This is a genomic window from Pseudomonas sp. NFACC04-2 (assembly GCF_900119265.1).
Taxonomy (GTDB): domain Bacteria; phylum Pseudomonadota; class Gammaproteobacteria; order Pseudomonadales; family Pseudomonadaceae; genus Aquipseudomonas; species Aquipseudomonas fluorescens_AA.
Window position 1 is genome coordinate 54,560 of record NZ_FPJC01000005.1, and the last position, 226,629, is coordinate 281,188.

The 226,629-nt window shown below is 61.0% G+C and carries 219 protein-coding genes, 5 tRNA genes and 2 pseudogenes (2 of these 226 only partly in view); 85 read left to right on the plus strand and 141 right to left on the minus strand.

Translation table 11 applies throughout. From position 1 onward, the window contains the following. The 4 genes from BT125_RS09000 to BT125_RS09015 all read right to left on the minus strand — a co-directional run. Nucleotides 1–686, minus strand: the 5' portion of a protein-coding gene (locus tag BT125_RS09000; protein WP_072406235.1) for a 2-hydroxyacid dehydrogenase. It extends 271 nt beyond the left edge of the window; 686 of the gene's 957 nt are visible here — the first part of the coding sequence; its start codon is at nt 684–686; its stop codon lies beyond the left edge, outside the window. 94 nt (nt 687–780) lie between these two features. Beyond that, nucleotides 781–1,539, minus strand: a complete 759-nt coding sequence (locus tag BT125_RS09005) for an SDR family oxidoreductase (RefSeq protein ID WP_072406237.1) — start codon at nt 1,537–1,539, stop codon at nt 781–783. A gap of 21 nt (nt 1,540–1,560) precedes the next feature. Then, nucleotides 1,561–2,259: a fumarylacetoacetate hydrolase family protein gene (locus BT125_RS09010; RefSeq protein ID WP_072406239.1), complete on the minus strand. Its 699-nt coding sequence runs from the start codon at nt 2,257–2,259 to the stop codon at nt 1,561–1,563. Between the two features lie 101 nt (nt 2,260–2,360). Further along, entirely contained in the window at nt 2,361–3,692 is a 1,332-nt protein-coding gene (locus BT125_RS09015) for an MFS transporter (protein ID WP_072406241.1), read from the minus strand. A gap of 562 nt (nt 3,693–4,254) precedes the next feature. Here BT125_RS09015 and BT125_RS09020 point away from each other — a divergent pair. Beyond that, nucleotides 4,255–5,190 (plus strand): helix-turn-helix transcriptional regulator, encoded by a 936-nt coding sequence (locus BT125_RS09020; RefSeq protein ID WP_072406243.1) that lies wholly within the window; start codon nt 4,255–4,257, stop codon nt 5,188–5,190. A gap of 214 nt (nt 5,191–5,404) precedes the next feature. Next, complete coding sequence (locus tag BT125_RS09025; RefSeq protein WP_072406244.1) at nt 5,405–6,220, plus strand: DUF1206 domain-containing protein; 816 nt, start codon at nt 5,405–5,407, stop codon at nt 6,218–6,220. 3 nt (nt 6,221–6,223) lie between these two features. Here BT125_RS09025 and BT125_RS09030 read toward each other — a convergent pair whose 3' ends face one another. Continuing rightward, nucleotides 6,224–6,721 (minus strand): nuclear transport factor 2 family protein, encoded by a 498-nt coding sequence (locus BT125_RS09030; protein ID WP_256573744.1) that lies wholly within the window; start codon nt 6,719–6,721, stop codon nt 6,224–6,226. A 209-nt stretch (nt 6,722–6,930) separates the two neighbouring features. Beyond that, nucleotides 6,931–7,020: transfer RNA gene (locus BT125_RS09035), tRNA-Ser, on the minus strand. A gap of 308 nt (nt 7,021–7,328) precedes the next feature. On the opposite strand from BT125_RS09035, the gene BT125_RS09040 reads away from it, so the two are divergent. The 3 genes from BT125_RS09040 (at nt 7,329) to BT125_RS09050 (ending at nt 10,175) form a co-directional block, all read left to right on the plus strand. After that, the gene (locus BT125_RS09040) at nt 7,329–8,018 is read left to right on the plus strand and encodes a crotonase/enoyl-CoA hydratase family protein (protein WP_072406246.1); all 690 of its coding nucleotides are present in this window, start codon (nt 7,329–7,331) and stop codon (nt 8,016–8,018) included. Nucleotides 8,019–8,345: 327 nt separating this feature from the next. Then, nucleotides 8,346–9,068 carry a 1-acylglycerol-3-phosphate O-acyltransferase gene (locus tag BT125_RS09045; protein ID WP_072406248.1) on the plus strand — a complete coding sequence of 241 codons (723 nt, stop codon included), beginning with the start codon at nt 8,346–8,348 and terminating at the stop codon, nt 9,066–9,068. 135 nt (nt 9,069–9,203) lie between these two features. Beyond that, nucleotides 9,204–10,175, plus strand: coding sequence for a magnesium and cobalt transport protein CorA (locus BT125_RS09050; protein WP_072406250.1), 972 nt, complete (start codon nt 9,204–9,206; stop codon nt 10,173–10,175). Nucleotides 10,176–10,349: 174 nt separating this feature from the next. Here the strand turns inward: BT125_RS09050 and BT125_RS09055 are convergent, their stop codons facing one another. From BT125_RS09055 to BT125_RS09065, 3 genes are all read right to left on the minus strand, one after another. Continuing rightward, nucleotides 10,350–11,084, minus strand: coding sequence for an amidotransferase (locus BT125_RS09055; protein ID WP_072406253.1), 735 nt, complete (start codon nt 11,082–11,084; stop codon nt 10,350–10,352). 89 nt (nt 11,085–11,173) lie between these two features. Next, nucleotides 11,174–13,318 carry a 3-hydroxyacyl-CoA dehydrogenase NAD-binding domain-containing protein gene (locus tag BT125_RS09060; RefSeq protein ID WP_072406255.1) on the minus strand — a complete coding sequence of 715 codons (2,145 nt, stop codon included), beginning with the start codon at nt 13,316–13,318 and terminating at the stop codon, nt 11,174–11,176. Between the two features lie 24 nt (nt 13,319–13,342). Next, on the minus strand, nt 13,343–14,548 hold the full coding sequence (locus BT125_RS09065) for an acetyl-CoA C-acetyltransferase (protein WP_072406257.1): 1,206 nt from the start codon (nt 14,546–14,548) through the stop codon (nt 13,343–13,345). A 610-nt stretch (nt 14,549–15,158) separates the two neighbouring features. Between BT125_RS09065 and BT125_RS09070 the strand changes: the two genes are divergently transcribed. Next, nucleotides 15,159–15,971 carry a c-type cytochrome gene (locus BT125_RS09070; RefSeq protein ID WP_072406259.1) on the plus strand — a complete coding sequence of 271 codons (813 nt, stop codon included), beginning with the start codon at nt 15,159–15,161 and terminating at the stop codon, nt 15,969–15,971. Between the two features lie 125 nt (nt 15,972–16,096). Here BT125_RS09070 and BT125_RS09075 read toward each other — a convergent pair whose 3' ends face one another. From BT125_RS09075 to BT125_RS09140, 14 genes are all read right to left on the minus strand, one after another. Then, nucleotides 16,097–16,903 carry a transglutaminase family protein gene (locus tag BT125_RS09075; protein WP_072406261.1) on the minus strand — a complete coding sequence of 269 codons (807 nt, stop codon included), beginning with the start codon at nt 16,901–16,903 and terminating at the stop codon, nt 16,097–16,099. Continuing rightward, entirely contained in the window at nt 16,900–17,850 is a 951-nt protein-coding gene (locus BT125_RS09080) for an alpha-E domain-containing protein (protein ID WP_060741265.1), read from the minus strand. The genes BT125_RS09075 and BT125_RS09080 overlap by 4 nt, the downstream gene beginning before the upstream one ends. A gap of 9 nt (nt 17,851–17,859) precedes the next feature. Then, nucleotides 17,860–19,269, minus strand: a complete 1,410-nt coding sequence (locus BT125_RS09085) for a circularly permuted type 2 ATP-grasp protein (protein WP_060741264.1) — start codon at nt 19,267–19,269, stop codon at nt 17,860–17,862. A gap of 386 nt (nt 19,270–19,655) precedes the next feature. Next, on the minus strand, nt 19,656–19,997 hold the full coding sequence (locus BT125_RS09090) for a ribonuclease E inhibitor RraB (protein ID WP_003179463.1): 342 nt from the start codon (nt 19,995–19,997) through the stop codon (nt 19,656–19,658). Between the two features lie 201 nt (nt 19,998–20,198). Then, on the minus strand, nt 20,199–20,435 hold the full coding sequence (locus BT125_RS09095; protein WP_072406264.1) for a hypothetical protein: 237 nt from the start codon (nt 20,433–20,435) through the stop codon (nt 20,199–20,201). Between the two features lie 141 nt (nt 20,436–20,576). Continuing rightward, nucleotides 20,577–21,185, minus strand: a complete 609-nt coding sequence (locus BT125_RS09100; RefSeq protein ID WP_072406266.1) for an START domain-containing protein — start codon at nt 21,183–21,185, stop codon at nt 20,577–20,579. Nucleotides 21,186–21,238: 53 nt separating this feature from the next. Further along, entirely contained in the window at nt 21,239–21,493 is a 255-nt protein-coding gene (locus BT125_RS09105) for a YkgJ family cysteine cluster protein (RefSeq protein ID WP_072406268.1), read from the minus strand. 148 nt (nt 21,494–21,641) lie between these two features. Beyond that, the gene (locus tag BT125_RS09110) at nt 21,642–22,121 is read right to left on the minus strand and encodes a translation initiation factor 2 (RefSeq protein ID WP_072406595.1); all 480 of its coding nucleotides are present in this window, start codon (nt 22,119–22,121) and stop codon (nt 21,642–21,644) included. Nucleotides 22,122–22,206: 85 nt separating this feature from the next. Next, nucleotides 22,207–23,649 (minus strand): aminotransferase-like domain-containing protein, encoded by a 1,443-nt coding sequence (locus BT125_RS09115; protein WP_072406270.1) that lies wholly within the window; start codon nt 23,647–23,649, stop codon nt 22,207–22,209. A gap of 200 nt (nt 23,650–23,849) precedes the next feature. Continuing rightward, nucleotides 23,850–24,659 carry an OmpA family protein gene (locus BT125_RS09120; RefSeq protein ID WP_072406272.1) on the minus strand — a complete coding sequence of 270 codons (810 nt, stop codon included), beginning with the start codon at nt 24,657–24,659 and terminating at the stop codon, nt 23,850–23,852. Next, a complete protein-coding gene (locus BT125_RS09125) occupies nt 24,656–25,015 on the minus strand; it encodes a DUF4398 domain-containing protein (protein WP_072406275.1) in 360 nt (119 codons plus the stop codon). The genes BT125_RS09120 and BT125_RS09125 overlap by 4 nt, the downstream gene beginning before the upstream one ends. A gap of 9 nt (nt 25,016–25,024) precedes the next feature. After that, complete coding sequence (locus BT125_RS09130) at nt 25,025–25,849, minus strand: substrate-binding periplasmic protein (RefSeq protein ID WP_072406277.1); 825 nt, start codon at nt 25,847–25,849, stop codon at nt 25,025–25,027. An 88-nt stretch (nt 25,850–25,937) separates the two neighbouring features. Further along, nucleotides 25,938–26,867: an electron transfer flavoprotein subunit alpha/FixB family protein gene (locus BT125_RS09135; RefSeq protein ID WP_072406279.1), complete on the minus strand. Its 930-nt coding sequence runs from the start codon at nt 26,865–26,867 to the stop codon at nt 25,938–25,940. A gap of 2 nt (nt 26,868–26,869) precedes the next feature. Then, nucleotides 26,870–27,619 (minus strand): electron transfer flavoprotein subunit beta/FixA family protein, encoded by a 750-nt coding sequence (locus BT125_RS09140; protein WP_014339477.1) that lies wholly within the window; start codon nt 27,617–27,619, stop codon nt 26,870–26,872. Nucleotides 27,620–28,163: 544 nt separating this feature from the next. Between BT125_RS09140 and BT125_RS09145 the strand changes: the two genes are divergently transcribed. Further along, nucleotides 28,164–29,828: an electron transfer flavoprotein-ubiquinone oxidoreductase gene (locus BT125_RS09145; RefSeq protein ID WP_072406281.1), complete on the plus strand. Its 1,665-nt coding sequence runs from the start codon at nt 28,164–28,166 to the stop codon at nt 29,826–29,828. A gap of 184 nt (nt 29,829–30,012) precedes the next feature. Here BT125_RS09145 and BT125_RS09155 read toward each other — a convergent pair whose 3' ends face one another. After that, nucleotides 30,013–30,903: an AraC family transcriptional regulator gene (locus BT125_RS09155; RefSeq protein WP_072406286.1), complete on the minus strand. Its 891-nt coding sequence runs from the start codon at nt 30,901–30,903 to the stop codon at nt 30,013–30,015. Between the two features lie 177 nt (nt 30,904–31,080). Here BT125_RS09155 and BT125_RS09160 point away from each other — a divergent pair, with 177 nt between their 5' ends. Continuing rightward, complete coding sequence (locus BT125_RS09160; protein ID WP_072406288.1) at nt 31,081–32,133, plus strand: NAD(P)-dependent alcohol dehydrogenase; 1,053 nt, start codon at nt 31,081–31,083, stop codon at nt 32,131–32,133. A gap of 6 nt (nt 32,134–32,139) precedes the next feature. On the opposite strand, the gene BT125_RS09165 is transcribed toward BT125_RS09160, so the two are convergent. From BT125_RS09165 to BT125_RS09185, 5 genes are all read right to left on the minus strand, one after another. Continuing rightward, complete coding sequence (locus BT125_RS09165) at nt 32,140–32,943, minus strand: IclR family transcriptional regulator (RefSeq protein WP_072406290.1); 804 nt, start codon at nt 32,941–32,943, stop codon at nt 32,140–32,142. Between the two features lie 59 nt (nt 32,944–33,002). After that, nucleotides 33,003–34,313 (minus strand): MFS transporter, encoded by a 1,311-nt coding sequence (locus BT125_RS09170; RefSeq protein WP_014339481.1) that lies wholly within the window; start codon nt 34,311–34,313, stop codon nt 33,003–33,005. Nucleotides 34,314–34,491: 178 nt separating this feature from the next. Beyond that, nucleotides 34,492–35,640, minus strand: coding sequence for a galactonate dehydratase (gene dgoD, locus BT125_RS09175; protein ID WP_072406292.1), 1,149 nt, complete (start codon nt 35,638–35,640; stop codon nt 34,492–34,494). A gap of 49 nt (nt 35,641–35,689) precedes the next feature. After that, entirely contained in the window at nt 35,690–36,310 is a 621-nt protein-coding gene (locus BT125_RS09180; protein WP_072406294.1) for a 2-dehydro-3-deoxy-6-phosphogalactonate aldolase, read from the minus strand. Between the two features lie 19 nt (nt 36,311–36,329). Further along, nucleotides 36,330–37,310: a 2-dehydro-3-deoxygalactonokinase gene (locus BT125_RS09185; protein ID WP_072406295.1), complete on the minus strand. Its 981-nt coding sequence runs from the start codon at nt 37,308–37,310 to the stop codon at nt 36,330–36,332. Between the two features lie 189 nt (nt 37,311–37,499). Between BT125_RS09185 and BT125_RS09190 the strand changes: the two genes are divergently transcribed. Next, on the plus strand, nt 37,500–38,132 hold the full coding sequence (locus BT125_RS09190) for a glutathione S-transferase family protein (protein WP_072406297.1): 633 nt from the start codon (nt 37,500–37,502) through the stop codon (nt 38,130–38,132). Between the two features lie 5 nt (nt 38,133–38,137). On the opposite strand, the gene BT125_RS09195 is transcribed toward BT125_RS09190, so the two are convergent. Beyond that, the gene (locus tag BT125_RS09195; RefSeq protein WP_060741250.1) at nt 38,138–38,620 is read right to left on the minus strand and encodes a GNAT family N-acetyltransferase; all 483 of its coding nucleotides are present in this window, start codon (nt 38,618–38,620) and stop codon (nt 38,138–38,140) included. 190 nt (nt 38,621–38,810) lie between these two features. Between BT125_RS09195 and BT125_RS09200 the strand changes: the two genes are divergently transcribed. Beyond that, nucleotides 38,811–39,155 carry a hypothetical protein gene (locus BT125_RS09200; RefSeq protein WP_060741249.1) on the plus strand — a complete coding sequence of 115 codons (345 nt, stop codon included), beginning with the start codon at nt 38,811–38,813 and terminating at the stop codon, nt 39,153–39,155. A 36-nt stretch (nt 39,156–39,191) separates the two neighbouring features. Continuing rightward, complete coding sequence (locus BT125_RS09205) at nt 39,192–39,572, plus strand: Rho termination factor N-terminal domain-containing protein (RefSeq protein WP_072406299.1); 381 nt, start codon at nt 39,192–39,194, stop codon at nt 39,570–39,572. Nucleotides 39,573–39,849: 277 nt separating this feature from the next. Here BT125_RS09205 and araH read toward each other — a convergent pair whose 3' ends face one another. From araH to BT125_RS09320, 23 genes are all read right to left on the minus strand, one after another. Continuing rightward, nucleotides 39,850–40,818, minus strand: a complete 969-nt coding sequence (gene araH, locus BT125_RS09210; RefSeq protein WP_025214842.1) for an L-arabinose ABC transporter permease AraH — start codon at nt 40,816–40,818, stop codon at nt 39,850–39,852. 10 nt (nt 40,819–40,828) lie between these two features. After that, nucleotides 40,829–42,373, minus strand: coding sequence for an L-arabinose ABC transporter ATP-binding protein AraG (araG, locus tag BT125_RS09215; protein ID WP_072406301.1), 1,545 nt, complete (start codon nt 42,371–42,373; stop codon nt 40,829–40,831). Between the two features lie 75 nt (nt 42,374–42,448). Beyond that, nucleotides 42,449–43,453 (minus strand): substrate-binding domain-containing protein, encoded by a 1,005-nt coding sequence (locus BT125_RS09220; RefSeq protein ID WP_072406303.1) that lies wholly within the window; start codon nt 43,451–43,453, stop codon nt 42,449–42,451. Between the two features lie 174 nt (nt 43,454–43,627). Further along, nucleotides 43,628–44,446: an SDR family oxidoreductase gene (locus BT125_RS09225; protein ID WP_072406305.1), complete on the minus strand. Its 819-nt coding sequence runs from the start codon at nt 44,444–44,446 to the stop codon at nt 43,628–43,630. A gap of 235 nt (nt 44,447–44,681) precedes the next feature. Further along, nucleotides 44,682–45,557, minus strand: a complete 876-nt coding sequence (locus tag BT125_RS09230; RefSeq protein WP_072406307.1) for an SMP-30/gluconolactonase/LRE family protein — start codon at nt 45,555–45,557, stop codon at nt 44,682–44,684. Further along, on the minus strand, nt 45,554–46,300 hold the full coding sequence (locus tag BT125_RS09235; protein ID WP_060741242.1) for a FadR/GntR family transcriptional regulator: 747 nt from the start codon (nt 46,298–46,300) through the stop codon (nt 45,554–45,556). Before BT125_RS09235 ends, BT125_RS09230 begins: the two co-directional genes overlap by 4 nt. Before the next feature lie 275 nt (nt 46,301–46,575). Continuing rightward, the gene (locus tag BT125_RS09240) at nt 46,576–47,136 is read right to left on the minus strand and encodes a DUF1285 domain-containing protein (protein WP_060741241.1); all 561 of its coding nucleotides are present in this window, start codon (nt 47,134–47,136) and stop codon (nt 46,576–46,578) included. Nucleotides 47,137–47,151: 15 nt separating this feature from the next. Beyond that, a complete protein-coding gene (locus tag BT125_RS09245) occupies nt 47,152–47,757 on the minus strand; it encodes a DUF4823 domain-containing protein (protein ID WP_072406309.1) in 606 nt (201 codons plus the stop codon). A 70-nt stretch (nt 47,758–47,827) separates the two neighbouring features. Beyond that, the gene (locus BT125_RS09250) at nt 47,828–48,796 is read right to left on the minus strand and encodes a GTP 3',8-cyclase MoaA (RefSeq protein ID WP_072406311.1); all 969 of its coding nucleotides are present in this window, start codon (nt 48,794–48,796) and stop codon (nt 47,828–47,830) included. 156 nt (nt 48,797–48,952) lie between these two features. Next, complete coding sequence (locus tag BT125_RS09255) at nt 48,953–49,591, minus strand: TetR/AcrR family transcriptional regulator (RefSeq protein ID WP_060741238.1); 639 nt, start codon at nt 49,589–49,591, stop codon at nt 48,953–48,955. 384 nt (nt 49,592–49,975) lie between these two features. Then, nucleotides 49,976–50,770 carry a TatD family hydrolase gene (locus BT125_RS09260; RefSeq protein WP_072406313.1) on the minus strand — a complete coding sequence of 265 codons (795 nt, stop codon included), beginning with the start codon at nt 50,768–50,770 and terminating at the stop codon, nt 49,976–49,978. Between the two features lie 11 nt (nt 50,771–50,781). Continuing rightward, nucleotides 50,782–51,138 (minus strand): PilZ domain-containing protein, encoded by a 357-nt coding sequence (locus BT125_RS09265; RefSeq protein ID WP_072406315.1) that lies wholly within the window; start codon nt 51,136–51,138, stop codon nt 50,782–50,784. 49 nt (nt 51,139–51,187) lie between these two features. Continuing rightward, nucleotides 51,188–52,174: a DNA polymerase III subunit delta' gene (locus BT125_RS09270; RefSeq protein WP_072406317.1), complete on the minus strand. Its 987-nt coding sequence runs from the start codon at nt 52,172–52,174 to the stop codon at nt 51,188–51,190. After that, nucleotides 52,167–52,799 carry a dTMP kinase gene (tmk, locus tag BT125_RS09275; RefSeq protein ID WP_072406597.1) on the minus strand — a complete coding sequence of 211 codons (633 nt, stop codon included), beginning with the start codon at nt 52,797–52,799 and terminating at the stop codon, nt 52,167–52,169. Before tmk ends, BT125_RS09270 begins: the two co-directional genes overlap by 8 nt. 20 nt (nt 52,800–52,819) lie before the next feature. Continuing rightward, the gene (gene mltG, locus BT125_RS09280; protein ID WP_072406319.1) at nt 52,820–53,980 is read right to left on the minus strand and encodes an endolytic transglycosylase MltG; all 1,161 of its coding nucleotides are present in this window, start codon (nt 53,978–53,980) and stop codon (nt 52,820–52,822) included. Between the two features lie 3 nt (nt 53,981–53,983). Further along, nucleotides 53,984–54,799: an aminodeoxychorismate lyase gene (pabC, locus tag BT125_RS09285; protein WP_072406321.1), complete on the minus strand. Its 816-nt coding sequence runs from the start codon at nt 54,797–54,799 to the stop codon at nt 53,984–53,986. After that, nucleotides 54,799–56,043 carry a beta-ketoacyl-ACP synthase II gene (gene fabF / locus BT125_RS09290; protein ID WP_060741232.1) on the minus strand — a complete coding sequence of 415 codons (1,245 nt, stop codon included), beginning with the start codon at nt 56,041–56,043 and terminating at the stop codon, nt 54,799–54,801. The genes pabC and fabF overlap by 1 nt, the downstream gene beginning before the upstream one ends. 109 nt (nt 56,044–56,152) lie before the next feature. Next, a complete protein-coding gene (acpP, locus tag BT125_RS09295) occupies nt 56,153–56,389 on the minus strand; it encodes an acyl carrier protein (protein WP_003175607.1) in 237 nt (78 codons plus the stop codon). A 191-nt stretch (nt 56,390–56,580) separates the two neighbouring features. Continuing rightward, nucleotides 56,581–57,324, minus strand: a complete 744-nt coding sequence (fabG, locus tag BT125_RS09300; protein WP_053123820.1) for a 3-oxoacyl-ACP reductase FabG — start codon at nt 57,322–57,324, stop codon at nt 56,581–56,583. Nucleotides 57,325–57,339: 15 nt separating this feature from the next. Next, nucleotides 57,340–58,278, minus strand: a complete 939-nt coding sequence (gene fabD / locus BT125_RS09305) for an ACP S-malonyltransferase (RefSeq protein ID WP_072406322.1) — start codon at nt 58,276–58,278, stop codon at nt 57,340–57,342. A 123-nt stretch (nt 58,279–58,401) separates the two neighbouring features. After that, on the minus strand, nt 58,402–59,412 hold the full coding sequence (gene plsX, locus BT125_RS09310) for a phosphate acyltransferase PlsX (RefSeq protein ID WP_072406324.1): 1,011 nt from the start codon (nt 59,410–59,412) through the stop codon (nt 58,402–58,404). Nucleotides 59,413–59,416: 4 nt separating this feature from the next. Next, nucleotides 59,417–59,599, minus strand: coding sequence for a 50S ribosomal protein L32 (rpmF, locus tag BT125_RS09315; RefSeq protein WP_003179396.1), 183 nt, complete (start codon nt 59,597–59,599; stop codon nt 59,417–59,419). A gap of 13 nt (nt 59,600–59,612) precedes the next feature. Next, entirely contained in the window at nt 59,613–60,140 is a 528-nt protein-coding gene (locus BT125_RS09320) for a YceD family protein (protein ID WP_003204262.1), read from the minus strand. A gap of 105 nt (nt 60,141–60,245) precedes the next feature. Here BT125_RS09320 and BT125_RS09325 point away from each other — a divergent pair, with 105 nt between their 5' ends. Next, nucleotides 60,246–60,824, plus strand: a complete 579-nt coding sequence (locus BT125_RS09325) for a Maf family protein (protein WP_072406326.1) — start codon at nt 60,246–60,248, stop codon at nt 60,822–60,824. Between the two features lie 125 nt (nt 60,825–60,949). On the opposite strand, the gene BT125_RS09330 is transcribed toward BT125_RS09325, so the two are convergent. From BT125_RS09330 to rluC, 3 genes are read right to left on the minus strand one after another with little or no spacing between them, the layout of a single operon-like run. Then, on the minus strand, nt 60,950–61,939 hold the full coding sequence (locus tag BT125_RS09330) for a S49 family peptidase (protein WP_072406328.1): 990 nt from the start codon (nt 61,937–61,939) through the stop codon (nt 60,950–60,952). Between the two features lie 20 nt (nt 61,940–61,959). Next, nucleotides 61,960–62,622 (minus strand): HAD-IA family hydrolase, encoded by a 663-nt coding sequence (locus BT125_RS09335; RefSeq protein WP_072406330.1) that lies wholly within the window; start codon nt 62,620–62,622, stop codon nt 61,960–61,962. Next, nucleotides 62,612–63,568, minus strand: coding sequence for a 23S rRNA pseudouridine(955/2504/2580) synthase RluC (gene rluC / locus BT125_RS09340; protein ID WP_060743156.1), 957 nt, complete (start codon nt 63,566–63,568; stop codon nt 62,612–62,614). Before rluC ends, BT125_RS09335 begins: the two co-directional genes overlap by 11 nt. Before the next feature lie 699 nt (nt 63,569–64,267). Between rluC and rne the strand changes: the two genes are divergently transcribed. After that, the gene (gene rne / locus BT125_RS09345; RefSeq protein ID WP_371857797.1) at nt 64,268–67,459 is read left to right on the plus strand and encodes a ribonuclease E; all 3,192 of its coding nucleotides are present in this window, start codon (nt 64,268–64,270) and stop codon (nt 67,457–67,459) included. Between the two features lie 233 nt (nt 67,460–67,692). Here the strand turns inward: rne and BT125_RS09350 are convergent, their stop codons facing one another. The 12 genes from BT125_RS09350 to BT125_RS09405 all read right to left on the minus strand — a co-directional run bounded on the left by BT125_RS09350 (nt 67,693) and on the right by BT125_RS09405 (nt 79,199). Next, nucleotides 67,693–68,283 (minus strand): nucleotidyltransferase family protein, encoded by a 591-nt coding sequence (locus tag BT125_RS09350; protein WP_072406334.1) that lies wholly within the window; start codon nt 68,281–68,283, stop codon nt 67,693–67,695. 20 nt (nt 68,284–68,303) lie between these two features. Next, nucleotides 68,304–69,275 (minus strand): XdhC family protein, encoded by a 972-nt coding sequence (locus BT125_RS09355; RefSeq protein WP_072406336.1) that lies wholly within the window; start codon nt 69,273–69,275, stop codon nt 68,304–68,306. After that, a complete protein-coding gene (locus BT125_RS09360) occupies nt 69,275–71,590 on the minus strand; it encodes a xanthine dehydrogenase family protein molybdopterin-binding subunit (RefSeq protein WP_072406338.1) in 2,316 nt (771 codons plus the stop codon). The genes BT125_RS09355 and BT125_RS09360 overlap by 1 nt, the downstream gene beginning before the upstream one ends. Continuing rightward, on the minus strand, nt 71,587–72,057 hold the full coding sequence (locus BT125_RS09365; RefSeq protein WP_060741221.1) for a (2Fe-2S)-binding protein: 471 nt from the start codon (nt 72,055–72,057) through the stop codon (nt 71,587–71,589). Before BT125_RS09365 ends, BT125_RS09360 begins: the two co-directional genes overlap by 4 nt. A 279-nt stretch (nt 72,058–72,336) precedes the next feature. Continuing rightward, nucleotides 72,337–73,356, minus strand: coding sequence for a UDP-N-acetylmuramate dehydrogenase (gene murB / locus BT125_RS09370; RefSeq protein WP_072406340.1), 1,020 nt, complete (start codon nt 73,354–73,356; stop codon nt 72,337–72,339). Further along, nucleotides 73,353–73,817, minus strand: coding sequence for a low molecular weight protein-tyrosine-phosphatase (locus BT125_RS09375; RefSeq protein WP_072406342.1), 465 nt, complete (start codon nt 73,815–73,817; stop codon nt 73,353–73,355). The genes murB and BT125_RS09375 overlap by 4 nt, the downstream gene beginning before the upstream one ends. Further along, on the minus strand, nt 73,817–74,581 hold the full coding sequence (kdsB, locus tag BT125_RS09380) for a 3-deoxy-manno-octulosonate cytidylyltransferase (protein ID WP_072406344.1): 765 nt from the start codon (nt 74,579–74,581) through the stop codon (nt 73,817–73,819). Before kdsB ends, BT125_RS09375 begins: the two co-directional genes overlap by 1 nt. After that, complete coding sequence (locus tag BT125_RS09385) at nt 74,578–74,763, minus strand: Trm112 family protein (RefSeq protein ID WP_003179363.1); 186 nt, start codon at nt 74,761–74,763, stop codon at nt 74,578–74,580. Before BT125_RS09385 ends, kdsB begins: the two co-directional genes overlap by 4 nt. Nucleotides 74,764–74,786: 23 nt before the next feature. Beyond that, complete coding sequence (gene lpxK / locus BT125_RS09390; RefSeq protein WP_072406346.1) at nt 74,787–75,797, minus strand: tetraacyldisaccharide 4'-kinase; 1,011 nt, start codon at nt 75,795–75,797, stop codon at nt 74,787–74,789. Continuing rightward, nucleotides 75,797–76,225, minus strand: coding sequence for an ExbD/TolR family protein (locus BT125_RS09395; RefSeq protein ID WP_053123850.1), 429 nt, complete (start codon nt 76,223–76,225; stop codon nt 75,797–75,799). The genes lpxK and BT125_RS09395 overlap by 1 nt, the downstream gene beginning before the upstream one ends. Continuing rightward, the gene (locus BT125_RS09400) at nt 76,222–76,857 is read right to left on the minus strand and encodes a MotA/TolQ/ExbB proton channel family protein (RefSeq protein WP_170866818.1); all 636 of its coding nucleotides are present in this window, start codon (nt 76,855–76,857) and stop codon (nt 76,222–76,224) included. Before BT125_RS09400 ends, BT125_RS09395 begins: the two co-directional genes overlap by 4 nt. 95 nt (nt 76,858–76,952) lie before the next feature. Then, entirely contained in the window at nt 76,953–79,199 is a 2,247-nt protein-coding gene (locus BT125_RS09405) for a DNA internalization-related competence protein ComEC/Rec2 (RefSeq protein ID WP_072406350.1), read from the minus strand. A gap of 144 nt (nt 79,200–79,343) precedes the next feature. On the opposite strand from BT125_RS09405, the gene BT125_RS09410 reads away from it, so the two are divergent. After that, nucleotides 79,344–79,859: a DUF2062 domain-containing protein gene (locus tag BT125_RS09410; RefSeq protein ID WP_072406352.1), complete on the plus strand. Its 516-nt coding sequence runs from the start codon at nt 79,344–79,346 to the stop codon at nt 79,857–79,859. Between the two features lie 177 nt (nt 79,860–80,036). Here BT125_RS09410 and BT125_RS09415 read toward each other — a convergent pair whose 3' ends face one another. The 4 genes from BT125_RS09415 to BT125_RS09430 all read right to left on the minus strand — a co-directional run bounded on the left by BT125_RS09415 (nt 80,037) and on the right by BT125_RS09430 (nt 83,214). Beyond that, nucleotides 80,037–80,816, minus strand: a complete 780-nt coding sequence (locus tag BT125_RS09415; RefSeq protein ID WP_053124195.1) for an ABC transporter permease — start codon at nt 80,814–80,816, stop codon at nt 80,037–80,039. Nucleotides 80,817–80,818: 2 nt separating this feature from the next. Further along, the gene (locus BT125_RS09420; protein ID WP_072406354.1) at nt 80,819–81,751 is read right to left on the minus strand and encodes an ABC transporter ATP-binding protein; all 933 of its coding nucleotides are present in this window, start codon (nt 81,749–81,751) and stop codon (nt 80,819–80,821) included. A 135-nt stretch (nt 81,752–81,886) separates the two neighbouring features. Continuing rightward, a complete protein-coding gene (locus tag BT125_RS09425; RefSeq protein WP_072406599.1) occupies nt 81,887–82,510 on the minus strand; it encodes a glutathione S-transferase family protein in 624 nt (207 codons plus the stop codon). 44 nt (nt 82,511–82,554) lie between these two features. Beyond that, on the minus strand, nt 82,555–83,214 hold the full coding sequence (locus tag BT125_RS09430) for a transglutaminase-like domain-containing protein (protein ID WP_072406356.1): 660 nt from the start codon (nt 83,212–83,214) through the stop codon (nt 82,555–82,557). Between the two features lie 317 nt (nt 83,215–83,531). Between BT125_RS09430 and BT125_RS09435 the strand changes: the two genes are divergently transcribed. Then, entirely contained in the window at nt 83,532–85,979 is a 2,448-nt protein-coding gene (locus BT125_RS09435; RefSeq protein WP_072406358.1) for an acyl-CoA dehydrogenase, read from the plus strand. Nucleotides 85,980–86,081: 102 nt separating this feature from the next. After that, nucleotides 86,082–86,489, plus strand: coding sequence for a PA2817 family protein (locus BT125_RS09440; RefSeq protein WP_003204309.1), 408 nt, complete (start codon nt 86,082–86,084; stop codon nt 86,487–86,489). 171 nt (nt 86,490–86,660) lie between these two features. Here BT125_RS09440 and BT125_RS09445 read toward each other — a convergent pair. After that, a pseudogene (locus tag BT125_RS09445) lies at nt 86,661–87,659 on the minus strand (LysR family transcriptional regulator). Nucleotides 87,660–87,749: 90 nt separating this feature from the next. Here BT125_RS09445 and BT125_RS09450 point away from each other — a divergent pair. From BT125_RS09450 to BT125_RS09475, 6 genes are all read left to right on the plus strand, one after another. Further along, entirely contained in the window at nt 87,750–88,376 is a 627-nt protein-coding gene (locus BT125_RS09450) for an alanyl-tRNA editing protein (protein ID WP_072406360.1), read from the plus strand. 66 nt (nt 88,377–88,442) lie between these two features. After that, entirely contained in the window at nt 88,443–89,213 is a 771-nt protein-coding gene (locus BT125_RS09455) for a 2OG-Fe(II) oxygenase (RefSeq protein ID WP_072406362.1), read from the plus strand. A gap of 1 nt (nt 89,214) precedes the next feature. Next, on the plus strand, nt 89,215–89,853 hold the full coding sequence (locus BT125_RS09460) for a LysE family translocator (protein WP_072406364.1): 639 nt from the start codon (nt 89,215–89,217) through the stop codon (nt 89,851–89,853). Nucleotides 89,854–90,264: 411 nt separating this feature from the next. Beyond that, a complete protein-coding gene (locus BT125_RS09465) occupies nt 90,265–91,488 on the plus strand; it encodes a type II and III secretion system protein family protein (protein WP_072406366.1) in 1,224 nt (407 codons plus the stop codon). A 56-nt stretch (nt 91,489–91,544) separates the two neighbouring features. After that, nucleotides 91,545–92,258 (plus strand): tetratricopeptide repeat protein, encoded by a 714-nt coding sequence (locus tag BT125_RS09470; RefSeq protein ID WP_072406601.1) that lies wholly within the window; start codon nt 91,545–91,547, stop codon nt 92,256–92,258. Between the two features lie 22 nt (nt 92,259–92,280). Further along, nucleotides 92,281–92,550 carry a DUF3613 domain-containing protein gene (locus BT125_RS09475; RefSeq protein ID WP_060741209.1) on the plus strand — a complete coding sequence of 90 codons (270 nt, stop codon included), beginning with the start codon at nt 92,281–92,283 and terminating at the stop codon, nt 92,548–92,550. Nucleotides 92,551–93,217: 667 nt separating this feature from the next. Here the strand turns inward: BT125_RS09475 and BT125_RS09480 are convergent. From BT125_RS09480 to BT125_RS09535, 12 genes are all read right to left on the minus strand, one after another. Then, on the minus strand, nt 93,218–94,183 hold the full coding sequence (locus BT125_RS09480; protein WP_072406368.1) for a type II secretion system F family protein: 966 nt from the start codon (nt 94,181–94,183) through the stop codon (nt 93,218–93,220). Nucleotides 94,184–94,210: 27 nt separating this feature from the next. Beyond that, complete coding sequence (locus tag BT125_RS09485) at nt 94,211–95,197, minus strand: type II secretion system F family protein (protein ID WP_072406370.1); 987 nt, start codon at nt 95,195–95,197, stop codon at nt 94,211–94,213. Further along, nucleotides 95,194–96,636, minus strand: coding sequence for a TadA family conjugal transfer-associated ATPase (locus BT125_RS09490; protein ID WP_072406372.1), 1,443 nt, complete (start codon nt 96,634–96,636; stop codon nt 95,194–95,196). Before BT125_RS09490 ends, BT125_RS09485 begins: the two co-directional genes overlap by 4 nt. Nucleotides 96,637–96,639: 3 nt before the next feature. Beyond that, nucleotides 96,640–97,860 (minus strand): AAA family ATPase, encoded by a 1,221-nt coding sequence (locus tag BT125_RS09495; protein WP_072406374.1) that lies wholly within the window; start codon nt 97,858–97,860, stop codon nt 96,640–96,642. After that, a complete protein-coding gene (locus BT125_RS09500) occupies nt 97,854–98,348 on the minus strand; it encodes a TadE family protein (RefSeq protein ID WP_072406376.1) in 495 nt (164 codons plus the stop codon). The genes BT125_RS09495 and BT125_RS09500 overlap by 7 nt, the downstream gene beginning before the upstream one ends. Then, nucleotides 98,348–98,827: a TadE/TadG family type IV pilus assembly protein gene (locus BT125_RS09505; protein WP_060741202.1), complete on the minus strand. Its 480-nt coding sequence runs from the start codon at nt 98,825–98,827 to the stop codon at nt 98,348–98,350. Before BT125_RS09505 ends, BT125_RS09500 begins: the two co-directional genes overlap by 1 nt. A gap of 8 nt (nt 98,828–98,835) precedes the next feature. Further along, nucleotides 98,836–100,152, minus strand: a complete 1,317-nt coding sequence (locus BT125_RS09510) for a TadE/TadG family type IV pilus assembly protein (protein ID WP_072406378.1) — start codon at nt 100,150–100,152, stop codon at nt 98,836–98,838. 70 nt (nt 100,153–100,222) lie between these two features. After that, nucleotides 100,223–101,038: a Flp pilus assembly protein CpaB gene (gene cpaB / locus BT125_RS09515; protein WP_072406380.1), complete on the minus strand. Its 816-nt coding sequence runs from the start codon at nt 101,036–101,038 to the stop codon at nt 100,223–100,225. Between the two features lie 15 nt (nt 101,039–101,053). Continuing rightward, complete coding sequence (locus tag BT125_RS09520) at nt 101,054–102,382, minus strand: P-loop NTPase family protein (protein WP_072406382.1); 1,329 nt, start codon at nt 102,380–102,382, stop codon at nt 101,054–101,056. Nucleotides 102,383–102,384: 2 nt separating this feature from the next. Continuing rightward, a complete protein-coding gene (locus BT125_RS09525) occupies nt 102,385–102,915 on the minus strand; it encodes an A24 family peptidase (RefSeq protein WP_072406384.1) in 531 nt (176 codons plus the stop codon). A gap of 26 nt (nt 102,916–102,941) precedes the next feature. Beyond that, entirely contained in the window at nt 102,942–103,136 is a 195-nt protein-coding gene (locus tag BT125_RS09530) for a Flp family type IVb pilin (RefSeq protein ID WP_072406386.1), read from the minus strand. 156 nt (nt 103,137–103,292) lie between these two features. Continuing rightward, nucleotides 103,293–103,487: a Flp family type IVb pilin gene (locus BT125_RS09535; RefSeq protein WP_008070254.1), complete on the minus strand. Its 195-nt coding sequence runs from the start codon at nt 103,485–103,487 to the stop codon at nt 103,293–103,295. Between the two features lie 298 nt (nt 103,488–103,785). Between BT125_RS09535 and BT125_RS09540 the strand changes: the two genes are divergently transcribed. Then, nucleotides 103,786–104,652 (plus strand): response regulator transcription factor, encoded by an 867-nt coding sequence (locus BT125_RS09540; protein WP_072406388.1) that lies wholly within the window; start codon nt 103,786–103,788, stop codon nt 104,650–104,652. 129 nt (nt 104,653–104,781) lie between these two features. Here the strand turns inward: BT125_RS09540 and BT125_RS09545 are convergent, their stop codons facing one another. Then, entirely contained in the window at nt 104,782–105,213 is a 432-nt protein-coding gene (locus tag BT125_RS09545) for an Lrp/AsnC family transcriptional regulator (protein ID WP_072406390.1), read from the minus strand. Nucleotides 105,214–105,411: 198 nt separating this feature from the next. Here BT125_RS09545 and BT125_RS09550 point away from each other — a divergent pair, with 198 nt between their 5' ends. From BT125_RS09550 to BT125_RS09565, 4 genes are all read left to right on the plus strand, one after another. Next, complete coding sequence (locus BT125_RS09550; RefSeq protein WP_072406392.1) at nt 105,412–106,125, plus strand: YczE/YyaS/YitT family protein; 714 nt, start codon at nt 105,412–105,414, stop codon at nt 106,123–106,125. A gap of 102 nt (nt 106,126–106,227) precedes the next feature. Next, nucleotides 106,228–107,712, plus strand: coding sequence for an AmmeMemoRadiSam system radical SAM enzyme (gene amrS, locus BT125_RS09555; RefSeq protein WP_072406394.1), 1,485 nt, complete (start codon nt 106,228–106,230; stop codon nt 107,710–107,712). Next, the gene (locus BT125_RS09560; protein WP_072406396.1) at nt 107,709–108,854 is read left to right on the plus strand and encodes a trans-sulfuration enzyme family protein; all 1,146 of its coding nucleotides are present in this window, start codon (nt 107,709–107,711) and stop codon (nt 108,852–108,854) included. The genes amrS and BT125_RS09560 overlap by 4 nt, the downstream gene beginning before the upstream one ends. 61 nt (nt 108,855–108,915) lie before the next feature. Beyond that, on the plus strand, nt 108,916–110,172 hold the full coding sequence (locus tag BT125_RS09565; protein ID WP_072406603.1) for an aminotransferase-like domain-containing protein: 1,257 nt from the start codon (nt 108,916–108,918) through the stop codon (nt 110,170–110,172). An 11-nt stretch (nt 110,173–110,183) separates the two neighbouring features. Here the strand turns inward: BT125_RS09565 and BT125_RS09570 are convergent, their stop codons facing one another. The 5 genes from BT125_RS09570 to BT125_RS09590 all read right to left on the minus strand — a co-directional run bounded on the left by BT125_RS09570 (nt 110,184) and on the right by BT125_RS09590 (nt 111,480). After that, nucleotides 110,184–110,816, minus strand: a complete 633-nt coding sequence (locus BT125_RS09570) for a LysE family translocator (RefSeq protein WP_072406398.1) — start codon at nt 110,814–110,816, stop codon at nt 110,184–110,186. A 250-nt stretch (nt 110,817–111,066) separates the two neighbouring features. Further along, a tRNA-Gly gene (locus tag BT125_RS09575) sits at nt 111,067–111,142 on the minus strand. 3 nt (nt 111,143–111,145) lie between these two features. Then, nucleotides 111,146–111,221 (minus strand) — tRNA-Glu (locus tag BT125_RS09580). A 105-nt stretch (nt 111,222–111,326) separates the two neighbouring features. Further along, nucleotides 111,327–111,402 (minus strand) — tRNA-Gly (locus BT125_RS09585). A gap of 2 nt (nt 111,403–111,404) precedes the next feature. Further along, a tRNA-Glu gene (locus BT125_RS09590) sits at nt 111,405–111,480 on the minus strand. A gap of 373 nt (nt 111,481–111,853) precedes the next feature. Here BT125_RS09590 and BT125_RS09595 point away from each other — a divergent pair. Beyond that, entirely contained in the window at nt 111,854–112,612 is a 759-nt protein-coding gene (locus tag BT125_RS09595; RefSeq protein ID WP_072406400.1) for a hypothetical protein, read from the plus strand. 197 nt (nt 112,613–112,809) lie between these two features. Here the strand turns inward: BT125_RS09595 and BT125_RS29990 are convergent, their stop codons facing one another. The 4 genes and pseudogenes from BT125_RS29990 to BT125_RS09610 all read right to left on the minus strand — a co-directional run bounded on the left by BT125_RS29990 (nt 112,810) and on the right by BT125_RS09610 (nt 117,244). Next, the gene (locus BT125_RS29990) at nt 112,810–113,691 is read right to left on the minus strand and encodes a methyl-accepting chemotaxis protein (RefSeq protein ID WP_370873828.1); all 882 of its coding nucleotides are present in this window, start codon (nt 113,689–113,691) and stop codon (nt 112,810–112,812) included. Continuing rightward, nucleotides 113,671–114,777, minus strand: a pseudogene (locus BT125_RS29995) (HAMP domain-containing protein); the annotation flags it as partial. The pseudogene BT125_RS29995 and the gene BT125_RS29990, both read right to left, overlap by 21 nt. Nucleotides 114,778–114,887: 110 nt before the next feature. Further along, the gene (locus tag BT125_RS09605) at nt 114,888–116,276 is read right to left on the minus strand and encodes an aminotransferase-like domain-containing protein (RefSeq protein ID WP_072406404.1); all 1,389 of its coding nucleotides are present in this window, start codon (nt 116,274–116,276) and stop codon (nt 114,888–114,890) included. A 206-nt stretch (nt 116,277–116,482) separates the two neighbouring features. Further along, the gene (locus BT125_RS09610; RefSeq protein ID WP_072406406.1) at nt 116,483–117,244 is read right to left on the minus strand and encodes an SDR family oxidoreductase; all 762 of its coding nucleotides are present in this window, start codon (nt 117,242–117,244) and stop codon (nt 116,483–116,485) included. A 224-nt stretch (nt 117,245–117,468) separates the two neighbouring features. On the opposite strand from BT125_RS09610, the gene BT125_RS09615 reads away from it, so the two are divergent. Beyond that, nucleotides 117,469–118,473 carry an NADP-dependent oxidoreductase gene (locus tag BT125_RS09615; protein WP_072406408.1) on the plus strand — a complete coding sequence of 335 codons (1,005 nt, stop codon included), beginning with the start codon at nt 117,469–117,471 and terminating at the stop codon, nt 118,471–118,473. 116 nt (nt 118,474–118,589) lie between these two features. Here BT125_RS09615 and pyrF read toward each other — a convergent pair whose 3' ends face one another. Continuing rightward, on the minus strand, nt 118,590–119,288 hold the full coding sequence (pyrF, locus tag BT125_RS09620) for an orotidine-5'-phosphate decarboxylase (RefSeq protein ID WP_170866819.1): 699 nt from the start codon (nt 119,286–119,288) through the stop codon (nt 118,590–118,592). Nucleotides 119,289–119,577: 289 nt separating this feature from the next. Here pyrF and BT125_RS09625 point away from each other — a divergent pair, with 289 nt between their 5' ends. Next, nucleotides 119,578–120,336, plus strand: coding sequence for a response regulator (locus BT125_RS09625; RefSeq protein WP_072406411.1), 759 nt, complete (start codon nt 119,578–119,580; stop codon nt 120,334–120,336). Next, nucleotides 120,336–121,379: a sensor histidine kinase gene (locus BT125_RS09630; protein ID WP_072406413.1), complete on the plus strand. Its 1,044-nt coding sequence runs from the start codon at nt 120,336–120,338 to the stop codon at nt 121,377–121,379. Before BT125_RS09625 ends, BT125_RS09630 begins: the two co-directional genes overlap by 1 nt. A 163-nt stretch (nt 121,380–121,542) precedes the next feature. Here the strand turns inward: BT125_RS09630 and BT125_RS09635 are convergent, their stop codons facing one another. The 8 genes from BT125_RS09635 to BT125_RS09670 form a co-directional block, all read right to left on the minus strand. Continuing rightward, the gene (locus BT125_RS09635) at nt 121,543–122,580 is read right to left on the minus strand and encodes an AI-2E family transporter (protein WP_060741180.1); all 1,038 of its coding nucleotides are present in this window, start codon (nt 122,578–122,580) and stop codon (nt 121,543–121,545) included. A gap of 63 nt (nt 122,581–122,643) precedes the next feature. Further along, nucleotides 122,644–123,462: a DUF4892 domain-containing protein gene (locus BT125_RS09640; protein WP_072406415.1), complete on the minus strand. Its 819-nt coding sequence runs from the start codon at nt 123,460–123,462 to the stop codon at nt 122,644–122,646. A gap of 129 nt (nt 123,463–123,591) precedes the next feature. Next, on the minus strand, nt 123,592–124,443 hold the full coding sequence (locus BT125_RS09645) for an alpha/beta hydrolase (protein WP_072406418.1): 852 nt from the start codon (nt 124,441–124,443) through the stop codon (nt 123,592–123,594). Beyond that, complete coding sequence (locus BT125_RS09650; RefSeq protein WP_072406420.1) at nt 124,440–125,234, minus strand: alpha/beta fold hydrolase; 795 nt, start codon at nt 125,232–125,234, stop codon at nt 124,440–124,442. The genes BT125_RS09645 and BT125_RS09650 overlap by 4 nt, the downstream gene beginning before the upstream one ends. A gap of 284 nt (nt 125,235–125,518) precedes the next feature. Next, nucleotides 125,519–125,962 (minus strand): hotdog fold thioesterase, encoded by a 444-nt coding sequence (locus BT125_RS09655; protein WP_072406422.1) that lies wholly within the window; start codon nt 125,960–125,962, stop codon nt 125,519–125,521. A gap of 51 nt (nt 125,963–126,013) precedes the next feature. Continuing rightward, entirely contained in the window at nt 126,014–126,466 is a 453-nt protein-coding gene (gene sixA / locus BT125_RS09660; protein WP_072406424.1) for a phosphohistidine phosphatase SixA, read from the minus strand. After that, a complete protein-coding gene (locus BT125_RS09665) occupies nt 126,463–126,810 on the minus strand; it encodes a DUF4389 domain-containing protein (RefSeq protein ID WP_053123936.1) in 348 nt (115 codons plus the stop codon). Before BT125_RS09665 ends, sixA begins: the two co-directional genes overlap by 4 nt. Before the next feature lie 30 nt (nt 126,811–126,840). Further along, the gene (locus BT125_RS09670; protein ID WP_060741174.1) at nt 126,841–127,866 is read right to left on the minus strand and encodes an NAD(P)H-dependent glycerol-3-phosphate dehydrogenase; all 1,026 of its coding nucleotides are present in this window, start codon (nt 127,864–127,866) and stop codon (nt 126,841–126,843) included. 199 nt (nt 127,867–128,065) lie between these two features. Here BT125_RS09670 and BT125_RS09675 point away from each other — a divergent pair, with 199 nt between their 5' ends. From BT125_RS09675 to fabB, 5 genes are all read left to right on the plus strand, one after another. Continuing rightward, entirely contained in the window at nt 128,066–130,189 is a 2,124-nt protein-coding gene (locus tag BT125_RS09675) for a TonB-dependent receptor plug domain-containing protein (RefSeq protein WP_072406426.1), read from the plus strand. Next, a complete protein-coding gene (locus BT125_RS09680) occupies nt 130,190–131,122 on the plus strand; it encodes an ABC transporter substrate-binding protein (RefSeq protein ID WP_072406428.1) in 933 nt (310 codons plus the stop codon). Continuing rightward, nucleotides 131,119–133,020 (plus strand): ATP-binding protein, encoded by a 1,902-nt coding sequence (locus BT125_RS09685; protein ID WP_072406431.1) that lies wholly within the window; start codon nt 131,119–131,121, stop codon nt 133,018–133,020. Before BT125_RS09680 ends, BT125_RS09685 begins: the two co-directional genes overlap by 4 nt. A 248-nt stretch (nt 133,021–133,268) precedes the next feature. Continuing rightward, nucleotides 133,269–133,784 (plus strand): 3-hydroxyacyl-[acyl-carrier-protein] dehydratase FabA, encoded by a 516-nt coding sequence (fabA, locus tag BT125_RS09690; RefSeq protein ID WP_003204400.1) that lies wholly within the window; start codon nt 133,269–133,271, stop codon nt 133,782–133,784. An 11-nt stretch (nt 133,785–133,795) separates the two neighbouring features. Beyond that, nucleotides 133,796–135,016, plus strand: coding sequence for a beta-ketoacyl-ACP synthase I (gene fabB, locus BT125_RS09695; RefSeq protein WP_072406433.1), 1,221 nt, complete (start codon nt 133,796–133,798; stop codon nt 135,014–135,016). 192 nt (nt 135,017–135,208) lie between these two features. Here the strand turns inward: fabB and BT125_RS09700 are convergent, their stop codons facing one another. After that, nucleotides 135,209–135,673: a DUF3859 domain-containing protein gene (locus tag BT125_RS09700; RefSeq protein ID WP_018610122.1), complete on the minus strand. Its 465-nt coding sequence runs from the start codon at nt 135,671–135,673 to the stop codon at nt 135,209–135,211. 183 nt (nt 135,674–135,856) lie between these two features. Further along, nucleotides 135,857–136,873, minus strand: coding sequence for an amidohydrolase family protein (locus BT125_RS09705; protein ID WP_170866821.1), 1,017 nt, complete (start codon nt 136,871–136,873; stop codon nt 135,857–135,859). Between the two features lie 118 nt (nt 136,874–136,991). Here BT125_RS09705 and BT125_RS09710 point away from each other — a divergent pair, with 118 nt between their 5' ends. Next, a complete protein-coding gene (locus BT125_RS09710; protein WP_072406437.1) occupies nt 136,992–137,852 on the plus strand; it encodes a pirin family protein in 861 nt (286 codons plus the stop codon). Nucleotides 137,853–138,012: 160 nt separating this feature from the next. Here the strand turns inward: BT125_RS09710 and BT125_RS09715 are convergent, their stop codons facing one another. The 4 genes from BT125_RS09715 to BT125_RS09730 all read right to left on the minus strand — a co-directional run bounded on the left by BT125_RS09715 (nt 138,013) and on the right by BT125_RS09730 (nt 141,814). Beyond that, on the minus strand, nt 138,013–138,741 hold the full coding sequence (locus tag BT125_RS09715; protein ID WP_072406440.1) for a dienelactone hydrolase family protein: 729 nt from the start codon (nt 138,739–138,741) through the stop codon (nt 138,013–138,015). Nucleotides 138,742–138,887: 146 nt separating this feature from the next. Continuing rightward, nucleotides 138,888–140,792, minus strand: a complete 1,905-nt coding sequence (gene htpG / locus BT125_RS09720; protein ID WP_060743152.1) for a molecular chaperone HtpG — start codon at nt 140,790–140,792, stop codon at nt 138,888–138,890. An 87-nt stretch (nt 140,793–140,879) separates the two neighbouring features. Then, nucleotides 140,880–141,341 (minus strand): PaaI family thioesterase, encoded by a 462-nt coding sequence (locus BT125_RS09725; RefSeq protein ID WP_072406442.1) that lies wholly within the window; start codon nt 141,339–141,341, stop codon nt 140,880–140,882. Then, nucleotides 141,338–141,814, minus strand: a complete 477-nt coding sequence (locus BT125_RS09730; RefSeq protein ID WP_072406444.1) for a PaaI family thioesterase — start codon at nt 141,812–141,814, stop codon at nt 141,338–141,340. Before BT125_RS09730 ends, BT125_RS09725 begins: the two co-directional genes overlap by 4 nt. Before the next feature lie 158 nt (nt 141,815–141,972). Here BT125_RS09730 and BT125_RS09735 point away from each other — a divergent pair, with 158 nt between their 5' ends. Beyond that, complete coding sequence (locus BT125_RS09735; RefSeq protein WP_072406446.1) at nt 141,973–142,224, plus strand: hypothetical protein; 252 nt, start codon at nt 141,973–141,975, stop codon at nt 142,222–142,224. A 69-nt stretch (nt 142,225–142,293) separates the two neighbouring features. Here BT125_RS09735 and BT125_RS09740 read toward each other — a convergent pair whose 3' ends face one another. From BT125_RS09740 to sdhC, 11 genes are all read right to left on the minus strand, one after another. Then, the gene (locus BT125_RS09740) at nt 142,294–143,031 is read right to left on the minus strand and encodes a DUF599 domain-containing protein (protein WP_072406448.1); all 738 of its coding nucleotides are present in this window, start codon (nt 143,029–143,031) and stop codon (nt 142,294–142,296) included. Nucleotides 143,032–143,301: 270 nt separating this feature from the next. Further along, nucleotides 143,302–144,615, minus strand: coding sequence for a branched-chain amino acid transport system II carrier protein (gene brnQ / locus BT125_RS09745; RefSeq protein ID WP_072406450.1), 1,314 nt, complete (start codon nt 144,613–144,615; stop codon nt 143,302–143,304). A 398-nt stretch (nt 144,616–145,013) separates the two neighbouring features. Beyond that, nucleotides 145,014–145,898, minus strand: coding sequence for a succinate--CoA ligase subunit alpha (gene sucD / locus BT125_RS09750; RefSeq protein ID WP_003179236.1), 885 nt, complete (start codon nt 145,896–145,898; stop codon nt 145,014–145,016). Further along, nucleotides 145,898–147,064 (minus strand): ADP-forming succinate--CoA ligase subunit beta, encoded by a 1,167-nt coding sequence (sucC, locus tag BT125_RS09755; RefSeq protein WP_003179235.1) that lies wholly within the window; start codon nt 147,062–147,064, stop codon nt 145,898–145,900. Before sucC ends, sucD begins: the two co-directional genes overlap by 1 nt. A 196-nt stretch (nt 147,065–147,260) precedes the next feature. Continuing rightward, nucleotides 147,261–148,697: a dihydrolipoyl dehydrogenase gene (gene lpdA / locus BT125_RS09760; protein ID WP_072406452.1), complete on the minus strand. Its 1,437-nt coding sequence runs from the start codon at nt 148,695–148,697 to the stop codon at nt 147,261–147,263. Nucleotides 148,698–148,808: 111 nt separating this feature from the next. Beyond that, nucleotides 148,809–150,032 carry a 2-oxoglutarate dehydrogenase complex dihydrolipoyllysine-residue succinyltransferase gene (gene odhB, locus BT125_RS09765; protein WP_072406454.1) on the minus strand — a complete coding sequence of 408 codons (1,224 nt, stop codon included), beginning with the start codon at nt 150,030–150,032 and terminating at the stop codon, nt 148,809–148,811. 43 nt (nt 150,033–150,075) lie between these two features. Further along, nucleotides 150,076–152,907 carry a 2-oxoglutarate dehydrogenase E1 component gene (locus BT125_RS09770; RefSeq protein ID WP_072406456.1) on the minus strand — a complete coding sequence of 944 codons (2,832 nt, stop codon included), beginning with the start codon at nt 152,905–152,907 and terminating at the stop codon, nt 150,076–150,078. A gap of 262 nt (nt 152,908–153,169) precedes the next feature. Continuing rightward, a complete protein-coding gene (locus BT125_RS09775; RefSeq protein ID WP_053123967.1) occupies nt 153,170–153,874 on the minus strand; it encodes a succinate dehydrogenase iron-sulfur subunit in 705 nt (234 codons plus the stop codon). A gap of 11 nt (nt 153,875–153,885) precedes the next feature. Beyond that, the gene (gene sdhA / locus BT125_RS09780) at nt 153,886–155,658 is read right to left on the minus strand and encodes a succinate dehydrogenase flavoprotein subunit (RefSeq protein ID WP_063324841.1); all 1,773 of its coding nucleotides are present in this window, start codon (nt 155,656–155,658) and stop codon (nt 153,886–153,888) included. 3 nt (nt 155,659–155,661) lie between these two features. Then, nucleotides 155,662–156,030, minus strand: coding sequence for a succinate dehydrogenase, hydrophobic membrane anchor protein (gene sdhD / locus BT125_RS09785; RefSeq protein ID WP_007959040.1), 369 nt, complete (start codon nt 156,028–156,030; stop codon nt 155,662–155,664). Continuing rightward, complete coding sequence (gene sdhC, locus BT125_RS09790; protein ID WP_025214942.1) at nt 156,024–156,398, minus strand: succinate dehydrogenase, cytochrome b556 subunit; 375 nt, start codon at nt 156,396–156,398, stop codon at nt 156,024–156,026. The genes sdhD and sdhC overlap by 7 nt, the downstream gene beginning before the upstream one ends. A 364-nt stretch (nt 156,399–156,762) precedes the next feature. On the opposite strand from sdhC, the gene gltA reads away from it, so the two are divergent. Next, a complete protein-coding gene (gene gltA, locus BT125_RS09795) occupies nt 156,763–158,052 on the plus strand; it encodes a citrate synthase (RefSeq protein ID WP_003204440.1) in 1,290 nt (429 codons plus the stop codon). 307 nt (nt 158,053–158,359) lie between these two features. On the opposite strand, the gene BT125_RS09805 is transcribed toward gltA, so the two are convergent. From BT125_RS09805 to BT125_RS09815, 3 genes are all read right to left on the minus strand, one after another. After that, nucleotides 158,360–160,018 (minus strand): cation acetate symporter, encoded by a 1,659-nt coding sequence (locus BT125_RS09805; RefSeq protein WP_072406460.1) that lies wholly within the window; start codon nt 160,016–160,018, stop codon nt 158,360–158,362. Continuing rightward, entirely contained in the window at nt 160,015–160,326 is a 312-nt protein-coding gene (locus BT125_RS09810; RefSeq protein WP_072406462.1) for a DUF485 domain-containing protein, read from the minus strand. The genes BT125_RS09805 and BT125_RS09810 overlap by 4 nt, the downstream gene beginning before the upstream one ends. 313 nt (nt 160,327–160,639) lie before the next feature. After that, complete coding sequence (locus BT125_RS09815; protein WP_072406463.1) at nt 160,640–161,494, minus strand: glycine betaine ABC transporter substrate-binding protein; 855 nt, start codon at nt 161,492–161,494, stop codon at nt 160,640–160,642. A gap of 424 nt (nt 161,495–161,918) precedes the next feature. Between BT125_RS09815 and BT125_RS09820 the strand changes: the two genes are divergently transcribed. Beyond that, a complete protein-coding gene (locus tag BT125_RS09820; RefSeq protein WP_060741153.1) occupies nt 161,919–163,217 on the plus strand; it encodes an alpha/beta fold hydrolase in 1,299 nt (432 codons plus the stop codon). Beyond that, nucleotides 163,210–163,998, plus strand: coding sequence for an MlaA family lipoprotein (locus tag BT125_RS09825; protein WP_072406465.1), 789 nt, complete (start codon nt 163,210–163,212; stop codon nt 163,996–163,998). The genes BT125_RS09820 and BT125_RS09825 overlap by 8 nt, the downstream gene beginning before the upstream one ends. 134 nt (nt 163,999–164,132) lie before the next feature. Here the strand turns inward: BT125_RS09825 and BT125_RS09830 are convergent, their stop codons facing one another. Then, nucleotides 164,133–165,047, minus strand: a complete 915-nt coding sequence (locus tag BT125_RS09830) for a DUF808 domain-containing protein (protein WP_072406467.1) — start codon at nt 165,045–165,047, stop codon at nt 164,133–164,135. Nucleotides 165,048–165,179: 132 nt separating this feature from the next. Between BT125_RS09830 and BT125_RS09835 the strand changes: the two genes are divergently transcribed. Further along, nucleotides 165,180–165,785, plus strand: coding sequence for a TetR/AcrR family transcriptional regulator (locus tag BT125_RS09835; RefSeq protein WP_014339596.1), 606 nt, complete (start codon nt 165,180–165,182; stop codon nt 165,783–165,785). A gap of 112 nt (nt 165,786–165,897) precedes the next feature. Here the strand turns inward: BT125_RS09835 and BT125_RS09840 are convergent, their stop codons facing one another. Both BT125_RS09840 and BT125_RS09845 read right to left on the minus strand, forming a co-directional pair. After that, nucleotides 165,898–166,356: an REP-associated tyrosine transposase gene (locus BT125_RS09840; RefSeq protein ID WP_072406469.1), complete on the minus strand. Its 459-nt coding sequence runs from the start codon at nt 166,354–166,356 to the stop codon at nt 165,898–165,900. A gap of 207 nt (nt 166,357–166,563) precedes the next feature. Then, complete coding sequence (locus tag BT125_RS09845) at nt 166,564–167,004, minus strand: GlcG/HbpS family heme-binding protein (RefSeq protein WP_072406471.1); 441 nt, start codon at nt 167,002–167,004, stop codon at nt 166,564–166,566. A gap of 267 nt (nt 167,005–167,271) precedes the next feature. Here BT125_RS09845 and gcl point away from each other — a divergent pair, with 267 nt between their 5' ends. The 9 genes from gcl (at nt 167,272) to BT125_RS09890 (ending at nt 178,250) form a co-directional block, all read left to right on the plus strand. Further along, a complete protein-coding gene (gcl, locus tag BT125_RS09850; protein ID WP_060741149.1) occupies nt 167,272–169,047 on the plus strand; it encodes a glyoxylate carboligase in 1,776 nt (591 codons plus the stop codon). A 129-nt stretch (nt 169,048–169,176) separates the two neighbouring features. Further along, nucleotides 169,177–169,959, plus strand: a complete 783-nt coding sequence (gene hyi, locus BT125_RS09855; protein WP_072406473.1) for a hydroxypyruvate isomerase — start codon at nt 169,177–169,179, stop codon at nt 169,957–169,959. A 156-nt stretch (nt 169,960–170,115) separates the two neighbouring features. Beyond that, nucleotides 170,116–171,006, plus strand: coding sequence for a 2-hydroxy-3-oxopropionate reductase (locus BT125_RS09860; protein ID WP_072406475.1), 891 nt, complete (start codon nt 170,116–170,118; stop codon nt 171,004–171,006). A gap of 151 nt (nt 171,007–171,157) precedes the next feature. Next, entirely contained in the window at nt 171,158–172,438 is a 1,281-nt protein-coding gene (locus BT125_RS09865) for a glycerate kinase type-2 family protein (protein ID WP_072406477.1), read from the plus strand. Beyond that, complete coding sequence (gene pyk, locus BT125_RS09870; protein ID WP_072406479.1) at nt 172,428–173,843, plus strand: pyruvate kinase; 1,416 nt, start codon at nt 172,428–172,430, stop codon at nt 173,841–173,843. Before BT125_RS09865 ends, pyk begins: the two co-directional genes overlap by 11 nt. 115 nt (nt 173,844–173,958) lie before the next feature. Further along, nucleotides 173,959–174,858, plus strand: coding sequence for an urea transporter (locus BT125_RS09875; RefSeq protein ID WP_072406481.1), 900 nt, complete (start codon nt 173,959–173,961; stop codon nt 174,856–174,858). 20 nt (nt 174,859–174,878) lie between these two features. Continuing rightward, entirely contained in the window at nt 174,879–175,703 is an 825-nt protein-coding gene (locus BT125_RS09880) for an ion transporter (RefSeq protein WP_072406483.1), read from the plus strand. Nucleotides 175,704–175,799: 96 nt separating this feature from the next. Beyond that, nucleotides 175,800–176,798 carry a sulfate ABC transporter substrate-binding protein gene (locus BT125_RS09885; protein WP_072406485.1) on the plus strand — a complete coding sequence of 333 codons (999 nt, stop codon included), beginning with the start codon at nt 175,800–175,802 and terminating at the stop codon, nt 176,796–176,798. A 249-nt stretch (nt 176,799–177,047) separates the two neighbouring features. Continuing rightward, on the plus strand, nt 177,048–178,250 hold the full coding sequence (locus BT125_RS09890; protein WP_072406487.1) for an MFS transporter: 1,203 nt from the start codon (nt 177,048–177,050) through the stop codon (nt 178,248–178,250). A gap of 59 nt (nt 178,251–178,309) precedes the next feature. On the opposite strand, the gene BT125_RS09895 is transcribed toward BT125_RS09890, so the two are convergent. The 4 genes from BT125_RS09895 to BT125_RS09910 all read right to left on the minus strand — a co-directional run bounded on the left by BT125_RS09895 (nt 178,310) and on the right by BT125_RS09910 (nt 181,774). Continuing rightward, nucleotides 178,310–178,501 (minus strand): PLDc N-terminal domain-containing protein, encoded by a 192-nt coding sequence (locus tag BT125_RS09895; protein ID WP_003204476.1) that lies wholly within the window; start codon nt 178,499–178,501, stop codon nt 178,310–178,312. 71 nt (nt 178,502–178,572) lie between these two features. Then, a complete protein-coding gene (locus tag BT125_RS09900) occupies nt 178,573–179,103 on the minus strand; it encodes a hypothetical protein (protein ID WP_072406489.1) in 531 nt (176 codons plus the stop codon). A 231-nt stretch (nt 179,104–179,334) separates the two neighbouring features. Continuing rightward, nucleotides 179,335–179,853, minus strand: coding sequence for an ankyrin repeat domain-containing protein (locus tag BT125_RS09905; protein ID WP_060741139.1), 519 nt, complete (start codon nt 179,851–179,853; stop codon nt 179,335–179,337). 94 nt (nt 179,854–179,947) lie between these two features. Continuing rightward, on the minus strand, nt 179,948–181,774 hold the full coding sequence (locus tag BT125_RS09910; RefSeq protein ID WP_072406491.1) for a long-chain-acyl-CoA synthetase: 1,827 nt from the start codon (nt 181,772–181,774) through the stop codon (nt 179,948–179,950). A 356-nt stretch (nt 181,775–182,130) separates the two neighbouring features. Here BT125_RS09910 and BT125_RS09915 point away from each other — a divergent pair, with 356 nt between their 5' ends. Next, entirely contained in the window at nt 182,131–182,409 is a 279-nt protein-coding gene (locus BT125_RS09915; protein WP_003204481.1) for a DUF3509 domain-containing protein, read from the plus strand. 116 nt (nt 182,410–182,525) lie between these two features. On the opposite strand, the gene BT125_RS09920 is transcribed toward BT125_RS09915, so the two are convergent. Genes BT125_RS09920 through aroC form a run of 3 tightly spaced genes read right to left on the minus strand, consistent with a single transcriptional unit; the run spans nt 182,526 to nt 185,377 of the window. Then, nucleotides 182,526–183,071, minus strand: a complete 546-nt coding sequence (locus BT125_RS09920; RefSeq protein WP_072406493.1) for a 1,2-dihydroxy-3-keto-5-methylthiopentene dioxygenase — start codon at nt 183,069–183,071, stop codon at nt 182,526–182,528. 34 nt (nt 183,072–183,105) lie between these two features. Then, nucleotides 183,106–184,251, minus strand: coding sequence for an MFS transporter (locus BT125_RS09925; protein WP_072406494.1), 1,146 nt, complete (start codon nt 184,249–184,251; stop codon nt 183,106–183,108). Between the two features lie 34 nt (nt 184,252–184,285). After that, complete coding sequence (gene aroC, locus BT125_RS09930; RefSeq protein ID WP_060741135.1) at nt 184,286–185,377, minus strand: chorismate synthase; 1,092 nt, start codon at nt 185,375–185,377, stop codon at nt 184,286–184,288. Between the two features lie 143 nt (nt 185,378–185,520). Between aroC and BT125_RS09935 the strand changes: the two genes are divergently transcribed. Further along, nucleotides 185,521–186,486 carry an alpha/beta hydrolase gene (locus BT125_RS09935; RefSeq protein WP_072406606.1) on the plus strand — a complete coding sequence of 322 codons (966 nt, stop codon included), beginning with the start codon at nt 185,521–185,523 and terminating at the stop codon, nt 186,484–186,486. Between the two features lie 106 nt (nt 186,487–186,592). Further along, nucleotides 186,593–187,381 (plus strand): hypothetical protein, encoded by a 789-nt coding sequence (locus tag BT125_RS09940; protein ID WP_072406496.1) that lies wholly within the window; start codon nt 186,593–186,595, stop codon nt 187,379–187,381. A 140-nt stretch (nt 187,382–187,521) separates the two neighbouring features. Here the strand turns inward: BT125_RS09940 and prmB are convergent, their stop codons facing one another. Further along, nucleotides 187,522–188,430: a 50S ribosomal protein L3 N(5)-glutamine methyltransferase gene (prmB, locus tag BT125_RS09945; RefSeq protein WP_072406498.1), complete on the minus strand. Its 909-nt coding sequence runs from the start codon at nt 188,428–188,430 to the stop codon at nt 187,522–187,524. A gap of 254 nt (nt 188,431–188,684) precedes the next feature. On the opposite strand from prmB, the gene BT125_RS09950 reads away from it, so the two are divergent. From BT125_RS09950 to BT125_RS09970, 5 genes are all read left to right on the plus strand, one after another. Further along, complete coding sequence (locus BT125_RS09950) at nt 188,685–189,275, plus strand: cysteine hydrolase family protein (protein ID WP_014339619.1); 591 nt, start codon at nt 188,685–188,687, stop codon at nt 189,273–189,275. A 130-nt stretch (nt 189,276–189,405) separates the two neighbouring features. Next, nucleotides 189,406–189,726 carry a hypothetical protein gene (locus tag BT125_RS09955; protein WP_060741130.1) on the plus strand — a complete coding sequence of 107 codons (321 nt, stop codon included), beginning with the start codon at nt 189,406–189,408 and terminating at the stop codon, nt 189,724–189,726. Nucleotides 189,727–189,799: 73 nt separating this feature from the next. Further along, nucleotides 189,800–190,357 carry a Smr/MutS family protein gene (locus BT125_RS09960; protein WP_053146321.1) on the plus strand — a complete coding sequence of 186 codons (558 nt, stop codon included), beginning with the start codon at nt 189,800–189,802 and terminating at the stop codon, nt 190,355–190,357. A 77-nt stretch (nt 190,358–190,434) separates the two neighbouring features. Then, on the plus strand, nt 190,435–190,980 hold the full coding sequence (gene folE, locus BT125_RS09965) for a GTP cyclohydrolase I FolE (RefSeq protein WP_003204506.1): 546 nt from the start codon (nt 190,435–190,437) through the stop codon (nt 190,978–190,980). A gap of 104 nt (nt 190,981–191,084) precedes the next feature. Further along, a complete protein-coding gene (locus BT125_RS09970) occupies nt 191,085–191,456 on the plus strand; it encodes a glutathione S-transferase N-terminal domain-containing protein (RefSeq protein ID WP_072406608.1) in 372 nt (123 codons plus the stop codon). An 81-nt stretch (nt 191,457–191,537) separates the two neighbouring features. Here the strand turns inward: BT125_RS09970 and BT125_RS09975 are convergent, their stop codons facing one another. Next, on the minus strand, nt 191,538–192,704 hold the full coding sequence (locus BT125_RS09975; protein WP_072406500.1) for an aminotransferase-like domain-containing protein: 1,167 nt from the start codon (nt 192,702–192,704) through the stop codon (nt 191,538–191,540). 81 nt (nt 192,705–192,785) lie between these two features. Here BT125_RS09975 and BT125_RS09980 point away from each other — a divergent pair, with 81 nt between their 5' ends. The 5 genes from BT125_RS09980 (at nt 192,786) to BT125_RS10000 (ending at nt 201,193) form a co-directional block, all read left to right on the plus strand. Beyond that, on the plus strand, nt 192,786–193,223 hold the full coding sequence (locus BT125_RS09980) for a MarR family winged helix-turn-helix transcriptional regulator (protein ID WP_060741128.1): 438 nt from the start codon (nt 192,786–192,788) through the stop codon (nt 193,221–193,223). Nucleotides 193,224–193,555: 332 nt separating this feature from the next. Next, nucleotides 193,556–194,905, plus strand: a complete 1,350-nt coding sequence (locus BT125_RS09985) for an NCS2 family permease (protein ID WP_072406502.1) — start codon at nt 193,556–193,558, stop codon at nt 194,903–194,905. Between the two features lie 61 nt (nt 194,906–194,966). Continuing rightward, entirely contained in the window at nt 194,967–195,596 is a 630-nt protein-coding gene (locus tag BT125_RS09990; RefSeq protein WP_072406504.1) for a LysE family translocator, read from the plus strand. 131 nt (nt 195,597–195,727) lie between these two features. Beyond that, nucleotides 195,728–199,453, plus strand: coding sequence for a calcium-binding protein (locus BT125_RS09995; protein ID WP_072406506.1), 3,726 nt, complete (start codon nt 195,728–195,730; stop codon nt 199,451–199,453). A 345-nt stretch (nt 199,454–199,798) separates the two neighbouring features. Next, nucleotides 199,799–201,193: a hypothetical protein gene (locus tag BT125_RS10000; protein ID WP_072406508.1), complete on the plus strand. Its 1,395-nt coding sequence runs from the start codon at nt 199,799–199,801 to the stop codon at nt 201,191–201,193. A gap of 94 nt (nt 201,194–201,287) precedes the next feature. Here BT125_RS10000 and uraH read toward each other — a convergent pair whose 3' ends face one another. Next, nucleotides 201,288–201,641 carry a hydroxyisourate hydrolase gene (gene uraH, locus BT125_RS10005; protein ID WP_072406509.1) on the minus strand — a complete coding sequence of 118 codons (354 nt, stop codon included), beginning with the start codon at nt 201,639–201,641 and terminating at the stop codon, nt 201,288–201,290. A 411-nt stretch (nt 201,642–202,052) separates the two neighbouring features. On the opposite strand from uraH, the gene puuE reads away from it, so the two are divergent. The 6 genes from puuE to BT125_RS10035 all read left to right on the plus strand — a co-directional run bounded on the left by puuE (nt 202,053) and on the right by BT125_RS10035 (nt 207,860). After that, nucleotides 202,053–202,994, plus strand: a complete 942-nt coding sequence (puuE, locus tag BT125_RS10010) for an allantoinase PuuE (RefSeq protein ID WP_072406511.1) — start codon at nt 202,053–202,055, stop codon at nt 202,992–202,994. Then, the gene (gene uraD / locus BT125_RS10015) at nt 202,991–203,506 is read left to right on the plus strand and encodes a 2-oxo-4-hydroxy-4-carboxy-5-ureidoimidazoline decarboxylase (protein ID WP_072406513.1); all 516 of its coding nucleotides are present in this window, start codon (nt 202,991–202,993) and stop codon (nt 203,504–203,506) included. The genes puuE and uraD overlap by 4 nt, the downstream gene beginning before the upstream one ends. 66 nt (nt 203,507–203,572) lie before the next feature. Then, on the plus strand, nt 203,573–204,568 hold the full coding sequence (alc, locus tag BT125_RS10020) for an allantoicase (RefSeq protein WP_003204527.1): 996 nt from the start codon (nt 203,573–203,575) through the stop codon (nt 204,566–204,568). Nucleotides 204,569–204,715: 147 nt separating this feature from the next. After that, nucleotides 204,716–205,219, plus strand: a complete 504-nt coding sequence (locus BT125_RS10025; RefSeq protein WP_072406515.1) for an ureidoglycolate lyase — start codon at nt 204,716–204,718, stop codon at nt 205,217–205,219. Between the two features lie 51 nt (nt 205,220–205,270). After that, nucleotides 205,271–206,572, plus strand: a complete 1,302-nt coding sequence (locus BT125_RS10030; RefSeq protein WP_072406517.1) for a urate hydroxylase PuuD — start codon at nt 205,271–205,273, stop codon at nt 206,570–206,572. A 502-nt stretch (nt 206,573–207,074) separates the two neighbouring features. Then, nucleotides 207,075–207,860: an outer membrane protein OmpK gene (locus tag BT125_RS10035; protein ID WP_072406519.1), complete on the plus strand. Its 786-nt coding sequence runs from the start codon at nt 207,075–207,077 to the stop codon at nt 207,858–207,860. A 129-nt stretch (nt 207,861–207,989) separates the two neighbouring features. Here BT125_RS10035 and BT125_RS10040 read toward each other — a convergent pair whose 3' ends face one another. Then, complete coding sequence (locus tag BT125_RS10040; protein WP_072406521.1) at nt 207,990–209,150, minus strand: patatin-like phospholipase family protein; 1,161 nt, start codon at nt 209,148–209,150, stop codon at nt 207,990–207,992. Nucleotides 209,151–209,186: 36 nt separating this feature from the next. Then, nucleotides 209,187–210,119 (minus strand): lipid A biosynthesis lauroyl acyltransferase, encoded by a 933-nt coding sequence (locus BT125_RS10045; protein WP_072406523.1) that lies wholly within the window; start codon nt 210,117–210,119, stop codon nt 209,187–209,189. A 118-nt stretch (nt 210,120–210,237) separates the two neighbouring features. On the opposite strand from BT125_RS10045, the gene minC reads away from it, so the two are divergent. From minC to BT125_RS10080, 7 genes are all read left to right on the plus strand, one after another. Continuing rightward, complete coding sequence (gene minC / locus BT125_RS10050; RefSeq protein ID WP_072406525.1) at nt 210,238–210,975, plus strand: septum site-determining protein MinC; 738 nt, start codon at nt 210,238–210,240, stop codon at nt 210,973–210,975. A 201-nt stretch (nt 210,976–211,176) separates the two neighbouring features. Then, the gene (gene minD, locus BT125_RS10055; RefSeq protein ID WP_003179114.1) at nt 211,177–211,989 is read left to right on the plus strand and encodes a septum site-determining protein MinD; all 813 of its coding nucleotides are present in this window, start codon (nt 211,177–211,179) and stop codon (nt 211,987–211,989) included. Further along, the gene (gene minE / locus BT125_RS10060; protein WP_003179111.1) at nt 211,989–212,243 is read left to right on the plus strand and encodes a cell division topological specificity factor MinE; all 255 of its coding nucleotides are present in this window, start codon (nt 211,989–211,991) and stop codon (nt 212,241–212,243) included. The genes minD and minE overlap by 1 nt, the downstream gene beginning before the upstream one ends. Nucleotides 212,244–212,345: 102 nt before the next feature. Then, nucleotides 212,346–212,981 (plus strand): RluA family pseudouridine synthase, encoded by a 636-nt coding sequence (locus BT125_RS10065; protein ID WP_018612476.1) that lies wholly within the window; start codon nt 212,346–212,348, stop codon nt 212,979–212,981. Between the two features lie 38 nt (nt 212,982–213,019). Continuing rightward, complete coding sequence (locus BT125_RS10070; RefSeq protein WP_072406527.1) at nt 213,020–214,123, plus strand: hypothetical protein; 1,104 nt, start codon at nt 213,020–213,022, stop codon at nt 214,121–214,123. 99 nt (nt 214,124–214,222) lie between these two features. Beyond that, complete coding sequence (locus BT125_RS10075) at nt 214,223–215,512, plus strand: M18 family aminopeptidase (RefSeq protein ID WP_072406529.1); 1,290 nt, start codon at nt 214,223–214,225, stop codon at nt 215,510–215,512. Between the two features lie 240 nt (nt 215,513–215,752). After that, nucleotides 215,753–215,935, plus strand: a complete 183-nt coding sequence (locus tag BT125_RS10080; RefSeq protein ID WP_072406531.1) for a hypothetical protein — start codon at nt 215,753–215,755, stop codon at nt 215,933–215,935. A gap of 7 nt (nt 215,936–215,942) precedes the next feature. Here the strand turns inward: BT125_RS10080 and BT125_RS10085 are convergent, their stop codons facing one another. Beyond that, nucleotides 215,943–216,671, minus strand: a complete 729-nt coding sequence (locus tag BT125_RS10085) for a UTRA domain-containing protein (protein WP_072406533.1) — start codon at nt 216,669–216,671, stop codon at nt 215,943–215,945. Between the two features lie 349 nt (nt 216,672–217,020). Between BT125_RS10085 and BT125_RS10090 the strand changes: the two genes are divergently transcribed. From BT125_RS10090 to BT125_RS10115, 6 genes are all read left to right on the plus strand, one after another. Further along, nucleotides 217,021–218,088 (plus strand): ABC transporter substrate-binding protein, encoded by a 1,068-nt coding sequence (locus tag BT125_RS10090; protein WP_072406535.1) that lies wholly within the window; start codon nt 217,021–217,023, stop codon nt 218,086–218,088. Between the two features lie 211 nt (nt 218,089–218,299). Further along, nucleotides 218,300–219,106, plus strand: a complete 807-nt coding sequence (locus BT125_RS10095; protein ID WP_072406537.1) for an alkaline phosphatase family protein — start codon at nt 218,300–218,302, stop codon at nt 219,104–219,106. 5 nt (nt 219,107–219,111) lie between these two features. Continuing rightward, a complete protein-coding gene (locus BT125_RS10100; protein ID WP_170866822.1) occupies nt 219,112–219,948 on the plus strand; it encodes an ABC transporter permease in 837 nt (278 codons plus the stop codon). Beyond that, on the plus strand, nt 219,935–220,735 hold the full coding sequence (locus BT125_RS10105; protein WP_060741108.1) for an ABC transporter permease: 801 nt from the start codon (nt 219,935–219,937) through the stop codon (nt 220,733–220,735). Before BT125_RS10100 ends, BT125_RS10105 begins: the two co-directional genes overlap by 14 nt. Beyond that, on the plus strand, nt 220,732–221,721 hold the full coding sequence (locus BT125_RS10110; protein WP_060741107.1) for an ABC transporter ATP-binding protein: 990 nt from the start codon (nt 220,732–220,734) through the stop codon (nt 221,719–221,721). The genes BT125_RS10105 and BT125_RS10110 overlap by 4 nt, the downstream gene beginning before the upstream one ends. A gap of 46 nt (nt 221,722–221,767) precedes the next feature. Then, nucleotides 221,768–222,421, plus strand: a complete 654-nt coding sequence (locus BT125_RS10115; protein WP_072406541.1) for an HAD family hydrolase — start codon at nt 221,768–221,770, stop codon at nt 222,419–222,421. 110 nt (nt 222,422–222,531) lie between these two features. Here the strand turns inward: BT125_RS10115 and BT125_RS10120 are convergent, their stop codons facing one another. Beyond that, complete coding sequence (locus BT125_RS10120) at nt 222,532–223,494, minus strand: zinc-binding dehydrogenase (protein WP_072406543.1); 963 nt, start codon at nt 223,492–223,494, stop codon at nt 222,532–222,534. A 139-nt stretch (nt 223,495–223,633) separates the two neighbouring features. On the opposite strand from BT125_RS10120, the gene BT125_RS10125 reads away from it, so the two are divergent. Together BT125_RS10125 and BT125_RS10130 are read left to right on the plus strand one after the other, a co-directional pair. Next, the gene (locus BT125_RS10125) at nt 223,634–225,712 is read left to right on the plus strand and encodes a carboxy terminal-processing peptidase (protein ID WP_170866823.1); all 2,079 of its coding nucleotides are present in this window, start codon (nt 223,634–223,636) and stop codon (nt 225,710–225,712) included. Nucleotides 225,713–225,830: 118 nt separating this feature from the next. Next, on the plus strand, nt 225,831–226,629 hold the beginning of the coding sequence (locus tag BT125_RS10130; protein ID WP_072406547.1) for a bifunctional diguanylate cyclase/phosphodiesterase. 989 nt of this gene lie beyond the right edge of the window; 799 of the gene's 1,788 nt are visible here — the first part of the coding sequence; its start codon is at nt 225,831–225,833; the stop codon falls past the right edge of the window.

Here is a 226,629-nt window from a genome sequence, read left to right on the forward strand (position 1 = left end):
CCGCCCTGGCCCAGGGCGCGCAGCACCTCGGCATCGATGATGGCTTCAGCCTTGTCGGCGGCGGCCGCGAGGATCAAGGCGTCACTGTCGCGAGCCAGTTGCTTGAGGTCGGCGACGAAGGTGTGGTTCACGTCGCTCATCGGTTGCAGATCGGTATAGCTGATCGGACAACCGAACGCGGCGGCGCGGGTTGCCACGGCGCGACCGACCCGGCCCATGCCGACGATGCCGATGCGCATCCCGGACACCTGCCGGGCCAATGGCAACGGAGCCAGTGGCGTGGGGCTCTGGGGCCATTGGCCGGAACGCACGTAGCGATCACCAGTGCACAGCCCTCGGCACACGGCAATCAACAGACCGATCGCCAGGTCGGCGACGTCTTCGGTCAGCGCGCCGATGGTGGCGGTCACGCGAATTCCACGATCCCTGGCGTAGGCCAGGTCCACCGCATCGGTGCCCACGCCGTTGACCGCCACCACCTCCAGTTGGGGCAGTTGTGCCATGAGCGCCTGGCTGATGCCCGTATGCCCACCGGTGATCACACCGCGAATGTTGGCGCCGTGCTCTTGTAGATAGGCTTGTTTGTCAGCCTGTTCGAAATAGCGCCGTACCGTGAACAGCTCGTTGAGCCGGGTATTGATTTCAGGGATCAGGATCGGACTGAGCTGCAAGACTTCTGGCTTCATGTAGACCTCGTAACGGAATAGGAAAAAACTGATTCAAGCGTAATCAGGTGTGCTCACCACGCATGCACACCCTCAAAATGAACAGCGCGCTGGCTCAACCGCGACCGGCAAACGGCATGGCCGTGGCCATGACGGTCATGTTCAAGACGTTGGCCGACAACGGCAGGCCTGCGATGTAGCGCACCGCGTCGGCCACGTGCTTGACGTCCACCATCGGCTCCACCGCGATGCTACCGTTGGCCTGACGCACGCCCTTGGTCATGCGCACGGACATTTCGGTGAGGGCGTTGCCGATGTCGATCTGGCTGCAGGCGATGTTGTATTCGCGTCCGTCCAGGGCCAGGGATTTGGTCAGCCCCAGCACCGCGTGTTTACTGGCGGTGTAGGCGCTGCTGAACGGCCGTGGGGTGTGGGCCGAAATCGAACCGTTATTGATGATCCGTCCACCCTGGGGCTGTTGCCGGCGCATCAGGCCGAAGGCACCACGGGCGCACAGGAAAACGCCGTTGAGGTTGGTGTCGATCACGTTTCGCCACTGCTCGAACGTGAGCTCATCCAGCGGCACGGCAGGCGCATTGACGCCGGCGTTGTTGAACACGACGTCCAGGCGTCCGTAGGCCTCGGCGATGGCGACAAACAGTGCATCGACACTGGCCGGATCGCGCACATCGGTGGGTACCGCCAGGGCTTCGCGCCCCTCGCAGGCCGCCAACTCGACCAATGCCTGCAAGGGCTCGGGGCGGCGCCCGGCCAGCACCAGCGTGTAGCCGTCTGCTATCAGGCCCAGGGCCACCGCTCGGCCAATCCCGCTGCCGGCGCCAGTCACCAGAGCCACTTTCAATGTGTTGGACATGTGGATTCTCCTTTCTCGAATTCAGTCAGATAAACGCGGACCGACGCGCATTTGCAGTTCGCCGATGCCATCGATGCCGGCCGTGATGACATCGCCCGGCTGCAGCACATCGACGCCCGCCGGGCTGCCGGTCATGATCAGGTCGCCAGCCCGCAGCGCCACCGATTGGGAAATGCGGGCGATCACTTCACTGACCGACCAGATCTGGCTGTCGAGGCTGTCGCGCTGGCGCTCTTTACCGTTCACGTTCAGCCACAACTCGCCTTCGGGGTGCCCCGCCCGCGACACCGGCACGATGGCCGTCATCGGCGCGGCGCCGTCAAACACCTTGGCGCCCTCCCACGGCAAACCGCTGCGCTTGGCCAGGCGCTGGACATCACGCCGGGTCAGATCCAAACCTGCCGCGTAACCCCACACATAGGCCAGCGCCTGGCTCTCAGGGATGTTGGCGCCGCCCTCCCCGATGGCCACGACCAATTCGATTTCGTGAGCGAACTCCTCGGTCACGGGTGGAAACGCCACGTCGCCGGTCGCCTCCACCACGCAACTGGCAGGCTTCATGAAAAACACGGGTGGGACTCGGGATTCCCCCTGGGTATCGGGCCAAGGGTAGTTGCGACCGACGCAAAAGACCCGGCCGACGGGAAAACGCTGCGGGGTGCCGACAACCGGCAGGGTCACTGGCAGGTCCGGGGTAAAGACATACTCGGGCATGTTCATCCTGGTAAAAGTCCTGATGGAAGCGTCAGCGTACGGCGGCAACCCCTGGCTAAGTTGGAGGAATGCCGCCTCGTATTGGAGAAAAACAGCTTTTTCCGGGCTCAGCGCGCCTTGAGTTCAATGCGATACAAACGGCCAAGCAGCAACGAATAGGACAAGGTGCCGATCAGCGCCACACCGCCGATGAACCAGAAGGCCAAGGCAAATGAGCCAGTCTTGTGAACGATCGCGCCAATCACGATGGGGGTGACAATCCCGCCGATGTTGGCCGCCAGGCTGGTGATCCCGCCGGTCAGCCCGATCAGTTCCTTGGGCGCCACTTCCGACACCGCCGCCCACGAGGACGAAGCGATGCCCTGGGCAAAGAAGGCAGTCGTCAGCACGGCGATGCAGATCACGTTCGAATCGGTGAAATTCACCAGCACGATGGACATACCCAGCATCGAGCCGACCACCAGCGGCAACTTGCGGGCAAAGGACAGCGAATAACCGCGGCGTATCAGCAGATCGGAGACGATCCCGGCGAGCAGGATCCCCACTGTCGCGCCCACGAACGGCAGTACGGCGAAGATCCCGGCCTTGATCATGGTCAGTTGACGCTCTTCGATCAGGTACGTGGGGAACCAGGTGAGAAAGAAGTACAGCGCCGAGGTGCTGGCGAACTTACCGATGCAAATCGCCCAGATCTGCCGATAGCTGAACAGCTCGGCGATCTGCCGCCAGTTGAACCGGGTGCGCTCTTGGCTGCTCTTGACCAGCCCGCCCCCGGCTTCGATGTACTTGAGTTCTTCCTTGCTGACTTTCTTGCAGTTCATCGGGTCGCGATACAGGAACAGCCAAGCCACACCGAAAACGATGCCGAGCGCACCGGTGCTGTAGAACACATGGCGCCAGTCGTAGGTAGTCGCCAGCCACAGCAGCGCACCGGTAAACAGCGCCGTGCCCAGGTACTGGCCGCAGACGTAAATACTGCTGGCAAGGCCCCGTTCACGCGCCGGGAACCACACCGTGACCGCCCGGCTGTTGGCCGGAAACGCCGGCGCTTCCATCGCGCCGACCGCCAGGCGCAGACCGAACAGCGAAGCGAAGCCCGTGGCAAAGCCCTGGCACACCGTGACGGTCGACCAACTGATCAACGACACCCCGTAGGTGAACCGGGAACCGAAGCGGTCGGCGATGAACCCGGCGGGTACCAGTGCAATGGCGTAGGTCCAGGCAAACGCGGAAAAAATCAGACCCATCTCGATCTTGTCCAGGCCCAGGTCCTTGGCGAGGAAGGGTGCGGCAATCGAAATATTCACTCGATCGATGTAGTTGATGATCGTCGCGATCAGCAGCAACGACAGCATGAACCAACGCCGCCGCGACGGCAGGCGCTCAGGCACCACGGCGTCCCGGGCGCTGGCAATTTGGGAGGTGTGGGAATTCGACATGGTGGACCTCATTATTGTTAGAAGCGTCGAAATGTTTACGAGCAGCCGAAACCAATGCCCTCGATGCCGGGGCAGAACAATCGCTACAGGAATGAGAGGCGAACAGCCGGTGTCAGGTGTTCAAAGAGGCCTTGCGACAGGATCTGTCGCAGGAGCGTTCGGGAGGGTCAGCGTAGAACAGGAACAGGCTCATGATGTGCGCACCTTTTGATTGTTTTTGGATGAAGGGTCGGGTTGCGTGGCCCAACAGTGGTCGTACAACCATTCAAAATCAACTGAGGTGTTAGATCATTTTTCCCGGTTGAAACCGTGCCCGAGAAACCTGTCCAAAAAAACAAGATCACTGATGTTTTTAAAATTGTTTTCAATAACAACATAACTAACTGTTTTTAAAGGATAAAAACTATAAATACGAATTTGTCGTTTTGGACAATCAACTACCATCCCTGGGCTAAAGAAAATTCAGTCTCGGCACCCTGTCATCGTATAACGCCTTGAAACTCGGCCAGATGCACCGTCACAATCGTCGTCACCGCCATGCCCCGCAGAGGATTCCCTGGAGATGTCGTCACCGAGCCGAGTCCCCACCTATGTCATGCAGCAACGCAGCGAATTGACGGACTTCTACATCCGCGACAAAAAGGGCCGACGCGCCGAAACCAGCCCGCATCGCCATGAGTACTTCCAGATCCAGATCAACCTCGGTGGCGACACTGTGCAACACATCGGCAACGTCGAGCGTCCGTTTCCACGCAACACCCTGGCCTTCATCCTGCCTCACCGCGTGCATGTGATTCCGCATCCGGCGGACAGCAACTTCATGGTGATCAATTTTTCCCAGACGTTCCTGTTGCCACATTTGCAGTGCGACCCGATGGACCTGGAAGAAGTCTCGATTCTGCTGGCGCCGGAACTCTCGCCGTTTCGTTTCCAGGAGCACCTGGACTTCATTCTCGGCGACGACGATTTCGCCAAGGTATGCGCGTTGATTACGCAGATGCGCGCACTGGACGAGAATCGACAATTCGGCACCCGCGAGATGCTCAAGGGCTTGTTGCTACAACTGATCGGCAGCGTCTGCGCCTTGTACGCCGAGCCGCTCAAGCGCTTGGCCGAAGAAAACGCCGCCGAAGTCAGCCGACGCGATGCGCTGGGCCGGATGTCCGAATACCTGCGCAAGAACATCGCCGACCCGGACCTCAACCTGATCAAAGTGGCGGCGGCGACCTACCTGTCGCCGACCTACCTGACCCACTGGCTGCGCAAGGAAATCGGCAAGACCTTTACCGAACTGGTGCTCGAACGTCGAATGCATGCGGCGCGCAATTACTTGCTCAATGGCACACGGCCCGTGGGCGAAGTGTCGAGGTTGTGCGGGTTTGCCGACGAGGCTTATTTTTCCAGGCGTTTTCGCCAGATACATGGACAGCCGCCGGGGCAGTTCAGGCGCCAGCAGTTGAATCCGGACAGTCCGCAGTTGCCGTTGAACAATGGCTAGGGACTTCCAGGCCATGAGTCGGCGTAGCCAGGTTATCTGTGTCGCCTTCCTGTGAGTGCTTCGCACTCAAGCGGGAGCAAGCTGCCTCGCCACGGATTCATGCACTCTAAAGATCAGCGCAGGATCAACGCCGCCGCTACCGCTATCACACTGATCGAACCCCCTCGCCATGCCATGGGTCTGCTTCTGTATGTCCTCTTTGGAATCTGCTCCTATGTCCCCATACCAAAGCCTCGTTTTCCTGGCACGAGGCGGCTACGCCGCTCGAGGCGTTATTTACCTGATCATGGGTATCTTCTCCCTGCTGGCGGCTCGCGACTCAAGCAACCCGAAAGACAGCCACAGCAGCCTGGAAACGCTATTGAGCCAACCTTTCGGCCACGCCCTGGTAGGCCTGGTGGTGATGGGCCTGCTCGCCTTCGCCGGATGGCGCGTGTTGCAGGCCACTCGCGACGTCGATCATCACGGCAAGGAACTCAAAGGCCTGGTAATCCGCGCAGGCTTGCTGGCGGGCGGGCTCATCAACGGCGCGCTGGCATTCTTCGCGTTAAGCCTGCTTGTCAGCGGGATGAAAAGCTCCGGCGGCTCCGATGGCGGACAGGCCCAGGACCTGCTGGCACGCCTGCTGTCCTGGGACCATTCGAACCTGCTGATCTACCTCATCGCCCTGGTGCCATTCGGGGTGGGCATCGCTCACATCATCAAGGGGTGGAAGGCGACGTTCGAGAAGTACTTTGAAGCGGACGAAGACGTCATGCGCTATGTGCGTCCGGTATCGCGCTTCGGTCTGATCGCCCGTGGCGTCGTCTTCATTGAAATCGCCCTGCTGCTGATCATCAGCGGCTCGACCTACAAGGCCATGGACCCACCCGGCATGAAAGATGCCCTCGATGCGCTGCAGAACCTGCCGGCCGGTGGTGTGCTCTTGATGGCGATGGCGCTGGGTCTGATCGCTTTTTCGGCCTACAGCTTTGCCGAAGCCGCCTGGCGCAAAATCAACATGGATGTGCCCGGCATTTCCCAAACATAGCGCTTACTGCCCAGGCTTCACGCGATGCATTAGGTCGTTCAACGCGTAGGTGTCCAGAAAGGCCTGTACCTCGATGACCTGGCCGTCCTTGAATGTCATATGCCACAAGTAAGTGTTGCGGTAAGGCTTGCGATCCAGGGCCGTTGCCTCACCGTTCCACAGCACCACTACGACATCGTCCTCGGCGACAATGCTTTGGACAGTGGGGGAAATTGGCGTCGCCAGCCGGGCACTGATGGGCCCTACGGCTTGCGCCATTAAATCGGCCTTGCTGTTATACACGCCTGAAACCGGGCTCGATCCGCTGACAGTCCATATGGCGCCGGGCGCCAGCAAGTCGAATACCGTGCCTTTGCCCTGCTGCCAGTTCATGAACGCTTGGCGCACCAGGTTCGTATTGGCCTGAGTCGCTGTTTCCGATGCCCAGACGGGGCTTGATGAAACGATCCAGGACAAAACAACAGCCTGAAGGCTCGAAGCCAAACTCATCCGCGTAGTCATGATGTTTTCTCTCCAACAATGCAGTCGATAAAGGGGAACCTTAACGGCATGCGCTTGGCGGCTGTTGCTCGATGCTGTTGCGGATTTGCCTGATGCTGTTTGGTGAAGGGCCTGGGCGGATATTGTGGATATCGCTGTTTTTGCAGGCGGCAGAAACCACAAAGCCCCTGGTTTTCTTGGAAAACCAGGGGCTTCGTGTGTATCGAATTTGGCGGTGAAGGAGAGATTCGAACTCTCGATACAGTTTCCTGTATACACACTTTCCAGGCGTGCTCCTTAAGCCACTCGGACACTTCACCGTATCTCGGCAAACTGTTCAGTCTGTCGAGGCGCGCTAATGTAGTCGAAAGCTTTTCCGATGGCAAAGGTTTTTTTCAGAATTTTCATGCGGTTAAGCTTGGTTGAACATTTCAAACGCCTCTGGGCAGGGCAAACCGGCCAATCTTCGGGGCTGTACAGGCAATGCTCTATAGATGAAGGCTTGGCGGGATGGGCGGGTCAGGCTGTTTACGGGGCTTGGGGCTGACCGGTGAGTCAGTCACGGTGCTTTACCTGGCCTGCGGCGGTGGGTAACGTCTGCGACACTTCTCTTACAAGGAATAGCGTCATGAGCGACTTGATTGCCTACCGTCTCGAAGACGGTATCGCGACCCTGACCTTGAATAACGGCAAGGTCAATGCCATCTCGCCGGATGTGATTGCCGCGTTCAACGCTGCGCTGGACCAGGCGACGGCGGATCGGGCGGTGGTGATCATTACCGGGCAGCCGGGGATTCTGTCGGGTGGCTACGATCTGAAGGTGATGACCGCCGGTCCCAAGGAAGCGGTAAGCCTGGTCACGTCCGGCTCGACGCTGGCCCGTCGCCTGTTGTCGCACCCCTTCCCTGTCGTTGTCGCTTGCCCGGGGCATGCGGTGGCCAAGGGTGCGTTCCTGCTGTTGTCGGCGGATTATCGCATTGGTGTGGAAGGGCCGTTCAGCATTGGCCTGAACGAAGTGCAGATCGGCATGACCATGCACCACGCCGGTATCGAGCTGGCGCGTGATCGCCTGCGCAAGTCGGCGTTTCACCGCTCGGTGATCAATGCCGAGATGTTCAACCCCCAGGGCGCTGTGGATGCGGGTTTCCTCGACAAGGTGGTGTCGGCCGAGGAACTGCAAGGCGCGGCCCTGGAAGCAGCGCGTCAGTTGAAGAAAATCAACATGTCCGCCCACAAGAACACCAAGCTGAAAGTTCGCAAGGCCCTGCTGGAGACGCTGGACACTGCGATTTTGCTGGATCAGGAGCATATGGGCTGACGCTTGTAGGCGCTGTCGAGCGGAGCGAGGCTGCGATCTTTTGATCTTTCGCTCCGGACTCAATTGTTAATGGAAAGATCGCAGCCTCGCTCCGCTCGTAAGCTCCTACGGGAGCAAGCGCCCTCGCCGCAGATGCCCCCTCCCCTAGAGCGTGGCTTTTTCCTACGCGCCTCGTTTAAAAGTCCGCAACCGCTCTAGGCCGCTTCCCTCACGTAATGTGGATACATGCGCTTAAACATCGTCCATTTCCTACCTCTATAGGGGCAATTGCCGAAAACAGTGCACGTCCGTACACTGCGCCACCTTTTGTCCCGATGGGGCCCGTAGATGCTGTTTGTATTGCGTATGTTGTTGATGGGCCTGCACTTTGTCCTGGCGGGTGTGCTCGGGGTGATTCTGGGTCTGTGCAGACCGTTCAATCCGGACAACAGCCGTTTATGCGCAAGGCTGTACGCTTTGCCGGCCATGTGCATCTTGCGCCTGCGGGTCCGGGCGCAGGTCGACACCCTAGTGGATAAGCCCAACGGCTGCGTCATCATCGCCAACCATCAATCCAACTATGACTTGTTCATGTTCGGCAACGTAGTGCCGCGCCGTACTGTGTGCATCGGCAAGAAGAGCCTGAAATGGGTGCCGCTGTTCGGGCAATTGTTCTGGCTGGCGGGCAACGTGTTGATCGACCGTGGCAACGCGATCAAGGCCCGACGGTCAATGTTGACCACCACCCATACGTTGCAACACGAGGACACCTCGATCTGGGTTTTTCCAGAAGGCACGCGCAATCTGGGCGAAGACCTGCTGCCATTCAAGAAAGGCGCATTCCAGATGGCAATCGCCGCCGGGGTCCCGATTATTCCGGTGTGCGTCAGCAGCTACATCAAACACATGCGCCTCAATCGCTGGCGCAGCGGTGACATCCTCATACGCTCGCTGCCGGCGATTCCTACGGCCGGGTTGAGCATGGATGACATGCCTCGGCTCATCGCCCAATGCCGTGAGCAGATGCGCGAATGCATCGCGGCAATGGACCGGCAGTTGCAAACTGCCTAATGGAAAGCCCGCCCCTCGGCGGGTTTTCTTTTGCCGCCGAACTCCGCAGATTTTGCTGACTCTCAGGCTACAGGGCGCGCTAAGCTGGACATTGCCCGCTATTGCCATTTTTCCAATAAGAAGTGAACCACCATTATGGGTAGAGTCGTTGCTGCTGCGGTTTACAGCGCCGGTAAGAAAATCACCAACATAACCCTCGACGAAGGCAGCGCCTGGGCTGCCAAACCTGGTCATTTTGTATGGATCGGTCTCGAAGAGCCCAGCGCCCTGGAGCTGACCAACCTGCAACGTCAATTCAACCTGCACGAATTGGCCATCGAAGACGCCATGGAGAAACACAGCCGGCCCAAGCTGGAGACCTTTGGCGATGCGCTGTTTATCGTCACGTATTCGCCGATACGCAAGGACGGCAAGCTGCAGTTCATCGAAACCCATATCTTTGCCGGCAAAGGCTACATCATCACCGCCCGCAACGGTCATTCAGCCTCCTACGCCCACGTCCGACAGCGCTGTGAGGCTCGTCCTATCCTGCTGGAGCACGGCGAAGATTTCGTGCTCTACGCCATCCTCGATTTCGTGATCGAAAACTACCAACCGGTGGGTGAAGCCATTCACGCCGAGATCGATGAGCTGGAGCGCAACGTGCTGTGCAGCGCCCTGAATGAGCTAGACATCCAGAACCTGCACAGCTTGCGCCGCGATGTATTGCGCCTGCGTCGTTACGCGGCGCCCATGGTGGAGATCAGCGAGGAGCTGCAGCGGCTGGACTTCCCCTTTATCGACAAGAATATGGGACCGTATTTCCGCGACGTGCAGATCCACGTCACGCGGCAAATGGAAGACTTGGCCACCTTGGCGGACATCGCCAGCCAGACCATTGAAATCGGGGTGTTGCTGGAAGCCTCACGCCAGAGCGTGGTGCAGCGAAAATTTGCAGCGTGGGCGGCGATTCTGGCATTTCCCACCGCAGTGGCCGGGATTTACGGGATGAACTTCGAGAACATGCCGGAGTTGACCTGGCACTACGGCTACTTTCTGGTGCTCGGATTCATTGGGGTGGGATGTACGGCTTTGTGGGCGAGTTTCAAGCGGTCGGGTTGGCTGTAAGCCTGTTCTCCTGGGGAGCTGCGCGGCCTGCATCGCGAGCAGGCTCGCTCCCCACCGCTCATCCCCTGTGGGAGCGAGCTTGCTCGCGATGACAGCGGCACATCCGATATCAACGCCAAACTGATCCACCGCTATCGCGAGCAGGCTCGCTCCCACATTGGAAAGGGGTGATCGTTAGCCTTGGGTGGTTTCGGCCTGCGGCTTGTGTGCGACGAAACGCATCATCCATTCCGCCACCGTGGTGCCGTGATGCTCGTGGGCCAGGCTCGCCACGCCCTGGCTGTAGATCTGCTCGCCGAGGTGTTGCTGACGAATCTCCAGCAAGGCCCGGGAATAATCGTGGATGAACTCCGGGTGGCCCTGGAAGCACAGTACCTGGTCGTTGATGTGGTAGGCAGCGAACGGGCAGAAATCGCTGGAGGCGATGACGGTCGCGCTTTCGGGCAGTTCGGTGACCTGGTCCTGATGGCTGATCAGCAAGGTCAGTTCTTCCATCACCGGACTCATCCACGGCGCCTTGGCGGCGAGTTTGTAGCGATGGGTGCCGACGCCCCAGCCTTGGGTGGCGCGTTCGGTCTTGCCGCCCAGCAACAACGCCAACAGCTGATGGCCAAAGCACACACCGAGCAATTTATCGCCCCGCTGGTAGCGCTCCAGCAGGTAGGTCTTGAGGGTTTGAATCCAAGGATCGGTGCCGAAGGAGTCAGCCTTGCTGCCCGTCACCAGATAAGCGTCGAACTGCTCATCATCGCTGGGGTAATGCCCCTCCATCACGTTGTACACGATGAATTCGGCCGCGATGGGCTGCTGTGAAAACAGGCGCAGGAACATCTGCCCGTAACCCTGATATTGGTCGACCAGTTCCGGACGCAGGATATCGGTTTCCAGAATGCAGACGCGTAGCGACATAAAAAATACCTGACACGATGATGGGAATATTGCACACCCAGAGCCTGCCCTGAAACATGGTTCCAAGGCAAGCCCCTTCCCCCGGTCTGTCAGAACAGTTCGTGCCGGGCGGCTTTCTCCAACAACAAGGCCGGCGGGGAGAAGCGCTCGCCGTATTGCTCGGCCAGATACTGCGCGCGACCGACAAAGTCCTGCAGGCCGTATTGGTTGATGAACTGCAACGCACCGCCGGTCCAGGCCGCGAAACCAATGCCAAAGATCGAGCCGATGTTGGCATCGGCCGTCGACGTCAGCACCCCCTCCTCCACGCAGCGCACGGTTTCCAAGGCCTGGATGAACAGCAGGCGATCACGGATATCCTGAGGCGAAATCTGCCCATCGGCTTGCTCGAAGCGGCTCTTTAGCTGCGGCCACAGGTACTTTTGCCCGTTGGCCGGGTATTCATAAAAACCGGCGCCAGCGGCCTTGCCCGGCCGCTTGTATTCGTTGAGCAGCAAGTCAATCACGGCGAATGCCGGGTGCTCAATCGGCGTTTTCCCTTCTGCGTGCAAGTCCTTGGCGGTTTGCGCGCGGATATGGCTCATCAGGCTGAGGGAAACTTCGTCAGAGATCGCCAGAGGCCCGACCGGCATCCCGGCCTTGCGCGCTTCAGTCTCGATCATCGGCGCACTCACGCCCTCGCCGAGCATGGCGATGCCCTCATTGGTAAAGGTGCCGAACACCCGCGACGTGAAGAAACCGCGACTGTCGTTGACCACAATCGGCGTCTTGTTGATCTGCAGGACAAAATCGAACCCCCGAGCCAACGTCGCGTCACTGGTACGCGCACCCTTGATGATCTCCACCAGGGGCATTTTTTCCACCGGGCTGAAGAAGTGCAGGCCGATGAACTTCGTCGGGTCCGGCACGGCCATGGCCAGGCCAGTGATGGGCAAGGTCGAGGTGTTGGAAGCGATCACTGCGTCGTCGCCCGCCACCGCCTGGGCCGCCGCCGACACGCTGGCTTTCAGGGCGCGATCTTCAAACACCGCTTCGATGATCAGGTCGCAACCGGCCAGATCAGCATTGCTGTCGGTGGTTTGAATCCGCGCCAGCGTGGCTTCGCGCTGCTCGACCGTGAATTGGCCGCGGGCAACCTTTTTATCCAGCAACGCCGCCGAGCGGGCCTTACCCTTCTCGGCGGCCGCCAGGTCGACATCCTTGAGGACCACGGCAATACCGGCCACGGCGCTGACATAGGCGATTCCCGCTCCCATCATGCCTGCACCGAGCACGCCGACTTTTTTCGTCAGATAAGGCGCCACACCTTGTGGGCGAGAGCCACCGGCCTTGATCTCGTTGAGCTGGAACCAGAGCGTACCGATCAGGTTCTTCGCCACTTGGCCGGTGGTCAGTTCGGTGAAGTAGCGGGTTTCGATCAGGTGCGCGGTGTCGAAATCCACCTGGGCCCCCTCCACTGCCGCGCAGAGGATTTTCTCCGGTGCCGGCAGGCAGCCCTGGGTCTTGTTGCGCAGGATCGAAGGGGCGATCGCCAGCATTTGTCCGACTTTCGGGTCGGACGGCGTGCCGCCTGGCAGCCGATAGCCCTTTGCATCCCAGGGTTGCACGACACTGGGGTTGGCCAGAATCCAGGCCCGGGACTTGGCCAGCAGTTCCTCACGATCCTTGGCCAGTTCATCGATCAACCCGGCCCGCAACGCTTGTTGTGCATTGACCTTCTTACCTTCGAGCAGATACGGCAGGGCCTTTTCCAAACCGAGCAGACGCACCATCCGCACCACCCCACCGCCCCCCGGCAGCAGCCCGAGAGTGACCTCCGGCAAGCCGAGCTGTACCGATGGCTGGTCCAGCGCCACGCGATGATGACAAGCCAGGCAGATCTCCCAACCACCGCCGAGGGCCGCACCATTGATGGCCGCCACCACGGGCTTGCCCAGGGTCTCCAAGGCCCGCAGTTGCGCTTTAAGCAGCAGGACCATGTTGTAGAATGCCTTGGCCTCGGGCTTGCCGACCTTGACCAATTCATTGAGATCACCACCGGCGAAGAACGTCTGCTTGGCCGAGGTGATGATCACACCGGCAATCGCGTCCTTTTCAGCCTTCAAACGGGTAACGCAAGCGGCCATGGCCTCGCGGTAGCGCGCATTCATGGTGTTGGCGCTCTGGCCCGGCATGTCCAGGGTCAGGACGACGATCCGGTCCTGGCCGGTTTCGTAACGAATGGCATCGGTCATGAAAAATATTCCTTGAAGTCGGGCTCAGAGGCGTTCGATGACGGTGGCAATGCCCATGCCGCCGCCAACACAGAGGGTCGCCAGGCCATAGCGCAGGCGACGCGCCTCCAACTCGTCGAGCAACGTGCCAAGGATTGCGCAGCCGGTGGCCCCCAAGGGATGCCCCATGGCGATGGAGCCACCGTTGACGTTGACCTTGGCGGGATCGATGGCCATGTCCCGGATGAACTTGAGTACCACCGAGGCGAAGGCTTCGTTGACTTCGACCAGGTCGATGTCCTCCACCCGCAGCCCGGCCTTGGCCAGCGCCTTGCGGGTGGCCGGCGCCGGGCCGGTAAGCATGATGGTCGGGTCGGTACTGGTGACGGCTGTGGCGACGATCCGTGCCCGGGGTCGCAGGCCCATGGCGCGCCCCTTGGCTTCGGAACCGATCAACATCAGCGCCGCGCCATCGACGATGCCGGAACTGTTACCCGGCGTGTGCACATGATGGATGCGCTCGACATGGCTGTAGACCCGTAGCGCCGTGCCGTCGAAGCCCATCTGGCCCATGGCTTCGAAACTCGGCTTGAGCTTGCCCAGGCCTTCGAGGGTGGAGTCGGCGCGGATGAATTCGTCGTGGTCCAGCAATACGATGCCATTCTGGTCCCGCACGGCGACCAGGGATTTATCGAACGAACCGTCGGCCCGGGCGCGTGCCGCTTTTTGCTGGGAGTGCAGCGCGTAGCTGTCGACATCCTCGCGGCTGAAGCCTTCCAGGGTGGCGATCAGATCGGCGCCGATGCCCTGGGGAATGAAGTGGCCCTGCAGGTTGGATTGCGGGTCCAGCGCCCACGCACCGCCATCGCTGCCCATGGGCACCCGGGACATGGATTCGACGCCGCCGGCCACCACCAGGTCTTCGAACCCGGAACGCACCTTCATCGCCGCCAGATTCACAGCTTCCAGGCCCGAGGCGCAAAACCGATTGAGTTGCACCCCCGCCACGCTGACATCCCAGTTGGCCACCAACGCTGCGGTCTTGGCGATATCGGCACCTTGCTCGCCCACGGGCGTCACACAACCGAGCACGATGTCGTCGACCTGGCTGGTGTCCAAATCCATGCGCTGCTGCAATGCACTGAGCAGGCCACCCACCAGGTTCACCGGCTTGACGCTGTGCAGGGCGCCATCAGCCTTGCCCTTGCCACGAGGCGTGCGTAATGCGTCGAAAATCAAAGCTTGAGTCATGACATCCTCGAAACCACGGGGTAATGCGATGCCTCCAACCATAAGCCCAGCGGCGCCGGATTCAATGACCACAGCGCTCAATGGTGTTGACGGCCACGCTCAGACGAACGGTAGCGAGCTATCGGGTTAACCGATTCAGGAGGGCAAGCTGTCTAGCAAAAGGGCCAGCAGGAAGGTGGCAATAGGCCTCATACCGCTTTAATAGCGATATTTGCCAAGTTGATACGAATTGGATCTAAGTCAAGGCGGCCGCGGCCCCTAATGTAATCCTTGTACAAGTTAGTCGTCGGGTTTTGCCGAGGCACTTGTCGAACAGGAAGTGCAACGCCAGCCGTCATGGATATGCAGGCTGGTTTTCAGGACATAACAAAAAAGGCGGATCAGCCATGTTCAAACATTCGAAAGTTCGTCAAGCCGGACTCATTCTCTTTGCCACGACGCTGCTGTTGATTTTGCCGAATATCACCAAGGTGATTGGCTGAATCCTGCGCGGAGGCCCCTGCTTCATCCAATACGTTGTGTCGCCAAAAAAATGTGATGGGTTCACTGTTCGAGCTGCGATGGCTGTGCCAACCTTTGCGGCCCCCCCTCGACATGGAAGGCGATCGACTTGAAAGCTCTCATTGTGTTCGGGGCGTTGCTGCTCAGCACGCCCCTTTATGCCGCGCAACTGGTGCTGGAGTTGGGCGCGAGCACGCGTACCTGGCAAACCGAAGAACTGCTCAAGCATCCAGACGCTCAAACGGTCCAGATTGCTGAGGACGTTTCCTACAAGAAACCCATGAGTTATCGAGCCGTGCCGCTGACGTCCCTGTTGACGGGCATCCACCCGGACGACCACCTGCAGGCCGTTGCCCTGGACGGCTTCGCTGCCGAGATGCCCGCGGCGCCATTACTCAACAAGAACGGGGCCCGGGCCTGGTTGGCGATCGAAGACCCGGCCAAGCCGTGGCCGTCGCTGGGGGAAGGCAAGTCCAGTGCCGGGCCTTTCTATCTGGTCTGGACCGACCCGCAGGCAGGCCGCATCAGCCCGGAACAATGGCCCTATGCGGTGGCGAGCATCAAGCACCTGTCGGCGGTGGCTGAACGCTTCCCGGCCCTGCTACCAGCGCCCAACCTGGCCAAGGACGACCCGATCAATAAAGGTTTCGAGCTGTTCCAGAAGAACTGCCTGGCGTGTCATCGGCTCAATGGCGCTGGCGATGCACAGTTCGGCCCTGACCTGAACATCCCTTTCAATCCCACCGAATACTTCTCCGGGGATTTCCTCAAGCGCTACATTCGCGACCCGCAAGGCCTGCGACACTGGCCCCAGGGCAAAATGCCTGGCTTCTCGGCAGCGGTGTTGCCGGATTCGGACCTGGATTTGCTGGTGGGTTACTTGAAGCATATGGCGGGGCGCAAGCAGCCTCTGGCTCCATGAGATCGCTTTTGTGGCGAGGGAGCTTGCTCCCGCCGGGCTGCGCAGCAGCCCTTGACGAGCTCGCGAGCACTTCGCACTCGAGCAGGAGCAAGCTCCCTCGCCACAAAAGCTCGTTCGCCAGGTGATTACTGGATTTGCACAGTGATCGCTGGGGCGCCGGGGGTCTCGATCATCCTGGCATGCATCTGCTCGCCACCACCGCCGCGGCGCATGCCACGCACCGGGCAGGCGTCAAGGTAATCCAGGCCCACGGCCAGTTTCAGGTGGCGCTCCGGGCGAGCCAGTTGATTGGTCACGTCGAAGCTGTACCAGGCGTCGTCCAGCCAGGCCTCTGCCCAGGCGTGGCTCGCCAGGTGCTCGCTCTCTTCGCTGAACAGATAACCCGACACATACCGCGCCGGCACGCCCAGGCTACGAGCGCAGGCCAGGAAAGCATGGGTATGGTCCTGGCACACCCCGCTACGACCGGCGAACGCCTGGGCTGCACTGGTCTCGACTGCCGTGGTGCCAGGGGTGTAGATCATGTGCTGGTTCAACCCATGCATCAGGTCGATCAACGCTGTGCGGTCGCGACGCTGCTGGCATTGCTGCGCGGCGAAGGTTCGAAGCGCCTCGTCCGCCTCGGTCAACCGGGTGAAACGCAGGAATGGCAGTGCGGACTGGCTCTCGTGTTCGGCTTCGCGCAACGGATCGATATCCACCTGTCCGCGGGCGCCGATGATGACCGTTTCGTGGGGCTCATCCAGGGTCAGCACGTGCAGGATGTTGCCAAACGGATCCAGTTGCGCCCGCACCGGCCGTGGCAAATCAAGCTGCCAGCTCAGCACATGCTGGCGTTCACTGTCGTGGGGCGTCAGGCGCAGGTACTGGATGCTGGCACGAACCTGATCTTCATAGTGGTAGGCCGTTTCGTGGCTGATCGAGAGTCTCATATGACCTCCAGGTAGGAACTGTGAATGGTGTTGCCCAGTTCACGGACCAGTGGGATGAATTCGGTGAGCCAGGCATGCAGGCCCCCATCGAGGATTTCGTTGATGCCGGTGTAGCGCAGGCGCGCGTCCATTTCCGCCGCCAGCCGTTGTGCCTGCCGACCGTTGGTGCCAGGCAGGCTCGCGAGGATCTGGTCGATTTCTTCAGTACAGGCACGCAGCGAGCGCGGCACGTCGGCGCGCAACAGCAGCAACTCAGCCACATGGCGAGCGCCCGGGGCCTCACGGTAGATCTCGGTGTAGGCCTCGAAGGACGACAAGGCCCGCAACAAGGCGCTCCATTGGTAGTAGGCGTGGGCCGTGCCGTCGCTGACGGCGTCGGCCTGGTCGCCGGCCATTTCGTAGCGGGCATCGAGCAAGCGCAGGGTGTTGTCGGCCCTTTCGATAAAGGTCCCCAGGCGAATGAACCGGAACGCGTCGTTACGCATGATGGTGCCGTAGGTCGCGCCACGAAACAGGTGCGAGCGCTCCTTGATCCACTCGCAGAAACGGCTCATGCCGTAGCGATTCAAGCCTTGCTCGCCGATACCGCGAATTTCCAGCCAAGTGGCATTGATGTTTTCCCACATGTCGGCGGTGATCCGGCCACGTACCGCATGGGCACTGGCCCGCGCGGAACCGAGACAGCTGTAGATGCTGGCCGGGTTGGCCGCTTCCAGGGCAAAGAAATGCAGCAGGCGCTCGGCGTGCAGATCGCCGTGTCGCTCCCGGTAATCGTCCAGGGTGCCAGTGATCAGCAATGGCATGGCCAGTTCGTGCAGACCGTCGCCACGCCCGTCCTGGGGCATCAGTGACAACGAATAACTGACGTCGAGCATCCGCGCGAGGTTTTCCGCCCGCTCCAGGTAGCGCGACATCCAGTACAGGTCCGAGGCGGTTCTACTCAGCATGGCAGCTCCTCAATCCTCGACCACCCACGTGTCCTTGGTACCGCCGCCCTGGGATGAATTCACCACCAGGGAGCCTTCGCGCAGCGCCACCCGTGTCAGCCCGCCAGGGACCACGCGGGTCTCGCGGCCGGCGAGCACAAACGGGCGCAAGTCAATGTGACGTGGGGCGATGCCGTTTTCGACAAAGGTCGGGCACGTCGAGAGCGACAGCGTCGGCTGGGCGATGTAGGCGTGCGGCTTGGCCTTGATCCGCTCGCGAAAGGCATCGATTTGCGCCGTCGTCGCGGCCGGCCCCACCAGCATTCCATACCCGCCGGAGCCCTGGGTCTCCTTGACCACCAGGTCGGGAAGATTCGCCAGCACATGGGAGAGCTCTGCAGGATTACGGCACTGCCAGGTGGGAACGTTCTTCAGGATCGGCTCTTCGTCCAGGTAAAAACGGATCATGTCGGTGACGAACGGATACACCGACTTGTCGTCCGCCACCCCCGTGCCGATGGCATTGGCCAGCACCACGTTGCCGGAACGGTAGGAGGACAACAGCCCCGGTACGCCGAGCATCGAATCCGGATTGAAGGCCAGTGGATCGAGGAACGCGTCGTCGAGGCGACGGTAGATCACATCCACCGCTTTCGGCCCGTCGGTGGTGCGCATGAACACTTTGTCATCCCGCACGAACAGGTCAGCGCCTTCCACCAGCTCCACACCCATCTCCCTGGCCAGGAATGCGTGCTCGAAAAATGCACTGTTGAAACGCCCCGGCGTCAGTACCACGACGCTGGGGTCGTCCAGCGGACTGGAGCTTTTCAAGGTGTCGAGCAGCAGGTTCGGATAATGATCGATGGGGGCGATGCGCTGGGCGGCGAACAGTTCGGGAAACAGGCGCATCATCATCTTGCGGTCTTCGAGCATGTAGCTGACACCGCTGGGCGTACGCAGATTGTCTTCGAGCACGTAGTAGGTGCCGTCACCGTCGCGTACCAGGTCGACACCGCAAATGTGCGCGTAGATGTCACGGTGCAGATCGAGCCCTTGCATCGCCAGTTGGTACTGCTCGTTGGCCAGCACCTGTTCGGCGGGGATGATGCCGGCCCGGATGATCCGTTGTTCGTGGTAGAGGTCGGCCAGGAACATGTTCAGCGCCTTGACCCGTTGAATGCAGCCACGTTCGACTACCCGCCATTCGCTGGCCGGGATGCTGCGCGGGATCGTGTCGAACGGGATCAGGCGCTCGGTGCCCTGCTCGTCCCCGTAGAGCGTGAACGTAATGCCGGCACGGTGAAACAACAGGTCGGCTTCGCGCCTGCGTTGCGCCAGCAGTTCGTCAGGCGTGTCGGCCAGCCAGCGGGCAAACGCCTGGTAGTGCGGGCGGACCTGGCCGTCGGCATCGTACATTTCATCAAAACCGCTGCGGATCATGCCGTGCTCCTTGTCACCCTGGCAGCAAGGCTTCGCAAGCCCCGTGCCATCGGCATAAACGCTTTATGATCAACGGGTTGGAATCTCCATTGAGAGGCCGCGCACTTTTATAGTGCGACAAATGCCCCCAACCCGCTGCCCCCCGCTTCATTGCGACGCAGGGGCGTCGCTCTCCTGAGCATAGCCATGGAAAAACGAAGCGGCTTGGCCTGGATACAGTTAGGTACAAAACCTGGGGGGAGTGATTGCGGTGGGTCAGCTTGCATCCAGGTTGGATGTACCGATGCCATCGCGAGCAAGCTCGCTCCCACAGGATTCGTGGGAAGTTAGACATGAAAACGGCCGACACAAAGGTCAGCCGTTGCTGTGGTTGCGGTGAGTGACTGTCAGGCCTGCAGGCGCCGGATCTCTTGCTTGACGCCCCAACCCTCGATAACACCCCCCAAGGGTTCGACAACTGCCTCGAAGTCTTGCTCGAAGTCGCCAATATCATCGTAAGTGGCGTACATCACCCGGCTCAGTTCCAATGACCAAGCCCCGTCGTCCCGTGCACTGATCTGCGCATTCAACGATTCGCCCCGAAAATGACCTGCCGCCCTGCGCGCCCGCTCCTCGTCCGGGAAAATGGCGTAGAACTCAATGGGATGGAATCGGGAAAAATCGAAACCGCCTTCTTTCATGCGGCGCAATACGCTGGTGCTGATGTCTTCTTGATAGGCTGTGCTCATGAAACGTCCTCCTAAAACCGATGGATAGACTTTCCGTCTTCCCGTGCGTGAAGCCTTCAGGCTGCAAGCGATACGGCATCAAATGGCCGTCGGGACACAAGCATGTAGCTGACAAGACCGGACCTTGGCGATCCTTTCGCTGATCTCAATTGCAGAGTAGCCGCAAGTGATGGCCACTGCCAAGCGAGACCAGCCACCGTTTCATGAAATCGGTGTAATGCTGAGGATTTCGATACTGTTTTGAGACTTGAGATTCTTGACTGTCGGGTCTTCGGTGCGATCCACCAAGTCGTTGAGGTCCAATTGGCTGAGCACTGGGAGCAACCTTTCACGAATCAGTTGGGCGGCCTGCTCCATGGTGGGTTTATGGTCATAGTCGAACTGCTCGACGGTGGTTTCACCGTGATCGTCAATGAAAGTGATTTCCCACTTTTGCATCAGTGTCTCCTTGATCAATTCAGGGCCTGGCTTACCTTTATCTCGACATTGAGGGGCGGACAATCGTTCCGCTGGGTGCTTGGACGGCACACATGAAAAGACCGCCTCGGGGGCGGTCTCTTTTTGTGCGGCCTTGGCCAATCACTTTTCGGCGCGTTCCTTCAGGGCCTTGAGGGTGTTGAACGGCGCGTCCACCACGAACTTGTTCGCCAGCCAGGACGGCACGTCCCCGCCCGGTTCGGTGTGAACCTGATAAACCACTTCAATCTGGTCCGCGCCCTTTGGCGTGAACTTCCAGAAGCCGTCGACCTGGGCCACCCGTACGAAACCTTGCTCTTCAGGCAGGTATGTCGGCACGCCCTTGAGCTTGCGGGTCAGGCTGCCGTCGGCCCCCTCCTCGGTGGTGACTTCCAGCACCGAGTCCCGCGGCGTCACCGGCCATGGCGTGTTGAATTGGGTATAAGTCCAGCTCTTGTCGCCTTCGTGCTTGAGCAGTTTCTGGCTCTTGCACTCATGAATCCAGGCGCAAGCGCCGGGAACGTCTTCCTGCAGGGCCCGCAGCTTGGCCATGGTGGTTTTCATCACCGTCACGCCGCGATAGGCCTTGTACTTGGAGCCCCCCACTTCACTGAGGGAAACCTTGATACCTTCCTTTTCCTTGGCAACCTGCCAGTCCTCTGCCTGGGCGGTGGCCGTCGCCAGCAACACGGTCAACCCACACAACACAGCCATACGATGCAGCGAACCCATAGTTTTTTCCTTATTGTCCAAGTTCGTTCATTTCGGATCTGTTCATTGACCCGTTACGCTGCCGTGACTTGCTCCCACCAACCGATCAAGCGGATGGCCTCTTCACGGCTGCCGCCGCACACCTCGATGTCGGCTTCGAATGCCGAGCACACCGCCGGACGCTCCGGCTGGCCGAAGATCCGGCACAGGTTATCGACCGACAGCTGCACACAACGTTCTCCCGCCGGTTTGCCTCGGGGCATGCCAGGGATAGGTGAGCTGATGGAAGGGGCGATGCAACAGGCGCCACAGCCTTCACGGCACTTCATGACGACAACATCCTCGCGGCGGGTAATGATGAGTAACAGAAGACAGAGTAACGGCTAAAACACTCGTTTTAAATTACCGTCTGCGTGTTTTTTTGCCGCTGGCCAAATGACCGAACGGTCAGCGACGAGCTGCATGCCAGTGAAAGGCTTACTGCTTGAATTCGAAATCCAGCGCTGCGCCTTCCACCTCGTTGCGCTCCTGATTGCGTAGCGGCAGTTGCATTTCATTGCTCAACAACCGGCCATTGAGCTGGAACGGTCCGGGTTTATCTCCGAACATGGACGGCAATAGCGGTTCGCGCTTGAGCGGCGCTACCTTACCCGGTGGCTGCAGGTCCTCGACCAGGTCATGGGGCAGGCTCAGGTCCAGCTTGGCCGGCGGCAATGGAGTCTTGGCGACCTCGCGGGCGGATTTGCTCTTGGAGGCAATGGGCGCACGCTTTTTTTTCTTCGCCGCAGTCGCCTTTTTAGCGGACGGCTTCTTGGCCACTGCGTTTTTTTTCGGCGCATTCTTCGTGGCACTGACGGCCGGTTTTTCCTGCGCCGGAGCCGCCACGACGACGCCTCCCATTTGGAAGGCACTGAACAGGCCGATCAAAACCCAGACAACAGGAACATTGGCTTTCATAGACACAACGGCACTGACGGCAGAAAAGCCCATGCTCGCCTGATAATGAGGCGCTGACAAGCACATCAAGCTAAGCCGCTGATTCCTATAGAAACCCGTTGGCCGTTTCTTGGCACAATTGAGTCGCCAACAACCCCAGCGTCATCAAGGCCCGCTCTGCCTCACGGTTCCAGGGGGTACCGCAGTTCAAGCGAATGCAGTGGTTGAACTGCTCGGTGTTACTGAAAATCAGCCCTGGCGCGATACTGATGCCTTGTTGCAACGCCCGCACATGCAATTCCTGGGTATTGACCCGTCCCGGCAGGCTGACCCACAGAATGAAACCGCCATTGGGACGGCTCATTTGCGTGCCTTCGGGGAAGTACTGTTGCACCGCCAGCTGAAAGGCACTGAGGTTCTTGCGGTACTCCTGGCGGATATAACGCAGGTGCCGGTCATAGCCGCCGTTTTCCAGATAGGCGGCAATGCCCATCTGCGTGACGCTGCACGCCGAGTGAGTGCTGAAGGTCTGGAGCCGCTGGATTTCCTGCTGGAATTTCCCCGCGATCATCCAACCGATGCGCACACCTGGCGACAACGTCTTGGAAAAACTCGAACAGTAGATCACCCGGTCCAGCCGATCATAGGCCTTGAGGGCCTTGGTGCGACCCTGCTCGAACATCAGCTCGCCATAGATATCGTCCTCGACGATCTGGATGTCGAAGTCCGACGCCAGGCGCAGCAGTTGCTTTTGCCGCTCTTCGGGCATGGTGCTGCCAAGGGGATTGCTCAGGCGCGTGGTCAGCACCAGCGCCTTGATCGACCACTGGTTGGCCGCCAATTGCAAGGCCTCCAGGCTCATGCCGGTGACCGGATCGCTGGGGATCTCGATAACCTTGAGGCCCAGCAGATCCGCCAGTTGCAGCAAGCCGTAATAGGTTGGCGACTCGGCGGCGATCAAGTCCCCCGGCCGCGTCAGCACCCGCAAGGACATCTGCAGCGCATCGACGCAGCCGTGGGTGATCACCACTTCGGAAGGGTCCACCACGACACCGGCATCGCGCATGCGAATCGCCACTTGTCGCCGCAACGGCTCGAAGCCCGGACTGAACATGTAGCTGAACGCCCGTGGGCTATGGAAACGCGTGACCTTGGCCAACTGCTGATGCAAGGCCCGGACAGGCAGGTAGTCGACACTCGGCACCGCCGCGCCCAGGGGGAACACCCCTTCGCGACGCGACTCGACCAATACCTGCTGGATGATGCTGCTGCGCGTCACCAGCCCTGGGCGCTCTACCCGGGCAATGTCCGGCGTCGGTGCCGTCAGGGCCGGTGTCTGGTGCACGTAGTAGCCCGATTGCGGCCGTGCGCGAATCAGCCCCTGATCTTCAAGGTTCGCGTAGGCCTGCAACACTGTGGCGTGGCTGACGTTAAGCTGCGAACTCATCTTGCGCACCGAAGGCACGCGTTCACCGGGCTGATACACACCGCGCCGGATGTCTTCAGCCAACTGTTGAGCAATACGTTGATAGAGCAGGAGGTTGGTCATGACGCAGCACTCGATTTCACGGGCATTTTATTCTTGTCGGAAACGATACCGGAACAGTTTAGAAGTGTACTGGGACAGTTGCCAGATTACTCGACAGTACAGTGGAGTGACAGCTCTAACTGTACTCATCGCGCATCGATTGCAGGGCCAAAAAAACCCGGCGCCTTCTACAGGGGCCGGGCTTTCCAGTGACGCAACCCTTAGCGGGCGGCGCCGAGCTGGCCTTTTTCGTCGGAGAACACAATTTCAACGCGACGGTTCTGTGCCCGGCCCCGCTCGGTAGCGTTGACGTCCACCGGGTACTCATCACCGTAGCCTTCGACCTGGATGCGCTTTTCGTCAATCCCCAGGTCTACCAGCACATCCGCGACCGCTTGCGCGCGATCGCGAGACAGCTTGAGGTTTTCCTGCTTGCCGCCCGTGCTGTCCGTGTACCCCTCGATACGCACCACGCGCTTGGGATTGAGCTGCAAGAACTGCACAATCTTGAGCACCACCCGGTTGGCCGAATTCTTCAGTTCCGCTTCGCCGGTGTCGAACAGCACGTCACCCAGGGTCATCACCAGGCCGCGATCGGTCTGGGTGGTCGCCATCGCCATGATCTGTTCTTCGAGCCATTTGCCCTGCTGCTGCACACTCAGCAACTTGGATTCACGCAGGGCCAACTGCAGGCGCTGGCGCTCCAGTTCGAGCTTCGCCGCGCGCTCTTCGTTGAGCACTTGATTGCTGTGCTCCCGGGCGATCGCACTGTAGCGCTGGCTCAGGTAAGCGTAATGCTGCACATCCTCGCCGCTGCCCCAATAGCTGGACAAGCGATCGGCACGGGCCAGGGATTCACCGGCGCGGATCACGTCCCGGGGCGCGGCACGCAATACGTTGGCGTCTTCCTTGACCTTCTGGAAATCGGTGCTGGCCTGCTCGAGCGCCGCTTCGCTGCGTTGGCCGGCGCAGCCATACAGGCTGGCCAGGCCGGCGAGGACCAGGCCGCCCAATACGTGGGAGTGCTTCATTGGGCATCCTCCCTCAGTTGTTTGCGCAAGCGCTTGATGCGGGTGTCGAGCACGTTCAGTTGCTCCTGGCTCTTGAGGGTCAGCACCTTCGCTTCGGCCAAGCGGGCATCGAGTTCAGCCTGTTCGGCCCGCATACGCGCCTTCTTGTAGGATTCGTCGGCCATGTTGGATTTGGCGCGGGCGAATTTTTCTTCAGCCAGTTTCAATTCGGGCACTTCGTCGGCAGTAGCGCCAACGGCCCGGGCTTGCTGCAGTGCCTGTTCGGTCAGGCGGATCTGTTCATTCGGCGCCGGATCGGCTGCGCAGCCCGCCAGAGCCAGAACGGCCAGGGCAGCGAAAAGAGGTCGAATAGTCACTAATGTTCCCTACTGTTTTGGGGCACTGACAGGTGGCTGCAACTGTGTTTTCCAACGCTCGAGATTGCGCTGCAACACAGCCTCCGTCAGCCCGGACGCGGCCAATTCTGTCATCTTTTGCGCCAGCTGTCCGCGTAACCATGGGTCGTTGCAGGCGGAGTTATGGGAAACCGCCACGAACAGCCCGGGTTTATCCACCGGTTGCGGTGCGGCTTGCAGGTCGTTGGCCATCCCCAGCGTCTGCGCCATCGCCAGACCCGAATAGCGCCCCGCCAAGACGTATTCCACCTCTCCCAGCAGCAATTTCTGAAAGGCCTGGGTCAGGTTGGGCGTGCGCACCAGGGATAATTGCTGCTCGGCAAAAACGCCGAACCCCTGGGTCATTCGGGACTTTTCCGACAAGGCACCGGGATGACCATGAAGGTCTCCGGGTTGGTTGATGACCAGCATCGAGTCCTTGCGAGTCCAGACCAGGTAATCATTTTCCAGCAAGGGCGGGTGGACGTAGTCCAGCGCTTCAAGCCCCGTGCTGGTCAGTGGCGCATCGGTGAGCAGGTCCATGCGCCCACTGCGCACTTCGTCCAATGCCTGGGCACGCTTGCCAGCGTAAAGCAGCTCGATCTTGATCCCCAGTTCGCCCGCCACTTGCGCCAGCAGGTCTGCGCCGGCGCCGATCAGGTGCTTGGGATCCTGAGGGTCTTGCCAGAGGTAAGGTGGCGCGTCCGGGCTGCCGGTGGCGATCAGGCGTTCACATTTGCCGGCGGCGACAGACAGGCCCGGCATGATCGCCAACGCCCACAGCAACGACCAGCCGGTCAAACGACGCAGATCCATGGCGATACGCTCCCCTTGCAGCGAAAACAGTGCGAAAAATAAAAAGCCCGGCCAAAGGGCCGGGCTCTTTATAAGTGAAGACGCCGGATTAGACCAGCTTCTCCAGCTCGGGGATGGCTTCGAACAAGTCCGCCACCAGGCCATAGTCGGCCACCTGGAAGATCGGCGCTTCTTCGTCCTTGTTGATCGCAACGATCACCTTGGAGTCTTTCATGCCGGCCAGGTGCTGGATCGCGCCGGAGATACCGACGGCGATGTACAGCTGTGGTGCAACGATCTTGCCGGTCTGGCCGACCTGCATGTCGTTGGGTACGAAACCGGCGTCGACCGCGGCGCGGGAAGCGCCGACGGCAGCGCCGAGCTTGTCGGCCAGGGCGTACAAGTGCTTGAAGTTGTCACCGTTCTGCATGCCACGGCCGCCGGAAACGACGATCTTGGCAGCGGTCAGTTCAGGACGATCGGACTTGGCCAGCTCTTCGTTGACGAAGCTGGAGATGCCAGCGTCGTGGGCAGCGCCTACGGCTTCGATGGCAGCCGAGCCACCTTCGGCGGCAACCGGGTCGAAACCGGTGGCGCGGACGGTGATGACCTTGACCGACGCGTTCGATTGCACGGTGGCAATGGCGTTACCGGCGTAGATCGGACGCTTGAAGGTATCGGCGCTTTCTACCGAGATGATCTCGGAGATCTGGTCGACGTCCAGCGCAGCGGCAACGCGCGGCAGGATGTTTTTGCCGTTGGAAGTGGCGGCTGCCAGGATGTGGCTATAGCCCTTGCCCAACTCGGCTACCAGCGGTGCGATGTTTTCCGGCAACTGGTGTGCGTAGGCGGCGTTGTCGGCCGACAGCACTTTTGCCACACCCGCGATTTTCGCAGCGGCTTCGGCAACGGCGCTTGCGCCCTGCCCGGCCACCAGGACGTGCACATCGCCACCGATTTTGGCGGCAGCAGCAACGGTGTTCAGCGTGGCCGGAGCCAGCACCTTGTTATCGTGTTCGGCGATTACCAAGATAGTCATGATCAGATTACCTTCGCTTCGTTTTTCAGTTTCTCGACCAGTTCAGCCACCGACTTGACCTTGATGCCCGCGCTGCGTGCAGCCGGCGCTTCGACTTTGAGGGTCTTGTTGGTGGAGGCGGTGGAAACGCCCAAAGCGTCAGGCGTCAGCACTTCAAGCGGCTTCTTCTTGGCTTTCATGATGTTTGGCAACGACGCATAACGCGGCTCGTTCAAACGCAGGTCGGTAGTGACGATGGCCGGCAGTTTCAGGGAAACGGTCTGCGCACCGCCGTCGATCTCGCGAGTCACGGCAACGCTGTCGCCGGACACTTCGACTTTGGACGCGAAGGTGCCCTGACCGTAGCCGCTCAATGCCGCGAGCATCTGGCCGGTCTGGTTGTTGTCGCTGTCGATGGCTTGCTTGCCGAGGATCACCAGCGATGGCTGTTCCTTGTCGACAACGGCCTTGAGCAGCTTGGCCACGGCCAGGGAAGTCAGGTCTTCGGCGGATTCGACGAGGATGGCGCGATCGGCACCCAGTGCCAGCGCGGTGCGCAGTTGTTCCTGGGCGGTGGTCGGGCCGATGGAGACGACGACGATTTCCGTTGCCACGCCTTTCTCTTTCAGGCGTACGGCTTCTTCCACGGCGATTTCGCAGAAGGGGTTCATCGACATCTTGACGTTGGCGAGGTCGACGCCGGAGTTGTCCGCCTTGACGCGAACCTTGACGTTATAGTCGACCACTCGTTTGACAGCTACAAGAACCTTCATGGATTCCTCGTTACTCTCCGGTGAAAAAAAGTCGCCTAGGCGAACCTGGCGGTTGATGCTCATGGGCGCAAGGGCACCTCTAAAAACGCCGGCATGAACCACACATGACCCTGCTCACGGGAGTGAAGACCATTCGTCAGTGATGACCGATGGGTCATTCATTATCGCGGCGTGTAAACTGCGCCTCGGAACCGCGCAATACGTCACTTTGTGCTGCCTTCGCCCTGTCTTTAGAGGTGCTCTTGAAACCAACAGTCAGCCTACGGCGAGCGCAAAACCGCCCGTATCTTGACCGGAACGCCTATTCCGGTCAATACGGCAAAATGGTCAGTCATAAGCCGTACGTCAGTGATTTATCTGGGCTGCGGCAATTTCAAACAAACGTTTGTATTGGACCCTGAGAGTGGTGTAGATATAATGCGCCGCTTAAGAGAGACCCGCGGCTCATCCATTGTCGCTTTCGTCGCTTTTCGCGAAGGAAACAAAGGATGCGACGCCAAACCTCCAATTAGAAAAACTGTGAGCCTTGAGTAGGAGATAGCCTGTGGAACGCGAATACATGGAATTCGACGTGGTCATCGTCGGTGCCGGCCCCGCTGGCCTGTCTGCCGCTTGCCGACTGAAACAGAAGGCCGCCGAAGCCGGTAAGGAAATCAGCGTCTGCGTGGTCGAAAAAGGTTCCGAAGTCGGTGCGCACATCCTCTCCGGCGCGGTGTTCGAGCCCCGCGCCCTGAACGAACTGTTCCCGGACTGGAAAGAACTCGGCGCACCGCTGAATACGCCTGTCAAACGCGATGACATTTATGTCCTGAGAAACGCCGAGGCCGCGAGCAAAATCCCTGACTTCTTTGTGCCCAAGACCATGCACAACGAAGGCAACTATATTATTTCCCTGGGCAACCTGTGCCGCTGGCTGGCCCAGCAGGCCGAGAACCTGGGCGTGGAAATCTACCCCGGCTTCGCCGCCCAGGAAGCGCTGTTCGACGAAAACGGCGTGGTGCGCGGGATCATCACCGGCGACCTGGGTGTCGACCGCGAAGGCAATCCGAAGGAAGGCCTCTACACCCCAGGTATGGAACTGCGCGGCAAGTACACGCTGTTCGCCGAAGGCTGCCGTGGTCACATCGGCAAGCAGTTGATCAAGCGCTTCAACCTGGACAGCGAGGCCGACGCCCAGCACTACGGCATCGGCCTGAAGGAAATCTGGGAAATCGACCCGGCCAAGCATCAACCCGGCCTGGTGGTGCACACCGCTGGCTGGCCGCTGGACATCATGGGCACCGAGAACACCGGCGGCTCCTTCCTCTATCACCTGGAAAACAACCAGGTGGTGGTCGGCCTGATTATCGACCTGTCCTACAGCAACACCTTCCTGTCGCCGTTCGACGAGTTCCAGCGCCTCAAGCATCACCCGGTGCTCAAGCAATACCTGGAAGGCGGCAAGCGCGTCAGCTACGGCGCCCGTGCCATCTGCAAGGGCGGCCTGAACTCGTTGCCGAAAATGGTCTTCAAGGGCGGCGCGCTGATCGGTTGCGACCTCGGCACCCTGAACTTCGCCAAGATCAAGGGCAGCCACACTGCCATGAAATCCGGCATGCTCGCCGCCGAGGCCGTGGCCGATCGCTTGTTCGCCGAATCCGAAGGCGGTGATGAACTGACCGCCTACGTCGACAACTTCAAGAACTGTTGGCTGTACGAAGAACTGTTCGCCAGCCGCAACTTCGGTGCAGCGATCCACAAGTACGGCGCGATCGTCGGCGGTGGTTTCAACTGGCTCGACCAGAACATCTTCGGCGGCAAAATACCGTTCACCCTGCACGACAACAAGCCGGACTATGCCTGCCTCAAGCTGGCCGCCGATTGCAAGAAGATCGACTACCCGAAACCGGACGGCAAGCTCAGCTTCGACAAACTCAGCTCGGTGTTCATCTCCGGTACCAACCATGAAGAAGAACAACCCTGCCACCTGAAGCTGACCGACCCGAGCATCCCGATCGGCAAAAACCTGCCGCTTTACGACGAACCGGCCCAGCGCTACTGCCCGGCTGGCGTGTACGAAGTGGTGACCAAGGAAGACGGCGAGAAACGCTTCCAGATCAACGCCCAGAACTGCGTGCACTGCAAGACCTGTGACATCAAGGACCCGGCGCAGAACATCACCTGGGTCTCCCCGGAAGGCGCCGGTGGGCCGACTTACCCGAACATGTAAGCCGACACGCTGAACATCGAGGCTCCCGCAATGGGGGCCTTTTTGTTGCCTGCCATTCCAGAAACACGGCAGTCCAAATGTGGGAGCGGGCTTGCTCGCGAAAGCGGCGTGTCAGTCGACAAAAATGCTGGCAGATACACCGCTTTCGCGAGCAAGCCCGCTCCCACAGGGGTTCTGCTGGGGTTCAGGCGGCGCGCTCTTCCCCGGGGTTGCGCTCGAAGTAGCGCTTGTACTCCCGACTGAACTGCGACGGGCTCTGATACCCCACCTGGTGCGCCACCTGGGCCACCCCCATGCCGTCGATAAGCAGCAGCCGCTGGGCCTTGAGCAGGCGCAACCGCTTGAGGTACTGCACCGGCGACAGCAAGGTGCTGCGCTTGAAATGCTCATGAAAGGTCGATGCGCTCATGTTCGCGCAACTGGCCAGTGTCTCGACGTTCAGCGGCTCGGTGAAATGCGCATGCAGATGGCTCAGCGCCGCGGCAATCCGAGCGAATTGCCCATGCTGCTCCACCAGCGCCCGCAATACGTCGGCCTGAGGCCCACGCAAGGCGACGAACAGCAATTCTCGCAGCCGCGCCTGGCCCATGACCTGGCATTCCAAGGGGTCGTGCAAGCAGTGCAACAGTCGTTCGACACACCCTCGCATAGCACCATCGAGCGCGGCACTGGTCATGGATTCCGGCGTCTGCGCCGCCAGGCTTCGCCCCGGCGTCAACCCCATGGCCAGCACCAACTCCCCCAACATCGCCCGATCGATCGCCACGGAAATCCCGAGCAACGGAGCATCGGGCATGGCATAGGTTTCGCACTCGAACGGCACCGGCAGCGCCTGGATGAGGTAGTGCCCGGCGCCGTACTCCAGCGTGCGCGGTCCCAGGTAAGCCAGCTTGCTGCCCTGGGCAATGATCACCAGGCTTGGCTCGTAGAGCTGCGGACCACGGGCGATGTCCTGGCTGCACCGCAGGACTTGTACACCAGGCAGCGGTGTCGGGATAAAACCATCACGGGTCGCCAGAGGTTCGATCAGCGAAACCAGCGCCGCGTTGGCATCGAGATGGCGGGTCAACAACATGGTAAAAACTTCACGAAATAAGGGCTGGGAACATCATCGCAGGTCTGGCCTCACATAGAACCAATCCACGACCAAGGTCGGAGGATTAGGCATGACACCCGTAGGAATCGTCATCGCCGTTCCCGGAGCGGACTCCCACAATGGAACCCTATCGTTCACTGATTAGCGAGGTCCATCATGTACACAGCCATCGGATATGCCGCCCAATCGCCCACCGCTCCCCTCGCCCCCATGAAATTCGAGCGCCGCAGCCCGCGAGCCGACGACGTGGCGATCGACATTCTCTACTGCGGCGTCTGCCACTCCGACATCCACCAGGCTCGCAACGAATGGGGCATCGCCGTTTACCCGCTGATGCCGGGCCATGAGATCGTCGGCAAGGTCACCGCCGTCGGCGCGGACGTCACGCGCTATAAGGTTGGCGACCTGGTGGGCGTTGGCTGCATGGTCGACTCCTGCCGCGAGTGCGAAGCTTGCCACGCGAACCTGGAACAATACTGCTACCAGGGCATGACCCAGACCTACGCCAGCCCGGATCGCATCAGCGGCGGCCACACCATGGGCGGGTACTCCAACAGCATCGTGGTCAAAGAACATTTTGTGCTGCGCATCCCGGCAGCACTTGACCCGGCCGGCGCCGCGCCGATTCTCTGTGCCGGCATCACCACCTACTCGCCCCTCAAGCATTACGGCGTGAAGGCCGGCGACAAGGTCGGCGTGCTGGGCATGGGCGGCCTCGGCCACATGGGCATCAAGTTCGCCAAGGCCATGGGCGCCGAAGTGACGTTGTTCACCCGCTCGGCCAGCAAGGCCGAAGAAGCCCGTCGCCAGGGCGCCGACCATGTGATCGTATCCACTGACGCCGAGCAGATGGCCGCCGCGGCCGGACGCTTCCACTTCCTGCTGGACACCATTCCGGTGCAGCACGACCTCAACCCCTACCTCAGTACCCTGCGGTTCGACGGTGTACACATCCTGGTGGGCCTGGTCGAGCCGATCGATCCGCCAGTCCATGCAGCCAACTTGATCATGGGCCGTCGCGTCCTGGCCGGCTCGTTGATCGGCGGTATCGCCGAAACCCAGGAAGTGCTGGACTTCTGCGCCGAGCACAACATCAGTTGCGACATTGAAATGCTCGACATCCGCCAGATCAACGAGGCCTACAGCCGCATGATCGCCGGGGACGTGAAGTACCGCTTCGTCATCGACATGGCGACGCTCAAGGCCTGACGTTCGTCAGACCTTGGCGCCCAGCTCCGCCGACAGCCGGGCTGTGACCCCTTTGACCAGGGGAATCAGCTCGGCCATCTTTTCCAGGGGCATGTACGGCACGGTGCTGGCGATGCTGATACCGGCGACGATGCGCTTGCCGGCGTCACGGATCGGCGCCGCCACACAGCGAATCGACGGTTCGTTGTCTTCCAGGTCGAAGGCATACCCCCCCGCCACGTACTCCAGCATCCGTTGCTGGAACTGCTCCCAGGATTGCTCCTGATGCTGAGGCCAGAACTGATTCTTCCCACCCGCCGGCAGGCTGATTTCATACAGCCGCTTCCATTGTTCCTGCGTGTCATCGAGCATCAGCGCCTTACCGATCCCGGTGCGCGCCAACGGCATGCGATGGCCTACGCGCGAGCGCATTTCCGGGCCGTTACGCCCCGGATTCTTCAGCAGGTACAAGACTTCGTCGCCCTCGCGAATCGCCAGGTGAACGGTGTCCCCGGTCAGCGCTGACAGCTCGTCCAAATACGGCCCCGCCAGGCTTACCAACGGCAGTTCTTCCCGGGCCTGGAAGCCCAGTTCGATCAGCTTCGGCCCCAGCAGGTAGCCCACTTGCGGCACCACGCGCAGGTAACGTTCGTCCACCAGGCAACTGGCCAGGCGATGGGTGGTGCTGCGGGTGGTGCCGATCAGCCGGGCGATTTCCTTCAAGTCACGGGCGCCGCTGGCGACCGCCTGGACCACGCCCAGACCACGCAGCAATGTCTGCGTGCCTGTAGGCGCCGCGTCCTTGGTGATTTTTGGATCGTCTTGCTGCATAGCCGGCCTTCTACAGTGAGCGGGGAACGGGCGGCATTATGGTCGCCCGCCCCGTCGGACTACAACTCGATGCGCTCGACCTTCCCGACCAGCAGGATGTAGGACAGCGCGCCAGCCAATGCCAGGACAGAGATATAGGTAATGGCCGGGGCGAACGAATCGCCGCTGGCGAGGAAGCCAATCACGATCGGCGTGGCGATGGCCGCCAGGTTACCGATGAAGTTGAACACCCCGCCGGTCAACCCGAGCAGTCGTGCCGGCGCCAGGGTCGACACCAGCGACCAGGTGATCGACGCCAGGCCATTGCCGAAGAACGCCAGGGCCAGGAAAGCGATCACCAGCGGCGTCGACTCGACAAAGTTGGCGCCGATGATCGAGGTCGAGATCAGCAACCCGCCAATGATCGGCAGCTTGCGGGCGAACCCGACGGTGGCGCCGCGACGAATCAACCAGTCGGAGAAGAACCCGGAGCACAGCACGCCGACAAACGCCGCGAGGAACGGCAACGACGCCAGCAAGCCGGACTTGATGAAGTCCATGCCGCGATACTTCACCAGGTAGGTGGGGAACCACGTCAGGAAAAACCACAGCGTGGAATTGAGGCAGAACTGCCCCAGGTAAATGCCCCACAATTTGCGCTGGGTCAGGACGATACCCAGGTCGGTCCAACTGAATTTCGCCTTGGCCTTCGCCGTATCGGCCTGGATATCCACCAGCCCGCCACCCTCGCGGATCAGCTCGATTTCGGCGGCATTGGCGCCTTTGAAATCCCGGGGCTCGCGATACACCGCGTACCAGATCACCGCCCAGAGAATGCCCACCGCGCCCGTGGCGACAAACACCATGTGCCAGCCGAAGGCATGTTGCAGCCAGGCCAATACCGGCGTCAGGAAGGCCAGCCCGACAAACTGCCCGGAGGTGTAGAAACCGATGGCCGTGGCCCGCTCGCGCTCGGGAAACCAGGTGGTCACCACGCGACTGTTGATCGGATAAGCCGGCGCTTCCAGGGCACCGACCGCCATGCGCAGCACGAACAACGCGATGAAGCTGGCGGCGAACCCCAGCATCACCGTGGCCACCGACCACAACAGCAATGCCACGCTATAGAGAATGCGCGGCGGCACCCGGTCCACCAGCCAGCCACCGGGAATCTGCATGGCGGCGTAGGTCCAGCCGAACGCCGAGAAAATCAGCCCGACGTGGATCGGGTCGATGCCCAGGTCACTGGTCAGCGCGGGGGCGGCAATCGAGAGGTTGCTGCGGTCCAGGTAGTTGATCACCACAGTGATGAACAGCAGGACCATGATGAAAAAACGCTTGCGGCTGGGCGTCACCAACGACGCTTGCGCGCTCAGGGTGTGCGCTTGCATGTGAGGTGCCTCTTCTTATGTTTATTGAGGAAACGGGCGCATCGAAGAAGATCTCCCTGTTGGCGAAGATCAAATTGTGGGAGCGAGCTTGCTCGCGATGACGGTGTGTCAGTTAGCATATGTGTGACTGATACATCGCCATCGCGAGCAAGCTCGCTCCCACAGGGTCAAGCGTGACTCACCACTCGGCAAAACTGCCATCGGCATGGCGCCAGATCGGGTTGCGCCAGCGGTGACCGATGGCCGCGCGTTCGATGACGTATTCCTCGTTGATCTCAATGCCCAGGCCCGGACCGTTGGGAATTTTCACGAAGCCTTTGTCGTAGTCGAACACCTGTGGATCCTTGATGTAATCCAGCAGGTCGTTGCTCTCGTTGTAATGGATGCCCAGGCTCTGCTCCTGGATAAACGCGTTGTAGCAGACCGCATCCAGTTGCAGGCACGCCGCCAGGGCAATGGGCCCCAACGGGCAGTGCAGCGCCAGCGCAACGTCGTAGGCCTCGGCCATGTTGGCGATCTTGCGGGTTTCGGTGATGCCACCGGCGTGGGATGCATCCGGCTGGATGATGTCCACATAGCCTTCGCTGAGCACGCGCTTGAAGTCCCAGCGGGAAAACAACCGCTCGCCCAGGGCAATCGGGGTGCTGGTCAGCGGCGCCAGTTCCTTGAGGGCTTCATAGTTTTCGCTGAGCACCGGCTCTTCGATGAACATCAGTTTGTAGGGGTCGAGTTCCTTCATCAGCACCTTGGCCATCGGCTTGTGCACCCGGCCGTGGAAGTCCACGCCAATGCCGACGTTCGGTCCGACCGCATCGCGCACCGCAGCCACGTTGGCCAGGGCCTGGTCGACTTTTTCGAAGGTGTCGAGAAACTGCAGCTCTTCGGTGCCGTTCATCTTCACCGCCGTGAAGCCCCGCGCCACTGCCTCTTTCGCCGCGCGAGCGGTGTCCGCCGGCCGGTCGCCTCCGATCCACGAATACACACGGATCTTGTCCCGCACCTGGCCCCCCAGCAGGTCGCTGACCGACACGCCCAAGGCCTTGCCCTTGATGTCCCACAACGCCTGGTCGATGCCGGCCAGGGCGCTCATGTGAATGGCCCCGCCGCGGTAGAAGCCGCCACGATAGAGCACGGTCCAGATGTCTTCGATGTTGCGTGGGTCTTTGCCGATCAGGTAGTCGGACAATTCCTCGACGGCAGCCGCCACTGTGTGGGCACGGCCTTCGACCACGGGCTCGCCCCAACCGGTCACGCCCTCGTCGGTCTCGATTTTGAGGAAGCACCAGCGCGGCGGAACGATAAACGTGGTCAGCTTGGTGATTTTCATCTTGTTGTCTCTCTTGTCAGATGCAGCGCACGGAGCGCTGGAAAAGTCTTCAGTTCAAGGCATTCCATGCCGCCACATAGGCCTTGGCGCGCACCGCCACTTCATCCGCTGTCAGGCCCGGCTTGAACAACCCGGAACCAAGGCCGAAACCCTTGACGCCGGCTTCGACGAACACCGCCATGTTGTCTGGCGTAATCCCGCCCACCGGCACCAGCACGGTCCCGGCCGGCAGCACCGCGAGCCAGGCCTTGACCACCGCCGGGCCCATTTGCTCGGCGGGAAACATCTTCAGCACATGGGCGCCTTCGGCCAGTGCGGCAAAGGCTTCGGTGGGTGTGGCGACGCCTGGCGACAGGTACAAGCCCGCCGCTTTCGCCGCACGCAGCACATTCGGATCGCTGTGGGGCATGACGATCACCTGGCCACCGGCGGCTTTCACCTGTTCCACCTGTTCCGGCGTGAGCACGGTGCCGGCACCGATCAGGCAATCGGCGGGCAAGGTACTGCGCAGGATGCGAATACTGTCGTATGGCTCGGGGGAATTGAGCGGTACTTCGATGACGCGAAATCCGGCGCTGTACAGGACTTCGCCGATGGCCGCCGCCTCTTCGGGACGCAGGCCACGCAGGATCGCGATCAGCCCGTTGTGCGCCAGTGCTTGTGTGAGCATGTCAGACCTCCAGTCAGGTTCAGGGGGCGGTGGAATCGAGCAACCCGGCCGCCACGGCCAGTTGCCACAAACCGCGTTCGGTGGCCTGTTCGGCCAGGACCACCCGGGCGAAGCCACAGGCGTCGAGGGCCCGTTGATAACGGACACAGAGTTGGGAATTGCCGATCAACACCACCGTCGGCAGGTGCAGGCTGTCGCGGCGTCGGCGTTGTACTTGGGCCAGCGCCGTCAGCTCATGGCCGATCAACAAGCCCGAGAGGTAATCCGCTTGGGCGCTGGCGCCCAACTCGCCGGTCAAGCCCAGGCTGCGGGCGCTGAACACGGTGGACAACGGGCCGATCTGGCCGTCCACCGACAACGCCACTTGCACGCCGCGATCAAAGGCCGCGCCATCGAAGGTCGCACTCCGTTGCTGGGTGCGGCCGAGAATGCTGTGGTCACTGAGCACGGCGAAGATCTCGCCGGTCATGAAGGTATCGAAATGCACGATGCGGCCATCGGCCACTTCCACCCATTTCGAGTGGCTGCCGGGCAGGCCGATCAGCACCGCTTCGTCCGGCAGGCTGTGCAAGGCACCGAGCACTTGGGTTTCTTCGCCGCGCATGACATTGGGCAAGCGTGAACGCTGAATCACGCCCGGCACGATGTGCACATCGACACCGCGAAGGCTGCGAACGGTTTGTAGGGAATGTCCGAGATTGGCGACGTTGGCGGGTGTGTCGCAGTACGGCGCTTCACACCAGCCCTGAGCACTGCCGACCATGCCACAGGCAATGACAGGCAAACCTGGCTGGGCATCGAGCCAGTCGCCACAGGCCTCGTCGAAGGCCAACTCGAAACCGTCGATGCACACCTGGCCGGCCACGTTTCGCGGCCCGGACGGCAACTGCATGATCCCCGACGACAGCGAACGCTGCTCGAGCACCTCGCCACCGGCTGCGAGTTTGTAAGCCCGTAATGAGGTGGTCCCCCAATCGAGCGCGATCAATTGCGCCTGCATCCGCTTCACCTGTTTTGTTTTTTGGCAGTGAGTGAGACGGACTATAAACCTGGGGGCGATTAAATCTCAATATATAAATATCATTCCCATATATTGGGATTAAAATGCACCACCTATGAAGCTAATCGCCATCCGCCCAAGACCCTGCTACGTTTTCTGACCGGACACCAAACAACTAGGGAAAAAGTGATGGGACAACTGCTGAAAATCCTCGGCCGCACGTCTTCGATCAACGTCAGAAAAGTGCTGTGGACCTGCCAGGAACTGGACATCGCCTACGAGCGCGAAGATTGGGGCATCGGTTTTGCCTCGACCCAGGACCCGGCGTTCCTGGCCTTGAATCCCAATGCCCAGGTGCCGGTGATCATTGATGAGAACGGCGTGTTCTGGGAATCCAATACCATTTGCCGCTACCTGGTGGGCAAGCATGGGCCCAGCGATCTGCTACCTGTCGAGCCTGCCGCCCGAGCGCGGATCGAACAGTGGATGGACTGGCAAGCCACGGAACTCAACCCGTCCTGGGGCTACGCCTTCCACGCCCTGGTGCGCAAGAACCCGGACTTCCAGGACCCGCAGCGCATCGCCGCCGGCATCAAGGGCTGGAACGAGAAGATGGGGTTGCTGGAGCAGCAGTTGAACCGCACCGGCGCCTACGTGGCCGGTACGGCGTTTTCCCTCGCGGACGTGCTCATCGGCCTGTCCGTACACCGGTGGCGCCAGACGCCCATGGAGCGTCCCGACTATCCGGCCGTGACGGCTTACTGCAAACGCCTCGAGCAACGACCGGGGTTCGCCGAGTACGCGTCTGCCGCACACTCATGAAGTGCTCAGTGTCCGTTAGCGAAATCCCGTAGCACCTTGCCGTCCATTCGGTAGCGCACCCATTCTTCCTGGGGTTGCGCACCGAGGGATTTGTAGAACTCGATGGCCGGCGTGTTCCAGTCCAGCACGCTCCATTCAAAGCGGCCGCAATCGTTGTCGCAGGCGATCTTCGCCAGGTGGCGCAACAGTGTCTTGCCCGCCCCGCCACCGCGCTGCTCCGGCGTGATGTACAGGTCTTCGAGGTACAGGCAGTTGCTGCCCAGCCAGGTGGAATAACTGAAGAAAAACACCGCGAAACCAATCGGCACGCCATCCCGCAGGCAGATCAGCCCGTGGGCGGTCGCGCCTTCGCTGAACAGGCTGCGCTCGATGTCGGCCACACTGGCGATGACTTCGTGGCGGGCCTTTTCGTAATCGGCCAATTCGGTGATGAAGGCAAGGATTTGAGGCGCATCGCTGGGTTGCGCAGGACGGATCTCGATGGACATGGACAGGCCTTGTAGCCAATTGAAAGCGCCATACTAAGCCGCTGCGCGGCGCTCGTCACATGCCGATCCAACTATTTGATCGCGGACGCGAGCTTGTTTCAAAAAGTGCCATTCGTCGCGCTCAAGGCACCAACCCCAAGCCACCACGGCCCAAGATCAGGTAAGCATTCTGAAAAATGGAGGCGACACCATGATCACTTCAAGGCTGACTGCATTCACACTCGCCACGCTGCTGTCTTCGGTGGCTTTCGCGGCTTCCACTTCCGGCACCGGCCCCACCGACCCGGTACAGGCACCCAATTCTCCAGCCACGCAAGGCCTGCCCAAGTTGAATACCGACGGCACCGGCGGCGGTCTGAACAATGGCCAGCCACCCGCCACCGGCACCGATCCCCGCGTGCAGGGTAATGACATGGGACGCCAGGGCGGCATGAATACGCCTGACTCCACCGCTCCTGACAACGCCGAGACCGGCGTGGGTTCGAAAACCACTACCGGTGGCTCGGGCTCCGAAGGTGGCGCTGCCAGCCAGTAAGCAGCCTCTGCTCAGACACTTGAGGAGGAAAATCCCATGCCTCGTGGAAGCAAAGACAAATATACCGCCGAGCAAAAACGCAAGGCCGAGCACATTGAAAAGAGTTACGAGAAAAAAGGCGTGTCGCAGAACGAAGCCGAAGCACGGGCCTGGGCGACGGTGAACAAGCAGTCCGGTGGCGGCGAACGTTCCGGTGGTTCGGGAAAGACTAAACCGGCTGTGGAAAAGAAAACCGACCGCAAGGAATCGGCCCGCCGCGCCGCCAAGACCCGCGAAGGCCACCCGCGCAGCAGCAAGGCCTCCCATGGGACCCAGACGGTGGACAGCCTGATGAAAGAGGCCCGGGCGAAAAACATTCCCGGACGGTCGAAGATGCGCAAGCAGGAGTTGGTCGAAGCGTTGCGCAAAGCGGGGTGATTGTTGGCGTCAGGGAGGACGCTATCGCGAGCAAGCTCGCTCCCCCATGGGTTTGCGGTGTATTGCCGAGTTCAAAAACTGTGGGATCGGCGGTGTGTCGCGATGTTGTGCCGGCACAAAAACCTGTGGGAGCGAGCTTGCTCGCGAAAGCGGAGGGTCAGCTTGCATCAATGCTGAATGGACCATCGCCTTCGCGGGCAAGCCCGCTCCCACATTGTTGTGCCTGCATTCGGTCAAAAAACCGGGCTCCCCGTTGGCAGCCCGGCCGGGGCAAGCTTCAGCGTTGCTTCAAGCGGTCGATCACCACCGCCAGCAACAGGATCGAGCCGCGGATGACGTATTGATAGAAGGTGTCAATGTTCTTCAGGTTCATCGCGTTTTCGATGATCGCCAAAATCAGCACGCCCGCAATGACATGGCGAATCATGCCGATGCCACCGCTCAACGACACCCCACCCAGCACGCAGGCCGAGATCACGGTCAACTCGAAGCCCTGGCCGATCATCGGCTGGCCCGAGGTCATGCGCGACGCAAGGATGACCCCGGCCAAGGCGCCGATCAAACCATGTACGGCGAAGATGATGATCTTGGTGCGATCGACGTTCACCCCCGCCAACAACGCCGCCTCCTGGTTACCACCGATGGCCATGGTGTTGCGCCCGTAGGTGGTGTAGTTCAGCAGCCAGCCGAAAAACAGGAAGCAGACGATGGTGATCAGGATCGGCACCGGCACGCCGAATAACTGGCCGTTGCCGAACACGAAGAACGATTCCTGCGAGACCCCCACCGCCTTGCCGTTGGCAAAGATGTAGGCCAGGCCACGGACGATCTGCATGGTCGCCAGGGTGGTGATCAAGGCGTTGACCCGCAGCTTGGCGATGACGATACCGTTGATCAGGCCAACGATCAGCCCCATCGCCAGCGCCGCGCTGACGCCGAGGAACACGCTGTTGGTGTCGCGCATCACCACCGCCGCGACCACGCCGGCACAGGCAATCACCGAACCGACCGACAAGTCGAAGTGCCCGGACGCCAGGCAATACAACATGGTGCACGCGGCGATGCCGGTGGTGGAAATCGCCAGGCCCAGGCCGCGCATGTTCAACGGCGACAGGAAGTTGTCGATCATCAAGGTGCAGAGCACGAAGATACCGATGGCCGCCAGCAGCATGACCCAGTCATCCAGGAAACGGCGCAGGTCCAGGGGTTTGCGTGCCGTTGGCAGTGCATTGTTTTGAATGGTCATGATTTACCTCTCAGTTCGCCGCGTCGGCAACGCGTTGGCGCGGCAGCGCCAGTTGCAGCAGGTTGGATTCGTTGGCCTGGTCACGCGACAGCTCGCCGCGCATGGCCCCTTCGCAAAGCACCAGGATTCGGTCGGAAATGCCCATCACTTCCATCAGGTCGCTGGACACCACAATCACCGCGATGCCGTCGGCCGCCAGGTTGTGGATAATCTGGTAGATCTCCGCCTTGGCGCCGATATCGATGCCACGGGTCGGTTCGTCCAGCAGCAGGACTTTCATCGGCATCGACAGCCAGCGACCGAGAATCGCCTTCTGCTGATTGCCGCCGGACAGGTACATGATTTTCTGGCTGGCCGCCGGGGTCTTCACCTTCAGCGACTTGATCTGCTTGTCGGCATTGCCCCGCTCCCAGTCGCCGCGCAGCAGGCAGCCGAGCGCGGAATGAGCCGGACGGGCACTGATGTTGATATTCTCGCCCACGCTGCCCAGTGGGATGATGCCTTCCTTCTTGCGATCTTCCGGGCACAGCAGCACGCCAGCGGCGATGGCATCCCGTGGCGAACGCAGCTTCAATTCCTTGCCGTGCAGCACGAGACTTCCCTCGCTCTGGCGCTCCAGGCCACTGAGCAAGCGAAACAGCTCGGTACGACCGGCACCGACCAGCCCGAACAAGCCGAGGATTTCACCCTTGTGCACCTGGAAACTCACCGGTTCGCGCAACCCCGGCCCCAGCAGGCCCTTCACCTGCAGCGCCACATCGCCGCGCTCCCGAGGGCGGTAATCATAGATGTCCTGGATATCGCGACCGACCATGCACGTGACTAACTGATCGTGGGTCAGCTCGCTCATGTTTTCGAAGGTCCGGACATAACGACCGTCCTTGAAGACCGTCACCGCGTTACAGATACGGAACACTTCTTCCATGCGGTGGCTGACGTACAGCACCACTTTGCCCTCGTCTCGCAAGCGAGCGATGATCGCCATCAAACGGTCGATTTCCCGCGCCGACAGGCTACTGGTGGGTTCGTCGAAGGCAATGACGTGGGCGCCACGGGACAAGGCCTTGGCGATTTCCACCAATTGGCGCTGACCGAGGGACAGGCGACCGACTTTTTCCTGCGGATCGATTTCGTCGGCCAGGCCTTTGAGCAGCGTCAACGCCTGCTGGCGCAGCACGCCACGGTTGACCAGGCCGAAACGCGCCGGCAAATGGCCGAGAAACAGGTTTTCGGCGACGGTCATTTCCGGCACCAGGTGCAGCTCCTGGTGAATCACCGCCACCCCGCTGGCGATGCTGTCGGCGGTGCCTTTGAAGGCCATCGTCTGCTCGCCGATCTGCAGGTCACCGCTGCTCGGGATATAGGCACCACCGAGGATCTTCAGCAACGTGGACTTGCCCGCGCCATTCTCGCCCATCAAGGCATGCACTTGCCCCGGATGCGCGACGAAACTGATATTGGCCAGCGCCTGCACACCGGGAAAGGATTTGCCGATCCCGTTGAACCGCAAGCTGCCGCCGATGTTGTGTTGCCGTGTCGCTGTTTGCGCTTGCATAACCACCTCGAACTTACAGAGATCAAGCGACCCCGCCACTCATGTGGCCAGGGCCGCTTTTGAATCAACCGACCGTCAGTTCCACAGGCCGATCTTTTCCAGCTCCTGCTTGAAGTTCTCCCGGGTGATCAGCGTCACCTCGTCCATGGCGGTGTACTTCGGCGGTTCCTTGCCGGTGGTGATCCACTCGTACATCATCTCGGCGGTCTTGTAGCCTTCGATGTGCGGGCTTGGCAGCATCGAACCGAAGAAGCCGCTTTTCGGTTTCTTCAGCTCACCGATGGCATCGGTGCCGTTGATGCCGATGCCGATCACGTTGTCGGCCTTGAACCCGGCCGCTTCGGTGGCGCGCACGCCGCCCAGCACGGTGTTGTCGTTCATGCCGCCGATGATCAGGTTTTTCGCGGCGCTTGGCAGCTTCACCAACGCCGAGTTGGTGGAGTCCATGCTTCCGGGTACGTCGAGGGTCTTGAGCGCCGAATAAAGGATATGGTCTTCGGGCATCCCGGCCTTCTTCAAGGCATCGACCGAACCGTCGGTGCGCTTCTTGCCGGTGTCCAGCTCGTTGAAGGTGTTGATCACCGCGTAGGTATCTTTCCACTCCCAATTGCGCTTTTTCGCTTCAGCGGCCATGGCGGCGCCCTGCTTCTGGCCCACCTCGAACGCAGCCATGCCCAGGTACGGCACGTCCTCCATGAATTTGCCGTTGGCATCGACAAACCGGTCGTCCACGGCAATCACTTTGAGATCGTTGAGCTTGGCCTTGGCCATGATGGCCGGGCCGAGGGACACATCCGGCGGGCAGATCACGAAGCCCTTGGCACCGTTGGCGGCCAGGCTGTCGATGGCCGAGAGGGTTTTCTCGCCGTCAGGCACGGCGATCTTGATCAACTCGAAGCCTTTGTCCTTGCTCGCCTTCTCGGCGAACGCCCATTCGGTCTGGAACCAAGGCTCCTCGGCCTGTTTGACCAGAAAACCGATTTTCACGGGATCAGCCGCCAGCAAGCTGCTGCTGAGGCTGACCGCGGTTACCGCCAGGGCGGCGCGACACAGGGAACGGATCCCACGACGATGATTCATAGTTGACTCCTTGTTTTTTTTATTGAAAGCCAAACGTCCAGGGTCTGCTCCACCGACGGTGGAAGTGCGCAGGCTGGGCGGTTACATCAAGTTGCTACACAGCATAGGCCTAAATAGTCATATCGTATGATGATTGGATTACAGGCGAAGTTTCCCACTGCAATCCAGGAATATTCAGTCGTGGTACATGACCGAACGTCCTCCATCGATGGTGATGCATGAGGCATTGATAAACGGTGCTTCGTCACTGGCCAGGAACACGGCCGTCATTGCCACTTCGATCGGTTGCCCGACGCGCCGTGGCGGGTGCAGATCCAGCGCACGCTGGCGTTCGGCATGGGGATCGGCAAAGCCGTTCCAGTAGTCGACGTTCAGTTGGGTTTCGATGTAACCCGGGGCGATGGCATTGACGCGTACCCCTTTGGGCGCATATTCGATGCCCAGGGCGCGGGTCAGGCCGAGCAGGCCGTGCTTGGCCACCGGGTAAGGGAAACAGCCAGGAATGATGTGGGACGAATGGACGGAGGCAATGTTGATGATGCTGCCCACGCCCTGCTCGATCATCTGTGGCAGCACCGCCTTGCAACCGTACCAGGCGCCATCCAGGTCGATGGCGAAGCAGCGGCGCCACTCTTCTTCGGTCATTTCCAGCGGGTCACGGAAGACATTCACACCCGCGCAGTTGACCAACACATCGATGCGGCCGTGCAGCTCGACGGCACGACGGGCCATGGCCTGCAAATCCTGCTGCTTCGACACATCGGCCTGCAGTGCGTGCACATCGGCGCCGCGTTCACGCCAATGGGCGGCCACCGCCTCGACCTTCTGCGCCTGGATATCACTGATCACCAGCCGGGCCTGTTGCGAAGCGAATGCCGCGACGATGGCTTCGCCAATGCCTTGGGCGGCGCCAGTCAACAGCACAACCTTATCCTTCAGGCGTTCGCCCATGGGAGGCTCCGGCACGGGTGGCAAGACCAAGGGCTCAGCCATGGCTCAAGGCTCCTGTGCCCAGCACGACGAAAACCGGGCATCCACAGATGACCGGCGCGAAGGCGCTTCAAAGAACAGTGGCCGGCGTACGCCACCGGGGCGTACGGGGAAAGATCGTTGCATCACTTCACCTGTTTTGTTTTTTTAGTGTGAGTGCGTATTGCCGATGGAGCCGACTATAAACCCGGCCGCCAAACAATCTCAATATATATATTTACATCCCATATTTTGGGATTCAGCCAGCAAACCTTGCACAGGTCGCACCAGGCACGTCGACACGCATCGACAGCACGGCACCGTCCAGCGGATGACCCAATGGGCTCGCCGCGCTGGTGATGTACAACGTCTTGAGGTCTTCACCGCCGAATACACAACTGGTCGGACGGCTGACGGGCAATTCGATCACCCGATCAACCTGCCCGTCCGGGGTCAGCCGCAACAGGCAACTGCCGTCCCAGCGAGCGTTCCAGATATGCCCTTGGGCATCCATCGCCGAACCATCCGGACCGCCACGCGGGTGCGGGCCGAACCAGACCTCGGCAGGCGCCAGATTGCCTTCCGGGTAAATAAAGTGCCGATACAACGTGCCATCCAGACTGTCGCCGAAATACACCGTGGTGCCATCGGGGCTCCAGAGCAAGGTGTTCGGGATGCCCAGCCCGCGCAACAGGGGCAAGACCCGGCCATCACTCCCGACGCGAAACAGCCCGCCGGACCGATGCTCGATCGGCAAGTCCTCGCCTTCGGCACCGATGTTGTTCTGCATCGTACCGAGCCAGAGTTGACCCAGGGGGTCGCAACGGGCTTCGTTGGCGCGATTGCCTGGTTGGGGGTCGGCCATGCACAGCAGTGTCAGGCGCGGTTCCAGGCCCGGCGAATCAAGATCGAGACGGTAGACGCCACTGCTCAGGGTCACCAGCGCGTCGCCACTTTGGGTCGGTATAAAGGCGGAGACATGCTCGGGCATCTGCCAGATCTCCACATTGGCGCCGATCAGCCGCAGGGCCTGCTTGCCAGCGATATCGACCCAATACAACGCTTGGGTCGGCACATCCCAGAACGGCCCTTCGCCCAATTTCGCCCGGTGTTCCGTCACAGCCGTCCACTTCATTGAAACCTCCCGTTCCCGACTTGCCCGGCGGCGTCTGTTCGACCCGCCATGACATTGGGGTAAAAGCGTTTGATCGCCAGGTCAGCGTTATCGATCAGGGTCATGCAGGCCCAGACGCCCCGCGCCGCGTCACGGGCGGCGATGGCGTCGGCGATGTCCTTGTGGATGGGCAAGGTGCGGCGCAGCTCATCCGGGTCGGCCGCCGATACCTCGAATGACACCGCCAGCAGCGCCCCCAGGGCCGGGACCATTTGTTCGATGAATTGATTATGGCTGGCGGCCAGAATGCACTCGTGGAAAAACTGGTCTGCGCGGTTGTAATCGGCGCCGCTGTCCACCGCCCGTTCCAGCGCATGGTAGGCCAGGCGGATCGCCTGCACCTGATCGGCAGTGGCCCGCTCGCAGGCCCAGCGCACCGCCATCGGCTCGATGGTACGGCGCAGGTCCAGCAAGTCATCGACGAAGTTTTCCGGCAAGCCGCTGCGTGACAGCCAGCCCACCACTTGAGGATCGAACAGGTTCCAGCGGCGCACCGGCAACACCCGCGTGCCGACTTTCGGCCCGACTTCCAGCATCCCTTTGGCCACCAGGGTCTTGATCGCCTCGCGAATCACCGTGCGACTGACGCCCAGTTGCTCGCCCAAGTCCGCTTCGACCTTGATGGTTTGCCCAGGCTTGACCTGGCCGGCGGCTATCCAGCCCCCCAGCCAATCGACGGTCGATGCATGAAAACTGCTGGACATGAAAACCCCGCGGGCCACTCTTATTGGAGGCCCACGCTAATCATCATACGATTGGGTGTCAATTTTAATTTTACGCCTCCCCTTGCTCGCGATAGCGGTGGGTCAGCTTAGGAGATGTTGATGCTGCTGCCGTCATCGCAAGCAAGCTCGCTCCCACAGGGTTTGGTGGCGTAAACAGATATTGCAGCCCCCCAAATTCACTGTGGGAGCGAGCTTGCTCGCGATAGCGGACGTCCAGCCCACAGATACTGATTCAACCATCGCCCCACAAGGGCTCAGGGTTCCAGGCCGATCGGGAAGAACACGCCGCCGCTCCACACGCCCAGCCAGCGCTGCCCGTCGATCTCGCGACTGACCGCCAGCTCCACCAATTGGTAGAACACATTGCGATGGACCAGCGCTTCGAGGTTGCTGCGCACATGCACATAGGGCGCCGGTTCCTGGGTCTGGGGATCGATCACCACCCGCAGCGGATGCTCGGCGCCAGCCTCAGTGGTTTCCTCGACATTGGTGGTGAAGCGCAACAACTGCCCTTCCCCCTGCCCTTCAACCTCAAGGGTCACGGCCACGAACGGGGCGTCATCGACCTTGATGCCGACTTTTTCCACAGGGGTAATCAGGAAGTAATCATCGCCGTCGCGGCGGATGATGGTGGAGAACAGTTTGACCATCGGTTTTCGCCCGATGGGCGTGCCCAGGTAATACCAGGTGCCGTCCCGGGCGATGCGCATGTCGATGTCGCCGCAGAAGTCAGGGTTCCACAAGTGGACCGGCGGCAGCCCTTTGGTCTTGGGGATCTGCCCCAGCAAGTCATTGGCTTTTTGCGGTCCGCTCATGGTGACTCCTTGTAATTACTCGTCGCTCATCCCCAGCAGGCTGCGGGCATATTCACGCAACGGTGTGGCGATGAGGTCTTGGGGCTGCTTGTCGTGCAACGTCAGTAAACCGCCACGACTCTTGATCCGTGCAGTATCAATCAAATACTGGGTACTGGTCTCGATCAACATGATTTGAATCACGCTGGTATCGACACCGAGGCGATCCACGGCTTCTTCATCCAGCCATTCGTCGGAGTTGCCGATGCGGTTATCGGCCTTGGCGAAGCGGGTGTACAACAGGTAATGGGCACCCGCGGCACGGGCTTCGCCCATGGCCTGGTCGAGGCCTTCGGGAACACGGGCGCGACGGACCATGGGGAAATATTCGATGAAGCCATTGAAGGCTTCTTCGGCCACCACGTTGGGACGCGGATAGGCACTGCCCGGCGGAGCGAAGGCGCCCTGGGCGATGTAGATGAACGAGTCGGGCTGAATACGCAGGTTGTTCACACGACGGCTGTCGCTATGGTCCAGCAGGCCGGCGTCGCTCATGTGATAACGAACGCCCTCTCCCATGTCGCTGACATTCATGCAACCGCCAAGCACCAAAACGGCCAGCAGCAAAACCAGGCTACGCATCCTACCCTCCAGAAACCGGTGTCGGAAAACCGGCGAATGGCCAGTGGATGCAGCTTTTGCGCCAGCTCGGTCAGCCGCCGATGATCTTCATGATGGTCGCACCACCGGAGAACGCCACTTCCTGCTTATCTCCCAAGGCCTTGACCAGCAATCGCTGAAGAGCGGGCAACGCCTGGTGACGCGGTTTGTCCAGAAGATCGCCGACAAAGTGACGGTTGCTGGAGGACAAGCAGCCATGCAACCACCCCGTAGAGGACAGCCGCAGGCGCGAGCAGGTCCGACAGAAAGGCACGCTTTCATTGGCGATCACGCCGAAATACCCTAGCCCCGGGATTTCATAGCGCACCGCCGTGGCATCCACCGGTGCGTCGGCTTGCAGGTATTCGTACTGGTCGCCGATCAGGCTGAGCAGTTGCTGGAGGCTGACAAACTGCTGCAGGAAGGCGTTGGAGTCGCTGGCCAGGTGGCCCATGCGCATCAACTCGATGAAACGCAACTCATAACCACGTTCCAGGCAGTATTCGAGCAACGGCATCACCTGGTCCAGGTTCTGTCCGCGCAACGGCACCATGTTGACCTTGATCTTCAACCCGGCGGCCCGAGCCTGTTCCATGCCGTCGAGCACGGTCGCCAGGTCACCGCCACGGGCGATGCTGCGAAACGCAACGGGGTCCAGGGTGTCGAGGGAAACGTTGATGCGACGAATACCGGCGTCCACCAGCAAGGGCAGTTTTTTCGCCAGCAACTGGCCATTGGTGGTCAGGCTGATGTCTTCCAGGCCCATCTGCCCTACAGCCGTCATGAAACGCTCGAGCTTGGGGCTGACCAGCGGCTCGCCCCCCGTGATGCGCAGCCGCTCGATACCGGCGGCCTCGATCAAATAGGCCACGCCGCGCGCCATGGCGTCGGCCGACAATTCATCCTGCGCAGCCACCAACCGCTTGCCATCAGGCACGCAATAGGTACAGGCGTAATTGCAGGCTGAGGTCAGGCTGATCCGCAAATTACGGAAACGCCTGCCTTGACGGTCAACGATCATGGATCACTCCGGCACAAGAAAAATCGGACTCGCGATAATTGACCTGGAAATCAAGATTTCGCAAGACCCAAGCCTGAGTATATTACTGGGGCACTGCGCCATGTAAGCGGACATGGCGCAATAAGGCAGCTGAATGTCTTGTTGCCTTGCGGCCAATCAGTTGCTCGGGACGTCGGTGTCGCGCTTGCGCTTGTTGCCCATGCGCACGCCGATGTCCATCAGGAACTGGAAGAAACCTTCCTGGTCTTCCAGCACGTTGCTCCAGAACGGCGAGTGATATAGCGCCACCGCGCCATGCACCAACGCCCAGGCAGCGCAATAGTGGAAATAAGGCGGCACGTCCTCGAGCTTGCCCTCGCTGATCCGGCCTTTGATCAGCAGGGTCAGCCGTTCGAAGTTCGAAGCGCGGATCTTGTGCAGCTCCTCGACCATCTCCGGCACCTGGTTGCCCTTGACCACCTTCTCTTCCAAACGGTCGAACAAGCGGTAGCGCTGCGGGTCGCGCATGCGGAACTCGAAGTAGGCCCGGGACAGGGCCTCCTTGTCCTTGTCCACATCGGCCGAATGCAACAGCTCGTTCAAATCGCGCTCGTAGTCGAGCATCAGGCGCAGGTAGATCTCCGCCTTGGATTTGAAATGTTTATAAATCGTGCCTTTGCCGATACCCACGGCATCCGCAATCATCTCGACGGTGACGCTGTCTTCACCCTGGTCGAGGAACAACTTGAGCGCGGTGTCGAGAATTTCCTGCTCGCGGCGGCGAAACTCACGGACCTTACGGGGTTCTTTGTGCATAAGAAAAAGGTCTGAAGGGTCAAAATTCGAAGCCGGGTATTATGCCTAACTTACGCAAAAATGCACGGATCATCCGTTCTCGGCCACTGTTCTTCACAAAACCGTACACACCCGGCTCGCCGTTTCCCGCAGCCATGTGCCGCGTTGGCGAGCTTTGGCGCCAGTGAGAACTTATCCGAAGCGAGCGTATTCCAAATTTGTTTAAAAACCGCCCCGGCCAGACTGGACGCGTTGGCATAGTGATCAATACTTGAACTGTCGGCGCGACATCTCCCCCAAGTGACGCGCTGATAAAGGTACCAACGGACCGCGTGCCTTTGTTTTACTCCTAATGGTCTTAACCCGGATTCACCCCCCAGAACCCGGGTTTTTTTTGCATGAAATTCAGGCAGCCACCGAACGGACGTGAGCCAGCGGAAACAATTGCTTAAAGTTTTCCGTCGTCTGCTCGGCAAACCGTTCGTAGGACTCACCGCGCAACATTGCCAGAAATTCTGCCACTTCCCGTACGTATTGCGGAAGGTTCGGCTTGCCGCGATACGGAATCGGTGCCAGGTAAGGCGAATCGGTTTCCACCAGCAGCCGATCAGCCGGCACTTTGCTCGCGACGTCGCGCAAGGCATCGGCATTGCGGAACGTGACAATCCCGGACAAGGAAATGTAATAGCCCATGTCCAAGGCAGCCTTGGCCATGTCCCAGTCTTCGGTGAAGCAATGCAGCACACCGGCCTGGGGCAGCGCGGCGTCACGCAGCAGGGCCAGGGTGTCGGCCCGGGCGCCACGGGTGTGGATGATCACCGGTTTGCCGGTCTGCCGGGCAGCTTCCAGGTGCAGCCGGAACGAGGCTTGCTGCACGTCGGCGGCTTCTGGCTCGTAGTGATAGTCCAGGCCGGTTTCGCCAATGGCGACCACTCGTGGATGATCGAGCTCACGCAACAGCCAATCGAGCGCCGGCGCGGCGTCGGGCTGGACATCCAGTGGATGGACACCGACTGAACAATCGACATCGGCATAACGCTCGGCCAAGGCCTTGACGTCGGCGGCGTTGTCGGCGCTGACGCCGATGCACAGGAAGTGCCCCACACCCCGCTCTCGAGCTGCGTCCAGCGCAGCATCCAGGGAGCCGCCATGGGCAGCGAGGTCGAGACGGTCAAGGTGACAATGGGAATCTACAAGCATAAAAGGCCAGGCTACATCGTATGGGTGGGACGGTCGGACTTCAGGGAGCCGGCCAAGTGGGTTTCGATCTGATTGCGAGCCGCATTGTCGCCGTCGTTGAACTGCACGCCTACGCCGGCGGCCCGATTGCCCTGGGCGCCCTTGGGGGTCAGCCAGATCACCTTGCCGGCGACCGGGATTTTCTCCGCCTCGTCCATCAGGCTCAAGAGCATGAACACTTCATCGCCCAAGCGATAATTCTTGTTGGTCGGTATGAACAGGCCTCCATTCTTGATGAAAGGCATGTAGGCGGCGTAAAGCACCGACTTGTCCTTGATGGTCAGGGACAGGATGCCGTTACGTGGGCCGGGACTGACAGGTTCGTTCATGCTGATCTCCGCTGCGGTTGAGCTGAGTTTAGTAGCTAGGCCGTGTCTGTCAGTTTCGACCAGGCAAACTCGCCCACTGCACCAACAATGCCTCGAGCAACAGCACCCGATTGAGGTTCGCCTTGCTCAGCACCTTCTGCCGTTGGGCAAGAATCCAGTCCTGGATGTTCAAGATTTTATCCTGGCTGCTTTTTTGCGCCAGGTACTGGATCACCTTGCGCATATCCGCCAGCCCCAGGCCCGCCTCGTCTTCGGTCAACTGGTAACGCAGGATCAGGCTCGACCAGTCGCAGAACCAGTCAAACAGCAGGAGTAGCGGAATGGCGTTCCAACCCTCGGCCAACTGCGTGGGGGATTGCTGCTGCTTGAGCAGTTTCTTCACCCCATCCACCACCAAGGCCCGCTGTTCACGCACGCCTTGGGCCTGAAGGCTGACAGCCGCCAGGGGCGAACCGGCCGCGAGGGTCAGCAGCTCGATACGTTCTTCATCGGTGTTGTCAGGCAAGGCCTGGGCCAGCCATTGCAAGCTCATCGTTTCGCTCGGCAACGGACAGGCCTGTTGCACGCAGCGACTCTTGATGGTCGGCAACAAGCGACTCGGCTGGTGGCTGACCAGCAGCAGCACGGTATCGCCGGAGGGTTCTTCGAGGCTCTTGAGCAAGGCGTTGGCGGCGTTGATGTTCATCGACTCGACTGGCTCGATCAGCACCACTTTGCGCCCGCCCATCTGCGAGGTCTGAACCACGAAGCTGACCAGGTCCCGGACCTGGTCGACCTTGATCGCCTTGTCCGCCTCTTCCGGTTCCAGCACGTAATTGTCGGGATGGCTACCAGCTTTGAGCAGCAGGCAGGATTTGCATTCTCCACAGGCGTTCGAAGCACCGGGACGCAGGCACAGCAGGCTGGCCATCAGGCGTTCGGCCAGTGCCCGCTTGCCGATGCCGACCGGGCCGTGCAGCAGATAGGCGTGGGCATGCTGGGCACGACCGGCCAGTTGCTGCCAAAGACCGTCTTGCCAGGGATAGGCTTCAGCCACGGACACGCTCCAGCAAACGTGGCAGCAAGCCATCCAGGGATTGCTGGACCTGGCTCAGCGGCTGCGCGGCATCGATCAGCAGGTAACGCGCCGGATCGGCCTTGGCGCGCTCCAGGAAGGCATTGCGCACGGCATTGAAGAAATCCTTGCCCTCAAGCTCGAACCGATCCAGCCGGCCACGGGCGCTGGCGCGGGCCAGGCCAATTTCCACTGGCAAGTCGAACACCAGGGTCAGGTCTGGTCGCAGGTCACCCTGGACGAAGGTCTCCAGCGCGGCGATGCGCTCCACGGACAAACCCCGGCCGCCGCCCTGGTAGGCGTAGGTCGAATCGGTAAAACGATCGCAGAGCACCACCGCGCCACGGGCCAGCGCCGGGCGAATCACCTCGGCCAGATGTTGCGCCCGGGCAGCGAACACTAGCAGCAGCTCAGTGTCAGGGTTCATGACCTCTTCAAGGGGAGCCAGCAGTACCTCGCGAATGCGCTCGGCCAGCGGCGTACCACCCGGCTCACGGGTCAATACCACCTCGATGCCGGCGGCCCGCAGGCGTTCGGCCAGGTATTCGCGGTTGGTGCTCTTGCCGGCGCCTTCCGGGCCTTCCAGCGTTATAAACAAGCCAGTCACGGGGCGATCCTTAATCAAAGTCATTGCGGGCTCGGTGGCTCGCTGGCGTCCGGTTCGGGGGCCGGTACCTGGGGCGGCACCTGGGGCACCGCTTCGGGTGCCGTGTCGGGCGAAGCCGCCGGGATCGGCGCCTGCTCGTCCGGCGCTGCCGGGGCCGGGCTGGAGCGGTAGTCGGCACGGCGCTTGAGCTGGAACTCGCGCACCGCGTTGTTGTGCGACTCCAGGTCATCGGAAAACACGTGGCTGCCATCGCCACGGGCGACAAAGTAAAGGCTGTTGCCCGGCGCCGGGTTCAATGCGGCGTGAATCGCTTCGCGTCCCACCATCGCGATCGGCGTCGGCGGCAAGCCCGGGATCAGATAGGTGTTATAGGGGTTTTCTTCCTTCAAATGGGCGCGAGTGAGCTTGCCCGTGTAACGCTCGCCCAAGCCATAGATCACCGTGGGATCGGTCTGCAGCAGCATGCCCAGGCGCATGCGCCGTACGAAGACGCCGGCAATCTGTCCGCGTTCCTGGGGCACGCCGGTTTCCTTCTCCACCAGGGATGCCATGATCAGCGCCTGATACGGCAAAGTGTAAGGCACATCGGCGGAACGCTGTGCCCACTCTTTGGCGAGCACGTCTTCCAGGCGGTCGTAGGCTTTCTTCAGCAGGTCGACATCCGAGGTACCGCGCACGAAGCGATAGGTGTCCGGGAAGAACCGGCCTTCGGGAAATACGCCCGAATGACCGAGACGGTCCATGACCTGGCTGTCGCTCAGGTTGGCGAGGGTCTGCTGGAGCTTCTCATCCTTGGCCAGCGCGGCGCGCACCTGGCGGAAATTCCAGCCCTCCACCAGCGTCACGCTGTACTGCACCACTTCGCCGCGCTTCCAGACGGCGATCAGGCCTTCCATGGTCATGCCTGGCACCATACGGTATTCGCCGGAGTGCAACGGCTGGTCGGCAAGATTGAAGCGCCAATAGATCCGCAGCCAGAAAGCGTCCTTGATCAAGCCATCGGCTTCGAGGCGCTTGAGGGTTCCGGTCGGGGTGGTCCCGTTGGGCACGTCCAGCAATTCTTCCTGGGTGATGTTCAGCGGCTGTTGCAGCGCCGAATGAATCTTCCAGGCCGAAGCACCCAACAACAGCCCTGCCAGGACCAGTCCGGTCTCCAGCAGCAGCAAGAATTTACGTCTCACGAATCAAACATCCAATAGCGCACGGGCAAGGGTCTGCAGTTTACGGGTGAGCGGGCCAACCGACCAGCGCGCCGAACCGCATCCGCGCACCGGCCACACACCATAAACGCTATTACAGACGAAGACTTCATCGGCCTGGTGCAGTTGTTCGAGGCTGATGTCGCTGATTTGCGTGGCGATGCCTTGTGACTTGGCTTGAAACAATAATTCGGCACGCATCACGCCGGCCACACCGCAACGGCTCAGGTCCGCCGTGAACAAGACGCCATCGCGCACCAGGAACAGGTTGCTGAACACACCTTCGATCACTCGTCCGGACGCGTCCAGCATCAAGCCTTCAGCGTACTGCGTATCGCGCCATTGGGCACGAGCCAGCACTTGTTCCAGGCGATTGAGGTGCTTGAGCCCGGCGAGCAAGGGCTGCTCGGACAAACGCACGGTGCAGGGAAACAGAAGAATGCCTTGGTCGCCATGGACGGCGGGATAGGCGGCTGGCGGACTGCCTTGCAGGATGCGCCTGGCCGGCGTCGAAGGATCAGCGGCATAACCGCGCAGGCTGTCGCCACGGGTCACGATCAACTTCACCACGCCGTCGCCCAGGCAGCGGGCGTAGGCGTCCAGCTCTGCGCTCAACGCGCTCATGTCGACGTTGAGCGCCAACCGCTGGCAACCTGCGTCCAGGCGCTGCAGGTGACGCTCCAGCAACAGCAGGTTGCCACCGCGCACGGCGATGGTTTCGAACAACCCATCCCCGTAAGCCAGGCCGCGATCTTTCAGCGACAGGACGTCGGCTGGCTGACCGTCGACCCAGCTTTCCATCAACCGGCGAACCGGCGGAACACCAGCGAACCGTTGGTCCCGCCAAAGCCGAAGGAATTGGACAGCACCACATCGATGTCCATGCTGCGGGCAGTGTGCGGTACGAAGTCCAGGTCGCAGCCGTCGTCCGGCTCATCGAGGTTGATGGTCGGCGGCGCCGTCTGACTGTTGATCGCCAGTACGCTGAAGATCGCTTCCACCGCCCCAGCCGCACCCAGCAGGTGACCGGTCATGGACTTGGTCGAGCTGACCGCCAGCTTGTAGGCGTGCTCGCCGAACACGGTCTTGATCGCCTGGGCTTCGGCCAAGTCGCCGGCCGGTGTGGAAGTACCGTGGGCGTTGATGTACTGCACCTGCTCGCCGTTGATTTTCGCGTCACGCAAGGCATTGGCGATGCAACGGGCCGCACCGGCGCCATCGGCCGGTGGCGAGGTCATGTGGTACGCGTCGCCACTGGTGCCGAAGCCGATCAGTTCGGCATAGATGGTCGCGCCGCGCGCCTTGGCGTGTTCCAGCTCTTCGAGCACCAGCGCACCGGCACCGTCGGACAGTACGAAGCCATCGCGGCCCTTGTCCCATGGCCGGCTCGCGCGGGCGGGCTCGTCGTTGCGGGTCGACAGCGCACGGGACGCGCCGAAACCGCCCATGCCAAGACCGCATGCGGCCATTTCAGCGCCACCGGCGATCATCACGTCGGCTTCGTCGTACATGATGTTGCGTGCGGCCATGCCGATGCAGTGAGTACCGGTGGTGCACGCCGTGGCGATGGCGTAGTTGGGCCCCTGGGCACCCAGGTGGATGGACAGGAAACCGGAAATCATATTGATGATCGAGCCCGGCACGAAGAACGGAGAAATCCGTCGCGGCCCCGAATCGTGCAGCGTGCGGCTGGTTTCTTCGATATTGGTCAAACCGCCAATACCCGAACCCATGGCCACGCCGATGCGTTCACGGTTGGCGTCGGTGACTTCCAGGCCAGCGTTACGCACTGCCTGGAAACCGGCTGCCAGGCCGTATTGAATGAACAGGTCGAGCTTGCGGGCTTCCTTGACCGACAGGTATTCCTCGACATTGAAGCCCTTTACCGAGCCGCCAAAACGGGTGGAATAGGCAGAAAGGTCGGTGTGTTCGATCAGACCAATGCCACTGCGGCCAGCCAGAATGCCCTGCCAACTGCTCGGCACATCCGTACCCAGTGGCGACAACATACCCATACCGGTGACTACGACGCGTCTACGCGACACAGCACTCTCCTTTTTCTAATGACGACTTTGCATCAGGCCTAAAGAAAAAACCGCACGCCGTGACGGCAGTGCGGTTTTTTCCATGACAGCTAGCGACGACTGAATACGATTACGCCTGGTGGCTGGTAACGTAGTCGATAGCAGCTTGTACAGTAGTGATCTTCTCAGCTTCTTCGTCAGGAATCTCGGTCTCGAATTCCTCTTCCAGAGCCATCACCAGCTCAACGGTGTCAAGGGAGTCGGCACCCAGGTCTTCTACGAAGGAAGCGGTGTTCACAACTTCTTCTTCTTTAACGCCCAGTTGCTCGGCAACGATTTTCTTGACGCGCTCTTCGATGGTGCTCATACCTTGTTTTCACTCCTAATGGACAAATTCAGGCAGCTGGCCGGTGGGTAAGTGTATAGAAGAACTTTTCGGTTTTTCAACCGAAAGCTTCACTCCTCAAACCCCGCGGCCCGCCGTCTATAAATTGATTGCAGCTTTATAACGGATTTTAGACAGCTCGTATGACATTTTTTTGAAGCAATCCGTCACATTTAACTCATGTACATCCCGCCGTTCACCGGGATTGTAGCCCCGGTCACGTATGCCGCACCGTCCGAAGCAAGAAAAGCGACCACGGACGCGATTTCTTGAGCTTGCCCCAGACGACCCAGCGGAATCTGTGTCAACAAGCCTTCGCGCTGTGCTTCCGGCAGTTCACGGGTCATGTCGGTGTCGATGAAACCCGGTGCAACCGAGTTTACCGTAATCGAGCGCGAACCCACTTCACGCGCCAGCGCACGGCTGAAACCTTCCAGACCGGCCTTCGCCGCAGCATAGTTTACTTGGCCTGCGTTGCCCATGGCACCCACAACCGAGCCGATACTGATAATTCGACCCCAGCGAGCCTTGGTCATGCCACGCAGAACGCCCTTGGACAGCCGGTACAGACTGTTCAGGTTGGTGTCGACGACGTCGAACCATTCGTCATCTTTCATGCGCATCATCAGGTTATCGCGGGTGATACCGGCATTATTGACCAGGATTGCCGGCGCACCGAACTGCTCCTGGATGCTTGCCAGCACCGCCGCAACGGATTCGTCGCTGGTGACGTTCAGTTCGAGGCCAGTGCCCTGGATGTCGTTTTCCTTCAGGGTCGCGGCGATACGCTCGGCGCCCGAAGCGGAAGTCGCGGTGCCGATGACGATGGCGCCTTGACGACCCAGCTCCAGGGCGATGGCCTGGCCGATGCCACGGCTAGCACCGGTCACCAGTGCAACTTTACCTTGCAGACTCATGCAAGCTTCTCCTGTTCAGGCCTGCGCTGCACGGGCGGCAGCGAAGGCATCTGGGGTGTTGAGGTTGGAAGTCGACACGCCTTCGGCGCAGCGTTTGTTCAGGCCTGCCAGCACTTTGCCAGGACCGCACTCGACCAATTCGGTCGCGCCCTTGGCTGCCAGGGTCTGCACCGATTCGACCCAGCGAACCGGCTTGTAGAGTTGTTCCAGCAGATCACGCTTCAAGGTCTCGAGATCAGGCGCCACGTCGGCGCTGACATTCTGCACCACCGGAATCTGCGGGGCCTGCCAATCGATGGCCGCGATGGACTCGGCAAAGCGCTCGGCGGCCGGACGCATCAGTTCACAGTGCGACGGCACGCTGACCGGCAATGGCATGGCGCGCTTGGCACCACGGGCCTTGCAGCCCTCGATGGCACGCTCGACTGCCGCCTTGGCCCCGGCGATGACCACCTGGCCCGGAGAGTTGAAGTTCACCGCGCTGACCACTTCGCCTTGCGCCGCCTCGGCACAGGCCGCCAGTACATCGGCGTCTTCCAGGCCGAGGATCGCGGCCATGCCGCCCTGCCCGGCCGGAACGGCTTCTTGCATCAACTGGCCACGACGCTCCACCAGTTTCACCGCGGCACCCAGGCTCAGGCTGCCAGCGGCCACGAGGGCGCTGTATTCGCCCAGGCTATGACCGGCGACGAATGCCGGGCGCGCGCCACCTTCAGCCAGCCACAGGCGCCACAAGGCGATCGAGGCGGTGAGAATGGCCGGTTGGGTTTTATCGGTTTGATTGAGCCGCTCTTCCGGCCCTTGCTGGGTCAGTGCCCACAAGTCATAGCCGAGCGCATCGGAAGCTTCTTTGAATGTTTCGAGGACCAGCGGGTATTGCGCGCCCAGCTCGGCCAGCATGCCGAGGGACTGCGAGCCCTGTCCTGGAAAGACGAATGCGAGGGAAGCAGACATGAAAACAAAGCCCCTAATGATCTTGTCGTCAAAAATTGACGCCCCTGGGGGCGCTAGCAAACTGAAAGTTGGATGGCGGGTTGAACCGACCGGTCACATTTAAGCATTGTCGGACGAAAACGCCTAAGTTAACAAATCCTCGAGGCGACCGTGCAAGCGCTCCGGCAGGTTCTCCTGGATCTCGATCACCGCTCGGTTGATCGCACTTTGGAAACCCTGCACGCCCGCCGACCCGTGACTCTTGATCACGATACCTTGCAGCCCGAGGAAACTCGCACCGTTGTGCCGCGCCGGCGCCAGGTCCGCCTGCAAGCGACGCATCAACGGCAGCGCCAGGGCACCGACCACCCGCGAAGCGAGGCTTTGCCTGAACAAGGTCTCGATGCGCTGGCCGATCATGGTCGCCAGCCCCTCGCTGGACTTGAGCAGGATATTGCCCACGAAACCGTCACAGACCACCACATCGGCCTCGCCACGGTACAAACCGTCGCCTTCGACGAAACCGATGTAGTTGATGCCCCGCGCAGCCTGCAACAACGTGGCCGCCAGCTTGACCTGCTGGTTGCCCTTGATGTCTTCGGTGCCGATGTTCAGCAACGCCACGCGAGGACGGACGATGCCCAGGGTTTCAGCCGCGACCGAGCCCATCACCGCAAACTGCAGCAGATGCTCGGCACTGCAATCGACGTTCGCCCCCAGGTCGAGCAGCTGACAGAACCCACGCTGGGTCGGAATCGCCGCCACCATCGCGGGCCGGTCGATACCCGGCAAGGTCTTGAGCACATAGCGTGACAGCGCCATCAGCGCACCGGTATTGCCAGCACTGACACAGGCCTGGACCTTGCCATCACGCAGCAGCTCAAGGGCCACGCGCATCGAGGCGTCAGGCTTGCCGCGCAGGGCCTGGGCCGGCTTTTCGTCCATGGTGATGATTTCGGACGCCGGGACAATCGTCAGGCGCGCGCGATCCACAGCCGATTGGCCGCTGAGCATGTCTTCCAGGAGGGGGGATTGACCGACGAGGGTCAGGTGCAGCGAGGGTGTGGCATTCAGACAAGCAAGGCTGGCCTGAACAATGCTGCGGGGACCGAAGTCCCCGCCCATTGCGTCAATCGCGATGACTTGAGCGGACAAGTGATTACTCGTCGGCGCCCTTGTCGATCACTTTACGGCCACGGTATACGCCTTCTGGCGATACGTGGTGACGCAGGTGAACTTCACCGGTGGTCTTTTCTACGGACAGGGTGCTAGCCTCGAGAGCGTCGTGCGAACGGCGCATGTCACGGGCAGAGCGGGATTTTTTGTTCTGCTGAACAGCCATAATTGATTAACTCCTAAACGTTTGGGTCACGCTTTAACTGCGCCAATACACTGAACGGGTTGGACCGCGTTACCTCGTCCTCGCTCGGTTCGGGCTCATCTGCTCCCGCCGGCTGCTGGCATTCTTCCGGATGATGAGCAGGCACAATGGGCAAGGCGAGCAGAAGCTCCTCCTCGATCAGTGACTGCAGATCCAATGGATCTTCGCCCAGTTCCAGCACGTCATAACCTTTCGGCAACGACTGGGTATTCGCACCCTCCTTCACCACGGCGTAACTGCATTCGCTGTGGATCGGCAGGGTGACCAGCTCAAGACAACGCTGGCAAACCATTTTGACTTCAGTGTCGATAAAGCTGTGGATAACCACAGATTTACGTTCATCTCGTTCAAAAACGAATTTGGCCTGGACCGTACCGACATCGTCGGAAAGCGGGTCGCAGAGTCTCTTCAAATCGGCCAGCAGCAGTTCACCTTGAAGGGTGGTGCCACGGTCAGCCAATTTGCGCGGGTCAACGTGAGGTGGAATCGGGTCATTCAACATAGGCGCAGCATTATAGGGATGCCCCCGGCCATGTCAAAGGAAATTCAGCCCTGTCCGTCACTTGCGTGCCTCGATAGAATTCGTCGCCGACTCCTGGAGATGCTCATGCTGCCTTTATTACTCGCCTCAAGCTCAGTCTATCGCCGGGAATTGCTCGCCCGCCTGGGACTGCCGTTCGTCTGCAGCTCACCCGATATCGACGAAAGCCATCGCCCCGGCGAACCCGCCCTCGAACTGGTCAAGCGCCTGGCCCGGGAAAAAGCCCTGGCGTTGGCGCCAAGCCATCCAGGGCACCTGATCATCGGCTCAGACCAGGTCGCCGTGCTCGGCGAGCGCATCCTGGGCAAGCCTCACACCTTCGAGAACGCCCGCGAACAACTGCTGGCCGCCAGCGGCGCCAAGGTCACGTTCCTGACCGGCCTGGCACTGCTCAACAGCCGGACAGACGCCTGCCAGGTCGATTGCGTTGCATTTACAGTCAATATGCGCACCCTGGATCCGGAGCGCGTCGAACACTACCTGCGCGCCGAGCAACCCTACGATTGCGCCGGCAGCTTCAAGGCCGAGGGGCTGGGCGTAAGCCTGTTCCAGAGCACCGAAGGACCGGACGCCACCAGCCTGGTCGGGCTGCCGCTGATTCGCCTGGTGGACATGTTACTGGCCGAGGGCGTGCAAATCCCCTGAAGCCTGGCATTGAGAGCAACCCCAGCCAAATACAAAACTTGTAAATACAAAACTTGTGGCGAGGGGATAAATCCCCTCGCCACAGAGGGGCTGTCGGCCTACCCTGCATTGAAACTCCAAGGCAATCAGCGCAACGCCGGCCCCTGGAACCCCATCCACATCGCCAGACGCTCGGCGATGCTGGCGCCCAGCTTTTTCGAGAAACGATCGAGCGGCGACTCTTCAATGGTGAAATCCACCAATTCCTTCTCGCCAATCACATCCCGAGCCACCGAACTGGCGCTGCCCAAGCCATCGATCAAGCCCAGCGGCAACGCCTGCTCGCCCGACCAGACCAGCCCGGAGAAGAGCTCCGGATGCTCCTTGTCCTTCAGGCGCTCGCCCCGCCCCTTCTTGACGCTGGCGATGAACTGCTTATGGGTAGTGTCGAGCACGCCCTGCCAGAACGCCGTTTCCTCAGGCTTTTGCGGCTGGAACGGATCGAGGAAGGATTTGTGCTCGCCGGCGGTATAGACCCGGCGCTCCACCCCAAGCTTGTCCAGCGTCTCGACAAAGCCGTAACCCGCCGCCGTCACGCCAATGGAGCCCACCAGGCTGGCTTTGTCGGCATAGATCTGGTCCGCCGCACTGGCGATGTAATAGGCACCGGAGGCACCGAGGTCGGAAATCACCGCGTAGACCTTGATATCCGGATGCGCCGCGCGCAAGCGGACGATTTCGTCATAGACGTAGCCAGCCTGCACCGGGCTGCCACCCGGACTGTTGATACGCAGCACCACGCCCTTGACCTTCGAATCTTCGAACGCGGCCCGCAGGCTGCCGATAATATTGTCCGCACTGGCCGCTTCCTTGTCGGCAATCATGCCTTCGATGTCGATGACCGCCGTATAGGCCGAACCACCTCCCGGACTCTGCTTGCCATCAACCGCCTGGAAGATCATCGCCAAGCCGAAAAACAGGTAGATGAAGACCAGGCACTTGAAGAAGATCCCCCAGCGGCGCGCACGACGCTGCTCCTCCACCCCGGCCAACAGGGTCTTTTCCAGCAGCTTCCAGCTTTTTTCGTCACCGTTGTCAGCGCTCGCCTTGGCCGGTGCCTTCCATTCATCGGTCATACATGCATCCTCAACAGACTTTAATCGGCGCGCCGGCTCAGCCAGGCGTGCAATTCAGGAAAATGGTCAATCGCCAGTAGCGGCTCGAACGCCTTGAGTGCTTCGATGGACTGCGCACCGTAGCTGACAGCCACCGAACCCATGCCGGCATTGCGCGCCATCTGCAGGTCGAACGAAGAATCCCCCACCATCAACGCCTGCGCAGGCTGCACCCCACAATGAGCCAGTATCTGCTCGAGCATCAGCGGGTGCGGCTTGCTGGCCGTCTCATCGGCGGCACGGGTGATATCGAAATAATCGTCCCAACCATGGGCCTTCAATACCCGATCCAGCCCGCGACGGGCCTTGCCGGTCGCGACCGCCAAGCGATAACCCTCGCCCTTCAAGGTTTCAAGGGTATGAACCACGCCCTCGAACAACGGCGAAGGCTCGGCCTCCAGCGCAATGTAGTGATCGGCATAGTGCTGGCGAAAAACCACCAGCTCATCGTCGTCGATCTCCGGGTACAAACTGCGAATCGCTTCCGGCAATCCCAAGCCGATGATGCCCTTCACCGCAAAATCGTCGCATCGGGCAAAACCCGAGCGATCCGATGCGACATGCATCGACTCCACGATCCGACCGATGGAATTGGCAAGAGTGCCGTCCCAATCGAAGATCAGCAATTTGTAGTCAGGATGCACTCAACCGCTCCACGGTCTTGGCCCACATGTCATCCACCGGAGCCTGCAATTTCAGCTCGCCGCCATCGGGCAGCGGCACGGTGAGCATATAGGCGTGGAGAAACAGGCGTTTGCCGCCCAAGTCGCGGATTTCCTTGGTGAAATCGTCATCGCCGTATTTGCTGTCACCGGCGATGCAGTGGCCGGCGTGCAGGGTATGGACACGAATCTGATGCGTGCGCCCGGTCACAGGCTTGGCCTCGACCAAGGTGGCGAAGTCGTCGAAACGGCGCAATACCTTGAACACCGTCAGCGCCTCCTTGCCCTCCTCATTGACTTCGACCATGCGCTCGCCGGAACGCAAGTTGCTCTTGAGCAGCGGCGCACGCACTTGCTTGATGGAGGTTTCCCAGCGGCCACGCACCAGCGCCATGTAGCGCTTGTCGACGCCATCGCCGCGCAATTGCTCGTGCAGATGGCGCAACATGCTGCGTTTCTTGGCGATCATCAGCAGGCCGGAAGTGTCGCGGTCGAGGCGATGGACCAGTTCCAGCTCCTTGGCGTCCGGACGCAACTGACGAAAGGCTTCGATCACACCGAAATTCAGGCCGCTGCCGCCGTGAACCGCAATGCCCGCGGGCTTGTTGATCACGATCAGGGCCTTGTCTTCGTAAACGATCGAGGCTTCAAGGCGTTGCAACAATCCCTGGGCCAAGGGCACCGGCTCATCGCGCTCGGGCACGCGAACCGGCGGCACGCGCACGATATCACCGGCCTGGAGCTTGTATTCGGGCTTGATCCGACCTTTGTTCACACGCACTTCGCCTTTGCGCAAAATGCGGTAGATCAAGGTCTTGGGCACGCCTTTGAGCCGGGCCAGCAGGAAATTATCGATTCTTTGGCCGGCATATTCCGGCGAGACCTCCAGCAGTTGAACGCCAGGGGTCGAAGGGGCGGTAGTTGTCATGGCGGCGATCATAACAATTTTTTATGGAATTGAAGCACTTAATCATTGCTGCTATAGTCGCGAACGCCGCCAAAAGTGGCTGGACAGTGGACCAGCGGTCAAAAACCGGCCCTGACCAACGCAATTCACGAGGACGAGAGGCCGTCCTACGGGGCTTTCGCTACGTAACGGTAGAGTTTTCAGGTGTAACGAGCGCAGGTGACATGAGGCCTGAAATACGCCGCAAAGCAGAGTTTTGACTCGCCTTGCGCGCCACATTCACGGCCAGTTCACAAAGTGCAGTCAGCTGCGAACGACCCCGAGCGAGAGCTTCGGAAACAACGCCTAAATTAGCCATGATGCGTGACCTCCCCTTCCGGAGCTCACGGTAAATGCCAACCCGCTGCGGATTCTGCGCGCGGCAGCACCCGAATTATCAGGGATACGTGTAGGGTGGAGACGTACAACCGTCGGACTGTGTAGCACTAGGCTTATATTTAGACGCTTCATCTCGTCCACAGACGCCGGTTGATTCCTCCTCCTGACTGAGTGCTTGAGTACCAGCAAGCAGGACGCGTCCGTCGCGACTTCGCCATCATTGGGCCGAACTCGCTGGACACTGGAATGGCCTCGCCATCTCCAGGACGCACCTGACACCGACCGTGAGAAGTCGTGTGTGCCGAACGCCGTTTCCGGCAGCCCGGAAACCGACGGTACTACATGAAAAGAATGCTGATTAACGCAACTCAACCCGAAGAGTTGCGTGTTGCACTGGTAGACGGCCAGCGCCTCTACGACCTGGATATCGAATCCGGTGCACGCGAGCAGAAGAAGGCCAACATCTATAAAGGCCGGATTACTCGCATCGAACCAAGCCTTGAGGCTGCCTTTGTCGATTTCGGCTCCGAGCGCCATGGCTTCCTGCCCCTCAAAGAAATCTCCCGCGAATACTTCAAGAAGGCCCCTGAAGGCCGCGTCAACATCAAGGACGTCCTGAGCGAAGGCCAGGAAGTCATTGTCCAGGTGGAAAAAGAAGAACGTGGCAACAAGGGCGCTGCCCTGACCACCTTCATCAGCCTGGCCGGCCGTTACCTGGTCCTGATGCCGAACAACCCGCGTGCCGGCGGCATCTCCCGCCGCATCGAAGGCGAAGAGCGCAACGAACTGCGCGAGGCCCTCAACGGCCTGGTCGCGCCAGCCGACATGGGCTTGATCGTGCGCACTGCCGGCCTGGGCCGCAGCAGCGAAGAAATGCAGTGGGACCTCGACTACCTGCTGCAACTGTGGACCGCCATCAAAGAAGCCTCGCTGGATCGTTCCGCGCCGTTCCTGATCTACCAGGAAAGCAACGTGATCATCCGCGCCATCCGCGATTACCTGCGCCAGGACATCGGCGAAGTGCTGATCGACAGCGTCGAAGCCCAGGATGAAGCCCTGACCTTCATTCGCCAGGTGATGCCGCAGTACGCCAGCAAGATCAAGCTCTACGAAGACAGCGTTCCGCTGTTCAACCGTTTCCAGATCGAAAGCCAGATCGAGACCGCCTTCCAGCGCGTCGTCGAACTGCCGTCCGGCGGCTCCATCGTCATCGATCCGACCGAAGCCCTGGTGTCCATCGACATCAACTCGGCCCGCGCCACCAAAGGCAGCGACATCGAAGAAACCGCCCTGCAGACCAACCTTGAAGCGGCTGAGGAAATCGCCCGTCAGTTGCGCCTGCGCGACATCGGCGGCCTGATCGTCATCGACTTCATCGACATGACCCCGGCCAAGAACCAGCGCGCCGTGGAAGAAAAGGTCCGTGAATGCCTGGAAGCCGACCGCGCCCGCGTACAGGTCGGTCGCATCTCGCGCTTCGGCCTGCTGGAAATGTCCCGTCAGCGCCTGCGTCCATCCCTGGGCGAAAGCAGCGGCATCGTTTGCCCGCGTTGCAACGGCACCGGCATCATCCGTGACGTCGAGTCGCTGTCCCTGGCGATCCTGCGCCTGATCGAAGAAGAAGCCCTGAAAGACCGCACCGCCGAAGTTCGCGCCCAGGTGCCGATCCCGGTAGCCGCGTTCCTGCTCAACGAAAAACGCAACTCGATCACCAAGATCGAACTGCGCACCCGCGCCCGCATCGTCATCCTGCCGAACGATCACCTCGAGACACCGCACTTCGAAGTGCAGCGCCTGCGCGATGACAGCCCGGAAGCCCACACCAACCAGTCCAGCTACGAAATCGCTGCTGCCGCCGCCGAAGTGGAAGAAGTCCAGCCGGCCGCCGCCACTCGCACCCTGGTTCGCCAGGAAGCCGCGGTCAAGACTGCTCCGGCCCGCGCCAACGCTCCGGTTCCGACCGAAGTGGCCGCTCCGGTTGCCGCCCCGGCCGCAGCCCCCGAACCAAGCCTGTTCAAAGGCCTGGTGAAGTCGCTGGTCAGCCTGTTCGCCACCAAGGAAGAACCCGCTACCCCGGCCGTCGTCGCCAAACCTGCCGCTACCGAGCGTCCTGCCCGCAACGAAGAACGCCGCAACGGTCGCCAGCAGACCCGCAACCGCAACGGTCGTCGCGATGAAGAGCGCAAGCCTCGCGAAGAACGTGCACCGCGTGAAGAACGTGCGCCACGTGAGCCGCGTGAAGAACGCCAGCCGCGCGAAGCCCGTGAGGAAGCGCCAGCCGTAGCCCGCGAAGAACGCGCACCGCGTCCGCCGCGCGAAGAACGTCAGCCACGCGCACCGCGTGAAGACCGCAAGCCACGTGGCGAGCGCGAAGAACGTGTTCGTGAACTGCGCGAGCCACTGGATGCCGCTCCGGCTGTGGCTGCCGCCACCGCTGAAGAGCGTCCAGCCCGCCAGCCTCGTGAAGAACGCGCCCCGCGTCCTCCACGTGAAGAACGCCAGCCACGCGCCGAGCAGGCAGCCGCCGCTGCCAGCGAAGAAGAAGTGCTGAACGCCGAAGAGCAACTGCAGGAAGATGGCCAGGACACCGCCGAAGGCGATCGTCCACGCCGCCGCTCCCGTGGCCAGCGTCGTCGCAGCAACCGTCGTGAACGTCAGCGCGACGCCAACGGCAACGTGATCGAAGGTTCGGAAGAGTCCGAATCCACCGAGAACACCGAAGCGCCAAGCGCCGCGGACCTGGCCGCCGGCCTGGCCGTGACTGCGGCCGTTGCCAGCAGCGCGATCAGCGCCACGGCTGAAGCCCAGGCTCACGAACAAGCCGAACGTGCCACCGCTGCGGTGGAAAGCGCGCCGGTCGAAGCGCCAGTGATCGAAGCCACCACCCCGGTAGAAGCCACCGCCTCGCCAGAAGTGGAACTCGCACCGGCCCATGACGCCCAGCCTGAAGCCGAAGTCGCCGCCGAGCCTGCACCGGTCGTCGAGGCTCCAATCGTTGCTGCTGAACCGGTCGTCGAAGCACCGGCCGAGGAAAAGGCACCAGAGCCTGTCCGCGAAGAGCAGACTGCGTTCAACTGGGCCGCCGAGCCAGCCGCACCGGCACCTGTTGTCGAGCCTGAGCCGGCCCCAGAGCCCGTGAAAGCGGTCGAGCCAGAAGTGATCGCGCCTGCTCCAGTGGTCGAGGCGCCGGTGGTTACCGAAGCCCCTGCCCCGGTGGAAGAGCCTGCACCTGCCAGCGCCCTGACCGCGAATGGCCGTGCACCGAACGATCCACGTGAAGTGCGTCGTCGCAAGCGTGAAGCCGAGCGTCTGCAGAAGGAAGCCGAACAAGCTGCCGCTGCCGCCGCTCAAGCGCCTGCTGCCGAGCCAACTCCAGTCGTGGAAGAAGTCGCCGAGGCAACCCCTGCCCCGGTCGCCGAAACCCCGGTTGAATCAGCTCCGACGTTCGACGAACCTCAGCACACCACTGAAGAAATCGCGCCGCGTCACCCTGAAGCCCTGGAAAAAGAGCACGAGCCTAAACCTCACGCCTGATTCCACCGCCCAGTAAAAAGCCCCGCCTGGTAACCCCAGGCGGGGCTTTTTTATGCCTCATGACTTATCCACATAACTCTGCGGAAGCCGAGTCTTGGCACAAGGCATATCCGCTGAAGATCCAATGTGGGAGCGGGCTTGCTCGCGAAGGCTTGGGTACATCCAACATCTTCGCAAGCTGACACACCGATTCGCGAGCAAGCCCGCTCCCACAGGTATCTGCTGCATCGCTATTACTTGAAGACCAGTGCCTCTGGCACATCCACATCCCACGTCACGCCAGGGTCGTCCACCGGCACTTCGACCACTTGCGCCCCGGCAAACAACACCTTGGCCCCCCGATCGCCGGTCAATGCCATCAGTTTCGGCCCAAACCCACGACCGAATCCAACCGGATGCCCGTACTCACCGGCCAGGACCGGCACGCTGATGCCGTCCGCGCGAATCCCCGCCACCACCTGCTCGATGCTCGACGGCAAGATGAAGGGCATGTCGCCCAGCACCATCAGCCAGCCATCAAGCTCAGGGCAGGCCTGGACACCGGCGGCAATGCTGTCGCCCAAGCCAGGGGAGTCCAGCTCCACGAAATCGCAGCCATAGGCCTGGGCCATGCGAATGGCTTGCGGCCGGTCCTTGCGCGTCACCAGCACGCGCCTTTCCAGAAAGGCCGGCAGATTCACCAGCACGTGCTCGATCACCGAGCGCACGGCACCGTCACGCCCGATGCAATCGACGAGCAATTTATCCTTGCCAGGGCCTGCAATCCGGCGAAAGCGGCTGCCCGTTCCGGCCGCCAGGATGATCACGCCAATCGACTCGCTCATACGCCCTCCTTACCCACGGCTTACGGCGTTTTTTTCTGCCGCAGTTCCACGCCATTCTTGATGGCCACGATTTCGGCCAGCAGCGACAAGGCGATTTCCGCCGGGGTATGGCTGCCGATGTGCAAGCCGATCGGTCCGTGCAAGCGGCCAATCGCCTCCGCAGACAAGCCTAGCTGAGCCAGGTTGTCCCGGCGTTTCTGGCTGTTGACCCGCGAACCCAGGGCGCCGACATAAAACGCCTTGGAGTCCAGGGCCGTGAGCAACGCCATGTCGTCCAGGCGTGGATCATGGGTCAGCGCCACAATGGCCGTGCGCTCGTCGGTCTGGATGCTCAACACGGCTTCGTCGGGCATCCCCGAGACGAAGCGCCCATGCTGCTCCTCCCAACCATAGACGAACTCCTTGCGCGGATCGCAAATCAGCACTTCGAAGTCCAGCAGCCGGGCCATTTCCGCCACGTAGCGCGACAGTTGCCCGGCACCGATCAGCAGCAACCGCCAACGCGGACCGTAAATGGCCCGCAGCACCTGTCCATCGAACACCAGGGCGTCGGTCTTGCTGGCCGGGGTCAGGACCACGTTGCCGCTGGCGACCGTCAGTTCACGGGCAACAATTTCATGGGCTTCGCAGCGCTCCAGCAGTTCGGCGACCCACTGTGGATCGCCCACCCGCTCTTCGGTCAGGCGCAGGGTGCCGCCGCACGGCAGGCCGAAGCGCGCCGCTTCTTCGCGGGTGACGCCATAGGTGATCAGTTGCACCGGCGGACCGTCCGCCGGAATACGGCCGTCGTGCAGCCGGGCGATCAGGTCATCCTCGACACAACCGCCCGACACCGAACCGATCACCACGCCATCTTCGCGCAGGGCCAGCATCGCCCCCGGCGGCCGTGGCGCAGTGCCCCAGGTCTGGACCACGGTGAACAACACCACTCGCTGCCCGGCGCGGCGCCACTCGAGCACGCTGCGCAGGACATTCAGATCGACGCTGTCCATCAGGCCTTGGCCTGTTGCCAGCCTTGCAGCTGGTAACGCACAGGCAGGTTACGGATACGCTGGCCGGTGGCGGCGAAAATCGCGTTGCACAGGGCCGGCGCAATCGGCGGCACGCCCGGCTCGCCAACCCCCCCCAACGGTACCTCACCCGGCGGCGTGACCAGATGCACGGCCACTTCCTTGGGCGCCAGGGACATGCGCGCCACTTCGTACATATGGAAATTGTCCTGCTGCACCTTGCCGTCCTTGAAACTGATTTCGCCCACCATGGCATTGCCCAGGCCCATGACGCAGGCGCCTTCGAATTGGGAGCGGATGCGCTCGGGGTTGATCTGCGGGCCGCAGTCCACGGCGATGTCCGCCTTGTGCACGATCACCGTGCCATCGTCCTTGACCTCCACCTCGAGCACCGCCGCCACGTAGGTGACGAAGCTATAGTGCACCGCCAGCCCCAGGCCACGGCCCTTGGGCAGCTTCCGGCCCCAACCGGCGGCCTTCGCGGCGGTTTCCAGCACCGTGCGGATCCGCGCCGTATCAATCGGGTAACGCTCGGGGGATTCGCCGTAGTTCCATTCTTCGCTCAAGGTACGCGGATCGATCTTACGGTCCGGCCCGAGCAATTTGACCTGGTACTTCAGCGGATCCTGGCCGGCTTTATGGGCCAGTTCGTCAATAAAGCTCTGGATTGCGAAACCGTGAGGAATGTTCGACACCGAGCGATACCAGCCCACCCGGGCATGGGCCACCGCTTCGGGGTTTTCCAGGCGCAGGTTGGGAATGGCGTAGGCCATGTTGGTCACGCCCATGCCTATTTCGAACGGCGCCTCATGCGTCATGCCCGGTGCAAACAGTGCCGTGATGCTCGGCGCTACGGTGCGGTGCAGCCAACCGGACGGCATGCCGTCCTGGTTCAGGCCGGCCTTGAGGTATTCGGCCGATACAGTATGGAAATACGAGTGATGAATGTCGTCCTCGCGGGTCCATTGCACCCGTACTGCCTGGCCGGGAAACTCCTTGGCGAGGACCGCCGCCTCGACGACAAAGTCGGGTTTCGACTTGCGTCCGAAACCGCCGCCCAGCAACGTGATGTTCACCGTGACCTTCTCGAAAGGAATACCCAGGCGTTCGGCGACACGTTCACGGGTCACCTGCGGTGCCTGGCTCGGCGCCCAAGCCTCGCATTGGCCGTCCTTGAACCGGGCGACGGCAACCATCGGTTCCATGGGGGACTGGGACAGGTGCGGCAAGTAATACGACGCCTCCAACGTCGAATCAGCCTTGGCCAGCGCATCGTCGAGGTCACCGCTGCTGCGCACGACTTTTCCAGGCTTGAGGGCGGCCGCTTCCAGTTCCTTGCGATAGGCAATGGAGTCATAACCGGCATTCGGGCCGTCGTCCCACTGAATTTTCAGCGCCTCGCGGCCCTTGATCGCCGCCCAGGTGTTCTTCGCCACCACCGCTACGCCGCCCAACGGCTGGAATTCCGAGGGCAGCGGACGTCCCTCTATCTGGACCACCTTGACCACGCCCGGTACCTTCAGCGCCGCGCCGCTGTCCACGCTCTTGACCTTGCCGCCATAGACCGGCGGACGCGCGATGACCGCATAGAGCATGCCATCGAAATGCACATCGGCACCAAACACCGCACGACCGTTGACGATGTCCGCGCCATCGATGGCCCGGCTCGCTTCCTTGCCAATGTAGCGGAACTCGGATGGCGGTTTGAGACGCAAGCTGTCACGGGGCGGCACCGGCAAGGCACTGGCGGCGGCGGCCAACTCTCCATAGCCCAGTTCACGTCCCGACGGCTGGTGCAGCACTTTGTGCAGTTGGGCACGGCATTCACCCACCGGGACCTTCCACTGTGCGGCAGCGGCCAGTTCCAGCATGGTCCGGGCGGCAGCCCCGCAACGGCGCATCGGCTCGTACCAGTGACGCATGCTGCGCGAACCGTCGGTGTCCTGATTGCCGAAACGCGCCTCATCGGCCGGCGCCTGCTTGACCTTGACGAGCGTCCAGTCAGCGTCCAGTTCGTCGGCGACCACCATGCTCAGGCTGGTGCGCACGCCCTGGCCCATTTCCGAACGGTTGCAGATCACGGTCACGCTGCCATCGCTGGCAATGCTGACGTACACCTTCGGGTCGTCGATCGCGCCGTGGGGCATGCCCTCGGCGCCGAATTTCTTTTCCTCGGCAAAGGCATCCGGCAGGCCCCACGTGGCCGCCAGCACCAGCACGCCGGTAGCACTCGCCCCCTTGAGGAAACCACGGCGGCTGAGGTTGCTCAGCACGAAATCATCGGGCAAGCGGCTCATGCCTTGGCCTCCTTCAGGTGAGTGGAAGCCTGGCGGATCGCGGTCTTTATCCGGTTATACGTGCCGCAGCGGCAGATGTTGCCGACCATGGCTTCTTCGATCTGCTCATCGCTCGGGTTGGGGTTGGTCTTGAGCAATGCGGTGGCGGACATGATCTGTCCGCCCTGGCAGTAACCGCACTGAGCCACCGCCGTATCGAGCCAGGCCTTCTGGACGATTTGCCCGACCGGGTCGGCATGAAGCCCGTCGATGGTGCTGACGTCCTGCCCTTTCACCGAGCCGATGGGTGTGATGCAACTGCGCGCCGGGGCGCCGTCGATGTGGATGGTGCAGGCGCCACACAGGCCCAGGCCACAGCCGAACTTGGTGCCGTTGTAACCGGCCACATCCCGGATAGCCCACAGCAGCGGCATGTCCTCGGTCACATCCAGTTGATGGTCTTTTCCATTGAGTTTCAGGGTAATCATGGGCACGCCCGCATAGTGATCGAGTTATGGGGTCGAGCAATCTGCCGCTTAGGTAACAGGTCGGTTGTCGCAGACTGGCTCAGGCTGATCGGGCTCTCTTATGCAGGCGCACGCAGGCGTCTGCATCGGGCCTTTAGGATGCGATGATCGCATCGTTAGCAAACTAAATTAACCCAGGATCAAGCAAAACGCCCTGCACAATCCTGCACAAATGATCTGTGCGTGATTGTGGCAGGGCGTTGTTCAGTTGATCGCGAGCAAGCTTTGCTCCCACCGCGCTCAGTACCGATTGGGCTCCATTTCCAGCTCGACCTGGAAACGTTCGGCAATGTCTTTCTGGATCCGCAGGGCCAGGTCCAACAGTTGCGGGCCCGTGGCATTGCCGTAGTTGACCAGCACCAACGCCTGCAACTTGTGCACCCCGGCATCCCCCTCGCGAAAGCCCTTCCAGCCGGCCCGTTCGATCAGCCAGCCGGCGGCGATCTTCATCTGTCCTCCAGGCTGTGGATAAGCCACAAGATCAGGGTATTGCTGCTTGAGATACGTTACGTGCGTGGCCGGCACCAGCGGGTTCTTGAAGAAGCTGCCGGCATTGCCCAGCACGGCCGGGTCGGGGAGTTTTTCGCTGCGGATGCTGCAAATGGCCCGGCTCACATCCGTGGGCGTCGGCTGATCGATGCCCTGTTCGGTCAACCGCTGGCGGACCGGGCCGTACTCCAGGTGCAGGTGTGCGGCGCGGCTGAGGGCAAAGCGCACCCGCAGGATCAACCAGCGACCCGCTTGCTGTTTGAACAGACTGTCGCGATAAGCAAACCGACAGTCTTCAAGGGTGAAATCCCTCAGCTCACCGGTCTGGCGATCCAGCGCAGTGAGGCCGGCGAAGACATCCTTGATCTCCACACCGTAGGCGCCGATGTTTTGCATCGGTGCCGCGCCTACGGTACCGGGAATCAGGCTGAGATTCTCCAGGCCCGACCAGCCTTGCGCCAGCGTATGTTGGACGAAGGGATGCCAGGGTTCCCCGGCTTCGGCCTCGATCACCACCCGTTCGCCATCATCGCTGAGCAGTCGGATCCCCTGGCTGGCCATGCGCAGCACCAAGGCGTCGATGTCGCCGGTCAGCAGCAGGTTGCTGCCGCCGCCGATCACCAGCAGCGGCACGGCATGCTCGCGGGCATAAGCCAGCGCCTGGCGGACATCCTCATCGTCGTGGGCTTCGGCGAACAACCGGGCGCTAACGTCCACGCCAAAACTGTTGAAGGGTTTGAGGCTGACGCCCGCCCGTACCTGCCAGGTCATAACCGCCCCTTCAATTCGATCACCAGGCGATCGGTGGCCCGCTCGATCAAGTCCAACACCTGCTCGAAGCCCTGCTCGCCGTCGTAGTACGGGTCCGGCACGTCATCGAGTTCAGCTTCGTAGCGCCGCAGGAACAGATCCAGCTCGGCCTTGGCATTGGCCGGTTGCAGGGCCTGGAGATTGCGCAGGTTGCTGCTGTCCATCGCCAGGATCAGGTCATAGGCGGCGAAATCGGCGCGCGTCACCTGTTGCGCGCGCTGGGCCGACAGGTCGTAGCCACGCTTCAAGGCCGCCGCCTGGCTGCGCTTGTCCGGGGCCTTGCCGACATGCCAGTCACCAGTGCCGGCGGAAGCGACTTCCACCTGCCCGGCCAGCCCGGCCTCTCGCAACTTGTGGCGCAAGATGCCTTCGGCGGTGGGAGAGCGGCAGATATTGCCGAGACAGACGAACAGAACCCGCATCAGGCCTCCAGCAGGCGACGAACGCGCTCGAGGTCTTCGGCGGTGTCGACACCGGTCGGCGGGGCCACCAACGCATCGGCGACGTGGATCCGCACGCCATGCCACAGTGCTCGCAGCTGTTCCAGGGCTTCAGTGTTTTCCAGCCAGCACGGGCCCCAGGCGACGAAGTCCTGAAGGAAGCCGGCGCGGTAGGCGTAGATGCCGATGTGACGACGGTACGGCACGCCTTGCGGCATCACGTCGCGACTTTGGGCGAATGCATCCCGCGCCCAGGGCAACGTCGCACGGCTGAAGGTCAACGCCAGGCCATTAATGTCGCTGACCACCTTGACCACGTTGGGGTTGAACAGGGTCTGCACATCCTCGATCGGCTCAGCCAGGGTGGCCATGCGCGCTTCGGTGTGGGCCGCGAGGTTGGCGGCGACCTGATCGATCACGCTCGGCGGGATCAACGGCTCGTCACCTTGTACATTGACCACAATCGCGTCGGCGGCAAGACCGAGCTTCGCCGCGACCTCCGCCAGGCGATCGGTACCGGAATTATGGTCTTCGCGCGTCAGCACGACCTCGGCGCCAAAGCCTTTGCAGGCCTCGACGATGCGCGCATCGTCAGTCGCCACCACCACGCGCTGGGCGCTGCTTTTACTGGCTTGCTCCCAGACATGCTGGATCATCGGCTTGCCGGCGATCGACAGCAACGGCTTGCCGGGCAGGCGCGTCGAGGCGAAGCGCGACGGAATGACAACGGTAAAGGCGGTGGTCATTTATCCAGGCGCTCGTCGGTAGTCAGGGTGCGGGCTTCGCTTTCGAGCATCACCGGGATGCCGTCGCGAATCGGGTAGGCCAGGCCGGCACCCTTGCTGATCAGTTCGGTCTTGTCCGCGCTGAGCTTGAGCGGACCTTTGCAGACCGGGCAGGCCAGAATATCGAGCAGTTTGGTGTCCATGGAATTCCCCTGGGTAAAAGGTGTTAAGGCAAGAGCCGATCCGGCAACAGGCGCATCAACTGCGTATCGAACCAGGCTGCGAAGGCCGGCGACGGCGCGGCGTCCACCGCCAGGTACCACCAGTCGGGCGCGGCGAAGGCACGGCATTTGACCGCGTCTTTTTCCGTCATGACCACCGGCAGGGATGGCATGAAGTTCAAGGCTTGGGCGCTGTATTCGGCATGGTCGGCAAACCCGTGCGGTATTGGCCGCCAGTGTAGCGTTTCGAGGGTCTTGAAGAAACGCTGGGGGTTGCCGATGCCGGCCACGGCGTGCAGGGCTTGGCCGGGTGGAAAATGGTCGAGGGGGCGGCGTTCGCCACTGGCCAGGTTCACCAGTTCGGTGGGGCGCAATTGGAAGGCGAAGCCATCTTCGCGGTCGGCACTGGCGCCGTTGTACAGCACGGCATCGACCGATTGCAGGCGCTCGACCGGCTCGCGCAATGGCCCGGCGGGCAGGCAACGCCGGTTGCCCAGGCCCCGGGCGCTATCGATCAGCACCAGCTCAAGGTCCCGGGCCAGCCGATAATGCTGCATGCCGTCGTCGGACAGGATCAGGTCCAGCGGCTCGGCCTCCAGCAGCGCCTGGACCGCGCGGCTACGGTCGGGGTCGATCATCAACGGCACGCCCGTGCGCTGGACGATCAACAGCGGCTCGTCTCCCGCGACATCGGCGCCCTGCTCGGCCGCGACCCGCCACGGCAGTTGCGGCGGCTTGGCGCCATAACCCCGGCTGACCACCCCGACTCGCAAGCCACTGCGCTGGCAGTGCTGGATCAGCCACAGGATCAACGGCGTCTTGCCAGTGCCACCCACGGTGATATTGCCCACCACCACCAACGGCACCGGGGGCTGGTAGATCTGGCCTTCACCCGCGAGGAAACGCTCGCGCTTGCCCACCACCACCCGCCGGTACAACCACTCCAAGGGCCGTAGCAGGGTCAGGGCCGGGTGGCCCTCGTACCACGCGGCAAGCAATCGATCGGACATGGCCATCAGGGTGCGGGAGCCGCCTCGACCGTGGTCATGCGCAGATGGCTGAAACCGAGCTTGCCCGCCGCGTCCATGGCGGTGATCACCGATTGATGAGGGGTCTTGCCGTCGGCGCTGATGGACAGCGGCAGGTTGGTATCGCCGCCGGATTCTTTCTGCAGGGCCTCGATCAGGCTCGCCAGGTCGCTCTTGGGCAGCAACTGGTTATTCACCGAGAACGCCCCTTCGGCGCTGATGGTGACTTCCAGGTTCTTCAATTGCTGGTCTTCGGCCGGCGAGCCGCTGACGGCTTGCGGCAATTCAACCTTGAGCTGGGTTTCCCGGGTGAACGTGGTGGTCACGACGAAAAACAGCAGCAGGATGAACACCACGTCGATCAGCGAGGCGAGGTTGATCTCGATGTTTTCCCGTGGCTTGCGGCGGAATTTCACTGCTTGCCCCCAGCCAGATCCACGTCACGGTCACCCTGCACCACCTCGACCAGCTTGATGGCTTCCTGCTCCATGCCAACGACCAACTCGTCGACGCGCCGTTGCAGGAACCGATGGAAGAACACCGCCGGAATACCCACCATCAGGCCGGCGGCGGTGGTGATCAGGGCCTTGGAAATCCCCCCGGCCAGCACCGCGGCGTTAGTGCTCATGCCAGAGCCGGTAAACGCGCTGAAGATGTCGATCATGCCCAGCACCGTCCCCAGCAGGCCCAGCAGCGGGGACATGGCAGCGATGGTGCCCAGGGCGTTGATATAGCGCTCCAGTTCATGGATGACCCGGGCGGCGGCTTCCTCGATGCACTCCTTCATGATCTCGCGACCATGCTTGGAGTTCGCCAGGCCCGCGGCGAGGATTTCCCCCAGCGGCGAACTGGCCCGCAGCTCCTTGAGCTTGTCCTTGTTCAGCTGCTTGTCCTTGATCCAGACCCAGACCTGCCCGAGCAGATGCTCCGGAGTCACGCGGCTGGCCCGCAGGGTCCACAGGCGTTCGGCAACGATACCCAGTGCCGCGATGGAACTCAGAATGATCGGCAACATCATCCAGCCGCCGGATTTGACCAATTCCCACACAGTGACTGCCCCCTCGAAAAAGTGCGCCACTTTATCACACAGACTCGCCTTGCAGACCCGCCCCGCCGATAAGCGCATCAGCCGATTGCCCTGGATCAATGTTGCCCTGGTGGCCCGACAACGGGCGGATCGCGCCAGTAACGCCGGTGCCCGGCCTCGGTGCGCGGCAACTCGAACGCGCCCAGTTGCAGACGAATGGCGCCCTGCTCGGCGCTGTCGTAGATCGCCAGGCCCGAGCGGCGGTAGCGGGCCATCACTTGGGGATGGGGGTGACCGAACGCGTTGCCCTGCCCTCGAGAGATCAACACCGAATGCGGCTTGAGGCGCGACAACATCGCCATCGACGACGAACTGCGGCTGCCGTGATGAGGCGCGGCCAGCCACTGGATCGGTAGCGCCAGGGCCTCGTCGAGCAGGGCGCGCTCGGCAAGGGTGTCGATATCGCCGGTCAACAGCAGGCGCTCGCCGCCGGCCTCCACCAGCAGGACGCAGGACTTCTGGTTGCTTTCGACAGCAGATGCCCAGCGCCACAGCTCGAACCCGACGCCATCCCATTCCCAGCGCCTGCCGCTGTCGCAAGGCCCGGCCTGGAGTTCATCGGGCAGCGCGTCGGGATCGCCACTGATGACTTCCATCGTCGGCAGCCCATTGCGCACCGCTTGGGCGCCGCCGGCATGATCGGCGTCGGCATGGCTGAGGAGCATCAGGTCCAAACCGTGCACACCGAGCTTGCGCAAGGTCGGCAGTACGACGCGCTCGCCCACATCGGCCTCGCCAAAGCGCGGCCCGGCGTCGTAAAGCAGGCTGTGATGCCGGGTGCGTACCAACACCGCCAGCCCTTGGCCCACGTCCAGCTGCCAGACCTCGGCGTGCCCTTGCGGCAGGTGTTCTCGCGGGGGAAACACCATCAGCAGCACCATCGGCCACCCCAGCACACGCAGCGGCACGCCTTTGGGCAGCAGCAGCAAAAAAGCCCCTGAAGCGGCGATGCCCAAGGCCCACGGCGGGACCGCAACGGCGACCCAGGTGGGTACTCGTCCGGCAATCAGCCCCAGTCCTTTGAACAACAGATCGAGCAACCCGCCGGCGATCCACAGCAGGCCTTCGCCGATGAGCGGCAGCGGCAACAATGCCGTGCCGAGCAGCGCTGGCGGCAAGACCAGCAGGCTGATCCAGGGCACCGCGAGCAAGTTCACCAGCGGCCCGCTGAGGCTGACCGGCAAGCCCACGATCAACAGCAACGGACACAGGCCGACCGCAACCAGCCACTGGGCACGGGTCCAGGTTTGCCACCAGCGCCAGGGCCCCAGGCGAGCGCCAAAGGTGAACATCAAGATGGCGACGGCCGCAAACGACAACCAGAACCCTGGCCGCAGGCTGGCGAGCGGGTCGAACACCAGTACCCCGGTGAAAGCCAACAGCCATGCCCACCACGGATCCGGCTGCTTGAAACGCAAGCGCCACAGCAACACCAGGCCAATCATCGCGCAGGCCCGTCGCACCGGCACCTCGAAGCCGGCGAGCAAGCCGTAGCCCAGGGCGGCGCAAAAGGCCAGCGCACAAGCCCAAGGCAACCACGCCAGCCCCGCCGGCCACAGACCATAACGCGCCGCGCCGGCCACCAACAGATACACCAGGCCGGCCAGCAGGCCGATGTGCTGCCCGGAGATCACCAGCAAATGAACGGTGCCGGTGTCTTGCAAAACCTGCCAATCCTCGCGACTCAGCCCGCCGCCGTCGCCCAGGACCAATGCCGCCAGCGCGCCGGAGCGGCCGTGGGCGTCGACCTGTGCCAGCGCCTGGCGCACCTCGTCACGCCAGGCGCCCCGGGCCGCGTGCAGGAGACGCCCGTCCTTGACGGTACCGGTCGCGCCAACGCCACGGCTCAACAACCAGGCGGCATAGTCGAAGCCGTGTGGATTCAATAACCCGGCGGGCCGCTTGAGCTTCACCGCCAATCGCCATCGTTCGCCACTGTTGATGGGCGGCCCCCCGAACCAGGCCAGGCGCATCGTTGTCGGTAAGCGGGTACGACGTGAATGGGCATCGGCCAGTTCGAAGCGCACCACGCCGTCACCCTGTTGCGGCAAACCGACGACGCGCCCTTCAACCCAGCGGGTTTCTCCGTCCAGGGCGGCGGGTAATCGATTGTCCAGCGCCCACTGCGCCGACAGGCAGGCCCAGGCCAGCCCGAACAGGAAAAAACCCAGCGGGTAGGTTCGAAACGGCAACATCATCAGCGCCAGCAGCGGCATGGCTGTCACCAGCCACAACGGCGGTAGTGCCGGTAAACAAATCGGGGCCAACAACCCCAATGCAAGCGCGACCAACCCTGTGCGCATAACCCGTCCTTGAGAGTGCCCCTCTTCAGGCATAGACGCTCAGCGGCACCCCTGGCGTTATCAATTGTCACAAAGTCTGAATCTGCCAGCCGTAGAATCCAGACATACTTGCGGCCTTACTGCGTTGAACCGACCGAGAAGCCTATGCCCCGGCGCCTATTCAAACGTTACATGCCAGACCCAGAGAGCATTCGGGAACATAAGTCCTTACGTTTTCTCGGCACCTTGCTGCACGACCCCAACCTTTGGCACCTCAATCGGCACTCCGTGGCCCGGGCGATGGCTGTTGGCCTGTTTGCCGCGTTCTTGCCGATCCCGTTGCAGATGTTGCTGGCCGCCGCGTTGGCCGTCACGGTGCGCGGCAATATGCCGATTGCGGTGAGCCTGGTGTGGCTGACCAATCCGATCACCATGCCGGCGGTGTTTTTCTGCACCTACCAGACCGGCGCCTGGCTGATGGACGTGCCTGCCCGGACACTGCCCGAAGAACTGACCTGGGAATGGATCAGCGGCCAGTTATCCACCTTGTGGCAGCCATTCCTGCTGGGCTCGGTGGTGACCGGCCTGGTGCTCGGCGCCCTGGCCTACTTCATCACCATGAGTTACTGGCGCTGGTGGGTGGCCCGACAGTGGCGGCGGCGCAAGAAAAGCCGGATGTGAGATGCAAAAAAGGCCTCCTGGGATGGAGGCCTTTTTTGTGGTGCATGGACTGCTTCCACCCCAAATCCCCTGTGGGACGAGCTTGCTCGCGAAAGCGGTGGGTCAGCTTGCATTGATGCTGAATGTGCCGCCGTCATCGCGAGCAAGCTCGCTCCCACGGGGGTCAGGGGTTAAAGGTTAGGTGCGCATGCCGCGCCCGCTGACCAGCAACCGCGCGCAGCCGATGTAGAGCACCACGGTGGCCACCAGCATGAAGGTGATGGCGATGCTGATCTTGATGTCCGACACCCCGAGGATGCCGTAGCGGAACGCATTGACCATGTGCAGCACCGGGTTGGCCAGGGAGACGGTCTGCCAGAACGGTGGCAACAAGGAGATCGAGTAGAACACCCCGCCCAGGTAGGTCAGCGGCGTGAGCACGAACGTCGGGATAATTGAAATATCATCAAAGTTGCGCGCAAACACGGCATTGATGAACCCCAGCAGTGAAAAGATCGTGGCCGTGAGCACCACCACCAAGACCGTCACCCCCAGGTGATGCACCTGCAAATCGGTGAAGAACAACGACAGCAGGGTCACGATCAGGCCCACCGCCAGGCCGCGCAGGACACCGCCCAAGGTGTAGCCGATGAGAATCGTATGGGGCGACACCGGCGAGACCATCAACTCTTCGATCGAGCGCTGGAACTTGCTGCCGAAGAAACTCGACACCACGTTGCCGTAGGAGTTGGTGATCACCGACATCATGATCAGCCCCGGCACGATGTAGTCCATGTACGTGAAGCCACCCATGTCGCCGATCTGCCGGCCGATCAGGTTACCGAAGATCACGAAGTACAAGACCATGGTGATGGCCGGCGGCAGCAGCGTCTGCGGCCAGATCCGCATGAAACGCCGGACTTCGCGGTAAACGATGGTATTGAGGGCGATGAGGTTGGGGCGCAGTTCGGAACTCATGCTCATACCGCCACCTTCGCCAGATTCTTCTCCACCAGGGACACGAACAACTCCTCGAGGCGATTGGTTTTGTTGCGCAGGCTCAGCACTTCAATGTTTTGCAGGGCCAGTTGGGTGAACAGCCCGGTGATGCCCACGGCTTTGTCCACCTGCACTTCCAGAGTATGACTGTCCACCAGGCGGGCCGGATAGCCGATGAGCTGGGGCGCGGTCTTCAGGTCGTGCTTCAGGTCCAGCAGGAAGGTTTCCACATGCAGTTGGCTGAGCAACTGGCGCATGCTGGTGTTCTCGACAATGGTGCCGTGGTCGATGATGCCGATGTTGCGGCACAACTGTTCAGCCTCTTCCAGGTAGTGGGTGGTGAGGATGATGGTGATGCCTTTCTGGTTCAGCTCGGTCAGGAAGCTCCACATCGAGCGACGCAGTTCGATGTCCACGCCAGCGGTCGGTTCGTCGAGTATCAGCAGGCGCGGCTCATGCACCAGCGCGCGGGCGATCATCAGGCGACGCTTCATGCCGCCGGACAGTGAACGGGACGGCACGTCACGCTTGTCCCACAGCCCCAATTGGGTCAGGTACTGCTCGGCGCGCTCGTTGGCGATCTTTGGCGGGATACCGTAGTAACCGGCCTGGGTCACGACGATGTCGAAGGTCTTTTCGAACTGGTTGAAATTGAATTCCTGGGGCACCACGCCGATGCAGCGCTTGAGGGCTGCGGGCTCGCGATCCAGGTCGTGGCCAAAGACGTTCACCGTGCCGCTGGTCTTGTTCACCAAGGTGGAAAGAATGCCGATGGTGGTGGATTTACCAGCACCGTTAGGGCCGAGCAAGGCGAAGAAATCACCTTCGGCGACGTCCAGATCGATACCACTCAAGGCCTGGAAACCGTTGCCGTAGGTTTTGGTTAGCTGCCGGATGGACAGAGCGGAACTCATATCGGATTACGCACCAAGAAGGGAGGGAAGAAAAGAATAGATAAGGGCGGGCGGCGAGCAATGCAACACGGCGCACCAAGGCAATGGTGCTTGGCGTCGCCGCACAAGTACAGTCAAGTGTGTTGATAGTAGGTATTAAGTCAACGCGGTCATGACGGCTTTGCGGTAGGCCGGGCGCTGCTGCAACCGCGCGTACCAAGCCTGTACGGCAGGCCGCTCGGCGCGCTGGATGGGCATCTCGAACCAGGCATAAATGAAACTGCCCAAGGGAATGTCGCCCATGCCGATTTCATCACCCGACAGGTAAAGCTGTTCGCTCAAGGTCCGCTCGACCATCGCCAGCAAATCGTCGCACTCCTTGATCGCCGCATGGATGGCCGTCCAATCCCGTTGTTCGGCCGGGGTGCGCAAGACGCCCCAGAACACCGTGCGAAACGGTGCGGCAAAGCTGGACGTGGTCCAGTCCATCCATTTTTCAGCCTGGGCCCGGGCCTGTACGTCAGCAGGATACCAGGCCGAACCCGACGCATGACGGGCCGCCAGGTAACGCACGATGGTGTTGGATTCCCACAGCACGAAGCCGTCATCCTCGATCATCGGCACGCGGCCGTTGGGGTTTTTCGCGCGGTACTCGGGCGTGTCCACCACACCGAACGCCCCACCCGCGTCGATGGCCTCGTAGGCCAGCCCCAACTCTTCTGCGCACCATAGTGCCTTGCGCACATTCGATGAATTTTTCCGGCCCCATATCTTCAGCATCACGGCGTCCTCGATGGATAAATGCCGCAGCAGCATACGCCGGATCAGGCGCGCCTCAAATCGCCCTGCATGTCGCCGAGCAAGCGCGGCTGCTCTTCGCCGAACAGGTGCGGGTAGCACTTTTCCAGGTGTTCGAAGAAGAATACCTCGGGCACGTCGGCGAACTGGCCGTGGTCGGTGATGTACTCCATCAGCTTCGCCCCTTGCCGATTGAACGGGTGGAAGATGCTGTCGTGGCGACCGTCGAACTCGAGCGGGGCCACGTCGAACAACGCGCACAAGCCCTGGTTGAAGGCCGGTGTGGCCTTGACCCAGCGGTCGTTCAGGTACAGCTCGGTATAACCGTGCATGGCGAACACGTCGCTCCTGAGCAATTCCAGCAAGCGCGGCGTAGACAGGTGATTGCGGACATCCGCCAGGCCGATGCGCGCCGGGATGCCGCAATGCCGGGCGCAGCCGGCCAGCAAGGTGGCCTTGGGCACGCAATAGCTTTCACTCGCAGCCAGCGCGTAACTGCCGCACAGGGTCGCCGGGTCGCGACTGAAGGTATAGGGGTTGTAGCGCACCGCCTCGCGCACGGCGTAATACAGGCTGACCGCCTGGGCCCGCGGATCGCGCTCGGCGCCACGGTGGGTTTCGGCGAAATCGATGACCGCGGGATGATCGCTGTCGATAAAGCGGCCGGGGTTCAGGTATTGCTGCATATAAGGAAAGACCTCTCGGGAAACATCACCGCAGGTAATGCCGAACCAGCTCCCTCGCCACAAAAGTGGTTGGCGAACTGGCATCGGGAAACCACGAGTTTATCCACCGGCCCGGCCCAACGATAACGGCATTCCGGCCAAACAATGGCGTTTTCTCACCTTGTTAACGAACGATTTCCCACGGCTGTTGCCAACCAGACTGGCGCAATGCAACCAGGGTTTCCCACGAAATCAATCACATCGCGCCGACTGCCGGTTTTGCAGATGCCGTCTAAGCTCTGAAGGTCGGTTTTGCCTTGGTTCACGGAGGATTACATATGCTGTTGTTGTGGATACTGGTCCTGGTTGTCGGGATCGCCTGGCTGGCGCATCGGCGCACCGCCCCGCTGCCCGCATTGGGTATCGTCGCGGTCTACCTGTTGGCCATGGGCATTTTCAGCCACGCGCCCGGCTGGCTGATGCTGATCCTCTGGGTGGTGCTCGCGGCTATCGCGGCCCCGCTGCTGCTACCGGACCTGCGCCGCAAGTATTTCAGCGCGCCGATGTTCGACTGGTTCCAGAAAACCCTGCCGCCCATGTCCGAGACCGAGCGCGACGCCATCGATGCCGGCACGGTGTGGTGGGATGGCGAACTGTTCAGCGGCCGCCCGGACTGGGACATGCTGCTGGCCTACCCCAAGGTGCAACTGACCGAGGAAGAGCAGGCGTTCCTCGACGGCCCTACCGAAGCCCTCTGCGCGATGGTCAGCGACTGGCAGATCGGCCAAGCCATGGACCTGCCCCCTGAAGCCTGGGCCCATATCAAGGAACACGGGTTCTTCGCGCTGATCATTCCCAAGGAATATGGCGGCAAGGGCTTTTCCGCCTATGCCCACTCCCAGGTCGCGATGAAACTGGCCACACGCAGCGGCGACCTGGCCTCCACCGTGATGGTCCCCAATTCCCTCGGCCCGGCGGAACTGCTGCTGCATTACGGCACCGACGAACAACGCGACCATTACCTGCCGCGACTGGCCCGCGGCGACGATATCCCCTGCTTCGCCCTGACCGGGCCGCTGGCCGGCTCCGACGCCGGGGCGATGCCCGACACCGGCATCATCTGCAAGGGTGAATGGGAGGGCCAGGAAACCCTCGGCCTGCGCCTGAACTGGGAAAAACGCTACATCACCCTCGGCCCGGTGGCCACGCTCCTGGGCCTGGCCTTCAAGGCGTATGACCCCGACCACCTGCTGGGTGACGAAGAAGACCTGGGCATCAGCCTCGCCTTGATTCCCACCGATACCCCAGGTGTGAATATCGGCCGCCGTCACCTGCCCCTGGGCGCCGCGTTCATGAATGGACCGAACTGGGGCAAGGACGTGTTCATCCCACTGGACTTCCTCATCGGCGGTCAGGCCATGCTCGGCAAGGGCTGGATGATGCTGATGAACTGCCTGTCGGTCGGGCGCTCGATTTCCCTGCCGGCGGTGGGCACCGGCGCTGCGAAGTTCACCAGCCTGGTGACGGGCCAGTACGCCCAGGTGCGCGAACAATTCAACGTACCGTTGTCGGCGTTCGAAGGTATCCAGGAAGCCATGGCGCGCATCGGTGGCAACGCCTGGTTGATGGACGCGGCACGCATGCTGACCGCCAACGCCGTGGACCTGGGGGAAAAACCTTCGGTGCTGTCGGCCATTCTCAAGTACCACCTGACCGAGCGCGGTCGCGAGTGCATCAGCCACGCCATGGACGTACATGGCGGCAAGGGCATCATCATGGGCCCGAACAATTACCTGGGTCGCAGTTGGCAAGGTGCGCCAATCTTCATCACGGTCGAAGGCGCGAACATTCTGTCGCGCAACCTGATGATCTTCGGCCAGGGCGCCATTCGCTGCCATCCGTTCGTCCTCAAGGAAATGGCCCTGGCAACCCGTGAAGACAAGGACCAGGCGCTGGTCGAGTTCGATGCCTTGTTGCTCAAGCACATCGGTTTCGCCGTCAGTAACGCCGCCAGCACCCTGGTACTCAACCTGGGCCTGGGACATTTCGAGAAGGCCCCCGGCAATGCCTTGAGCCAGGGTTATTTCCGCGCCCTCAACCGGCAGGCCGCGGCATTCGCGCTGCTGGCGGACTTGAGCATGATGCTGCTGGGCGGAGAGCTCAAACGCCGCGAACGCTTGTCGGCCCGCCTGGGCGACGTCTTGAGCAACCTGTACCTGGCGTCCGCCGCGCTCAAGCGTTATCACGACCTGGATTCGCCGGACCACATGACGCCGCTGTTCACCTGGGCCATGGAGGAAAGCCTCGGACAGTCGGAACGTGCGCTGGATGAATTGCTGAGCAACTTCCCGAACCGGGTACTGGGTTGCCTGTTGCGCCTGGTGGTGTTCCCCTTCGGTCGTCGCCACAAGGGCCCGAGCGACAGGCTCGACGCCGAGGTGGCTGCGGTCATCGGCCGGCCCAAGGGTGACCCGACTCTCGAAGAGTTGCTGCAGGGCTGCTATCGCCCGCAATCGACCGACGATCCGGTGGGTGCCCTGCAACACGCCGCTGACCTGCTGGCGGCCGCCCATCCGCTGCACAAGAAACTGCACGGTGCGTTCAAGCAGGGTCAGCTCAATCCGGCGCCTGGCGAACCCCTCATCGATGCGGCCCTGGAGGCCGGCGTGCTGCAAGCCGGTGAAGCCCAGACCTTGCGCGCGGCCGAGGCGGCGCGGCGCAAAGTCATCGACGTGGATGATTTCGACAAGGCCGAACTGACGCTGGCGCCAGACAAGGTCCGTTGATACTGACGGCCAGGTACGCTCGTCACCCATAGCTCTTCACTATAAAAGCGAGCGCAAGGGCTTTATACTCCTGCGCCCGTTTTGCTCTTGAGGACTTATCTCGTGTCCAATGTCGTTGCCGATCACCTTGTCTTGCTTGACCACTTGCGCAGCATCCTGGTCGCCGTGGGTGAGGCCGAACAGGTGCCCGAAGAAAGCCACGCCTTGTTCCTAGAGCGCTTTGACGAGTTGCGCGCGCAATTGCCCGTCGACCCGATCGAAAGCCAGTACCTGGGCCAGGACCTCCTGTGCCAAGTGATCGTCCGTTACCCACAGATCGCCCACCTGGTGCCTCGCGACCTGCTCTGGTACTTCGCCGGGGATTGCCTGCACTACATGCCTGACGAAGAAATCGCCCTGTACCAGGCCCTGGAAGAACGTCGTTTCGAAGCCGAGCAAAACGACGAGCCTTTCGACTGGAACCAGGAAAAGCAACTGCTGGCGATGTCGGACCAGGACAGCAAGCACTGATTGCGATCCGTCCTGCAAAAAGGCCCGCACGGTTAAACCGGCGGGCCTTTTTTTTTGGCCTTGTCGAAGGGTGTTGCCTGGACGGGCCTCATCGCGAGCAAGCTCGCTCCCACACTGGCTGCGGTTGATCATGACCTTCTGTGGGAGCGAGCTCGCTCGCGATGAGGCCCGTCAGAACAACCCATCACTTTCCGGCAACTCATAGTGCGCCGCGACCTTGCTGGAACGCTCCCCTCCCCCCACCTTGTTCAAGGTCGGCTCCTTCGCCAGGCACTCCACCAGATAATCAATGAACACCCGCAGCTTCGGTGGCAGGTAGCGGGTCGGCGAATGCAGCAACCACAAGCCACCGTGGTACGAAGCGAGGAACGTCCAGTCGGCCAACACCTGCACGATCAAGCCCTGTTCCAAGGCATGGCGGGCGGTGAAGTACGGCAGGCTACCGATGCCGATGTGCTGCAAGACGGCCCCCAACCGCACCCCCGTGTGATTGGCCGCGTAGCGTCCGCGCACGCCTACGGTGACCGACTTGCTGCCTTTCTTGAATTTCCAACGCGCGTCATTGGGCGTTTCGCCCAAGTAAATGCAACTGTGCTCCAGCAAATCGTGGGGATGCGTGGGAACACCGTGTTCCGCCAGGTATTGCGGCGTGGCGCAGAGCAGGTGGTCAATGGTCAGCAGCTGGCGCCCCACCAACCCGGCTTATGGTTGATCGGTAATCCGGATGGCCAGGTCGACGTGATCATCGATCAGGTCGACCGGCCGATCCTCCAGGAACAACTCCACATCGACCTTCGGATAACGCCGCAAAAATTCAGGCATGTGCGGATGAATCACGAAACGCCCCACTGCCTTGGGCACGCTGACGCGAATGCGCCCTTCCGCTTCCTGGGTGAACTGGCCGCTGATTTCCATCACCGACCGAGCGGCGGCGACCATCTCCTGGCAGCGCTTGAACACCTCTTCCCCGCCATCGCTCAAACGCAACTTGCGAGTGGTGCGCTGCAGCAATCGGGTCGCCAGGGCTTTCTCCAGGCGAGAAATGCTGCGGCTGATGGCCGAAGGCGACGAGCCTGACTGACGGGCCGCTTCGGAAAAGCTGCCGGTCTCCACAACCTTGACGAAGATCGCCATTTCGGCGAGCAACGGCAACGGTAGATTTGTGCTCATGGCGCAACAGTCCTTTGAAATTTGAACGGATTATCACCCTTTTACACCCTACCTATAATCCCGTCACAATTTCTGATGTGGGTATGGACCATGACGCTTCGCCTTTTTTTCCATAGCGATGACCTCAAGGCCAACGTGGAAGTCCTGGACTGCAGCCCCCTGGAAAACGAATTCGCCGTGGTGCTGCGCGCCACCCTGTTCCACCCCCAGGGCGGCGGTCAGCCCTGCGACACCGGATGGATCGGCGACAGCCAAGTACTGCGCGTCGTTCAGGACGGGCAACAGATCATTCATTACGTCGACCGCCCAGTAGCCCCCGGCATGGCCGCGATCCGCGTGGATGAGCAGCGGCGGCTGCTGAATTCACGCCTGCACTCGGCCGGGCACCTGATCGGCCATTTTGCCGAAAGCCGTGGCTGGAAACCGATCAAGGCCCACCACTGGCCCGGCGAAAGCCGTGTGCAGTTCCAGCCTGGGGAACGTCCCGAGGAGCTGGACACATCGATCATCCAGCAGGGCATCGATGCTTGGATCGCCGAAGACTTGCCTCGCCTGATCGCACTTCGCCAAGGCACCCGGGAAGTCGGTTTCGGTGAGCTGACGGCTTATGGCTGCGGCGGCACCCATGTGCGACGGCTGCGAGAACTGGGAGCCGTCACCATCGCCTCGCTTTCGCAAAAGAAAGGCACGTTGTCGGTGCATTACCACGTGGCCTGATACCCGCCGCCCTAGCGACCAGGAACCGCTCGCAGGCCCCTCCCCCTATTCAGACGGACCTGTCTCATGATGCTTGATGTCGAGCACCTCGATCAGTGGTGCATCAAGAAACTGATAGATGGCGAAGTGCTCGCCGTGCGTTTGAAAAACTTCCTGTCGCAATCGTTGGCCATCGAAATTGGCAACAAGATCCTTGCCCCCGGTTTCGAAGGTTATATCAACGCCCCCAGCATCGGGCGCATCGGCATGGCCTTCTACGAAGCCGAGAATCAGCCGCCACTGATCGAGGACTACTTCAGCCAGGCCGGTCGCAATATCGTCGAGCTGCGCAACCGCTGTGCCCCCTACTCCTCACCGGTCGACATGTTGCGCTGCATGCTCGACGAAACCTGGCCGGCGGGAGCACACCTGGAAAGCCTTTATGGCCGGAAGATGTACGTAGGCCTGTCTCGCGTGGTGAAACCCGGCGTGTGCTTCCTGGCCCATCACGATATTTTCGCCAAGGATGCACCCGACAGTTTTCAGGCCCACAGCCTGCAAGCCCAGCTCGCCTGCAACGTCTACCTCAACATGCCCTCTGAAGGTGGCTCGCTGCAAATGTGGGATAAGCATGTCTCGCCAGACCTGTTCGATGAAATGCGCGGCGACAGCTACGGCATCGACCCCGCCCTACTCGGCCGCCCAACCCTGGAAGTACGACCGCAACCCGGCGACTTCATCATGTTCAATTCGCGATGCATGCATTCGGTCAGCCCCGGTGTGGCCGCCCCACGCCTGAGCCTTTCTTTTTTTGTCGGTTATCGCGGCGACTCCTCGCCCCTGACCTTTTGGAGCTGAAATGCTATCCAACTACCTTGGTGAATTCCTGACCCTGGCCACCCTGCACTTTCTGGCGGTGGTCGCGCCCGGTCCGGATTTCGCCGTGACGATTCGCCAGAGCGTTCGTTTCGGCCGATGGGTCGGTATCTGCACTGCGCTGGGCATCGGTGCTGGCATCTCGGTGCATGTCCTCTACACCTTGCTCGGCGTCGGCGCGCTGATGCATACCACCGCGTGGTTATTGACCGCCGCCAAGGTCGTGGGCGGCGCCTACATTCTCTACTTGGGCATCAACCTGCTGTGCAGCCAACCCAAGTCCTCCCTTGAAAAAGAACAGAACAACGAACAGGCCGCTACCGGGCAAACGCCCTTCAAGGCTTTTGTCACCGGCTTCCTGACCAACGCCACCAACCCCAAGGCCACGCTGTTTTTCCTGGCGATCTTCACCACCTTGATCAGCGCGACGACACCGCTGCAAATCCAGGCGTTGTATGGGATCTGGATGTGCATGGTGAATGCATTGTGGTTTGTCGTCGTGGCGCTGTTTTTTTCCAGCGTCAAGGTGCGAGAAGTCTTCATGCGCATGGGCCACTGGTTCGAGCGGACCATGGGGGTGGTGCTGATTCTTTTTGCCGGACGGCTGATCCTTTCCATGTGAACTCGTCAGCCGAAAACCACACAAAAAGACATATTATTGACGCTAACCTGATTGGCTTTTTCCTTCCGTCAGCTTTTAGTCATTTTTTTGTCCTGGAGCGTGGCGCTTTGCCATGCTTGAACTAACGTGAAACAGGAGCGAGGACGGGGCCGGTAAAAAGGGCCTCAAGCGACCTGATCGATACTGTCACTGCCCTCGACAATTCCCGGATGTTCCGGGGCTCAGAAGAGTTGTTCGCCAGTTGCCTGTCGTTCAGTCGGGCCGGTGTAATGCGCCCGTTTGCTTGTAGCGACGAGGCCTGAAGCCGGCATTCATAAAAGGTCTGGCGAGTTGGAAAGGGGTAGCCCGGGCCTCTTAAGTGATCCGAGGCAATGGTAAGCCTAGGGATGGCCTCTTATTGAGGATCACTTCATGACCCAGCGCACCGCCCCCGTTTTAAAACATTTCATTCATGGTCTGTTCTGGATGGGCCTTGGCCTGGATGCGGCTCAGGCCGCAGCGGCGAATTGTTCGCAACTGGACAATTTGCCGGCGACCTTCGAGGTCGGCCAAGGGCTCCAGAACGAATTGCGTATCCTCGCCCCCGTGACAAAATTGGCTGTCGGTGACCCGAAAATTGCCGATGTGCAACCCAGTGGCAGCGATGCCTTCATCCTCACGGGCCTGGCACCCGGCGCCACCAGCCTGATGGTCTGGACCGACTGTTCGAAAATACCGCGCCAGAGCATGGTCTTTGTCAAAGGCCGGGCCACTGAGGCGCTGACGGGCGCCGCGAGCATGCCTTCCGAAGACCCGATGCTGCTCGCCCAGGTACAGACCGACATCCGTTTCGTTGAAGTCAGCCGGACCAAGCTCAAGGAAGCCTCGACGTCGATTTTCGGCACCCGTGGCAATTTCCTGTTCGGCTCGCCGAGGACCTTGCCCACCATCGGCGGTGTTGTCCGGCCTTCATTGCCGGTCAATAACGACATGTTCAACCTGTCTTTCGCCACCGGTAAGACCCTGTTGATGATCAACGCTCTGGAAGGCAGCGGTTTTGCCTATACCCTGGCGCGGCCGAGCCTGGTGGCCCTCAGCGGGCAGAGCGCGAGTTTCCTGGCCGGCGGCGAAGTGCCGATTCCGGTACCCAGTGCCGGCAGTGACAATGTGTCCATCGAGTACAAGGAATTCGGTATTCGCCTGACGCTGACTCCCACCGTCATCGGTAAGAATCGAATCGCCTTGAAGGTGGCACCGGAAGTCAGTGAGCTGGATTTCACCAACGCGGTGAACATCGCCGGAACATTGGTGCCAGCACTCACCGTGCGCCGTACCGATACCAGCATCGCCCTGGCCGATGGCGAAAGTTTCGTCATCAGCGGCCTGATCAGCACCCGCAACAGCGCCCAGGTAAACAAGTTTCCAGGGCTGGGCGACGTACCGATTCTCGGCGCGTTCTTTCGTGACAACTCCATCAACCGCGAAGAGCGCGAACTGCTGATGATCGTCACGCCGCACCTGGTCCAACCGTTGGCGGCCGACGCGCAACTGCCGACCTTGCCAGGTGAGCAACTGCGTAATTACGACCCGAATTTCTACCGAATGTACTTCCTCGAACATGGCGAGTTCGACAACCGCAACGGGCTCTCCCAATGAACCGGCGCCTGGTGTGCAACGCGTGTGACGTCCAACGATTCGCCAAGGGGTATTCCATGAAAACAGTGATCGCATTAGCGGCGACCTTGATGCTTGCCGGTTGTGCCAGCAACGGCGCGGTGGCTTCACGCACGGCCGATTGCGCCAAGCCCGGAGCCGACCAGGAACTGGCCTTGAACATGGCCGAAGACATGGCCAACGAGGGCCGTTTATACGCCAGCCTGGCGAACCTCGAACGCTTGCCCGAGGATTTGGTCCAGGTCCGTCTGCGCAAGGCTCGGGTACTGCGCCTGATGGGCCGCAACGAGGCCGAACCGTTGTACAAAAGCCTGCTGGGGACATGCCTGGCCGCTGACGGTGAACATGGCCTGGGTCAGTTGGCGGCTGCCAAGAATGACAATGCGGCCGCGACGCAATACCTCGAACACGCCGCGAAAATGGCCCCGACCGAAGGCAAGATCCGCAATGACCTGGGGGTCGTCTACCTCAATCAGCGACGCATTCCAGAAGCCCGCTTCGAGTTCATGACCGCCATGGAGCTCCAGCAGTCCGACACCCTGGCCGCGCTCAACATGGTGACCCTACTGATTTACCAGGACAACTGGAAGCAGGCCGCCGAGCTCGCGAACATGGCCAAACTCAGCCCCCAGCAAGTGGCAGATGCCCAAGCCCGTGCGGAAAAAATCAGAGGTTCGGCCACTCAGGCAGCGACGTCACCCGTCAACCACCTGACCGAGGTCGTCGATGCTTCAACCGGCGCGGTCAAGTAGAGCGTTACGAGGAGTACAAGAAATGATGACCAAACAATTGATGATCGTGTGCATGGTGAGCCTGTCCACCGCCGCCTGGGCCATTGAGCCAGGTCCCTCCTCGGCCGCACAGCAAGGCACCGAGAGCTGGATGCAACTGCAGATTCGCGGCGTGGTGGCCTCCACCAACCTGCAAACCGCCTCGGCCGCCGAACGCGAGATGGCCATGCAGCGTTGGCTCAACAGCTTCAACTATCCGATCCCGGAGTTCTTTGACCAGGACTCGGGCGGAGAGATCACCAGCAGCAAATGAAACACGCAGAAAACGAAAAGACCGCAGCCCTCGACAGCGCCTACATTTGATCCGATGTAGGAACTGCCGAGGGCTGCGGTCTTTTTGCTTGCACGGTCGGCGGACCACCGGAAAAACCTGGGGGAGCAAGCTTACTCTCGAAGAGGGCATCACATCCCACACTCATGCAACTGACCCACCGCTATCGCGAGCAAGCTTTGCTCCCACAGGTCCTGCTCAAACAGATGGGGTGTACGACCGCGAGAGCCAGGTCGGCTACTAGGCCGCCTCGGGGTGGATGTTGATCTCGGGCGCCCCGTTAACCACGATGGCCGAACGTAGGTATTGCGTAGTGGGCATCCCGGCATGGATGCCGGGATAGCCGCGCTGGGCCATGGATGGCCCTTCGCGGCGGGCCCACGGAGCAATGCCTTCGTTCGGGCATGCCGAGCCTAGGCGAGGCACCGAGTGGTGGGGCAAAAAGCGCTTTGCTTACTTTCGCCTGGGCCGGCTTCCGGATTTTCGAAAGTGAGTCGCCGTCAGGGCGAAACCCTAAGCAGCCGTTACCGCAGCAATGGATATGTACTCAGTCAACAAGAGCAACTCCAGCCGTCAGGCCGCCTTCGCGAGCAAGCCCGCTCCCACAATGGGCCTGTGGTGAACACAAGACTCATGGACACTCACCGACCTACATATTCCCGAAGGCCCTGAACACACCAATCATGGCCGGGCCGATGGCGACCAGGAAGAAGCTCGGCCACAGGCAGAAGATCAGCGGGAAGATCAGCTTAGTACCAATCTTGGCGCCCATTTCTTCCGCGGCCTGGGTCCGCCGGTCGCGAAACTCATCGGCGTAGATCCGCAGGGTATCGGCCACGCTGGTGCCGAAACGGATACTTTGTGCCAGCAGGCTGACCAGGCCCTGGATATCCTCCAGTCCGGTGCGCACGGCCAGTTGCTTGAGCGCCTCGGTACTGGTGATGCCAGCCCGGATCTGCGCATTGACCAACGCCAGTTCCTCGGCCAACTCAACCTGGCTGACCGACATCTCTTCAGCCACCCGTTCAATCGTCGTGGGCAGGGCCAGGCCCGACTCGACGCAGACCACCATCAGGTCCAGTGCATCCGGGAACGCCGCGCGCAACCGGCCCTGCCGTGCCTGCTTGCGTTTGCCGACGTAGATCGCCGGCAGCAGCCAGCCGATGCCCGCGATGAGGGTCACCGCCAGCAGACCGATAGCCACTGAAACCTTGACCATCGGCAGCAGCAACAACGCAATGCCGACCAGCAACAGCGGCAGCATCAGGCGCACCGCCCAATACATCTGCACCGCCGAGGCAGAGCGGTAACCGGCGTGGGTGAGCAAGGTCTGGGTCGCGGACGTGTGGGCCTGGTCGGTGGAGGCAAAACGTTGGCCGACTCGTTCCAGCAAGAGCTGCAGGTTACCCGGCGCCTCCTGCCCCGTCGTGCTGCCAGCGTAACCACGCTTGATCAGCGCCAGGCGCCGCTGTACCGGATCCTGCAGGCCCAGCATCAAGAGCAGGAGCGCGACGGCCGCCAGCACCGTGCTGAGGCCAATCGCGGCGATGAACAACAGCCGTGCCAGTTCTTCGTTGCCGGTCAACCGACTCAACAATCCGAGCAAAAAGTCCATGACTGAAACCTCTTGGCGCAACAGCGCTTAAACCTGGATCCGGATGATCTTTCTTATCCAGATAATCCCGATCAACATGGCGCAGAACGCGCCGATGATCAGCTTGTGTCCTATGGGGTCATTGATCAGCACTGGCATGTAGCTGGGGCTGGTGAGCACAATGGCGATCGCCAGCACGAACGGGATCGCCACCAGCACCCAGGCCGACATGCGCCCTTCCGCCGACAACGTCTTGATCTTGCGCTGGAACCGGAAACGCCCGCGAATCAGCCGACTCAAACGCTCCAGCACTTCGGTCAGGTTGCCGCCGGTCTCGCGGTGGATGAGGATCGACGTCACCAGCATCATCACCGTCATGCTCGGCATGCGCTCCAGCAGCCCGAGCATGGCCCGGCGCACGTCGTTGCCATAGTTGATGTCGGAAAACGTCATGCCGAACTCCTGGGCGACCGGCCCCTTGTGCTCCTCGGCGACCAGACGCAGGGTTTCATTGAACGGGTGGCCGGCGCGCAAGGCTCGGCACATGGCGTCCAGCGCATCCGGCAAACCTTCCTCGAACGCGGCGAAGCGCTTGTTGCGGTCACGCAGGATTTTCAACACTGGTGCCCAGGTCAGCGCAAAGGTCGCCAGCAGCGCCATCCACCAGACCGGCGAGACCATCAGCACCAAGGCACCGGCCGCCGCCCCCAGGACCAGACCGAGCAGCATGACCCGATAAGCCCGGTATTCATGGCCGGCCTGCTCGATCAGTTGCGTCAGGTTGGCCATGAACGGCAGTTGTTCCAGGCGAGCTTCCAGGGGTGAAAGGCGCGTCAGGTATTTCTGCCGCAACACGGTCTGCATGTTGGGCAAGTGGTTGGCCTTCTCCAGCACGTGCAGGCGCCCGCGAATACGCTTGCGCATCTTGCCGGCTTCGCCGAACACCGGCACCACCACGCCCTGGGACAGCAGGAACACGGCGATGAACACCATGCCAAGGAAAATCAGGATGAACTCACTGGGGATATTGCTCATGACGTGCGGCCCTCCATCCACTCAGGGCGAAACAAAGTCAGCGGCAACTCGATGCCGCGCTTGGCCAGCACATCGCGGAAGGCCGGGATCATGCCGCTGGGCCGATATTCTCCAAGCACCTCGCCGTGCTCGCCGATGCCCTGGCGCACGAAGGAGAAAATTTCGGTCATGGTGATGATCTCCCCTTCCATCCCGTTGATCTCTTGCATGCTGACCACGCGTCGCTTGCCGTCTTCTTGACGCTCCAGTTGGATCACCACATCGATGGCCGAGGCAATTTGTTGACGCATGGCCTTGATCGGAAATGTCGCCCCGGTCATCGACACCATGTTCTCGATTCGCCCCAGCGCATCCCGTGCGGTGTTGGCGTGAATGGTGGTCAGCGAACCGTCGTGGCCGGTGTTCATCGCCGTGAGCATGTCCATCGCCTCGGCGCCACGCACCTCACCGATGACAATCCGGTCCGGGCGCATGCGCAGGCTGTTTCGCACCAATTCCCGCTGGCTCACCTCACCGCGCCCCTCGATGTTCGACGGCCGGGTTTCCAGGCGCACCACGTGGGGCTGCTGCAGTTGCAGCTCGGCCGAATCCTCGATGGTGACGATGCGCTCGTTATGGGGGATGAAACTGGAGAGCACGTTGAGCATGGTGGTCTTGCCACTGCCAGTCCCACCGGAGATCAGCACGTTCAGGCGCCCGCGCACAATTGCCTTGAGCAGCAAGGCAATGGCCGGAGTCATGGTGCCGACTTGGATCAGGCTGTCGGTGTTGAGCAGGTCCACGGCGAAGCGCCGGATCGACATGCTCGGGCCGTCGATGGCCAGCGGTGGAATGATTGCGTTGACCCGCGAACCGTCCTTGAGCCGGGCGTCCACCAACGGCGAAGACTCGTCGATACGGCGCCCCAGGCTGGACACGATGCGGTCGATGATGTTCAGCAAATGCTGGTCGTCGCGAAAACGCACGTCGGTGCGTTGCAGCTTGCCGAAGCGCTCGACATAGACCGAGGCAAACCCGTTGACCAGGATGTCGGACACGCTATGGTCGGCCAACAGCGGTTCCAGCGGCCCGAGGCCGAGCACTTCGTCGGTGATCTGCTTGATGATCAATTGCCGGCTGACGGTACTCACTGGCGCCGAATGTTCTTCCAGCAGGCGCTGGCAGATATCGCGGATCTGCCGCGCGGCCTCGGCCTGCTCGAGGGCATCGAGCAACGACAGGTCCATGACCTTGAGCAGTTGCTGGTAGATCTTTTCCCGCCACTCGGCCTCCACCGGAGTGACCTGGCTGCGGGTTTCGTAAAGCACGTCCGGAATGGCCTGCTCCCAGGCCATCAACGCGTCTGTCGGGTCCGGCAGGCCGTCGCCGGGCTGAGCACCCGCTAAAGTGCCAGGTTTGGCGGGCTGTTTGCGCAAGCGGTTACGAAAGTCGCTGATCATGGGTCATCCCCCGAAAAAACGGTTGAAGGCACGTTTAAGCAGGCCCTTGTCCGTGGCCATCTGGTGACCGACCAGGTCTTCGGTCAAATCGCGCAGGGCAGCGGTGATGGCCGCCTTCGGCGCATGCAGCCCCAACGGTACGCCAGTGTTCTGACTCTGGCTGACCAGGTTGAAGTCATTGGGCAATTTCGACAGGTTCGCGCAGCGCAGGGCCTCGCCGATGTCCTTGAGGCTGACGGCGGCGTTTTTGTCATAGCGATTGATCACGATCTGCAACTGCTCCCCGCGCACACCCAGGTCTTCGCGAAGGATCCGCACCAGAGCGCTGGCATCACGCAGGTGGCTGACGCTCTGTTGCACCACCACGTACACCCGGTCCACCTGTTCCAGTACCGAACCGGTGAGGTGATCGATCTGCCGCGGCAGGTCCACCACCACCCAGTCATAACTGGCGCGGGCCAGTTGCAACAGGGCATCGAGCTGTTCGGGTTGGGCATCCTGGGGCAGGCACAACTCACCGGCCCGGCCTCCCAGGATATGCAGGGTCGGGCTGAAGTGGCTGCAAAAACCCCGCAGCGCGACACTGTCCATCTCATCGATCTGCTGCAGCACTTCCAGATGGCTGTGGGATTGGGCCACATCCAGGTAATGGGTCACGCTGCCAAATTGCAGGTCCATGTCCAGCAACAGCGTATTGCCTGCCCGGGCGCTGAGCTGCTGGGCCAGGTTGCACGCCACCAGGGTTCCACCGGAGCCGCCCTTGGCGCTGATCACCGCGACCAGCTTCCCTTCGTTGCCGTTGCCGAGACGGACTTCCGCCACCAGGCGATTCAGGGCCGCCACCAATTCCGTCTCGGCAATCGGCTCGGGCAGCACATCGCGGGCGCCGGCCTGCATCGCCAGGCGCATGCCTTCCTGTTCACCCAGCGGACCGCAGACCAACAGCGGGGGACGCTCATGGGCCGGGCGCTGCAGCAACGCCGCCAGCTCTTCGCGCCACAAGTGGCTGACCCGCAGTAGCAACAAGTCGGGCATCCGGTCCAGACCGTAGAGCGGATCGACATGGCCGTTGCTGACCAGGCGCGTGCTGACCTCAAGGCCAGGCATGCGCTGGCAGACACATTGCAGGTCGCGCAGGGACGTAGCATCGCGACTGCTGATCAGTATCCGCAGCCCGGCTCTGCCAGTGGTGGTCGAAAGCGGATTTTCCCTGGTGTTCAGCATGGTGTGATCTCCCCGGAATCGGAATGACGCCCAAGGCTTTCGCGTGGCAAGGTTGCCCTGAACGTGGGCAAGGTAATGGGCACGCCCAAGCCGGGAATGAACAGGTTGAAAACAAAGTTCTGCACGCTCAGCCGGACATAGCGAATGGCTCGAAAGCCGGTGGCGCCGGACGTGTCGGCGGGGTTCGCTACCACGGCACCGTTGACGTCCAGGTAGGTCAGCGCCAGGTTCGAGGTCGCCAGGTTACTGATCAGTTGGCTGGTGCCGGCGTCCGTCGCGGCGTTGAAGATGGCCCGGCGCAAGACCACCGGATCGCTGACATTGCACACCGCCGCCAGCCGCGCGCCACGGCGCGCCGCTTCATCCAGCGCATTGACCGTGAAGTACAGCCGGCCCATTTCCACCACGCCGAACAGCAGGATGAACACCAGCAAGCCCACGAAGGAGAACTCCACGATGTAAGTGCCGCGCATGTGTTTGTAATTCATCACAGCGCCCTCATGACAGTCGTCGCCACCAACTGGATGCCCAGTGGAATGGCATTGCCGAAAAAACCCGGGATCGAACCCGCGCAGTTGCCCGCGCCAATCACCGGGCAGAAGGTGTAGGTAATGGTGACGCGCACATGATCGATGCCCTCGGCGGCGACCTGCACATTCGCCGTGGTCAAGCCTGACACCACGGCGGTTCCCGTCGCGCTGGGCACGCCATACACCGCGACGTTTTTCGTCTGGGTCAGGAGCGTGCTGCCCAAGGCGACGGTGCCAAGGGTGGAGTTCCAGGCCTGGCTGGCGACGAAGCGATCGGCATCGCGGCTGGCCTGCAACAGCACGTTGTACTGGTAGAGCATGCGGCCGAACTCGCCGAAGGCCAGCAGCAACAACAGCAACAACGGCAGCACCAGGGTGAACTCCACCAGCGCCACGCCTTGTTGGGCTTGCGCGGGTTTGAACTGAGAAAGTCCCATGACGCCTCCTACGAGTCGGTGCTCGGCGTGCCGCTGCCGTTGAGATAGGTTTTGTAGAGTTGGATGATCTGCGGGCCGGCATCGGTGGACGGCGTAGGGCCGGGTACGTTGTCGCCTTCGCACTCCTGGACGAACTGGCCGAAGATGATGGATTCCGAACCACCGCCGTCCACCGGCTGCACGACGAAATAGCAACCGAACCCCAAGACTGGAATCGACGTCGAGCCGCTCAGTTTCCCGGCGCAATCGCCAATCACGATTTTCAACATCCGACGCTCGAAAACCCCGTTGCTTTGGCAGCCGCTGGCGCCCCCCGCCACACAGGCGGCGACCTGGGCCCGCCAGTCGTTGTAGTCCTGTATCGCCTCGCCGCCCGCCGAAAGATCGCCGTTGCTCGAAGTGACGGCTTTGCCTTTGTATTGCGCCTGGGAGAGCGCATCGTTGTAGGTGATCGCCGGGGTGCCTGACGCTGTGACCAGGTCCGGTGGGTAGTCCGAAGAACTGACCGGGCCGTTGTAGATACCGAAGCGCGTGTTCAAGCCTTGGGAAGTAGGGCCGGCTTTATTACCCGGCGCCGTCTGGACGTCGCTCCCGACACTGCGGCAAACCGAGCCACCGCCGGCCAGGTCCTCCCGGACCGCACTGCCGCCCGAGCCGAAGTCGAGCAATTGGAAGTTGCCCGGCCCAATGGGCGATGTGTTCCCCGCCGCCGTTTTCAAGACCTCCAGGTCGCCAAATTGGTACCCCCAGAAGTTGCCGGCGCCAGGGTTGTATTGAGTGGGATCGCCACACACCATCAACGGCGCCAAGTCACAAGGCGAGGTGGGGCTGGGACCTGCCGTTGCAATCGCCGCCACGCGCTTGTTGCCCAAGCCGGCGCTGCCCATCGTTTGCACGAAACTCCAGAAAAACCCGTTCAATTGATAACTGGCCACCGACACCCGCACGTATTTGGCATCGCTAGGCCCGGGATAGGAGAACGGGCCATAGACGCTGCTGGACAGTTCCACCACGGCAAACGCCCCCGGGTTGCCGGCGACCGCGGTGGCCAGCTCGGTGTTGCCTGAGGCGTTGGCATTTCTGTTCAGCGTGTCCAGGGCCGCCGCGCGGGTGGTGCTGGCCATGTTGATGCCGCCACTCACCTGGCTCAGGGTCTTGGCGCCGCCCAAGGCCGCGGCATCCACCGCATTTTGCAGGCGCGTCTTGTTCAGCAGCATGTGCCCGCCATCCAGGGCCAAGGCCGCCATCATGGAAATCGCTACCAGCGCGATCACCATCAGTACACTCACCGCCCCTCCCTGGCGCCGGATATTGGCATTCATCATCGAGCCCTCATCTACTACGTTGAGGATCGGCATCGCCACGCTCCGCAAGGGCCTGGCGTGGAGGCGTCACTCAGCGGACATTGATCACACTGCTTTCAACCCCTCGGATCAGCGTGATTGCCCCGCCTTGCGGCTTGGCACTGCGCTGCACCACAGGTTTTGGCACCGGGGCGGCCGCCATGGCCATGACCGGCGCAGGGGCTGGCGGCGCAACGGCCACGGCTTTCTTCTCCAGGTTCAATGGGTTGCGCAGCGCCAGTTGCAGCTTGCCTTCGGTTTGCGCAGTGACCAGCGCTTCGGCTTCGGTGACTGACATTTCCAGGGTCACGGCCCGCACCACCACCGGCTGGGTCTTGTCGGTGCCCGCCGTCTGGTCCACCGCCAACACCCGCAGGTTTTCCAGGATGGTCCGGGACGTGGCGCTGTTGCTGCCGGCGCTGGTGGTCTTGGTCGCCAGTACATCGACCCGGTTGCCCGGCAAGAGAAAGCCACCCACGCCGACCACATCATCCACGCGGACCGAAATGGCGCGTTTGTCCGGCGCGATCAGCGAAGCCAGGGTACTGCCGCCCAAGTGCTCACTCAGACGCGCGCCCCGCACGATGTCGCCGCGCAGGATGTCGAAGGTGGCGATCTTGCCCACGGCCTGTTCGCTGGCATCGAAAGCGTCGTCCGGGATCGTGTCCATGGGCATGCGCACGGTGGTGACTTGCTGGGCCTCGACCATTTGCCCGAAGGGGATTTCCACCGTGGCGACCACCACGCTTCGCAAATGATCATCGGGGGACGCGTTGAGTCGTGCGCTCAGCCAGGCGTCAGCCATCCATGCGGCACCAAGGCCCATTACCAGGGAAACGCCAATCAGCGGAAGTGTACGAGAGCTCATGTCGGTATCTCCGGATCAAAGGAAGTCGAGCTGAACGAAGTAGTTGTGCCAGGCCCATTCCAGCTCTTGCGGCAACAGGGGGCCGGAACCGCCCAGGTAACGCTGGCGGTCGAGCGCCATGTTCAACAGGTCACGGGGGTGGCAAGGCACCAGCGGCATGCCTTCGCTTGCATACAACCGCTGCAGGACATGGCGCACCAACAGCGGGTCATACAGGATGCCCAGGCGCTCGCACTCCTGGCGCCAGATGCGTTCGTAATCCTCGGGCTTGAGGTAGCCAAACTGCACTTTGTAGCCAATGCGCCGCAGGAAGGCCTCGTCGGCCAGTTCGAGGGGATTGAGGTTGGTGGAAAACACCAGCACCAGGTCGAAAGGCAGTTCGCAATGCCGGCCACCGCCCAGGTTGATAAAATCGCGCTTCTCCTCCATGGGCACGATCCAGCGATTGAGCAACTCAGCGGGAGCCATGCGTTGGCGCCCCATGTCATCGATGATGAACAGGCCGTTGCTGGCCTTGAGCTGCAGCGCCGCCTGGTATTGCCGGGTGAACGGGTCGTAGCGCACGTCCAACTGCTCCATGCTCAGCTCGCCGCCAGTGATGACAATCGGGCGTTTGCAGCACAGCAGCCGGCGGTCGATGCCTTCGTTGAGCATCAGGTTGTTCGCTTGGCCATTGTCGTCCAGGCGCTGGTGCACCTGCGGGTCGTAGATCTCGATCACCGACTCGTTGATGACGATGGCATGGGGCACCCAGATGGCCTCGGCGAAGAGCCGGATCAATCGGCTGCTGACATAGGTTTTGCCCGTGCCCGCCGGCCCGTAGATCATGATTGCCCGCCCGGAATTCAGGGCGACGCCCAACTGGTCGAGCATGCCTTGGCTCAGCACCAGGCCGGCCAAGGCCTGGTTCATGTCCTTGGCGGTGATGCGACCGTGGTGGATGGTCTGGATCTTGATCAGCGAGCGATACGTGCTCACCGGGAACGGCGCCGCGCCGATGTAGCCACTGCGGGCCAGGGCATCACGGGCCGAACTGCGGCCGCGCTCGGTGAGGCCATAACGCAGCGTCTGCCCACCGGTTTGCCCCAACTGGCCCAGCACTTCGACACGACCGTCTTTGCGCAGGAACGCCAGGACTTCCTCCAACACCGCGCCAGTCAGGGCCAGGCGCTCCACCAGCCGCGACATGTCCAGCACACCGGCGTCGTGCAGATGCTTGCACACCAGCTCACCCAGGAAACTGTCGGTCAGGCCTGTGTCGCGAATGGTGCATGGCTGGGGTGCCAGGCGTTGTACCGCTTCCCGTTCGCTGGGGTAGGCATCGCTATCGTTGATGACGTGCATGACTAGACTCCCCAGCCGCCGGCAACCAGTTGCCAGTAAACGCTGTTCAAAGTGCCGATCAGGATCGCAATCGAATAGGGGAAGGGTTTGCCTGCCACTTCGTCCGAAGTCGGCGCCAGATAGGCCTGGGCTCGTACAATCAACCAGTAGCGTCCCAGGGTCTGGAGCAGTTGGCCCCGAGCCAGGACGATCAGGAAACCGCACACACCGCCGGCGATCAGGCTGAACAGCGCCGCCCACAGTGCGTAATGAAAAGGCAGGAAGCTGCCGACCATGGTCATCAACTTGACGTCCCCGGCGGCCATGCCACCGACGGCGTACATGGGCAGGAACAGCGCGAAACAGATCAACATGCCCAAGAGGCTGTCGCCCAGGCCACCAATGCCGCCGGTATACACCTGACCGGCCAATCCCAAGGCAAGGCCCAACAGGACCAGCGTGTTGGGGATGCGGTGGCGAAGCAGATCGCTCACCACCGCCACACCCAGCAGTCCCAGCAGCAGTACCGTCGACACCAGCAATTCCATGGACATGATGCGTCTCCCTAGTGCGATTATCGTTAGCAGGCGACGTTGCCATTGGCGGCTTGGCACAACGCACGGATCTTGGTATCCACTACACCGCCCAGAAGGACGAATGCCGCTGCCACCAACACCGTGATCAAGCCTCCCGCCACCGCGTATTCAACGATGGTCAGGCCGTCTTCATCTTTGGCGAACTTGTTGATCGAAGTGCTTATTGTCTGGAGAGTCATTTCATGAACCTCACGCGGGTCAGAAGTACTGTTACGAACTTGATTGGAGGGGACAGCGCGAAGTCCATTTGATTGATTCGTTGTACTCACTGCAAAAGAGTCGCAAGCGGTTTTCCTTGAAAGTGACCGTGCCCCCTTCACTGCAAGTTGCCGCCGTCAGCAGGCAACGTTGCCGTTGACCGCCTGGCACAGCGCACGGATCTTGGTGTTCACGGCACCGCCCAGGAGCACAAATGCGGCGGCCACCAACACGGTGATCAACCCGCCGGCCACGGCGTATTCCACAATGGTCAGGCCATCTTCATCTTTGGCGAACTTCAGCACCGAAGCCTTGATTGTTTGAAGAGTCATTTCGCACACCTCATCGGGTTGTTTTATCAAGGGCAGTCCATTGCGAACTGCCTGATGCAACCCTAGTCAGCAGGTGGTCATCGCCGTTAGGAAGATTTTGCACATCGCTAGGATTTTTTTGCGCCGCACAGGACAGGCGCCGCGGCGGGAAATCCAGCCTGGGCAACGCGAACGGGCGTCCCATGACGACGGATGGCGCTAAACGATCGGACTTTTATAAAAATTTATTCGGCGAAATGATGGCACAGTGGCAATACTGCTAGCTAAAGGGCAGCAAGCACCTGTGGGTAGTCGTCCTATGGCGTCCAATCCGACTGCAAAACCAAAGCTGTTATGGGTCGATCTGACCCATGACCGGTCCACCCAGGAACTCGTCTCCCTGTTCCAGGACACGTGCGACTGTACGCTGGCAAAAAATGCCATGCTGCCCAGCGCGGAGCAGGTCGACATGATCTGCATCCATTTCGACCGCCCGGACACGCCGGGCCTGCGACGCCTGTTGGAAATCAAACGAACCGCTCCTGGCACGCCCATCACCATGTTCACCGTGCAGCACTCCGAAGAGCTGGCGGTGTGGGCCATGCGCTCCAGCGTCTGGGAATACATGGTGCTGCCCTTGTCCGGCGCCGAGAGAAAGCGCTACCTCACCGCAGTGGTGCAACTGTGCGAACTGCGCCGCAATGCCAATGGCCGAGCAAAGACCTCACAGATCGACCACTCCCCGACCTTGCCGGACAGCATTCGCCTGACCTCCGGGCACCAGAAGCACCAAGCCCTCAGCCACATCATGTTGTACATCGACCAGCATTTTCGCGACAGCATCGATCAGCGCGACCTGGCTAAGCGTTGCGGCATGACGACGTTTCGTTTCAGCCGGGTGTTCAAGGAAGCCAATGGGCTCGGTTTCACCGACTACGTGCTGAACAAACGCATGAGCTTTGCCAAGGAGCTGCTCGATAACAGCCAGATGCCCATCACCAGCATCGGCTACGAGGCCGGCTTCAAGGACCCGTCCTACTTCGCTCGCGCCTTCAAGCAATACGCCAGTTGCACGCCCAGTGAATATCGTCTCGCATACCAGATGCGCAACGCACATCCAGCAACGTCACCGGATGAGGCCGCCCTGGAAGCGATTGAAAACCTGGTACACAGCCTTGAGGGTTAAAAGATTTTTACCGTTATCGTCATCGTTCTATAAACATCCCCCCGTACCAGAGCTAGACCGGACGTCCATGGCCGGGGAGCGACCTCGTCGATCGACCACTCCCCGCCCCTGCCTGACAGGCGCCCTGGCTCATGGGGCGAGTTTTCTTCTCTCGATAGGAATGGACAGGACAATGCTGGTCCGGGTCTCACCGTACGCATTGATTTTCGCAATAATGTCCTCGATCTCAGCCATGGATCTGGCGTAGATGCGGATCAGGTAGGAGTCATTCCCCGTGATGTGCAGGCACTCGACGACTTCGGGTATGTCGGTGAGTGTCGCTATCAATTTGGCTTTCGCCGGCTTGAGGGTGGTGATGCCGACGACAGCCGATATGCCATACCCCAGCTTGGTTGGATCTAACTGAGCGCAATAGCCCTTGATGACCCCGGAGTCTTCAAGTTTGCGCAACCTGTCATTGGTGGCAGGAATAGAAAGCCCCGCGTGCTTGGAAAGGTCTGTGATGGAAATCCGACCACAGTCCTGTACCTTACCCAGGATTTTGACGTCTATACGATCCATGTGCGTTTTCCCCGGTTAAAAGTATAAATTTTAATGAAAAGCCCGCGTTTTTCATTAAAAAAAGCATGCACCAAAATAAAGCATGGCGCTAGTCTATTTCCAGCCTGAAAAGCCTGAATAGAATCCGGGCAATCAACGACTCTGTTCTTTAGCGTGACGCACTCATAATAAAATATTCTCTCCAGGGATGGTGTTCGCATGGAAGATGAAAAGAAAAAGTGTGAAAAAAAACCTCACCCGCTCGCTCAGCACATTGGCACGCAAGTCCTAAGTCTCCGGCGCTTCAAAAAAGATCAGTTATTGATGTACCTGATGGGTGTGTGTTTCTTTTCGTTGGGTGCCAAGTGTTTCATCATCAGTCAACTGGGTACTGATCCTTTAGATGTCTTGATCATCTCGATCGATCAAGCACTCATGCTGGGCATGGGCGTTTGCTCGGCTATCGTGTCGCTGTTTTTCCTGACATGGTGGGTGCTCTGGAACAAAAAATACCCACCGATAAGTCCCTTCATTACAACGACGTTGACTGGGCTGCTGATTGATCTCTGGTCGTGGCTGGGGCTCGGAGAGTACTTGATCGTCAGAATGAATGAGTACGCGCTATTGGCCTCGGGGCTGATGCTGTGTGCCTATTCCTCCGCATTGATCATCATGAGCGGTATCGGCATCAGGATCATGGACCTGGTGGTATTGACCATGGTATCCAAATGGAACTGGTCGTTCACCAAAGCCAAAATGATTATTGAAATCGGCATCTTTTCGAGCGGTTGGCTTTTAGGCGGGCCCTTCGGTATCGGCACGATTGCATTTCTGCTGGTGATCGGCCCACTTATTCAACCGTTCATGAACATGAATGCCAAGCGCTTTGCACTTAAAAACTATGGATTGATGAGCGCTTCATCCGCTTACTAATAAATCTACAACTATGACTGCCCTGCAGGGCAGCAGGATCGTTTCGCCTCGACTTTTTAAACCGATGCTATTGATGGCAACTTCCGTGATGAGGAGTGAAAGATGGACACTACAAAAAATAAAAACTGGACCTTGGAAAGCAGCCCGGCAAAACTGGAAGAAATACTCCCCGGGGGCGCTGTTAAGTGTCATCTTTCCCCGCGCAACTGTGTTATCCAGGAAGGCAAGTTAGGTTTTTGCAAAGTGCGCGGAAACCGTGGAGGCAGGCTCGTTACATTGAACTACGGTAAAGGCGTTCACAGCACCGAAGAGACAATCGAAACCGAAGCCGTTTTCCACTTTGCCCCAGGGGAGCGGATCTTGTCCCTGGGTAATATCGGCTGCATGCTCAACTGCGGTTACTGTCATAACTGGAAGACATCGCAGGCCAAGTACGTCACCGACAAGGACGTTTACTACTACACCCCCGAGCAGGTGGTGGAAACCGCACTCAAGCACGGCATACGCGTCATTTCCTGGACGTATAACGACCCCGTTGTCTGGCACGAATTCATCCTCGACACAGCAAAGCTGGCCAAGGAAGCGGGCCTGATCAACCTCTATAAATCGGCATTCTTCATCAGTGAAGAGGCCATCGATGAGTTATTGCCGGTCATCGATATTTTCTCGATTTCGCTGAAATCCATCTCCCCGGAATACTACCGCAAGGTCACCACCGGCTGGGTAGAGCCCGTCCTGGCGGGTATCAAGAAAGTCTATGACGCCGGCAAATATGTCGAGGTCAGCACCTTGATGGTGACCGACATCAGCGACGACGAGGAAACGGCCAGGAAAATCAGCCAGTGGGTCCTGGATGAACTGGGCCCGAACGTACCGCTGCACTTCGTCAGGTTTCACCCCGATTACAAGATGAGCAACAGCATCCGTACGCCTGTGGACAGGCTCCTGAAGGCTCGGGACGTTGCTCGGAGCATGGGCGTTGAGCATGTCTACCTGGGTAACGTGAATGACGTCGAAGGGACCAATACCAGTTGCAACCACTGTAACGCCCTGCTCGTCACCCGTTATGGCTTGAACGCTGAAATCATCGGACTGGACAGCAAAGGATGCTGCTCTCAGTGCGGGCATGATGCGCATTTCAAATTGCTGGGTGAACACCAGGCGAACGCCCCTGTGGAGTTGCGCGAAGACGCGTTGAGCGCCTACGAGAAGCGAAAGTTCGAATGGCACGGAGACATTGTCTCGCTGCACGCCCAAGTGCTGAATACCGAAGACTTCGAACAGACCGTCTACCTGCGACGCAATTATACGGACGGCCACAACAGCGATTGGAAATCACTGACCTTGCGCCCCCATGAAAGCTATCGATTCATCATTGCCAAGGCTCGCATTGATGAAACAGGCCCGGAGGTCTGGCTCCCCAACGGCGTGAACTCGAACCTTCACGAAGTCTTCGACAGGGCCCACTTCCCGACAGAGTCGATTGAAGAGATTGGTATTTCGCAAAATGACATCACTCCGACCGTGGGTTACGAGGGCAAGCAAAACATGTATGAACAGGTCATCAAACTGGTCAGCCAAGCATGAAAGTGTCTACTGAAATACTTCATATCAAGGTGGATGACCGGGACGCCCACCCTTCGGTAACGCCTATTTATCAGTGCAGCGCTTTCAACGCCGACTCGGCCTTCTTCTACTCAAGGAAAGCCAACCCCAACGTGACGGAATTGGAACAGGTCGTCGCGTCCCTGGAGGGCAGTGAATATGCCCTGGCCTACAGCACCGGGATGAGCGCGATCTATATGGTGTTGGAACTGTTGAAACCGGGTGCTTCGCTGGTCATCAACAAATACATCTATGGTTGCTCCTATAAATTGTTCCAGCGCTATGCGGCACGTATCGGCGCACACCTGACGATTCTGGATCTCACCACGGCAGAGGGGCTGAAGGCCTTGCCGGCGAACGTCGACATGGTCATTTTCGAAACACCGACCAATCCCTTCCTGAAAGACATTGATATTCATGCGGTCAGCAGGGCCGTCAAGCAATACAACCCGCAGGCGCTGGTGGTCGTTGACAATACCTGGGCCACGCCGATATTTCAGAAGCCGTTGAATTTTGGCGCCGACATCTCCCTGTACAGCGCCACCAAATACTTCTCTGGACACAGTGATGTCATGGGCGGCCTGGTGCTGGTCAACAATGAGACGATTTACAACCGTCTCATTGAGGGCCGCTTTTATTCAGGCACGATACTCACCCCCAATAGCGCCTGGTTACTGCGCAGAAGCCTGCAGACGTTCAACCTGCGCATGGAAAAACACAGCCAGACGACAGCAAGCATGCTCCACTATCTGCGCGAGTTGCCGTTTATCGAGCATGTCTATTACCCACGCATCGATGGCCAGCAATTGACCGGCTATGGCGGCATTGTGTTTGTTGATATTCGGCCCGATCTGGTGCCCTTTTACAAAACGTTCACCAGCGCGCTCAAATGGTTTGGCACAGGCACCGGTATGGCCTGCGTGACCTCGATGGTCGCCCAGCCCTTCAGTGGCAGCCACGCCTCGATGACGGATCAGGAAAAAGCGGACATGGGTATTGAGAAAGGCCTGGTTCGATTGTGCTTTGGCCTGGAGGATCTTGAAGACCTCAAGGAGGACCTGCTCCAGGCATTCGAAACCATGGAAAGCAAGGTCGATCAGAAAAGCTCACTCGATCCTGCCTAGCGTGTCATCACAAGCAACGAGCCTTCAGTGGCTCGTTGCTTTTTTTATGGAGAAGCGAAAAGTGTCCAGCGCATTCGAAAACACGATATTCGAAGACCCCCTCCTGAACGTCATCCACCTTCTGAACTCCATCGCCCAGGAAAACCCGGAGGCCATTTCGCTGGCCTCCGGTCGACCCGATGACCAGCAGTGCGACCCTTCGCTCATCGACAGGGGCCTGGCCCAATACAAACGTCACGTTGCCGGCACTGGGCACTCACTGGCGACGCTGCTTTGCCAATATGGAAAAACCTCGGGAATCATCAATGAAATGATTGCCACTTATTTGCAGACGGATGAAGGGATAACCGTCTCCAACCCTGAAAGCATCGTGGTGTGCCTGGGATTTCAGGAAGCCTGTACCTTGACGCTCCTGTCCATTTTTGAAGGCGGTGGGATTTTACTAGTGCCTGACCCGGTGTTTTCCGGGATCACGGGCATCGCAAAACTGCTGGGCATAAAAATAGCCCCCGTCCCCATGGCGACTTTTCTCGACCCGATCGCCCTTCGCAGAATCATTGAAGAACTTGAATCCAGAGGGGAAAAAATCAAAGCACTGTATGCCGTTCCGGACTTTAGCAATCCGACCGCCGACAGCCTCTCCTATCACGCCAGGACAGCCATGCTTTCCTTGGCCAGTGAAAAGAATTTTTTCGTCCTTGAAGACACGGCCTACCGTTACTTCAGGTACGAAGGCGATGCCATTGCGTCCATGAAGTCTATCGACAGCAATCGAGTGTTCTTGCTGGGCTCCTTTGCCAAATCGATTTTTCCGGGCTTGCGCATGGGTTATGTGGTCGCGCCGGAGGGCGCCGGCGTCACGTCATTCAGTGCCCGATTGTGCAAGGCCAAAAGCCTGATCACCGTGAACACCCCTGCCCTGTGCCAAGCGGTCGTCGCCGGCTTGCTGATCGAGAACAACTACTCACTGACAGGACTGAACCAACCCAGGGTGTTGTCCTATACGAAGAAAAGAAACCACATGCTCGAATGCCTCGAGCGTGAGTTCCCACTCAAGGTCGGCGCCCAAAGAACGGTCAGCTGGAATCAGCCGGCAGGCGGCTTCTTCATCAATCTGCGGCTGCCTTTCGCCTTTGGATACTCTGAAATGCGCGAATGCGCCCAGCAATTCAAGGTGATCGTGTTCCCCACCACTTTATTTTCGCTGACGAATGAGGCGGCTAATCAGGTCCGGCTTTCATTCAGCAATGCCACCGCCCCAGACGTCACCCAAGCAATAAGCCGCTTCAGGGCGTATGTTGAGTCCAGACTGCAGTAAGACCTCTTTTATCAGGTTGCCGTAGCCAGCATGACGCCAGTGGCGACCTGGTAGGCCCCCAGAATGGTGATGGTCGCCCCCGAAAAGTAGTTGATCAGCCTTAGCTTCGATTCGGCAATCCGCGCCTTGAAAATGGAGGAGAACCCGCTCAAGCCCAACCACCAGGCAGCCGAGCCCAGGAATATACCGGTCACCATCGGCAGCAAGGCGTGCTGGCCGCCTTGGTCGCTGGCCATGCCATCACTCAACGCGGCAAATATCGCGATGAACGACAAAATGGTCATGGGGTTCGACAGGGTCAGGAACAGCGTGGTCGAGTAGGCTTTGAACATGTTAGCACGCTCACCCGCCATGGCGGTCGCGCCACCTTTCGATCGTATTGTCTGATAACCAATGTAGGCGAGGAATAGTCCGCCAAAAATACACAACCAAGGTTTGAAGCTGATCAGCGTCGCGATGATGGCCGTGACCCCCAGGGCGCCGATGAATCCGTAGATCGAATCGGCAGTGGCGGCCCCCAATCCCGTTGCGAAACCGGCTCTCCAGCCAAGCATGAGGCTTCTCTGTATGCACAACAGCCCAATGGGCCCCACTGGGGCTGCAATGCACAGCCCAATGACCATCGATTTAACAAAAATCAGCATAAGTGCACCTCCAGGACGGGTACTGGAAGGTTAGGAGAAGGGCTTTTTTTTAGGAATGAACTATTAATCTTCCTGAGCGTTTTTCCTTAAGTTTTGAATGAAGTACTTTCGCTCCACCTTCATTATTAAGGTAAAGGGCGGTAAACCCCCTCAGACAACGAAAATCGTCGGTTAAAGACCTATGCGCGCAGCGAGGCCTTTTCACGCGCATAAAAAAACGCCGCTCGTATGAGCGGCGTTTTTTTGAATTTGGAGCGGGAAACGAGACTCGAACTCGCGACCCCGACCTTGGCAAGGTCGTGCTCTACCAACTGAGCTATTCCCGCAAATGGCGTCCCCTAGGGGACTCGAACCCCTGTTACCGCCGTGAAAGGGCGGTGTCCTAGGCCACTAGACGAAGGGGACACGCTAACTGAAACACATGGTGTGTATTTCAGTGCCCAAATCCGCATCCGAAGATGTCGGCTCTGGCTTCACTCAGTACTGCCCGAAAGCAACACTGTTTAAAATTGGAGCGGGAAACGAGACTCGAACTCGCGACCCCGACCTTGGCAAGGTCGTGCTCTACCAACTGAGCTATTCCCGCATTGGCGTCCCCTAGGGGACTCGAACCCCTGTTACCGCCGTGAAAGGGCGGTGTCCTAGGCCACTAGACGAAGGGGACACACGTACAACATTCACTACTTAGAGCGTTTGGCTGAGTGCTTTACGCTGTAAGTGGCGCGCATTCTATGGATGGATTGAAGGGTCGTCAACCCCCAGATATAAATTTATTTAAATCAATGACTTCGCCCGGTTTGAGGGGCGATCGGCACATTTTGCTCGTCTGGTCTCTGACGCCTATATTCTGTCGCCCGCCGAGGCGCTATAGTCGCGCCCGACAAATGATGGCAATGTGCTCCTACCCGATCATGTGTCCTATAAAACAGCACGACGCCCGTCTAATCACGTCGCTCGGGCCTATGCGCTTAAAAGCCAAGCCACTACACTCATGACATGCGTACCCTAATAAAGAGGTCTTACCGGTGACACCACTCATGATCACCCTGCTCGTCGTAGCTGGGATCGCCCTGTTGATCGCCATTGGCTACATGAACCACGTGGTGGAAAACAACAAGCTGGAAAAGGCCCGCACCAAGGTAGAACTCAACGACCGCATGCGTCGCTGTGGCGAGCTCACCGAAACCTTCCCCGGGCAGTTGATGACCCCTGCCCTGAAGTTGTTGATGACGCGCCTCGAGATGAATGTCTGCCAGCGCCTGCTGAACCTGGAAAAAACCAATTCCGCGGTCAAGGCACGCCTGGATGAACTGAGCGCACTGGCTGCCCAGGGTGAATCGATCCCGGTGAGCAATCCACCGGCACCGATCCAGACCGAAGCCAAGGCCAAGGACGTTCGCTTCCTGCTCGAAGCCTTGCATGGCCAGATCACCCGTGCCGCCCAGGACGGTTTCCTGCCGCCCAACGAAGCCAAGCGCTGGATCCGTGAAGTGCGGCACATCCTGGTGCTGCTGCACATCGAGTTCTTCAACAACCTCGGCCAGCAGGCTTTGCAGCAAGAACAACCCGGGCAGGCTCGCCTGGCCTTCGAGCGCGGCGTGCAGTACCTGCGCAAGCAACAGGAACCACAGGTCTACGCCGAACAACTGGCCTATCTGGAGAAACTCCTGGCCCGCGCCAATGCTCAGGTCCTGGCCAGCACCCAGCCGGTCGAGGGCGAGGTCAACCAGTTGACCGAAGGCTTGAAGGACGACGAAATAAACGACGAGTGGAAGAAGAAGAAGGTCTACGACTGAGGCAACGCAGCCTCATCGTGGCGAGCGTACGAGCTTGTAGGAGCTGTCGAGTGCAACAAGGCTGCGATCTTTTGATCTTTCGCTTGAGACTCAAGCGTTAGGGCAAAGATCGCAGCCTCGTTGCACTCGACAGCTCCTACAGCTCACAAGCTCATACAAGCCCCATAGGGCGCGGCACCCAACGGATGCCCCCTGCGTCACAACTTGAAATGCCCCACCATCCCTTTCAGCTCAATCCCCAACTGCGCCAACTCGATGCTGGAAGCGGCATTGCCGCGCATCGCCAGGGACGATTGATCAGCACTGGCGCGAATGCTGGTGACACTGCGGTTGATCTCTTCGGCCACCGAGCTCTGCTGCTCGGCTGCCGCGGCGATCTGTTGGTTCATCTGCTGGATCAACGACACCGCCGCCGCAATGCTGCCCAACGCGCTCTCGGTCTGCAGTGCGTCGCTGACCGCCATCTTCACCAACTCGCCACTGCTCTGGATCTGCTGCACGGAAGCCTGGGCCGCTGAACGCAAGGCGCTCACCAGTCGCTCGATTTCCTCGGTGGACTGTTGCGTGCGCCTGGCCAGGGCCCGCACCTCATCGGCCACAACCGCAAAGCCCCTGCCCTGCTCCCCGGCACGGGCCGCCTCGATAGCGGCATTGAGGGCCAACAGGTTGGTTTGCTCAGCCACGCTCTTGATCACACTCAGCACCGTGCCGATGTTCTGGATCTCGGCGCTGAGACTTTCGATGCTGGAACTGGCCGACGTGGCCGAATCGGCCAGTTGTTCGATGCGCACCATGCTCTGGCGCACCACCTGCTGGCCGCTTTCGACCTTGTCGTCGGCAGTCTGGGCCGCTTGTGCCGCTTCTTCGGCATTGCGCGCCACATCGTGCACGGTGGCCGTCATCTGGTTCATGGCCGTGGCGACCTGCTCGGTTTCCTCTTTCTGGCTGCTGACTTCCAGGTTGGTCTGCTCGGTCACAGCCGACAGCGATTGAGCCGAATTGGCCAACTGCTCGATCCCGGCCTGCAAACCGCTGACGATACTGCTCAGCCCTGCGCCCATCTGTTGCATCGCCTGCATCAACTGGCCAATCTCGTCCCGGCGCGTCACTTCCACCGTGGCGCTCAAGTCACCCGCCGCGATCCGCTGGGCAACGCGAATGACACTGCGCAGCGGGGTCACGATCAGCCGGGTGATGACCCACGCGGCGATCAATCCCACCAGCAACGCCAAGGCCGACGAACCGATGATCAGCAGCGAGTTCTTCTTCAGTTCGGTCTGCATGGCATGGTCTTCGGCACTGAAGGCCTGGTCGACCCGCGCCACCACTTGGTCGGCACGCTCGTGAAGTTGCTGGTAGACGATTTTCTCCTTCGCCAACAAGCCGGTGTATTCGGCCAGTTGCTCGTTGAACCCGACGATGTGCCCGGCCACTTCATTAAGCACGGTCTGGTAACCCGGGTCCTTGACCGTGGTCTTGAGCGCTTCGGCCTGTTTCATGGCTTGCTCGGCCTGTTCGATGCTGCCTTCTCCGGCGCCTTCGACATTGCCTTTGCGGCTCTGGTCCAAACGAACCCGCGCTTCATTCATGGCCTGCAACATCAACCGCGACACTTCGCTGATCTGGTTGGCCTGCTCGATGAACTCGGCCCCTTCCTTGCCTTCGGAATCCTTCAAGGTATAGGTACCGTCATCCGCCAGCCCGGCCTGCAATACATCGAGGTTGTTGGCCACGCTGGACACCGACCAACTGGCCATTTCCAGCGCTAGGTCCTTGCTCTGGCTCAACCCGACAAACTCGTCGAATGCCTTGCGATAGGCCCCCAGCGCCTGCTCAACGTCGTTCATCACCGGCACGTTGGCAGGCGACTGCGCCTTGAGTTCGTTCGCCAGGGCCAGCAGCCCGTCGACACCCTGGCGCAGGGCATCGGCCGTCTTGGGGTCGGAACGCGAGGCGTATTCCTGCTCCAGTAGCCGGACCTTGAGCAACCCGCTGTTGAGGGACGACATCTGCTTCAGGCCATCGAAGCGATAGCTGATGGTCTGTAGCGACCAGACGCCGATGGCCGCGACCACAGCGGTCAACAGCAGCACCAGGACAAATCCGATACCCAGTTTTTTTGCCATACCCAGGTTGGCAAAACGTCCTTGCACGGCCGAAATCATTGCGCTCAGTCCTCTGCCAGTGTGTGTTGATTGCAGATTCGCAACGAGACGCCCTGCAACACAAGATGCTGGCGTCGGAATAATGGCAAAAAGCTACAGCCGCGTCGTTTTCAGGACACTTGAGGTCGATCCAGAGCCGCGGCCCGGAAAAAACCCAGTGCCCGGGGATCACGGGCATAGGCCACGTTGATCCGCAGCCAGTCGCTGTCGGTGCCCGAAGGGCTGAAGGCCGTGGGCGAAGACAACAACACGCCGAACCGCTTGGCCAGGCGCTGCAATCCAGCGTAGTCACTGATTGGCGGTCTTGCCCAAATGAAAAGCCCGCCGGCCGGTTTGCCAAAGACCTCCCAGTCGGCATCTTCCAACACCTGCAACAACGCCGCCGTATCGACGCCCAAACGCTGGCGCTGGCGCTGGACCAGTTTGCGATAGGCCCCATTGGCCAGGAGATTGGCCAGCACCGCCTCGCAGAACCGCGACCCACCCATGCTGGTGATGCCTTTGACCTCGCTCAGGCGCGCGATGATGGACGGTCCGGCCACCACGAAACCAACACGCAACGAACTGCTCAGGGTCTTCGAGAAACTGCCCACGTAGACCACGTCGGCATCCAGCGCTGCCAACCGGGTCCGCGCCGAGTTCTGGAAGTCGCCATAGGCATCGTCTTCGATCACCAGCACGGCGTGTTGCTTCGTCAGTTGCAACAACCGCTGGGCCACGGCGGGAGCCAGGTTGCTACCGGTCGGGTTGTGACAGGCACTATTGACGAACAGCGCACTGGGCCGGTGTGTCGCCAACAAGTCTTGCAACACATCGACGTCCGGGCCGCGCGGGGTCCTGGGCAGTTCGATCATGTCGATCTTGTGCAACCTGAGCAAGTCGAACAGGCTTGAATAGCCAGGGCTCTCCACCACCACGCAGGCGCCTGGCTGCAACAGTGTCCGCACGATCAGGTCCAGCCCATGGGTCGCCCCGGTGGTGGTCAGGATCAGGTCTTTATCGGCCTCGATATTGAATTGTCTCAGGCGCCTGGACAGCTGCTCACGCAGGGCGGGCAGTCCCAGCGACGTGCTGTAGTTGAACAACCCCGCCATATCGGTGCGGGTGACCTGCCGGATCGCATAACCCAGGTCATCGCTTTCACGCCAGCTCTCGGGCAACCCGCCACACCCCAGCCTCAACGCCCAGGGCGGGGAATCACCACCCTCGGTGGGCATATCCTGTCGCCGCTCCGGGTCGATGCACCCATGCCCGGATGCGGGGGATGGCGCGACAAAAAAGCTGGAGCCATGCCGGGACGCCAGCAGGCCTTGGGCAACCAGGCGTTCACACGCTTCATTGACGCTGGACTGGCTGAGCAGGTTCTGCCGTGCCAGTTGGCGCACGGACGGCAGGCGAGTCCCCGGTTGCACCGCATCCTGTCGGATCCAGCCGGTCAGCGCGTCGACGATTTGCTGCACGACAGGCACCAAGGCCTGCCGGTCGATTCTCAACTCCATGAGTAACCAAACTCCTAAGCGTTTGTTTTATTTCCGGAAACAGTTAAGCACAGGCCACCCGCGAACGATGTACGACAACGTCGCCAAAACCGCCGATTCTCACCCTTTGAAACACATTGATAGGCCGCTCCGAGGATGTTTCCCTCGCCCAAAGAAAAAGCCCGCAACCAGTGCGGGCTTCTTCCTACAAGCTCAGGGAAACGTCCTCAGAACGCCGTGACGCCGCCGTCCACCGCCAGGGAGTGGCCGGTGGTGAACGCCGCGCCATCGCTGCACAAATAGAGCACGGCGCTGGCAATTTCCTCGACCTTGCCGATACGCCCCACCGGGTGCATGGCATTGGCGAACTCGCCCTTTTTCGGATCCGCCTCATAGGCACGACGGAACATGTCGGTGTCGATCACCGCCGGACAGACCGCATTCACGCGGATCTTCTTCTTGGCGTATTCGATGGCGGCCGATTTGGTCAGGCCGATCACAGCGTGCTTGGAGGCAGCATAGATGCTCATCTTCGGTGCAGCGCCCAGGCCCGCCACCGAGGCCGTGTTGACGATGGCACCGCCGCCCTGGGCCAGCAACAAGGGCAACTGGTACTTCATGCACAACCAGACACCCTTCACATTGACACCCATGATCGCGTCGAACTCGTCGAGGGTACCGTCGGCCAACTTGCCCTTCTCGATCTCGATCCCGGCGTTGTTGAAGGCGTAGTCAAGGCGTCCATAGGTCTTGATCGCCTCGTCCATCAGCTGCTGCACATCGCTTTCCAGCGTCACGTTGCAGCGCACGAATACCGCTTCGCCCCCCGCATCGCGAATCGACTGCACCGTACGCTCGCCGCCCGCTACGTCCAGATCGGCCACCACCACTTTCAGGCCCTCTGCCGCGAACGCCTGGGCCGTGGCGCGGCCAATGCCGGCGGCGCCGCCGGTTACCACGGCGACCTGTCCGGAAAACGTCATGCTCATTGTCTGTTCCTCGAAAAATGCGGGGTCGCGCCAGTGTAGCCACAGCCAGGCGTGGCACGGCAGCACTATCCAGATGCCGGTTGGGCATTCATGGGCGCCAGTGATAAGGGGCCCTGAGGGACTATCACTGGGTTGGATCGAAGTGCATTCGCTGAGATGGCGAACCTTGCGACAAACCCCTCGAAGGTCTATCAACAAGTCTTCATTCATCTTGAGTGCCAACCATGACTGCCCAGACCAATCGCCAGTTCCTGCTCGCCAAACGCCCGGTAGGCGCCGCGACCCGCGAGACTTTCACCTATCAGCAAGTACCGGTGGGCGAGCCGGCAGCCGGCCAGATCCTGGTGAAGAACGAATACCTGTCCCTGGACCCGGCCATGCGCGGCTGGATGAACGAGGGCAAGTCCTACATTCCACCGGTGGGCATCGGTGAAGTGATGCGGGCGCTGGGTGTCGGCCAAGTGATTGCTTCGAACAACCCGGGGTTCGCGGTCGGGGACTACGTCAACGGTGCACTGGGTGTGCAGGATTATTTCCTCGGCGAGCCAAGGGGTTTCTACAAAGTCGATCCGAAACTGGCACCGCTGCCACGTTATTTATCCGCCCTGGGCATGACCGGCATGACCGCTTATTTCGCCCTGTTGGACGTCGGTGCGCCCAAGGCCGGCGAGACCGTGGTGCTGTCGGGTGCCGCCGGTGCGGTGGGGAGCATCGCCGGGCAGATTGCCAAGATCAAAGGCTGTCGTGTGGTGGGCATCGCTGGCGGTGCCGACAAATGCAAATTCCTGGTCGATGAATTGGGTTTCGACAGCACCATCGACTACAAGAACGAAGACGTCCACGCCGGCCTCAAGCGCGAATGCCCCAAAGGCGTGGATGTGTATTTCGACAACGTCGGGGGCGACATCCTGGATGCCGTGCTCAGCCGCCTGAACCTCAAGGCCCGCGTGGTGATTTGCGGTGCCATTAGCCAGTACAACAACAAGGAAGCGGTGAAGGGCCCCGCCAACTACCTGTCACTGCTGGTCAACCGGGCTCGCATGGAAGGTTTCGTGGTCATGGACTACGCCTCCCAGTTCGCCGCCGCCGGGCAGGAAATGGCCGGCTGGATGGCCAAGGGGCAGCTCAAGAGCAAGGAAGACATTGTGGAAGGGCTGGAAACCTTCCCCGAGACGCTGAGCAAATTGTTCAGCGGGGAGAACTTCGGGAAACTTGTACTCAAGGTCTGACAAAACAACTGTGGGAGCGAGCTCGCTCGCGATGAGGCCCTGTCAGGTCAACATTGCTATTGACTGACATACCGCTATCGCGAGCAAGCTCGCTCCCACAAGGGATATCAGTTTGCTCAGGCCAGTTCAGCCACAACCGCCGCCAGCGCCTCGGCCGGATCGGCGGCCTGGCTGATCGGGCGACCGATCACCAGGTAGTCGGAACCGGCGTCCAGTGCCTGACGCGGGGTCAGGATGCGACGCTGGTCGTCCTGGGCGCTGCCCGCCGGACGAATCCCCGGGGTCACCAGTTGCAACGACGGGTGGGCCGCTTTCAGGGCGCCAGCTTCCAAGGCCGAACAGACCAGACCGTCCAGGCCGGCCTTCTGCGCCAGCGCCGCCAACCGCAGCACCTGCTCCTGAGGCTCGATGTCCAGGCCGATCCCGGCCAGGTCCTCGCGCTCCATGCTGGTCAGCACGGTCACGCCGATCAGCAACGGTTTCGGGCCGCTGCGCTGATCCAGCACTTCACGGCAGGCCGCCATCATGCGCAGGCCACCGGAACAATGCACGTTGACCATCCATACGCCCATCTCCGCAGCCGCCTTGACCGCCATGGCAGTGGTGTTGGGAATGTCGTGGAACTTCAGGTCCAGGAACACTTCGAAACCCTTGTCACGCAGGGTCCCGACAATTTCCGAAGCGCAACTGGTGAACAGTTCCTTGCCGACTTTGACCCGGCAAAGCGTTGGGTCCAACTGGTCGGCCAGCTTCAGGGCGGCGTCACGGGTGGGGAAATCCAGGGCGACGATTATGGGCGTCTGGCAGGCGGACATGAGCGGGCTCTCAGGCAAGTCGAAATCGGCGCGCATTGTAGCGGAACGAGCGCCCGTGCGGGACCCGATGATCGGTAAATCTCATCGCCCTCCAGCAGCATGGACGATAGCGGCCTTTGTGTCGAAGCCGATACATTCATGACATGCGTACAACACGTCGACGCGCTACCGTCCGCCGCCGCAACCCGCTCTTTCAGCGCTTCACGCCTCGTGGCACGACGCCTATGCTGAAGCCTCCACCTCGCCGCCTTCTTTACGGTTGGCAGCCTACCTGGCAGATGATGCATCCATGCAGAACACTCCTGTTGCAAATTCTGACAATCAAAAAGTGTCCGACGACGACAAGCGCTGGAGTACCCACGCGCTGATCGTTGACGACGACGTGCCGATCCGCGAGCTGCTGATCGATTACCTGGCCCGTTTCAGCATACGGGCCAGCGGCGTGACCGATGGCGCGGCCATGCGCCAGGCGATGCAGGCCGAGCACTTCGACGTGGTCGTGCTCGACCTGATGCTGCCGGGTGAAGACGGTTTGCAGTTGTGTCGCTGGTTGCGCGCCGAATCGGACATCCCGATCCTGATGCTCACCGCCCGCTGCGAGCCCACCGACCGCATCATCGGTCTGGAACTGGGCGCGGATGACTACATGGCCAAGCCGTTCGAACCCAGGGAACTGGTGGCGCGTATCCAGACAATCTTGCGCAGGGTACGTGACGACCGTACCGAGCAACGAACCAATATCCGTTTTGACAACTGGCGGCTCAACAGCGTGTTGCGCCAACTGATCTCGGTCGACGGGCTGGTGGTGCCGCTATCCAATGCCGAGTTTCGCCTGTTGTGGGTCTTCATCGAACGACCGCACCGGGTGCTCAGCCGCGAACAACTGCTGGACGCGGCTCGCGGCCGCTCCATCGAAGCGTTCGACCGCAGTATCGACTTGCTGGTATCGCGCCTGCGCCAAAAGCTGGGCGACGATCCCAAGGCCCCCCAACTGATCAAGACCGTACGCGGTGAAGGCTACTTGTTCGACGCCCGGGACATCGGTTGATGCGATTGCGCCTGGACTCTCTGTTTGGCCGCCTGTTTGGCGTGCTGCTATTGGCGATTGTCCTGGCGCATCTGCTGGCCTTTGCCTGGTTTGTCCATTACGACCAGCCGCCCCCCGGGCCACCGCCAGGAATGAACCAACAAGGCGAAGCCCCCCCGCGCTTCGGCCCGCCCCCCAACCGCCGTCCGCGTCCCTGGTTCGGCGGCCCGGTGGTGCCACTGACCTTTCAATTCGTGTTCCTGATCATCGCGGCCTGGTACGGCGCCAAGCTCCTGACCCGACCGATCCAACGCCTGAGCGACGCTGCCGAGCGCCTGAGCGAAAACCTCGACAGCCCGCCGCTGGATGAAAACGGCCCCCGTGAAGCACGGCAGGCAGCCCATACGTTCAACCTGATGCAGCAACGGATTCGAGAGCAGGTGCAACAGCGTTCGCGCATGCTCGGCGCGGTATCCCATGACCTGCGCACGCCGCTCTCGCGGCTCAAGCTGCGCCTGGAACAGATCGATGACATCAAGCTGCAAGGCCAGATGCGCCAGGACCTGGACGACATGATCGGCATGCTCGATGCCACCCTGACCTACTTGCACGAACAGCGCACCAGTGAAGCGCTGCAATGGATGGACGTGCAGGCCCTGGTGGAATCATTGAGCGAAAACGCCCAGGACCGGGGCGCCGATGTGCAGGTCAGCGGCACCTGCGCCCCATTGCAGGTGCAACCCATGGCACTGCGCTCGTGCCTGAACAACCTCATCGACAACGCCCTGCGCTACGCCGGCCATGCCTTGATTGCCCTGCAAGACCAGCCACATCAGTTATCGATTCGAGTCATCGACCACGGCCCCGGTATTGCGGCGGACAAACGCGAAGCGGTGTTCGAGCCCTTTTTCCGCCTGGAAGGCTCGCGCAATCGCAACTCCGGTGGTGTCGGCCTGGGCATGACCATCGCCCGGGAAGCCACCGAACGCCTGGGCGGGCAATTGAGCCTGGAAGAAACGCCGGGGGGTGGGTTGACGGCGGTGATCAGCCTGCCTCGCCTCTAAGCCCTTATCTCCCCTGTAGGAGCTGTCGAGTGCAACGAGGCTGCGATCTTTCCCCAGACACTTGAGTCCCAAGCGAAAGATCAAAAGATCGCAGCCTTCGGCAGCTCCCACGGCGCAACCCAGCGGGAGCAAGCTCCCTCGCCACAAGTGCTCGGCACTCAGACTACCGCGCCTGGCTCTTGCTCCAGTCCGTCAACAGGCTGTACGCCACCGCCAACAGGGTCGGACCGATGAACAGGCCGATGAAACCGAAGGCGATCAACCCGCCGAACACCCCCAGCAACACGATGACCAGGGGCAGGTTTCCGCCACGGCTGATCAGGTAGGGTTTGAGCACGTTGTCCACGCCACTGATGATGAATGTGCCCCAGATGCCGAGGAACACCGCCATCCCGTATTCCCCCTTCCATACCAGCCATGCCGTGGCGGGGATCCAGACCAGGGGTGGTCCCATGGGGATCAGGCTCAACAGGAACGTGACGATCCCCAGTACCAGCGCCCCCGGCACCCCGGCGATCAGGAAGCCGATCAGCGCCAGCACGGCCTGGGCCGCCGCAGTGCCGATCACGCCGTTGACCACCCGCTGCACTGTACCGGCCACCAGTTCAATGTAGTAACCGGCACGGTCGCCGATCAGGCGTTCCAGCAACCCATGGACGAACGCCGCCAGGCGCGGGCCGTCGCGATAGAAAAAGAACACGAACACAATACTCAGGGTCAGTTCGAGTATGCCGCCGCCAATCTGCGCACTGCGCGCCAACAGCCAGTTGCCGACCTGCCCCAGGTACGGCTTGATGGACACCATCATGGCCGCGCCCTGCTGATCGATGCTGTTCCAGATGCCCACCAGCCGCCCGCCCACCAAGGGGATAGCGGCAAGCCAGTCAGGGGCTTCGGGCAAGCCATCGACTTGGACGTCCCTGATGAACGCGGTGGCATCGCGCACATGGTCGGCCAGGTTGAAACCCAACCACACCAGCGGCACCGCCACCAACAGCATCCAGCCCACCGTCAGTAACGCCGCCGCCAGGGATTCGCGACCATTGACCCAGCGGGTCAGCAGACGCATCAACGGCCAACTGGCGAACGCCAGCACCGCGCCCCAGAACAGCGCCGACCAGAACGGCGCCATGACCCAGAGGCTTGCGCCGAACAACACCAGGAGCAGGATCTGCACCAACAGCCGATCGTTATTGAGCATGTAGGGTCTCGAAAAAATGAACAGGACCGGGGCCCAGGTGTGAAACCGCTGCCCCGAGACAGCTTAGCGCAGCAACTCCAGGTGCAATCCCGCCGCCTCGCCGTCGGCGGCCTCCATGCGCGCCGCTCGGACGCCCTGGCCCGCCAGCGCCTCACGCCAGTCCTCGGCCCGGGGACCGGCGATACTGACCCGCAGGCCCGTGTCCAGGTTCAGCGCCCGGGACAACAGGCGCAACCAGGTGTCGTCCGGTCCATCGGCAAGACGCGGCAAGTCCAGGCCCCCAGTGTCCTTGAGCTGGCGCAACAGGGTGGCCGATGTCGGCAGCAAGTCACCCAACGCAGCATTCGCCTCGAACTGCTCGACATGCAGGTAGGCCTTGCGATTGCCCCGGGTAATGGCATACAGCGCAATCAGCGTGTTGTCCGCGGGCGGCGCCAGGCGCAGCAGCAGGAAGGCCTGGCCGTTGTCGGCGCCATAGAGCTTGGCATTGCCGAAGACGTCGTTGGCCCACAGGCTGCTTTCGCCGCAATCGCGCGCCTGGCACCAGAACAACAGCTCGGCGCCCTGTTTCTGCAAGGCTTCGCGGGCCGCGGTAAAGGCCTGGGTGGCGGAATGTTCCGGCGGCAGCTCATAGGTGACCGACGTGACATTCCCACGGGCATCGACTTGGCCGTCAAAACGCAACTGGCCGCTGATCTTGCGGATCGAGCCCATGGGGTAGACACGTTCCAGGTCGCTGGTTTGCCGATAATCGACGATCTGTGCATCGGGCATGCGTGGCACGCGATCCAGGTCGCGACTGCCCGGCACATCGACGGCGAACGACGCCGGGCTGAAGCAGGCCAGCACCAGCAGGACGAGTAAGTGAACGGATAATTTCATCGGATCGGCTTGGCCTGGGACGCTTGGACGCGATGGGCGTCGCCGATGCACCGCGAAGCTGGCAAACAGAGGTCTGTCATGGTTGTCTCCCTTTCAACCCGCCCAGCCTCGACAGTTGCCCGGCGCAAGTCAAGGAACAGTGAAGAACCGATTGAAACAGTCTGCTACAAGCCCGGCACCGACCTCATCGTTAAGGTGCAGATGATGGCCGCCCGGCAACTGCTCATGGCTGAAGGGTAGACGCTCCAGCAACTCCGGGTGCTGGGCAAGCATGCCGTCGGCCGCCACCACCAGATGCGCCGGACAAGCGACCCGCGCAACGAACGCCATGGCCTGCTCCTCGGTCAGGCGCAAGGGCGATGGCAGGGTCAGGCGATTGTCGGTGCGCCAGGTATAGCCCCCGGGCACCGGCATCAGGCCGCGCTGGGCCAGTAACTCGGCGGCCTCGCGGCTGACCGCTACCAGCCCCTTCATGCGCGCTTCGATGGCCCGGTCGAGGGTTTTGTAGACCGGCTTGCGTTTTTGCTGCAAATCCAACTGGGCTTGCAGGGCCATGCCCATGCGTTCGGCCGCGTTATCGCCTTTGGCGGTAGGGGGAATCACTCCATCGATCAACCCCAGGTGCGTCACCCGTTCCGGCAGGGAACCGGCCAGCACCAGCGAGACAATGGCGCCCATGGAATGCCCCAGCAGGGCGAAGTGTTTCAAGCCCAGTTGTTCGGCCACTTGCAGCACATCATGGACGTAGTCCCACAAGGCATAGCTGGCACCCAGCGGTCGATGCCCGGAATGACCGTGACCGGCCATGTCCAGGGCGATCACCCGCAGCCCCGCGAGCCTGGGCGCCAGGCGGGCGAAGCTGTTGGCGTTGTCCAGCCAACCGTGCAGGGCAATCACCGGCAGCCCGTCTTCCGGACCGAACAAATGAGCCGCCAGTTCGATGTGAGGCAGGCTCAGGCGGACCTCCTCGACCCCACTCATGCGCTGCGCCCTTCCCAACGCTGGAACAGGTTCTTGAGCAGGTTGGCCGTGTCTTGTGGGCGTTCGAGGGGAAACATATGGCCGCCGGGCATGCTCAGGGATTCGCCATGGCGCATACGCCCCACCGAACGGGTGTGATGCCGCATCACCACGCGACTCTGCCGGCCGCGCACCACCGCCAGCGGCACCTTGAGCTTACGGGGCCGTCCTGGGCTGGTGTGCGGCACGCCGCGGTAGATACTGATCTCCGTGGCCGGGTCGAAGCGCAGGCGCAACCGGTCGCCGACTTGTTGCAGGCCGTGTTGCAGGTAGGCGTCGAAGCAATCCGGGTCAAAGCCGCGAAACAGTGTCTTGCCGGCAAAATACTGCCGGGCGGATTCCAGGTCAGCGAACTCCTCGCGCCGCCCCAGCGTCCGGCCCGCCGGGGTCAGGCGATCGATGAACCCCAGGCGCTTGGCGGCCAGGATCACCCACTGGTCGGTACGGGTCAGCACTGGCGAATCGAGCATGACCACGCCGCGATACAACTGGGGGCAGCGCAACGCCGCGTGCAGGTGCAGTACGCCGCCCAGGGAGTGGCCAACACCCCACACCGGCGCCGGTTGCTGCTCCAGGTGATGGATCAGTTCGTCCACCAGGTTGTGCCAGTTATCGTCCACCGGAAAACGCGGGTCATGGCCGTGCAGTTCCAGATGCGCGACCTGGTACTGCGGCGCCAATGCGGCGAACAGCTTGCCGTAAGTGGCCGAGGGAAAACCATTGGCGTGGGCGAAAAAAATCTGTTGCGACATGACAGCCGATCCATTGGGGGAACTGCGGCAGATTGTCCGCAGAACCCGACGGCGCGGCAATGACCGTAACTGACAGGAATGATGACAGTCGGGCTTGGGCTATGGGGTTGAGCCTCACCACCACAGAATTTCATGTTGAACACCGTGGCGAGGGAGCTTGCTCCCGCTGGCCTGCGCAGCAGGCCCAAAATCAGGCCACTCGATGATTCAGGCTGATCGAGTCGGTGGGTTTGGGGCCGCTTCGCGGCCCAGCGGGAGCAAGCTCCCTCGCCACAGGTAGGGCTTCAACGCGCCGGCGGCTGCTCACCCAATGGCACCACCGCCATGGTCAGGCGCGACACGCAGTTGACCTTGCCCTCGTCGTTGACCAGACGGATGTCCCAGACCTGAGTGGTGCGCCCCAGGTGGACCACTCGGGCCGTGGCCGTCACCCGTCCACTGCGCACGCCGCGCAGGTGGTTGGCGTTGATTTCAAGGCCCACACAATAGAATTTGCTGGTGTCCACACAGAGGTAGGCGGCCATGGAGCCGACCGTTTCGGCCAACACCACGGAAGCACCGCCATGCAGCAGGCCGAATGGCTGATGGGTGCGGTGATCGACCACCATGCTGGCGGTCAGCGACTCGTCGTCGAACGATTCGAAGCGGATGTCCAGCACTTCGCTGATAGTGTTTTTACCGGCGGCGTTCAATTGCTCAATGTTGGGGGTGGTGCGCCACAGACTCATCGTTGTCGTTCCTTTATGGTTTTACTCTGCTCAGCCCTGCTGCCAACCTGCCTATGGATGCTGGATACCCTTGAGCGTCATCGCTCCGGCCAGGGGCAGGTCACCTTCCAGCTCAGCCAGGCCAGCCGTCTGCACTTGCTCGGGTTGTTGCAGATGGCCGTGCTGCAGCAAGCCCAGCAGGCTGCCCACCAATGGGTTATGGCTGACCAGCAGCACATCGTCCTGGTCCTCCAGATGCCTTAGCACCTCCGTCGGGCGGGTCTCCGGCGTGAGCCAATCGACGGTGATCAGCTCAGGTTCGAACCCCAGTGCTTCGCGCACCAGTTGCGCGGTCTGTTGGGCCCGCACATAAGGGCTGGCGTAGATGGCTCGCAACGGCTCGCCCATCAACCGGCCGGCGCTGAGCAACACCTCCTCGCGGCCGTGCACCGTCAAGACCCGTTCCGGATCGGGACGGACACCATGGGGCTCTGCCTCACCGTGACGCAATACCCACAGTTTCATAGCTTCGGCTCCTCGTCCCGGACGGGATGCGGGGCCGGTGCCACGGCGTGTGGCGCTTCGCCTTCCGGCGTGCGTGGGGTCGGCCAGTCGGCGAACGGCCAAGGCTTCTGGTCGCTGTGGAAGGTACCGAAGCGGCCGATCTGCGCCAGGAACTGGCTCAGGCTGTCGCCGAAATTCATCAGGCTGGCGCTGGGCGCGCCGTAGATCAGCCGATAAATCAACTGCACCAGCACCACGGCGCCGAGGATGAATTGCGCCACCTGCCAGACCAACAGATAGACCACCATCCACAGCACACGCAGCAGGATGGATTCGTATTGGGGTTGCCCTTGCGGATCGTTCATGGCTCGCTCCTGCTTGCGTTCAATAGCGGTTCAGTTGAAACCGCTGGTGGAAATGAAATCGACGTCGGTCTTCGGTTCGCCACGCATCAGCAGCTCGATCACCTGCTCAAGCGTGCGCCCTTCGAACAGAATCGCGTGCAGCCCGGCGACCAGCGGCATATACACCCCCGCCTCCTGGGACTTGGCCTTGAGCACCTTGAGGGTGTTGACCCCTTCGGCCACTTCACCCAGGCGCGACACGGCCTCGTCCAGGCTCAAGCCTTGGCCGAGGGCAAAACCGACCTGGTAGTTGCGGCTCTTGGGCGAGGAACAGGTGACGATCAGGTCGCCCACCCCGGCCAATCCCAGGAAGGTCATCGGATTGGCACCCTGGCTGACGGCGAAGCGGGTCATTTCCGCCAGCGCGCGAGTGATCAGCATGCTCTTGGTGTTCTCCCCCATGCCCAGCGCCACCGCCATGCCGGCGATGATGGCATAGACGTTCTTCAGCGCCCCGCCCAGCTCCACCCCGAAACGGTCGGCGCTGGCGTAGACCCGAAAGGTACGGCCATGGAGTGCGGCCTGGACCCGTTGGCACAGCGCTTCGTCCTCGCTGGCGACCACCGTGGCGGTCAAGGCGTGCTCGGCGATTTCCCGCGCCAGGTTCGGCCCGGAAATCACACCGATCCGCGCCTTGGGGGCGATTTCTTCGAGAATCTCGCTCATCAGCTTGAAGGTCTGGGCTTCGATGCCCTTGGTCAGGCTCACCAACAATTTGCCGCTCAAGCGCTCGGCATGGGGCGCCAGCACCGAGCGCAAGGCACTGGACGGCAAGGCGACGAAAAACAGGTCGCTGCCCTCCAGGGTGGCCTGCAAGTCAGTCACCGGAACCACTTCCGGGCGGATCTTGATGCCCTTGAGGTAACGCGGGTTCTCGCGGTTGACCCGGATGGCCTCGGCCTGTTCCGGGTCACGCATCCACTGGCGCACCGGGTGACCGTTCTCGGCCAGCAGGTTAGCCACGGCGGTACCGAAACTCCCGCCCCCCAGGACCGCAATCGGGCGCTGTTCAGTCATATGCAATCCGTTCATCCATACCAAGTGGCAATGCGGGGCATTATACGGAGCGGCCGGATGGCGACCAGCCCCGGCAACAATTACCGCCAGCTGTAGGAAGCTGACCATTAATTCCTAGGAAAATGCTGTCAACGTGAATGGAAAAGTCGTTCAGCTCAGTTAACATGCCCGTCACCCACCCATTCCCATAGGCTGTACCGTGTCCGTTGGCCCTTCCCGCTCAGGTTCGTCCCTGCTATTGGCACTGATCATCAGCCCGCCAGTGCTGGCCGACGACTTGTTCGTGGACAGCCAGCCCCTGCCCCAGGTACTGACGGCCACGCGCCTGAAGCAATCGCCAGCGGCGGTGCCGGGCAGCATGACCGTGCTCGACAGCGAGCTGATCAAGGCCAGCGGCGCCCGGGACATCAGCGAACTGCTGCGCCTGGTGCCGGGCATGATGGTCGGCAACATCACAGGCAACCAGGCGGCCGTGAACTACCATGGCACCAACGCCAGCGAAGCCCGCCGCATGCAAGTGCTGATCGACGGCCGCTCGGTGTACCGCGCCGGCCTGGCCACGGTGGACTGGAGCGATATTCCGGTGGCCATGGAAGACATCGAGCGAATCGAAGTCTTCCGCGGCCCCAACACCGTCAGTTATGGCGCCAACGCGCTGATGGCAGTGGTCAACATCATTACCCGTGCCCCGGCCGACAGCCACGGCACCCGGCTGAAAATCACCCGCGGCCAGCGTGGCATCAGTGACTGGTACGCCAACCAGGGCAGCGGATGGGAAGGCGGCGACCTGCGGCTATCGCTGTCCGGCCAGGAAGACGATGGCTTTGACAGCGACCGCAACGGCGCCGACTACCGCGACAGCCGCCGCCTGAACCGCTTCAACCTGTCCGTCAGCCAGACCCTGGACGAACGGCAGACCATCGACTGGCAATTGAACGCCAAGGATGGGACCAACCAGCGGCCTTATACCTACCATCCCGTGTTCGCCGGGATTACCGCCGCTGGGGATAACTCCGACGTCATCGCCAAGGACTACGCCGGTTCACTGCGCTGGAACCTGGACCTGGACCCCGATCACAGCCTTTATGTACAGGGCTCGATCCAGCACTGGGATCGCCAGCAGACCTGGCGCGCCTGTGACGCCGAGGTGTCCTTCAGCCCGCAACTGACCGACCTGTGGCAGCTCAACCCCAACTATGCCGAGAAGCTGGCGCGCAATATCCCCAGCTACACCAGCACCGGCGCGCCACCCGGCACGCCACAGGAACAGGCGTTGGCCAATCAGGTGCTCGACCAGTGGCGCAACGGCGCCTCGCAAACCCTGTGCGGCGATATCGACCAGAGCGCCCGGGAATCGCGCTACGACCTGGAGATCCAGGACACCCTGAGCCTGTCCGACAGCCTGCGCCTGGTCACCGGGGCCAACTATCGCTACGACCGGGCCGACTCGGAGACGTACTTCAACGGCACACTGGACGACACCACCTGGCGCCTGTTCGGCCAGCTCGAATGGCGGGCCACCGAGCATTGGCTGTTGCAGGGCGGCGCGATGTTCGAAGACACCCGCCTGACCGGCAGCTCGCTGACTCCGCGGATCGCCGTCAATTACCTGATCACTCCACGCCATGGCCTGCGGGCGGTGTACTCCGAAGCCGTGCGCTCGCCGGACATGTTCGAGAACAACGTCAACTGGAGCTATCAGGTCACCAACCTGCAACCCACCGCCTTCGGCCAGAACAGTGCCCGCTACTTCGTCCAGACCCGCGGCCCCGGAAACCTGGAACAAGAACACATGCGCTCCCGGGAACTGGGCTACAACGGTTACTTCGTGGACCTGGGCCTGGCGGTCGATGTGAAACTGTTCCATGACGAAATCACCGGCATGATCAGCGAGCCGCTGCGCAACAATCAGTATATTGCCAGCAACGCCAACGAATCACAGTTCTCCGGGGTCGAGACCCAGTTCGACTGGCGCATGACCAGCGCCGACCGCCTGCGCCTGACCTACGCCTATGTCGACGCCCAGGCCAGCAACCCCCTCGACGAACAACTGACCGCCCGCAACAGCGGCTCGGCCGGCTGGCTAAGGGACTGGGGCCAAGGCTGGAACAGCGCGCTGTTCTATTACGCCGCCGACGATCTCAACGGCTATCGCTTCGAACGGGTGGACACCCGCATCGCCCGGCGCATTCCTCTGGGCAAGGCCAGCCTGGAACTGGCGGGCGTCCTGCAGCAGCGCCTGGACAACCAGCCCATGACCTTCGTCGACAACCGCTACGACGCCCACCATGTCGTGTACTTCAGTGCGGAGTTGTCGTTCTAGATGTCCCGGCACTCCCCTCGCAAGATGCCATTTCATGGCCGCCTGACGCTGGCCCTGTGCCTGGTGTTTGCCGGTTGGCTGACAACCCTCCAGGCACGGGCCGCCGAAATCCTCTTGACCGGCGCCGAGGACAGCCCCGGCGTGCAGTCTTTCACCCAGGCCCTGAAAGCCCTGCGCCCCGAAGACAGCGTGCGGTTTACGCCGCTGGCCAACCTGCCGGCGCCGGACAAGTTGCCAGATAATGTCCGCCTGGTTCTGCTTGACCTGCCCAGCCTGGAGTGGCGCCTGCAAGACGCCCGGGGCCCGGCCACCCTGGTCCTGCGCATCAGCCGCCAGCAAGCCCGCGAGCGCCTGGGCGAGGCCACGCCTGCGCATCTGAGCCTGCTGTGGAGCGATCCACCGATGGCGCGACAATTACGGCTGATCCGTACCATCCTGCCGCAAGTGCGACAGGTCGGTGTGCTGTACGACACCCACAGTGAATTCCTGCTCAAGGACATCCGCCAGGCCGCGGCACCGCTGGGCCTGGTGATCGTCAGCGAACGCTGGGACGACACCAGCGACAGTCGTCCCCTGCAGAACCTGCTGGGCCAGAGCGACGTGCTGCTGGGCCTCGATGACCCCGATTTGTACAACCCCAAGACCGTGAAGAACCTGTTGCTCAGCAGCTATGCCCGGCAACGTGCGCTGATCGGGCCCAGCGCGGCATTCGTCAAGGCCGGCAGCCTGGCCAGCACCTACAGCGACCAGCAAGACTGGCTGGCGATTCTCGACGACTTGCTCGACCGCCCCGCCACGACCTGGCCGCGCACGCTGTATCCGGACCGCTTCAAAGTCCTGGGCAACCGGCAGGTCTCCCGCTCGCTGGGGATTGAACCGATTGACGCCGAATCCGTCGCGGCAACGTTGGCCGAAGGAGAACACCGCCCATGACCTTGCGTCGTCGTTGGGACATCAATACCCGCACCCAGCTCATCGCCCTCGGCCCGGCGTTGCTGCTGACCGTGCTGCTGATCAGCTTCTTTACCTTCGTGCGGATCCAGGACTTGCGCCAGGAGCTCAATCACACCGGGCAACTGATCGCCAACCAACTGGCCCCCGCCACGGAATACGGGGTCATTTCCGGCAACAACGAAGTGCTGGAAAGCCTGCTCACCGCGACTCTGGCGACCCCTCACGTGCGCTTCCTGGAGGTCCAGGACAGCACCGACAAGGTCCTGGTGTACGTCGAACAACCTGAGCAAGTCCATAGCCGGGCCCAACAGATAGAAGTCTTCCAGGCCCCGGTGCGCCTGCAGCGCATTGCCCTGAACAATGATTTCCTGCAGGGCAATAGCACCGCCGTCGAGGCGTCCGGCGAAGATTACCTGGGCCGCGTGATCGTCGGCATGTCCAGTGACGCCTTCAGCCAGCGGCAGCAGGAAATCCTGCTCAAGGCTGCGATCCTGGCATTGTTCGCCCTGCTGTTCACCTTCCTGGTGGCGCGCCGGCTGGCGACCAACCTGTCCCGGCCGATCCGCGACATCGGCAACGCGGTCAAGGCCATCCAGCAAGGCGACTACAGCACCCCGCTGCCCGTCGTCGATGATGCCGAACTGGGGGCCTTGTCGCGGCACATCAACAACCTGGCCGACGGCCTGGAACAAGCCAGCCGCGAACAGCACCAGGCCATGGCGCAGTTGATCAAGACCCGCGAGGAAGCGGAAAAAGCCAACAGCGCCAAGTCCGAGTTCCTGGCGATGATGAGCCATGAACTGCGCACGCCCATGAACGGCGTACTGGGCATGCTGCAGCTGTTGGAAACCACTCGCATGACCGACGAACAGCACGAGTACACGGCGCTGGCGTCTGAATCCACCGAGCACCTGCTGAAGGTGATCAACGACATCCTCGACTTCTCGCGTATCGAACGCTCGGCCTTGGAATTGGAGCACATCCCGTTCAACCTGGCCGAACTGGTGGGCAGTTGCGCGCAGTCGTTCCAGCACAGCGCCGCGCAGCGCAAGCTGGGCCTGGACCTGCTGGTCCCGGACGACATGCAGGCCTTGCAGGTGCAGGGCGATCCGACGCGGATACGGCAGATCCTGGTGAACCTGATCGGCAACGCGCTGAAATTCACCGAGCAAGGCCGTGTCACCGTGCAATGCCAGTGGCAGGCCCTCGACCACGAACTGCTGTGGTTCACCTGCACGGTACGCGACAGTGGCATTGGTATCCCCGCCGAAAGCCTGGAGCGCATGTTCGACGCCTTCCAGCAGGCCGACAATTCGATTTCCCGGCGCTACGGCGGCACCGGTCTGGGCCTGCCGATCGCCCGCACCCTGGCCGAACGAATGGGAGGGACGCTGCGGGCCCAGAGCGAAGAAGGCCAGGGCTCGGTGTTCACCCTCGAGATCCCGCTGGCCCTGTCGCGCCAGATGCCACCGCCCCTGGCACCGCGCCTGCCCACCGGCAGCGGCGATGGCGAAGGCCGCAACGTGTTGCTGGTGGAAGACAATCCGGTCAACCAGACGGTGATCGAAGCCATGCTGCGCAGCCTGGGTTTCACCGTCAGCGTCGCCACCGATGGCGCCCAGGCCGTACGCAGCGCCGAAAGCCTGATTTTCGAAGCGATCCTCATGGATTGCCGCTTGCCCATCATCGATGGCTACGAAGCCACCCGGCAGATCCGTCAGTTGCCGGGCTGCGGCGAGGTGCCGATTATCGCCCTGACGGCCAACGCCTTGCAGGGCGATCGCGAAGCCTGCCTCGCGGCGGGCATGAACGATTACCTGGCCAAGCCGTTCAAAAGGAATGACCTGCAGCAGATTCTGCAGCGCTGGGTGAACTAGAACCGCTCACCGGACCATCTGTGACTGGCGTGAAAGGCGAAAGTGCGGCAGTCTTAGGCACCCGAACAAGCCTCGATTGGGGCTTGAATAAAAATTTCAGTGCACAGGTGTACATTCATTTCCCGTGTGCTGTGACTTTCACTACAACGCAATAGTCTATGAGTAGGCTGTCGATTCGAGGCATGAACGCTTCGATCGGCCGGGAAGATTTGCCCCACCCTGCCGCATGGGACTATTGAGGAGCTCGCATGACCAAACAAAACGCCTTTACCCGGGAAGACCTGCTGCGCTGCAGTCGCGGTGAGCTGTTCGGCCCAGGTAACGCGCAACTGCCCGCCCCGAACATGCTGATGGTGGATCGCATCACCCATATCAGCGAAGAGGGTGGCAAGTACGGCAAAGGTGAATTGGTCGCCGAGCTGGATATCACTCCGGACCTGTGGTTCTTCGCCTGCCACTTCGAAGGTGATCCGGTGATGCCGGGCTGCCTGGGCTTGGACGCCATGTGGCAACTGGTCGGTTTCTTCCTCGGCTGGCAAGGCCTGCCGGGTCGCGGTCGCGCCCTGGGTTCGGGCGAAGTGAAGTTCTTTGGTCAGGTCCTGCCGACCGCCAAGAAAATCACCTATAACATTCATATCAAACGCGTCCTCAAGGGCAAGCTGAACATGGCCATTGCCGATGGTTCGGTTGCCGTGGACGGTCGCGAGATCTACACCGCCGAAGGCCTCCGGGTCGGCGTTTTCACCTCCACTGACAACTTCTAAGGGTTATCCGCATGCGCCGCGTCGTTATCACTGGTCTGGGCATCGTTTCGTGCCTGGGCAATGACAAAGAGACCGTCTCCGCTAACCTGCGTGCAAGTCGCCCTGGCATCCGGTTCAACCCGGAATATGCTGAAATGGGTCTGCGTAGCCAGGTTTCCGGCTCCATTGACCTCAATCTCGAAGAACTGATCGATCGCAAGATCTACCGTTTCGTCGGCCATGCGGCGGCCTACGCCTACCTGGCCATGAAGGACGCCATCGCTGACGCCGGCCTGACCGAAGAGCAAGTGTCCAACGTGCGTACCGGCCTGATCGCCGGTTCCGGCGGCGCCTCGACCCTGAACCAGATGGAAGCGCTGGATATCCTGCGCGAAAAAGGCGTCAAGCGCGTTGGCCCTTACCGCGTCACGCGGACCATGGGCAGCACCGTTTCGGCCTGCCTGGCTACACCCTTCAAGATCAAGGGCATCAACTACTCGATCTCCTCCGCCTGCGCCACCAGTGCTCACTGCATCGGGAACGCGGTCGAGCAGATCCAGTTGGGCAAGCAGGACATCGTGTTCGCCGGTGGCGGTGAAGAAGAACATTGGAGCCAATCGTTCCTGTTCGACGCCATGGGCGCCCTGTCCAGCAAGCGCAACGACACGCCGGAAAAAGCTTCCCGTGCCTACGACGCCGACCGTGACGGCTTCGTGATCGCCGGCGGTGGTGGCATGGTCGTCGTCGAGGAGTTGGAACACGCCTTGGCCCGTGGCGCGAAGATCTACGCGGAAATCGTCGGCTACGGCGCGACTTCCGACGGCTACGACATGGTCGCGCCAAGCGGTGAAGGTGCCGTGCGTTGCATGCAGATGGCCATGTCCACCGTCGATGCACCGATCGACTACCTGAACACCCACGGCACCTCGACCCCGGTCGGCGACGTCGCGGAAATGAAAGGCGTACGCGAAGTGTTCGGCGACAAGGCTCCGGCCATCAGCTCCACCAAGAGCCTGTCGGGTCACTCCCTGGGCGCCGCCGGCGTTCACGAAGCGATCTACTGCATGCTGATGATGGAAGGCAACTTCATGGCCGGTTCCGCCAACATCGACGAACTGGACCCGGAAGTGGCCGACCTGCCTATCCTGACCAAGACTCGCGAAAACGCCACCATCAATACCGTGATGAGCAACAGCTTCGGCTTCGGTGGCACCAACGCCACCCTGGTGATGAAGCGCTGGCAGGGCAAGTAAGCCCCGCCGCTACGCCACACACAAAAACGCCCCGACTGGTTCGGGGCGTTTTTTTGCCTGCCAATCCACTACAGCGTCCTGTGGGAGCGGGCTTGCTCGCGAATGCGCAGTGTCAGGCGGCATATTCGTCTGCTGACACACCGCATTCGCGGGCAAGCCCGCTCTCACATGAGATCTACAGTGGGATGAAACTCAGCGCACCACAAACCGCTGCTGCGTCAGCAACCGATCCCCCTGGAACACCATGAACCGCCACTCCCCCGGCACCACTTCGTGGCTTTCGGTGAATTCATAGGCCATGACGTCCTGAGGCGCACCGGGTACCAGTTTCTGGATGACTTCGAACTTGTCGTGGCGCACACCATCGGGGGTGCGGATACCAGGAGTGAAGTACAACAGGGTCAACGGCTGGTCGTCTGCGACCTTGCCCGCCAACTGATAACGCATGCCGAACTTGGTGCCCAGCTTCGCCGGCACGCTTTCGGTCTGGCGGATCTGCTCGTTGCTGCGCCGCAGGACCCGCTCCCCCGATTGCAGCTCGGCTTGCGGCCCTTCGAAGACACCATATTCCACCGGACCTTCGACACGGACTTCGGCCTGTGCCAGGCCGCAGGTCAACAACAGCGCGACCAGTGCGCTTGAACGGGTGAGGTGCATAGTGCGCTCCTTGATTGAGATGAGCGCGAGGGTATGACGCCGCAGTGACAGGCTGATGACAAACATGCACAGCGATCATCCCGTGGCGAGGGAGCTTGCTCTCGCTGGGCTGCGCAGCGGCCCCAAGTTCTTGCGGTTGCTGCGCAACCGAACGGGAGCAAGCTCCCTCGCCACAAAGCCAATTCAGCGGGCGACAGAACGCGGCAACACCGCCAGGAAATTATCCCGCGCCACCTTCCTGGCCACCTCTTCCGGCAAGGCATCGAGGAATGGATCGAAGCTGTGCAACTCCTTGCCCAACTTGTTGAAACGCCCGACCACATCCGAGCCCACCATGAAGCGCTCCGGAAAGCGCTCCACCAGCTTTACCCACTCGTCCCGAGGCTTGCCCGCCTCGTCCAGCAAGTACGGCGTGAGCAGGCTCCAGGACAGGTCGATGTACAGATTGGGATAGGCTTCGAGCATGCGGGTCAGGGTCGGCAACAGAAAATCCAAGCGGGTCTGGTGGCGATGGATTTCCATGCTGGTGCCGGCATGGGCCCAGATGAAACGCGTATGGGGGTGGTTGCGCAACGGCTCCTCGATTTCCGCCAGGTACAGGGGATTTCTTTCACGCTTGGAGGTGATGTTGGAATGCAGCATCACCGGCAGGTCGTTCTCGGCCGCCAAGTGATAGATCCGGGTCATGGCTTCGTTGTTGGCCCGCGGGGTATCGCCCGAGGTCAGCGCCGTCAGATCGTCATGGCGGGTGAAGACTTCGCCGATGCCTTGCCACAACCCCGGGTAGAGATCGAGCATGCGTTGGATGTGGGCAGCGGAGTTCTTGTCGTTGGGGTTGAAGCCCGACAGGAAAGGATGGAAGTGCTGGCGTTGCTCCTCGGTCAGCTTGCTCACTGCCGCCGCAACAATCACATCGGTGGCGCTGTACCAATAGGCGTCTGCATCGTCACCGGCGTAATAACGCGGGCGCTTGGGCTCATCCTCATGCCACTTCTTGGCCACCGGCACGCCGGAAATCATCACATGTTCGATGCGATTGTCCGCCATCGCCTGGAGCAGCTTGGGCATGCCGGCGGTTTCCTGAAAGAAATCGACGTAATGCAGGTGCGCATCGCTGTAGGCATATTCGCGAGCCGCGGCGCCGCTGCTCGAAACAACCAGCAGCCAGGCAAAGATCAGACGGGTCAAAGGCACGGGCAGTCTCCAGAAGCCATGAGCAACATAGACCCTCACCGTCCCGCTGGGGTTCAGGCGCATCTGCCGCGTCTGCCGGCGACGGGTTATGCTTCGCGCAACCGTTGTTCAACCTGGAAGACACATGACCACTCCCCTGACCGTTCGCCCCCGCGCCGAAGACGTCGAAGGCCAGCCGATTCTCCGCCCACTGCCGTCCGCCAAGTGCCGCAGCGTCGGGCCTTTCGTGTTTTTCGATCACATGCTGAAAACCACCTATCCGGCCGGTAAAGGCATGAACATCCGGCAACATCCCCACATCGGGCTGTCCACCCTCACCTACCTGTTCGAAGGCAAACTCCAGCACAAGGACAGCCTGGGTTCCGACCAGGTGGTGGACGCCGGGGATGTCAGTTGGATGACCGCCGGCAGCGCCATCGCCCACGTCGAACGCACCCCCGAGTCACTGCTGGGCAGCCCTTTCATCATGCACGGGTTGCAAGTCTGGCTGGCCTCGCCCAAAGCCCACGAACAAGGCCCGGGACACTACAGCCATCATCCGGCACAGAGCCTGCCGGTCAGTGAGAACCTGGGAGTCAGCATCCGCATGATCGCCGGGTCAGGCTTTTGCCTGGAATCGCCGGTGCCGGTGCTCTCGCCCACGCTGTATGCCGAACTGCACCTGCAGACCGCGACGACGCTGCTGATTCCCACCGAGCATGAAGAGCGGGCCCTGTATGTGTTGAGCGGCGAGGCGTTGCTGGATGGCGAGCCGGTAGAAGCCCATTCCCTGGTGATATTGCCCACAGGGGAAGAGATGACGCTGTTTGCCGACAGCGATTGCCATGCCGTGTTGTTCGGTGGCGCGCCACTGGATGGACCGCGACGGATGAACTGGAACTTCGTCTCCAGCGACCCGGCCCGGATCGATGAAGCCCGCCGGCGCTGGGCAGCCGGAGACTGGCCGACCGTGCCTGGGGAAAGCGAGCGGATCGAGTTGCCCTGATTTCAGGATTGCTTGCCAGGCCGCCATCGCGAGCAAGCTCGCTTCCACACTGGATTTGAGTGATCACGGAATTTGCGTTCACAGCGGATCATTGTGGGGGCAAGCTTGCTCGCGATGGCCTTATATCAGACAACAAGAGATTCAAATCCAGAACCCGACTTCAGCCCTTGAACACTTCATCCAGCAGGTTATGCATCGACCGGAACGCGCGTCCGGCGACCTTGGCGTCGTACATCATCTTGCCCGGCACATTGGCCTGCGGATCGGTGAACGAATGCACCGCGCCGCCGTAGCTCAGCAATTGCCAATCCACCCCAGCCGCGTTCATTTCATCTTCGAAAGCCGGTAGCTGCTCTTTCGGCACCAGCGGGTCGGAGGCGCCATGCATCACCAACACCGCGCCCTTGATGTTCTGCGCATCGGCCGGGTTCGGTGTATCCAGGGTGCCGTGGAAGGAGATCGCCGCCTTCAGCGGTGCGCCACTGCGAGCCAGTTCCAGGGCGCAGCAACCTCCGAAGCAGAAGCCGAACGTGGCCAGTCTCGCCGTGTCGACCTGTGCATCACCCTGGCTCTGCAGTTGTTCGAACGCCGCCTGCATGCGCTTGCGCAACAAGGCCCGGTCGTTCTTGAGGGGCATCATCGCCGCGCCCGCTTCGTCGGCATTGCTCGGGCGCACCGCCTGCCCGTACAAGTCGGCGATCAACACCACATAACCATTGGCCGCCACCGACTTGGCGATGTCCTCGGCACCTGCCCCTACGCCCATCCAGTTCGGCGCCATCAGCAAACCCGGGCGCGGGCCCTGCTGGTTGACGTCGAAGGCCAGGCGACCTTCATAACTTTGACCGTCGATCTGATAGACCAGCGAACGAACCGTAACCTGACTCATGACAGACTCCTCCTGATGAAACATTCAAGAAGCCCTTGTGGGAGCGAGCTTGCTCGCGATAACGGTAGACCAGTCAACGTATCTGTTGAATGTTGGACCGAAATCGCGAGCAAGCTCGCTCCCACAAGGGACTTTCCTGCGTCAGATTAAGCTGACAGTTCAACCAACAGCTTGTTCAGGCGACGCACATACGCCGCCGGATCCTTCAGGCTGTCGCCGGCCGCCAGGGCCGCCTGGTCGAACAGGATGTGCGACAGATCGCCGAAACGCTCTTCGCTCTGCTCGTTGTCGAGTTTCTCCACCAGCGGGTGGGCCGGGTTGAATTCGAAGATCGGCTTGGAATCCGGGACCTTCTGGCCGCTGGCTTCGAGGATCTGGCGCATCTGCAGACCGAGGTCCTGCTCGCCAATGGCCAGGATCGCCGGAGAGTCGGTCAAACGGTGCGAGACGCGCACTTCACTGACAGCATCGCCCAGGGCGGTCTTGATCCGCTCGACCAGACCTTCCTTGCTCTTGGCGACTTCTTCGGCAGCTTTCTTGTCTTCTTCCGAATCCAGGTTGCCGAGGTCCAGGTCGCCACGGGCCACGTCGACGAAGCTCTTGCCGTCGAACTCGTTGAGGTAGCTCATCAGCCACTCGTCGATGCGGTCGGTCAGCAGCAGCACTTCGATGCCTTTCTTGCGGAAGACTTCCAGGTGCGGGCTGTTCTTGACCTGTGCATACGTTTCACCGGTCAGGTAGTAGATCTTGTCCTGGCCTTCCTTGGCGCGGGCCAGGTAATCGGCCAGGCCAACGATCTGCTCGCCATCGTCACCCTGGGTCGACGCAAAGCGCAGCAGGCCGGCGATTTTCTCTTTGTTGGCGAAGTCCTCGGCCGGGCCTTCTTTCATGACCTGGCCGAAGTTTTTCCAGAAGCTCTTGTACTGCTCGGGCTCGTTCTTCGCCAGTTTTTCCAGCATGTCCAGCACGCGCTTGGTCAGTGCCGACTTCATGGAGTCGATGATCGGATCTTTCTGCAGGATTTCCCGCGAAACGTTCAGCGACAAATCGTTGGAATCCACCACGCCCTTGATGAAGCGCAGGTACAGCGGCAGGAACGACTCGGCCTGGTCCATCACGAACACACGCTGCACGTACAGCTTCAGGCCACGTGGCGCTTCGCGCTGGTACAGGTCGAACGGCGCACGGGCCGGCACGTACAGCAGCGAGTTGTATTCCAGCTTGCCTTCGACCTTGTTATGGCTCCAGCTCAGCGGGTTCTCGTAGTCATGGGCGATGTGCTTGTAGAACTCCTGGTATTCCTCGTCTTTCACTTCGGTGCGCGGACGGGTCCACAGGGCACTGGCGCGGTTGACGGTTTCCCATTCCACTTCAGGCTTTTCTTCGCCTTCGGCAGCGGTGACTTCCTTCGGCAGCTCGATGGGCAGCGCGATATGGTCGGAGTACTTCTTGATGATGTTGCGCAGGCGCCAGCCATCGGCGAACTCGTCTTCGCCGGACTTGAGGTGCAGCACAATGCGGGTGCCGCGATCAGCCTTGTCGACGGTGGCGACTTCAAACTCGCCCTCGCCCTTGGACGACCAGTGCACGCCTTCGCTCGCAGCGAGGCCGGCACGGCGGCTGAACACTTCGACCTGGTCGGCCACGATGAACGCGGAATAGAAACCGACGCCGAACTGACCGATCAGGTGAGAATCTTTCTTCTGGTCGCCGGACAGGTTCTTCATGAAGTCGGCAGTGCCAGACTTGGCGATGGTGCCCAGGTGCGTGATCACCTCTTCGCGGCTCATGCCGATGCCGTTGTCTTCGAGGGTGACGGTTTTCGCGTCCTTGTCGAAGCTCACACGGATTTTCAGCTCAGCGCCGCCTTCCAGCAGTTCAGGCTTGGAAAGGGCTTCGAAACGTAATTTGTCGACAGCGTCAGAGGCGTTCGAAATCAGCTCGCGAAGGAAAATTTCCTTATTCGAATACAGCGAGTGAATCATCAGGTGCAGCAGTTGCTTCACCTCGGTCTGGAAGCCCAGGGTTTCCTTTTGAGTTTCCACGCTCATGGTCATCAAACTCCAAGTGGATGGTGGTGTCCGCCTCGCTGAGATTGGCGGCGGGATGTCCTCAAGGTGGGGGCAACGCTGATGATTTCAAGGGCGTTCCGGTTTTGAAGGCTCCTGGATCTTGAAATGCGCCCGGGCGGTGGCGATGGGTTCGGCCTCGACATCCTGCCAGGCGGTGATCGCGACATTGGCGACCCGCCGGCCCTGGCGCCAGACCTGGCATTTGGCATAGGTATCGCGAAACTGCCCGGTGCGCAGGTAATCCAGGGAAAAGTCGATGATCTTTGGCACCCCCGGCGTGCCGGTGGCGATCAACAGATGAACGGCGGCAGCCAATTCCATGAAGCCGGCGATGACCCCGCCGTGGATGGCCGGCAGTAAAGGGTTACCAATGTTGTCCTTGTTGGCCGGCAGGCGAAACACCCAGTCATCGCCCTGGCGCGTGCATTCGACGCCGATGAGCTGGGCATAGGGGATCGCGGCGAGCAGCAGCGCGTAGTCGCCCTGCTCACAGGCGCGGCGCAGTTGTTCCTGGGTGGTATCGGTCATGACTGGCCCAAGGCAGCCATCGGACTGGCCTTCCCCATGCCCCTGGCATGCTGGCCCAGGCGCATGAACGTGCCCACCACATGGGCGATGGGTTGCTCGGGGTCGTCCTGATAGGCGAAACCCCGGGTGAAGATCACGTCCGGGGTCACCCGATAGCATTGAGCGAAGCCGTAGACGTCCTTGTGGGGCTCGGCGGCGTGCATGTAGTCGATGCGCAGGTCAAGGGTGGGACAGACTTCGAATTGCGGCAGCACACACAAGGTCGACATGCCGCACGCGCTGTCCATCAATGAGGTCAACGCACCACCGTGGATGATGCCCGTCAGGGGATTGCCAACGATTTGCGGGCTGAACGGCAGGATGAGCGTCAGCCCATCACGACTGGCGCTATGCAACTTCAAGCCCAACACCTGGCAATGCCGCAGCGCGGATAAAAAGCGTGTGGCACGCTCAAAAATGGGATCTTCAGCCATGTCCATCAATGCCCTTGTTTGTTTAGAGGCCTGGCAACAGGCGTGTTCGCTAAAGTTCCGCGACCGTGCAAAGTTATATATCTGTAGCAAAAGAGGAACTTAACCTGAGGGGTGTCGCTCAAAAGGCCAGTAGTTATTTCCATAAGGAGAAACACCCCATGCGTAAGACTTTTGCTATTGCCTTGATGTTGGCCGCCTCCCTCGGTCTCGCTGCCTGCGATAAAAAATCCGAGGACAAAGCTCAAGATGCCGCACAACACGCTGAGCAAGCTCAGCAAGACATGAACAAAGCACAGGATAAAGTGAACGACGCGGCGAAAGAAAACGCCGAAGCCGCCAAAAAGCAGGCTGAATCGAACCAAGCTGCTCAGCAGGAACAAGCGCCTGCTACCGCGCCTAAAACCAACTGATACGGTTTTAGCTGTAAAAGAAAACCCGCCTGGTGCGGGTTTTCTTTTGTCTGCGATTCGGGAAAGCGGTCAGGCCGTTTCCTTGCCAACCTCGGGCGCTGGTGCTTCCGTGGGGGTATAGACCATCACGTCCAGCACATCGGAATGAAACTCGCGCTGGTACAGCACAAACACCACGCCGGCACTCATCAACATGAATAACCAGGGGCTGACGAACCACGCCAACATGGTCATGCCGAAATAATAGGAACGCAGGCCGAAGTTGAATTGGTTGGCTGCCATGGAAATGACTCGCGCCGCCCTTAGCGCAAAGGCCTTGCGCTCCTGCTCCGAGACATGCCGCTCACCGATCATTGGCGCCGAGCCTATCAGCACCGCCGCGAAGTTGTACTGGCGCATGCACCAACTGAAGGTGAAGAACGCATACACGAACACCAGTGCCAGGCACAGCAACTTGACCTCCGCCATGCCCTGGGAAGCCTGTTGCACCATGGGGATGTCCGCCAGCAACGACACCGCCCGATCCGACGCCCCGAGCACCGTCAGGATGCCGGCCAGGATGATCAGCGTGCTGGAGGCGAAGAATGAGGCGTTGCGCTCCAGGTTGCCGATCACGCTGGCATCGGCGATGCGGTTCTCGCGCAACAGCATGCGACGCATCCAGTCTTCGCGGTACAGGTGCATGACACTGGCCAGGCAGGCCGTATCGCGGGCCTTCCAGGAGGCGTAACGGGTGTAGCCCGCCCAGCAGACGATGAACCAGGCGGCGGCAAGCAGATGGATCAGGTTGGCTTGGATGAATGACATTCGATTTCCTGTGACAAAACAAAATCTGGAGCAATAGTCGCGGTGAACCCTGTGGGAGCGGGCTTGCTCGCGAAAGCGGTGAGTCAGTCAATACATGGCTGACAGACAGATCGCATTCGCGAGCAAGCCCGCTCCCACAGAAACTTTCGCAACTTTCAAGACACTGCTTCGACGTTAGCCCACGAAAAAAGACACCGCACTCAAAAAAATGCCCCGTATCGATTGATACGGGGCATTTCGGTTGTGGCCGATGAATCTGCCTGAAGCTGTTTAAGCCAAGGCTTCGCTGCGCTTGCCCAGCAGACGATCACACACCACCGCGACCGCCAAAGTCATCACCGAAGGCACCAGCCAGGCCAGGCCTTGTTCGCTCAGCGGCAGGTGGGCCAGTTGCGTCGGCATCCAGTCCGCCAGCCCGGCGCCCTTGAGCGCATCGATCAGGCCAAACAGGAACGACACCAGCATCACCGGCCCAACGATACGCCCCTGCTCGTGCCAGAATTCCTTGCAGAAGCTCAAGGCCACCAGGGCGATGCACGGCGGGTAGATCGCGGTGAGGACCGGAATCGAGAACGCGATCAGTTTGGTCAGGCCCAGGTTGGACACCAGCAGCGAAAAGGCCGCCAGGATCACCACCAGGGTCTTGTAGGACAGCGGCAGGACGCGGCTGAAGTACTCGGCGCAGGCGCAGGTCAGGCCGACCGCGGTCACCAGGCACGCCAGGGAGATCAGCACCGCCAGGAAACCGCTGCCCAGGCTGCCGAAGGTGTGTTGCACATAGGCGTGCAGCACGGCGGCACCGTTGGTCGCGCCCATGGCCACTTCATGGCTGCCCGAACCGAGGCGGAACAGGCTGACGTAGACCAGCGCCAGGCCCACCCCGGCAATCAGCCCGGCGATGATCGCGTAGCGGGTGATCAAGGCCGGCGACTCGACGCCCCGGGAACGGATCGCGTTGACGATGACGATCCCGAACACCAATGCGCCCAGGGTATCCATGGTCAGGTAACCATTGATGAAGCCCTGGGAAAACGGCGCCGCCACGTATTCGGGGGTCGCCACGCCGATATCGCCGGCCGGCAAGGCAAACGCGGCGATGCCGAGCACAGCCAGGGCGATGATCTTCAGGGGAGCGAGGAAACGTCCGACGGTGTCCAGCAGCCGGCCCGGGTAGAGCGAGATGAAGAACACCAGCAGGAAATACGCGGCGCTATACAGGAACAGTGCCAGCGGGCTTTCGCCAGTCAATGGCGCCAGACCGACTTCAAACGAAACGGTAGCGGTACGCGGCGTGGCGAACAACGGGCCGACGGCCAGGTAGCACACCGCCGCCAGCAACCCGCCGGCGACCTTGCCGATGGGACTGCTCAAGGCGTCCATCGCGCCACCGACCTTGGCCAGTGCAACCACCGTGATGACCGGCAGCCCGACCGCCGTGATCAAAAAGCCCAGCGCCGCCATCCAGACATGAGGCCCGGACTGCAAACCGACGATAGGCGGGAAGATGATGTTGCCGGCCCCGACGAACAGGGCAAATGTCATGAAACCAAGCGCCAGGATGTCCTGGCCTTTCAACACTTTCATTAAGGAAACCACACTACTGAATCGGAATTTAGAGAGGGATTTCCCCGAGGGTAGAGGGAAATGCTGCCGATCCGTATGGGACCGACCCGTTTAGCGCGGCGCTTCCTTGTGGGCAGCGGTCGCAAAAATGGCTGCTAGCCTAACGAATTTGGCGATAAAACGCACTGTAAAGGGGCGAACTATCCGATGCACGACGTCCCCGTGTCGCGTTTTTGCATGTAAATGGGTTGGCGACTGTCATTCCGTCATCGCGAGCAAGCTCGCTCCCACCATGAAATGCGCTCGACTGTGGGAGCGAGCTTGCTCGCGATGAAGCCCCTGACGCCATAGAGACCCAGAAACGACAAAGGCCACCCGAAGGTGGCCTTTGTTGCTGGAACGAAAAGGTCAGCCGAAGCTTACTTCTTCATTTCCCAGCCAGTCAGCTCGGCCAGGGCCTTGCCGATGTCTGCCAGCGAACGCACGGTTTTCACGCCTGCGTCTTGCAGTGCAGCGAATTTCTCGTCTGCAGTGCCTTTGCCGCCAGAGATGATTGCGCCAGCATGGCCCATGCGCTTGCCCGGAGGAGCAGTCACACCTGCAATGTAGGAAACAACCGGCTTGGTCACGTTGGCCTTGATGTAGGCAGCCGCTTCTTCTTCAGCCGAACCGCCGATCTCACCGATCATGACGATCGCTTCGGTCTTCGGGTCTTCCTGGAACAGCTTCAGGATGTCGATGAAGTTCGAACCCGGGATCGGGTCACCGCCGATGCCGACGCAAGTCGACTGACCGAAACCGGCGTCAGTGGTCTGCTTCACAGCTTCGTAGGTCAGGGTGCCGGAACGGGAAACGATACCGACCTTGCCTGGCAAGTGAATGTGACCTGGCATGATGCCGATCTTGCATTCGCCTGGGGTGATCACGCCTGGGCAGTTAGGGCCGATCAGGGTGATACCCAGCTCGTCGCACTTGACCTTGGCTTCCAGCATATCGATGGTCGGGATGCCTTCGGTGATGCAGACGATCAGCTTGATGCCGCCGAACGCCGCTTCAAGGATGGAGTCCTTGCAGAAAGGAGCCGGAACGTAGATCACGCTGGCGGTGGCGCCAGTGGCAGCTACAGCGTCTTTCACGGTGTTGAACACGGGCAGGCCCAGGTGCTCGGTGCCGCCTTTGCCTGGCGTTACGCCGCCAACCATCTTGGTGCCGTATTCGATGGCTTGCTGGGTGTGGAAACTACCTTGCGAACCGGTAATACCCTGGCAGATAACCTTGGTGTCTTTATTGATCAGGACGCTCATTATTTGCCCTCCGCAGCTTTGACGACTTGTTGAGCAGCGTCGGTCAGGCTGGTAGCAGCGATGATGTTCAAACCGCTTTCTGCCAGTACTTTAGCGCCCAGCTCAGCGTTGTTGCCTTCAAGGCGAACAACAACCGGGATTTTCACGCCGACTTCTTTCACGGCGCCGATGATGCCTTCGGCAATCATGTCGCAGCGAACGATGCCGCCGAAGATGTTGACCAGTACTGCGGCGACGTTGGTGTCGGACAGGATGATCTTGAACGCTTCGGTAACGCGTTCCTTGGTAGCACCGCCGCCCACGTCGAGGAAGTTGGCTGGCTTGCCGCCATGCAGGTTGACGATGTCCATGGTACCCATGGCCAGGCCAGCACCGTTGACCATGCAGCCGATGTTGCCTTCCAGGGCTACGTAGTTCAGTTCGAACTTGGCAGCGTGCGCTTCGCGCGGATCGTCTTGCGACGGATCGTGGAAAGTCTTCAGCTTAGGCTGACGGTACATGGCGTTGGCGTCGATGTTGATCTTGGCATCGAGGCAGTGCAGGTCGCCGTCGGCCTTGATCACCAGCGGGTTCACTTCCAGCAGTGCCAGGTCGTGGTCCTGGAACAGCTTGGCCAGACCTACGAAGATCTTGGCGAATTGAGTGACCTGCTTGCCTTCCAGGCCCAGCTGGAATGCCAGCTCGCGGCCCTGGAATGGCTGTGCGCCAACCAGCGGATCGATGGTGGCCTTGAGGATTTTCTCAGGGGTATCGTGAGCGATTTTCTCGATGTCCACGCCACCTTCGGTGGAAGCCATGAACACGATACGGCGGCTCGAACGGTCAACGACCGCGCCCAGGTACAGCTCTTTAGCGATATCAGTGCACGATTCAACCAGGATCTTGGTGACTGGCTGACCGTTGGCGTCAGTCTGGTAAGTCACCAGACGCTTGCCCAGCCACTGCTGTGCGAAGGCTTTGGCGTCTTCTTTGCTGCGAACCAGCTTGACGCCGCCCGCTTTACCGCGACCACCGGCGTGAACCTGGGCTTTGACAACCCACTCGCTGCCGCCGATTTTGTCGCAAGCTTCTGCTGCCGCTTCCGGGGTGTCTACTGCGTAGCCGGTGGATACTGGCAGGCCGTATTCAGCGAACAGCTGCTTACCCTGATACTCGTGAAGATTCATGCTTATTACCGTCTTCGTTAGGTACTGCGCATTCGGTGCTGCACCGTTCTGGTGCCGCACCACCTGTGACTGCTGCTTGCGCAGCGTTCCGGTGAACCGGTGCCGCTACGCAAGGCTGCGTCCAGCGGATATTCCGCGGTGAGTCTTGCTCGCAAGGCTCACGACGGGCCATACCGCCGTGGTTTCTTATTGTCTATTAACGCTTCTTGCGGTTGGCCACGTGGATGGCGCCGCCATTTACGGCCAGGGCCGCTTCGTGCAAGGCTTCGGACAGGGTCGGATGGGAGAAGACCATCATGCCCAGGTCTTCAGCGCTGGTGCCGAATTCCATACCGATCGCGCCTTGCTGTACCAGCTCGGCAGCGCTTGGGCCAATCACGTGAACGCCCAATACGCGATCCGTCTTGGCATCGGCGATGACTTTCACGAAACCACCGGTATCGTTGGCTGCCATGGCACGGCCACTGGCGGCGAACGGGAAGGTGCCGACGTTAACTTCAACGCCTTCGGCTTTCAAGGCCTGCTCGGTCTTGCCAACCCATGCGATTTCCGGGTGGGTGTAGATAACCGATGGGATCAGGTCATAGTTCATCTGGGCTTTGTGGCCCTTGATGCGCTCGACGACCATGATGCCTTCCTCGGATGCCTTGTGCGCCAGCATCATGCCGCGGACTACGTCACCGATGGCGAAGACGCCCGGTACGGCGGTTGCGCAATGATCATCGACCGCAATGAAACCGCGCTCGTCGATTTCCACGCCGCTATCGGCCGCCAGCAGGTCGGTGGTCACCGGACGACGGCCGACCGCAACGATCAGCTTGTCGAAAGTGATGGTCTGTTCGCCGTTGGCGTCGGTGTAGGTCACCACGACTTCTTCGCCGTTGACCTTCGAACCGGTTACGCGAGCGCCCAGCTTGATGTCCAGGCCCTGTTTGGTCAGGGTCTTCAGCGCTTCCTTGGAGACCGCGGCATCGGCGGCCATGAGGAAGGTGTCGAGGGCTTCGAGGACGGTCACTTGCGCGCCCAGGCGCGACCAGACCGAACCCAGCTCCAGGCCGATCACGCCGGCGCCGATCACGCCCAGGCGTTTTGGTACGCTCTGGAATTCCAGGGCACCGGTGGAATCGACGATCACCTTCTGGTCGACCGGAGCCGGTGGAATGTCGATCGGACGCGAGCCTGGCGCCAGGATGACGTTTTCGGCTTCGATCACTTCAACCGAGCCGTCTGGCTTGGTCACTTCGACTTTCTTGCCCATCAGCAGCTTGCCGTGACCCTGGATCGAGGTCACGCCGTTGGCCTTGAACAGGGTGGCAACACCGCTGGTCAGGTTCTTGACGATGCCAGCCTTGCGGCCAACCATCGCGGCGACGTCCATTTTCACTTCACCGGTAGAGATACCGTGAACGTTGAAGCTCTCTTTCGCTTCCTTGTATTTCCAGGAGCTGTCCAGCAGCGCCTTGGAAGGAATGCAACCGACGTTCAGGCAGGTACCGCCGAGGGCCTGTTTGCCCTCGCCATCGGTGTATTTCTCGATGCAGGCAGTGGTAAGGCCCAGTTGCGCAGCCTTGATGGCCGCTACGTAGCCGCCAGGGCCCGCACCAATCACTACCACGTCGAATTTCTGAGTCATGAGTCATTCCTTTTCGAATCAAACCGGACGATCACTTGTGATGACCGTCGAGGGACGAAACCGGTTGTTTCAGCAAGAGGCCGGTCGACAGACCGGCCCTCGCGGCGAAAATCAGATATCCAGCAGCAGACGAGCCGGATCTTCAAGCAGGTTCTTGATGGTGACCAGGAACGTCACGGCTTCTTTGCCGTCGATCAGGCGGTGATCGTAGGACAGTGCCAGGTACATCATCGGACGAATCACGACTTGACCGTTGATCGCCATCGGACGCTGCAGAATGTTGTGCATGCCCAGGATAGCCGCCTGTGGCGGGTTGACGATCGGGGTCGACATCATCGAACCGAATGTACCACCGTTGGTGATGGTGAACGTACCGCCGGTCATCTCTTCGATGGACAGCTTGCCGTCACGGGCCTTCTTGCCGAAGGTGGCGATGCCGCCTTCGATTTCGGCCAGGCTCATCAGTTCGGCGTTGCGCAGTACCGGAACCACCAGGCCACGGTCGCTGGAAACCGCGACACCGATATCGGCGTAGCCGTGGTAGACGATGTCGGAACCGTCGATCGACGCGTTGACAGCCGGGAAGCGTTTCAGCGCTTCGGTGGCAGCCTTGACGAAGAACGACATGAAGCCCAGGCGTACGCCGTTGTGGGACTTCTCGAACAGATCCTTGTACTTCGAACGCAGGGCCATGACTTCGGTCATGTCGACTTCGTTGAAGGTGGTCAGCATCGCCATGTTCGACTGTGCTTCAACCAGACGCTCGGCAACCTTGGCCCGCAGGCGGGTCATCGGAACGCGTTTTTCAACGCGATCACCGGCAGCGAACACCGGAGCGGCGGCGGCAGGTGCGGCTGGCTTGGCCGGTGCGGCGGCTGGCGCGGCTTTCTTGGCGGCAACGGCTGCCACCACGTCTTCCTTGGTCACACGACCACCCTTGCCGGTGCCGGCAACGGAAGCGATGTTGATGCCGTTCTCTTCGGCGATCTTGCGCGCGGCCGGGGCTGCGACTGGATCGTCTTCGCCATCGGCAGCAGGCGCTGCGGCCTGGGCAGCGGCAGGCGCAGCAGCGGCGGCCGGAGCAGCGGCAGCGGCACCGCCCTCTTCGATCGAGCCCAGTACCTGGTTGGACAGGACGGTAGCGCCCTCCTCGGCAACGATTGCGCCGAGCACGCCGTCAGCTTCGGCCAACACTTCCAGAACGACTTTGTCGGTCTCGATGTCGACGATCAGGTCGTCACGCTTTACAGCGTCGCCTGGTTTCTTGTGCCAGGTGGCAACGGTGCCATCGGCAACCGATTCCGGGAATGACGGGGCTTTGATTTCGATAGCCATTATCTGTGGGTCCTTAAAATTCGGTTTCAGTCAGCACGAAGGCTTAAACAGTGAAAGCATCTTGCAGCAGTTTTTCCTGCTGCTCGGCGTGCATCGACGCATAACCACACGCAGGTGCAGCGGAAGCATCACGGCCGGCATATTCCAGGCCCAAGGCCTTGTTATGGTTGCCGATGCTGCGACGCAGGTGATGCTGGCTGCTGTACCAGGCGCCCTGGTTCATCGGTTCTTCCTGACACCACACCACATGGGTGAGGTTGGTGTAAGGCGCGATGGCCTCCATCAGGTCTTCTTCCGGGAACGGATAGAGCTGCTCGATACGCACGATGGCGATGTCTTCGCGGCCTTCGGCACGACGCTTTTCCAGCAGATCGTAGTAGACCTTGCCGCTGCACAGGATCAGGCGAGTCACCTTCGCCGCGTCCAGGGTATCGATTTCCGAAATAACGGTCTGGAACGAGCCTTCGGCCAGATCCTCGAGCGTGGAGATCGCCAGCTTGTGACGCAGCAGCGACTTCGGTGTCAGCACGATCAGCGGCTTGCGCAGCGGACGGATGACCTGACGACGCAGCAGGTGGTAGATCTGCGCCGGCGTCGTCGGTACGCAAACCTGGACGTTGTGCTCGGCGCACAGTTGCAGGTAGCGCTCCAGACGTGCCGAAGAGTGCTCCGGCCCCTGCCCTTCATAACCGTGTGGCAACAGCATGGTCAGACCGCAGAGACGGCCCCACTTGTGCTCGCCGCTGGTGATGAACTGGTCGACAACCACCTGGGCACCGTTGGCGAAGTCGCCGAACTGGGCTTCCCAGATCACCAGCGCATTGGGCTCGGTGGTGGAGTAGCCATATTCGAACGCCAGGACGGCTTCTTCGGACAGCAGCGAATCGTACAGGTCGAAACGTGGCTGGCCCTTGTACAGGTGTTGCAGCGGAATGTAGGTGCTGGCGTCTTTCTGGTTGTGCAGCGCCGCGTGACGGTGCGAGAAAGTGCCGCGGCCTACGTCCTGGCCGGTGATGCGAATCGGGTGGCCTTCGAACGCCAGGGTCGCGTACGCCATGGTTTCGGCGTAACCCCAGTTGATCGGCAGGCCGCCGGCTTGCATCTTCTGCCGGTCCTCATAGATCTTTGCGACCTGGCGCTGGACCACGAAGCCTTCCGGGATTTCCAGCAGCTTGGCGGACAGCTCCTGCAGGGTCTTGAGGTCGAAACGCGTGTCGTGACGCGCGGTCCAGGCGTGGCCCAGATACGGACGCCAGTCCACGAACAGCTCTTTGTTCGGTTCCTTGACCAGGCTTTTTACCACGTGCAGGCCGTTGTCCAGGGCATTGCGGTATTCATCGACTTTTTCCTGGACGCGCTCGGCATCCAGAACACCGCCCTGGATCAGGCGCTCGGCATACAGCTCACGGGTGGTGCGCTGCTTGGCGATCTGCTGGTACATCAGGGGCTGGGTGCCGCTTGGCTCGTCGGCCTCGTTGTGGCCGCGACGACGGTAGCAGACCAAGTCGATCACCACGTCGCGCTTGTACTGCATGCGGTAGTCGATGGCCAGCTGGGTCACGAACAGCACGGCTTCCGGATCATCGCCATTCACATGGAGGATCGGCGCCTGGATCATTTTCGCGACGTCGGTCGCGTACTCGGTGGAGCGCGAGTCCAGCGGGTTGCTGATGGTGAAGCCAACCTGGTTGTTGATCACGATGTGCACGGTGCCGCCGGTCTTGAAACCGCGGGTCTGCGACATCTGGAAGGTTTCCATGACCACGCCCTGACCGGCGAATGCCGCGTCACCGTGGATGGAAATCGGCAGTACCTTCTCGCCGGTCGGATCGTTGCGACGATCCTGGCGGGCACGGACCGAACCCTCGACCACCGGAGAAACGATTTCCAGGTGAGACGGGTTGAACGCCATGGCCAGGTGGACTTCGCCGCCTGTGGTCATCACGTTGGACGAGAAGCCCTGGTGGTATTTCACGTCACCGGAACCCAACTCGACCTTCTTCTTGCCTTCGAACTCGTCGAACAGCTCGCGCGGGTTCTTGCCGAAGGTGTTGACCAGTACGTTCAGGCGGCCACGGTGGGCCATACCGATGACGACTTCCTTGGTGCCGTAGGAACCGGAACGCTGAATCAGCTCGTCAAGCATCGGAATCAGGCTTTCGCCGCCTTCCAGGCCGAAACGCTTGGTGCCCGGGTACTTGGTGCCCAGGTATTTCTCCAGGCCTTCACCGGCGGTGACGCGCTCGAGCAAGTGGCTCTTGATGTCGGCGGAGTACGTCGGACGGCCACGAACGCTTTCCAGACGCTGCTGGAACCACTGGCGCTGCTCGGAATCGGTGATGTGCGTAAATTCAGCGCCGATGGTGCGGCAATATGTCTGCTGCAACGCTTCGTGAATTTCGCGTAGGCTCGCTTCCTCTTTGCCGATGAACAGGTCGCCGGCACGGAAGGTCGTATCAAGGTCGGCATTGGTCAAGCCGTAGTGAGTGATCGACAGGTCTGCAGGTGCAGGACGCTGCCACAGCCCCAGCGGGTCAAGCTGGGCTGCCTGGTGGCCACGCATCCGGTAGGCCTGGATCAGTCGCAATACTTCAACTTGCTTCTTCTCGTGCTCGGAGCTCACGCTGCCGGCAGACACCGGTTGAGCGCGGCGCTGGTTCTTTGCCAGCAACACGAAATGATCGCGAATCGTCGAGTGCGAAACATCAGTGGCAGAGTTACCGTCGGCCGGTAGCTTCTGAAAGTAGGTGCGCCATTCTTCTGGCACAGCGTTAGGGTCGTGCAGGTAGAGCTCGTAGAGCTCTTCCACATAGGCAGCGTTACCACCGGAGAGGTGGGCACTGTTCCACATGCGCTGCATCACGCTTTCTTGCATGCTTGGTCACCCTCGATTAGGGGAACACCACCGGCGAAAACACCGAGCAAACTTGCAGAAGTCCGAGTGCAGCGACTAAAACAAGCCACTTAGGATCACGCTGATAGTCCGGGTACCAGCCCGGATGCCCCTGCTTGTCTCATTTCTTCAAAATAAGAACCGCCGCTTTGTGAGCGGCTGTTCTGGTTATAGCCAAGACGCGGGTTGAAGCCCGCGCCCTGGCCTTTACGGGTACAACGGTCCTACGGGTACAGCAGCTGAATCACACGCCGCTTTGCAGCAGCATGTTACGAATGTGACCGATGGCCTTAGTCGGGTTCAGGCCTTTCGGGCAGACGTTGACGCAGTTCATGATCCCGCGGCAGCGGAATACGCTGAACGGGTCATCCAGCGAAGCCAGACGCTCGGACGTCTTGGTGTCACGGCTGTCTGCCAGGAAGCGGTACGCTTGCAGCAGGGCGGCCGGGCCCAGGAACTTGTCCGGGTTCCACCAGAAGGATGGGCACGAGGTCGAGCAGCAAGCGCACAGGATGCACTCGTACAGACCGTCGAGCTTTTCACGCTCTTCCGGAGACTGCAGACGCTCGATGGCCGGAGCCGGCGTGTCGTTCTGCAGGAATGGCTTCACCTTCTCGTATTGCTTGTAGAAGATGCTCATATCGACGACCAGGTCACGGATAACCGGCAAACCTGGCAACGGACGAACCACCAGCTTGTTGCCCTTGACCACGGCCGACAGCGGCGTGATGCAGGCCAGGCCGTTCTTGCCGTTGATGTTCATGCCGTCGGAGCCGCAAACGCCCTCGCGGCAAGAGCGACGATAGGAAAAACCCTCGTCCTGCTCTTTGATCAGGGCCAGCACGTCCAGCACCATCAGGTCTTTACCACCGGTATCGACCTGGAAGTCCTGCATGAACGGCGCGGCGTCCTGATCAGGGTTGTAGCGATAAACACTGACTTGCAACATAGCGGTCACCCTTAATAAGTCCGGACTTTTGGTTCGAAAGTCGGAACAGTCTTCGGCGAGAAGTTCACGGCACGCTTGGCGACGCGTTTTTCACCCGGGAAGTACAAGGTGTGGCACAGCCAGTTTTCGTCGTCACGGTCTTCGAAGTCTTCGCGGGCGTGGGCACCACGGGACTCTTTACGCACTTCTGCGGCGATGGCGGTGGCTTCGGCCACTTCCAGCAGGTTCTGCAATTCCAGCGCTTCGATACGGGCAGTGTTGAACGCCTGCGACTTATCGTTGATCTTCACGTTGGCGATTCGTTCACGCAATTGCGCCAGCTGGGCAATACCTTTCTGCATGTATTCGCCGGTACGGAACACACCGAAGTAGTTCTGCATGCAGTTCTGCAGCTCGCGACGCAGGGTTGCCACGTCTTCGCCTTCGGTACGCTCGTTCAGGGCGGACAGACGCGCCAGGGCAGCTTCGATGTTGGCGTCGGTGGCATCGTCATATTCGATACCGTCGGACAGCGCTTTCTCCAGGTGCAGGCCGGCAGCGCGACCGAAGACCACCAGGTCGAGCAGCGAGTTGCCGCCCAGGCGGTTGGCACCGTGGACCGATACGCACGCCACTTCACCCACTGCGAACAGGCCAGGGATGATCTCGTCCACGCCTTCGGCGTTCTGGGTGATCGCCTGGCCGTGAATGTTGGTGGCAACGCCGCCCATCATATAGTGGCAGGTTGGAACCACTGGAACCGGCGCGACGACCGGGTCGACGTGGGCGAACGTCTTGGACAGCTCGCAGATACCTGGCAGGCGGCTGTGCAGCACTTCCTCGCCCAGGTGATCGAGCTTGAGCATCACGTGGTCGCCATTCGGGCCACAGCCGTTACCGGCGATGATCTCTTTAACCATCGAACGAGCCACAACGTCACGACCTGCAAGGTCCTTGGCGTTCGGCGCATAACGCTCCATGAAACGCTCGCCGTGCTTGTTGATCAGGTAACCACCCTCACCACGGCAACCTTCGGTCACCAGTACACCGGCGCCGGCGATGCCGGTCGGGTGGAACTGCCACATTTCGATGTCTTGTACTGGCACGCCAGCACGCAGGGCCATGCCGACGCCGTCACCGGTGTTGATCAGGGCATTGGTGGTGGATGCGTAGATACGGCCTGCACCGCCAGTCGCCAGTACGGTGGCCTTGGCACGGATGTAGGTGGTTTCGCCGGTTTCGATGCAGATCGCGATCACACCGACGAAGGCGCCGTCCTGGTTCTTCACCAGGTCGACAGCGTAGTACTCGTTCAGGAACGTGGTACCGGCTTTCAGGTTGCCCTGGTACAGGGTATGCAGCAGTGCGTGACCGGTACGGTCGGACGCCGCGCAAGTGCGCGCGGCCTGGCCGCCCTTGCCGTAGTCCTTGGACTGGCCACCGAACGGACGCTGGTAGATACGACCTTGCTCGGTACGCGAGAAGGGCATGCCCATGTGGTCCAGCTCGAACACCGCGGCCGGGCCTTCCTGACACATGTATTCGATAGCGTCCTGGTCACCGATGTAGTCGGAACCCTTGACGGTATCGTACATGTGCCAGCGCCAGTCATCGTTCGGGTCGGCCGAAGCGATGGCGCAGGTGATGCCACCCTGGGCGGAAACAGTGTGCGAACGCGTCGGGAAAACCTTGGTGATCACGGCAGTCTTGTGACCGCCCTGCGCCAGTTGCAGCGCTGCGCGCATGCCGGCACCGCCACCACCAATGATGATGGCGTCGAAAGAAATCGTTGGAATGTTAGCCATGGATCAGATACCCCAGAGAATCTGCACACCCCAGACGAAGTAAGCGAACATCGCAACGCCGCATACTGCCTGGAAGAGGAAACGTACGGCAGTCGCCGATTTGCCAAGCGCCATCGGCGTCAGGTAGTCGGTCGCGATGGTCCACATGCCGACCCAGGCGTGAGCGCCCAAGGCAACAAGGGCCAGTAGACTGAAGATACGCATTCCGTTGTGGGCGAACAGGCCGTGCCATTGGTCATAACCAATGCCCGGGTTCGCCACGAGGTACCCGATCAGAAAAATGAAATAAGCCGCGAGAACGACCGCAGACACACGTTGTGCCATCCAGTCATAAAGGCCTGAACGCGACAGGTTCGTAACGCTGGTTACCATATCCAAACTCCCGCCAGAACGATCAACACCGCAGACACGGCGATAATGATTTTCGAGCCCAGCTTGCCGCCTTCCAGCGTCTCACCGATGCCCATGTCCATGATCAAATGGCGCACACCGGCAACCAGGTGATACAGCAGAGCGGATAGGAGGCCCCATGCTACGAACTTGGCCAGAGGGCTGGTCAAGGCTGCCTTCACGTCGGCAAAACCTTCCTCAGAACCCAGGGATTGACCCAATGCATATAGCATGAAGCCAAGGCCCAGGAAGAGAATGATGCCGGAAACACGGTGAAGAAACGACGTAACGCCGGTGATGGGGAGTTTGATGGTCCTTAGGTCTAGGTTTACAGGTCGTTGGCTTTTCACGGCTTTTTTTCACACTGAAGAGCCCCTAACAATCAGGGCTAAGTTGTTGGGGCGCGCACTGGTCAGGTACTCACCACCCAGGGAGTGACGACCCCCAAGAAAGCAGGCCCAAAAGCCCCTGGCGGTCGGTGGCCGAGTATAGACAGTTAGGCTACTAATGACAACGCGTTCACCTTCCCCTAATAGCGCATTGCACATATGGCGCAAAAGGCGTAAACGGCAGGCAATTTCGCGGAAAAAGTGCGGTTAAAGCCTTCTGGAGCAAGACTTTAGGCAAATTGACATTCGGATTTATCTCACTATAGTGGTGCGGGCCCTGCGTGGGGGGTCTGTCTGATGATTCCAAGCATTAATAGGAGGCCACATGGCTGACAAAAAAGCGCAGTTGATCATCGAGGGCGCAGCCCCCGTCGAGCTGCCCATTTTAACCGGCACCGTTGGTCCCGATGTAATCGACGTACGGGGCCTGACGGCCACGGGCCGTTTCACCTTTGACCCAGGTTTCATGTCGACCGCCTCGTGCGAGTCGAAAATCACCTACATCGACGGCGACAACGGCATCCTGCTGCACCGCGGCTACCCGATCGAGCAACTGGCTGAAAAATCGGACTACCTGGAAACCTGCTACCTGCTGCTCAACGGCGAGCTGCCAACCGCAGAGCAAAAGGCCCAGTTCGTCAGCACCGTGAAGAACCACACCATGGTTCACGAGCAGTTGAAGACCTTCTTCAACGGCTTCCGTCGCGATGCCCACCCGATGGCCGTCATGTGCGGTGTTGTCGGCGCTCTCTCGGCCTTCTACCACGACTCCCTGGACATCAATAACCCCCAGCATCGCGAAATCTCCGCGATCCGCCTGGTGGCGAAGATGCCGACCCTGGCAGCCATGGTCTACAAGTACTCCATGGGCCAGCCCATGATGTACCCGCGCAACGACCTGACCTATGCAGAAAACTTCCTGCATATGATGTTCAACACCCCGTGCGAGATCAAACCGATCAGCCCGGTACTCGCCAAGGCCATGGACCGGATCTTCATCCTCCATGCCGACCACGAGCAGAACGCCTCCACGTCCACCGTGCGCCTGGCCGGCTCCTCGGGTGCCAACCCGTTCGCCTGTATCGCCGCCGGTATCGCCGCACTCTGGGGCCCTGCCCACGGCGGCGCCAACGAAGCGGTACTGACCATGCTCGATGAAATCGGCGATGTCTCGAACATCGACAAGTTCATCGCCAAGGCCAAGGACAAGAACGATCCGTTCAAGCTGATGGGCTTCGGTCACCGGGTCTACAAGAACCGCGACCCGCGCGCCACCGTGATGAAGCAGACCTGCGACGAAGTGCTCAAGGAACTGGGGATCAAGAACGATCCGCAACTCGAACTGGCCATGCGCCTGGAAGAGATCGCCCTGACCGACCCGTACTTCATCGAGCGCTCGCTGTACCCGAACGTCGACTTCTACTCGGGGATCATCCTCAAGGCGATCGGCATTCCAACCAGCATGTTCACCGTGATCTTCGCCCTGGCGCGAACCGTCGGCTGGATCTCCCACTGGAAGGAAATGCTCTCCAGCCCTTACAAGATCGGCCGCCCGCGCCAGCTGTACACCGGCTACGAGTCGCGTGACATCACTCAGTTGGAAGACCGCAAGTAAGGCCTGCCTTGTAACAAGGTCTCAAGCCGCACCGAAACAGCCCCCGCCTCTTATATAGGAGCGGGGGCTGTTTTGTTTGTGCCTCTTTTCATCTGATCCAGAAGCGGCATTGACAGACCCGACGCCATCGCGAGCAAGCTCGCTCCCACAGTTGACCTGTTGTGAATACAAAGCCCGTGCTCACTGGAGATCCCCTGTGGGAGCGAGCTTGCTCGCGACGACGGCAGACCTGCCAACCTTGAAACCGGCACAAAAAAAATACCCCAGCCTCTCGACCAGGGTATTTCTTCAAGCACTTATCGCTACATCAATGGTTAACCGCCCCACTCGCCCCCAGGCCAGTCTGCGAACGCACGAACTGCGGGAAGAACAGCGCCCGTTCGTTTGCGCCTTCAGCCGACTTGTCGGTGATGGAGAAGAACCAGATGCCGACGAACGCAATGATCATCGAGAACAGTGCCGGGTACTCGTACGGGAAGATCGCCTTCTCGTGACCCATGATCTGCACCCAGATGGTCGGACCAAGCACCATCAGGCCCACGGCACTGACCAGCCCCAGCCAGCCGCCGACCATGGCGCCACGGGTGGTCAGCTTCTTCCAGTACATCGAAAGCAGCAGTACCGGGAAGTTGCAGCTCGCCGCGATGGAGAACGCCAGGCCCACCATGAACGCGATGTTCTGCTTCTCGAACAGGATGCCCAGGCCGATCGCCAGCACCGCAAGGGCGATGGTGGTGATTTTCGAGACGCGAATCTCGTCCTTCTCGTTGGCCTTGCCCTTCTTGATCACGCTGGCATACAGGTCATGGGACACCGCCGAGGCACCGGCCAGGGTCAGGCCCGCTACCACCGCCAGGATGGTCGCGAACGCCACCGCCGAGATAAAGCCCAGGAAGATGCTACCGCCCACAGCGTTGGACAGGTGCACCGCCGCCATGTTGTTACCGCCCAGCAAGGCACCCGCCGCGTCCTTGAAGGCCGGGTTGGTGCTGACCAGCAGGATCGCGCCGAAGCCGATGATGAAGGTCAGGATGTAGAAGTAACCGATGAAGCCGGTGGCATACAGCACGCTCTTGCGCGCTTCCTTGGCGTCGCTCACGGTGAAGAAGCGCATCAGGATGTGTGGCAGGCCAGCGGTACCGAACATCAGCGCCAGGCCCAGGGAGAAGGCCGAAATCGGATCCTTCACCAAGCCACCGGGGCTCATGATCGCCTCGCCTTTAGGGTGAACCTTCACCGCTTCGGCAAACAGCATGTTGAAGTCGAAGTTGACGTGCTTCATGACCATCAAAGCCATGAACGAAGCACCCGACAGCAGCAAGACCGCCTTGATGATCTGCACCCAAGTGGTGGCCAGCATGCCGCCGAACAGCACGTAGAGGCACATCAGGATACCCACCAGGATCACCGCGACGTGGTAGTCCAGGCCGAACAGCAGCTGGATCAGCTTGCCGGCACCGACCATTTGCGCGATCAGGTAGAACGCCACCACCACCAGCGAGCCGCAGGCGGACAGACTGCGGATCTGGGTCTGCCCGAGGCGATAGGACGCCACGTCGGCAAAGGTGTATTTACCCAGGTTACGCAGGCGTTCGGCGATCAGGAACAGGATGATCGGCCAGCCCACCAGGAAGCCGATGGAGTAGATCAGGCCGTCATAACCGGAGGTGAACACCAGCGCGGAAATGCCCAGGAAGGACGCCGCCGACATGTAGTCGCCCGCGATTGCCAGGCCGTTCTGGAAGCCGGTGATCTTGCCGCCGGCTGCATAATAGTCGGCCGCCGAGTTGTTTTTCTTGGACGCCCAGTAAGTGATGTACAGGGTCGCGCCGACGAAGGCCACGAACATCAAGATAGCCGAGACGTTGAGAGGTTGCTTCTGCACAGCTCCCGCCACGGCATCAGCCGCCCAGGCGCCAGGTGCGAACGCTGCGATGCTCAAAAGAGCCAGTAGACGCCGGATCATTGCTGAGCCTCCTTGAGAATCGCATTGTTCAGGTCGTCGAACTCGCCGTTGGCACGTCGCACGTAGATGCCGGTCAGGACGAAAGCCGAGAGAATCAGGCCGACACCGATGGGAATCCCCCAGGTGATGGTGGACTCGGGTGTGATCTTGGCCCCGAGAATGTGTGGCCCGTAGGCGATCAGAAGAATGAAGCCGGAATACAGACCAAGCATGATCGCCGAGAGAATCCAGGCGAACTTTTCCCTTTTTCTCACCAGCTCCTTGAAGCGCGGGCTGTTTTGAATCGAGAGGTAAATGCTGTCGTTCATTGTTTTTATCCTCGCAGCACAGATTTAATTGGAACAACCCTACTCTATGCGGCTCAAGGCCAGGTTCCAGACGACCTTAGTATTAGAACGACATGACGGTTTTGCCAGTTTTCCGCCAATTTTCGCAATTGCCTTGTGGGAGCGGGCTTGCTCGCGAATGCGGTGAGTCAGTCAACACATAGCCAACAGACAGATCGCATTCGCGAGAAAGCCCGCTCCCACAGGGGGATGTGCAACATTGGAAGCTTGCAGGCACAAAAAAACCGCATGACACAACGTCATGCGGCTTCGCGAACCAGCTAAATCGGGTTGATTACTTGCCAGTCCACTCCTTCACGCGGTCCGGGTGCTTGGCGACCCAGTCCTTGGCAGCGGCGTCCGGCTTGGCGCCTTCCTGGATCGCCAGCATGACTTCGCCGATCTCGTCTTTCGACGCCCACTGGAATTTCTTCAGGAACTCGGCCACTTCCGGGGCCTTGGTGCCCAGTTCCTTGCTGCCGATGCTATTTACAGTCTCAGCCGCGCCGTAGACGCCTTTCGGGTCTTCCAGGAAGCGCAGTTTCCACTTGGCGAACATCCAGTGCGGCACCCAACCGGTGACTGCGATGGATTCGTTTTTCTTCTCGGCACGGGTCAGCTCGGCAATCATGCCGGCGCCGGAACTGGCCTTGAGTTGATAACCGGTCAGGTCATAATCCTTGATCGCCTGTTCGGTCTTGAGCATCACGCCTGAACCGGCGTCGATGCCGACGATGCGCTTCTTGAAGGAGTCGTCGGTCTTGAGATCCTCGAGCGACTTGGCCTTGACGTACTCCGGCACGATCAAGCCGATTTTTGCGTCCTTGAAGTTGGGACCGTAATCGACCACCTGGTCCTTGTTCTTGGTCCAATAGTCGCCGTGGGTCACTGGCAGCCAGGCCGACAACATTGCGTCGAGTTTGCCAGTGGCCACACCTTGCCACATGATCCCGGTCGCGACCGCTTGCAGCTTCACGTCATAACCGAGTTTTTGCTTGATCACTTCGGCGGCCACGTGGGTGGTCGCGACGCTGTCGGACCAGCCGTCAACGTAACCGATGCTCAGGGTTTTGGTTTCGGCGCTGGCCAAGGTGGAACTGATGGCCAGTACCAGTGCGGCACCTGCGCCCAAGAGTCGTCGCATCTTCATCGTTACTTCCCCGAAAGTGCTGCGCCCGACGGATGCCGGACGGCGTCAACGTATAGTTATGATGCTCAGCGCCCCCATCACGCTCGCCCTCAAACCGGTCTGAACGCCAGTGGAGTACTGACAGGATCGATCATCAACCTGTGCCGCTCCTGAACCTGCTCTGTCTGCGACGTCGAAGCAACGAGAAACGACATCAGAACGCCAGCTACTGTTTCCAGGCAATTGGCGCCTCCTCACACGTGAGATTTGCTGTCCAAATCCGGCAAATACCAGATAACTAGCCGCCACTGCGCATGACCGTGTATCGTCCCGCTACTATCGCACCCCGTCCGTGCCTGTTTTGTGCCCATCATGGCACTTGGCTCAGCTTCGGTGGTCATAGGCTGCGAACTTCATTCGGCACCTTCCTCTAAGGGATCCAGTCATGCTCCGTTCCTTGCGCTTCGCTGCCCTCCTCGGCGGCCTTATCCTGAGTGCGTCCGCGCTGGCGGCAGATATTGACGCCGCCAGCTATGGCTACCCCTTGACCAACCCGTTCGAGGCGACCATCGCCACCACGCCGCCGGACCTGCGTCCGGAGCTACCGCTGATCGAAGACATCAATCAGGCGGACCATAGCCTGACCCTACGCCCGGAACGCGAGTTCATCCTGCCGGACAACTTCTGGCCGGTAAAAAGCCTCACCTACCGCATGGCCACCCAGGACAAGCCCGCGCCGCTGATCTTCCTGATCGCCGGCACCGGTGCGCGCTACGACAGCACCCTCAACGAATACCTCAAGCGCCTCTACTACAAGGCCGGCTACCACGTGGTGCAGTTGTCCTCGCCCACCAGTTTCGACTTCATGAGTGCCGCTTCGCGCTTTGCCACGCCGGGCATTTCCAAGGAAGACGCCGAGGACATGTACCGGGTGATGCAGGCCGTGCGCGCGCAGAACCCCAAGCTGCCGGTGACCGAGTACTACCTGACCGGCTACAGCCTCGGCGCCCTGGACGCGGCCTTTGTCGCCCACCTGGACGAAACCCGGCGCAGCTTCAATTTCAAGAAAGTGCTGCTGCTGAACCCGCCGGTGAACCTCTACACCTCGATCACTAACCTGGACAAACTGGTCCAGACCGAAGTCAAGGGCATCAACAGCACCACGACCTTCTATGAACTGGTGCTGAACAAGCTGACCCGTTACTTCCAGCAAAAAGGCTACATCGACCTCAACGATGCCCTGCTCTACGACTTCCAACAGTCCAAGCAGCACTTGAGCAATGAACAGATGGCCATGTTGATCGGCACCTCGTTCCGTTTCTCGGCGGCAGACATCGCGTTCACCTCGGACCTGATCAACCGTCGCGGCCTGATCATCCCACCCAAGTTCCCGATCACCGAAAGCACCAGCCTGACGCCGTTCCTCAAGCGTGCGCTGCAATGCGATTTCGACTGTTACCTCACCGAGCAGGTGATCCCGATGTGGCGCGCGCGCACCGACGGCGGCAGCCTGCTGCAACTGGTCGACCAGGTCAGCCTGTACGCGCTGAAGGATTACCTGCACGACAGCCCGAAGATTGCCGTCATGCACAATGCCGACGACGTCATTCTCGGCCCGGGCGACCTGGGCTTCCTGCGCAAGACCTTTGGCGATCGCCTGACGGTTTATCCGCTGGGCGGCCACTGCGGCAACCTTAACTACCGCGTCAACAGCGACGCCATGCTGGAGTTTTTCCGTGGCTAAATATCTGCTGCTTATCGCTGCGTTAATGAGTGCGGGCATGGTCCACGCCGACAACAGCAAAGCCAATGCGCCTGTGGTGGTGGATTCGGACGGTTTCAAGGAACCGCTGACCAAACTCAAGTTCAACCCGGGGCTGGACCAGCGCGAGTTCGAGCGCTCGACCCTCAACGCGTTGAACGTCTATGACCCGCTGGAATCCTGGAACCGCCGGGTCTATCACTTCAACTACCGCTTCGACCAATGGGTTTTTCTGCCCGTCGTCGATGGCTATCGCTACATTACCCCTGGCTTCGTGCGCACCGGGGTCAGCAATTTCTTCAACAACCTGGGGGACGTGCCGAACCTGATGAACAGCCTGCTGCAATTCAAGGGCAAGCGTTCAATGGAAACCACGGCGCGGCTGCTGCTCAACACCACGGTGGGCATCGCCGGCCTGTGGGACCCAGCCACCGCCATGGGCCTGCCGCGCCAGAGCGAAGATTTCGGCCAGACCCTCGGCTTCTATGGCGTGCCGAGCGGCGCGTATTTCGTGCTGCCGATCTTCGGCCCGTCGAACCTGCGCGACACCTCGGGCCTGCTGGTGGACTACACGGCCGAATCGGCGATCAACTTCCTGAACGTCTCCGAAGTCAGCTCCAACCACCCGGAGTTGCTGCTCCTGCGCGGCGTCGACAAGCGCTACCAGACCAGTTTCCGCTACGGGCAACTGAACACCCCCTTCGAGTATGAGAAGGTGCGTTACGTGTACACCGAGTCGCGCAAGTTGCAGATCGCCGAGTAACCCAACGCCTGATGCAAATCCCCCTGTGGGAGCGGGCTTGCTCGCGAATGCGATGTACCAGTTGACGAATATGCCACCTGATACATCGCATTCGCGAGCAAGCCCGCTCCCACAGTTGTCTTGTATTTCCAGTCTTAGCCTTTCAGCGCTTTCCAGACCTTGCCGACCACCATCACCCCCGCCAACACCGCCGCCCCTGCAACGATCCCGGCCACGGCATTGAGCAACGTCGGCACGATAAACCCGGCACCTCCGGCACTGGCCGCCACGCTTTCGATCCAGTGATGCACCACTGGCACGCCATGGGTCAGGATGCCACCGCCCACCAGGAACATCGCCGCAGTGCCGATCACCGACAGGCTTTTCATCATGTAGGGTGCCGCACTCAGGATCGCACCGCCGATGCTTTTGGCGGCCTGGCCTGGCTTGTGCGTCAGCCAGAGTCCCAGGTCATCGAGCTTGACGATCCCGGCCACCAGGCCATAGACGCCAATGGTCATGACGATGGCGATGCCCGACAGGACAATCACCTGCTGGGTCAGTGCTGCGTCAGCGACGGTGCCGAGGGTGATGGCGATGATTTCGGCCGAGAGGATGAAGTCGGTACGTACCGCGCCCTTGATCTTGTCCTTTTCAAAAGCCACCAGATCGACCGCCGGATCCGCCACCGCCTCGACCAGTTGCGCATGTTCGGCCTGATCCTCGGCCTTGCTGTGAAGGAACTTGTGAGCGAGCTTTTCGAATCCTTCGAAACACAAATAAGCGCCACCCACCATCAGCAACGGCGTCACCAACCAAGGGACAAAGGCGCTGATCGCCAGCGCCGACGGCACCAGGATCAATTTGTTGATAAACGACCCCTTGGCCACCGCCCACACCACTGGCAGCTCCCGCTCGGCACGCACACCCGACACTTGCTGGGCATTGAGTGCCAGGTCATCGCCAAGCACGCCGGCGGTTTTCTTGGCGGCCATCTTGGTCATCAGCGCGACATCGTCGAGCACGGCGGCGATATCGTCGATCAGTACCAGCAAACTGCTTCCAGCCATGGAGAGGGCTCCTTGAATAATAATGCCGCGCAGCATACCGCGAGCCGCGGCGCCTTGGGGCATTCTTGAGCGCCGCGCGAAGCCGGTGCTACCATGCGCCACCGCCAGAACAGGCAAGGAACCCCTGGGTTTATGAGCACAATCCGCGAGCGCAACAAAGAATTGATCCTGCGTGCCGCCAGCGAAGAATTTGCCGACAAGGGCTTCGCCGCGACCAAGACCAGCGACATCGCGGCCAAGGCAGGCCTGCCCAAACCCAACGTCTACTACTACTTCAAATCCAAGGAAAACCTCTACCGCGAGGTGCTGGAAAGCATCATCGAGCCGATTCTCCAGGCCTCGACACCGTTCAATGCCGACGGCGTGCCCGGCGAGGTGCTGAGCCATTACATCCGCTCCAAGATCCGCATCTCCCGCGACCTGCCCTTCGCCTCGAAAGTCTTCGCCAGCGAAATCATGCACGGTGCCCCCCACCTGAGTCCCGACCTGGTGGAACAGCTCAACGCCCAGGCCCGGCACAACATCGACTGCATCCAGACGTGGATCGACCGCGGCCAGATCGCCCCCATCGACCCCAACCACCTGATGTTCAGCATCTGGGCCGCCACCCAGACCTATGCCGATTTCGACTGGCAGATCAGCGCCGTGACCGGCAAGGCGAAGCTGGATGAAGCGGATTACGAAGCGGCGGCGCAGACGATCATTCGGTTGGTGTTGAAGGGGTGTGAGCCAGACTGAAGACCGAGTGGCCTTCAAATCGCGAGCAAGCTCGCTCCCACCTAGATGCGTGAACACCGCAAATCCCCTGTGGGAGCGGGCTTGCTCGCGAAGGCGGCAACTCGATTTCAAGTCAAACCCAGATAGCATCCCACAGGGGATACTCGCCAAGTCGTTTCACTAAACGTGCCCGCAGTGGGTTGGCGACAACGTAGCGAGCGAGCTTGATCAAATTGTCTTCCCTTCGCAAAGCTCGGTCATGGTAGCCCTGCTGCCATAGGCTACCAACCCTGTTGTCCGCCTCATTGACTGCCTTGGCACTTACAGATTTCATCTGACACATCAACTGCCCCAAAGACCCCTGATGCAGTTGAATCAACCAATGAAAATGATCAGGCATGACGACAAAGGCCAGGGAGTCTGCAAAGCCTTGCTCTTGTATCTGCCTGAACTGACGGATAACTATCCTACCCAAGCCATAGTCTTTGAAGACAGGCTCGCGCTTCAGCGTGTTGGCTGTCAGTAGGTAGATGCGGTTTTGCTCCGCATAGCGACCGATACGCAGACGGTGCGAAGCTGAGTATGCTGGCATTCCATAGCCTCCTTTCTTAGTGAAGTCCTGAAAGGCTAGCGGCGGGAAGCAAAAATCAGGGTCAGACTTTTAGCTGGATGTGTCTGGACGATTGCTTTCGCGAGCAAGCCCGCTCCCACAGGGCTTTGCAGTGTTCGAACATTTTGTGTCCTTCATCCCCCTCGGAGCGAGCTTGCTCGCGATGGCGCCAGTCCATTCACCACAAAATCAAGCGACCACCCCCACATCCGCCCTCAACTGCAACGCCTCCACCGCCCTGACCGCCACCTGCTCATCCACATCCGAAACATCACCACTGACACCAATCGCCCCCAGCACCCTCCCGTCCTGATCCCTGATCAATACCCCGCCTGGGGCCGGTACGACGTTGCCCTGTCCCAACCCATTCAAAGCGGCAAAGAACGCCGGGCGTTGTTGGGCGTCCTGGGCGAGCAGGCGCGAGCCTTTGCCCAGGGCGATGGCGCCCCAGGCCTTGCCGATGGCGATCTGCGGGCGAAGCAGGCTGGCGCCGTCTTCGCGCTGCAAGGCAATCAGGTGTCCGCCACTGTCCAGGACCGCGACGGTCAAGGGCGCAGCGCTGATTTCACGACCCGCGGCAAGGGCTTGCCCGGCCAGGTTGACGGCGATTTTCAAGGTTAGAACGCTCATGGGTGCTGTCCTTCTTTTGTTATGGAAAAGCCTTGCGGCTTCACTTTCAGAAAAACCGAACCCCACAAATAGAACACAACACTGCATGTCTTTGTATACAATAATTTTCATAAATCGCCTGAATCAATGAAGAACAGCAGCAAAACCTGGTCTTCCGACGAATGAAACAGGCGCTTGAGGAAATGGATTGACCTGCGTCGTTCGCCGTGAATACACTCTTCACAAAGCCACTTGTATACAATTACAAAACGTAAGAGGCACAAAACCATGAGCAAAATGAGAGCAATCGAAGCCGCCGTTCTGGTGATGCGCCGTGAAGGCGTGGACACGGCCTTCGGCATCCCGGGTGCCGCGATCAACCCGCTGTACTCCGCCCTGCAGAAGGTGGGTGGCATCGATCACGTCCTCGCTCGCCACGTTGAAGGCGCCTCGCACATGGCCGAGGGTTACACCCGGACCAAGGCCGGCAATATCGGTGTATGCATCGGCACTTCGGGCCCGGCTGGCACCGATATGGTGACCGGGCTCTACAGCGCTTCGGCCGATTCCATCCCGATTCTGTGCATCACCGGGCAAGCCCCCCGCGCCCGTATGCACAAGGAAGACTTTCAGGCTGTGGATATCACCAGCATCGTCAAACCCGTGACCAAGTGGGCAACCACCGTGCTGGAGCCGGGCCAGGTGCCGTATGCCTTCCAGAAGGCGTTCTTCGAGATGCGCTCCGGCCGCCCGGGCCCGGTGCTGATCGATCTGCCGTTCGACGTGCAGATGGCCGAGATCGAGTTCGACATCGACGCCTATCAACCGCTGCCGCTGGCCAAACCCGCGGCCAACCGCGTGCAGATCGAGAAAGCCCTGGCCATGCTCAATCAGGCTGAACGTCCATTGCTGGTGGCCGGCGGCGGCATCATCAACGCCGACGCCAGCGATCTGCTGGTGGAGTTCGCCGAGCTGACCGGTATCCCGGTCATCCCTACCCTGATGGGCTGGGGCACCATTCCCGACGATCATCCGCAGATGGTCGGCATGGTCGGCCTGCAAACGTCCCACCGCTACGGCAATGCAACCTTGCTCAAGTCGGACGTGGTGCTGGGCGTCGGTAACCGCTGGGCCAACCGTCACACCGGTTCGGTGGACGTCTACACCGAAGGCCGCACGTTCATTCATGTGGACATCGAGCCGACGCAGATCGGCCGCGTCTTCACCCCCGACCTGGGCATTGTTTCCGACGCCGCCTCGGCCTTGACGGTGTTCATTGAAGTGGCCCGCGAATGGCAAGCCGCCGGCAAACTGAAAAACCGTAGCGCCTGGCTGCAGGACTGCCAGCAACGCAAGGCCAGCCTGCAGCGCAAGACTCACTTCGACAACGTGCCGGTCAAGCCACAGCGGGTGTACGAAGAAATGAACCAGGTGTTCGGCAAGGACACCTGCTACGTCAGCACCATCGGCCTGTCGCAGATCGCCGGGGCGCAGTTCCTCCACGTCTACAAGCCACGTCACTGGATCAACTGTGGCCAGGCCGGTCCCCTGGGCTGGACCATTCCCGCGGCGCTGGGGGTGGTCAAGGCCGATCCGAGCCGCAAGGTCGTGGCGCTGTCGGGCGACTATGATTTCCAGTTCATGATCGAAGAGCTGGCGGTGGGTGCGCAGTTCAAGCTGCCCTACATCCATGTGGTGGTGAACAATTCCTACTTGGGACTGATTCGCCAGGCCCAGCGCGGGTTCGACATGGACTACTGCGTGCAACTGTCCTTCGACAACCTCAACGCGCCGGAACTCAACGGCTATGGCGTAGACCACGTTGCCGTGGCCGAAGGCCTTGGGTGCAAGGCGCTGCGGGTGTTCGAACCGGCGGGTATCCAACCGGCACTGCGCCAGGCCCAAGCGATGATCGAGGAGTTCAAGGTGCCGGTGATCGTCGAGATCATCCTGGAACGGGTGACCAACATCTCCATGGGCACCGAGATCAACGCCGTCAATGAGTTTGAAGACTTGGCGCTTGTGGGCAACGATGCACCGACCGCCATTTCGTTGCTCGATTGACCCCCGGTGTGGGAGCGGGCTTGCTCGCGAAGACGGTTTCAGTTCCAACAAAGATGTCGGCTGACACACCGTTTTCGCGAGCAAGCCCGCTCCCACAGGGGGCCTGATAAATATTTACAGGAGACCACCATGCCGCGTTTCGCCGCCAACCTGTCCATGCTGTTTACCGAGCAGGATTTCCTCGCCCGTTTCGAAGCCGCCGCCAAGGCCGGTTTCAGGGGTGTCGAATACCTGTTCCCCTATGACTACAGCTCCGCCGAACTCAAGGCCTTGCTCGACGCCAACGGCCTGACCCAGGTGCTGTTCAACCTGCCGGCCGGCGACTGGGCCAAGGGCGAGCGCGGCATTGCCTGCCTGCCGGACCGGGTCGAGGAATTCCGCGCCGGTGTCGACCTGGCCATCGCCTACGCCCAAGTGCTGGGCAACACGCAGGTCAACTGCCTGTCAGGGATTCGTCCGCAGAACTGCAGTGAAACCCTGGTGGAGAAAACCTTCGTCGCCAACCTGAAATACGCCGCCGAGAAGTTGCAGGCCAAAGGCATCAAGCTGGTGATGGAAGCCATCAATACCCGCGACATTCCTGGCTTCTACCTGAACAACACCGCCCAGGCCTTGTCGATCCGTGAGCAGGTGGGCAGCGCCAACCTGTTCCTGCAATACGACATCTACCACATGCAGATCATGGAAGGTGACCTGGCCCGGACCCTGTCGGCGCACCTGGGTGAGATCAACCATGTGCAACTGGCGGACAACCCGGGCCGCAACGAGCCGGGTACGGGGGAAATCAACTACCGCTTCCTGTTCGAACACCTGGACCGCATCGGCTACCAGGGTTGGGTCGGCTGTGAATACAAGCCGCTGACCACCACCGAAGCCGGCCTGGGCTGGCTGAAAACCCATAACGCGATCTGATCCGGATCTTTCCTTGTGGGAGCGGGCTTGCTCGCGAAAGCGGTGGGCCAGACAACACATCTGTGACTGATACACCGCTTTCGCGAGCAAGCCCGCTCCCACAGAAAAGCAGTTCTCCATTTGCCTGAAGTAGCAAAAAAACAAGAGGATTTTCCCATGGCTAAAATCGGATTCATCGGCACCGGCATCATGGGCCACCCCATGGCACTGAACCTGCAAAAGGCCGGTCACAGCCTGTTCCTGTCCCAGCACCACGACGCGGCTCCGACCGACCTGCTGGCCGGTGGCGCGGTGGCGTTGGCCAACCCAAAGGAAGTGGCCCAGGAAGCCGAGTTCATCATCGTCATGGTCCCCGACACCCCGCAGGTCGACGACGTGCTGTTCCGCGCCGACGGCGTGGCGGCGGGCGTGGGCGCGGGCAAGGTGGTGATCGACATGAGTTCGATCTCCCCCACCGCCACCAAGGCGTTCGCGGCGAAGATCAATGAAAAAGGCGCGCAATACCTCGATGCCCCGGTCTCCGGTGGTGAAATCGGTGCCAAGGCTGCGACCCTGAGCATCATGGTCGGTGGCGACAGCGCCGCCTTCGAGCGCGCCCTGCCGCTGTTCCAGGCCATGGGCAAGAACATTACCCTGGTGGGCGGCAATGGCGATGGCCAGACCGCCAAAGTGGCGAACCAGATCATCGTCGCCCTGAACATCCAGGCGGTGGCCGAAGCGTTGTTGTTCGCCGCGAAAAACGGTGCCGACCCGGCCAAGGTCCGTGAAGCGCTGATGGGCGGTTTCGCGTCGTCGAAGATCCTCGAAGTGCACGGCGAACGCATGATCAAGGGCACCTTCGACCCGGGCTTCCGCATCAGCCTGCACCAGAAGGACCTGAACCTGGCCCTGCAAGGCGCCAAGGAACTGAACATCAACCTGCCCAACACCGCCAACGCCCAACAAGTGTTCAGCACCTGCGCGGCCATTGGCGGCAGCAACTGGGATCACTCGGCGCTGATCAAGGGGTTGGAGCATATGGCCAATTTCTCGATTCGCGACAACTGAACCACCATAAAACCCTGTGGGAGCGGGCTTGCTCGCGAAAGCAATCGACCTGTCACTGAAGTATTGACTGACACACCGCTTTCGCGAGCAAGCCCGCTCCCACAAGTGATCGATTCGCCTCGTCTAACAACAAAAATTCCGGGAGCCCGCCATGTCGGTCGATCCGCAACAACTGCTGCGCGAGCTGTTTGCCACAGCCATCGACGCGGCCCATCCGCACCACATCCTTGAACACTACCAGCCCAGCAACCGCAGCGGCCGGGTGATCGTCATTGGCGCCGGCAAGGCCGCGGCGGCCATGGCACAAGTGGTCGAGCGCTGCTGGCAGGGTGAAGTGTCCGGCCTGGTGGTGACCCGCTACGGCCATGGCGCGCCCTGCACGAAAATCGAAGTGGTGGAAGCCGCCCACCCGGTGCCCGACGCCGCGGGCCTGGCCGTGGCCCAGCGAGTACTGGGGCTGGTGAGCAATCTCAGCGAAGACGACCGGGTGATCTTTCTCTTGTCCGGCGGCGGTTCCGCCCTGCTCGCCTTGCCAGCCGAAGGCATCACCCTGGCCGACAAGCAATCGATCAACAAAGCCTTGCTCAAGTCCGGGGCGACCATCGGCGAGATGAATTGCGTGCGCAAGCACCTCTCGGCGATCAAGGGCGGGCGCCTGGGCAAGGCCTGCTGGCCGGCGACGGTATACACCTACGCGATTTCCGATGTGCCGGGTGACCTGGCCACAGTCATCGCATCCGGCCCCACGGTGGCCGACCCCAGCACATCGGCCGAAGCCCTGGCGATTCTCCAGCGCTACCACATCGATGTGCCAGCGTCGGTACGCGACTGGCTGCACAATCCAGCGTCGGAAACCGTCAAGCCCGGCGACCCGAGCCTGGCCCGCAGCCACTTCCAATTGATCGCCCGTCCCCAGCAATCCCTGGAAGCGGCAGCGGTGAAGGCTCGCCAAGCCGGTTTCAGCCCGTTGATCCTCGGCGACCTGGAAGGCGAATCCCGGGAGGTGGCGAAAGTCCATGCCGGCATCGCCCGGCAAATCGCCTTGCACGGCCAGCCACTGGCGGCGCCGTGCGTGATTCTCTCCGGCGGCGAAACCACCGTCACCGTGCGCGGCGATGGCCGTGGAGGGCGCAATGCCGAATTCCTGCTGAGCCTGACCGACAGCCTCAAGGGCTATCCCGGCATCTACGCGTTGGCTGGCGACACGGACGGCATCGACGGTTCCGAAGACAACGCCGGCGCCCTCATGACCCCGGACAGCTATCGCCGCGCCGCCGAACTGGGCCTGTGCGCCAGCGACGAGTTGGATAACAACAATGGCTACGGCTACTTCGCCGCCCTGGATGCGCTGATCGTCACCGAACCGACCCGCACCAACGTCAACGACTTTCGCGCCATCCTGATCCTCGAGAACCCCCAACATGACGCCTGATAAAAAGGTCAAGATCCTCGCGACCCTCGGCCCCGCCACCCGTGGCATCGATGACATCCGCGCGCTGGTACAGGCGGGCGTGAACATCTTCCGCCTGAACTTCAGCCACGGCGACCACGCCGACCACGCCCAGCGCTACCAGTGGATTCGTGACGTCGAGCAGCAGCTCAATGACCCCCTGGGCATCCTGATGGACCTGCAAGGCCCGAAGCTGCGGGTTGGCCAATTCGCCGATGGCAAGGTCCTGCTGCAACGGGGCCAGGCCCTGCGCCTGGACCTGGACCCGACGCCGGGTGACCAACGCCGCATCAACCTGCCCCACCCGGAAATCATCGCGGCTCTCGAGCCGGGCATGGACCTGTTGCTGGACGACGGCAAGTTGCGCCTGCGCGTGACCGCCAGGCACCGCGACGCCATCGACACCGAAGTGCTCAACGGCGGCGAGCTGTCGGACCGCAAAGGCGTGAACGTGCCCCAGGCCTTGCTCGACCTGAGCCCGTTGACCGCCAAGGACCGGCGCGACCTGAGTTTCGGCCTGGAGCTGGGCGTGGACTGGGTGGCGTTGTCGTTCGTGCAGCGGCCCGAGGACATCCGCGAGGCTCGCGCGCTGATCGGCAAAAAGGCGTTCCTGATGGCGAAGATCGAGAAGCCGTCGGCGGTGACCCAACTGCGGGAAATCGCCGAATTGAGCGACGCGATCATGGTCGCCCGCGGCGACCTGGGGGTCGAAGTCCCGGCCGAAAGCGTGCCGCAGATTCAGAAAAACATCATTGGCACCTGCCGCGCCCTGGGCAAACCGGTGGTGGTGGCCACCCAGATGCTCGAGTCGATGCGCTTTTCCCCTGCGCCCACCCGCGCCGAAGTTACTGACGTTGCCAACGCCGTGGCCGAAGGGGCTGATGCAGTGATGCTGTCGGCGGAAACCGCTTCAGGGGATTACCCCCTCGAAGCCGTGCAGATGATGAGCAAGATCATCCGCCAGGTGGAAAACGGTCCCGACTACCAGGCGCAGTTGGACGTCAGCCGACCGAAAGCCGAGGCCACGGTGTCGGACGCCATCAGCTGCGCGATCCGGCGCATCAGCGGCATCCTGCCGGTGGCGGTGCTGGTGAATTACAGCGAATCCGGCAGCTCCAGCCTGCGCGCGGCGCGGGAACGGCCGACGGTGCCGATCCTCAACCTCACGCCGAACCTGCAGGCCGCCCGCCGCCTGACGGTGGCCTGGGGCGTGCACTCGGTGGTCAATGATCGGTTGAAGCAGGTGGACGAAGTCTGTTCCACCGCCCTGGAAATCGCCCAGGCCCAAGGCATGGCCCAGCGTGGCGATACCTTGCTGATTACCGCGGGCGTGCCATTCGGGCAGCCGGGGTCGACCAATTCGCTGCGCATCGAGACGTTGATCTAGCGTCTGTACTGGCCTCATCGCGAGCAAGCTCGCTCCCACCGGGGGCTGCGGTGCCCTTGTGGGAGCGAGCTTGCTCGCGATGAAGTCGACTCGGTCCCTCTGACACACACCTACCATGCCCAACACCCACTGCCCCGACTGGGCCACCGCCCTGCTCAACGGCTTTAGCCAAGTCTTTCTCCAGCGCCATCCGCTGTGCGGCCTGCTGTGCCTGTTGGCGATTCTACTCACGGCGCCCGCCCTGTTCGGCGGCGCGTTGCTCGGCGGGGTGGCCGGGTTGCTGACGGCCCAGCGACGCGGTTACCCCAAGGCCGACCGGCAAGCCGGGCTGTTCAGCTACAACGGCATTCTGCTGGGCTTGCTGCTGAGCCTGGCGTTGCCCTGGTCCGTCCTGTTGCCACCGTTGATCATCGCCGCGGGTGGCCTCAGCGCGATACTGACCCAACAATGGCTCAAGCGCACCCGAGGCCCTCGCTGCCTGCCCGCCTACACCGCGCCCTTTGTCGGGTTGGCTTGGCTGCTGATGGGGTTCACCCTGCCGCCGCCTCTCGCCACTTCGATTGAAATAACCCTGCCCAACCTGCTGGCCGCTCAGTTGAGCGGACTGGGCCAGGTCATGTTTCTCGGCCACCCAATGGCCGGTGCGCTGATCGCCGCCGGTCTGCTGCTGGCCAACCGGCGCGCCGGCGCTTGGGCATTGTTCGCTTCCGCCGTCGGCCTGGCCTTCGCCTTGTTTCAGCATGAAAACGCCACTGCCCTGTCCGGGCTGGGCGGATACAACCCGGTGCTGGTGGCGCTCGCCCTCAGCCAACAGCGCCGCCCATGGCTGCCGCTGACGGGCATCGTCCTGGCGATCATGCTCACGCCGGGCTTTACTGCCCTCGGCCTGTCTCCCCTGACAGCGCCGTTCATCCTCGCCTGCTGGCTGATCCAGGCCACCGGTCGGGCGTGGCGTCAGGCCAGCCTCGACATCGCGCCTTGCGCTGTACGGGGCAATCACCCTAGGCTTCGCTGATTCCGGTTCAGGCGAAGATTATGCAAAGCAGCGACAACTGGCGTGAACGCCTCTACGTGATCATTTTCCAGACCGATACCGTGGCCGGCCGGCGCTTCGACAGCACTCTGCTGTTGATCATCCTCGCCAGCCTGGTGATCGTGATGCTCGACAGCATCGACAGCGTGCACAAGAACTATGCGGCCCTGCTGGCTGCTATCGAGTGGGGCTTCACGTTCATCTTCATCGTCGAGTACGGCCTGCGCCTGTACTGCTCGCCCAAGCCGCTGCGCTATGCCTTCAGTTTCTACGGCCTGGTGGATCTGCTGGCGATCGTGCCCGGGATCCTGGCGCTGTACTACAGCGATGCCCAATACCTGCTGATCGTTCGGATCATCCGCATGCTGCGGATTTTCCGAGTACTCAAGCTCAGCCCTTACCTCAAGCAAGCCAACTACCTGATGGCGGCGCTGCGCGGGAGCAAGCAGAAAATCATCGTGTTCCTGGTCAGCGTCTCGACCCTGGTGACCGTCTTCGGCACGCTGATGTACGTCATCGAAGGCCCCGAGCACGGTTTCACCAGCATCCCCAAGGGCATCTATTGGGCTATCGTGACTCTGACCACTGTAGGCTTCGGCGACATCGTGCCCAAGACGCCCCTGGGGCAAGTGGTGTCGTCCCTGGTGATGATCACCGGTTACTCGATCATCGCCGTGCCAACGGGTATTTTCACGGCTGAACTGGCCACGGCCATGCGCGGTGACCAGCTCAAGCACGATTGCCCGGTGTGCAGCAAAAACAACCACGACCACGGCGCCGCTTTCTGCTCCCGTTGTGGCAATGCCCTGTTTAAGAAATTGGAATAAGCAAAGCACTTTTTGATGCTTGAAGGTCTATAGGCTTGCAGCTAGTGTGCTGGCTAATTGCCCGGAACCCCCGTTCAAATAAAAAGGAATTCGTAAGTGAAGAACTTCTTTGGCGCCTCCCTTCTCGCCGCTGGCCTGACCTTCGGCAGTCTGGCCCACGCCGCCCCGACCCTGCTTAACGTTTCCTACGACGTAATGCGCGATTTCTACAAGGACTACAACGCAGCCTTCCAGAAGCACTGGCAGGCCGAGCGCAACGAAAACATCACCGTGCAAATGTCGTTCGGCGGCTCCAGCAAGCAGGCGCGCTCGGTGATCGACGGGCTGCCGGCGGATGTCATCACCATGAACATGGCCACCGACATCAACGCCCTGGCGGACAATGGCAAACTGGTGCCCGAGAACTGGGTCACTCGCCTGCCAAACAACAGCGCACCGTTCACCTCGGCGACGGTATTCATCGTGCGCAAAGGCAACCCCAAAGCACTGAAAGACTGGCCCGATCTGCTCAAGGACGGTGTGCAGGTGATCGTGCCCAACCCGAAAACCTCCGGCAACGGTCGCTACACCTACCTGTCGGCCTGGGGTTACGTGCTGAAAAATGGCGGTGACGAGAACAAGGCCAAGGCCTTCGTCGGCAAACTGTTCAAGCAGGCGCCGGTCCTGGACACTGGCGGTCGCGCCGCGACAACCACCTTCATGACCAACCAGATCGGCGACGTGCTGGTGACCTTTGAAAACGAGGCGGAAATGATCGCCCGCGAGTTCGGCCGCGACCAGTTCGAAGTGATCTATCCAAGCGTTTCCGCCGAAGCTGAGCCACCGGTCAGCGTGGTCGACAAAGTCGTCGAGAAGAAAGGCTCCCGCGAAGCGGCCGAGGCCTACCTCAAGTACCTGTGGTCGCCCGAAGGCCAGGAAATCGCCGCCGCCAACTACCTGCGCCCACGGGACCCGGCAGTACTGGCCAAATACACCGACCGCTTCCCGAAAGTGGACTTCCTGTCCGTAGAAAAAACCTTCGGCGACTGGCGCACGGTGCAGAAGACTCACTTCAATGACGGTGGGGTTTTCGACCAGATCTATAGCGGGCAGTAAGGCTCGACTCGCCTCAAAGCCAAGCTGTCAGCCAAGTGCAAACCTGTGGGAGCGAGCTTGCTCGCGATAACGGTCTGTTCTGCATCAATGATGCTGGAATGAAGCCGCTATCGCGAGCAAGCTCGCTCCCACAGGATCTGATCGTTACCATTAATCCCCGGCATGTCTGATATCAGCCGCAAAGCCTGTTCCTGAGCCCTGCAAGTCTTTAGCCTCACGCCATCCTTTCAATTGATCGATGAGATTGCCATGAGTGCTCATTCACCCACCTCGCCCGGCAGCCCTCTGACCCGCGGCATGGTCCTGCTTTTCGCCTTCTGCTGCGGCGCCATTGTCGCCAACATCTACTACGCCCAACCCATCATCGAACTGATCGCACCCGATGTCGGCCTGAGCAGCACCATGGCCAGCCTGATCGTCTCGCTGACCCAGATCGGTTATGCCCTGGGCCTGTTTTTCCTGGTGCCGTTGGGTGACTTGCTGGAGAACCGTCGGCTGATGATTCTCACCACGCTGGTGGCGATTGCCAGCCTGCTGGGGGCGGCGTTCACTGACCAGCCGAATGTATTTCTGCTGGTCTCGCTGCTGGTGGGGTTCAGTTCGGTGTCGGTGCAAGTCCTGATTCCGCTGGCCGCGCACCTGGCACCGGAGGAATCCCGGGGGCGGGTCGTCGGTGGGATCATGGGCGGCCTGCTGCTCGGGATCCTGCTGGCGCGGCCGGTCTCCAGCGTCGTGGCCGATCACTTCGGCTGGCGGGCCATGTTCATCATCGCCGCCGCATTGATGGCCGCGATCAGCATCGTCCTGGCGCTGACCGTGCCCAAGCGCCAGCCCGACCATAGCGCCTCTTATGGCCAACTGCTGGGCTCGCTCGGCACCCTGCTGCGCCAACAACCGCAGCTGCGTCAACGGGCGTTTTACCAGGCCTGTATGTTCGCCACGTTCAGCCTGTTCTGGACTGCCGTGCCGCTTGAACTGTCACGCAACCATGGCCTGTCCCAGACTGAAATCGCCCTGTTCGCCCTGGTGGGCGCCATCGGTGCCATCGCCGCGCCCATCGCCGGTCGCCTGGCGGATGCCGGCCATACCCGCAACGCCTCGCTGCTGGCGATGCTGTTCGCCAGCCTGAGTTTCCTGCCGGCGTTCATCCATCCGCTCTACAGCGTGATCGGCCTGGCGGTGACCGGCGTGGTCCTGGACTTCTGCGTGCAGATGAACATGGTCCTGGGCCAGCGCACCATCTACGCCCTCGATGCCAAGAGTCGCAGCCGGCTGAACGCGCTGTACATGACCAGCATCTTCGTCGGCGGCGCCTTCGGTTCATCGATTGCCAGTGCGGTGTACGAACACGGCGGCTGGTTGTGGGTGGTGATCGTCGGCAGCGCCTTCCCGCTGTTGGCCTTGCTGCGCTTCCTGAGTGCCTCGCGCAAGCCGTCCCTGGCCACGGCCTGAAACCCCACGCATAAAAAATGCCCGGTCGCTCAAGGCGACCGGGCATTTTCATGGAGCGGTCAAATCCGCACGTTGCCACGCGGCCCGGCAATCGCCCAGATGATCAGGCCCAGGACCGGCAGCAGCAGGATCAGCAGCACCCAGAGAATTTTCATCCCGGTTTCCGCGCCACTCTTGAGTACATTGATGATCGCCCAGATATCGAGCGCCAGGATAATCAGGCCGACCAGGCCGTTGAAGGTGGAACCCATGGTGTCGCTCCCAAATGGTGATAGGCACCCTTAGGATAGCGGTCCCCAGGCAAGGGTTCCGTTTTATTGCGTCAGACGTGGACAGCGATCTTGAGAGCCTCCAAGGCCGGTGCGGCGGCGATGTCGACTTCGGCACACAGCTCCAGCACCCGCGGCACGTCGTTGCCGTACACCAGCACCATTTGCAATTCATCGTCGAGCAACTGGCTGAAGTTCATCAGCACATAACCGCCGTTTTCCTTGTTCAGGCTACTCATCTGGATCTGGATGCGATTGAGCGCGGTCAGGGCTTCGGTTTTCGCCAGCTGCTTGGGCTTGAGATTGAACGCCACGCCAGGGCCGAACGAGGAGACGATCTGTTCGAACAGGTCCACGTAGGTGTCGGCCTGGAACAGCACGGTGTCCGGCAGACTGCCCACCACCACCCACTCCCCCAACGGGATCGGGAACGTATCGTCGTAGTTGATATCGGGGTTGGCGGTCAGGAAAGCCGTCGGATCGGCGTAGGCCTGGGCCGCTTCGTCAGCGATTTTCACGATGTCCGCCTCGCCGAGGCAGCCGGAGCTGATTTTACCGATGAGTTCGATGAGGGCGGCTTTCATGGGGGTGAATCCTGTGGCGAAGGGTGTTTTGAGGGCGGGCAGGATAGCGCATCACATCGGTCGAGTCAGGCGTGGCGAGGGAGCTTGCTCCCGCTCGGCTGCGAAGCAGTCGTAAACCCGCTAAACAGCGGTAAACCTGACAGGTTGCGGTGGCTGAATTTTGGGCTGCTGCGCAGCCCAGCGGGAGCAAGCTCCCTCGCCACAAAAGCCGTCGGGATCTGCTCGGACCTTTCAGCCCAACATCTTTTCCAACTGCGCCGTGGTGTCCACCGCGCCCATGGTCCTGGCGGCATCGAGGGCCGAGACGCCGTTGGCGTCCTTGGCTTTCGGGTCGGCGCCTTTGCCGATCAGGTAGTCGACGATTTCCACCCGGTTGAACATCGCCGCCATCATCAAGGCGGTACGGCCATCGAAGGAGGCGCCTTCCACTTGCGCGCCGCCGTCCACCAACGCCGAGACCACTGCCAGGTCGCCCTTGAACGCCGCACCGGCAATCGGGCTCTGGCCGTTGTCATTGCGAATTTCCGGATCGGCCTTGTGCTCCAGCAGCACTTTCACCGTTTCCACATGCCCGTGGTAAGCGGCCAGCATCAACAGGGTATCGCCCTTGTGATTACGCAGGTTGGGCGGCAGGCCCTTACTCAGGAGCGCGGCCATCATGGCCGCGTCGCCTTGGCGTGCGACGTTGAACACCTGCTCGGCAAACTCGGCAGCCTCTTCCGGGGTCATCTGGCGGCTTGTATCGGACATGGGAAACTCCACTCGGTTCTTCGCAAAGCGGCTAGTTTCCCGACGGACCCGGGCGCTGTCATCCCTTTTTTCACTGTGCCCGCCATAGCCAGAATCAATAACGCAGTTGTCCGTCCTGGATCCGCACCGCGAGTTGCCGGTCCACCCGCACGTAAGTATCGGTACCCGGCAGCCAGGCATAGACCGGCTCATCCCCAGTGATGCACGGGTCGAACCCTTCAGCCTTGAGGCGCGTCTTGCGGTACTTGAAGGTGCCGGTGGTGTCCATCTTCACCTTGATGCGCAGGAACAGCGGCACGGCGTAGGCGGGCAACTTGCATTGCAAGAATTGCAGCAGCTCGCTGAAGTCCAGGGTCGCCAGGGATTCAGACGGGGTAATCGCCGCCATGCCGGCACGGCCATTGGTGCCATTGATCTCCACGCCATAAGCCACCGCCTCGGCCACCTGCGGGTGTTGCAGCAAGACGTTCTCGACCTCCGTGGTGGAGACGTTTTCGCCTTTCCAGCGATAGGTGTCGCCGAGGCGATCGACGAACTGCCCATGCCCGAAGCCGATGTTGCGCAGCAGGTCCCCGGTGTTGAAGTAACGGTCCCCCGGCATGAAGACATCCCGGCAGATGGCTTTTTCGGTCAAGGCTTGCTCGGTGTAACCGTCCAGTGGCGCCTTCTCGTCGATCCGCGCCAGCAGCAGGCCCGGTTGGCCCTTGGGCACTTTTTGCATGCGACCTTGCAGGTTGCGCAACGGCAGACCACTGGCATGGTCGTACTGCACCAATTCCCAACCCATCAGGGAGAACCCGACGGTGTTGTCGAAATTCAGGATATTGGTGAAACCGATATTGCCGTCGCTGGCCGCATACAGCTCGCAGATATGATCGATGCCGAAACGCGTCTTGAAGGCCGCCCATGCCCCGGGCCGCAGGCCGTTGCCGATCATTTTCTTCACTCCGTGGTGGCGATCATCGGCAGCGACGGGTTGGTCGATCAGGTAGCGGCACAACTCACCGACATAACCCAGTGTGGTCGCCCGGTAACGGCGTGCGTCGCTCCAGAACTGGCTGGCGCTGAACTTGCGCCGAATCGCAAACCCCGATGCGCCACAGATCGCCGCGCCCCAACACACGCACAGGCCGGTGGCGTGGTACAGCGGCAAGGTGCAATAGACGACATCGTCGGGCTGCATGTCCAGGGCGATCAGGCCGAAGCTGGTGGAGGTGCGCATCCAGCGACCGTGGCGAAACACCCCGGCCTTGGGCAGTCCGGTGGTGCCCGAGGTGTAGAGGTAAAAACACGGATCGTTGCAGAAAACCTCCCGGCTGCACGCCGGGTTATCGCCCGGGTAACCCTCGCAACCGGCCATCAGGTCGACGAAACCGGACGGGACCTCGACGCCGTCCTGATCCGCCAGCCACCAGGTGCTGTTGAGCGGCAGTGCGGTACGCGCTCGCACATCGTTGAAAGCCGCGACCCGCTCATCCCCGACCACCACCGCGACCGGGTTGACCAGGGCCAGGCTGTGCACCAGCGCATCGCCGGTTTGCGAGGTGTTGAGCATCGCACTGACCGCGCCAACCTTGGCCATCGCCAGCACGCTGATCAATAACTGCGGCCGGTTCTCGACGAATATCGCCACACAGTCGCCCTTTCCGATGCCTTGGGCCAACAAGTAATGGGCGATGCGGTTGGCCTGCGCGTTGACCTGTGCATAACTCAACACCGTATCGCCACACAGCAGTGCCGGCCCCTCGGGATTGCGTCGGGTGGCCTGTTCGAAACACCAGCCCAGGCCACAAGGTTGGGTCGGGTCCTGGACATTGGCCAGCTTCCTGCCTTTGACGATCCGGGGAACGGCTCTGGCGATGGCCGGCAGCTTGCGCAACATCATGCCCCAGGTGATGGCGTCGCTGGGTGTACGACTCATGGTGATCTTCCCCGTTCGACCTCGTGGGTCTCGGTTCTTGTTATCGGGCTGGCGGTGATTTTGGCTCGAAAGTACGCCGGCGGTTGTGGCGCTGTACATGCGGATTTTGCAATGTTTTGTATCTGCTGCCCGAGGCAGGCGAAGCGTGAGCGCCGGAAAACGATTTGGTTCCAAAAATCGTTGCCCGACCACGCAAAATGCAGGATGCACGATGGCCGTTCATGCAAGATGCACGAAATCGAAAATAGAACAAAAACATAACATGTTGTTTTTAAAGCACTTTTTACAACAGCAAAGGCTGGCACAGACAGTGCAACTACCCCTCCACGGTTTGCCACACCATGGAGCAGTCAACTATGAACATGATTCAAGAAAAGTTTGCATCCCTGTTTTCCAACTACGAAGTGACCACCCAGCCCCGCCCGGATGGCGGCATTCTGCTGACCTTGCGTAATAGCGACGGCAAGCTGTTCAAACGCACGATTTCGTATGCTCAACTGCACGCGGGGGATCAGTTGTCCTGGGCGATCAGCGCGATCCGTCGCGACTTGGCTGAACAGGCCAGCGAATTGCCCCAGATCACCCTGCTGCAGAGTCAGCATCGGTTTGCGCTGCCCACATACCATAGCGCTTGAATCTGCTGGGAACTCGCGTTGCTGTTCACTTGGAAAACGGCGCTTCTTTCAGAAATGGGAAGCGCCGTTTTTTTGCGCCTTGGAAAAGCCCGCCGTGTTCCTGGAGATTGAACAGGTCAGTCTTCCAGGCGAGGAAACCGCTGAGCGATATCATCGCCTGTGAACTCAGCGACCACTCCCTGGGCGTCACCAAACAAACGGATCGAAACAAAATGCGGCCGCTCCCCCCCGTCAAACCAATGGGGCGTACCGGCAGGCACCGTTATCAAGTCGTTCCTTTCACACAGCACCGCATAGACGTAATCGCCAATGTGCAGGTTAAACAACCCTCGACCGCTGACGAAAAATCGTACCTCGTCCTGGCTATGGCGATATTCATCAAGCCACTCAGCCTGCGGCTCGACCTGTTCCGTGTGATCGTTCCTAACGCTGACCACATCGACCGCAACGTAACCCCGCTCAGTCATCAACGTATCGATCTGAGCCTGGTAAGCCGCAATGATGTCTTCCTCACCGGCCCCAGGCTGAATTTTCGCCGCCGCTTCCCAGCGATTAAAGCGAACACCTTGTTCAGCCAGGGTCGCGGCAATGTCCTCGAAATGAGTCAACACCTTGTTCGGAAGGTCAGGACTCGAAACGTGATAAACGGACAGGCTGCTCATGACAATGACTCCAGCAAATTAATGGTTCGAAGGCTCATGGCCGGTCCTCTTGCATGCGTGTCGCAATGATAACGGCTGCCGCGAAGGCGGCGAGGCTGGCGAGGCTGAACGTCCAACTGGCGCCCAGGGCGTTCCAGCTGTAGCCGGAGTACAACGCGCCCAAGGCCCCGCCCGTACCGGCCAGCGCCGCATACAGCGCCTGCCCCTGGCCTTGCTGGCGAGGACCGAAGCTGCGTTGCACAAAATGGATGGCCGCGGCGTGAAAGCTGCCGAAGGTCGCCGCATGCAGCACCTGGGCGAACAACAACACCCAGAGGAACTCGGCCAGCGAGCCCAGCAACAGCCAGCGCAACGCCGCCAACAGGAAACTCGCCAGCAGTACCCGACGCACGGAAAACCGCGCCAGGATCCGACTCATCAGCAGGAAGACCAAAACCTCTGCCACCACACCGACCGCCCAGAGCAACCCGATCAAGCCGCGGCTGTAGCCCAGGCGTTCGAGGTGCAGCGTCAGGAAGGTGTAATACGGCCCGTGGCTCACCTGCATCAGGCCCACACAGATGTAGAATGCCAGCACGCCAGGGTTGCGCAGTTGCCGCAGGAAGCCCTCCCCCACGACTCGCGGCCCCTGCAATGGTTGGGCGTTGGGCACCCAGAAGCTGGCAAGGACGATGCCGGCCATGATCAACACCAGCGCTACCGGGTAGATGTCCAGGCTCAGCCATTCGAACAAGCGGCCGAGTAGGACCACGGTGATGATGAAACCGATGGACCCCCATAGGCGGACCTGACTGTAGCGCGAGGCCTGCCCGCTCAAGTGGGCCAGGGTGATCACTTCGAACTGCGGCAACACCGCGTGCCAGAAAAACGCATGCAAGGCCATGACCATCGCCAGCCAGGCATAGCTTTTATCGATGAAGATCAGCGAGAAAGTCAGCAGCGTGCAGATCGCGCCAAACCGCACGATCGCCAGGCGTCGGCCGGTGTAATCCCCCAGCCAGCCCCAGATGTTCGGCGCCACGCAGCGCATCAACATCGGGATCGCCACCAGCTCACCGATGCGCGCCGCGTTGAAGCCCAGGTGATCGAAATACAGCGCCAGGAACGGCGCCGTCGAACCGAGCAGGGCGAAATAGAACAGATAGAAACTGGAGAGCCGCCAGTACGGCAGTGCCGCCATGGTCGTCAGGCCACGGCAGCTGGCAGGCCGGCCATCAAAGTTGCCCCAGCACCGGTGTGCTGACGCGGACGTCGGCGTTCTGGCCGCGATGACGCAGCAGGTGATCCATTAGCACGATGGCCATCATCGCCTCAGCGATGGGCGTGGCACGAATGCCGACGCACGGGTCGTGACGGCCCTTGGTGATCACATCGACAGGGTTGCCATGGATGTCGATGGAGCGTCCCGGCGTGGTGATGCTGGACGTCGGTTTCAAGGCCAGGTGCGCCACGATCGGCTGGCCCGAGGAAATGCCGCCGAGGATACCGCCGGCATTGTTGCTGAGGAAACCGTCCGGAGTCAGTTCGTCACGGTGCTCGGTGCCACGCTGGGCGACACAGGCGAAACCGGCGCCGATCTCCACGCCTTTCACCGCGTTGATGCTCATCAGCGCGTGGGCCAGCTCGGCGTCGAGGCGGTCGAAGATCGGCTCGCCCAGGCCCGGCATCACGCCTTCGGCCACCACGGTGATCTTCGCGCCGACCGAATCCTGATCCCGGCGCAGTTGGTCCATGTAGGCCTCGAGCTCCGGCACCTTGTCTGGATCGGGGCAGAAGAAAGCGTTCTGCTCCACCGAGTCCCAGGTCTTGAACGGGATTTCGATGGGCCCCAATTGGCTCATGTAGCCACGGATGACGATGCCCTGGCTGGCCAGGTACTTCTTGGCGATCGCCCCGGCCGCCACGCGCATGGCGGTTTCCCGGGCCGAGCTGCGCCCGCCGCCACGGTAGTCGCGCTCGCCGTATTTGTGGTGGTAGGTGTAGTCGGCGTGGGCCGGGCGGAACAGGTCCTTGATGGCCGAGTAGTCCTTGGACTTCTGGTCGGTGTTGCGGATCAGCAGGCCAATGGCGCAGCCGGTGGTGCGCCCTTCGAACACGCCGGAAAGGATTTCGACTTCATCGGCTTCCTGGCGCTGGGTGGTGTGGCGGCTGGTGCCGGGCTTGCGGCGGTCCAGGTCACGCTGCAGGTCGTCCAGGGAAATCTCCAGGCCCGGCGGACAGCCGTCGACAATGGCGACCAACGCCGGGCCATGGCTTTCGCCCGCGGTGGTGACAGTGAACAGCTTGCCGTAGGTATTGCCGGACATGCAGGGTGCTCCGTGAAAAACGCTGAGAGACTCAACCTTGGATTCGTAGTGGGCGCCAGTATACGCAGGCTCCCCGCGTAGTTCATCCTCGAACCTTATCGGTGGCCACCAGTCCAACCGGCACCTTCGCAACCAATGGCGTGATGATGTTAAAGCTGCTTGCCCTAAGCATTACCTTGTTTACCGGCGTGTTTTCCTGCCTGGCCCAGGCCACGGTGCTGCAACGCCCCATCAGCCTCGACACCGGCAGCGGTGAGCTTTTCGGCTCGTTGTTGCTGCCCAAGTCCGACACGCCGGTGCCGGTTGTCCTGATCATTTCCGGGTCCGGTCCTACGGATCGCGACGGCAACAACCCCGAGGGCGGACGCAACGACAGCCTCAAGCGCCTGGCCTGGGTGCTGGCCAGGCACAACATCGCCAGCGTGCGCTATGACAAACGTGGTGTGGCCGCCAGCCTCGCGGCGACCCCGGACGAACGCAACCTGAGCGTCGAGGCCTATGTGGCCGATGCCGTGGCCTGGAGCCACAAGCTCGCCGCCGATCCACGCCTGGGCCCGTTGATTCTGCTGGGCCACAGTGAAGGCGCGTTGATCGCCAGCCTCGCCGCGCCCCAGGCCAACGCGGCAGCGGTGATTTCGCTGTCCGGCAGCGCCCGGCCGATCGACCAAGTCTTGCGCCAACAACTGAGCAACCGCCTGCCACCGCCGTTGATGCTGCGCAGCAATGAGCTGCTCGACAGCCTCAAGGCCGGTCGGCTCGACAGCAACGTGCCGGCGCAACTGCAGGTCATCTTCCGCCCCAGCGTACAGCCCTACCTGATCTCGCTGTTCCGCCAGGACCCGGCCCGGGCCTTCGCCGCGTTGCAGATGCCAGCCTTGATCATTCAGGGCAGCAACGACATCCAGGTCAGCACCGATGATGCCCGGCAGTTGAAAGCCGCCAAGCCCGACGCTGAACTGGCGCTGATCGAAGGCATGAACCACGTGATGCGCATCGTGCCCAACGACGTGAAACGGCAACTGGCCTCCTACAAAGACCCCAACCTGCCCTTGGCGGCCGAACTGGGCACGCGGATTCTGCGTTTTATTGACTCGTTAGCCGCGCGTTAGGCGGTTTTAGTCGATTTAGCTTCAGTACTGGCAAAAACAGCCGATAACCCGGTGTCGGATAGCGCAATGGCTACCGACCCGCCGGCCTGGACAGGATTTTGCCGTTATGACTGAAACTCAAGCTTCCCCCGACACCGCTGCCGAAGCCCCCGCCTCGTCTGCGGTGGAGCTGCCGTGGGCCGATGTGCATACCGAGCATCACAAAATGCTCCGCCTGGCGCCGCTCAAGACCGACCGCGCCACCGGGGTGCGGCCGCTGCGGTTTGTCGAGTTCAGCTATGTCGAGCGCCACAGCAAGGAACGCAGCCTGCTGCGCATGAGCATCCAGCTGCCGAACCAGCGGGTGCGCAAGGAACAGAATCACCTGGATGTCTGGGCCGACCACATCGAAAAACGCCTGTTCTTTTCGCCGGAAAACCTGCAAATCGAGCCGTTGAATCGTGGCATCGGCCGTTTCCTCGCGGCCCAAGGCATTACCTGGGCCAAGAAACGCTGGTCGGCCTATCAGGTCGAAGGCTCCGACCTGGATAACAAGGACGCCCTGAACGAAGACACTCGCCTGCGCCGCGACCGCTTTCTCAAGGCCCAGGGTTTCGAGGTGGCCTACGCCGACGCCCAGCACCTCAAGGGCAGCATCAAGCAGGCCCAGGTTGGCAATTTGGTCGGGGACTGGAACACCGAGAAGCTGCAGTTCGTGACCATTCTTGAAGCCGCGCAAATGCTGCAACAAGCCGAGCAGAACCTGGCGGAACAGGAAGTCAAACTCAAGCAGCAGGAAGAAAAGGTCACCAAGTTCAAGCGCGAAGATGCCGGCCTGCGCTTCACCATCACCTGCCTGGTGGCCTTTGCCATGTTCCAGGCGGGATTGCTGATCTGGATTGCGACGCGCCATTGAACTCAATAGCGTGTGAGTAACCCTGTGGGAGCGAGCTTGCTCGCGATAGCGATGGATCAGTCAACTTCCATGTGGCTGATCCGATGCCATCGCGAGCAAGCTCGCTCCCACAGTGGGTGTATCCGGATGGATAAGAGGGATCAAACCCGCGAAGCGAACAATCCCTGGTGTTGGCGGCACTGCTCGGCGCTGAGCATGAACACGCCATGGCCACCGCGCTCGAAGTCGAGCCAGGCGAAATCGACTTCCGGATACAGCGCCTCGACGTGCACCTGGCTGTTGCCGACCTCGACAATCAACAATCCCTTCTCGGTCAGATGATCGGCCGCCTCGGCCAGCATCCGGCGAACCAGGTTCAAGCCATCATCGCCACAGGCCAGGCCCAACTCCGGTTCGTGCTGGTATTCCGGCGGCATGTCGGCGAAGTCTTGCGCATCCACGTAAGGCGGGTTCGACACGATCAGGTCGAAACGCTGCCCCGGCAAACCGTCGAAACCATCGCCCTGGACGGTGAACACACGCTCATCGACGCCATGGCGCTCGATGTTCTGGTTGGCCACTTCCAGTGCTTCGAACGACAGGTCGGCCAGCACCACCTCGGCCTCCGGGAATTCATCGGCACAGGCAATGCCGATGCAGCCGGAACCGGTGCACAGATCGAGAATCCGTGCCGGCGCCTGTTCCAGCCAAGGCTCAAAACGCTTTTCGATCAGTTCACCGATGGGCGAGCGCGGAATCAGCACCCGTTCATCGACGATGAATGACATGCCGCAGAACCAGGCCTCACCCAACAGGTAAGCCGCCGGGATGCGCTCGGCAATACGCCGACGCAGCAGACGCTGCACATGAACCAACTCTTCGTCTTCAAGACGGCAGTCCAGGTAGCTATCGGCAATTTCCCACGGCAGGTGCAACGCGCCCAACACCAGTTGCCGGGCTTCGTCCCACGCATTGTCGGTGCCATGGCCGAAAAACAGATCCTCCCCATGGAAACGGCTGACGGCCCAACGGATATGGTCGCGCAGGGTACGGAGACGGGAAGTGATCACGGCGGCAAACTCCAGAAAAATCGACGGGCGAGTCTACCAGCCAAACGCGGCCCCACCCAAACGCGCCATGATGACGAACGAAAAGGGCCGGACCAATCGTAGGATTCATCCGTTTTTTGCACCATCTATTGAACAGGACGAGCATCTTGACAAGGCTGTAGGCCAGCAACGGCGGCCCTTGCGATGGAAGCGATTCACAGAACCGCTCAGCCAGAGGACAATGTCGCAAAAGCCCCACTCGAAGGAGCCCCAGAATGTCCGTTCCAAAAACGATGTTTCAACTCAGCGGCCGTGGTTATGCAGCGGCCAACCTGAGTCAAGCGACCTTGATCATCATCGATGCCCAGAAGGAATACCTCGCAGGGCCCCTGGCCCTGAGCGGCATGGATGCAGCCGTCGCGAACATCAAGCAACTGCTCGGCGCGGCCCGTGCAGCCGGTCGCCCGATCGTGCATGTGCGCCACCTGGGCACCCATGGCGGGCTGTTTGATCCACAAGGCGAACGCGGGGAATTCATTCCCGGCCTCGAACCCCAGGGCGACGAAACCGTGGTCGAAAAGTTGCTACCCAGCGCCTTCCACGGCACCGAACTGAAAAAGCGCCTGGAAGATTTCGGCCCCTTGGACCTGATCGTGTGTGGATTCATGAGCCATTCCAGTGTCAGCACCACCGTGCGCGCCGCCAAGAACCTGGGCTTTCGCTGCACCCTGGTGGAAGACGCCTGCGCCACCCGCGACCTGCCTTACAAAGGCGGCGTCCTCAGCGCCGAACACGTGCAACAGACCGAAATGGCGATCATGGCCGACAACTTCGCCACCCTGGCCTTGACCCGCGACTTCATCTGATGCACCTCGATGAGCGGCCCGTCCTGCCGCTCATCCGCAAAAGCCTCTCATTTGCCGCAATTGCCCTACCTTCAGGAACAACCCGAATATCTTCCGGTCGAAGGGCCGATACCCATTGAGGAAGGTCGGAATGAAGTTATCCGATGGTTTTGACGCCCGTCGCTTGCGGCCCAAGGGCCCGAGCAACTGGCGTTTTCGTTTTGGCGCGGCGATCGCTGCGCTCCTGGCAACACTCGGTGTACTGCTGGCCATGGCCGGTGCGGCCAGCCTGCTGGGCCGTCCACCCGCACTGGGCGAGTTGAATGCCACCCCGCTGGGTTCGGCAATTATCCTGGCAGCCGGTCTTGTCGTATTGCTATTGGGCGTCTGGCTCTGGCGCCGCTGCCGCCGTCGCGCCCGCCAATCCCTGGAGCTGGCCATGGCTCCGCACCTGATGAAAAAACACGACTGATCCGCCACCCGACGTTTTGTCGCGCCTGATCCCGCCAGAGTTGGGTAAACTGGTCGGCTTCGCGGAGGCTGACATGCAAGACGACGACTTTTCCCTGTTCAAAAGTGCGATCCAGGGCGTAAAACCGATCAAGCACGACCGTGCCGAGACCGGCAAGCCCAAGGCCGATCGCGCGCAAATCGCCAAACTGCGCCAAGCCGCCACCGTGCGCACCGACGCCACGACCGTGGACGGACTGTCCGATCAGTTCGTGATCGACGTCGGGCCGGAAGACGAGTTGATGTGGGCCCGCGACGGTGTCCAGGAAAGCCAGATGCGCAAGCTGAAGGTCGGCCAGATCCCCTTCGAAGGCAGCCTTGACCTGCACGGCATGAGCGTCGAAAAGGCCCGGGAAACCCTTTGGGCATTCCTGGCCGAAGCCACCCGATTCGAAATCCGCTGCGTGCGCGTCACCCATGGCAAAGCCGTGCGCCTGGACGGCAAGCGACCGATGATCAAGAGCCACGTCAACACCTGGTTGCGCCAGCACCCGCAAGTGCTGGGCTTCACCTCCTGCCAGGCGAAACACGGCGGCGCCGGGGCGGTCTACGTGATGCTCAAGCGCACCATGATGGAAGGCCGCGACGAATAGCCCTCGCTTGCCGAGCTTGCAGCGCCGTGTCCGCCACCGTACCCTTGCCCTTTGCGAAAAATCCCACAGGTAGCTTCATGTCTCTGGAACAGAATTACACCGCGATTCTCGGCCAACTGGGCGAGGACGTTTCCCGCGAGGGCCTGCTCGATACGCCCAAGCGCGCTGCCAAGGCCATGCAGTACCTCTGCCGCGGTTATGAACAAACGCTGGAAGAAGTCACCAACGGTGCCTTGTTCAGCTCCGATAACAGCGAGATGGTGCTGGTCAAGGACATCGAGTTGTACTCGCTGTGCGAACACCACCTGCTGCCTTTCATCGGCAAGGCCCACGTGGCCTACATCCCGAGCGGCAAGGTGCTGGGGTTATCGAAAGTCGCGCGCATTGTCGACATGTATGCGCGGCGCCTGCAGATCCAGGAAAACCTCAGCCGCCAGATCGCCGACGCGGTCCAGCAAGTGACCGGCGCCCTGGGTGTGGCGGTGGTGATCGAGGCCAAGCACATGTGCATGATGATGCGCGGTGTGGAAAAGCAGAACTCCTCGATGATCACTTCGGTGATGCTCGGCGAGTTCCGGGAAAACGCCGCCACTCGCAGCGAATTCCTCAGCCTCATCAAGTAACCCGTCGCGTGAAGAAAACCGGCATTGATCGCCGGTTTTTTTTCGCCGGTGAAAAATCAGGTAAGCTGCGCGCCCTCCTCTTCCCCGCCGCGAGGCTGAATACCGTGATCGTCAAAGCGCTTCGAGTTGGCCTGGGCCAGCTCATCATCCTCATCGACTTCATCACTCGCCCAAGCAAGAAACAGCGCCCGGCCGAGGCCCAGGCGCAGGTCGACCAGGCCGCCCGCAGCCTGACGCTCTATCAGTTCCACGCCTGCCCGTTCTGCGTGAAGACCCGCCGCACCTTGCGCCGCCTCAACGTACCGGTGGCGCTGCGCGATGCGAAGAACAACGCCCAAGATCGCCAGACGCTGCTGGAACAAGGCGGCAAGATCAAAGTGCCGTGCCTGCGTATTGAAGAAAATGGCGAGACCACCTGGATGTATGACTCCAAGGTGATCATTGAGTATCTGGATAAGCGGTTCTCTGCAGCCTGACCATTTTCTACTGTGACTACTGGCCTCATCGCGAGCTTGCTCGCGATGGGGCCCGGACAGCCACCACAAAGCCCCCTGATATCAGGCCGCTTTTGCAGCCAACGCCTCCCGCACCACCTCCGCCAACCGCTTGAGCCCTTCATCCAGCCGCGCCTGGTCGATGTGGCTGAAGTTCAAGCGCAAGTGCCCCGGATGCAGGTCCGGCTCGGGGAAGAACGGCTCCCCCGGCATGAACGCAACGTCGGCCGCCAGCGCGGCGGCGAGCAAGGTGCGGGTGTCCAGCGGTTGCCTGAGGGTCAGCCAGAAAAACAACCCGCCCTGGGGCACGTTCCAGTCCGCGATATCAGAGAAATGCTTTTGCAACGCTGCCTGGAACCGATCGCGACGGTCCCGGTAGAAATCCCTCAATTCGCTCAAATGGCTGCGGTACTGTTCGGTACCGATCCATTGCAGCGCCTGCCACTGACCGATGCGGTTGGTGTGCAGGTCCGCCGACTGCTTGAGCCGCAGCAAATGCGGGAACAAATCCGGGCTGGCGATCAGGTAGCCCACCCGTAGCCCCGGCAACAGGGTTTTCGACACGGTACCGGTGTAGATCCAACTGGCCTTCTTCAAGCGACTGACGATCGGCGTGGCACTGCCGCCATCGAACGTCAGCTCGCGATAGGGTTCGTCCTCGATCAGGGTAACGCCAAACTCGTCCAGCAGCGCCGCCACGGCATCGCGCTTGGCTTCGCTGTAGCGCACCGCCGAGGGGTTCTGGAACGTCGGAATCAGGTAGATGAACGCTGGCCGATGCTGCTCCAGGCGGGTCCGCAACTGGTGGAGGTCTGGGCCGTCGGCCTCCAGGGGCACGGTGATGCAGTCGGCACCGAACAGTTGGAAAATCTGCAACGCCGCCAGGTAGGTCGGCGCTTCGAGCATCACTTCAGTGCCCACGTCGATGTGCAGCTTGGCCGCCAGGTCGAGGGTTTGCTGGGAGCCGCTGACCACCAACACCTGACTCGCCTCACAGGCCAAGCCCAGCCCCCGCGCCTGGGCCGCCAGGGCTTCGCGCAGGGCCGGTTCGCCTTCGCTCATGCCGTACTGCCCCATGGACAACGGCATGGCCGTCCATTCCACTTTCGGTAGCATGGCTTCGGCCGGCAGGCCGCCGGCGAACGACATCACTTCAGGGCGCTGCGCCGCCGCGAGGATTTCTCGAATCAAAGAACTTTTGAGGCGCGAGACACGTTCGGAAAAAGCCATGGGGTCACCTGTAGCGGGTCGCTGGAAGAATGAGTCAAACTGATTGACCGAAATTACTCCGACCTCTCTGGATACGTCAACATGATTGACCTTAAAAACCCGACTTCCCAACAAATGGCCATGGAAGCGTTTTTCTTCGGTTACCAGGCGTTCACTGCCAAGGCCGATGAAATGCTCGAGCGTCGTGGGTTGAGTCGGGTCCACCAGCGCATCGTTTTTTTCATCGCCCGCTACCCGTCCTTGAGCGTGAAGGAATTACTGGCCCTGCTCGGGGTGAGCAAGCAGGCACTAAACATGCCGTTGCGGCAGTTGATGGAAATGCATCTGGTGAACAGCGTCGCGTCCGAGACTGACAAGCGTAAGCGGCTGTTGGAGCTGACGGCCGAGGGCGAGCGGTTCGAGCAGGCGTTGCGGCGTGAGCAGGTGAAATTGCTGGAGCGGGTGTTTGCCGAGGCTGGGGAGGCTGCGGTGAATGGATGGTTGGCGGTGAACCTGGCACTGGGCAAGTCTGGCGACTGAAGGCGTCTGATCCGACGCTATCGCGAGCAAGCTCGCTCCCACAGGGGACGTCGCCAGACACAAATCTTGCATTCACCACAGCCCATTGTGGGAGGGAGCTCACTCGCGATAGCGCCCGCAAGGTCGATATATCCCTATCACCCGACATTTCGTCGACAACACAGAAAACATTATTTGCATTATTTGTATACAAAAGCATAATTCGCTTCGTGCGAGTTCCTGACCAAAAGGTCAACATACTTCGCCAGCCTTACCTGCCTCAGCGCATCGCAGCCACCCCAGGGCGTTTGCGATGCTGGAAATAACAATAAGACTCTTGAGGAGTACTCGCTGTGGAAAGCCGCAAACCCGAAGCCCGGACGCTGGACCTCTCGCCGCCACTACGCAGTGGCTGGCTGGAACGCATCTTCAAACTCAGCTTGCATGGCACCACGGTGAAGACCGAGCTGATTGCCGGCCTGACGACCTTCATCACCATGGCCTACATCATCTTCGTCAACCCCAACATCATGGCCGACGCCGGTATCGATCACGGTGCAGCGTTCGTCGCCACCTGCATCGCCGCCGCCCTGGGCTGCCTGTTGATGGGCCTGTACGCCAACTGGCCGGTGGGCCTGGCACCGGGCATGGGCCTGAACGCCTTCTTTACCTACACCGTGGTCGGGACCATGGGCTACAACTGGGAAACCGCGTTGGGCGCGGTATTCATTTCCGGTGTGCTGTTCATGATCCTGACCCTGTCACGGGTGCGCGAGTGGCTGCTCAACAGCATTCCCGTGAGCCTGCGGTTCGCCATGGGTGCGGGGGTCGGGTTGTTCCTCGGGCTGATCGGCCTGAAAACCGCCGGGATCATCGTCGACAGCCCCGCCACCCTGATCAAGCTCGGTTCGTTGCGTGAGCCCGGTCCGTTGTTGGCTGCGGTGTGTTTCCTGATGATCGCCGTGCTCAGTTATCACCGCGTGTTCGGGGCGATCCTGATCAGCATCATCGCTGTGACCCTGGCCGGTTGGGGCCTGGGGTTGGTGCAGTACAACGGCGTCATGTCGACCCCACCCAGCCTGGCCCCGACCTGGATGGCGATGGACGTGGCCGGTGTGTTCAACGTCAGCATGATCAGCGTAGTGCTGGCCTTCCTGTTCGTGCACATGTTCGACACCGCCGGCACCTTGATGGGCGTTGCCCAGCGCGCCGGCCTGGTGAAAGCCGATGGCAAGATCGAGAACCTGTCCCGCGCCTTGAAAGCCGACAGCGCCTCCAGCGTATTCGGCGCCATGGTCGGTGTGCCGCCGGTGACCAGCTACGTGGAAAGCGCCGCCGGTGTGGCTGCCGGCGGCCGCACGGGGCTTACCGCCGTGACCGTCGGTGTGCTATTTATTGCCGCCATGTTCTTCGCACCGCTGGCCGGGATGATCCCGGCCTATGCCACCGCCGGCGCGTTGATCTACGTGGCCATGCTGATGATGGGCGGCATGGCCCACATCGAATGGGACGAACCGACCGACAGCATTCCGGCCATCGTCACGGCCATCATGATGCCCCTGACGTTCTCGGTCGCCGACGGTATCGCCCTGGGGTTCATCACCTACGTGGTGCTCAAGGCCGGTACCGGTAAACACAAGGAAATCTCCATCAGCCTGTGGGTGCTCTGCGCGATCTTCATCGCCAAGTTCATCTTCTTGTAAGCGATACCGTATCCACCCGCCTCACCCTTGGGTGAGGCTTTTGTCCATCAGGAGCAAAGCAATGAATCTGGAAACCTGGCTGTTGTTCAGTGGCGCCGCCTTGGTGGTGATCCTCATCCCTGGCCCGCTGTCGCTGTTGATGATCGGCAACAGCCTGAACTACGGCCTGCGCCGCTCGTACCCGGCATTCCTCGGCGGGGTGATCGCGTCGATCTGCCTGCTGAGCGCTTCGGCGCTGGGGCTCGGTGCGTTGCTGCTGGCGTCGGAGCAATTGTTCAGCGCCCTGAAAATCGTCGGTGCCCTGTACCTGTTCTACCTGGCCTGGCAGAGCTGGCAACAATCGCGGCAACCTGCCCAAGGCGCCGAAGTGCCCCAGGCCGCCGCAGTGCCACGTTTCCGTGCGTTGTTCGGCCGGGCGTTCGTGCTGGGCGCCAGCAATCCGAAGGACATCCTGTTTTTTGCCGCGTTCCTGCCGCAGTTCTTGAGCGCCGAACAACCCTTCCTGCCGCAACTGCTGATCATGATCGCCACCTGGACCGTACTCGACCTGCTCTGCAAGCTGGCCTACGGCCTCGGCGCCCACGGCGCGGCGCGCTATCTGCGTACCGGCAAGGGCCAGAGCTGGTTCAACCGGATCAGCGCGGGCCTGTTTGGCGGCGCGGGTGCAGCCTCCTTAATGTCCGCCCACTGAGCCCTCGGTTTTGCGAATGCCTTTGTGTGCGGCATTCGCAAAACATCGCAACAACCCATCGATATACAGCACTCGGGAAAACACCTTACATAGAGGGCCAATTCAAACATCGTTGAACAAGGAAGTTCGCAATGGCCCAACTTATAGCGCCCTCTTCCGCTGCTGACGACCGGGGTGTCGTCATTAGCGATATTGTCTTTCAGGCCAATGAGCATACGATCGAGACGCTCGACTTCAAAGTCGCCGATCAATCGCGACTCAATCCGGAACACAAGCACCGGCAAGCCCAACTCGAAGTCGTCGACAAACTTTACGGCCCGCTCCAGATCGGCTCCGTAGCCGTGACCCGCTCCGCCCTGAATGCGCTGGGTGCAACCACTGACGGTCAGGTATTGAACGGTGAAAACAGTTTCTTTCGCATCGCCAGTCGTTTTTTCCTGGACTCACTGCAGTTCAATGCAGCGGATGTCGAAACCCATATAAAACTGACCGCCGATGCAAACGACTATCGCCTGCCGACATTGCTTTTTGAAATAGCCAGCCAACGCTCACGCTCTGCACGCCCGTTATTAAGAGTACACCTTGCAGTACAGACTGAAGCGGGCAGTTATCACAAGATCCTGGAAAAACTCCTGAAGTCTGCGCAGGGCCTCGACCCTCATCAGTTTGCCCAGACGTCACTGAACTGGGTAAACAAGACCAAAAGCCAGATCCTCATCCCCACCGGCCTGGGACTCCAGGCCTTCGGAATCTACAGCGGCCTGCGCGGCCTGCAAGACGCCATCCGCAACAAGGACGACTACCAGACCCTGTTCAACGGCGCCAGCGTGGCCGCCGAAGTGGCTTCCTTGGGCGTCGAAGCGCTGGTGACCCGACAAGCCACGCAAATGATCCGAGCCGGTCAGCGCTCCCTGGGGGATTTCGCGAAAACCACCTTCGCGACTCGACTGGCTCGGGGGAGTGGGCTGATTGCCAGCGTGTTGACCCTGCCTTTCGATATCGTCTCCGCAGTTGACGCTTTCAAGGCCGCCGCCAACGCGAGTGGCAAAGCGGCCACCGATCATTACGTCAGCGCCGCCTTGAGCGTCACCAGCGCCGCCATGACCCTGACCATCGGCTTGGCCGCACTGGCGGGCTTCAGTTCAGCCGGTCCGGTGGGCCTTGCCGCCGGGCTTATCCTGGTGGTCGGGTCACAGGTCTGGGGGGCGATTCGCCAGGTCGATGAGATCGACGACTACATAACCCTCAGTGCCCACGAGCGCCTGCGAACGGGTTGGTTCGCCTTCTGGACAATCAGCCCTGACGACGATATCCAGGAGCGCTACACCCTCGCCAAGGCGACCGCCGAACACACCAGGCAACTGCGGGCCAACGCCTTGAACTTGCTCAAGGGGCCGTTGAAAGACAGCACCGAGGCGATCGTGAACGGTCGATTCACCGTGGAACTCGAGCGAGTGACCTACAACACCTGGAACTGGTGGACCGGCGAAAAGTATCAGGCAACGAACGCGCGCCCGAAAATCAAGGACAGCGATGACTGGATTGATGCCCGCCAAGGCGTCACGCTCGAAACGCCTGGCGCAGTCATCGAAGCGGCGGCGGAGCACAAAGGCATCCGTTGGTATATCGGCGGCGGCAATGACACGGTTTTCGGGGTTGAAAACAAGCCGAACGTTTTCCACTACGGATCAGGCGTCAAGCGGCTGAGGGGCGGCGCGAAAGACGATGTATTCGTTTTCGAAGGCTCGACATCCATTGCCCCAGGAGACGAAGTACCTGCGCCGAACCGGCTGGTAGGTGGCTCGGGTAACGACACGTTGATACTGGCCGGCAATCCCGGCCATGGCCAGGTGCCGCGACTGGGTTATCACATCGACCTGGAGGCAGGGCAGGCGTCCATCATCACTCAGGAAGCTTCCAAGACCGAAAGCGGACAGTATCGCCACGCGCTTCTTGAAGGCATCGAACATGTGGAAATCCTTGAGGGCGGCACCCATGTCATCAAGGGCAGCGCCGGCGCGAACATCATCAAGTCCCGGGGCAACGATCTCATCGAGGCTGGCGCGGGAGACGACCGGATATTCATTCTCGGCGGCAACAACCGCAACGCCGACGGCGGGCCCGGGGACGATGCCTACGTCATCGCCCATAAACCCGGCCACGTATCGATCACCGAGGACGGCATGGGCAGCAGCGTCATTTCCCTGGACTGGCGCGCCGATCTGATTGAAAGCTGGGTGATCGAGCAGGGCAACCTGGTGATAACGTCGTGCTTCGATGGCAATGACTGGGAGTCACGCAAAGTCACCCTCAACAATGTCTATGCCGATACGGACTATCCAAGAGCATTACAGAACACCCGCCTGACCTTCACTACAAAGGACGGCTTCCACTGGGTGCCAGACCTGCCGGAGACGCTGGAGCACGACAGCCCCCTCGTCATTGAAGCGGTCATGGTGCAACACGGCATCCCCCGGAACCCGGCCATCCTCAATGACCGAAGCGAGCGCTGGGTGGCCCACGATAAGGACACGAGCTACTACGTTTCCCGGTTGATTGAATTCACTACGCTCAAGGTGAGACAGAAAAGTGAGTATTGCACCACGCTTCACCTGGACTATGCCCATAGCGAACTGACCCGGGTCGAAGCTCACTACAACGCCTATGTCATCCTGGAAGACGGAGGGGACACGGTGAAATATGGTGAGTGCGGTCTCACCCTGGATTTTGGCAGTCGCCGTGTCGTCCTGAACAACCTGGCCCGTTCCGATGAGCGCTACAGCGCGCGGACAAAGACCACCGGGCGACGTGCGTTTTCCGCATTGGATTCGCAGCACACGTTTATCCTGATCATGCGCGACGGCGCCTCCTACCGCCTGGCCATCCCCACCCCCGACCCCGCGCGGTTGCTGGATAAGGGATTCATCGACAAGGATCCGGTGCAATGGAAGACACAAGCCCCCCTTTCACTCACGCCGACCAGAAAGCACTACGCGTTTCTCCAGCCCCTGGATAAGAAGCCCCATCCCATGGGCAGCCAGGCCACTTGCGCGATGCTCACGCCAGCCGTTGAGCAGACCGGTATCGAAGTGCTGACAGGCCAAGGCTCCACGTACCTTGTCCACCTGAGCCCGGGCATGACACTACGGCTGACCACGCCAGGCGCACTGGCCGGCGCCAATCCCCGACTGCCCCAGGCATCCACTTGGGAACTCGACGCCACCCGCCTCGGAGAGGTCGAGATCAAGCTGGCCAATAATCTGCTGCAGGTAGGCACGACGATCCTTCATCTACCCGCCTATGCAGAGGACGACCTCGTTGACCAGGTACGCGTCATCACGGCCCAGGGGGTCGTCCATGCAGTCGACAGCCTGTTTGAGCGCGTCTATGTAACGGCACTGGACGGCCGGTATTTTTCGCCCCCGGTCGATCCCGAAGCCGCCCTGTCCCCCGAATTGTCACGGTTGGCATCGGCACAACTGAGGGTATCCAACATGGCGCTCAAAGATGGCTCGCCTGGCTCACTGAGTTATCACCTCAAGGCGCGCCGGTGGACCCTCGATACCGATGAATCCCGGGCCATCGCCGCAACGAGGCTAAGAAAAACCAACTTGTGCGATCACCACCTCAGCCTTTATCAGGACCTGGCTCGCGAAGGGCTCAGCCAGAACCCACCCTTGGACGACGAAGCGCTGCGCTTGTTGCGCGAACAGTGCGTGAAATGGGCCGAAGGCACGACGTTGAACAAGTCACTGATGCTTGCGCAGGCCATCGCGCTGAGCCCGACTTTTGGCCTGGAACTTCCTCATTGGCGTTGGCTGCTCTCCCCAGGCGAGATCGTCTCCAGCCAGACCTAGCCCTGACGAGCGACTGCGAACGTCTCTTGCAGACGCAATACATATGTACTGCACCCGCCCGTTGATTTTTCAAGAACATATTCCAGCGCGTTGCCCGTCAATCCACACGACGGGCGACGACGTATTCATTGTCCATACTTTTCAAATTCAAGAGCGCAAACGTCAATGAGCCCCAGAAAAAACACCCGCCCCAACGTTCCAACTTCGCCTCCCGATACGCCCCACGGCAGTCGCGATACCACACCCGAAAGCTTGCCCAGGAGCCCTATCAGGGTCGATGGCAGCGATTCGTCGTCCGGCTCGTCGCCTGGGCGACAAACCGAAGCCGCTGACGCCCAGCCCACGGTGGTCCAGGTAGCGGAACTCACCTCACAGGCCGCCATCGCCCATGTGCCCGCCTCGCTATCGCTGGACAATTATTACCTTTCCCCCGAGCTGATCCCCATGCTGTCGGACCCGGACCCGACCTCCGGGATCCAGACATTCAGGACCCGGACTTACGTCAAACTTGCCGAAGGTGGGACGGTGCTATTGGGGCGCGATGCCGACCAAAACTACCGGGCGCGCTCAAGCGCTGAGCTCGTTGCGTCCGGCCCCCGCCTGGAACAAGTCGAAGGCAGCCTGCTGTGGCGGCAGGTTTCCCACGGCAGCGACGCCACGCTCACCATTACCCGCTACAACGTGCCGGACGATGATCCTCTGGAAGGGCCCGCGCCCAAGCGCCAGCGCACGGCGCCACCCTCCAGCGAAGTCGCAGTGGAACCCCCCCCGGTTTTTCGCAAGGAATGGGGGGTCGAGCCAAAGCTCACCCTGCCGGCCTTCATCACCATCGGCGACGTTCATTATAAGCGGGTGACACGTGTCGACGCACGGGACTACCCCATTGCCTATATCCAGCAACCTGGCCATCCCGCCTATGATTTTGACCTGCTGGAGGCCATCCTCAGGCATACCCCGGACGAGCAGCCCCGAAGCGTAATCCGCGTGCCGCCGGACAACCATTGGGAGATCGATGCCAGGCTTCCCTTCGAGAAACCGCTGACGGCCTATGTCAGGGAAGTGTTTCCCGAGGTCACCACAGTCACCCTGGAAAATATCGCCAGGAGGCAGTTCGAACTCGCCAACAGCTCCTCGATCGCCGACGCTGCGGGCCTGACCGCACTGAGGCAGATTTTCCATAGCTGGAAAAACGCCGTTCCCTCGCCCCATCCGCAATGGACCGACCCCTTGCTGATGCTGCCTGTGCTCCCGACCTCTTCAGGAATCACGAGCGCTTCGCGTTCGATAGACCTGCCCATTTCCACCTCGACGGGGAGACTGGATCGGCTGGATTTCGACCCCCTACGGTTCCCGCGAGAGTGGAATTTCTTCATGTCGACCTACTCGCCGATGGACCTCAAGCGCTTCATGGCCGGCATCCTGACGCGCAATGGCTACACGGTCATGGAGCCCAACAGTTTCAATAGCTTTCCGGCGCTGGTGTTTCGGCGCACCGGGCATGAGTATGTATTTTTCATGAGCCTGCATCGCACTCGCATGCCGAAACTCTCCCTGCCCACCCACATGAATCCCAACACCACCGGCATCAACCTGGAGACACAGGTCGGCGACGCTGCCGCACAAGCGGTCAAGGACGCCCATCAGGCCGGCAAAATCATCTGGCTAAAGGGCGGTTCACAGATCCGGCCTGGTTACGCGGACACTATCTTTATCATTCGGGATGACAACGCCAGGCTGTAGGCTGGCGGCAAAAAAAAGCCCGCAGTGTGAGCGGGCGAAAAACCAAAGAAGCGCCATGCGCAGTCGCTTCCAGGAGAGGCAGCTGCTTGGGGAATCAGCTGCCTCGATAGGTGGAATAGGCGTAGGGCGAAATCAGCAGGGGCACGTGATAATGCTCCTGCTCGGCCGAAATACCGAAGCGCAGCACCACCACATCCAGGAACGCCGGATCGGGCAGTTGGACGCCACGGGCGCGGTAGTAATCGCCAGCGTGAAATTGCAGTTGATAGACGCCCGAACGATAGTCGTCCCCTTGCAGCAACGGTGCATCGCAGCGGCCATCGCTGTTGGTCTGCGCGCTGGCGACCAACTGCAATTGCGAGCCCTCCACCCGGTACAACTCAATCTTGATCGCGCTGCCCGGGCAGCCATGTGCAGCATCCAAAACGTGAGTAGTCAAACGTCCCATTGCTTGTGCGCGCCTCGCTGCGGGGCAGCCCGGCACGACGCCTCCTGATCAGTTGAAAGAGGCCGCACCGTTTCGGAGCACGAAACGCCACGGCGATGAGATAATTAAGACACTTTAAAAGAAAATTGTACACAATAAAAAATAAACATTCCGTTCATGGGCTGCGCGATGGCGCGCCGGCCTCAGCCTCAAGCAAACCAAATGAAAACAAGATCCTCCTGACCATTCATTGACCGAGTGGGCAGGTTTCTTGCAGTGTAGACAAGCCAGGGGCCGCGGTGAAAAATGCAGAAAATCAGGCTTACAAATCGCACATAAAGTTGTATACAATCATTCCATCGTCGTGACGCCAGCCTATATTTTCATCATCAGGGCGCCACCCACATGGTTCGAACAAGAAGGAAGACTGCAGTGAGCGCTGACTACCCACGCGACCTGATCGGTTACGGCAATAACCCTCCCCATCCCCAGTGGCCGGGCAACGCCCGCATCGCCCTGTCCTTCGTGCTCAACTACGAAGAAGGTGGCGAGCGTAACGTCCTGCATGGCGACAAGGAATCCGAAGCGTTCCTCTCGGAGATGGTCGCCGCGCAACCGCTGCAGGGCGAGCGCAACATGAGCATGGAATCGCTGTACGAGTATGGCAGCCGTGCCGGTGTCTGGCGGGTCCTCAAGCTGTTCAAGGAATTCGATATCCCACTGACCATTTTCGCCGTCGCCATGGCCGCCCAGCGTCATCCGGACGTGATTCGCGCCATGGTCGCCGCCGGTCACGAAATCTGCAGCCACGGCTATCGCTGGATTGACTACCAATACATGGATGAGGCCCAGGAGCGCGAGCACATGCTCGAAGCGATCCGCATCCTCACCGAAATCACTGGCGAGCGTCCGCTGGGGTGGTACACCGGCCGCACCGGCCCGAACACCCGCCGGCTGGTGATGGAAGAAGGCGGTTTCCTCTATGACAGCGACACCTACGACGACGACCTGCCCTACTGGGAACCGAACACCCCGAACGGCAAGCCGCACCTGGTGATCCCCTACACCCTCGACACCAACGACATGCGCTTCACCCAGGTGCAGGGTTTCAACAAGGGTGACGATTTTTTCCAATACCTCAAGGACGCTTTCGACGTGTTGTACGCCGAAGGTGCCGAGGCGCCGAAGATGCTCTCCATCGGGCTGCATTGCCGGCTGATCGGCCGCCCTGCGCGCCTGGCATCCCTCAAGCGCTTCCTCGAATACGTCAAAGGCCATGAACACGTCTGGTTCAGCCGTCGTGTCGACATCGCCCGCCACTGGCAGCAGGCCCACCCGTATCAAGGGGCTTCGAAACCAGGAGCCTCGAAATGACCGCCTTCCAGACCCTCAAGCCTTCCACCTTGAGCCGTGAAGCCTTCGTCCGGGCTTTTGCCGATATCTACGAACACTCGCCCTGGGTCGCCGAAAAGGCGTTTGACCTGGGCCAGGATCCCTCGATCGACGAGATCGAGACCCTGCACCAGCGCATGAGCGACATCCTGTTGAGCGCCGATCACGCCAGCCAACTGGCGCTGATCAACGCTCACCCGGACCTGGCCGGCAAAGCCGCCGTCCAGGGCCAACTGACCGAAGCCAGCACGAACGAACAGGCCGGCGCCGGTATTCACCAATGCACGGCCGAAGAGTTTCAACGCTTCACCGAGCTGAACGACGCCTACAAGGCCAAGTTCAAGTTTCCCTTCATCATGGCGGTAAAAGGCAGCAACCGGCACCAGATCCTCGCGGCGTTCGAAACGCGCATCCATCACTCGGCAGACGCCGAATTCAAATGCGCACTGGCAGAGATCAACAAGATCGCGTTGTTCCGATTACTGACCCTTTAGCGAGCAGTCCTGAACCTGGAACCTGCAAGCATCCCCAGCCAACTTATTTAAAGGCAGACAAGAAGAATGAAAGCTTACGCCGTACCTTTCGAGAAGTTCGTCAACCTGGCCGACGCCCGCCTGGGCACCAAGATCATCTCGGTCACCGATGACTGGTTCGCCGACGCCAACCGCCTGTTCCAGCCGACCCCGGCCGTGTGGAAGGAGGGCGTGTTCGATGATAACGGCAAGTGGATGGACGGCTGGGAATCGCGGCGCAAGCGCTTCGAAGGCTACGACAGCGCGGTGATCCGCCTGGGTGTGGCGGGCTCGATCAAGGGCGTGGACATCGACACCTCATTCTTCACTGGCAACTACCCACCGTCGGCCTCCCTGGAAGCCTGCTTCCTGACCGAAGGCGAGCCGGACGAAAACACCCAGTGGACTGAAGTGCTGTCGGCGGTCGAGCTGCAAGGCAACAGCCACCACTACCACGAAATCAGCAACGACCAGGCCTTCAGCCACCTGCGCTTCAACATCTATCCCGATGGCGGCGTGGCCCGGTTGCGGGTCTACGGCATTCCGTACCGCGACTGGTCGGCCGTGGGCGACAACGAACAGATCGACCTGGCCGCCGCCCTCAATGGTGGCCGCGCCCTGGCCTGCTCCGACGAGCACTTCGGCCGCATGAGCAATATCCTCAACCCGGGTCGTGGCGTGAACATGGGCGATGGCTGGGAAACCGCCCGTCGTCGTACCCCGGGCAATGACTGGGTCATCGTCGCCCTGGGCCATGCCGGCGAGGTCGAGAAAGTCATCGTCGACACCCTGCACTTCAAGGGCAACTACCCCGACAGCTGCTCGATCCAGGGCGCGTTCGTCAAGGGCGGCACCGACAGCCAGATCGAAACCCAATCGCTGTTCTGGCGCGAACTGCTGCCGAGCCAGAAGCTGGAGATGCACGCCGAACACACCTTCGCCGAGCAGATCAAGGCCCTGGGGCCCATCACCCACATCCGCCTCAATGTGTTCCCCGATGGTGGCGTGAGTCGCCTGCGGGTGTTGGGCAAGGTATCGAAATAAACACCGCACCTGTGGCGAGGGAGCTTGCTCCCGCTGGACTGCGCAGCAGTCCCATTTTGAGGGCCGCTTCGCGACCCAGCGGGAGCAAGCTCCCTCGCCACAAAAGCTGAACAAACGACACAGAATTTTTTGGATAAGAAGACCAGCATGCGCACACTCAAGATCGAACCGTTGACCAAAGAAGCCTTCGCCCCGTTCGGTGACGTGATCGAAACCGACGGCAGCGATCACTTCATGATCAACAACGGTTCGACCATGCGCTTCCATCGCCTGGCGACGGTGCAAACCGCCTCGCCGGACGATCAGGCGATCATCAGCATCTTCCGCGCCGACGCGCTGGACATGCCGTTGACCGTACGCATGCTGGAGCGCCATCCGCTGGGCAGCCAGGCCTTCATTCCGCTGCTCGGCAACCCCTTTCTGATCGTGGTCGCGCCACTTGGCGATGCACCTGTATCAGGCTTGGTCCGCGCCTTCGTCACCAACGGCAGGCAGGGCATTAATTACCATCGCGGCGTCTGGCACCACCCGGTGCTGACGATCGAAAAGCGGGATGACTTCCTGGTGGTTGATCGCAGTGGCACAGGCAATAACTGCGATGAGCATTTTTTCCAAGAGGATGAGTGTTTGATCCTCGCCCCCCACCAATAAGAGAAGGTCCGATCACGCGCAGACAAGCGTGACGGGCGAGAGGTAAAGACTGTGGAAGCACATATGCTGGAATGGCTGAACCTGAGCGTGCGCTGGGTTCACATGATCACTGGCGTGGCCTGGATCGGCGCGTCGTTCTACTTCGTCTGGCTGGAAAACAACCTCAATCGCGTCAACCCCAGGAGCGGCCTGGCCGGTGACCTGTGGGCCATCCACGGTGGCGGCATCTACCACCTGGAAAAATACAAACTCGCGCCACCGTCCATGCCGGACAACCTGCACTGGTTCAAATGGGAAGCCTACTTCACCTGGATGTCGGGCATCGCCCTGCTGTGCGTGGTGTTCTATTGGAACCCGACCGTCTACCTGCTGGCCCCCGGCAGTGGCCTGAGCGGCCCCGAAGGCGTCGCCTTGGGCATCGGCTCGTTGTTCGTCGGCTGGTTCGTGTACTCCTTCCTGTGCGACTCGGCCCTGGGCAAGCGCCCTGCCTTGCTCGGCCTGATCCTGTTCTTGCTGTTGATCGCCGCGGCCTACGGGTTCAGCAAGGTGTTCAGCGGTCGCGGCGCCTACCTGCATGTCGGGGCGGTCATCGGGACGATCATGGTGGGCAACGTGTTCCGCATCATCATGCCGGCCCAGCGCGCGCTGGTAGCGGCCATCGCCGAGAACCGCACGCCCGATCCAGCGTTGCCGGCCAAGGGCCTGCTGCGCTCGCGCCACAACAACTACTTCACCCTGCCGGTGCTGTTCATCATGATCAGCAACCATTTCCCGAGCACCTACGGCAGCCAGTATAACTGGTTGATCCTGGCCGGGATCGCCGTGGCGGCGGTGTTAGTGCGGCATTACTTCAACACGCGCCATGACAGCAACCGGTTTGCCTGGACGCTGCCGGTCGGCGCCCTGGCGATGATCTGCCTGGCTTATGTCACGGGTCCCAAACCGATGCCCAGCGCACCGGAAGTGGCCAAGACACCCGGCGTGATCGAGTACCAACCGTTGCCGGAAACGGCAGTGGGCGGTGGCGCAAAACCGGCGACGGCCCCTGCCGCACCAGTTTCGGCGCCCACCCAGGCCGCCAACGCCCAGGGCCCGTCGTTCGAGAAGGTCCACAGCGTGATTCAGGAACGCTGCTCGGTCTGCCACTCGGCCAAGCCCACCAGCCCGCTGTTCAGCGCCGCGCCGGGCGGGGTGATGTTCGACACGCCGCAGCAGATCCAGCAACAGGCCGCGCGCATCCAGGCCCAGGCCGTGACCAGCCAGATCATGCCGTTGGGCAACATCACTCAGATGACCCAGCAGGAACGCGACCTGATCGGCGCGTGGATCAACCAGGGCGCGCGCACCAACTGAGCCGCGCGCGCCAACACCGTTAATCGTCATACCGCTGACAGGTCGACCGGCACACCACCGGTCCCCCGTCAGCGACTGCCTGCGCCTCAACAATAAAAACAAGAGGAAAGCACTCGATGACCAAGCCTCGCCATCACGCCCCAAATTCGCCGCCCATGCGCTGTTGCAGGGCACTTGAGCCCATCAAGGCAAGCCCGTATCCTGCGCGGCCGTTTGAAGCTGGCCGACAACAAAATCCCTTCCGATCCTGACCAAACCGCCAACTTGCTGCGGCGTTGGCGGACATGACGCGCCCCTGAAAACAGCTTTTCCGACTGATCAAAAAAACCGCAGGGCACGCCATTTCCGGTTTTTTCCGGACTTGGCTCAGCGCTTGCTATCAGCATTCGCCACGCTCAAAAAGCTGACCGAACGGATGTTTTTCATCCATGGAAAAAGGCGCCACACCAGAGCGCTGACCTTAAAAAAATTGCGGTACCACTTACCTTTGGGAGCAAACCGAATGAAACGTACGTGCACCGGCCTGATACTCGCAGGATCCTTGCTGGTCGCAGGCCAGGCGATGGCCGACGACCTGTTGCAATGGCAGAACAACAGCCTGACCTACCTGTATGGCAAGGATTTCCAGGTCAACCCACGCATCCAGCAGACCGTGACCTTCGAACACGCCGATGCCTGGAAGTACGGGGACAACTTCTTCTTCCTCGACCGGATCTTCTACAACGGCCAGGACGACAGCCAGTCCGGCCCGAATACCTACTACGGCGAGTTCAGCCCGCGTCTGTCGTTCGGCAAGATCTTCGACCAGAAGCTGGAACTGGGCCCGATCAAGGATGTGCTGCTGGCCATGACCTATGAATTCGGTGAAGGCGACAACGAGTCCTACCTGATCGGCCCGGGTTTCGACCTGGCCATTCCCGGCTTCGACTACTTCCAGCTGAACTTCTACAACCGCCAGACCGAAGGCCCGCGCGCCGGCGACAACGTCTGGCAGATCACCCCGGCCTGGGCCTACACCGTACCGGTGGGTTCTTCCGACATCCTGATCGACGGTTTCATCGACTGGGTGGTGGACAACGACACCAACGACAAGGGCACTTACCACGCCAACCTGCACATCAACCCGCAGATCAAATATGACCTGGGCAAGGCCTTGAAGCTTGGCGCCAAGCAGCTGTATGTGGGCGTGGAGTATGACTACTGGAAGAACAAATACGGGATCGAAGACAGCGAAGGGTTCAAGACCAACCAGAGCAACACCAGCTTCTTGCTCAAGTACCATTTCTGATCTGACTCAGTCTCAGGCCCCCCTGTGGGAGCGGGCTTGCTCGCGAAGGCGACTGAACATTCAATATCAGTGCAAGCTGATCCACCGCTTTCGCGAGCAAGCCCGCTCCCACAGGGGCTCGAGATGGAGTCATCCCTGAGCCAACCCCAGGAACCGGCTCAACGCCTCGCGCTGCGCCAGTGCATCCTGGCGCCCCAACTCGATCAGCTCGCGGCAATACCCCGCCTCGAACAACAGGTAGCTCAACACCCCCGCGCCACTCGTCTTGGTCGCACCCGGCCCACGCAAGAACACCCGCAACGCACGGGGCAGTTCCTGACGGTGGCGAGCGGCGATTTCATCGATGGGCTGGCTTGGCGAAATCACCAATACCTCCACCGGCGCCGCGCCCAGGGCATGGGCCGGTACATCGTCGGGCAGCAGGTGGCTGAAACCGTTCAAGCGCTGAAGCAACTCGATGTCACTTTCCAGGCTGTCGATGAAGGTGCTGTTGAGCATATGGCCGCCGATCTGCGCCAGGGTCGGTTGCAGGCCGGTGTAGCTGCGCTCGGAAGGATCCTGGCCACCGGCACCACGGGGGTTGCCACTGACGCCAATCACCAGCACGCGATTGGCCCCCAGGTGCAAGGCCGGGCTGATGGGCGCCGATTGCCGCACCGCGCCGTCGCCAAAGTATTGCGGACCGATCTTGACCGGCGCGAACAACAGCGGAATCGCCGAGCTGGCCAGCAGATGCTCCACTGACAACTGCGTCGGCACACCGATGCGCCGGTGGCGCAGCCAGGCATCGATGGTGCCGCGGCCCTGGTAGAAAGTGACGGCCTGGCCGGATTCATAACCGAACGCCGTCACCGCCACCGCCCGCAGTTGCTGCTCGGCGATGGCCAGCTCGATACCCGAGGCATGGAACTGGGCCTGTAGCAGTTCCCGCAATGGCGAACTGTCGATCAGCGCCACGGGCAACTTGGCCCCCAGGCCCAACAAGCTGTGGGTGATGAAGCGCGTCGCCTGGGCCAGCACGCCGCGCCAATCGCTGCGCATGACCTGATGGCTGCGCACCGCTTGCCAGAACGCCGTCAGCCGTTCGATGGCGGTCTTGAAATCCATCGCCCCGCTCGCCAGGCTGACCGCGTTGATCGCCCCGGCCGAGGTGCCGACGATCACCGGAAACGGGTTATCCGCCCCGTCGGGTAACAATTCGGCAATCGCCGCCAATACCCCTACTTGATACGCCGCCCGAGCCCCGCCGCCGGAAAGAATCAAACCTGTAACCGGTTCAGCTGGGGTCATCGCAATGCTCCGTGCTCAAGGTGATATCAAAAAAACTCAGCCGCGTTTGTCGTACAGCTTGGGCTCGCCCGGTGGACGGCTCTTGAAGCGTCGGTGGGCCCAGAGGTACTGCTCGGGACAATCGCGCACCGACTGCTCGACCCATTGATTGATGCGGATGCAATCGGCTTCCTCGGTCTCCCCCGGGAAATCCGTCAACGGAGCCTGGATCACCAGGCGATAACCGCTGCCATCGGCCAGGCGCTCCTGGGTGAAAGGCACCACCAGCGCCTTGCCCAGGCGGGCGAACTTGGTGGTGGCGGTGACCGTCGCGGCCTGGATGCCGAACAGCGGCACGAACACGCTTTGCTTGGCGCCGTAGTCCTGGTCCGGCGCATACCAGATCGCCCGGCCGGCCCGCAGCAGCTTGAGCATGCCCCGCACGTCGTCACGCTCCACCGCCAGGGAGTCGAGGTTGTGCCGCTCGCGGCCCCGGCGCTGGATGTAGTCGAACAACGGGTTCTTGTGCTCGCGGTACATGCCATCGATGGTGTGCTGCTGGCCGAGCAAGGCCGCACCGATTTCCAACGTGGTGAAATGCAGCGCCATCAGGATCACGCCCTTGCCCTCGCGCTGGGCCTGCTTGAGATGTTCCAGCCCTTCGACATGGGCCAGTTTCGCCAGCCGCGAACGCGACCACCACCAACTCATGGCCATTTCGAAAAAGGCGATGCCGGTGGAGGCAAAGTTTTCCTTGAGCAGCCGCTTGCGTTCGGCAGCGGTCTTTTGCGGGAAACACAGTTCCAGGTTGCGCCGGGCGATGCGCCGTCGGTCGCCGGCCACCCGGTACATCAGCGCCCCCAATGCACGACCGACCCGCAGCAATAACGGATAAGGCAATTGCACGATCAGCCACAACAGCCCCAGGCCACACCACAGCAGCCAGAAACGCGGATGAAAAAATGCAGCTCGAAAACGCGGGCGATCCATTACAACTTCCATTAAGACATGGGCCGCGCATTCTACATTGTTCGACCCGGGTTGCGGCTGGCGGACGATCTCGTTATAAGTCTCGGCACTTTTAGTGACAAGCCGTTGTACGCCGACCATGAGCCAAACCGAACCGCTAGACCAAGATCCCGTGTTCCAGCTGAAGGGCAGCATGCTCGCCATTACGGTGCTGGAACTGGCCCGCAACGACCTGGAGAGCCTTGACCGGCAACTGGCGGCGAAAGTCGCCCAGGCCCCGAACTTCTTCAGCAATGCCCCCCTGGTGCTGGCCCTGGACAAGCTGCCGGCCGGCGAAGGCTCAGTGGATCTGCCAGGCCTGATGCGCATTTGCCGCCAGCACGGTCTGCGCACCCTGGCGATCCGCGCCAGCCGCATCGAAGACATCGCCGCCGCCATCGCCGTGGACATTCCCGTGCTACCGCCGTCCGGCGCCCGGGAACGCGTGCTGGAACTGAGCCCGACCGAAGCGAAGAAAGCCCCGGAAAAACCACCGGAGCCCACCATCAAGCCAACGCGGGTCATCACCTCGCCGGTGCGCGGCGGGCAGCAGATTTATGCCCAGGGTGGCGATCTGGTCATCGTGTCCTCGGTCAGCCCGGGTGCGGAACTTCTGGCCGATGGCAATATCCATGTATACGGTCCGATGCGCGGCCGAGCGCTGGCCGGCGTCAAAGGGGATACGAAAGCCAGGATCTTCTGTCAGCAATTGAGCGCTGAGCTGGTTTCCATCGCCGGGCAGTACAAGGTCTCCGAGGATTTGCGTCGCGACCCGTTGTGGGGGGCCGGCGTTCAGATCAGCCTGTCGGGCGACGTGTTGAACATCATTCGGCTTTAACGGATACTGCCGCATTTTCCAAGCATCTCTAAAACGAGCGAAAACGGCTTAAACGACGTAGGAAAAAGGATCTGGCAGTGTTTACCGGAGGTAGACCCCGCCCGACAGCCGATTCCAGCCAAGCCTGTCCAATTGCAACGGTTTTCCAGAGATGTTTTTCAGGGGCTGACAAAGTCCCTTTTTCCTTAGGGGTGAAACACCTTGGCCAAGATTCTCGTGGTTACATCCGGCAAGGGTGGTGTGGGTAAGACCACCACCAGCGCCGCTATCGGTACCGGCCTCGCTCTGCGCGGCCACAAGACAGTCATCGTCGACTTCGACGTCGGTTTGCGTAACCTGGACCTGATCATGGGTTGCGAGCGTCGCGTGGTCTACGACTTCGTCAACGTGGTCAACGGCGAAGCGAACCTGCAACAGGCCCTGATCAAGGACAAGCGCCTTGAGAACCTCTACGTGCTGGCCGCCAGCCAGACCCGCGACAAAGACGCGCTGACCCAGGAAGGCGTGGAAAAAGTCCTGATGCAACTCAAGGAAGACTTCGAGTTCGTGGTCTGCGACTCCCCGGCCGGTATCGAGAAAGGTGCCCACCTGGCCATGTACTTCGCCGATGAGGCGATTGTCGTGACCAACCCGGAAGTGTCGTCGGTCCGTGACTCCGACCGCATGCTGGGCCTGCTGGCGAGCAAATCCCGCCGCGCCGAGAAGGGCGAAGAGCCGATCAAGGAACACTTGCTGCTGACCCGCTACAACCCGCAACGGGTCAGCGATGGCGAGATGCTGGGCGTCGAAGACGTCAAGGAAATCCTCGCGGTGACCCTGTTGGGTGTCATCCCGGAATCCCAAGCGGTACTCAAGGCTTCCAACTCCGGCGTGCCGGTGATTCTCGACGACCAGAGCGATGCCGGCCAGGCATACAGCGATGCCGTCGATCGCCTGCTGGGCAAGACCGTGGAGCATCGTTTCCTCGATGTAACGAAGAAAGGTTTCTTCGAGCGCCTGTTTGGAGGTAGGTAATGAACCTTTTTGACTTCTTTCGTGCCAACAAAAAGCCCAGTACCGCCTCGGTCGCGAAAGAGCGTCTACAGATCATCGTGGCGCACGAACGCGGCCAACGCAGCACCCCTGACTACCTGCCAGCCTTGCAGAAGGAACTGGTGGAAGTGATCCGCAAATACGTCAACATCGGTAGCGATGACGTGCATGTGGCGCTGGAAAGCCAGGGCAGCTGCTCGATTCTGGAACTCAATATCACCCTGCCGGATCGCTGATTGCCCCGGCGGGAGCCACGGCGGCTCGGGTCCTTCTCCTCCCACCCTTGGGTTTGAGAAGGGCCCGAGCCGCCGTTGGCGTTTGTAACGAGACTGTTTTCAATGCCCCTGTCCAACATCCGCATCATTCATCAGGACGCCGCTGTCCTGGTGGTCGACAAGCCGACCCTGTTGCTTTCCGTGCCCGGCCGGGCCGACGACAACAAAGATTGCCTGATCACCCGCCTGCAGGAAAACGGCTATCCGGAAGCGCGAATCGTGCACCGACTGGACTGGGAAACCTCCGGCATCATCCTCTTGGCCCGTGACCCGGACACCCATCGCGAACTGTCCCGGCAATTTCATGATCGCGAAACCGAAAAAGCCTACACGGCGTTGTGCTGGGGCCAACCGGAGCTGGACAGTGGCAGCATCGACCTGCCCTTGCGCTACGACCCGCCGACCAAACCCCGGCATGTGGTGGACCATGAACAGGGCAAACACGCCCTGACCTTCTGGCGCGTACTGGAACGTTGCGGCGACTGGTGCCGGGTCGAGCTGACGCCGATCACCGGGCGTTCGCACCAATTGCGCGTACACATGCTGTCCATCGGTCACCCGCTGCTGGGCGACGGGCTCTACGCCCATCCGCAGGCCCTCGCCGCCTGGCCACGCCTGTGCCTGCACGCCAGCATGCTGAGCTTCACCCATCCGCAAAGCGGCGAGCGCCTGCGCTTCGAGTGCCCGGCACCGTTCTAGATCCGTAGAAAAATGGCTTCATCCGATAAAGGCTTGGCATGCAGGTTATTGATTTTCAGGAAACACCCGTCAAAAAAGTCCGCCACCAATTGCTCTACCTGATCTACGGCGACAAGGACGCTTATCGCCACGAAGCCAAGTTCAGCATCCTGACCGCCCTGGCCCACGGCAATCCGGCGACCCTGCCCAGCATCAGAATCCTGACCGACCGGCCTGAGGACTACCGCGGCTGGCCGGTCGAAACCCTCGCGCTGAGCCCGCAGTTGCTGGCCGAGTGGCAAGGCAACAACGGTTACATTCACCGGCGCAAGGCCTGTGCCATCGCGGCCGGCCTGACGTTGGCGCAGAAGACTCTGTTCGTCGACACCGACACGCTGTTCCTCGCTGATCCCGACCTGCTGTTCAAGCAAATCCAGCCAGGGCAGTACCTGATGGACAGCTTCGAATACCACTGGGACTACGTCTGCAAGCGCGAGGATTACCTCAAGCTGGGCACGCGCCTGCGCGCCCACGGCATCACCCCGGACAACAGTTTCAAGCTCTACAACAGCGGGTTATGTGGTGTGACTGACAAAGACGGGGCGCTGCTGGCCCAGGCCGTCGGGCTGATCGATGAATGGACCGAAGGTGGCTTCGACATCCACACTATCGAACAGATCGCGATTTCATTCGCCTTGCGCAACCAGGCCATTAACGAAACCAACAAGCACGTCTATCACTACTTCGCCGAGAAGCGCTTCTTCCACACCATGCAAGCGCACTTCTTTGCCCAGCACGGCGAGGCATTCAGTGCGCAGTTGGTGGAGCGCTGCCATGAGGTTCCGCGCACCCGGCCTTTCCCGTCGGCCTGGCGGCGGCTGAAAATCAAATGGAAGTTGCGCAATCACAGCGGCCCCTTGCACAGGATCGGTCGCGACCTGCTGTATGGCAGCGCGGCACCGGAGCATCCTTACTACAACCTCTGCCGGCACCATTGGTGGGATTCGGCATCGCGGGAAATCCTTCGCCTGGACCCGAAGCACAAGCAACAGCTGTTCGGCCAACTGGAGCATTGGCCGCGGTACCTGCCAGAACCGTCCAAGGCGCAAGACAAGCCCCTGATCATGGCGCACTTGCGCAAGCGGATCACGGCCTCGGGCTGATCGATGGCGGACCGTGGAACAATCCGCGACGGGGGATTGGGCCTGCAACGCAGGCTGTCGATGGGGTAAACTCCCGCCCATCGCTGTCTGGAGTGACTTATGCGCGCAGAGTTGAACCAAGGCCTGATCGACTTCCTCAAGGCCTCCCCTACCCCGTTCCATGCCACCGCCAGCCTGGCCAAGCGCCTGGAGGCGGCCGGTTATCAGCGTCTTGACGAGCGCGAGACCTGGGCCACCGAGGCCAACGGTCGCTACTATGTCACGCGCAACGATTCCTCGATCATCGCCTTCAAGCTCGGCCGCCACTCACCGCTGCACGACGGCATTCGCCTGGTCGGTGCCCACACCGACAGCCCTTGCCTGCGAGTCAAGCCACAACCGGAACTGCAACGCCACGGGTTCTGGCAACTGGGTGTGGAAGTCTACGGCGGCGCACTGCTGGCGCCGTGGTTCGACCGCGACCTGTCCCTGGCCGGGCGCGTGACCTTCCGCCGCGATGGCAAGGTCGAAAGCCAGTTGATCGATTTCAAGGCGCCGATCGCCACGATTCCGAACCTGGCCATCCACCTCAATCGCGAAGCCAACCAGGGCTGGGCCATCAACCCGCAGAACGAACTGCCGCCAATCCTCGCCCAGTTCGCCGGTGACGAGCGCGTCGACTTCCGTGCCGTGCTCACCGATCAACTGGCCCGCGAACACGGCCTGAATGCGGACGTGGTGCTCGATTACGAGTTGAGTTTCTACGACACCCAAAGCGCCGCGGTCATTGGCTTGCACGGCGACTTCATTGCCGGCGCGCGCCTGGACAACCTGCTGTCGTGCTACGCCGGCCTGCAAGCCTTGCTGAACGCCGACACCGAAGAAACGTGCGTACTGGTGTGCAACGATCACGAAGAAGTTGGCTCGTGCTCGGCCTGTGGCGCCGACGGCCCGATGCTGGAACAAACCCTGCGTCGCCTGCTGCCTGAAGGTGAAGAGTTCGTCCGCACCATTCAGAAATCCCTGCTGGTGTCGGCGGACAACGCCCACGGCGTGCACCCCAACTATGCCGACAAGCACGACGCCAACCACGGCCCCAAGCTCAACGCCGGTCCGGTGATCAAGGTCAACAGCAATCAGCGCTACGCCACCAACAGCGAAACCGCCGGGTTCTTCCGTCACCTGTGCATGGCCGAAGAAGTGCCGGTGCAGAGCTTCGTGGTGCGCAGCGACATGGGCTGCGGCTCGACCATCGGCCCGATCACCGCCAGCCAGCTGGGCGTGCGCACCGTGGACATCGGCCTGCCGACCTTCGCCATGCATTCGATCCGCGAACTGTGCGGCAGTCATGACCTGGCGCATCTGGTGAAGGTGCTGAGCGCGTTCTACGCCTCTCGCGAGTTGCCCTAGCCACCGCTACTCCCTTGTTTGAATGAACTCTTGTGGCGAGGGAGCTTGCTCCCGCTGGGCTGCGCAGCAGCCCCAAAACTGCGGTTGAATGCAGATTTGCCAGTGCTGCGCACTGGAGCGGGAGCAAGCTCCCTCGCCACAACCGTGTCCGCTTCAGGATCGCGAGTGATGTGACACACATCACCACACCCGACAAAACCCCAACTAGACTTGCCTTATCCCCCTGACAAGGCCGTCTCCATGGTTTCCATGTCTGCGTTCAACACCATGCTGGTCCCCATCATCGCCGGCATGATCCTGCTGGCCATCGGCTTCAACTTCCGTGACAAGAACGTCGGGGTCTTTGCCATGTGGATCGGCATGTTGCTTATCCTCGCCACGGTGTTATTCAGGATCCTGGCCAAGCTCAACGAGTCAGCCTGAGTTCACCTCAAGCGGGCGGTTGCTCGGGCACATCCACCCCGACATGGATCGCGTCGTGTCGCCAGAACTCCAGGTCGCAGTCGATCAGCCGCTGGTGCTGGTCATAGTTGACCCGTGCGATGCGAAGCCCGGGGCTACCCGCCGAAACCCTCAACGCCGCTGCCGCTTCCGGTTGTAAAGAGGTGGGCACGATTTCGAACTTCACCCGGCCGTAGTGCAGGTCGTAATGGCGGGCGTACAACTCGGTGATGGACTGGTTGAGATCGAACTCGAGGATGTCCGGAAAGTACTGCGGGTTCAGGTAGTGCTCCACGTACAGCACCAAGCGCTCGTCGATACGGCGCACGCGGCAGATCTGGATCACGCTGGACAGCGCCGGCAGTTGCAACCAGGCACACACGGCCGCCGACGCCGGTTGCAGGCGCGCCGAGATCACTTGGGTAGAAGGCACACGTCCCTGGGCCTCAACCATGGCGTGGAAATGGCTGCGCTGCATCAGGTTGTAGGCCAGGCGCGGCGGCGAGACAAACCAGCCCCGGCGCTCCTCCCGATAGATCTGCCCCTGGGCTTCGAGCTGCAACAGCGCCTCGCGCACAGTAATCCGCGTGGTCCCGAACAATTCACTGAGCTTGCGCTCGGCCGGCAACTTGCTGCCAGGCGCCAGCAACCCGTGGTCGAGTTGCTCTTGCAGGACCTGTCCGATGGCTGTCACCGCTTTGGTTGCATCGATGCGCATCAACGTTACCTATCTGGACTAGACCAGCACTGTTTCGGGGCAGGATCGAGGCTTCATCGATCCGCTTATGGGTCCAGCAAGCCTAGGCACTGCACATGACTGGCAGATGACAGAGCCGCCGAACGGTCGTTATGCCAGCGTGCAAATTAACGGCCAAGTCCTTTCAGATCAGCTGTTTAACCATGGTCTACGCTTAATTCGCAGCCAACCTCCACGAGCCGGGTATTTCCGGGAGCCTCCGACACCGACATCAAAATGTCACAGGGCTCGCCTACATTGGCTCAGGTATTGCTGACCTAGACCAACACAACCGCAATCGCAGCGTTGAAAACGCCCATAGGAGCTTCGGATGAAACAGCTTTTCCTGGCATCACTGTTAGGCTCGACCATCGCCATGTGCACCGCCGCCATGGCCGCTGACACCGATCTGAAAACGTTGGAAGCCGCTGCGAAAGCGGAAGGTGCCGTCAACAGTGTCGGCATGCCCGATGACTGGGCAAACTGGAAAGGCACCTGGGATGACCTGGCCAAGATCTATGGCTTGAAGCACATCGACACCGACATGAGCTCGGCCCAGGAAATCGCCAAGTTCGCCGCCGAAAAAGACAACGCCAGCGCCGACATCGGCGACGTCGGGGCGGCGTTCGGCCCGATCGCGGTCAAGCAGGGTGTGGTCCAGCCCTACAAGCCAAGCACTTGGGAACAAGTGCCCGCCTGGGCCAAGGACAAGGACGGCAACTGGGCATTGGCCTACACCGGCACCATCGCCTTCATCGTCAACAAGAAGCTGCTGCACGGCTCCGAAGTGCCGACCAAATGGGCTGACCTGAAGACCGGCAAGTACAAAGTCTCCATCGGCGACGTGAGCACCGCGGCCCAGGCCGCCAACGGCGTGCTGGCGGCGGCCCTGGCCAACGGCGGCGATGAGAAAAACCTCCAGCCGGCCCTGTTGATGTTCGCCGAAATCGCCAAGCAAGGGCGCCTGTCCATGGCCAACCCGACCATCGCCACGATGGAAAAAGGTGAAGTCGAAGTCGGTGTGGTCTGGGACTTCAACGGCCTGAGCTACAAGGCCAAGATGGCCAACCCGGATGACTACGTCGTGCTGATTCCGTCCGACGGCTCGGTCATCTCCGGCTACACCACCATCATCAACAAATACGCCAAGCACCCGAACGCCGCCAAGCTGGCCCGCGAGTACATCTTCAGCGACGCCGGCCAGATCAACCTGGCCAAGGGCAATGCCCGCCCGATCCGCGCCGAGCACCTGAAACTGCCGGAAGAGGTCCAGGCCAAGCTGCTGCCGAACGAGCAATACAAAGGCGTGACCCCGATCAAGGATGCGGATGCGTGGGAGAAAACTTCCAAGGCACTGCCGCAGACGTGGAATGAACAAGTCATCGTCGAGATGAAGTGAGGCGCTAGCTCCCGCCCGGATATCCACTGGAATCCAATGGTGGGGGCAGGCCCTGTGGCAGCGAGCTTGCTCGCGATGAACGATGACACGGTGTTGCTGTTGAACCGTGGCGCCTTCATCGCGAGCAAGCTCGCTCCCACAGAAGCTCGCTTCCACGTTGGATCTGCGGTGAGTCCGAGCTTTCTGGTTTCCATCCGGAGTCCTGGTATCCATGAAGCACAACGTCATCCTGGTGGTGCTCGACGGTCTCAACCATGAGGTCGCCCGGCATGCCATGGGGCATTTGCAGGCTTATGTCGGCGCAGGACGCGCGGCCCTCTACAAACTGGAATGTGAGTTGCCCGCCCTGTCCCGCCCACTCTACGAATGCATCCTCACCGGCGTCGTGCCCATCGACAGCGGGATCGTGCACAACAATGTCACGCGCCTGTCGAACCAGCGCAGCATTTTCCACTACGCCACCCAGGCCGGCCTGAGCACAGCGGCTGCGGCGTACCACTGGGTCAGCGAGCTCTACAATGCTTCGCCCTTCGTGGCCGGTCGCGACCGTCACACCGACAACCCCGACCTGCCGATTCAATACGGGCATTTCTACTGGAATGACCACTACCCCGACTCCCATCTGTTCGCCGACGCCGAACACCTGCGCCAACGCTACTTGCCGAACTTCCTGCTGGTGCACCCGATGAACATCGACGACGCCGGCCACAAGCACGGCCTCGACACCCCGCAATACCGCAACAGTGCCCGCTCGGCCGACATCAACCTGGCGGTCTACCTGCAAGCCTGGCTCGACGCCGGTTACCAGGTGCTGGTGACCTCCGACCACGGCATGAACAACGACCGCTCCCACAACGGCCTGCTGGCCGAGGAACGGGAAGTGCCGCTGTTCGTCCTGGGTGACAGCTTCAGTTTCGACCCCGCTGCCACGCCGAAACAGACCGAGTTGTGCGGCACCATCTGCCAATTGCTCGGCGTCGACCACGACAAACCCTATTGCCAGGAGTTACTCAAGTGAACGCCATGACGCGCGGCAAATGGCTGGCAGCGTTGTGCCTGGTGCCCTTCGCGATTTTCTTCATCGTGTTCCAGATCGCCCCCTTGCTCTGGGTGCTGGTCAATAGCCTGGAATCGGAAGAGTTCGGCTGGGGCTTGGCCAACTTCAGCAAGATCTTCAGTTCCAAGTTCTACCTGCAAGCCATCCAGCACAGCCTGGAGATCAGCTTCTGGTCCAGTGTGTTCGGCATCGTCATCGCCGTGCTCGGCAGCTACTCATTGCGCCGTGTGGATTCGCGGCTGCGCAACTTCGTCAATGCCTTCGCCAACATGACCAGCAACTTCGCCGGCGTGCCCCTGGCCTTCGCCTTCATCATTTTGCTGGGGTTCAACGGCAGCATCACGATCATGCTCAAGCAAGCGGGGATCATCGAGGATTTCAACCTGTATTCGAAAACCGGGCTGATCATTCTCTACACCTACTTCCAGATTCCCCTGGGCGTGCTGCTGCTCTACCCGGCCTTCGACGCCCTGCGCGAAGACTGGCGCGAATCCGCCGAGTTGCTCGGCGCCAGCGGCTGGCAGTTCTGGCGGCACATCGGCTTGCCGGTGCTGACCCCGGCGCTACTGGGCACCTTCGTGATCCTGCTGGCAAACGCCCTCGGCGCCTACGCCACGGTCTACGCGTTGACCACCGGCAACTTCAACGTGCTGCCGATCCGCATCGCCGCCATGGTCTCCGGCGACATTTCCCTCGACCCGAACCTGGCCAGTGCCCTGGCCGTGGCGCTGGTGGCGTTGATGACCGTGGTGACCATCGTCCATCAGTTGCTGCTCAGGAGGAGCTACCATGTCTCGCGCTGAACCGGGCTCCGTCGGGCTCTATCATCGGGCGGTGGTGTACCTGCTGTTCGCCATCCTGCTACTGCCCCTGGCCGGCACGCTGGTCTACTCCATCGCCAGCAGTTGGTCGGCCACCGTGCTACCCAGCGGCTTCACCTTCAAATGGTATGTGCAGTTGTGGAGCGATCCGCGCTTTCTCCACGCCTTCGGTCAATCGTTGCTGGTCTGTGTCGGTGCGCTGGTGCTCTCGGTGGTGTTGATCCTGCCGCTACTGTTCGTGGTGCATTACCACTTCCCCAAACTCGACGCGCTGATGAACATCCTCATCCTGCTGCCGTTCGCAGTGCCGCCCGTGGTGTCGTCGGTGGGGCTGTTGCAACTCTATGGCTCCGGGCCGCTGGCGATGGTCGGTACGCCGTGGATCCTGATCGGCTGCTACTTCACTGTCGCCCTGCCGTTCATGTACCGGGCGATCACCAACAACCTGCAAGCGATCAACCTGCGCGACCTGATGGACGCCGCCCAACTGCTTGGCGCCAGCACCTTCCAGGCCGCGTTCCTGGTGGTGCTGCCAAACCTGCGCAAGGGCCTGATGGTGGCGCTGCTGCTGTCCTTCTCGTTCCTGTTCGGCGAATTCGTGTTTGCCAACATCCTCGTCGGCACCCGCTATGAAACCCTGCAGGTCTACCTGAACAACATGCGCAACAGCAGCGGCCACTTCACCAGTGCGCTGGTGATCTCCTATTTCTTCTTCGTACTGGTCCTGACCTGGGCGGCCAATATCTTGAACAAGGACAAAAGCCAATGAGCTACGTCAGCGTCCAACATCTGCAAAAAAGCTATGCCGGTACCCCGGTGTTCAGCGACATCAACTGCGAGATCGCCAAGGGCGAATTCGTCACCCTGCTCGGCCCTTCCGGTTGCGGCAAATCCACGCTGTTGCGCTGCATTGCCGGCCTGACCGCGGTGGATGCCGGCCAGATCATCCTCGACGGACAGGACATCGTGCCGCTGAGTCCTCAGAAACGCGGCATCGGCATGGTCTTCCAGAGCTACGCCCTGTTCCCGAACATGACCGTGGAGCAAAACGTCGCCTTCGGCCTGCGCATGCAGAAGGTCGACGCCTCGGACAGTCGCCAGCGCGTGCTGGAGATTCTGCGCCTGGTGGAGCTGCACGATTTTGCCGCCCGCTATCCCCATCAACTCTCCGGCGGCCAATGCCAGCGTGTCGCCCTCGCCCGCTCCCTGGTCACGCGGCCGCGCCTGTTGTTGCTGGACGAGCCGCTGTCAGCCCTGGATGCGCGGATCCGCAAGCACTTGCGTGAACAGATCCGACAGATCCAGCGTGAGTTGGGCCTGACCACGATCTTCGTCACACACGACCAGGAAGAAGCCCTGACCATGTCTGACCGGATTTTCCTGATGAACCAGGGAAAGATCGTACAAAGCGGCGATGCCGAAACCCTTTACACTGCGCCAGTCGATGTCTTTGCCGCCGGCTTCATCGGCAACTACAACCTGCTGGACGCCGACAGCGCGAGCAAACTGCTGCAGCGGCCGGTGAACGGCCGCATCGCCATCCGCCCGGAGGCCATCGAGCTCAGCCGCAGCGGCCAGGCCGATGCGCTGATCCGCAGCCACAGCCTGCTGGGCAACGTCATCCGCTACCGGGTCGAAGCCCGTGGCGTGGAATTGGTGGTGGATGTGCTCAACCGCTCGGCCGCCGACCTGCATCCCGATGGCGCACGGTTGGCGCTTTCCATCGATCCATCGGCGCTGTGTGAGGTAGCCTGATGGCTTTGTTGATTTTGAAGCTGATCTTGAAAAGGGAAACACGCTGATGGCCCTGGCAATTTTTGATCTGGACGAAACCCTGATCCACGGCGACTGCGCCACCCTCTGGAGTGAACAGATGGGTCGCCTGGGCTGGGTCGATCCCGAGTCGTTCATGCGGCGCAACAACGAGCTGATGGACGCCTACAGCCACGGCAAGCTGAGCATGGAAGAGTACATGGACTTCAGCCTGGAACCGATGATCGGCCGCACACCGGAGGAAATCGAGCACTTGGTGGCGCCGTGGGTGGAAGACTTCATCGAACCGATCATCTTCAGCGACGCCACCAAGACCATCGCCGAACACCGCAAGGCCGGCGACCGGATCCTGGTGATCTCGGCCTCGGGCACGCATCTGGTCAGGCCGATTGCCGAACGCCTGGGCATCGATGAGATCCTGGCGATCGAGCTTGAGGTGGCCCATGGCGTGTACAGCGGTAAGACCGTGGGCACCCTGACCTACCGTGAAGGCAAGATCGCGCGGCTGCTGGATTGGCTGGATGCCGAGGAGGAGAACCTGGAAGGCGCGAGTTTCTATTCCGACTCGCGCAACGACCTGCCGTTGTTGCTCAAGGTCGATCACCCGCACGTGGTGAACCCGGACCCGGTGCTGAAAGCCCATGCCGAATCGGCCGGGTGGCCAATCCATAGTTGGAAATAAGCAGCTCCGTGGGAGCGAGCTTGCTCGCGATGGCGGTCGCACACTCAACAACTTTGTTGACTGTCACACTGCTATCGCGAGCAAGCTCGCTCCCACAGGTCTGCGCAGAATCAGTTCAGGCTCTCATCAATCACCAACACCAACTTGCCCGACACCTGGTTGGTCGCCAACTCCGCGAACGCCGCTTCGGCGTCCTTGATCGCGAAGGTCCGGGCCAACTGCGGGCTCAGGCGCTTGTCGGCAAACAGCGGCCATACCTGTTGCCCCAGCTCACTGATCAAGTCGGCCTTGAACTGATCGTCACGGCTGCGCAGGGTCGAGCCGAGCAGTTGGATACGCTTGCCCAGCACCTGGGCCAGGTCGAGCTCGGTCGAGCGTCCGCCCATCAGGCCGATCAACACCCAACGGCCGTCAACTGACAAAAGTTTCACGTTGAGTTTGGCGTAGCTACCCCCCACCGGATCGAGGATCACGTCGAAGGGAGCGAGGTCGTTCAAACCCTCCATGCCATCGGTGCGTACCACGCCGCCCTGTGCGCCCAAGGCCTCGCAATAAGACAGCCGCTCGGTCGAACCGACACTGACCCAGCATGGGTTGCCGAACGCCTTGCACAGCTGGATCGCGGCTGAACCGACACCGCTGGCCCCGGCGTGCAGCAGCACTTTTTCCCCCGGTTTGAGCGCAGCCAGCTGGAACAGATTCAGCCACGCGGTGCTGTAGACCTCAGGCAGCGCGGCCGCTTCAGCCAAGGACAAGCCCTCGGGCACCGGCAGCACATGCCGGCCATCGACCACCACCTCCTCGGCCATCCCACCGCCGGCCAGCAACGCACAAACCCGATCGCCCACCTGCCAGGACGAGCCCGGCCCGACCTCGCTGATCACCCCGGAACACTCCAACCCCAACACCTGGCTGGCGCCAGGCGGCGGCGGGTAAAGCCCGGCTTTTTGCAACAAATCGGCCCGATTCAGGCCGGCGGCCGCCACACGGATGCGAACTTGCCCCACATCACACGTCGGGCTCGGCTCATCTGCCCATACCACTTGGCCTTCAACGCCTTGCAATGCTTTCACGGTGCCTCCATAGTGAGTCTCGACTGGGCCCGCTGCTTCAACGCCGGGCTTTCTTGCATTATGCGCCCGGGCCACATGGAACCGGCGACTTCAAAGACGGCCTAATATGCGTTATCAATTGTCCCTGCGTCGAATCAGCATGAAGCACCTGTTCCCCAGCACCGCCCTCGCGCTCGTCATTGGCCTCGGCCTGTTACCGTTGTCGAACGATACGTTCGCAGCCAACAGCTGGGACAAGCTTCAGCCCGATCGCGACGAAGTGATTGCCAGCCTTAATGTCGTCGAATTGCTCAAGCGCCATCACTACAGCAAGCCGCCGCTCGATGATGCGCGCTCGGTCATCATCTATGACAGCTACCTGAAGCTGCTCGATCCATCGCGCAGTTATTTCCTGGCCAGCGACATCGCCGAATTCGACAAGTGGAAAACCCAGTTCGACGATTTCCTCAAGAGCGGCGACCTGAACGCCGGGTTCACCATCTACAAGCGCTACCTGGACCGCGTGAAGGCACGTCTGGACTACGCCCTTGCCGAGCTGAACAAGGGCGTCGACAAAATCGATTTCAATACCAAGGAAACCTTGCAAGTCGACCGCAAGGACGCCCCTTGGCTCAAAAGCACAGCCGAACTCGATGACCTGTGGCGCAAGCGCGTCAAGGACGAAGTGCTGCGCATGAAGATCGCCGGCAAGGATCCCAAGCAGATCCAGGAAACCCTGACCAAGCGCTACAAGAATCAATTGGCGCGCCTGGACCAGACCCGCGCCGAGGACATTTTCCAGGCGTACATCAACACCTTTGCCATGTCCTACGACCCGCACACCAACTATCTGTCGCCGGATAACGCGGAAAACTTCGACATCAACATGAGCCTGTCCCTGGAAGGCATCGGTGCCGTGCTGCAGAGCGACAACGACCAGGTGAAGATCGTGCGCCTGGTCCCGGCGGGCCCGGCAGACAAAACCAAACAGGTCAGCCCGGCGGACAAGATCATCGGCGTCGCCCAAGGCAACAAGGAAATGGTCGACGTGGTCGGCTGGCGCCTCGACGAAGTGGTCAAGCTGATCCGCGGCCCGAAAGGCTCGGTGGTGCGCCTGGAAGTCATCCCGGCCAGCAACGCGCCGAACGACCAGACCAGCAAAATCGTGGCCATTACCCGCGAAGCGGTGAAACTGGAAGAACAGGCGGCGAAGAAGTCGGTTCTCAACCTCAAGCAGGACGGCAAGGACTACAAGCTCGGCATCATTGAGATCCCGGCCTTCTACCTGGACTTCAAGGCCTTCCGCGCCGGGGATCCGGACTACAAGAGCACCACTCGCGACGTCAAGAAGCTGCTGACCGAACTGCAGAAGGAAAAGGTCGACGGCGTGGTCATCGACTTGCGCAACAACGGCGGCGGCTCCCTGCAGGAAGCCACCGAGCTGACCAGCCTGTTCATCGACAAGGGCCCGACCGTGCTCGTGCGTAACGCCGATGGCCGAGTGGATGTGCTGGAAGACGAAAACCCGGGCGCGTTCTACAAGGGGCCGATGGCCCTGCTGGTCAACCGCTTATCGGCATCGGCCTCGGAGATTTTCGCCGGCGCCATGCAGGACTATCACCGCGCACTGATCATCGGCGGCCAGACCTTCGGCAAAGGCACCGTGCAGACCATCCAGCCACTCAACCACGGCGAGCTGAAGCTGACCCTGGCGAAGTTCTATCGGGTGTCTGGCCAGAGCACCCAGCACCAGGGCGTACTGCCTGACATCGATTACCCGTCAATCATCGACACCAAGGAAATCGGTGAAAGCGCCCTGCCCGAAGCCATGCCGTGGGACACCATCCGGCCGGCGATCAAACCGGCAGTGGACCCGTTCAAGCCGTTCCTGGCCCAACTCAAGTCCGACCACGACGCACGCTCGGCCCAGGATGCGGAGTTCGTGTTCATCCGCGACAAGCTGGCCCTGGCGCAGAAGTTGATGATGGAGAAAACCGTCACCCTCAACGAAGCCGATCGTCGCGCGCAGCATGCCGACATCGAGGCCAAGCAACTGGCCATGGAAAACCTGCGTCGCAAGGCCAAGGGCGAAGAGCCGCTCAAAGAGCTGAAGAAAGAAGACGAAGACCTGATCACCGAGCCGGAGAAAACCAAGCCGGAAGACGATGCCTACCTGAGCGAGACCGGGCGGATCCTGCTGGATTACCTGAAACTCAATACGGCGATCGCCAAGCACTAAGATGATGGCCATTTAATGGTGGCGCTCGTCGGAGTGTCATCAAACTGACATCAGTCTGTCGTGAAATATAGGACCGGGTGCCCCGCACCCGGTCCTTTTTTTATCGCCAGAGATTGCCATGACCACGACAGAACAGCTGAGTGCCTTGAGTTCGATCCTGGCTCAAAGCGGTTTGCACAGTCTGTTCCAACCGATCATCTGCCTTTCCGAACGGCGTATCGTGGGCTATGAAGCCTTGACCCGCGGCCCTTCCAACAGCCCGCTGCACTCGCCCATCGCGCTGCTCTGCGTGGCGCGCCAGGCCGGACGCCTCAGCGAGCTGGAGCTGGCCTGCCGCCGCAGCGCCTGCCAACGCTTCAACGAGCAAAAACTGCCGGGCAAGCTGTTTCTCAACGTCTCGCCCGAGTCCCTGCTGGAATCCGCGCACCAGACCGGGCGCACACTGCAATTGCTGCAAGACTTCGGCATCGCACCCAGCCAGGTGGTGATCGAATTGACCGAACAGACCCCTATCGATGACTTCCAGCTCCTGCAAACCGCCCTGCATCACTACCGGGCCATGGGTTTCTCGATTGCCCTGGATGACCTCGGCGCCGGTTATTCGAGCCTGCGGTTGTGGTCCGAGTTGCGACCCGACTATGTGAAGATCGACCGGCATTTCATCGACGGCATCCATCAGGACGCCCTCAAGCGCGAGTTCGTGGGCTCGATCCTGAAAATCGCCCGGGCTTCCCGCGCCCAGGTGATTGCCGAGGGAATCGAACTGCCGGAAGAACTGGCGGTGCTGATCGAAATGGGCGTCGACTTGGTCCAGGGTTATCTGCTGGCCCGCCCCCAGGAACAACCGTCACGCGATGCCAGGGCGCTGATGCCCAGGCAGGACAGTGGCGTGGCGGCGCTGAGCGATGAGATCAACG

What these genes read in the sequence shown, in the direction of transcription:
- BT125_RS09005 (WP_072406237.1), bottom strand. Translation starts at nt 1,539, where the DNA reads ATGTCCAACACATTGAAAGTGGCTCTGGTGACTGGCGCCGGCAGCGGG.
- BT125_RS09010 (WP_072406239.1), bottom strand. Translation starts at nt 2,259, where the DNA reads ATGAACATGCCCGAGTATGTCTTTACCCCGGACCTGCCAGTGACCCTG.
- BT125_RS09015 (WP_072406241.1), bottom strand. Translation starts at nt 3,692, where the DNA reads ATGTCGAATTCCCACACCTCCCAAATTGCCAGCGCCCGGGACGCCGTG.
- BT125_RS09020 (WP_072406243.1), top strand. Translation starts at nt 4,255, where the DNA reads ATGTCGTCACCGAGCCGAGTCCCCACCTATGTCATGCAGCAACGCAGC.
- BT125_RS09025 (WP_072406244.1), top strand. Translation starts at nt 5,405, where the DNA reads ATGTCCCCATACCAAAGCCTCGTTTTCCTGGCACGAGGCGGCTACGCC.
- BT125_RS09030 (WP_256573744.1), bottom strand. Translation starts at nt 6,721, where the DNA reads ATGACTACGCGGATGAGTTTGGCTTCGAGCCTTCAGGCTGTTGTTTTG.
- BT125_RS09040 (WP_072406246.1), top strand. Translation starts at nt 7,329, where the DNA reads ATGAGCGACTTGATTGCCTACCGTCTCGAAGACGGTATCGCGACCCTG.
- BT125_RS09045 (WP_072406248.1), top strand. Translation starts at nt 8,346, where the DNA reads ATGCTGTTTGTATTGCGTATGTTGTTGATGGGCCTGCACTTTGTCCTG.
- BT125_RS09050 (WP_072406250.1), top strand. Translation starts at nt 9,204, where the DNA reads ATGGGTAGAGTCGTTGCTGCTGCGGTTTACAGCGCCGGTAAGAAAATC.
- BT125_RS09055 (WP_072406253.1), bottom strand. Translation starts at nt 11,084, where the DNA reads ATGTCGCTACGCGTCTGCATTCTGGAAACCGATATCCTGCGTCCGGAA.
- BT125_RS09060 (WP_072406255.1), bottom strand. Translation starts at nt 13,318, where the DNA reads ATGACCGATGCCATTCGTTACGAAACCGGCCAGGACCGGATCGTCGTC.
- BT125_RS09065 (WP_072406257.1), bottom strand. Translation starts at nt 14,548, where the DNA reads ATGACTCAAGCTTTGATTTTCGACGCATTACGCACGCCTCGTGGCAAG.
- BT125_RS09075 (WP_072406261.1), bottom strand. Translation starts at nt 16,903, where the DNA reads ATGAGACTCTCGATCAGCCACGAAACGGCCTACCACTATGAAGATCAG.
- BT125_RS09080 (WP_060741265.1), bottom strand. Translation starts at nt 17,850, where the DNA reads ATGCTGAGTAGAACCGCCTCGGACCTGTACTGGATGTCGCGCTACCTG.
- BT125_RS09085 (WP_060741264.1), bottom strand. Translation starts at nt 19,269, where the DNA reads ATGATCCGCAGCGGTTTTGATGAAATGTACGATGCCGACGGCCAGGTC.
- BT125_RS09090 (WP_003179463.1), bottom strand. Translation starts at nt 19,997, where the DNA reads ATGAGCACAGCCTATCAAGAAGACATCAGCACCAGCGTATTGCGCCGC.
- BT125_RS09095 (WP_072406264.1), bottom strand. Translation starts at nt 20,435, where the DNA reads ATGCAAAAGTGGGAAATCACTTTCATTGACGATCACGGTGAAACCACC.
- BT125_RS09100 (WP_072406266.1), bottom strand. Translation starts at nt 21,185, where the DNA reads ATGGGTTCGCTGCATCGTATGGCTGTGTTGTGTGGGTTGACCGTGTTG.
- BT125_RS09105 (WP_072406268.1), bottom strand. Translation starts at nt 21,493, where the DNA reads ATGAAGTGCCGTGAAGGCTGTGGCGCCTGTTGCATCGCCCCTTCCATC.
- BT125_RS09110 (WP_072406595.1), bottom strand. Translation starts at nt 22,121, where the DNA reads ATGAAAGCCAATGTTCCTGTTGTCTGGGTTTTGATCGGCCTGTTCAGT.
- BT125_RS09115 (WP_072406270.1), bottom strand. Translation starts at nt 23,649, where the DNA reads ATGACCAACCTCCTGCTCTATCAACGTATTGCTCAACAGTTGGCTGAA.
- BT125_RS09120 (WP_072406272.1), bottom strand. Translation starts at nt 24,659, where the DNA reads ATGAAGCACTCCCACGTATTGGGCGGCCTGGTCCTCGCCGGCCTGGCC.
- BT125_RS09130 (WP_072406277.1), bottom strand. Translation starts at nt 25,849, where the DNA reads ATGGATCTGCGTCGTTTGACCGGCTGGTCGTTGCTGTGGGCGTTGGCG.
- BT125_RS09135 (WP_072406279.1), bottom strand. Translation starts at nt 26,867, where the DNA reads ATGACTATCTTGGTAATCGCCGAACACGATAACAAGGTGCTGGCTCCG.
- BT125_RS09140 (WP_014339477.1), bottom strand. Translation starts at nt 27,619, where the DNA reads ATGAAGGTTCTTGTAGCTGTCAAACGAGTGGTCGACTATAACGTCAAG.
- BT125_RS09155 (WP_072406286.1), bottom strand. Translation starts at nt 30,903, where the DNA reads ATGTTGTTGACCCGCCATCTCGATGCCAACGCGGCGCTGGTTTCGCTG.
- BT125_RS09160 (WP_072406288.1), top strand. Translation starts at nt 31,081, where the DNA reads ATGTACACAGCCATCGGATATGCCGCCCAATCGCCCACCGCTCCCCTC.
- BT125_RS09165 (WP_072406290.1), bottom strand. Translation starts at nt 32,943, where the DNA reads ATGCAGCAAGACGATCCAAAAATCACCAAGGACGCGGCGCCTACAGGC.
- BT125_RS09170 (WP_014339481.1), bottom strand. Translation starts at nt 34,313, where the DNA reads ATGCAAGCGCACACCCTGAGCGCGCAAGCGTCGTTGGTGACGCCCAGC.
- dgoD (WP_072406292.1), bottom strand. Translation starts at nt 35,640, where the DNA reads ATGAAAATCACCAAGCTGACCACGTTTATCGTTCCGCCGCGCTGGTGC.
- BT125_RS09180 (WP_072406294.1), bottom strand. Translation starts at nt 36,310, where the DNA reads ATGCTCACACAAGCACTGGCGCACAACGGGCTGATCGCGATCCTGCGT.
- BT125_RS09185 (WP_072406295.1), bottom strand. Translation starts at nt 37,310, where the DNA reads ATGCAGGCGCAATTGATCGCGCTCGATTGGGGGACCACCTCATTACGG.
- BT125_RS09190 (WP_072406297.1), top strand. Translation starts at nt 37,500, where the DNA reads ATGGGACAACTGCTGAAAATCCTCGGCCGCACGTCTTCGATCAACGTC.
- BT125_RS09195 (WP_060741250.1), bottom strand. Translation starts at nt 38,620, where the DNA reads ATGTCCATCGAGATCCGTCCTGCGCAACCCAGCGATGCGCCTCAAATC.
- BT125_RS09200 (WP_060741249.1), top strand. Translation starts at nt 38,811, where the DNA reads ATGATCACTTCAAGGCTGACTGCATTCACACTCGCCACGCTGCTGTCT.
- BT125_RS09205 (WP_072406299.1), top strand. Translation starts at nt 39,192, where the DNA reads ATGCCTCGTGGAAGCAAAGACAAATATACCGCCGAGCAAAAACGCAAG.
- araH (WP_025214842.1), bottom strand. Translation starts at nt 40,818, where the DNA reads ATGACCATTCAAAACAATGCACTGCCAACGGCACGCAAACCCCTGGAC.
- araG (WP_072406301.1), bottom strand. Translation starts at nt 42,373, where the DNA reads ATGCAAGCGCAAACAGCGACACGGCAACACAACATCGGCGGCAGCTTG.
- BT125_RS09220 (WP_072406303.1), bottom strand. Translation starts at nt 43,453, where the DNA reads ATGAATCATCGTCGTGGGATCCGTTCCCTGTGTCGCGCCGCCCTGGCG.
- BT125_RS09225 (WP_072406305.1), bottom strand. Translation starts at nt 44,446, where the DNA reads ATGGCTGAGCCCTTGGTCTTGCCACCCGTGCCGGAGCCTCCCATGGGC.
- BT125_RS09230 (WP_072406307.1), bottom strand. Translation starts at nt 45,557, where the DNA reads ATGAAGTGGACGGCTGTGACGGAACACCGGGCGAAATTGGGCGAAGGG.
- BT125_RS09235 (WP_060741242.1), bottom strand. Translation starts at nt 46,300, where the DNA reads ATGTCCAGCAGTTTTCATGCATCGACCGTCGATTGGCTGGGGGGCTGG.
- BT125_RS09240 (WP_060741241.1), bottom strand. Translation starts at nt 47,136, where the DNA reads ATGAGCGGACCGCAAAAAGCCAATGACTTGCTGGGGCAGATCCCCAAG.
- BT125_RS09245 (WP_072406309.1), bottom strand. Translation starts at nt 47,757, where the DNA reads ATGCGTAGCCTGGTTTTGCTGCTGGCCGTTTTGGTGCTTGGCGGTTGC.
- BT125_RS09250 (WP_072406311.1), bottom strand. Translation starts at nt 48,796, where the DNA reads ATGATCGTTGACCGTCAAGGCAGGCGTTTCCGTAATTTGCGGATCAGC.
- BT125_RS09255 (WP_060741238.1), bottom strand. Translation starts at nt 49,591, where the DNA reads ATGCACAAAGAACCCCGTAAGGTCCGTGAGTTTCGCCGCCGCGAGCAG.
- BT125_RS09260 (WP_072406313.1), bottom strand. Translation starts at nt 50,770, where the DNA reads ATGCTTGTAGATTCCCATTGTCACCTTGACCGTCTCGACCTCGCTGCC.
- BT125_RS09265 (WP_072406315.1), bottom strand. Translation starts at nt 51,138, where the DNA reads ATGAACGAACCTGTCAGTCCCGGCCCACGTAACGGCATCCTGTCCCTG.
- pabC (WP_072406321.1), bottom strand. Translation starts at nt 54,799, where the DNA reads ATGGAAAGCTGGGTCGACGGTCAGCCAGCCGACGTCCTGTCGCTGAAA.
- acpP (WP_003175607.1), bottom strand. Translation starts at nt 56,389, where the DNA reads ATGAGCACCATCGAAGAGCGCGTCAAGAAAATCGTTGCCGAGCAACTG.
- fabG (WP_053123820.1), bottom strand. Translation starts at nt 57,324, where the DNA reads ATGAGTCTGCAAGGTAAAGTTGCACTGGTGACCGGTGCTAGCCGTGGC.
- fabD (WP_072406322.1), bottom strand. Translation starts at nt 58,278, where the DNA reads ATGTCTGCTTCCCTCGCATTCGTCTTTCCAGGACAGGGCTCGCAGTCC.
- rpmF (WP_003179396.1), bottom strand. Translation starts at nt 59,599, where the DNA reads ATGGCTGTTCAGCAGAACAAAAAATCCCGCTCTGCCCGTGACATGCGC.
- BT125_RS09320 (WP_003204262.1), bottom strand. Translation starts at nt 60,140, where the DNA reads ATGTTGAATGACCCGATTCCACCTCACGTTGACCCGCGCAAATTGGCT.
- BT125_RS09325 (WP_072406326.1), top strand. Translation starts at nt 60,246, where the DNA reads ATGCTGCCTTTATTACTCGCCTCAAGCTCAGTCTATCGCCGGGAATTG.
- BT125_RS09330 (WP_072406328.1), bottom strand. Translation starts at nt 61,939, where the DNA reads ATGACCGATGAATGGAAGGCACCGGCCAAGGCGAGCGCTGACAACGGT.
- rluC (WP_060743156.1), bottom strand. Translation starts at nt 63,568, where the DNA reads ATGACAACTACCGCCCCTTCGACCCCTGGCGTTCAACTGCTGGAGGTC.
- rne (WP_371857797.1), top strand. Translation starts at nt 64,268, where the DNA reads ATGAAAAGAATGCTGATTAACGCAACTCAACCCGAAGAGTTGCGTGTT.
- BT125_RS09350 (WP_072406334.1), bottom strand. Translation starts at nt 68,283, where the DNA reads ATGAGCGAGTCGATTGGCGTGATCATCCTGGCGGCCGGAACGGGCAGC.
- BT125_RS09355 (WP_072406336.1), bottom strand. Translation starts at nt 69,275, where the DNA reads ATGGACAGCGTCGATCTGAATGTCCTGCGCAGCGTGCTCGAGTGGCGC.
- BT125_RS09360 (WP_072406338.1), bottom strand. Translation starts at nt 71,590, where the DNA reads ATGAGCCGCTTGCCCGATGATTTCGTGCTGAGCAACCTCAGCCGCCGT.
- BT125_RS09365 (WP_060741221.1), bottom strand. Translation starts at nt 72,057, where the DNA reads ATGATTACCCTGAAACTCAATGGAAAAGACCATCAACTGGATGTGACC.
- murB (WP_072406340.1), bottom strand. Translation starts at nt 73,356, where the DNA reads ATGACCTGGCAGGTACGGGCGGGCGTCAGCCTCAAACCCTTCAACAGT.
- BT125_RS09375 (WP_072406342.1), bottom strand. Translation starts at nt 73,817, where the DNA reads ATGCGGGTTCTGTTCGTCTGTCTCGGCAATATCTGCCGCTCTCCCACC.
- kdsB (WP_072406344.1), bottom strand. Translation starts at nt 74,581, where the DNA reads ATGACCACCGCCTTTACCGTTGTCATTCCGTCGCGCTTCGCCTCGACG.
- BT125_RS09385 (WP_003179363.1), bottom strand. Translation starts at nt 74,763, where the DNA reads ATGGACACCAAACTGCTCGATATTCTGGCCTGCCCGGTCTGCAAAGGT.
- lpxK (WP_072406346.1), bottom strand. Translation starts at nt 75,797, where the DNA reads ATGGCCATGTCCGATCGATTGCTTGCCGCGTGGTACGAGGGCCACCCG.
- BT125_RS09405 (WP_072406350.1), bottom strand. Translation starts at nt 79,199, where the DNA reads ATGCGCACAGGGTTGGTCGCGCTTGCATTGGGGTTGTTGGCCCCGATT.
- BT125_RS09410 (WP_072406352.1), top strand. Translation starts at nt 79,344, where the DNA reads ATGCCCCGGCGCCTATTCAAACGTTACATGCCAGACCCAGAGAGCATT.
- BT125_RS09415 (WP_053124195.1), bottom strand. Translation starts at nt 80,816, where the DNA reads ATGAGTTCCGAACTGCGCCCCAACCTCATCGCCCTCAATACCATCGTT.
- BT125_RS09420 (WP_072406354.1), bottom strand. Translation starts at nt 81,751, where the DNA reads ATGAGTTCCGCTCTGTCCATCCGGCAGCTAACCAAAACCTACGGCAAC.
- BT125_RS09425 (WP_072406599.1), bottom strand. Translation starts at nt 82,510, where the DNA reads ATGCTGAAGATATGGGGCCGGAAAAATTCATCGAATGTGCGCAAGGCA.
- BT125_RS09430 (WP_072406356.1), bottom strand. Translation starts at nt 83,214, where the DNA reads ATGCAGCAATACCTGAACCCCGGCCGCTTTATCGACAGCGATCATCCC.
- BT125_RS09435 (WP_072406358.1), top strand. Translation starts at nt 83,532, where the DNA reads ATGCTGTTGTTGTGGATACTGGTCCTGGTTGTCGGGATCGCCTGGCTG.
- BT125_RS09450 (WP_072406360.1), top strand. Translation starts at nt 87,750, where the DNA reads ATGACGCTTCGCCTTTTTTTCCATAGCGATGACCTCAAGGCCAACGTG.
- BT125_RS09455 (WP_072406362.1), top strand. Translation starts at nt 88,443, where the DNA reads ATGATGCTTGATGTCGAGCACCTCGATCAGTGGTGCATCAAGAAACTG.
- BT125_RS09460 (WP_072406364.1), top strand. Translation starts at nt 89,215, where the DNA reads ATGCTATCCAACTACCTTGGTGAATTCCTGACCCTGGCCACCCTGCAC.
- BT125_RS09465 (WP_072406366.1), top strand. Translation starts at nt 90,265, where the DNA reads ATGACCCAGCGCACCGCCCCCGTTTTAAAACATTTCATTCATGGTCTG.
- BT125_RS09470 (WP_072406601.1), top strand. Translation starts at nt 91,545, where the DNA reads ATGAAAACAGTGATCGCATTAGCGGCGACCTTGATGCTTGCCGGTTGT.
- BT125_RS09475 (WP_060741209.1), top strand. Translation starts at nt 92,281, where the DNA reads ATGATGACCAAACAATTGATGATCGTGTGCATGGTGAGCCTGTCCACC.
- BT125_RS09480 (WP_072406368.1), bottom strand. Translation starts at nt 94,183, where the DNA reads ATGGACTTTTTGCTCGGATTGTTGAGTCGGTTGACCGGCAACGAAGAA.
- BT125_RS09485 (WP_072406370.1), bottom strand. Translation starts at nt 95,197, where the DNA reads ATGAGCAATATCCCCAGTGAGTTCATCCTGATTTTCCTTGGCATGGTG.
- BT125_RS09490 (WP_072406372.1), bottom strand. Translation starts at nt 96,636, where the DNA reads ATGATCAGCGACTTTCGTAACCGCTTGCGCAAACAGCCCGCCAAACCT.
- BT125_RS09495 (WP_072406374.1), bottom strand. Translation starts at nt 97,860, where the DNA reads ATGCTGAACACCAGGGAAAATCCGCTTTCGACCACCACTGGCAGAGCC.
- BT125_RS09500 (WP_072406376.1), bottom strand. Translation starts at nt 98,348, where the DNA reads ATGAATTACAAACACATGCGCGGCACTTACATCGTGGAGTTCTCCTTC.
- BT125_RS09505 (WP_060741202.1), bottom strand. Translation starts at nt 98,827, where the DNA reads ATGGGACTTTCTCAGTTCAAACCCGCGCAAGCCCAACAAGGCGTGGCG.
- BT125_RS09510 (WP_072406378.1), bottom strand. Translation starts at nt 100,152, where the DNA reads ATGATGAATGCCAATATCCGGCGCCAGGGAGGGGCGGTGAGTGTACTG.
- cpaB (WP_072406380.1), bottom strand. Translation starts at nt 101,038, where the DNA reads ATGAGCTCTCGTACACTTCCGCTGATTGGCGTTTCCCTGGTAATGGGC.
- BT125_RS09520 (WP_072406382.1), bottom strand. Translation starts at nt 102,382, where the DNA reads ATGCACGTCATCAACGATAGCGATGCCTACCCCAGCGAACGGGAAGCG.
- BT125_RS09525 (WP_072406384.1), bottom strand. Translation starts at nt 102,915, where the DNA reads ATGTCCATGGAATTGCTGGTGTCGACGGTACTGCTGCTGGGACTGCTG.
- BT125_RS09530 (WP_072406386.1), bottom strand. Translation starts at nt 103,136, where the DNA reads ATGACTCTCCAGACAATAAGCACTTCGATCAACAAGTTCGCCAAAGAT.
- BT125_RS09535 (WP_008070254.1), bottom strand. Translation starts at nt 103,487, where the DNA reads ATGACTCTTCAAACAATCAAGGCTTCGGTGCTGAAGTTCGCCAAAGAT.
- BT125_RS09540 (WP_072406388.1), top strand. Translation starts at nt 103,786, where the DNA reads ATGGCGTCCAATCCGACTGCAAAACCAAAGCTGTTATGGGTCGATCTG.
- BT125_RS09545 (WP_072406390.1), bottom strand. Translation starts at nt 105,213, where the DNA reads ATGGATCGTATAGACGTCAAAATCCTGGGTAAGGTACAGGACTGTGGT.
- BT125_RS09550 (WP_072406392.1), top strand. Translation starts at nt 105,412, where the DNA reads ATGGAAGATGAAAAGAAAAAGTGTGAAAAAAAACCTCACCCGCTCGCT.
- amrS (WP_072406394.1), top strand. Translation starts at nt 106,228, where the DNA reads ATGGACACTACAAAAAATAAAAACTGGACCTTGGAAAGCAGCCCGGCA.
- BT125_RS09560 (WP_072406396.1), top strand. Translation starts at nt 107,709, where the DNA reads ATGAAAGTGTCTACTGAAATACTTCATATCAAGGTGGATGACCGGGAC.
- BT125_RS09570 (WP_072406398.1), bottom strand. Translation starts at nt 110,816, where the DNA reads ATGCTGATTTTTGTTAAATCGATGGTCATTGGGCTGTGCATTGCAGCC.
- BT125_RS09595 (WP_072406400.1), top strand. Translation starts at nt 111,854, where the DNA reads ATGATCACCCTGCTCGTCGTAGCTGGGATCGCCCTGTTGATCGCCATT.
- BT125_RS29990 (WP_370873828.1), bottom strand. Translation starts at nt 113,691, where the DNA reads ATGCAGGCGATGCAACAGATGGGCGCAGGGCTGAGCAGTATCGTCAGC.
- BT125_RS09605 (WP_072406404.1), bottom strand. Translation starts at nt 116,276, where the DNA reads ATGGAGTTGAGAATCGACCGGCAGGCCTTGGTGCCTGTCGTGCAGCAA.
- BT125_RS09610 (WP_072406406.1), bottom strand. Translation starts at nt 117,244, where the DNA reads ATGAGCATGACGTTTTCCGGACAGGTCGCCGTGGTAACCGGCGGCGCC.
- BT125_RS09615 (WP_072406408.1), top strand. Translation starts at nt 117,469, where the DNA reads ATGACTGCCCAGACCAATCGCCAGTTCCTGCTCGCCAAACGCCCGGTA.
- pyrF (WP_170866819.1), bottom strand. Translation starts at nt 119,288, where the DNA reads ATGTCCGCCTGCCAGACGCCCATAATCGTCGCCCTGGATTTCCCCACC.
- BT125_RS09625 (WP_072406411.1), top strand. Translation starts at nt 119,578, where the DNA reads ATGCAGAACACTCCTGTTGCAAATTCTGACAATCAAAAAGTGTCCGAC.
- BT125_RS09630 (WP_072406413.1), top strand. Translation starts at nt 120,336, where the DNA reads ATGCGATTGCGCCTGGACTCTCTGTTTGGCCGCCTGTTTGGCGTGCTG.
- BT125_RS09635 (WP_060741180.1), bottom strand. Translation starts at nt 122,580, where the DNA reads ATGCTCAATAACGATCGGCTGTTGGTGCAGATCCTGCTCCTGGTGTTG.
- BT125_RS09640 (WP_072406415.1), bottom strand. Translation starts at nt 123,462, where the DNA reads ATGAAATTATCCGTTCACTTACTCGTCCTGCTGGTGCTGGCCTGCTTC.
- BT125_RS09645 (WP_072406418.1), bottom strand. Translation starts at nt 124,443, where the DNA reads ATGAGTGGGGTCGAGGAGGTCCGCCTGAGCCTGCCTCACATCGAACTG.
- BT125_RS09650 (WP_072406420.1), bottom strand. Translation starts at nt 125,234, where the DNA reads ATGTCGCAACAGATTTTTTTCGCCCACGCCAATGGTTTTCCCTCGGCC.
- BT125_RS09655 (WP_072406422.1), bottom strand. Translation starts at nt 125,962, where the DNA reads ATGAGTCTGTGGCGCACCACCCCCAACATTGAGCAATTGAACGCCGCC.
- sixA (WP_072406424.1), bottom strand. Translation starts at nt 126,466, where the DNA reads ATGAAACTGTGGGTATTGCGTCACGGTGAGGCAGAGCCCCATGGTGTC.
- BT125_RS09665 (WP_053123936.1), bottom strand. Translation starts at nt 126,810, where the DNA reads ATGAACGATCCGCAAGGGCAACCCCAATACGAATCCATCCTGCTGCGT.
- BT125_RS09670 (WP_060741174.1), bottom strand. Translation starts at nt 127,866, where the DNA reads ATGACTGAACAGCGCCCGATTGCGGTCCTGGGGGGCGGGAGTTTCGGT.
- BT125_RS09680 (WP_072406428.1), top strand. Translation starts at nt 130,190, where the DNA reads ATGTCCCGGCACTCCCCTCGCAAGATGCCATTTCATGGCCGCCTGACG.
- BT125_RS09685 (WP_072406431.1), top strand. Translation starts at nt 131,119, where the DNA reads ATGACCTTGCGTCGTCGTTGGGACATCAATACCCGCACCCAGCTCATC.
- fabA (WP_003204400.1), top strand. Translation starts at nt 133,269, where the DNA reads ATGACCAAACAAAACGCCTTTACCCGGGAAGACCTGCTGCGCTGCAGT.
- fabB (WP_072406433.1), top strand. Translation starts at nt 133,796, where the DNA reads ATGCGCCGCGTCGTTATCACTGGTCTGGGCATCGTTTCGTGCCTGGGC.
- BT125_RS09700 (WP_018610122.1), bottom strand. Translation starts at nt 135,673, where the DNA reads ATGCACCTCACCCGTTCAAGCGCACTGGTCGCGCTGTTGTTGACCTGC.
- BT125_RS09710 (WP_072406437.1), top strand. Translation starts at nt 136,992, where the DNA reads ATGACCACTCCCCTGACCGTTCGCCCCCGCGCCGAAGACGTCGAAGGC.
- BT125_RS09715 (WP_072406440.1), bottom strand. Translation starts at nt 138,741, where the DNA reads ATGAGTCAGGTTACGGTTCGTTCGCTGGTCTATCAGATCGACGGTCAA.
- htpG (WP_060743152.1), bottom strand. Translation starts at nt 140,792, where the DNA reads ATGAGCGTGGAAACTCAAAAGGAAACCCTGGGCTTCCAGACCGAGGTG.
- BT125_RS09725 (WP_072406442.1), bottom strand. Translation starts at nt 141,341, where the DNA reads ATGACCGATACCACCCAGGAACAACTGCGCCGCGCCTGTGAGCAGGGC.
- BT125_RS09730 (WP_072406444.1), bottom strand. Translation starts at nt 141,814, where the DNA reads ATGGCTGAAGATCCCATTTTTGAGCGTGCCACACGCTTTTTATCCGCG.
- BT125_RS09735 (WP_072406446.1), top strand. Translation starts at nt 141,973, where the DNA reads ATGCGTAAGACTTTTGCTATTGCCTTGATGTTGGCCGCCTCCCTCGGT.
- BT125_RS09740 (WP_072406448.1), bottom strand. Translation starts at nt 143,031, where the DNA reads ATGTCATTCATCCAAGCCAACCTGATCCATCTGCTTGCCGCCGCCTGG.
- brnQ (WP_072406450.1), bottom strand. Translation starts at nt 144,615, where the DNA reads ATGAAAGTGTTGAAAGGCCAGGACATCCTGGCGCTTGGTTTCATGACA.
- sucD (WP_003179236.1), bottom strand. Translation starts at nt 145,898, where the DNA reads ATGAGCGTCCTGATCAATAAAGACACCAAGGTTATCTGCCAGGGTATT.
- sucC (WP_003179235.1), bottom strand. Translation starts at nt 147,064, where the DNA reads ATGAATCTTCACGAGTATCAGGGTAAGCAGCTGTTCGCTGAATACGGC.
- lpdA (WP_072406452.1), bottom strand. Translation starts at nt 148,697, where the DNA reads ATGACTCAGAAATTCGACGTGGTAGTGATTGGTGCGGGCCCTGGCGGC.
- odhB (WP_072406454.1), bottom strand. Translation starts at nt 150,032, where the DNA reads ATGGCTATCGAAATCAAAGCCCCGTCATTCCCGGAATCGGTTGCCGAT.
- BT125_RS09770 (WP_072406456.1), bottom strand. Translation starts at nt 152,907, where the DNA reads ATGCAAGAAAGCGTGATGCAGCGCATGTGGAACAGTGCCCACCTCTCC.
- BT125_RS09775 (WP_053123967.1), bottom strand. Translation starts at nt 153,874, where the DNA reads ATGTTGCAAGTCAGTGTTTATCGCTACAACCCTGATCAGGACGCCGCG.
- sdhA (WP_063324841.1), bottom strand. Translation starts at nt 155,658, where the DNA reads ATGGCTAACATTCCAACGATTTCTTTCGACGCCATCATCATTGGTGGT.
- sdhD (WP_007959040.1), bottom strand. Translation starts at nt 156,030, where the DNA reads ATGGTAACCAGCGTTACGAACCTGTCGCGTTCAGGCCTTTATGACTGG.
- gltA (WP_003204440.1), top strand. Translation starts at nt 156,763, where the DNA reads ATGGCTGACAAAAAAGCGCAGTTGATCATCGAGGGCGCAGCCCCCGTC.
- BT125_RS09805 (WP_072406460.1), bottom strand. Translation starts at nt 160,018, where the DNA reads ATGATCCGGCGTCTACTGGCTCTTTTGAGCATCGCAGCGTTCGCACCT.
- BT125_RS09810 (WP_072406462.1), bottom strand. Translation starts at nt 160,326, where the DNA reads ATGAACGACAGCATTTACCTCTCGATTCAAAACAGCCCGCGCTTCAAG.
- BT125_RS09815 (WP_072406463.1), bottom strand. Translation starts at nt 161,494, where the DNA reads ATGAAGATGCGACGACTCTTGGGCGCAGGTGCCGCACTGGTACTGGCC.
- BT125_RS09820 (WP_060741153.1), top strand. Translation starts at nt 161,919, where the DNA reads ATGCTCCGTTCCTTGCGCTTCGCTGCCCTCCTCGGCGGCCTTATCCTG.
- BT125_RS09830 (WP_072406467.1), bottom strand. Translation starts at nt 165,047, where the DNA reads ATGGCTGGAAGCAGTTTGCTGGTACTGATCGACGATATCGCCGCCGTG.
- BT125_RS09835 (WP_014339596.1), top strand. Translation starts at nt 165,180, where the DNA reads ATGAGCACAATCCGCGAGCGCAACAAAGAATTGATCCTGCGTGCCGCC.
- BT125_RS09840 (WP_072406469.1), bottom strand. Translation starts at nt 166,356, where the DNA reads ATGCCAGCATACTCAGCTTCGCACCGTCTGCGTATCGGTCGCTATGCG.
- BT125_RS09845 (WP_072406471.1), bottom strand. Translation starts at nt 167,004, where the DNA reads ATGAGCGTTCTAACCTTGAAAATCGCCGTCAACCTGGCCGGGCAAGCC.
- gcl (WP_060741149.1), top strand. Translation starts at nt 167,272, where the DNA reads ATGAGCAAAATGAGAGCAATCGAAGCCGCCGTTCTGGTGATGCGCCGT.
- hyi (WP_072406473.1), top strand. Translation starts at nt 169,177, where the DNA reads ATGCCGCGTTTCGCCGCCAACCTGTCCATGCTGTTTACCGAGCAGGAT.
- BT125_RS09860 (WP_072406475.1), top strand. Translation starts at nt 170,116, where the DNA reads ATGGCTAAAATCGGATTCATCGGCACCGGCATCATGGGCCACCCCATG.
- BT125_RS09865 (WP_072406477.1), top strand. Translation starts at nt 171,158, where the DNA reads ATGTCGGTCGATCCGCAACAACTGCTGCGCGAGCTGTTTGCCACAGCC.
- pyk (WP_072406479.1), top strand. Translation starts at nt 172,428, where the DNA reads ATGACGCCTGATAAAAAGGTCAAGATCCTCGCGACCCTCGGCCCCGCC.
- BT125_RS09875 (WP_072406481.1), top strand. Translation starts at nt 173,959, where the DNA reads ATGCCCAACACCCACTGCCCCGACTGGGCCACCGCCCTGCTCAACGGC.
- BT125_RS09880 (WP_072406483.1), top strand. Translation starts at nt 174,879, where the DNA reads ATGCAAAGCAGCGACAACTGGCGTGAACGCCTCTACGTGATCATTTTC.
- BT125_RS09890 (WP_072406487.1), top strand. Translation starts at nt 177,048, where the DNA reads ATGAGTGCTCATTCACCCACCTCGCCCGGCAGCCCTCTGACCCGCGGC.
- BT125_RS09895 (WP_003204476.1), bottom strand. Translation starts at nt 178,501, where the DNA reads ATGGGTTCCACCTTCAACGGCCTGGTCGGCCTGATTATCCTGGCGCTC.
- BT125_RS09900 (WP_072406489.1), bottom strand. Translation starts at nt 179,103, where the DNA reads ATGAAAGCCGCCCTCATCGAACTCATCGGTAAAATCAGCTCCGGCTGC.
- BT125_RS09905 (WP_060741139.1), bottom strand. Translation starts at nt 179,853, where the DNA reads ATGTCCGATACAAGCCGCCAGATGACCCCGGAAGAGGCTGCCGAGTTT.
- BT125_RS09910 (WP_072406491.1), bottom strand. Translation starts at nt 181,774, where the DNA reads ATGAGTCGTACACCCAGCGACGCCATCACCTGGGGCATGATGTTGCGC.
- BT125_RS09915 (WP_003204481.1), top strand. Translation starts at nt 182,131, where the DNA reads ATGAACATGATTCAAGAAAAGTTTGCATCCCTGTTTTCCAACTACGAA.
- BT125_RS09920 (WP_072406493.1), bottom strand. Translation starts at nt 183,071, where the DNA reads ATGAGCAGCCTGTCCGTTTATCACGTTTCGAGTCCTGACCTTCCGAAC.
- BT125_RS09925 (WP_072406494.1), bottom strand. Translation starts at nt 184,251, where the DNA reads ATGGCGGCACTGCCGTACTGGCGGCTCTCCAGTTTCTATCTGTTCTAT.
- aroC (WP_060741135.1), bottom strand. Translation starts at nt 185,377, where the DNA reads ATGTCCGGCAATACCTACGGCAAGCTGTTCACTGTCACCACCGCGGGC.
- BT125_RS09935 (WP_072406606.1), top strand. Translation starts at nt 185,521, where the DNA reads ATGATGTTAAAGCTGCTTGCCCTAAGCATTACCTTGTTTACCGGCGTG.
- BT125_RS09940 (WP_072406496.1), top strand. Translation starts at nt 186,593, where the DNA reads ATGACTGAAACTCAAGCTTCCCCCGACACCGCTGCCGAAGCCCCCGCC.
- BT125_RS09950 (WP_014339619.1), top strand. Translation starts at nt 188,685, where the DNA reads ATGTCCGTTCCAAAAACGATGTTTCAACTCAGCGGCCGTGGTTATGCA.
- BT125_RS09955 (WP_060741130.1), top strand. Translation starts at nt 189,406, where the DNA reads ATGAAGTTATCCGATGGTTTTGACGCCCGTCGCTTGCGGCCCAAGGGC.
- BT125_RS09960 (WP_053146321.1), top strand. Translation starts at nt 189,800, where the DNA reads ATGCAAGACGACGACTTTTCCCTGTTCAAAAGTGCGATCCAGGGCGTA.
- folE (WP_003204506.1), top strand. Translation starts at nt 190,435, where the DNA reads ATGTCTCTGGAACAGAATTACACCGCGATTCTCGGCCAACTGGGCGAG.
- BT125_RS09975 (WP_072406500.1), bottom strand. Translation starts at nt 192,704, where the DNA reads ATGGCTTTTTCCGAACGTGTCTCGCGCCTCAAAAGTTCTTTGATTCGA.
- BT125_RS09980 (WP_060741128.1), top strand. Translation starts at nt 192,786, where the DNA reads ATGATTGACCTTAAAAACCCGACTTCCCAACAAATGGCCATGGAAGCG.
- BT125_RS09990 (WP_072406504.1), top strand. Translation starts at nt 194,967, where the DNA reads ATGAATCTGGAAACCTGGCTGTTGTTCAGTGGCGCCGCCTTGGTGGTG.
- BT125_RS09995 (WP_072406506.1), top strand. Translation starts at nt 195,728, where the DNA reads ATGGCCCAACTTATAGCGCCCTCTTCCGCTGCTGACGACCGGGGTGTC.
- uraH (WP_072406509.1), bottom strand. Translation starts at nt 201,641, where the DNA reads ATGGGACGTTTGACTACTCACGTTTTGGATGCTGCACATGGCTGCCCG.
- uraD (WP_072406513.1), top strand. Translation starts at nt 202,991, where the DNA reads ATGACCGCCTTCCAGACCCTCAAGCCTTCCACCTTGAGCCGTGAAGCC.
- alc (WP_003204527.1), top strand. Translation starts at nt 203,573, where the DNA reads ATGAAAGCTTACGCCGTACCTTTCGAGAAGTTCGTCAACCTGGCCGAC.
- BT125_RS10025 (WP_072406515.1), top strand. Translation starts at nt 204,716, where the DNA reads ATGCGCACACTCAAGATCGAACCGTTGACCAAAGAAGCCTTCGCCCCG.
- BT125_RS10035 (WP_072406519.1), top strand. Translation starts at nt 207,075, where the DNA reads ATGAAACGTACGTGCACCGGCCTGATACTCGCAGGATCCTTGCTGGTC.
- BT125_RS10040 (WP_072406521.1), bottom strand. Translation starts at nt 209,150, where the DNA reads ATGACCCCAGCTGAACCGGTTACAGGTTTGATTCTTTCCGGCGGCGGG.
- BT125_RS10045 (WP_072406523.1), bottom strand. Translation starts at nt 210,119, where the DNA reads ATGGATCGCCCGCGTTTTCGAGCTGCATTTTTTCATCCGCGTTTCTGG.
- minC (WP_072406525.1), top strand. Translation starts at nt 210,238, where the DNA reads ATGAGCCAAACCGAACCGCTAGACCAAGATCCCGTGTTCCAGCTGAAG.
- minE (WP_003179111.1), top strand. Translation starts at nt 211,989, where the DNA reads ATGAACCTTTTTGACTTCTTTCGTGCCAACAAAAAGCCCAGTACCGCC.
- BT125_RS10065 (WP_018612476.1), top strand. Translation starts at nt 212,346, where the DNA reads ATGCCCCTGTCCAACATCCGCATCATTCATCAGGACGCCGCTGTCCTG.
- BT125_RS10070 (WP_072406527.1), top strand. Translation starts at nt 213,020, where the DNA reads ATGCAGGTTATTGATTTTCAGGAAACACCCGTCAAAAAAGTCCGCCAC.
- BT125_RS10075 (WP_072406529.1), top strand. Translation starts at nt 214,223, where the DNA reads ATGCGCGCAGAGTTGAACCAAGGCCTGATCGACTTCCTCAAGGCCTCC.
- BT125_RS10080 (WP_072406531.1), top strand. Translation starts at nt 215,753, where the DNA reads ATGGTTTCCATGTCTGCGTTCAACACCATGCTGGTCCCCATCATCGCC.
- BT125_RS10085 (WP_072406533.1), bottom strand. Translation starts at nt 216,671, where the DNA reads ATGCGCATCGATGCAACCAAAGCGGTGACAGCCATCGGACAGGTCCTG.
- BT125_RS10090 (WP_072406535.1), top strand. Translation starts at nt 217,021, where the DNA reads ATGAAACAGCTTTTCCTGGCATCACTGTTAGGCTCGACCATCGCCATG.
- BT125_RS10095 (WP_072406537.1), top strand. Translation starts at nt 218,300, where the DNA reads ATGAAGCACAACGTCATCCTGGTGGTGCTCGACGGTCTCAACCATGAG.
- BT125_RS10100 (WP_170866822.1), top strand. Translation starts at nt 219,112, where the DNA reads ATGACGCGCGGCAAATGGCTGGCAGCGTTGTGCCTGGTGCCCTTCGCG.
- BT125_RS10105 (WP_060741108.1), top strand. Translation starts at nt 219,935, where the DNA reads ATGTCTCGCGCTGAACCGGGCTCCGTCGGGCTCTATCATCGGGCGGTG.
- BT125_RS10110 (WP_060741107.1), top strand. Translation starts at nt 220,732, where the DNA reads ATGAGCTACGTCAGCGTCCAACATCTGCAAAAAAGCTATGCCGGTACC.
- BT125_RS10115 (WP_072406541.1), top strand. Translation starts at nt 221,768, where the DNA reads ATGGCCCTGGCAATTTTTGATCTGGACGAAACCCTGATCCACGGCGAC.
- BT125_RS10125 (WP_170866823.1), top strand. Translation starts at nt 223,634, where the DNA reads ATGAAGCACCTGTTCCCCAGCACCGCCCTCGCGCTCGTCATTGGCCTC.